This window comes from Acidovorax sp. FG60 (genome assembly GCF_057808995.1).
On sequence record NZ_JBMDJC010000006.1, the window covers coordinates 1 to 226019 of the forward strand.

209 protein-coding genes (1 of these 209 running past the window's edge) are annotated in these 226019 nt (G+C 65.0%); 91 read left to right on the plus strand and 118 right to left on the minus strand.

All coding sequences use genetic code 11. From position 1 onward, the window contains the following. The 8 genes from ACODS0_RS10475 to ACODS0_RS10510 all read left to right on the plus strand — a co-directional run. On the plus strand, positions 1–472 hold a 472-nt coding region (locus ACODS0_RS10475), incomplete at its 5' end, for a hypothetical protein (protein WP_488834764.1). A gap of 4 nt (positions 473–476) precedes the next feature. Further along, positions 477–1535, plus strand: coding sequence for an RNA 3'-terminal phosphate cyclase (gene rtcA, locus ACODS0_RS10480; RefSeq protein WP_488834765.1), 1059 nt, complete (start codon positions 477–479; stop codon positions 1533–1535). A gap of 232 nt (positions 1536–1767) precedes the next feature. Then, entirely contained in the window at positions 1768–2685 is a 918-nt protein-coding gene (gene cysK, locus ACODS0_RS10485) for a cysteine synthase A (protein WP_488834767.1), read from the plus strand. Between the two features lie 218 nt (positions 2686–2903). Then, positions 2904–3677 (plus strand): endonuclease/exonuclease/phosphatase family protein, encoded by a 774-nt coding sequence (locus ACODS0_RS10490; RefSeq protein ID WP_121422291.1) that lies wholly within the window; start codon positions 2904–2906, stop codon positions 3675–3677. Continuing rightward, a complete protein-coding gene (gene clsB / locus ACODS0_RS10495) occupies positions 3674–4912 on the plus strand; it encodes a cardiolipin synthase ClsB (RefSeq protein ID WP_121507564.1) in 1239 nt (412 codons plus the stop codon). The genes ACODS0_RS10490 and clsB overlap by 4 nt, the downstream gene beginning before the upstream one ends. A gap of 21 nt (positions 4913–4933) precedes the next feature. After that, a complete protein-coding gene (locus ACODS0_RS10500; RefSeq protein WP_488834771.1) occupies positions 4934–6013 on the plus strand; it encodes a lysylphosphatidylglycerol synthase transmembrane domain-containing protein in 1080 nt (359 codons plus the stop codon). A gap of 177 nt (positions 6014–6190) precedes the next feature. Continuing rightward, positions 6191–7909, plus strand: a complete 1719-nt coding sequence (locus tag ACODS0_RS10505) for an NAD(P)/FAD-dependent oxidoreductase (protein ID WP_488834772.1) — start codon at positions 6191–6193, stop codon at positions 7907–7909. After that, positions 7909–8448, plus strand: a complete 540-nt coding sequence (locus ACODS0_RS10510) for a VUT family protein (protein ID WP_488834774.1) — start codon at positions 7909–7911, stop codon at positions 8446–8448. Before ACODS0_RS10505 ends, ACODS0_RS10510 begins: the two co-directional genes overlap by 1 nt. A 30-nt stretch (positions 8449–8478) precedes the next feature. Here ACODS0_RS10510 and ACODS0_RS10515 read toward each other — a convergent pair whose 3' ends face one another. Continuing rightward, a complete protein-coding gene (locus ACODS0_RS10515; protein WP_488834776.1) occupies positions 8479–9822 on the minus strand; it encodes an amidohydrolase in 1344 nt (447 codons plus the stop codon). A 126-nt stretch (positions 9823–9948) separates the two neighbouring features. On the opposite strand from ACODS0_RS10515, the gene ACODS0_RS10520 reads away from it, so the two are divergent. Continuing rightward, a complete protein-coding gene (locus tag ACODS0_RS10520) occupies positions 9949–11028 on the plus strand; it encodes a GlxA family transcriptional regulator (protein WP_488834779.1) in 1080 nt (359 codons plus the stop codon). A 38-nt stretch (positions 11029–11066) separates the two neighbouring features. Here ACODS0_RS10520 and ACODS0_RS10525 read toward each other — a convergent pair whose 3' ends face one another. From ACODS0_RS10525 to ACODS0_RS10550, 6 genes are all read right to left on the minus strand, one after another. Then, on the minus strand, positions 11067–12635 hold the full coding sequence (locus ACODS0_RS10525; protein WP_121422284.1) for a methyl-accepting chemotaxis protein: 1569 nt from the start codon (positions 12633–12635) through the stop codon (positions 11067–11069). Positions 12636–12829: 194 nt separating this feature from the next. Next, a complete protein-coding gene (gene htpX, locus ACODS0_RS10530; protein ID WP_010462430.1) occupies positions 12830–13711 on the minus strand; it encodes a protease HtpX in 882 nt (293 codons plus the stop codon). Positions 13712–13906: 195 nt separating this feature from the next. Continuing rightward, positions 13907–14677 (minus strand): DUF3025 domain-containing protein, encoded by a 771-nt coding sequence (locus ACODS0_RS10535; RefSeq protein ID WP_488834783.1) that lies wholly within the window; start codon positions 14675–14677, stop codon positions 13907–13909. Beyond that, on the minus strand, positions 14662–15729 hold the full coding sequence (gene pyrC / locus ACODS0_RS10540; protein ID WP_488834785.1) for a dihydroorotase: 1068 nt from the start codon (positions 15727–15729) through the stop codon (positions 14662–14664). Before pyrC ends, ACODS0_RS10535 begins: the two co-directional genes overlap by 16 nt. 98 nt (positions 15730–15827) lie before the next feature. Then, positions 15828–16817 carry a Bug family tripartite tricarboxylate transporter substrate binding protein gene (locus ACODS0_RS10545; RefSeq protein ID WP_055400813.1) on the minus strand — a complete coding sequence of 330 codons (990 nt, stop codon included), beginning with the start codon at positions 16815–16817 and terminating at the stop codon, positions 15828–15830. 46 nt (positions 16818–16863) lie between these two features. Beyond that, complete coding sequence (locus tag ACODS0_RS10550; protein WP_488834789.1) at positions 16864–18045, minus strand: M20 family metallopeptidase; 1182 nt, start codon at positions 18043–18045, stop codon at positions 16864–16866. A 99-nt stretch (positions 18046–18144) separates the two neighbouring features. On the opposite strand from ACODS0_RS10550, the gene ACODS0_RS10555 reads away from it, so the two are divergent. Beyond that, positions 18145–19065, plus strand: a complete 921-nt coding sequence (locus ACODS0_RS10555; protein ID WP_488834791.1) for a MurR/RpiR family transcriptional regulator — start codon at positions 18145–18147, stop codon at positions 19063–19065. Between the two features lie 106 nt (positions 19066–19171). Here ACODS0_RS10555 and ACODS0_RS10560 read toward each other — a convergent pair whose 3' ends face one another. From ACODS0_RS10560 to ACODS0_RS10585, 6 genes are all read right to left on the minus strand, one after another. Beyond that, a complete protein-coding gene (locus tag ACODS0_RS10560) occupies positions 19172–19909 on the minus strand; it encodes an amino acid ABC transporter ATP-binding protein (RefSeq protein ID WP_055400819.1) in 738 nt (245 codons plus the stop codon). Positions 19910–19949: 40 nt separating this feature from the next. Then, positions 19950–20615, minus strand: coding sequence for an amino acid ABC transporter permease (locus ACODS0_RS10565; protein ID WP_055400821.1), 666 nt, complete (start codon positions 20613–20615; stop codon positions 19950–19952). Position 20616: 1 nt separating this feature from the next. Further along, a complete protein-coding gene (locus ACODS0_RS10570; RefSeq protein ID WP_055400823.1) occupies positions 20617–21375 on the minus strand; it encodes an amino acid ABC transporter permease in 759 nt (252 codons plus the stop codon). Positions 21376–21483: 108 nt separating this feature from the next. Continuing rightward, entirely contained in the window at positions 21484–22383 is a 900-nt protein-coding gene (locus ACODS0_RS10575; RefSeq protein ID WP_228897373.1) for an amino acid ABC transporter substrate-binding protein, read from the minus strand. 113 nt (positions 22384–22496) lie between these two features. Beyond that, positions 22497–23393 carry an amino acid ABC transporter substrate-binding protein gene (locus ACODS0_RS10580; RefSeq protein WP_121422279.1) on the minus strand — a complete coding sequence of 299 codons (897 nt, stop codon included), beginning with the start codon at positions 23391–23393 and terminating at the stop codon, positions 22497–22499. A gap of 192 nt (positions 23394–23585) precedes the next feature. Then, positions 23586–24518: a LysR family transcriptional regulator gene (locus ACODS0_RS10585; RefSeq protein WP_055400828.1), complete on the minus strand. Its 933-nt coding sequence runs from the start codon at positions 24516–24518 to the stop codon at positions 23586–23588. Between the two features lie 261 nt (positions 24519–24779). Between ACODS0_RS10585 and ACODS0_RS10590 the strand changes: the two genes are divergently transcribed. The 3 genes from ACODS0_RS10590 to ACODS0_RS10600 are packed head-to-tail and all read left to right on the plus strand — an operon-like array spanning position 24780 to position 27710. After that, complete coding sequence (locus ACODS0_RS10590; protein ID WP_488834794.1) at positions 24780–25337, plus strand: TRAP transporter small permease; 558 nt, start codon at positions 24780–24782, stop codon at positions 25335–25337. Further along, entirely contained in the window at positions 25334–26632 is a 1299-nt protein-coding gene (locus tag ACODS0_RS10595) for a TRAP transporter large permease (RefSeq protein ID WP_218298842.1), read from the plus strand. The genes ACODS0_RS10590 and ACODS0_RS10595 overlap by 4 nt, the downstream gene beginning before the upstream one ends. 40 nt (positions 26633–26672) lie before the next feature. Further along, positions 26673–27710: a DctP family TRAP transporter solute-binding subunit gene (locus ACODS0_RS10600; RefSeq protein ID WP_121422276.1), complete on the plus strand. Its 1038-nt coding sequence runs from the start codon at positions 26673–26675 to the stop codon at positions 27708–27710. A gap of 147 nt (positions 27711–27857) precedes the next feature. Here ACODS0_RS10600 and ACODS0_RS10605 read toward each other — a convergent pair whose 3' ends face one another. The 3 genes from ACODS0_RS10605 to ACODS0_RS10615 all read right to left on the minus strand — a co-directional run bounded on the left by ACODS0_RS10605 (position 27858) and on the right by ACODS0_RS10615 (position 31216). After that, positions 27858–28214: a nucleotide pyrophosphohydrolase gene (locus tag ACODS0_RS10605; protein WP_488834796.1), complete on the minus strand. Its 357-nt coding sequence runs from the start codon at positions 28212–28214 to the stop codon at positions 27858–27860. 71 nt (positions 28215–28285) lie between these two features. Then, entirely contained in the window at positions 28286–29218 is a 933-nt protein-coding gene (locus ACODS0_RS10610; protein WP_488834797.1) for a 2-hydroxyacid dehydrogenase, read from the minus strand. Positions 29219–29356: 138 nt separating this feature from the next. Further along, positions 29357–31216 carry an ABCB family ABC transporter ATP-binding protein/permease gene (locus ACODS0_RS10615; RefSeq protein ID WP_488834799.1) on the minus strand — a complete coding sequence of 620 codons (1860 nt, stop codon included), beginning with the start codon at positions 31214–31216 and terminating at the stop codon, positions 29357–29359. Between the two features lie 131 nt (positions 31217–31347). Here ACODS0_RS10615 and ACODS0_RS10620 point away from each other — a divergent pair, with 131 nt between their 5' ends. Beyond that, the gene (locus ACODS0_RS10620; protein ID WP_055393750.1) at positions 31348–31770 is read left to right on the plus strand and encodes an acyl-CoA thioesterase; all 423 of its coding nucleotides are present in this window, start codon (positions 31348–31350) and stop codon (positions 31768–31770) included. A 63-nt stretch (positions 31771–31833) separates the two neighbouring features. Here ACODS0_RS10620 and ACODS0_RS10625 read toward each other — a convergent pair whose 3' ends face one another. Then, positions 31834–32397, minus strand: coding sequence for a bactofilin family protein (locus ACODS0_RS10625; RefSeq protein ID WP_218298846.1), 564 nt, complete (start codon positions 32395–32397; stop codon positions 31834–31836). Between the two features lie 176 nt (positions 32398–32573). Next, positions 32574–33062: a thioesterase family protein gene (locus ACODS0_RS10630; RefSeq protein ID WP_488834802.1), complete on the minus strand. Its 489-nt coding sequence runs from the start codon at positions 33060–33062 to the stop codon at positions 32574–32576. Between the two features lie 634 nt (positions 33063–33696). Between ACODS0_RS10630 and ACODS0_RS10635 the strand changes: the two genes are divergently transcribed. The 7 genes from ACODS0_RS10635 (at position 33697) to ACODS0_RS10665 (ending at position 41933) form a co-directional block, all read left to right on the plus strand. Then, positions 33697–34572 (plus strand): branched-chain amino acid ABC transporter permease, encoded by an 876-nt coding sequence (locus ACODS0_RS10635; RefSeq protein WP_121422272.1) that lies wholly within the window; start codon positions 33697–33699, stop codon positions 34570–34572. A 3-nt stretch (positions 34573–34575) separates the two neighbouring features. Continuing rightward, a complete protein-coding gene (locus tag ACODS0_RS10640) occupies positions 34576–35652 on the plus strand; it encodes a branched-chain amino acid ABC transporter permease (RefSeq protein WP_055393742.1) in 1077 nt (358 codons plus the stop codon). A 186-nt stretch (positions 35653–35838) separates the two neighbouring features. Beyond that, entirely contained in the window at positions 35839–36678 is an 840-nt protein-coding gene (locus ACODS0_RS10645; protein WP_488834805.1) for an ABC transporter ATP-binding protein, read from the plus strand. Then, positions 36675–37493, plus strand: a complete 819-nt coding sequence (locus ACODS0_RS10650) for an ABC transporter ATP-binding protein (protein ID WP_288853093.1) — start codon at positions 36675–36677, stop codon at positions 37491–37493. The genes ACODS0_RS10645 and ACODS0_RS10650 overlap by 4 nt, the downstream gene beginning before the upstream one ends. Before the next feature lie 6 nt (positions 37494–37499). Continuing rightward, on the plus strand, positions 37500–39356 hold the full coding sequence (locus ACODS0_RS10655) for an AMP-dependent synthetase/ligase (RefSeq protein WP_488834807.1): 1857 nt from the start codon (positions 37500–37502) through the stop codon (positions 39354–39356). Between the two features lie 119 nt (positions 39357–39475). Further along, entirely contained in the window at positions 39476–40642 is a 1167-nt protein-coding gene (locus ACODS0_RS10660; protein ID WP_056059375.1) for an ABC transporter substrate-binding protein, read from the plus strand. 127 nt (positions 40643–40769) lie between these two features. Then, on the plus strand, positions 40770–41933 hold the full coding sequence (locus tag ACODS0_RS10665) for an acyl-CoA dehydrogenase family protein (RefSeq protein ID WP_488834810.1): 1164 nt from the start codon (positions 40770–40772) through the stop codon (positions 41931–41933). An 84-nt stretch (positions 41934–42017) separates the two neighbouring features. Here the strand turns inward: ACODS0_RS10665 and ACODS0_RS10670 are convergent, their stop codons facing one another. Then, positions 42018–42320, minus strand: coding sequence for a hypothetical protein (locus ACODS0_RS10670; RefSeq protein WP_225581100.1), 303 nt, complete (start codon positions 42318–42320; stop codon positions 42018–42020). A gap of 145 nt (positions 42321–42465) precedes the next feature. On the opposite strand from ACODS0_RS10670, the gene ACODS0_RS10675 reads away from it, so the two are divergent. From ACODS0_RS10675 to ACODS0_RS10685, 3 genes are all read left to right on the plus strand, one after another. Continuing rightward, complete coding sequence (locus ACODS0_RS10675) at positions 42466–43671, plus strand: acetyl-CoA C-acetyltransferase (protein WP_099731265.1); 1206 nt, start codon at positions 42466–42468, stop codon at positions 43669–43671. A gap of 23 nt (positions 43672–43694) precedes the next feature. After that, positions 43695–45866 (plus strand): 3-hydroxyacyl-CoA dehydrogenase NAD-binding domain-containing protein, encoded by a 2172-nt coding sequence (locus ACODS0_RS10680; RefSeq protein WP_488834812.1) that lies wholly within the window; start codon positions 43695–43697, stop codon positions 45864–45866. 65 nt (positions 45867–45931) lie between these two features. Beyond that, positions 45932–47014, plus strand: coding sequence for a hypothetical protein (locus ACODS0_RS10685; RefSeq protein WP_488834813.1), 1083 nt, complete (start codon positions 45932–45934; stop codon positions 47012–47014). Between the two features lie 116 nt (positions 47015–47130). Here the strand turns inward: ACODS0_RS10685 and ACODS0_RS10690 are convergent, their stop codons facing one another. From ACODS0_RS10690 to ACODS0_RS10955, 54 genes are all read right to left on the minus strand, one after another. Further along, complete coding sequence (locus tag ACODS0_RS10690; RefSeq protein ID WP_488834815.1) at positions 47131–48036, minus strand: beta-keto acid cleavage family enzyme; 906 nt, start codon at positions 48034–48036, stop codon at positions 47131–47133. Positions 48037–48050: 14 nt separating this feature from the next. Then, positions 48051–49223 carry an acyl-CoA dehydrogenase family protein gene (locus ACODS0_RS10695; RefSeq protein ID WP_488834817.1) on the minus strand — a complete coding sequence of 391 codons (1173 nt, stop codon included), beginning with the start codon at positions 49221–49223 and terminating at the stop codon, positions 48051–48053. Continuing rightward, a complete protein-coding gene (locus ACODS0_RS10700) occupies positions 49220–51232 on the minus strand; it encodes an acetyl/propionyl/methylcrotonyl-CoA carboxylase subunit alpha (protein WP_488834819.1) in 2013 nt (670 codons plus the stop codon). The genes ACODS0_RS10695 and ACODS0_RS10700 overlap by 4 nt, the downstream gene beginning before the upstream one ends. Next, positions 51229–52032: an enoyl-CoA hydratase/isomerase family protein gene (locus tag ACODS0_RS10705; RefSeq protein WP_488834821.1), complete on the minus strand. Its 804-nt coding sequence runs from the start codon at positions 52030–52032 to the stop codon at positions 51229–51231. Before ACODS0_RS10705 ends, ACODS0_RS10700 begins: the two co-directional genes overlap by 4 nt. A gap of 171 nt (positions 52033–52203) precedes the next feature. Then, positions 52204–53373, minus strand: a complete 1170-nt coding sequence (locus tag ACODS0_RS10710; protein ID WP_488834824.1) for an acyl-CoA dehydrogenase family protein — start codon at positions 53371–53373, stop codon at positions 52204–52206. Positions 53374–53426: 53 nt separating this feature from the next. Continuing rightward, positions 53427–54557, minus strand: a complete 1131-nt coding sequence (locus ACODS0_RS10715) for a DNA alkylation repair protein (RefSeq protein WP_488834825.1) — start codon at positions 54555–54557, stop codon at positions 53427–53429. A gap of 23 nt (positions 54558–54580) precedes the next feature. Then, the gene (locus tag ACODS0_RS10720; RefSeq protein WP_488834827.1) at positions 54581–56194 is read right to left on the minus strand and encodes an acyl-CoA carboxylase subunit beta; all 1614 of its coding nucleotides are present in this window, start codon (positions 56192–56194) and stop codon (positions 54581–54583) included. Beyond that, on the minus strand, positions 56191–57120 hold the full coding sequence (locus tag ACODS0_RS10725; protein ID WP_488834829.1) for an SDR family oxidoreductase: 930 nt from the start codon (positions 57118–57120) through the stop codon (positions 56191–56193). The genes ACODS0_RS10720 and ACODS0_RS10725 overlap by 4 nt, the downstream gene beginning before the upstream one ends. Before the next feature lie 28 nt (positions 57121–57148). Next, the gene (locus tag ACODS0_RS10730; RefSeq protein WP_488834831.1) at positions 57149–57898 is read right to left on the minus strand and encodes a TetR/AcrR family transcriptional regulator; all 750 of its coding nucleotides are present in this window, start codon (positions 57896–57898) and stop codon (positions 57149–57151) included. 1087 nt (positions 57899–58985) lie between these two features. Then, on the minus strand, positions 58986–59762 hold the full coding sequence (locus ACODS0_RS10735) for an enoyl-CoA hydratase (RefSeq protein WP_488834833.1): 777 nt from the start codon (positions 59760–59762) through the stop codon (positions 58986–58988). Between the two features lie 77 nt (positions 59763–59839). Beyond that, positions 59840–60712, minus strand: coding sequence for an acyl-CoA thioesterase (locus tag ACODS0_RS10740; RefSeq protein WP_488834835.1), 873 nt, complete (start codon positions 60710–60712; stop codon positions 59840–59842). Between the two features lie 27 nt (positions 60713–60739). Continuing rightward, positions 60740–61630, minus strand: a complete 891-nt coding sequence (locus ACODS0_RS10745; RefSeq protein WP_431151823.1) for an alpha/beta hydrolase family protein — start codon at positions 61628–61630, stop codon at positions 60740–60742. Positions 61631–61847: 217 nt separating this feature from the next. Beyond that, complete coding sequence (locus ACODS0_RS10750; protein WP_055400958.1) at positions 61848–63047, minus strand: acetyl-CoA C-acyltransferase; 1200 nt, start codon at positions 63045–63047, stop codon at positions 61848–61850. A gap of 12 nt (positions 63048–63059) precedes the next feature. Further along, entirely contained in the window at positions 63060–63569 is a 510-nt protein-coding gene (locus tag ACODS0_RS10755) for a DUF4442 domain-containing protein (RefSeq protein ID WP_488834838.1), read from the minus strand. Between the two features lie 32 nt (positions 63570–63601). Further along, positions 63602–66004, minus strand: a complete 2403-nt coding sequence (locus ACODS0_RS10760; protein ID WP_488834841.1) for a 3-hydroxyacyl-CoA dehydrogenase/enoyl-CoA hydratase family protein — start codon at positions 66002–66004, stop codon at positions 63602–63604. Positions 66005–66071: 67 nt separating this feature from the next. Beyond that, positions 66072–66509: a DUF2147 domain-containing protein gene (locus tag ACODS0_RS10765; RefSeq protein ID WP_488834843.1), complete on the minus strand. Its 438-nt coding sequence runs from the start codon at positions 66507–66509 to the stop codon at positions 66072–66074. A 44-nt stretch (positions 66510–66553) separates the two neighbouring features. Continuing rightward, entirely contained in the window at positions 66554–68350 is a 1797-nt protein-coding gene (locus tag ACODS0_RS10770; RefSeq protein WP_306553381.1) for an acyl-CoA dehydrogenase C-terminal domain-containing protein, read from the minus strand. 5 nt (positions 68351–68355) lie between these two features. Further along, positions 68356–69102, minus strand: coding sequence for a TetR/AcrR family transcriptional regulator (locus ACODS0_RS10775; RefSeq protein ID WP_488834845.1), 747 nt, complete (start codon positions 69100–69102; stop codon positions 68356–68358). A gap of 185 nt (positions 69103–69287) precedes the next feature. Beyond that, positions 69288–69950 carry a nucleoid occlusion factor SlmA gene (gene slmA, locus ACODS0_RS10780; protein ID WP_488834848.1) on the minus strand — a complete coding sequence of 221 codons (663 nt, stop codon included), beginning with the start codon at positions 69948–69950 and terminating at the stop codon, positions 69288–69290. Between the two features lie 177 nt (positions 69951–70127). After that, complete coding sequence (locus ACODS0_RS10785; RefSeq protein WP_121422250.1) at positions 70128–71579, minus strand: sensor histidine kinase; 1452 nt, start codon at positions 71577–71579, stop codon at positions 70128–70130. Between the two features lie 90 nt (positions 71580–71669). Further along, positions 71670–72362 (minus strand): response regulator transcription factor, encoded by a 693-nt coding sequence (locus ACODS0_RS10790; RefSeq protein WP_055396780.1) that lies wholly within the window; start codon positions 72360–72362, stop codon positions 71670–71672. A gap of 173 nt (positions 72363–72535) precedes the next feature. Further along, entirely contained in the window at positions 72536–73426 is an 891-nt protein-coding gene (gene argB / locus ACODS0_RS10795) for an acetylglutamate kinase (RefSeq protein WP_055396782.1), read from the minus strand. An 84-nt stretch (positions 73427–73510) separates the two neighbouring features. Further along, on the minus strand, positions 73511–74614 hold the full coding sequence (locus tag ACODS0_RS10800) for a glycosyltransferase family 4 protein (RefSeq protein ID WP_029413975.1): 1104 nt from the start codon (positions 74612–74614) through the stop codon (positions 73511–73513). A 220-nt stretch (positions 74615–74834) separates the two neighbouring features. Then, positions 74835–75458, minus strand: a complete 624-nt coding sequence (locus ACODS0_RS10805) for a lytic transglycosylase domain-containing protein (RefSeq protein WP_255577460.1) — start codon at positions 75456–75458, stop codon at positions 74835–74837. A gap of 74 nt (positions 75459–75532) precedes the next feature. Further along, complete coding sequence (locus tag ACODS0_RS10810; RefSeq protein WP_436130295.1) at positions 75533–76183, minus strand: acyltransferase; 651 nt, start codon at positions 76181–76183, stop codon at positions 75533–75535. A gap of 2 nt (positions 76184–76185) precedes the next feature. Continuing rightward, on the minus strand, positions 76186–77202 hold the full coding sequence (locus ACODS0_RS10815; RefSeq protein WP_488834855.1) for a class I SAM-dependent methyltransferase: 1017 nt from the start codon (positions 77200–77202) through the stop codon (positions 76186–76188). Further along, positions 77199–78098, minus strand: a complete 900-nt coding sequence (locus ACODS0_RS10820) for a lysophospholipid acyltransferase family protein (protein WP_436130297.1) — start codon at positions 78096–78098, stop codon at positions 77199–77201. Before ACODS0_RS10820 ends, ACODS0_RS10815 begins: the two co-directional genes overlap by 4 nt. Further along, positions 78095–79318, minus strand: a complete 1224-nt coding sequence (locus ACODS0_RS10825) for an ABC transporter ATP-binding protein (RefSeq protein ID WP_121422246.1) — start codon at positions 79316–79318, stop codon at positions 78095–78097. The genes ACODS0_RS10820 and ACODS0_RS10825 overlap by 4 nt, the downstream gene beginning before the upstream one ends. A 4-nt stretch (positions 79319–79322) precedes the next feature. Then, complete coding sequence (locus ACODS0_RS10830; RefSeq protein ID WP_055396791.1) at positions 79323–80147, minus strand: ABC transporter permease; 825 nt, start codon at positions 80145–80147, stop codon at positions 79323–79325. Continuing rightward, a complete protein-coding gene (locus tag ACODS0_RS10835; RefSeq protein WP_121422244.1) occupies positions 80144–81064 on the minus strand; it encodes an NAD-dependent epimerase/dehydratase family protein in 921 nt (306 codons plus the stop codon). Before ACODS0_RS10835 ends, ACODS0_RS10830 begins: the two co-directional genes overlap by 4 nt. Continuing rightward, positions 81064–82287, minus strand: a complete 1224-nt coding sequence (locus ACODS0_RS10840) for a glycosyltransferase family 4 protein (RefSeq protein WP_487256900.1) — start codon at positions 82285–82287, stop codon at positions 81064–81066. The genes ACODS0_RS10835 and ACODS0_RS10840 overlap by 1 nt, the downstream gene beginning before the upstream one ends. Positions 82288–82289: 2 nt before the next feature. Continuing rightward, the gene (locus tag ACODS0_RS10845; protein ID WP_487256899.1) at positions 82290–83267 is read right to left on the minus strand and encodes a glycosyltransferase family 2 protein; all 978 of its coding nucleotides are present in this window, start codon (positions 83265–83267) and stop codon (positions 82290–82292) included. A 161-nt stretch (positions 83268–83428) separates the two neighbouring features. Beyond that, a complete protein-coding gene (locus ACODS0_RS10850; RefSeq protein ID WP_487256898.1) occupies positions 83429–84322 on the minus strand; it encodes a peptidylprolyl isomerase in 894 nt (297 codons plus the stop codon). A gap of 25 nt (positions 84323–84347) precedes the next feature. Further along, entirely contained in the window at positions 84348–85460 is a 1113-nt protein-coding gene (locus ACODS0_RS10855) for an FG-GAP repeat domain-containing protein (RefSeq protein WP_488834861.1), read from the minus strand. Positions 85461–85590: 130 nt separating this feature from the next. After that, positions 85591–86538 carry a hypothetical protein gene (locus ACODS0_RS10860; RefSeq protein WP_121507608.1) on the minus strand — a complete coding sequence of 316 codons (948 nt, stop codon included), beginning with the start codon at positions 86536–86538 and terminating at the stop codon, positions 85591–85593. Positions 86539–86710: 172 nt separating this feature from the next. Continuing rightward, positions 86711–87163, minus strand: coding sequence for a hypothetical protein (locus ACODS0_RS10865; RefSeq protein ID WP_121507609.1), 453 nt, complete (start codon positions 87161–87163; stop codon positions 86711–86713). Positions 87164–87237: 74 nt separating this feature from the next. After that, positions 87238–89634 (minus strand): type II secretion system secretin GspD, encoded by a 2397-nt coding sequence (gspD, locus tag ACODS0_RS10870; RefSeq protein ID WP_487256894.1) that lies wholly within the window; start codon positions 89632–89634, stop codon positions 87238–87240. Between the two features lie 36 nt (positions 89635–89670). Beyond that, positions 89671–90174 carry a hypothetical protein gene (locus ACODS0_RS10875; RefSeq protein WP_228897412.1) on the minus strand — a complete coding sequence of 168 codons (504 nt, stop codon included), beginning with the start codon at positions 90172–90174 and terminating at the stop codon, positions 89671–89673. Further along, positions 90171–90725, minus strand: coding sequence for a type II secretion system protein GspM (gspM, locus tag ACODS0_RS10880; protein ID WP_199727039.1), 555 nt, complete (start codon positions 90723–90725; stop codon positions 90171–90173). The genes ACODS0_RS10875 and gspM overlap by 4 nt, the downstream gene beginning before the upstream one ends. Continuing rightward, positions 90722–91723: a PilN domain-containing protein gene (locus ACODS0_RS10885; protein WP_121422237.1), complete on the minus strand. Its 1002-nt coding sequence runs from the start codon at positions 91721–91723 to the stop codon at positions 90722–90724. The genes gspM and ACODS0_RS10885 overlap by 4 nt, the downstream gene beginning before the upstream one ends. Continuing rightward, positions 91720–92634, minus strand: a complete 915-nt coding sequence (locus ACODS0_RS10890; protein ID WP_121422236.1) for a type II secretion system minor pseudopilin — start codon at positions 92632–92634, stop codon at positions 91720–91722. Before ACODS0_RS10890 ends, ACODS0_RS10885 begins: the two co-directional genes overlap by 4 nt. Beyond that, positions 92634–93245 carry a prepilin-type N-terminal cleavage/methylation domain-containing protein gene (locus tag ACODS0_RS10895; protein ID WP_121422235.1) on the minus strand — a complete coding sequence of 204 codons (612 nt, stop codon included), beginning with the start codon at positions 93243–93245 and terminating at the stop codon, positions 92634–92636. Before ACODS0_RS10895 ends, ACODS0_RS10890 begins: the two co-directional genes overlap by 1 nt. After that, on the minus strand, positions 93242–93694 hold the full coding sequence (locus ACODS0_RS10900; protein WP_055396819.1) for a type IV pilus modification PilV family protein: 453 nt from the start codon (positions 93692–93694) through the stop codon (positions 93242–93244). The genes ACODS0_RS10895 and ACODS0_RS10900 overlap by 4 nt, the downstream gene beginning before the upstream one ends. Continuing rightward, positions 93691–94185, minus strand: coding sequence for a GspH/FimT family pseudopilin (locus ACODS0_RS10905; RefSeq protein WP_121422234.1), 495 nt, complete (start codon positions 94183–94185; stop codon positions 93691–93693). Before ACODS0_RS10905 ends, ACODS0_RS10900 begins: the two co-directional genes overlap by 4 nt. A 50-nt stretch (positions 94186–94235) precedes the next feature. After that, positions 94236–94679, minus strand: a complete 444-nt coding sequence (gene gspG / locus ACODS0_RS10910; RefSeq protein ID WP_055396821.1) for a type II secretion system major pseudopilin GspG — start codon at positions 94677–94679, stop codon at positions 94236–94238. A 26-nt stretch (positions 94680–94705) separates the two neighbouring features. Continuing rightward, the gene (locus ACODS0_RS10915; RefSeq protein ID WP_121422233.1) at positions 94706–95914 is read right to left on the minus strand and encodes a type II secretion system F family protein; all 1209 of its coding nucleotides are present in this window, start codon (positions 95912–95914) and stop codon (positions 94706–94708) included. Then, positions 95907–97625: a GspE/PulE family protein gene (locus ACODS0_RS10920; RefSeq protein WP_487256892.1), complete on the minus strand. Its 1719-nt coding sequence runs from the start codon at positions 97623–97625 to the stop codon at positions 95907–95909. The genes ACODS0_RS10915 and ACODS0_RS10920 overlap by 8 nt, the downstream gene beginning before the upstream one ends. A 72-nt stretch (positions 97626–97697) precedes the next feature. Then, entirely contained in the window at positions 97698–98636 is a 939-nt protein-coding gene (locus ACODS0_RS10925; RefSeq protein WP_488834869.1) for a glycosyltransferase family 2 protein, read from the minus strand. 68 nt (positions 98637–98704) lie between these two features. Then, the gene (locus tag ACODS0_RS10930; RefSeq protein WP_488834871.1) at positions 98705–99898 is read right to left on the minus strand and encodes a DUF1972 domain-containing protein; all 1194 of its coding nucleotides are present in this window, start codon (positions 99896–99898) and stop codon (positions 98705–98707) included. Continuing rightward, a complete protein-coding gene (gene rfbC / locus ACODS0_RS10935; RefSeq protein ID WP_121422230.1) occupies positions 99895–100440 on the minus strand; it encodes a dTDP-4-dehydrorhamnose 3,5-epimerase in 546 nt (181 codons plus the stop codon). Before rfbC ends, ACODS0_RS10930 begins: the two co-directional genes overlap by 4 nt. A 6-nt stretch (positions 100441–100446) precedes the next feature. Next, positions 100447–101331: a glucose-1-phosphate thymidylyltransferase RfbA gene (rfbA, locus tag ACODS0_RS10940; protein WP_055396830.1), complete on the minus strand. Its 885-nt coding sequence runs from the start codon at positions 101329–101331 to the stop codon at positions 100447–100449. A gap of 14 nt (positions 101332–101345) precedes the next feature. After that, the gene (gene rfbD, locus ACODS0_RS10945) at positions 101346–102236 is read right to left on the minus strand and encodes a dTDP-4-dehydrorhamnose reductase (protein WP_488834874.1); all 891 of its coding nucleotides are present in this window, start codon (positions 102234–102236) and stop codon (positions 101346–101348) included. Next, entirely contained in the window at positions 102233–103327 is a 1095-nt protein-coding gene (gene rfbB / locus ACODS0_RS10950) for a dTDP-glucose 4,6-dehydratase (protein ID WP_121422228.1), read from the minus strand. Before rfbB ends, rfbD begins: the two co-directional genes overlap by 4 nt. Before the next feature lie 111 nt (positions 103328–103438). Further along, positions 103439–105424: an SDR family oxidoreductase gene (locus ACODS0_RS10955; protein ID WP_488834877.1), complete on the minus strand. Its 1986-nt coding sequence runs from the start codon at positions 105422–105424 to the stop codon at positions 103439–103441. Between the two features lie 227 nt (positions 105425–105651). On the opposite strand from ACODS0_RS10955, the gene ACODS0_RS10960 reads away from it, so the two are divergent. The 3 genes from ACODS0_RS10960 (at position 105652) to ACODS0_RS10970 (ending at position 107982) form a co-directional block, all read left to right on the plus strand. After that, positions 105652–106257 carry a phasin family protein gene (locus ACODS0_RS10960; RefSeq protein ID WP_488834879.1) on the plus strand — a complete coding sequence of 202 codons (606 nt, stop codon included), beginning with the start codon at positions 105652–105654 and terminating at the stop codon, positions 106255–106257. 229 nt (positions 106258–106486) lie between these two features. Beyond that, positions 106487–107149, plus strand: coding sequence for a TetR/AcrR family transcriptional regulator (locus ACODS0_RS10965; RefSeq protein ID WP_121422226.1), 663 nt, complete (start codon positions 106487–106489; stop codon positions 107147–107149). Between the two features lie 56 nt (positions 107150–107205). Continuing rightward, a complete protein-coding gene (locus ACODS0_RS10970; protein ID WP_488834881.1) occupies positions 107206–107982 on the plus strand; it encodes a tetratricopeptide repeat protein in 777 nt (258 codons plus the stop codon). A 192-nt stretch (positions 107983–108174) separates the two neighbouring features. Here ACODS0_RS10970 and ACODS0_RS10975 read toward each other — a convergent pair whose 3' ends face one another. Then, positions 108175–108942, minus strand: coding sequence for a type III pantothenate kinase (locus ACODS0_RS10975; protein ID WP_488834883.1), 768 nt, complete (start codon positions 108940–108942; stop codon positions 108175–108177). 180 nt (positions 108943–109122) lie between these two features. On the opposite strand from ACODS0_RS10975, the gene lysM reads away from it, so the two are divergent. Next, complete coding sequence (gene lysM, locus ACODS0_RS10980; protein WP_055396847.1) at positions 109123–109608, plus strand: peptidoglycan-binding protein LysM; 486 nt, start codon at positions 109123–109125, stop codon at positions 109606–109608. A gap of 197 nt (positions 109609–109805) precedes the next feature. Here lysM and ACODS0_RS10985 read toward each other — a convergent pair whose 3' ends face one another. The 7 genes from ACODS0_RS10985 to ACODS0_RS11015 form a co-directional block, all read right to left on the minus strand. Next, positions 109806–110228, minus strand: coding sequence for a rhodanese-like domain-containing protein (locus ACODS0_RS10985; RefSeq protein WP_487256886.1), 423 nt, complete (start codon positions 110226–110228; stop codon positions 109806–109808). Positions 110229–110365: 137 nt separating this feature from the next. Then, positions 110366–111343 (minus strand): M48 family metallopeptidase, encoded by a 978-nt coding sequence (locus ACODS0_RS10990; RefSeq protein WP_488834887.1) that lies wholly within the window; start codon positions 111341–111343, stop codon positions 110366–110368. 11 nt (positions 111344–111354) lie between these two features. Then, positions 111355–112131 (minus strand): lysophospholipid acyltransferase family protein, encoded by a 777-nt coding sequence (locus ACODS0_RS10995; protein WP_121508834.1) that lies wholly within the window; start codon positions 112129–112131, stop codon positions 111355–111357. A 65-nt stretch (positions 112132–112196) separates the two neighbouring features. Next, complete coding sequence (gene gmhB / locus ACODS0_RS11000) at positions 112197–112808, minus strand: D-glycero-beta-D-manno-heptose 1,7-bisphosphate 7-phosphatase (RefSeq protein ID WP_055396855.1); 612 nt, start codon at positions 112806–112808, stop codon at positions 112197–112199. 52 nt (positions 112809–112860) lie between these two features. Further along, on the minus strand, positions 112861–115002 hold the full coding sequence (glyS, locus tag ACODS0_RS11005) for a glycine--tRNA ligase subunit beta (RefSeq protein ID WP_488834888.1): 2142 nt from the start codon (positions 115000–115002) through the stop codon (positions 112861–112863). A 21-nt stretch (positions 115003–115023) separates the two neighbouring features. Then, positions 115024–115929: a glycine--tRNA ligase subunit alpha gene (gene glyQ / locus ACODS0_RS11010; RefSeq protein ID WP_010462637.1), complete on the minus strand. Its 906-nt coding sequence runs from the start codon at positions 115927–115929 to the stop codon at positions 115024–115026. Positions 115930–116387: 458 nt separating this feature from the next. Continuing rightward, positions 116388–117464, minus strand: a complete 1077-nt coding sequence (locus ACODS0_RS11015) for an asparaginase (RefSeq protein ID WP_055396859.1) — start codon at positions 117462–117464, stop codon at positions 116388–116390. A 214-nt stretch (positions 117465–117678) separates the two neighbouring features. Between ACODS0_RS11015 and ACODS0_RS11020 the strand changes: the two genes are divergently transcribed. Continuing rightward, positions 117679–118596 (plus strand): LysR family transcriptional regulator, encoded by a 918-nt coding sequence (locus ACODS0_RS11020; RefSeq protein WP_055396861.1) that lies wholly within the window; start codon positions 117679–117681, stop codon positions 118594–118596. A 226-nt stretch (positions 118597–118822) separates the two neighbouring features. Here ACODS0_RS11020 and fabB read toward each other — a convergent pair whose 3' ends face one another. The 6 genes from fabB to ACODS0_RS11050 all read right to left on the minus strand — a co-directional run bounded on the left by fabB (position 118823) and on the right by ACODS0_RS11050 (position 124773). Further along, positions 118823–120046: a beta-ketoacyl-ACP synthase I gene (gene fabB / locus ACODS0_RS11025; RefSeq protein WP_121507622.1), complete on the minus strand. Its 1224-nt coding sequence runs from the start codon at positions 120044–120046 to the stop codon at positions 118823–118825. Next, complete coding sequence (gene fabA / locus ACODS0_RS11030) at positions 120043–120564, minus strand: 3-hydroxyacyl-[acyl-carrier-protein] dehydratase FabA (protein WP_008907199.1); 522 nt, start codon at positions 120562–120564, stop codon at positions 120043–120045. The genes fabB and fabA overlap by 4 nt, the downstream gene beginning before the upstream one ends. 159 nt (positions 120565–120723) lie before the next feature. Next, positions 120724–122331, minus strand: a complete 1608-nt coding sequence (lnt, locus tag ACODS0_RS11035) for an apolipoprotein N-acyltransferase (protein ID WP_488834893.1) — start codon at positions 122329–122331, stop codon at positions 120724–120726. Continuing rightward, on the minus strand, positions 122331–123215 hold the full coding sequence (locus tag ACODS0_RS11040; RefSeq protein WP_055396869.1) for a CorC family transporter: 885 nt from the start codon (positions 123213–123215) through the stop codon (positions 122331–122333). The genes lnt and ACODS0_RS11040 overlap by 1 nt, the downstream gene beginning before the upstream one ends. A gap of 114 nt (positions 123216–123329) precedes the next feature. Next, positions 123330–124067 carry a GNAT family N-acetyltransferase gene (locus ACODS0_RS11045; RefSeq protein ID WP_176888228.1) on the minus strand — a complete coding sequence of 246 codons (738 nt, stop codon included), beginning with the start codon at positions 124065–124067 and terminating at the stop codon, positions 123330–123332. Between the two features lie 223 nt (positions 124068–124290). Then, the gene (locus ACODS0_RS11050) at positions 124291–124773 is read right to left on the minus strand and encodes an Lrp/AsnC family transcriptional regulator (protein ID WP_055396873.1); all 483 of its coding nucleotides are present in this window, start codon (positions 124771–124773) and stop codon (positions 124291–124293) included. Between the two features lie 164 nt (positions 124774–124937). Between ACODS0_RS11050 and ACODS0_RS11055 the strand changes: the two genes are divergently transcribed. The 5 genes from ACODS0_RS11055 to phhA all read left to right on the plus strand — a co-directional run bounded on the left by ACODS0_RS11055 (position 124938) and on the right by phhA (position 130118). After that, on the plus strand, positions 124938–125879 hold the full coding sequence (locus ACODS0_RS11055; RefSeq protein WP_055396875.1) for an esterase/lipase family protein: 942 nt from the start codon (positions 124938–124940) through the stop codon (positions 125877–125879). A 3-nt stretch (positions 125880–125882) separates the two neighbouring features. Next, the gene (locus tag ACODS0_RS11060; protein WP_488834897.1) at positions 125883–126872 is read left to right on the plus strand and encodes a lipase secretion chaperone; all 990 of its coding nucleotides are present in this window, start codon (positions 125883–125885) and stop codon (positions 126870–126872) included. A gap of 186 nt (positions 126873–127058) precedes the next feature. Then, entirely contained in the window at positions 127059–128171 is a 1113-nt protein-coding gene (gene hppD / locus ACODS0_RS11065) for a 4-hydroxyphenylpyruvate dioxygenase (protein ID WP_056059508.1), read from the plus strand. A 73-nt stretch (positions 128172–128244) separates the two neighbouring features. Then, positions 128245–129213 (plus strand): Bug family tripartite tricarboxylate transporter substrate binding protein, encoded by a 969-nt coding sequence (locus ACODS0_RS11070; protein ID WP_218298896.1) that lies wholly within the window; start codon positions 128245–128247, stop codon positions 129211–129213. 65 nt (positions 129214–129278) lie between these two features. Beyond that, the gene (gene phhA / locus ACODS0_RS11075; protein WP_431151787.1) at positions 129279–130118 is read left to right on the plus strand and encodes a phenylalanine 4-monooxygenase; all 840 of its coding nucleotides are present in this window, start codon (positions 129279–129281) and stop codon (positions 130116–130118) included. A gap of 979 nt (positions 130119–131097) precedes the next feature. Here phhA and ACODS0_RS11080 read toward each other — a convergent pair. Beyond that, positions 131098–131991, minus strand: coding sequence for an esterase/lipase family protein (locus ACODS0_RS11080; protein ID WP_488834900.1), 894 nt, complete (start codon positions 131989–131991; stop codon positions 131098–131100). Between the two features lie 97 nt (positions 131992–132088). Between ACODS0_RS11080 and ACODS0_RS11085 the strand changes: the two genes are divergently transcribed. From ACODS0_RS11085 to ACODS0_RS11135, 11 genes are all read left to right on the plus strand, one after another. Next, on the plus strand, positions 132089–132832 hold the full coding sequence (locus ACODS0_RS11085) for an FFLEELY motif protein (RefSeq protein ID WP_488834902.1): 744 nt from the start codon (positions 132089–132091) through the stop codon (positions 132830–132832). A 74-nt stretch (positions 132833–132906) separates the two neighbouring features. Beyond that, the gene (locus ACODS0_RS11090; protein WP_488834904.1) at positions 132907–134589 is read left to right on the plus strand and encodes an AMP-binding protein; all 1683 of its coding nucleotides are present in this window, start codon (positions 132907–132909) and stop codon (positions 134587–134589) included. A 310-nt stretch (positions 134590–134899) separates the two neighbouring features. Continuing rightward, positions 134900–135853, plus strand: coding sequence for a sugar ABC transporter substrate-binding protein (locus ACODS0_RS11095; RefSeq protein ID WP_176888220.1), 954 nt, complete (start codon positions 134900–134902; stop codon positions 135851–135853). An 86-nt stretch (positions 135854–135939) separates the two neighbouring features. Beyond that, positions 135940–137604 carry a sugar ABC transporter ATP-binding protein gene (locus tag ACODS0_RS11100; RefSeq protein ID WP_488834906.1) on the plus strand — a complete coding sequence of 555 codons (1665 nt, stop codon included), beginning with the start codon at positions 135940–135942 and terminating at the stop codon, positions 137602–137604. Continuing rightward, positions 137601–138593, plus strand: coding sequence for an ABC transporter permease (locus tag ACODS0_RS11105; RefSeq protein ID WP_488834908.1), 993 nt, complete (start codon positions 137601–137603; stop codon positions 138591–138593). The genes ACODS0_RS11100 and ACODS0_RS11105 overlap by 4 nt, the downstream gene beginning before the upstream one ends. A 56-nt stretch (positions 138594–138649) precedes the next feature. Further along, positions 138650–139672 carry a LacI family DNA-binding transcriptional regulator gene (locus ACODS0_RS11110; protein WP_121507632.1) on the plus strand — a complete coding sequence of 341 codons (1023 nt, stop codon included), beginning with the start codon at positions 138650–138652 and terminating at the stop codon, positions 139670–139672. Next, on the plus strand, positions 139669–140613 hold the full coding sequence (rbsK, locus tag ACODS0_RS11115; protein WP_488834911.1) for a ribokinase: 945 nt from the start codon (positions 139669–139671) through the stop codon (positions 140611–140613). Before ACODS0_RS11110 ends, rbsK begins: the two co-directional genes overlap by 4 nt. Then, entirely contained in the window at positions 140610–140999 is a 390-nt protein-coding gene (gene rbsD, locus ACODS0_RS11120) for a D-ribose pyranase (RefSeq protein ID WP_488834913.1), read from the plus strand. Before rbsK ends, rbsD begins: the two co-directional genes overlap by 4 nt. 402 nt (positions 141000–141401) lie before the next feature. Further along, positions 141402–143579: an NHL repeat-containing protein gene (locus tag ACODS0_RS11125; RefSeq protein WP_488834915.1), complete on the plus strand. Its 2178-nt coding sequence runs from the start codon at positions 141402–141404 to the stop codon at positions 143577–143579. Positions 143580–143943: 364 nt separating this feature from the next. Beyond that, on the plus strand, positions 143944–146097 hold the full coding sequence (locus tag ACODS0_RS11130; protein ID WP_487256872.1) for an NHL repeat-containing protein: 2154 nt from the start codon (positions 143944–143946) through the stop codon (positions 146095–146097). A 162-nt stretch (positions 146098–146259) separates the two neighbouring features. Then, positions 146260–147192, plus strand: a complete 933-nt coding sequence (locus tag ACODS0_RS11135) for an MBL fold metallo-hydrolase (RefSeq protein ID WP_121507636.1) — start codon at positions 146260–146262, stop codon at positions 147190–147192. A 137-nt stretch (positions 147193–147329) separates the two neighbouring features. Here ACODS0_RS11135 and ACODS0_RS11140 read toward each other — a convergent pair whose 3' ends face one another. Together ACODS0_RS11140 and ACODS0_RS11145 are read right to left on the minus strand one after the other, a co-directional pair. Further along, positions 147330–147929 carry a DUF4124 domain-containing protein gene (locus ACODS0_RS11140; RefSeq protein ID WP_121422203.1) on the minus strand — a complete coding sequence of 200 codons (600 nt, stop codon included), beginning with the start codon at positions 147927–147929 and terminating at the stop codon, positions 147330–147332. Between the two features lie 91 nt (positions 147930–148020). Beyond that, positions 148021–150006, minus strand: coding sequence for a lytic transglycosylase domain-containing protein (locus ACODS0_RS11145; protein ID WP_121422202.1), 1986 nt, complete (start codon positions 150004–150006; stop codon positions 148021–148023). Positions 150007–150020: 14 nt separating this feature from the next. Between ACODS0_RS11145 and ACODS0_RS11150 the strand changes: the two genes are divergently transcribed. The 3 genes from ACODS0_RS11150 (at position 150021) to ACODS0_RS11160 (ending at position 151729) form a co-directional block, all read left to right on the plus strand. Beyond that, positions 150021–150593: a 5-formyltetrahydrofolate cyclo-ligase gene (locus tag ACODS0_RS11150; protein ID WP_121422201.1), complete on the plus strand. Its 573-nt coding sequence runs from the start codon at positions 150021–150023 to the stop codon at positions 150591–150593. Positions 150594–150719: 126 nt separating this feature from the next. Then, the gene (locus tag ACODS0_RS11155; RefSeq protein WP_488834919.1) at positions 150720–151412 is read left to right on the plus strand and encodes a glutathione S-transferase family protein; all 693 of its coding nucleotides are present in this window, start codon (positions 150720–150722) and stop codon (positions 151410–151412) included. Positions 151413–151420: 8 nt separating this feature from the next. After that, complete coding sequence (locus ACODS0_RS11160; protein ID WP_488834921.1) at positions 151421–151729, plus strand: NIPSNAP family protein; 309 nt, start codon at positions 151421–151423, stop codon at positions 151727–151729. A gap of 24 nt (positions 151730–151753) precedes the next feature. Here the strand turns inward: ACODS0_RS11160 and ACODS0_RS11165 are convergent, their stop codons facing one another. Further along, complete coding sequence (locus ACODS0_RS11165; protein WP_121507639.1) at positions 151754–152209, minus strand: hypothetical protein; 456 nt, start codon at positions 152207–152209, stop codon at positions 151754–151756. Positions 152210–152254: 45 nt separating this feature from the next. Between ACODS0_RS11165 and ACODS0_RS11170 the strand changes: the two genes are divergently transcribed. Both ACODS0_RS11170 and ACODS0_RS11175 read left to right on the plus strand, forming a co-directional pair. Then, positions 152255–153508, plus strand: a complete 1254-nt coding sequence (locus ACODS0_RS11170) for a multifunctional CCA addition/repair protein (protein WP_488834923.1) — start codon at positions 152255–152257, stop codon at positions 153506–153508. A gap of 128 nt (positions 153509–153636) precedes the next feature. Next, positions 153637–154095 carry a GNAT family N-acetyltransferase gene (locus ACODS0_RS11175; RefSeq protein WP_488834925.1) on the plus strand — a complete coding sequence of 153 codons (459 nt, stop codon included), beginning with the start codon at positions 153637–153639 and terminating at the stop codon, positions 154093–154095. Positions 154096–154130: 35 nt separating this feature from the next. Here the strand turns inward: ACODS0_RS11175 and ACODS0_RS11180 are convergent, their stop codons facing one another. Both ACODS0_RS11180 and ACODS0_RS11185 read right to left on the minus strand, forming a co-directional pair. After that, positions 154131–154772: an NrsF family protein gene (locus tag ACODS0_RS11180; protein ID WP_488834927.1), complete on the minus strand. Its 642-nt coding sequence runs from the start codon at positions 154770–154772 to the stop codon at positions 154131–154133. Next, positions 154769–155314, minus strand: a complete 546-nt coding sequence (locus ACODS0_RS11185) for a sigma-70 family RNA polymerase sigma factor (protein ID WP_426306309.1) — start codon at positions 155312–155314, stop codon at positions 154769–154771. The genes ACODS0_RS11180 and ACODS0_RS11185 overlap by 4 nt, the downstream gene beginning before the upstream one ends. A gap of 213 nt (positions 155315–155527) precedes the next feature. Between ACODS0_RS11185 and ACODS0_RS11190 the strand changes: the two genes are divergently transcribed. Genes ACODS0_RS11190 through ACODS0_RS11205 form a run of 4 tightly spaced genes read left to right on the plus strand, consistent with a single transcriptional unit; the run spans position 155528 to position 157922 of the window. Beyond that, positions 155528–155821, plus strand: coding sequence for a BufA1 family periplasmic bufferin-type metallophore (locus tag ACODS0_RS11190; protein ID WP_488834930.1), 294 nt, complete (start codon positions 155528–155530; stop codon positions 155819–155821). 3 nt (positions 155822–155824) lie between these two features. Continuing rightward, positions 155825–156676 (plus strand): MNIO family bufferin maturase, encoded by an 852-nt coding sequence (gene bufB, locus ACODS0_RS11195; protein ID WP_488834932.1) that lies wholly within the window; start codon positions 155825–155827, stop codon positions 156674–156676. Further along, positions 156667–157449, plus strand: a complete 783-nt coding sequence (locus tag ACODS0_RS11200) for an HvfC/BufC family peptide modification chaperone (protein ID WP_488834934.1) — start codon at positions 156667–156669, stop codon at positions 157447–157449. Before bufB ends, ACODS0_RS11200 begins: the two co-directional genes overlap by 10 nt. Further along, a complete protein-coding gene (locus tag ACODS0_RS11205; protein ID WP_055396428.1) occupies positions 157449–157922 on the plus strand; it encodes a DoxX family protein in 474 nt (157 codons plus the stop codon). The genes ACODS0_RS11200 and ACODS0_RS11205 overlap by 1 nt, the downstream gene beginning before the upstream one ends. 14 nt (positions 157923–157936) lie before the next feature. On the opposite strand, the gene trxC is transcribed toward ACODS0_RS11205, so the two are convergent. Further along, positions 157937–158374 (minus strand): thioredoxin TrxC, encoded by a 438-nt coding sequence (gene trxC / locus ACODS0_RS11210; RefSeq protein ID WP_055396427.1) that lies wholly within the window; start codon positions 158372–158374, stop codon positions 157937–157939. Between the two features lie 232 nt (positions 158375–158606). Here trxC and otsB point away from each other — a divergent pair, with 232 nt between their 5' ends. The 3 genes from otsB to otsA are packed head-to-tail and all read left to right on the plus strand — an operon-like array spanning position 158607 to position 162571. Next, positions 158607–159344 carry a trehalose-phosphatase gene (gene otsB / locus ACODS0_RS11215; RefSeq protein WP_487261851.1) on the plus strand — a complete coding sequence of 246 codons (738 nt, stop codon included), beginning with the start codon at positions 158607–158609 and terminating at the stop codon, positions 159342–159344. Next, complete coding sequence (locus ACODS0_RS11220) at positions 159341–161146, plus strand: glycoside hydrolase family 15 protein (RefSeq protein WP_121507648.1); 1806 nt, start codon at positions 159341–159343, stop codon at positions 161144–161146. Before otsB ends, ACODS0_RS11220 begins: the two co-directional genes overlap by 4 nt. A gap of 48 nt (positions 161147–161194) precedes the next feature. Beyond that, a complete protein-coding gene (gene otsA, locus ACODS0_RS11225; protein ID WP_121507649.1) occupies positions 161195–162571 on the plus strand; it encodes an alpha,alpha-trehalose-phosphate synthase (UDP-forming) in 1377 nt (458 codons plus the stop codon). Between the two features lie 18 nt (positions 162572–162589). Here otsA and ACODS0_RS11230 read toward each other — a convergent pair whose 3' ends face one another. Further along, a complete protein-coding gene (locus tag ACODS0_RS11230) occupies positions 162590–162784 on the minus strand; it encodes a DUF2905 domain-containing protein (RefSeq protein WP_055396419.1) in 195 nt (64 codons plus the stop codon). A 32-nt stretch (positions 162785–162816) separates the two neighbouring features. Beyond that, complete coding sequence (gene hisN, locus ACODS0_RS11235) at positions 162817–163623, minus strand: histidinol-phosphatase (protein WP_488834938.1); 807 nt, start codon at positions 163621–163623, stop codon at positions 162817–162819. A gap of 217 nt (positions 163624–163840) precedes the next feature. On the opposite strand from hisN, the gene ACODS0_RS11240 reads away from it, so the two are divergent. The 6 genes from ACODS0_RS11240 (at position 163841) to eutC (ending at position 170750) form a co-directional block, all read left to right on the plus strand. Next, on the plus strand, positions 163841–164866 hold the full coding sequence (locus ACODS0_RS11240) for an ABC transporter substrate-binding protein (RefSeq protein ID WP_488834940.1): 1026 nt from the start codon (positions 163841–163843) through the stop codon (positions 164864–164866). 52 nt (positions 164867–164918) lie between these two features. Next, positions 164919–165926: an ABC transporter ATP-binding protein gene (locus ACODS0_RS11245; RefSeq protein ID WP_108498518.1), complete on the plus strand. Its 1008-nt coding sequence runs from the start codon at positions 164919–164921 to the stop codon at positions 165924–165926. Further along, positions 165923–167590, plus strand: a complete 1668-nt coding sequence (locus ACODS0_RS11250; protein ID WP_121507652.1) for an ABC transporter permease subunit — start codon at positions 165923–165925, stop codon at positions 167588–167590. Before ACODS0_RS11245 ends, ACODS0_RS11250 begins: the two co-directional genes overlap by 4 nt. Positions 167591–167600: 10 nt before the next feature. Then, positions 167601–168377: a DeoR/GlpR family DNA-binding transcription regulator gene (locus tag ACODS0_RS11255; protein WP_121508836.1), complete on the plus strand. Its 777-nt coding sequence runs from the start codon at positions 167601–167603 to the stop codon at positions 168375–168377. Between the two features lie 26 nt (positions 168378–168403). Next, entirely contained in the window at positions 168404–169798 is a 1395-nt protein-coding gene (locus ACODS0_RS11260) for an ethanolamine ammonia-lyase subunit EutB (protein WP_121507653.1), read from the plus strand. Positions 169799–169940: 142 nt separating this feature from the next. Further along, positions 169941–170750, plus strand: coding sequence for an ethanolamine ammonia-lyase subunit EutC (gene eutC / locus ACODS0_RS11265; protein WP_488834943.1), 810 nt, complete (start codon positions 169941–169943; stop codon positions 170748–170750). Positions 170751–170849: 99 nt separating this feature from the next. On the opposite strand, the gene ACODS0_RS11270 is transcribed toward eutC, so the two are convergent. Continuing rightward, positions 170850–171968, minus strand: a complete 1119-nt coding sequence (locus ACODS0_RS11270) for a class I SAM-dependent methyltransferase (RefSeq protein ID WP_488835082.1) — start codon at positions 171966–171968, stop codon at positions 170850–170852. A 15-nt stretch (positions 171969–171983) separates the two neighbouring features. Between ACODS0_RS11270 and ACODS0_RS11275 the strand changes: the two genes are divergently transcribed. From ACODS0_RS11275 to ACODS0_RS11305, 7 genes are read left to right on the plus strand one after another with little or no spacing between them, the layout of a single operon-like run. Then, positions 171984–172769 carry an SDR family oxidoreductase gene (locus ACODS0_RS11275; protein WP_121507656.1) on the plus strand — a complete coding sequence of 262 codons (786 nt, stop codon included), beginning with the start codon at positions 171984–171986 and terminating at the stop codon, positions 172767–172769. Between the two features lie 26 nt (positions 172770–172795). Beyond that, complete coding sequence (locus ACODS0_RS11280; RefSeq protein ID WP_008907163.1) at positions 172796–173167, plus strand: dihydroneopterin aldolase; 372 nt, start codon at positions 172796–172798, stop codon at positions 173165–173167. Positions 173168–173171: 4 nt separating this feature from the next. Continuing rightward, positions 173172–174140, plus strand: a complete 969-nt coding sequence (ttcA, locus tag ACODS0_RS11285) for a tRNA 2-thiocytidine(32) synthetase TtcA (RefSeq protein WP_199727041.1) — start codon at positions 173172–173174, stop codon at positions 174138–174140. 55 nt (positions 174141–174195) lie between these two features. Next, on the plus strand, positions 174196–174813 hold the full coding sequence (locus ACODS0_RS11290; RefSeq protein WP_488834946.1) for a DUF4136 domain-containing protein: 618 nt from the start codon (positions 174196–174198) through the stop codon (positions 174811–174813). A gap of 51 nt (positions 174814–174864) precedes the next feature. Then, on the plus strand, positions 174865–175506 hold the full coding sequence (locus ACODS0_RS11295) for a histidine phosphatase family protein (RefSeq protein WP_121507658.1): 642 nt from the start codon (positions 174865–174867) through the stop codon (positions 175504–175506). Continuing rightward, positions 175490–176656: a DSD1 family PLP-dependent enzyme gene (locus tag ACODS0_RS11300; protein ID WP_431151752.1), complete on the plus strand. Its 1167-nt coding sequence runs from the start codon at positions 175490–175492 to the stop codon at positions 176654–176656. The genes ACODS0_RS11295 and ACODS0_RS11300 overlap by 17 nt, the downstream gene beginning before the upstream one ends. A 36-nt stretch (positions 176657–176692) precedes the next feature. Continuing rightward, the gene (locus ACODS0_RS11305; protein WP_488834949.1) at positions 176693–178537 is read left to right on the plus strand and encodes a lysoplasmalogenase family protein; all 1845 of its coding nucleotides are present in this window, start codon (positions 176693–176695) and stop codon (positions 178535–178537) included. Between the two features lie 106 nt (positions 178538–178643). Here the strand turns inward: ACODS0_RS11305 and ACODS0_RS11310 are convergent, their stop codons facing one another. From ACODS0_RS11310 to ruvA, 6 genes are all read right to left on the minus strand, one after another. Next, the gene (locus ACODS0_RS11310) at positions 178644–179375 is read right to left on the minus strand and encodes an ABC transporter ATP-binding protein (protein WP_488834951.1); all 732 of its coding nucleotides are present in this window, start codon (positions 179373–179375) and stop codon (positions 178644–178646) included. Further along, complete coding sequence (locus ACODS0_RS11315) at positions 179375–180613, minus strand: ABC transporter permease (RefSeq protein WP_488834953.1); 1239 nt, start codon at positions 180611–180613, stop codon at positions 179375–179377. Before ACODS0_RS11315 ends, ACODS0_RS11310 begins: the two co-directional genes overlap by 1 nt. Positions 180614–180619: 6 nt before the next feature. Beyond that, complete coding sequence (locus tag ACODS0_RS11320) at positions 180620–181915, minus strand: efflux RND transporter periplasmic adaptor subunit (RefSeq protein WP_488834955.1); 1296 nt, start codon at positions 181913–181915, stop codon at positions 180620–180622. A gap of 35 nt (positions 181916–181950) precedes the next feature. Then, the gene (ruvB, locus tag ACODS0_RS11325) at positions 181951–183009 is read right to left on the minus strand and encodes a Holliday junction branch migration DNA helicase RuvB (RefSeq protein ID WP_055396394.1); all 1059 of its coding nucleotides are present in this window, start codon (positions 183007–183009) and stop codon (positions 181951–181953) included. 9 nt (positions 183010–183018) lie between these two features. Beyond that, on the minus strand, positions 183019–184941 hold the full coding sequence (locus ACODS0_RS11330; protein WP_488834958.1) for a trypsin-like peptidase domain-containing protein: 1923 nt from the start codon (positions 184939–184941) through the stop codon (positions 183019–183021). Positions 184942–185012: 71 nt separating this feature from the next. Then, positions 185013–185588 carry a Holliday junction branch migration protein RuvA gene (gene ruvA / locus ACODS0_RS11335; protein ID WP_121507662.1) on the minus strand — a complete coding sequence of 192 codons (576 nt, stop codon included), beginning with the start codon at positions 185586–185588 and terminating at the stop codon, positions 185013–185015. A 47-nt stretch (positions 185589–185635) separates the two neighbouring features. Here ruvA and ACODS0_RS11340 point away from each other — a divergent pair, with 47 nt between their 5' ends. From ACODS0_RS11340 to ACODS0_RS11360, 5 genes are all read left to right on the plus strand, one after another. Next, positions 185636–186592, plus strand: coding sequence for a PhoH family protein (locus ACODS0_RS11340; protein WP_055396485.1), 957 nt, complete (start codon positions 185636–185638; stop codon positions 186590–186592). Between the two features lie 63 nt (positions 186593–186655). Then, positions 186656–187117, plus strand: coding sequence for an rRNA maturation RNase YbeY (ybeY, locus tag ACODS0_RS11345; RefSeq protein ID WP_218298932.1), 462 nt, complete (start codon positions 186656–186658; stop codon positions 187115–187117). A 187-nt stretch (positions 187118–187304) separates the two neighbouring features. After that, positions 187305–189107, plus strand: coding sequence for a WD40 repeat domain-containing protein (locus ACODS0_RS11350; RefSeq protein WP_488834962.1), 1803 nt, complete (start codon positions 187305–187307; stop codon positions 189105–189107). Positions 189108–189230: 123 nt separating this feature from the next. Beyond that, the gene (locus ACODS0_RS11355) at positions 189231–189971 is read left to right on the plus strand and encodes a sulfite exporter TauE/SafE family protein (RefSeq protein WP_488834964.1); all 741 of its coding nucleotides are present in this window, start codon (positions 189231–189233) and stop codon (positions 189969–189971) included. A gap of 145 nt (positions 189972–190116) precedes the next feature. Further along, positions 190117–191886: an FG-GAP repeat protein gene (locus ACODS0_RS11360; RefSeq protein WP_488834966.1), complete on the plus strand. Its 1770-nt coding sequence runs from the start codon at positions 190117–190119 to the stop codon at positions 191884–191886. An 11-nt stretch (positions 191887–191897) separates the two neighbouring features. Here the strand turns inward: ACODS0_RS11360 and ACODS0_RS11365 are convergent, their stop codons facing one another. The 3 genes from ACODS0_RS11365 to ACODS0_RS11375 all read right to left on the minus strand — a co-directional run bounded on the left by ACODS0_RS11365 (position 191898) and on the right by ACODS0_RS11375 (position 194746). Continuing rightward, a complete protein-coding gene (locus ACODS0_RS11365; protein ID WP_121507667.1) occupies positions 191898–193157 on the minus strand; it encodes an MFS transporter in 1260 nt (419 codons plus the stop codon). A 174-nt stretch (positions 193158–193331) separates the two neighbouring features. Continuing rightward, on the minus strand, positions 193332–193799 hold the full coding sequence (dtd, locus tag ACODS0_RS11370) for a D-aminoacyl-tRNA deacylase (RefSeq protein ID WP_488834968.1): 468 nt from the start codon (positions 193797–193799) through the stop codon (positions 193332–193334). Then, positions 193796–194746, minus strand: coding sequence for a cation diffusion facilitator family transporter (locus ACODS0_RS11375; protein ID WP_121422165.1), 951 nt, complete (start codon positions 194744–194746; stop codon positions 193796–193798). The genes dtd and ACODS0_RS11375 overlap by 4 nt, the downstream gene beginning before the upstream one ends. 146 nt (positions 194747–194892) lie before the next feature. On the opposite strand from ACODS0_RS11375, the gene ACODS0_RS11380 reads away from it, so the two are divergent. The 4 genes from ACODS0_RS11380 to ACODS0_RS11395 all read left to right on the plus strand — a co-directional run bounded on the left by ACODS0_RS11380 (position 194893) and on the right by ACODS0_RS11395 (position 198427). After that, positions 194893–196440, plus strand: coding sequence for a sensor histidine kinase (locus tag ACODS0_RS11380; protein ID WP_488834970.1), 1548 nt, complete (start codon positions 194893–194895; stop codon positions 196438–196440). After that, positions 196430–197062, plus strand: coding sequence for a response regulator transcription factor (locus ACODS0_RS11385; protein ID WP_488834972.1), 633 nt, complete (start codon positions 196430–196432; stop codon positions 197060–197062). The genes ACODS0_RS11380 and ACODS0_RS11385 overlap by 11 nt, the downstream gene beginning before the upstream one ends. Positions 197063–197201: 139 nt before the next feature. Then, complete coding sequence (locus tag ACODS0_RS11390) at positions 197202–197696, plus strand: GlcG/HbpS family heme-binding protein (protein ID WP_121423024.1); 495 nt, start codon at positions 197202–197204, stop codon at positions 197694–197696. 41 nt (positions 197697–197737) lie between these two features. After that, positions 197738–198427 carry an ankyrin repeat domain-containing protein gene (locus ACODS0_RS11395; RefSeq protein WP_488834974.1) on the plus strand — a complete coding sequence of 230 codons (690 nt, stop codon included), beginning with the start codon at positions 197738–197740 and terminating at the stop codon, positions 198425–198427. A 55-nt stretch (positions 198428–198482) separates the two neighbouring features. Here the strand turns inward: ACODS0_RS11395 and ACODS0_RS11400 are convergent, their stop codons facing one another. The 5 genes from ACODS0_RS11400 to ACODS0_RS11420 form a co-directional block, all read right to left on the minus strand. Continuing rightward, the gene (locus ACODS0_RS11400) at positions 198483–199301 is read right to left on the minus strand and encodes an amidohydrolase family protein (protein WP_488834976.1); all 819 of its coding nucleotides are present in this window, start codon (positions 199299–199301) and stop codon (positions 198483–198485) included. Positions 199302–199304: 3 nt separating this feature from the next. After that, positions 199305–200315: a tripartite tricarboxylate transporter substrate binding protein gene (locus ACODS0_RS11405; RefSeq protein ID WP_426306268.1), complete on the minus strand. Its 1011-nt coding sequence runs from the start codon at positions 200313–200315 to the stop codon at positions 199305–199307. Between the two features lie 124 nt (positions 200316–200439). Then, entirely contained in the window at positions 200440–201183 is a 744-nt protein-coding gene (locus ACODS0_RS11410; RefSeq protein ID WP_488834979.1) for a GntR family transcriptional regulator, read from the minus strand. Between the two features lie 389 nt (positions 201184–201572). Continuing rightward, entirely contained in the window at positions 201573–202976 is a 1404-nt protein-coding gene (gene dbpA, locus ACODS0_RS11415) for an ATP-dependent RNA helicase DbpA (protein ID WP_488834981.1), read from the minus strand. A 33-nt stretch (positions 202977–203009) separates the two neighbouring features. Then, complete coding sequence (locus ACODS0_RS11420; protein ID WP_488834983.1) at positions 203010–204290, minus strand: MgtC/SapB family protein; 1281 nt, start codon at positions 204288–204290, stop codon at positions 203010–203012. Positions 204291–204454: 164 nt separating this feature from the next. On the opposite strand from ACODS0_RS11420, the gene ACODS0_RS11425 reads away from it, so the two are divergent. The 3 genes from ACODS0_RS11425 (at position 204455) to ACODS0_RS11435 (ending at position 209238) form a co-directional block, all read left to right on the plus strand. Then, positions 204455–206527, plus strand: coding sequence for a putative bifunctional diguanylate cyclase/phosphodiesterase (locus tag ACODS0_RS11425; RefSeq protein ID WP_488834986.1), 2073 nt, complete (start codon positions 204455–204457; stop codon positions 206525–206527). Between the two features lie 68 nt (positions 206528–206595). Then, positions 206596–208077, plus strand: coding sequence for an AMP nucleosidase (locus ACODS0_RS11430; RefSeq protein WP_176888171.1), 1482 nt, complete (start codon positions 206596–206598; stop codon positions 208075–208077). Between the two features lie 24 nt (positions 208078–208101). Then, positions 208102–209238 carry a GGDEF domain-containing protein gene (locus ACODS0_RS11435; protein WP_488834989.1) on the plus strand — a complete coding sequence of 379 codons (1137 nt, stop codon included), beginning with the start codon at positions 208102–208104 and terminating at the stop codon, positions 209236–209238. 86 nt (positions 209239–209324) lie between these two features. Here the strand turns inward: ACODS0_RS11435 and ACODS0_RS11440 are convergent, their stop codons facing one another. Both ACODS0_RS11440 and ACODS0_RS11445 read right to left on the minus strand, forming a co-directional pair. Further along, on the minus strand, positions 209325–209951 hold the full coding sequence (locus tag ACODS0_RS11440) for an FMN-binding negative transcriptional regulator (protein ID WP_488834990.1): 627 nt from the start codon (positions 209949–209951) through the stop codon (positions 209325–209327). A 115-nt stretch (positions 209952–210066) separates the two neighbouring features. Next, positions 210067–210858 carry a helix-turn-helix domain-containing protein gene (locus tag ACODS0_RS11445; RefSeq protein WP_488834993.1) on the minus strand — a complete coding sequence of 264 codons (792 nt, stop codon included), beginning with the start codon at positions 210856–210858 and terminating at the stop codon, positions 210067–210069. Between the two features lie 140 nt (positions 210859–210998). Here ACODS0_RS11445 and ACODS0_RS11450 point away from each other — a divergent pair, with 140 nt between their 5' ends. Further along, a complete protein-coding gene (locus ACODS0_RS11450) occupies positions 210999–211934 on the plus strand; it encodes an ATP-binding cassette domain-containing protein (RefSeq protein ID WP_488834994.1) in 936 nt (311 codons plus the stop codon). Here ACODS0_RS11450 and ACODS0_RS11455 read toward each other — a convergent pair. Beyond that, the gene (locus ACODS0_RS11455; RefSeq protein ID WP_488834997.1) at positions 211909–214320 is read right to left on the minus strand and encodes a putative bifunctional diguanylate cyclase/phosphodiesterase; all 2412 of its coding nucleotides are present in this window, start codon (positions 214318–214320) and stop codon (positions 211909–211911) included. The genes ACODS0_RS11450 and ACODS0_RS11455 overlap by 26 nt on opposite strands. A gap of 64 nt (positions 214321–214384) precedes the next feature. Next, complete coding sequence (gene purT, locus ACODS0_RS11460; protein WP_488835001.1) at positions 214385–215587, minus strand: formate-dependent phosphoribosylglycinamide formyltransferase; 1203 nt, start codon at positions 215585–215587, stop codon at positions 214385–214387. A 98-nt stretch (positions 215588–215685) separates the two neighbouring features. Between purT and ACODS0_RS11465 the strand changes: the two genes are divergently transcribed. From ACODS0_RS11465 to ACODS0_RS11500, 8 genes are all read left to right on the plus strand, one after another. After that, positions 215686–217329: a sigma-54 interaction domain-containing protein gene (locus tag ACODS0_RS11465; protein WP_488835002.1), complete on the plus strand. Its 1644-nt coding sequence runs from the start codon at positions 215686–215688 to the stop codon at positions 217327–217329. A gap of 233 nt (positions 217330–217562) precedes the next feature. Next, positions 217563–218474 carry a sulfurtransferase gene (locus ACODS0_RS11470; protein WP_056745584.1) on the plus strand — a complete coding sequence of 304 codons (912 nt, stop codon included), beginning with the start codon at positions 217563–217565 and terminating at the stop codon, positions 218472–218474. A gap of 87 nt (positions 218475–218561) precedes the next feature. Beyond that, positions 218562–219131, plus strand: coding sequence for an OsmC family protein (locus tag ACODS0_RS11475; protein ID WP_488835004.1), 570 nt, complete (start codon positions 218562–218564; stop codon positions 219129–219131). Between the two features lie 43 nt (positions 219132–219174). After that, positions 219175–220332: an acyl-CoA dehydrogenase family protein gene (locus ACODS0_RS11480; RefSeq protein ID WP_488835006.1), complete on the plus strand. Its 1158-nt coding sequence runs from the start codon at positions 219175–219177 to the stop codon at positions 220330–220332. Then, positions 220329–221654 carry an FAD-dependent oxidoreductase gene (locus tag ACODS0_RS11485; protein ID WP_488835008.1) on the plus strand — a complete coding sequence of 442 codons (1326 nt, stop codon included), beginning with the start codon at positions 220329–220331 and terminating at the stop codon, positions 221652–221654. Before ACODS0_RS11480 ends, ACODS0_RS11485 begins: the two co-directional genes overlap by 4 nt. Positions 221655–221806: 152 nt before the next feature. Beyond that, positions 221807–222385 (plus strand): DUF3455 domain-containing protein, encoded by a 579-nt coding sequence (locus ACODS0_RS11490; protein WP_066789470.1) that lies wholly within the window; start codon positions 221807–221809, stop codon positions 222383–222385. 108 nt (positions 222386–222493) lie between these two features. Next, positions 222494–223060: a sigma-70 family RNA polymerase sigma factor gene (locus ACODS0_RS11495; protein WP_488835011.1), complete on the plus strand. Its 567-nt coding sequence runs from the start codon at positions 222494–222496 to the stop codon at positions 223058–223060. Beyond that, positions 223057–223827 carry an anti-sigma factor gene (locus ACODS0_RS11500; protein WP_488835013.1) on the plus strand — a complete coding sequence of 257 codons (771 nt, stop codon included), beginning with the start codon at positions 223057–223059 and terminating at the stop codon, positions 223825–223827. The genes ACODS0_RS11495 and ACODS0_RS11500 overlap by 4 nt, the downstream gene beginning before the upstream one ends. A 134-nt stretch (positions 223828–223961) precedes the next feature. Here the strand turns inward: ACODS0_RS11500 and cynS are convergent, their stop codons facing one another. From cynS to ntrB, 3 genes are all read right to left on the minus strand, one after another. After that, entirely contained in the window at positions 223962–224405 is a 444-nt protein-coding gene (cynS, locus tag ACODS0_RS11505; protein WP_008905293.1) for a cyanase, read from the minus strand. Positions 224406–224518: 113 nt separating this feature from the next. Beyond that, on the minus strand, positions 224519–225394 hold the full coding sequence (locus ACODS0_RS11510; RefSeq protein WP_060985504.1) for an ABC transporter ATP-binding protein: 876 nt from the start codon (positions 225392–225394) through the stop codon (positions 224519–224521). Next, a protein-coding gene (gene ntrB / locus ACODS0_RS11515) for a nitrate ABC transporter permease (protein ID WP_488835016.1) crosses the window boundary here: on the minus strand, positions 225384–226019 show its 3' portion. It continues 231 nt past the right edge of the window; 636 of the gene's 867 nt are visible here — the last part of the coding sequence; its start codon lies off the right edge, out of view; it ends in the stop codon at positions 225384–225386. Before ntrB ends, ACODS0_RS11510 begins: the two co-directional genes overlap by 11 nt.

Below are 226019 nucleotides of genomic sequence, written 5' to 3' on the forward strand. Positions count from 1 at the left end.
TCATAGCTCAATCCTCTCAGAGAAAAGAGCCTCCTCAAAACCCGGGGCGGTTCATGATGAGCAACGAGCTGACGAGACACTAAACCGTGAGTACCCGGAGGTGCGTTTGAACTACTTTATGGAGCTTTACGCAGACGTTAAGAGAACTGCAAAGGCAAACCACGATGAAAGCCTTACCGTAGTCTTGACCGAGGAAGTAGATCATTGGATAGGTGCGTTGAATCAGCTGCGAAATAGCTTTATCCACTTTCAAGCAAATCATCACTTGGTCTCCAAGGAGCACGTTATTTGCGTGGTCCAGAGTGCAGCAACTACAGTCAAAGCGCTGAGTGACAGTCAGTCTTTCCCATGGTGGTGGAGCGACGAGGCAGAGCACTCTCGGTCCTTGCTGAAAGAGCATCTCCAAAAGCTCGATAGCGCTCTTTCAAATCTTGCCGCGGCCGAAGCTCATACCAAGTCCTCTGGACACTAGGTACATGGACAAATTTATTTTGAGTCTAGACGGCTCCACCGGCGAGGGCGGCGGCCAGATCCTTCGCACCGGCCTGGCCCTTTCCACGGTCACTGGCCGACCGCTGCACATCACACGCATCCGTGCGGGGCGACCCAAGCCGGGGCTGATGCGCCAGCACCTGGCCTCCGTGCAGGCGGCCATGGCCGTGTGCGGTGGGCAGGCCGACGGGGCCGAGCTGGGGTCGCAAACGCTGTTGTTCACGCCCAGCGCCGTGCGCGCAGGCGACTACCGCTTTCAGATCGCGACGGCGGGCAGTTGCCTGCTGGTGCTGCAGACGGTGTTGCCCGCGTTGATGCTGGCCGATGGAGAAAGCCGCGTGCAACTCTCGGGCGGCACGCACAACCCGATGGCGCCGCCGTTTGATTTTCTGGAGCGGGCGTTTGCACCGCTGGTGCGACGGCTGGGCGTGGGCCTGGATCTGCAACTGCAGCGGCGCGGCTTCTACCCCGCCGGGGGTGGCGAGCTGCTGGCGCACATCACGCCCGCAGCGCTGCCGTTGACGCCCGTGGATGTGCTGGAGCGCGGCCCGCTGCAAGACGCCTGGGGCGAGGCACTGGTGCCGGGCCTGGCGCGCAACATTGCCACGCGGGAGCTGGACGCGCTGGGCCAGCGCATGGGCTGGACCTTTGAATCCGGCCGACTGCGCCAGCCCCCTACGCGTCAGAACGAAGGCCCGGGCAACGCGTTGATCGCCACGCTGGAGTACGAGCACATCACCGAGGTGTTCTGCCAGCTGGGCGAGCGCAGCCTGTCGGCCGAGCAGGTAGCCAAGCGGCTGGTGGATGAAGTGCGCGCCTACCAGCGCAGCGCGGGTACCTTGGGTCCGCACCTGGCCGATCAGTGGATGCTGCCGCTGGCCCTGGCGGTGTGGCGCAGCGGGCAGGCCGCGCGCTACACCTGCACGGAGGTGACGCAGCACACGGCCACCAACGCGCAGACGATTGCACTGGGTTTGCCGGTGCGGGTGCAGATCACGCCAGTGGACAAAGCCATGCTGGTGGAGATCAGCCCGCAGCTGTAAGCCGGGTTGCAGAGACTGGGGTGGATGCCTTGGCTATATCCATATCACCAAGGCTGTAGAACAACTGGTTCAGAATGCGCGTGGTGCCGCAATGCCAGCCCGGGAACTCGTTCGCTTGAGTTTGTGGAAGAGTTCGCCATCGCGCCCCGCTTCGACAGACTCAGCCCGAACGGATTTGTTCTGAAGGGCTGGATTGGATCAACCCCCTTCTTTGCCACTCACAGGAGACGCCATGAAAGTTGACAACATTCTGCAAACCATCGGCAACACGCCCCACGTGCGCATCAACCGCCTGTTTGGCCCGGCGGCCAACGTGTGGGTGAAGTCCGAGCGCAGCAACCCTGGCGGCTCCATCAAGGACCGCATCGCACTGTCGATGGTGGAAGACGCTGAAAAGTCCGGCGCACTCAAGCCCGGCGGCACCATCATCGAGCCCACCAGCGGCAACACCGGCATCGGCCTGGCTCTGGTGGCCGCCGTCAAGGGCTACAAGCTGATTCTGGTGATGCCCGACAGCATGAGCATCGAGCGCCGCCGCCTAATGCTCGCCTATGGCGCGCAGTTTGACCTGACCCCGCGGGAGAAGGGCATGAAGGGCGCGATTGCCCGCGCACAAGAACTGCAGGCGCAGACACCCGGCGCGTGGGTTCCCCAGCAGTTCGAGAACCCCGCCAACATCGATGTGCATGTGCGCACCACGGCGCAGGAGATCCTGGCGGACTTCCCCGATGGCATCGATGTGCTGATCACCGGCGTGGGCACAGGCGGCCACATCACCGGCGTGGCGCGGGTGCTCAAAGCCAAGTTCCCCAACCTGAAGGTGTTTGCGGTGGAGCCCACGGCGTCGCCGGTGATCTCGGGGGGCGCACCGTCGCCCCACCCCATCCAGGGCATTGGCGCGGGGTTCATTCCCAAGAACCTGGACACCAGCATGCTCGATGGTGTAATCCAGGTCGATGCCGAACCGGCCCGTGAATACGCACGCCGCTCTGCGCGCGAAGAGGGCATCCTGGTGGGTATTTCGTCGGGCGCCACGCTCGCCGCCATTGCGCAAAAGCTGCCCGAGCTGCCTGCGGGCGCCAAGGTGCTGGGCTTCAACTACGACACGGGCGAGCGTTACCTGTCGGTCGAAGGGTTCCTGCCGGCGTAAGCGCCGCTGCCGCCAGGGCAGCACTTTGCAGAACGAAATGGGGCTATCAGGCCCCATTTTTTTCGTCCCCAGCAGCACAAAACCACGGCCAGCCGTCCTACAGCGGCAAGGCAGTGCAGCCCAAACAATCAAGTCATCCCTCGGCCTGCCCCTGGTGGCCATTGCGCACACCGCGGCGGCTTCGCGGGGGCCCCACTCCAAAGATTGTTTGACTGCCCATGGCCACCACCGCCGCTACCGATCCCCAGCCCATCGCGTTCAAGGTGCTCACCGTGAACGTGCACAAGGGCTTTACCACCTTCAACCGGCGTTTCATGCTTCATGAGCTGCGGGATGCCGTGCGGGATGTGGCAGCCGATTTGGTGTTTCTGCAGGAGGTGCTGGGCACGCACCACCGCCATGCCAGCCGGTTCTCCAACTTTCCGCAAGTGCCGCACTACGAGTTTCTGGCGGACACCATCTGGTCGCAATACGCCTACGGGCGCAACGCGGTGTATGACAACGGCGACCACGGCAATGCGCTGTTGTCCAAGTTTCCGATCACGCACTACGAGAACCACGATATCTCCATCAGCGGGCCCGAGCGGCGCGGCATGCTGCATTGCGTGCTGCAGCCGCCGGGCCACCACCTGCCGGTGCATGCGGTCTGTGTGCACCTGGGCCTGCAGGAATCCCATCGACAGCGGCAGCTGCTGCGTGTGTGCGATCTGCTGCGCAGCTTCCCAGCCAACGAGCCCGTGGTGCTGGCGGGGGATTTCAACGACTGGCGCAACCGCGCGCACGACATCCTGCACCGCGAAGCGGGCCTGCAAGAGGTGTTTGTGCAGGCCTTTGGCCGTGCGGTGCGCACGTTTCCAGCCTCCATGCCGCTGCTGGCGCTGGACCGCATCTACGTGCGCAACGCCGCTGTACATGCGCCGCTGTCACTGCCCAAAAAACCCTGGGACAAGCTCTCGGACCATGCGCCTTTGGCGGCGGAGATCCTGCTATGAAGCGCCCTGCTTTCAGCCTGCCACGCTCATCCCGCTGGGTTCCGGGCAACCACTTCGAGTTGCTGGAAAACGGCGAGGAGTTCTTCCCGCGTGTGTTCAACGCCATTGCCCAGGCCCGGCGCGAGGTGATGCTGGAGACCTTCATCCTGTTCGAGGACAAGATCGGGCAGGAACTGCATGCAGCCCTGCTGGCCGCAGCGCAGCGCGGGGTAGAGGTGCACGTGCTGGTGGACGGGTTTGGCTCGCCCGATCTGTCGGACCAGTTTGTGGGCAGTCTGGTGGATGCGGGTGTGCGCTTTCGGATTTTTGACCCGGGCCGTCGCTTCCTCGGGCAGCGGCTGAACGTGCTGCGCCGCATGCACCGCAAGATCGTGGTGGTGGACGGCCAGCTGGGTTTCATCGGCGGCATCAACTATTCAGCCGACCACATGGCCGACTTCGGCCCCGAGGCCAAGCAGGACTACGCCGTGCAGGTGCGCGGCCCGGTTGTGGCGCAGATGCACCGCTTCACGCGCGAGGCGGTGCTGGACCGCAGCGCGCACCAACGCCCCCACGCCACAGACATTACCGGCCGCCCCCACGCAGGCACAGCCAACGCCATGTTTGTGACGCGCGACAACCAGCAGCACACCAACGACATCGAGCGCCAGTACCGCGTGGCCCTGCGCGCCGCGCGCAGCCGAGTGGTGATTGCCAATGCCTACTTCTTCCCGGGCTACCGCTTCATCCGCGAGATGCGGCGGGCCGCAAAGCGGGGCGTGGACGTGCGGCTGATCCTGCAAGGCCAGCCCGACATGCCAATCGTGAAGACGGCAGCCAGCCTGCTGTACGACCACCTGCAACGCGCGGGCGTGCGGGTGTACGAATACTGCGACCGCCCGCTGCACGGCAAGGTTGCGCTGGTGGATGAGGACTGGTCCACCGTGGGCTCCAGCAACCTCGACCCGTTGAGCCTGTCGCTGAACCTGGAGGCCAACGTGATCATCCAGGACCGCGACTTCAACGCCCACCTGCACCGCCGCCTGTCGCACCTGATGGACACCAGTTGCAAGCAGATCGAAGCTGCAGCGCCCAGCCATTGGAATGGACTGCGTCTGTTGCGCAGCTATGCGGTGTACCACCTGATGCGCTGGTTCCCGGCGTGGGCGGGCTGGCTGCCCCACCATGAGCCCACGATCACGCTGGCCAGCCCAGGTACGTCGTCGGCCGAGCCCGCCAGCAGCGCGGCCACCTGACGGCGCCCCGGAGCCCCCGCCATGGCCACCTCCACACTGCCCGCGGACACCCAGACGGGCACCGCCGACGCCATGGCATCACCTGCCCCCAGCAGCAGCACCAGTAGCAGCAGCCCACGCGGCTGGCGCCACTGGCCGGAGCAGGCCTGGTGGCCATGGGTCACCCGGGGGTTCGCTGCCGCTTTTTTTGCGGTGGTGGCCGGGCTGATCTTTCGGCAGGCGCGCACCGTGGACTGGCCCGCCGTGCTGCAGGCGCTGCGCGACCTGCCCACCACCGCACTGGCCGTGGGCGGTGCGCTGGCGCTGCTGAGCCACTTCACCTACGGCAGCTTTGACTGGGTGGGCCGCCATTGCAGCGGCCACCGGTTACCGCGCGCCACCACGCTGGCCATCGCCATGACGAGCTACCCGTTCACGCTCAACCTGGGCTCGCTGATTGGCGGCGTGGGCGTGCGCTACCGACTGTACGACCGGCGTGGCGTGGACCCCGGCACGATCGGTCAGGTGGTGGGCACCAGCATCGTAACGAACTGGGTGGGTTACCTGTTGCTGGCGGGCGTGCTGGCGTGGACGTGGCAGCCGCCTGCGGTGGCCGGGTGGGCTGTAGAGTCCTGGCAGTGGCGTCTTGGCGGCACCGTGCTGGGGTTCCTGCCTCTGGCTTATGTGGCGCTGTGTGGCCTGCGCAGTGGCCGCGCCCTCACGCTGAGAGGCCACGCGTTCCCGCTGCCCGGCTGGCCCGTGGCGCTGTGGCAAGTGGCCGTGTCGGCCGCCAACTGGATGTTGATGGGCGCCGCGCTGTGGACGGTGCTGCAACACCAGGTGAGCTACCCCGCCGCGCTGGCCACCGTGTTGCTGGGGGCGGTGGCCGGGCTGGTGCTGCGCGTGCCTGCGGGCCTGGGTGTGCTGGAGGCCGTCGGCGTGGCGCTGCTGGCCTCCCAGGCACTGGGGCAGGAAGAAGTGCTGGCGGCCCTGCTGGCCTACCGGGCGCTGTATTACTTTGGGCCACTGGTGCTGGCGGCCATAGCCTTTGGTGTGGCAGAGCTGCGCTGGCGCCAGCAGTCGGGCAGCGATGATGAAGTTCCAACAGCTCGAAAAATATGAGTCAAAAGTGCCTCTATCGCTTATCCATCAAGCGCTAGCAGCTATTGATTTGATAGCTTTTTAGGCACACGGCTCCACACCCCCTGCACGCCAGGGCTTCCGTGGGTGGCGAGCACCCCGTATCATCGCGGCCCCACGCCATTGCAACCCGCCCGATCGACACGGGCCCGCAAGAACATGATCCGACTCTCCGAAATCCGGCTGCCCTTCACCGTGGCCGAAGCCCCCGAGGCGCCCCTGCGCGCCGCAGCCACCCAAATCCTGGGCCTGGCGGACACCGACATCGCCCACCTGCACGTCTTCAAGCGCAGCTTTGATGCGCGCAAGGCCGACCTGCTGGCGGTCTACATCGTGGACATCACCCTCGCGCAGCCCGCGCGCGAAGCCGCCCTCCTGGCCCAGTTTGCGGGCAACCCGCACATCCAGCCCACGCCCGACATGGCCTGGCACCCTGTGGGCCAGGCCCCGGCAGACCTGCCCCTGCGCCCCGTGGTGGTGGGCTTTGGCCCCTGCGGCATCTTTGCGGCCCTGGTGCTGGCGCAGATGGGCTTCAAGCCCATCGTGCTGGAGCGCGGCAAGACCGTGCGCGAGCGCACCAAAGACACCTGGGGCCTGTGGCGCAAGCGCGAGCTGCATGCCGAAAGCAACGTGCAATTTGGCGAAGGCGGCGCCGGCACTTTCAGCGACGGCAAGCTCTACAGCCAGATCAAGGACCCGCGCCACCTGGGCCGCAAAGTGATGAACGAGTTCGTCAAAGCCGGTGCGCCCGAAGAGATTTTGTACGTCGCCCACCCGCACATCGGCACCTTCAAGCTGGTGAAGGTGGTGGAGAACCTGCGCGAGCAGATCATTGCGCTGGGCGGCGAGATCCGCTTTGAGCAGCGCGTGACGGACGTGATCATCGAAGGCACCGGTGAAGCCCGCCACCTGCGCGGCCTGAAGGTGCTGAACCAGGCCACGGGCGAGACCACCGAGCTGCGTGCCGACCACGTGGTGATGGCGCTGGGCCACAGCTCGCGCGACACGTTTGCCATGCTGTATGAGCGCGGCGTGGCCATGGAGGCCAAGCCCTTTTCCATCGGCTTTCGCATCGAGCACCCGCAGGGCGTGATCGACCGCGCCCGCTGGGGCCGCCACGCGGGCCACCCGCTGCTGGGCGCGGCCGACTATAAGCTGGTGCACCATGCCGCCAATGGCCGCGCGGTCTACAGCTTCTGCATGTGCCCCGGCGGCACGGTGGTGGCCGCCACCAGCGAGCCCAACCGCGTGGTCACCAACGGCATGAGCCAGTATTCGCGCAACGAGCGCAATGCCAACGCGGGCATGGTGGTGGGCATCGACCCGCGCGACTACCCGCAGGATGCGCAGGCGTTTGAAACCCACCTGGGCCAGACCTATGGCGTGGAGGCCCTGCCCGCCGGGCAGTTCCACCCCCTGTCGGGCAGCGTGCTGCAGCGCCAGTTCGAATCCAACGCCTTTGTGCTGGGCGGGCGCGACTACAGCGCACCGGGCCAGCTGGTGGGCGAGTTCATCGCAGGCAAACCGTCCACACAGCTGGGCAGCGTGGAGCCTTCGTACAAGCCCGGCGTGGCCTTGGGCGACCTGCACGCCGCCCTGCCCGGCTACGCCATCGCGGCGCTGCGCGAGGCGCTGCCCGTGTTCGGCCGCAAGATCAAGGGCTTTGACATGCACGACGCGGTGCTGACGGGCGTGGAGACGCGCACCTCATCGCCCCTGAAGATCGGGCGTGGCGAGAACCTGCAAAGCCTGAACACGCCGGGCCTGTACCCGGCGGGCGAAGGCGCCAGCTACGCGGGCGGCATTCTGTCGGCGGGCGTGGATGGCATCAAGGTGGGTGAGGCGGTGGCGCGCAGCCTGCTGGGCATTGCCGCGTGATGTGGTCCTCCAAACGGCCGTCATTCGCAGCGGCCACGCTGGTCATGGCCGCCGTGGTGCTGGCGTCCAACATCCTTGTGCAGTTCCCCATCAACAACTGGCTCACCTGGGGTGCCATCACTTACCCGGTGGCCTTTCTGGTGAGCGAGCTGGTCAACCGCGCCCACGGCCCGCAGCAGGCGCGGCGGGTGGCGTGGGTGGGGTTTGCGGTGGCGGTGGCCGCCTCGCTGGTGCTGGCGCCGGTGCGCATTGCCATCGCGTCGGGCTCGGCGTTTTTGCTCTCGCAGTGGCTGGACATCAGCGTGTTTGACCGTCTGCGCCATGGCACCTGGTGGCGCGCGCCCCTGGTAGCCACGCTGCTCGCAGCGGTGCTGGACACCGCCGTGTTCTGGAGCATTGCGTTTGGGGGCACCAGCGACCCGTGGATCACCTGGGCACTGGGTGACCTCGCGGTGAAGCTGGGGCTGGGCGTGGCGCTGCTGCTGCCGTTTCGCCTGCTCATCGGCAGCCGACTGGCTTCGCCCCGCCGCACGGCCTGAGCCGCGCGGCGCCCCTCTGCTTTTCGCTTCTTACTTGCGCTGCAGGAAGTCCACGGCCAGCGCGGCCAGGCTGCGTGCGCCGGTCGGCAGCTGGTCTTCGTCGATGTCGAACAGCGCGGAGTGGTTGGGTGGCGCCTTGGCAAATTCCTTGCCCTTGGGCGGTGCGCCCAGGAAGTAGAAGAAGCCGGGCACGACCTTCTGGAACTCCGAGAAGTCCTCCGAGCCCGCCACCTTGGGGATCACCATGGTCTTGCCGCCCATGGCCAGGTTCAGTGCGGGCAGCGACGCCTGCGTGAGTTGCGCAGGGTTGGTGGTCACGGGGTAGGCCACGGGGCCAAAACGCACGCTGGCCTTGGCGCCGCTGGCGGCAGCGATTGACTCGGCCGTGGTGGTGATGCGCTTGAGTGCTTCCTGGCGCATGTCTTCGTCAAACGTGCGCAGCGTGCCCATCATCTCCACCTTGTCGGGGATGATGTTGTAGCGGGTACCGCCCTGGATCTGGCCGATGGTGACCACGGCCGGTTCCTGGCTGATGTTGAGCTGGCGGCTCACCACGGTCTGCAGGCCCATCACCACCTGGCTGGCGGCCACGATGGGGTCGATGGTGGCCCAGGGCGACGAGCCATGGCCGCCCCGCCCTTCCACATGGATGGTGATGTTGTCCGACCCGGCCATCAGCGGGCCGCTGCGGTAGCCCACCACGCCGCCCGGCAGGTTGGAGGTGATGTGCAGGCCGTAGATGGCCTGCACGTCCTTGAGCGCACCTGCTTCGATCATGGCCTTGGCGCCGAAGCTGGGCACCTTGCCGTTGGCATCGGCCTCCACGGGCGCGCCCTCTTCTGCGGGCTGGAAGATGAACTTCACCGTGCCGGGCAGCTGGGCCTTCATGCCGGCCAGCACTTCGGCCGCGCCCATCAGCATGGCGGTGTGGGCGTCGTGGCCGCAGGCGTGCATCACGGGCACTTCCTTGCCGAGGTAGGTGGCCTTGGCTTTGCTCGCAAAGGGCAGGCCGGTGTTCTCCAGCACAGGCAGCGCGTCCATGTCAGCGCGCAGGGCCACCACCTTGCCGGGCAGGCCGCCCTTGAGCGTGCCCACAACGCCCGTGCCGCCCACGCCGGTCTGCACTTCCATGCCCAGCTTCTTGAGGTGCTCGGCCACGAGCTTGGCGGTGCGCACTTCCTGGCCTGAGAGTTCGGGGTGGGCATGGATGTCGCGGCGCCAGCTGACCATCTTGGGCGCCACGGCGCTCACCGCGGCGTCGATGGTCTGCAGGCCCGCGGCATCCAGCGCCTGGGCCTGGGCCGAAGAGACAAAAGTCAGCCCGCTGGCGACGAGGCTGGCGACAATCGCGATGGCAGAGAGGGGTTTGTGCATGGGCAGATCCGTAGGGAGTGAACAGCCACGAGGGCCTGGGTGGGGAAGCGAAAAGCACGTTCATGCTAAAAGCGCACGCTGCCTTCATGACAAGCGAAAATCGCCATACACAGAGCCAATATCGCCATGCCACCGTCACCTTCGTCCTTGCCTTCGGCGCCGCCCAAGCCCCCGGTGTTCCGCGTGGACATCCCGCTGCTGCCCGAATCGGCCGCAGGCAGTGCCCTGCAGCTCATCGACCTGCTGCGCGGCGCCAACCTGCTGGCCAGCCAGCGGCTGGGTGCACAAGCACCCCGCCTTGCCTGGCGCCTGCTGGACGCCGAGGGCCTGCCCCTGGCACCCTTGCCGAGCCCCCTGGCAGCCTACACATTGCCAGATGACAAGGATGCGGCACTGGCCCCCACCCGGGCGCTGTTCATCCCTTCGTTCCACGCGCCGGACATCCCGGCCATCCGTGCCGTGGCAGCCCGCCACCAGCCGCTGTCACGCCAGCTGGGCATTGCGCTGGACGCAGGGCAAAAGCTGCTCACCATGGGCAATGGCGCCTGGCTGGCGGCGCAAAGCGGGCGGCTGAATGGGCGCCAGGCCTGCCTGCCCTGGTTCTACATAGCGGGGTTTGAACGGGACTTCCCGGGCATCGGCCACAGCCTGGGCCAGGACCTGTCGGACGACGGCCCCTGGCTGAGCTGCGCACTGCCCAGCAACGTGAACCTGCTGGCCATTGCCCTGGTGCGCCAGGCGCTGGGGCCGGAGCTGGCCGCCGCCTGCGAGACCGTGATGACCCCCGACCACCAGCGCGCCCGCGCGGCGCTGCAGGCCAACGCACAACAGCACATCCCCGCCACGCGTGACAGCACCCTGGCCCGCGCCATCGCCTTCATGGAGGCGCACCTGGACCAGCCTTACTCGCTGGACCGGCTGGCCGAGGCCGCATCGGTGAGCACACGCACCCTGCTGCGGCATTTTCAGCAAGAGCTGTCGCAGTCGCCGCTGGACCACCTGCACGGCCTGCGCTGCGCGCGTGCCCGGGTGATGCTGGAGGTGACGCTGGAAAGCGTGCCCAGCATTGCCGTAGCCTGCGGCTACGCCGACCCGGCGGCGTTCCGGCGCATCTTTGTGCGCTACACCGGCATGGCCCCGGCCGAGTACCGCAAGCGCCATGCGCTGCGTGCGCCACGGCGGCGCTGGCGGGTGGAGGTGAAGTAGAGCGGTACGCTCCTGCTCTCCGCCCTGCCCTGCCCAGCTCAGCGCAGCGCGTTGCCAGCGGGCAGGCGGAAGGCCTCAACCAGCTCGGCCAACTGCTGCGCCTGCACGCGCAGGCCCTGGGCTGCGGCGGAGGATTCTTCCACCAGCGCGGCGTTCTGCTGCGTCATCTGGTCGAGCTGCGAGACGGCCTCGCCCACCTGGCTCAGGCCCGTGGTCTGCTCACGCGCCGCCGTGCTGATCTCGCCAATGATGGTGGCCACCTGCTGCACCGAGTTCACGATCTCGCCCATGGTGCCGCCCGCTGCATGGACCAGCTTGGTGCCCTCGTCCACCTGCCGCACGCTGTCGCTGATCAGGCCCCCGATCTCCTTGGCCGCCGTGGCCGAACGCTGGGCCAGGCTGCGCACCTCGCTGGCCACCACCGCAAAGCCCCGCCCCTGCTCACCGGCACGGGCCGCTTCCACGGCCGCGTTCAGCGCCAGGATATTGGTCTGGAACGCAATGCCATCGATCACGCTGGTGATGTCGGCAATGCGGCGCGACGACAGCGCGATGCCATCCATGGTGCCCACCACGCGGTCCACTGCCTCGCGCCCGCGCTGGGCAACGCTGCTGGCACCGGTGGCCAGGGTGCTGGCCTGCGCTGCGGCGTCGGCGCTGTGGCGCACGGTGGCCAGCAGTTCTTCCATGCTGGCGGCGATTTCTTCCAGATTGGAAGCTGTGTGCTCGGTGCGGGCCGACAGGTCGCTGTTGCCCGCCGCGATCTCGCTGCTGGCACCGGCCACCGAGGTGCTGGCCTGGCGCATGCCCACCACCAGTTCCGCCAGCCGCGCCTGCATACCCCCCAGGCGCGCCAGCAGGGCTTGCAGTTCGTCGCGGCTGCCCGCCTGCGGCGCGGGCACGGGAGAGGTGAGGTCGCCCTCGGCAATGCGGTCGGTCACCTCGGACGCATGGGCCAGCGGCTGCAGGATGGACCGCGACAGCAGCCAGGCGCAGGCAAGGCTCAGCAGAAGCCCCACCAGCGAGCCTGCGGCCAGCAGCGTGATGCCCTGGCTCTCGCTGCGGGCGGCAGCCTCGCGGGCCTCGGCCACACGCTGGCGCTGGTACTCGGCCAGCTTGTTCACCGAGGCGGCATAGGCATCGGCCGCAGGCCGCAGCTGGTTGGCAATGGCGTCGGGGGGCAGGGCCTCACCCGCCTTGCGGCGCTTGACCAGGTCGTCCCGCACCGTGCGAAAACCGTTGCCTGCCTTGTCGATGGCATCGAACAAGGCCTGGGATTCCGGGTCTGCCGCCAGCTCGTCCAGGCGCTTGCGCACTTCGGAAGAACGGGCCGACGTGGTTTTGCGGTCCGCGTCGATGCGCGCCGCGTAGGCGGGGTTGTCGATCTCCAGCAGTGTTTCGGCGCGTGCGGAGCTCAGCACCACGATGGCGTGCAGCTCACGCGCCAGCAGCGCGCGCTCGGACGATGCGCCGCCCAGGTCGTCGGCAATGTCCTGCAGCCCCGCCAGCCGCCAGATACCGACGGCGGCCGAGAGCGACATGACCAGACAGACAACGCCAAAGGCCAGGGCCAGGCGGACCGCAACACGTGCGTGGGAGATGGACATAAGGTGTTCTCGTGGGAATAAGGATCGGCAACCCGCTGCTGCCCGCACGGCATGCGGGATTGGGTTTCCACTGGTTATCGACAAAAGGTTACAAACCCTTGAGCCGCCCCACAAGGCCGACAACCCACCCAGAAACAAAAAGGCCGCCGCAGGGCAACCCCTGCAGCGGCCTTCAAGGGCCAGGTTGAACCGGATCAGCCCTGCTGCTGCGCGTTCTGCAGCGCAGCAATGCGCTCTTCGATGGGCGGGTGGGTGCTGAACAGCTTGCCAATGCCACCGGCAATGCCCATGGCGGCCATGCTCTTGGGCAGCTCGGCCGGGTGCATGCCACCCAAGCGGGCCAGGGCATTGATCATGGGCTGGCGGCGGCCCATCAGTTGCGCCGCGCCTGCATCGGCACGGAACTCGCGCTGGCGGCTGAACCAAGCCACGATCATCGCGGCCACAAAGCCCAGCAGGATGTCGAGCACGATGGTGGTCACGTAGTAGCCGATGCCGGGGCCCGAGCTGCTCTCGTCGTTCTTGCGCAGAAAGCTGTCGACCGCATAGCCGATCACCCGCGACAGGAACACCACAAAGGTGTTCATCACGCCCTGGATCAGCGTCATGGTGACCATGTCACCGTTGGCGATGTGGGCCACCTCGTGGCCGATCACGGCCTCGACCTCTTCGCGCGTCATGCCTTGCAGCAGGCCCGTGGACACCGCCACCAGAGCCGAGTTCTTGAACGCGCCCGTGGCAAACGCATTGGGGTCGCCTTCGAAGATGCCGACTTCAGGCATGCCGATCTTGGCTTCGGTGGCGAACTTGCGCACGGTCTCGACGATCCAGCGCTCGTCGGGCGAGCCGGAGCCGTCGATCACGCGCACGCCCGAGGTCCACTTGGCCATGGGCTTGCTGATGAGCAGCGAGATGATGGCGCCGCCAAAGCCCATGACGAGCGCAAAGCCCAGCAGCGCGCCCAGGTTGAGCCCGTTGGCCGTGAGGTAGCGGTTGACGCCCAGCAGGCTGGCCACCACCCCCAGCACGACAACGACGGCCAGGTTGGTCATCACAAACAAAAGGATCCGCTTCATGGAATGGTTTCTCCGTGGGGTAAACAACAACAAGTGTTTGCTGGCTCAGATGGGGGCCGGGTGCTGCGCTTCAAGCACCAAACACCCGCTGCTGGGGCCACTGCACGCCCCTGGCAGCCCCATGGCCGCGATTTCATCGCGCTATGGTAGGTGCAAACCCGCGCACAGGCCTTATCACACAAGCGTTGACGGGAATTAGCCCCCTGACACAGCCCGGGGCCGGCGGAACACCTGGGTGTCGGCATAAAAGTCCGGCGTAGCGTTGGCGGGCCACCAGCCGGGTACGCCCAGCACGGGCAGCGGGGTGAAGGGCTTGGCAGACCACGGCTGCGGCTGAATTTCCTGCGCCAGCCAAGCATCCAAAATTGCTATTGATTCAATAGCTACTGGCGCCTGATACACATGCGCCACCATGGGTTTTCGAGGGATAACCAGCTTTTCAAGCAGCGCGTGCCCGAACACCACCAGCCGGGCCTGCCCCCACAGCGGGCGCAGGTCGATGAACAGGCGCTGCCAGTCTCGCACCCTGAGCGCGGCCCACAGCACGGGCGGCGCTTGCAGTACGGCGCCGTTCTCGTCAAACACCGTGAGCGCATCGCGCAAGGGCCCGCGCACAGCCTGCACACCATCGGCGGCGATGGCCCGGGCCTGCAGCTCGTTCAGGCGCCGCTTGGTGTGCGGAAACTGTTGCCAGACCAGGCCGTTGAAGAAGTCGTGCAGGTTGTCGCGCGTGGGCACCCGGCGGGTGTCCCAGATGTACTGCTCGTAGGCCGTGCCTTCGGGCAGCTCGGACTGGGGCACAAAACCCACCGGCAACGCTGGCGGCGCTGCGGCCTGCAACGCCCGGTGCACTGCAGTATCGTGCTGCAGCTGCTGCGCCACGGGCTGGCCCTGATTGCGCCACGGCGCCAGCCAGGGGGCGCTCCAGTCGATGGCGTCGAAGGCTTCGCTTACACCAGCCGCCACGGCAGGGCTTCACCAGCGCGCAGGGGCTTGAGCTCAGCTTCGCCAAACGCAAAGCTATCGGGCGGTGTCCACGACTCGCGGCGCAGGGTGATGCTGCCGGTGTTGCGCGGCAGGCTGTAGAAGTCGGGGCCGTGGAAGCTGGCGAAACCTTCGAGCTTGTCGAGCGCACCGGCGTTGTCGAACGCCTCGGCATACATCTCAATGGCGGCGTGGGCGGTGTAGCAGCCTGCGCAGCCGCTGGCGTGTTCCTTGAGGTGCGCGGGGTGCGGTGCGCTGTCGGTGCCCAGGAAGAACTTGCTGCTGCCGCTGGTGGCGGCTTGCACCAGGGCCACGCGGTGGGTTTCGCGCTTGAGCACGGGCAGGCAGTAGTAGTGCGGGCGCACGCCGCCCAAAAAGATGGCGTTGCGGTTGTACAGCAGGTGGTGCGCGGTGATGGTGGCGGCCGTATAGCGGTCAGCCTGCATCACGTAGTCGGCCGCGTCCTTGGTGGTGATGTGCTCGAAGACGATTTTCAGCTCGGGGAAGTCGCGGCGCAGCGGGATGAGCTGCTGCTCGATGAACACGGCCTCGCGGTCGAACAGGTCGATGTCGCTGCTGGTCACCTCGCCGTGCACCAAGAGCAGCATGCCGGCCTTCTGCATGGCTTCGAGCGTTTTGTAGGTCTTGCGCAGGTCGGTCACGCCCGCGTCGCTGTTGGTGGTGGCACCGGCGGGGTAGAGCTTGCAGGCCACCACGCCTGCGGCCTTGGCACGCACGATTTCCTCGGGAGGGAGGTTGTCGGTCAGGTAGAGCGTCATCAGCGGCTCAAAGCTCATGCCTGCGGGCACGGCGGCCAGGATGCGCTGCTTGTAGGCCATGGCCTGCTCGGCCGTGGTGACCGGCGGGCGCAGGTTGGGCATGATGATCGCGCGACCGAACTGGGCGGCGGTGTGGGGCACGACGGTGTGCAGGGGCTCGCCGTCGCGCACGTGCAGGTGCCAGTCGTCGGGGCGGGTGATGGTGAGGGTGGTGGGCGCGGTGGGGGTGTGGAGTGCGGCTGTCATGGGCAGCATTGTCCCATCGGCTTATCAACTATTGTTTTGATAGCTGCTAGCGCTTATCCAATCAGCGCTAGCAGCCAAAAACACTTAAAGTTCAGAGCAACACCGCATTATTCGGCGGTGATGCCTGCCTTGCGCACCACGTCGCCAAACTTCACCAGGCGCTCTGCCATCATCTTTTCGAACGCGGCGGGTGGCATCTCTTCGGGCACGATCACGCCGCGCTCCTTGAGGTTCGTCACCATGGCGGGCGATGTGGCAACCTGGCGCACGGCTTTGTACAGCGTCTGCACCACCGCTTCAGGCGTGCCCGCGGGCGCGGCCAAGCCCGTCCATGAGGTGAGGTTCAGCTCGGGGTGACCGACCTCGGCCATGGTGGGCACATCGGGCAGCTGGGGCAGGCGCTGGTCGGCCGCTACGGCCAGGGCGCGCACCTTGCCCGCCTGGATGTGCGGCAGCATGATGACCAGGTTGTCGAGGATGAACTGCACCTCGTTGCCCAGCACGCCCGTGATCAGCGGCGTGCCACCCCGGTAAGGAATGTGCGTGGTGAACACGCCCGTGGAGACCTTGAGCATTTCCACGTTGAGTTGGCCCATGCTGCCCACTCCACCGCTGCCATAGTTGAGCTTGCCGGGGTTCTTCTTGGCGTAGTCGATGAACTCCTTGAAGGTCTTGAAAGGCAGGCTGCTGTGCACCACCAGGGCGTTGGGCTGGCGGCCCAGGATGGCGATGTTTTCAAAATCCTTGACCGGGTCGTAGCCAATCTTGGGCTGGGTGAGCGGGTTGGCCAGGTGGCTGCTTTGCGACGACACCACCAGGGTGTAGCCGTCGGCCTTGGAGCGCGCCACATACTGCGCGCCCACCGAGCCCCCCGCGCCGGCGCGGTTTTCCACCACGATGGGCACGCCCAGCACGCGCGACAGCGGCTCGGAATACTGGCGCGCCATGATGTCCACCGACCCACCGGGCGGGAACGGCACCACCAGCGTGATCGGGCGCGAAGGGAACTTATCTTGTGCCATGGCGGGCAGCGCGGCCAGGCCGGCAAGGCCCAGTCCGGTGGTCAGAAGGTGGCGGCGGGAAGGTGTGGTGTTCATGGCGGTCAAAGAACTCAAGAAACAGGTTGAAAAGATACGGAAAGAATCAAGGGTGTGACAGCACGGCCAGCGCCACGGCCTGCGCGCGCGGCACAAAGGTGGACAGCTCGCAGTACTCGCGTTCGGTGTGTGCATGTCCGCCCACCGGGCCCGTGGCACACAGCGTGGGCACGCCCACCGATGCGGTCAGGCCGCTGTCGGCCGCGCCGCCGGTGAATTCGCCTTGCACCTCAAAGCCCAGCGCGCTTGCGCCTTGCTGGTACAGCGCCAGCAAGTCGTCCGGTGTGGGCTTCATGGGCATCGTGCGGCGCGTGGTGGTGATGCGGCCCTGGGTGCGGGGCACGGATTCTTCTTCGACGATGGCGCGCACGCGCTCCAGCAGCTCGTCGGGGTTGGTGTCGGCAGTAAAGCGCAGGTCCACCTCGGCGCGTGCGTGTGGGGCGACCATGTTGGGCACGATGCCGCCCTGCACCACGCCCACGTTGCAGGTGACGCCCGTGGCTGGGTCGGTCAGCGCATGCAGCGCCAAGGTCTTGCGGGCCAGGGCTTCGATGGCGCTGGCGCCAGCGGCGTGGTTGATGCCTGCATGCGCGGCCACGCCCTGAACCTCGAACTCCACCACCATCGAGCCCTTGCGGCTGGTGACCACGTTGCCGCTGACGCGGCCCGGCTCGGCGTTGAACACGGCACGCGCCCCCCGCACGCGCGCCATGATGAGGTCACGCGTGGCGGGCGAACCGATCTCTTCATCGCACGAGAAGAACAGGTGCAGCGGTGCCTGCAGGCCGCCGCAGCGAGCAAAGGCCTCGGCCACAAACACGTTGAGCACCAGGCCGGACTTCATATCGGCCACGCCGGGGCCGTAGGCGCGCCCCGCTTCTTCGCGGTAGGGGCGCTTGGCCACGGTGCCATCTGGAAACACCGTGTCCATGTGCCCCATGAGGATGATGGGTGCTCCACCGGCTGCAGCGCCCTCTGCCGGGTTGACCTGCACATGCAGCAGCACGCCATAGCCGGGCACGGGCTCGAACTGCACGGGCACACCAGCCGCCTGCAGGCGCTCGGCCAGGGCATGGGCCACGGCCGTCACGCCCGCCTCATTGCGGCTGCCGCTCTCGATATTGACCACTTTTTGCAACAGGTCTTGCATGGCCTGCTGCTGCCTGGCCAGCCAGTCCAGGACCTGCGCACGCACCGGCAGCAGACCTTCGTTCAGGGTATTGAGCATCGTTGTCCTTGGGCAAGCCCCAGGTAGGGGCAAAATTTGGGTCGCAGTGTTGCACGCGACCCGGGCTTCTGCAACGTATTTTGCACGAATGAGAATTTTATGAAATCATCATTGCACGAATCCAGCGCCTTGCTGACCGAGCGGCTGGCCCGCCAGGACGCCGACCTGACAGCTAGCGAACGGGCGCTGGCCGAGGCCCTGGGGCGCGACTACCCCCACGCCCTGCTGGAATCGGCCACCGCCCTCGCTGCGCGCACTGGCACCAGTGCATCGACCGTGGTGCGGCTGTTTGCCAAGCTGGGCTACGGCAGCTATGCCGAGGCCCAGCGCGAGGCGCGGGCCGAGGTCACCGCCCTGCTGCAAACGGCCGGGCAGCGCGCGCCGGTCACCATCGGCACCCGGCGCAGCCTGCAGCAGTGTGTGGACGATGCGCTGCTGCACGACCAGCACAACCTCACCACCACGCGCGACGGGCTGGACATGGCGGCCTTCGAGGCCATGGTGGCGCGCATTGCACAGGGCAAAGGACGCATCTTTGTGCTGGCGCAGATCAACAGCGCACCGGTGGCCGCCTGGCTGGCGCTGCACCTGAACATGTGCCGCCCCGGCGTGCACGAACTGGGGGCTGGCGCGGTGGACGCCACCGACCAGCTGCTGTGGATCCAGCCCGAGGACGCCTTGCTGGTCTTCAGCATCCGCCGCTACGCCAGCGGGCCGGTGAAAGTGGCGCAGCGCTTTCGCGACGCGGGGGCCCAGGTGCTGGCCATCACCGACAGCGCCGCAGCGCCCTTGGCCGCGCTGTCCCACCACCGGCTGCAGGTGCGCACGTCCAACGCATCGCCGTTCGACTCGTACACCGCCGCGTTCTTCCTGTGCAACGCGCTGGTGTCGGCCGTGGCCCAGCTGCGGCACAAGGCGGTGTCCGAGGCACTGAAGCGGCGCGATGATCTGTGGACGGATTTCGAGTCACAGCTCATCGTGGAAGGCCACCCGCCAGCCGGTCGGCGGGGCAAGCGTTAGCCTGCGCGCAGCAGTCGTTCAGCCTTGGGGGGCCCCATGAAAAAAGCGCTCCGGAGAGCGCTTTATGAAGCCCCAAACCCCTGCGGCACGGGCGTGCAAGCACCGTTCAGTGCTGCAGGATCTTGTTGAGGAAGTCCTTGGTACGCGGCTGGCGTGCGTCGGGGTTGTTGAAGAAGTCGTCCTTGGAGCAGTCTTCCAGGATCTTGCCGCCCACGTCCATGAAGATCACGCGGTTGCTCACCTTGCGGGCAAAGCCCATTTCGTGGGTCACGCACATCATGGTCATGCCTTCGTTGGCCAGGCCCACCATCACGTCCAGCACTTCGCCGACCATTTCGGGGTCGAGCGCGGAGGTGGGCTCGTCGAACAGCATCACGATGGGGTCCATCGACAGCGCGCGCGCAATGGCCACACGCTGCTGCTGGCCGCCCGAGAGTTGGCCGGGGAACTTGTCCTTGTGCGCCATCAGGCCCACACGTTCGAGCATCTTCAGACCGCGCTTCTTGGCGTCGTCCGCGCTGCGGCCCAGCACCTTGATCTGCGCAATGGTCAGGTTGTCCGTCACCGACAGGTGCGGGAACAACTCGAAATGCTGGAACACCATGCCTACGCGGCTGCGCAGCTTGGGTAGGTCGGTCTTGGGGTCGTGCAGTGCAATTCCGTCCACCGTGATCTCGCCCTTCTGGAAGGGTTCGAGCGCGTTGATGGTCTTGATCAGCGTGGACTTGCCCGAGCCCGAGGGGCCGCACACCACCACCACTTCACCCTTTTGGATGGTGGCCGTGCATTCGTTGAGCACCTGCACCGGGCCATACCACTTGGATACGTTTTTGAGTTCGATCATTTCTTTTTCCTCAATCCAATCTCTTTTGCACCAGCATCGATCAGCGGATGATCGCGATCTTCTGGTGCAGGCGCTTGACCGCCCAGGACAGCGCGTAGCACATGATGAAGTACAGAACAGCAGCGGCCAGGTACGCCTCAATCGGCCGACCAAAGTTCTTGCCAGCCACTTCAAAGCCCTTGAGCATGTCGTAGGCACCGATGGCGTAGACCAGCGACGTGTCCTGGAACAGGATGATGGTCTGCGTGAGCAGCACCGGCAGCATGTTGCGGAACGCCTGGGGCAGCACCACCAGCTTCATGTTCTGGCCATACGTCATGCCCAGCGCCTGGCCGGCATACACCTGGCCGCGTGGGATGGACTGGATGCCAGCGCGCATGATTTCGCTGAAGTAGGCCGCTTCAAAGGCGATGAAGGTAATGATCGCCGACACTTCCGCGCCAATGGGGCGGCCGATGATGGCGGGCACCAGCAGGAAGAACCACAGGATCACCATCACCAGCGGAATGGATCGCATGCCGTTGACGTAGATGGTCGCAGGAACATCCAGCCACTTCTTGCCCGACAGGCGCATGAGCGCCAGCACCGTGCCGAAGATCACGCCACCGATGGTGGCGATGAGCGTGAGCAGCAGGCTGAAATACAGCCCTTTGAGCACGAAGTTGGAGATCAGCTCCCAGTTGTAGAAAGAGAAATCGATATTCATATCAATGCCCCCCTCCGGCCGCGCCGCTCACGACCATGCCAGGGATGCGTGCGCGTTTTTCGATGAAGGCCATGATGCGGTTGATGGCAAATGCCGAGATGATGTACAGCGTCGTCACCGCCAGGTAGACCTCGATGCCGCGCGAGGTTTCTTCCTGCGCCTGCATGGCAAACATCGTGAGTTCAGCCACCGACACGGCAAACGCCACGGACGAGTTCTTGAAGATGTTCATCGTTTCGCTGGTCAGCGGCGGGATGATGATGCGAAACGCCATGGGCAGAAGCACATAGCGGTAGGTCTGGAACGTGGTGAAGCCTACGGCCAGACCTGCGTACCGCTGGCCGCGTGGCAACGCCTGGATGCCGGAGCGCACCTGCTCGGCAATACGTGCCGACGTGAAGAAGCCCAGTGCCAGCACCACCAGCGCAAAGCCAGGAACGCCCCTGAGCACCGGAAACAGGCTGGGTAGCACGTGGTACCACAGGAAAATCTGCACCAGCAACGGAATGTTGCGAAACAGCTCGACCCAGGCATTGCCCAAGCGCACGATCATGGGTCGGTCCTGCAAGGTACGCAGCGTCCCGATCAAGGAACCCAACACAAGCGCCAGCACCAAGGCCAGCACCGAAACAGACACCGTCCAACCCCAGGCCGACAGCATCCAGTCCAGGTAGGTGATATCGCCGCCCTTGCCAAAGCAGCTTTGCACGACTTCCCTGTCCATGGTGTCCTGGCAGAACACCTGCCAATCCCAACTCATAGGAGCACCCCTTAAATTCTTGGTATTGCGTTGGGCGCAACCCTTTGCGAGCCCAACAAAAAAGCCCCTTCAAACCGGTTGGCCGAAGGGGCACAAGCGTTCAGAAAATTACTTCTTTGCGTAGTCTTCCATGGGCTTGTCATTGGGCGATGCCCATGCTGCCTTGGTAGCGTCGGACATCGGCAGACCAATCTTAGTGTTGGTCGGTGGCACGGGTTGCATGAACCACTTGTCGTACAGCTTGGCCAGCGAACCGTCTGCAATCTGGCGCTTGATGGAGTCGTCCACGGCCTTCTTGAAGGCTGGATCGTCCTTGCGCAGCATGCAGGCGATAGGCTCCACGCTCAGAACTTCACCGACGATCTTGTAGTCGGCAGGGTTCTTGGACTTGGAGATGTTGGCAGCCAGGATGGAGCCGTCCATCACAAACGCATCGGCGCGGCCGGTTTCCAGCATCAGGAAGCTGTCAGCGTGGTCTTTGCCAAAGACTTCCTTGAAGTCGATGCCGCCAGCACGCTCATGCTTGCGCAGGGTTTGCACCGAAGTGGTGCCCGTGGTGGTGGCGATGGTCTTGCCGTTCAGGTCCTTGATGGACGTGATGCCCGAGTTGGCCTTGACAACGGTGCGCACTTCTTCCACGTAGGTGGTAACGGCAAACGCAACATCCTTTTGGCGGGCGGCATTGTTGGTGGTGGAGCCGCACTCCAGGTCCACAGTACCGTTGGTCACCAGGGGAATGCGGTTTTGCGAGGTGACGGGCTGGTACTTGACTTCCAGCTTGGGCAGGCCCAGTTGCTTCTGGATATCGGCCAGGACGATTTCGCCCATTTCGGTATGGAAGCCCACAAACTTGCCGTTACCCAGGGTGTAGGAAAGACCGGAAGATTCGCGAACGCCCAGCGTCACGCTACCCGAGGCCTTGATCTTGGCCAGGGTATCGGTGGCTTGAGCGAAAGCGCTACCTGCAGCCAGGGCGGTCACGGCAACCGCGAGCAAATGCTTCTTCATTGGTATCTCCTTGTGTGTGAAGCTAAAAACGGGGGGATTCTAGAGATTCGCCCACGCCGGCAGTGCCGGCAGGTCGCATTCTCCAAAAACAGAAACCTCGACCGGGATATTAGTCAGAACGGAACCTGGTCGGTGGGGTATTTCCAGAAGTCGCGCAACAAGTAGCTGACCGGCAGGTTCAGCACAGTGTTGTTGGGAGGGATGGGTTTGTTAAACCACTTGTCATAAATGGGGTAGATGTCCCGGCTGGTGATCAGGCGGCGCATCTCTTCATCAATGAGCTTTTTGAACTCGGGGTCGTTCTTGGGCAGCATGATGGCCAGTGGCTCGGTGGTCATGAAGCGGCCCACCACCTTGAGCGCCTTGGGGTCAGGCCGCCCGGCGGCCAGGCCATACAACAGCACGTCGTCCATCACAAAAGCATCGGCCTCGCCCTTCTCGACCATCTCGACCGCCTTGGCGTGGTCCGGCGCCTCAACAATGGTGATCCCCATCAGGCGCTCGCGGTTGGCCTGATCGGCGGCCTTGAGCGGTGTCGTGCCCTTGGTGGACACCAGCTTCTTGCCATTGAGGTCTTCCACGCGGTCGATGGGACTGGAGGTCTTCACCAGCAACCGCGCACCGGTGATGAAATGGGGAATGGTGAACGCAACCTTCTGGCGCCGCTCGGCGTTGTTGGTGGTAGAGCCACACTCCATGTCGGCTTTGCCCTGCTCGATCATGGCGATACGGTTGGCCGGCGTGACCGCTACAAGCTCAACCTCCATGTCCTTCTTGCCGGTTTTCTTGCGCACCACCTCGGCCAGGCGCAGGCACAGGTCCATGGCATAACCCACCGGCTTGCCGGACTGGGTGTCGATGTACGAAAAAGGCACCGACGATTCACGGTACGCAATCACCAGCTTGCCGCCGGCACCGATGCGCTCCAGCACCGAGGCCTGCGCAGAGGCCGCGAAAGCGCAGCTTGCAGCGGCAAGGCCCCAGGCAATTCCCCAATGCTGAACTTTCATACGGCGTCTCGGTGAGTGGATGGATCGGATTCGCAATGTTCGTGCCACCGTGGGGACTAAGAATCTGCTCTTAGACGGCACACGCTGCGGCAGCCGACCCAGCGATGGCGCCGACTGTACGTGTCGTTACCGTGAAATTCCAATGCCGTTTGCGCGCGCAACTATGCAAAGTGTTTATATCCGTATTTACCCTTAGCATGACCCGGCCTGCGCTTGAAGGTACATCCACAGCGCCTGTGCCGTGCCTTTGGGAGCCTCTTTGCCCGCTGGTTTCTCACGGTAGGCGCGCACATCCATGGTCATCTGCAGGCCTTCGCTATCGACCGGTGCTGCACTGACCAGGCGGCGCGAACGCAATTCTTTCTTCACGGCGCTGTGCGGCAGAAAGGCCACGCCATGGCCTTCGAGCGCCATGGCCTTGAGGCCCTCGGCCATGTCGGTTTCGTACACGCGCTCCAGATGGATGGGCGTGCCGGATTCCTTCAGGATCAGTTCGGTCACGCGCCCCAGATAGGCGCCCGGGGCGTAGCCCAGGTAGGGCAGTGGTTGCCCGGCCCGGCCCGGCAGGCGGTGCACGGGTTGTCCGTCGGCGTCGGCCTTGCTGTAGGGGGAGATCACTTCCTGCCCCAGGCTCACCATCTCGTAACGGTCGGCATCCAGCTGGAAGGGCTGCGAAGGATGGTGGTAGGCAATCAGCAGATCGCACCCGCCCTCCACCAGGCGCATCACGGCGTCGTGCACGTTCAACGCAATCAGCCGGCTTTTGAACGGCCCAAACTTGTCGTGCAAGCTCGACACCCAGGCCGGGAAAAACGTGAACGCCAGCGTGTGCGGCACGGCAAACTCGATCATGTCCTTGCCCGCGCTGGTGTGCGCCCGCAGCATGGCACGCGTGTTCTGCAGCGCCTGCAGCACTTCCAGAGACTGGTCGTACAGGGTCTTGCCAGCCGGAGTGAGTCGGGTGGGGTAAGAGCTGCGGTCCACCAGATCGGTGCCAGCCCAGGCTTCCAGCGCCTGGATGCGCCGCGAGAACGCGGGCTGCGTCACATGCCGCAGCTGCGCTGACCGGCTGAAGCTGCGGGTTTCCGCAAGACTGACGAAATCTTCAAGCCACTTGGTTTCCATCGGCGCATTATCCGCGCGGGCGCTGCAACGTGCTGGCACCAGGCATCAGGGTTTCCACAGGCCCGCGCGCCTGCGGCCCTCGGCTCCATGCGCGTCTCCCGGCTGCGCTGGCCCCCGCACCAATGCTGTGCATGCATAGCGAGCGACGCATAATACCCAGCGCGTCTACCCCGCTTCTCCCTCGGTCAACGCCCCAGGTGCACAACGCCGCCGGGCAGCAAGATCGGCATTTGCCCCGTGTTCTTCTGACTCCCCGCGTTCATGTCCACCTCCACTCCCGATGGGCGGCCCTCTGCGCCCATAGTGCCTGCAGCGCCCGCTGCCGCTGACGAACCCCGCTCCCTGCGCCTGGAAGACTGGCTCATCGTCCTGACCATGGCCGCCCTGGCGCTCATCACCTTTGTGAACGTGGTGTTGCGCTATTTCACCGATGCGTCCTTCGCCTGGACCGAAGAAATATCGGTGTTCCTGATGATCGTGCTGGCCATGGTCGGCGGCTCTGCCGCCGTGGCGCGCCAGTTGCACATCCGCATCGAGTTCTTTGCCGATGGCGGCTCCGAGCACCGGCGTCAGGTGCTGGCGCAGTTTGGTGCTCTCATGGTGGCGCTGTTGTTTGGGCTCATCACGGTGCTGAGCATCCGCGTGGTGTGGGACGACTACCGGTTTGAAGAGACATCGCCCGGCATCGGTGTGCCGCAGTGGTGGTACACCGTCTGGCTGCCTGTGCTGTGCGCGCTGACCACAGCCCGGGCACTGCAACTGTTTGCCCGCCTGCGGCGTGCATCGGCCGCATCGACCGCACCGAAGGCCCGCCCGTGATCGCTACCCTGCTGTTTGTCGCCTTCCTGGGAATGATGTTTCTGGGCGTTCCGATTGGTGCGGCCCTGGGTCTGGCGGGCGCCACGGCCATTGCCGTCGCCAATGCCGAGACCCCCTGGTTCGGCCTGCTGGCCGTGCCGCAGAACTTCTACGCAGGCCTGGGCAAATACCCGCTGCTGGCCATCCCGATGTTTGTGCTGGTGGGCTCGATCTTCGACCGCTCAGGCGTGGCGCTGCGGCTGGTGAACTTTGCGGTGTCCATCGTGGGCCGAGGGCCCGGCATGCTGCCGCTGGTGGCGATTGCCGTGGCCATGTTCCTGGGCGGCATCTCCGGCTCGGGCCCTGCTACCGCAGCGGCGGTGGGTGGCGTCATGATCGCCGCCATGGCGCGCGCCGGGTATCCCGCTGCCTACTCGGCGAGTGTGGTGGCGGGCGCAGCAGCCACCGACATCCTCATCCCGCCATCGGTGGCGTTCATCGTGTATTCGGTGCTGGTGCCGGGCGCCTCGGTGCCCGCCTTGTTTGCCGCAGGCATGTTCCCAGGCATCCTGGCGGGCATTGCGCTGATCGTGCCCGCCGTGTGGCTGGCACGCCGCCACAAGATGGGTGGCGCTGAAGCCGACATGCCCCGCCCGCCGTTCTGGCGCAGCCTGCGCGAGGCGGCGTGGGGGCTGGCCGCGCCGGTGGTGATTCTGGGCGGCATGCGTGCCGGCTGGTTCACTCCCACCGAGGCTGCCGTGGTGGCCGTGTTCTACGGCCTGTTTGTGGGCATGTGCATTCACCGCACGATCCGTGTGCGCGACCTGTTCACCATCCTGCGCGAAGCCGGTGAACTGTCGGCCGTGATCCTCGTGGTGGTATCGCTGGCTGGCATCTTTGCGTTCTCGCTGTCCACCCTGGGAGTGATCGACCCCATCACCCGCACCATCGTGCAGTCGGGGCTGAGCGAGCAAGGTGTGCTCGGCGCGCTGATCGTCATGCTGCTGATCGCAGGCATGTTCCTCGACGGCATCTCCATCTTCCTGATCTTTGTGCCCCTGCTCATGCCCATCATGCAGCACTACCAGTGGGACGTGGTGTGGTTCGGCGTGGTGCTGACCCTCACGGTGGCCATCGGCCAGTTCACCCCACCCATGGCCGTGAACCTGATGGTGTCCAGCAAGATTGCCGGTGTACGCATGGAGCAGACCACCCGCTGGGTCGTCTGGCTGGTGCTGGCCATGACGCTGGCGATGCTGCTGGTCGTCGTGTTTCCGCAGATTGCGCTCTGGCTGCCCCAGCGGCTGGGCTACTGATTTTTCCTCACCCATTCACCATCCAACAAGGAGACAACCGATGAAACTGCGCACCTTCCTCACCTCTGCCGTGGCCGCCGCAGCCGCCCTGGCCTTCACCGCACCTGCCGCCATCGCACAAACTGCGTACAAGAGCGAATACCGCATGTCGCTGGTGCTGGGCCCCGCGTTCCCCTGGGGCAAGGGCGGCGAGCTGTGGGCCAACAAGGTCCGCGAGCGCACCAATGGCCGCATCAACATCAAGCTCTACCCCGGCGTGTCGCTGATCCAGGGCGACCAGACGCGTGAATTCAGCGCGCTGCGCCAGGGCGTGATCGACATGGCCGTGGGCTCCACCATCAACTGGTCGCCCCAGGTCAAGCAACTCAACCTGTTCTCGCTGCCCTTCCTTTTCCCCGACTACGCCGCCGTGGACGCTGTAACGCAGGGCGACGTGGGCAAGAGCATCTTCGCCACGCTGGACAAGGCCGGTGTGATGCCACTGGCCTGGGGCGAGAACGGCTACCGCGAAATTTCCAACTCCAAGAAGGCCATCAAGACCCCTGAAGACCTCAAAGGCCTGAAGATCCGCGTGGTGGGCTCCCCGCTGTTCCTCGACACCTTCACCGCCCTGGGTGCCAACCCCACGCAGATGAGCTGGGCCGACGCACAGCCCGCCTTTGCCAGCGGTGCGGTGGACGGACAGGAAAATCCGTTGTCCATCTTCACCGCCGCGAAGCTGCACAGCGTGGCGCAAAAGCACATCACGCTGTGGGGCTATGTGAACGATCCGCTGATCTTTGTGGTGAACAAGGAGATCTGGAACAGCTGGACCCCAGCCGACCGCGAGATCGTCAAGCAAGCCGCCATCGACGCGGGCAAGGAAGAAATCGCCCTGGCCCGCAAGGGCGTGGTCGAAGCCGACAAACCTCTGCTCAAAGACATCGCCGCACTGGGCGTGACGGTGACGCAGCTGAGCCCCGCCGAGCGCGCCGCCTTTGTGAAGGCCACACGCCCGGTATATGACAAGTGGAAGGGCCAGATTGGTGCCGACCTGGTCACCTCGGCCGAGAAGGCGATTGCGGCCCGCAAGCAATAAGCCAGACGCTGGTTCGCCAAAGCCCCCAACAAAAGCCCCGCTCGCGGGGCTTTTTGCTGTCGCTGGATCCTTGCAGGGCGGGAGCCGGTCGCTTCACTATTGATAGCTGTCGACGCTTACCAGTAAAGCGCCAGAGGCACTTTTTATCTAAATTTCACGACCACCCACGGCTGCACCACCAACGCACGGCGCCGGGTGTTTGACGGAGTTCTTGCGCAGCTTGTTCTCCACCGCCTGCGCCAGGTCCACACCCGCGTGGTCTGCCAGCTGCAGCAGGTACAGGAGCACATCGGCAACCTCATCGGCAATGGGCTCCGTGAGCGCCGGGTCATCACGTACCGCCAGCGACTGCTCGGGGGTCATCCACTGAAAAATCTCGGTCAATTCCGCCGCTTCCACCATCAGCGCCATCGCCAGGTTCTTGGGGGTGTGAAACGGCTGCCACTGCCGCTCGGCGGCAAAGGCGCGCAGCCGCGCCTGCAAGGCATCGACATCCAGGGGCATTGCCATAACTCCTTATTTGATAGCTGCTTGCGCTTATCCATAAAGCGCTAGAGCCATTTTTCATTCAAATTTCAGAGCGGAGACACCGGCGCCTCGCCTGCCAGATGGCGGCGAGCGTTTTCCAGGAAACGGTCCACCGAAGCCTGCACCGCCTCGGGCGACCAGCCCGCCACATGGGGTGTCAGCACCACGTTGTCCAGGTCCAGCAGTTCAGCCGGGGGCGCGGGCTCGCTCTCGTACACATCCAGGCCTGCTGCCGCAATGCGACCTTCGCGCAGCGCGGCGGCCAGGGCGGCAGTGTCGATCACGCTGCCGCGCGCGATGTTGACCACCACGCCGCGCGCGCCCAGGGCATTCAGCACGTCTGCGTTGACCAGGTGCTTGGTGCCCGCGCCACCGGGCGTGGCGACCACGAGGAAGTCCGACCATTCGGCCAGCGCCTTTACATCGCCAAAGTAGCGGTACGGCACATCGGTGCGCGCGCTGCGGTTGTGGTAGCCCACCTCGATCTCGAAGCCCAGCGCGCGCTGTGCGATCTTCTTGCCGATGGTGCCCAGGCCGACGATGCCCAGGCGCTTGTGCGACACGTTGGGCGGCAGCGGCAGGGCCGTGCGCCAGATGCCTGCGCGCGTGGCCTTGTCCAGCGGCAGGATGCGGCGCTGCGCGGCAATCAGCAGGCCCCAGGTGTGGTCGGCCACGCAGTCGTCATTGGTGCCCGCGCCCGTGGCCACCACAACGCCCCGCGCCTTGGCGTGGGCCACGGCGATGTTCTCGTAGCCTGCGCCCAGCGCGCAAATCAGCGTGAGCGCGGGCAATGCATCGATCTGCGCGGCTGAGAAGCCCGTGGCGCCGATGGTCAGGACCACGGTGATGCGCGCGCCATGCTCGGCAATGGCGGCTGCGGCCTGCGCAGCGTCGGGCGCGTAGACCAGCTCGAACGACTGCGCCATCTGGGCGCGATGTTCTTCGGACAGGAACATGAGGGCAAGCAGTACAGGCTTCATGGGATAGTGCAATCTCGAAGAAAGAAAACGGGACGCTACGCTTTGCATCGTGCGCTTCGCGCAGAGCGTACAAAACCGGCGCGGCCCAGGCGCGGGACGCCTAGCAAGGGCCGCCCCGCAGCGATGGCGTCGTCCCCCTCAGGGGGAAGGCGCCGCAGGCGACTCAGGGGGGGCCTCCTGCTGGAGAGACCACATGCTCGCATAGCGGCCCCCCTGGGCCAGCAGCTGCGCATGCGTGCCGCGCTCGATGATGCGGCCCGCGTCCATGACCAGGATCTCGTGCGCATCCACCACGGTGGAGAGGCGGTGCGCAATCACCAGCGTGGTCTTGTTCTGCGCCACGCCCTGCAGCTCGGCCTGGATGGCGCGTTCGTTGGCGGAGTCCAGCGCGCTGGTGGCCTCGTCAAAGATCAGGATCGGCGGGTTCTTGAGCAGGGTGCGCGCAATGGCCACGCGCTGCTTTTCACCGCCCGAGAGCTTGAGCCCGCGCTCGCCCACCATGGTGGCGTAGCCCTTGGGCGTGCTGACAATGAAGTCGTGGATGCGTGCGGCACGGGCGGCGGCTTCGATCTCATCCTGGCTGGCACCGGTGCGGCCATAGGCGATGTTGTAGGCCACCGTGTCGTTGAACAGCACCGTGTCCTGCGGAACGATGCCAATCGCCTGGCGCACGCTCGCCTGCGTCACGCTGCGGATCTCCTGCCCCGCAATGGTGATGCGCCCCTGCTGGATGTCGTAGAAGCGAAACAGCAGCCGGGCCAGTGTGGACTTGCCCGAACCCGAAGGCCCCACCACCGCCACCGTCTTGCCCGCTGGTATCTCGAAGCTGATGCCCTGCAGGATGGGCCGGCCGCTGCTGAAGTCGCTGCCTTGGCGCACGTCGTAGGAAAAGTGCACGTTCTCAAAACGCACGGTGGGCTGGCTCAGCCCCGCCAGCGGCTGGGCGCCGGGTGCGTCGGCCACTTCGCGCTCTTTGTCCATGAGCGTGAACATCTTGTCCAGGTCGGTGAGGCTCTGCTTGATCTCGCGGTAGATCACGCCCAGAAAGTTGAGCGGGATGTACAGCTGGATCATGAAGGCGTTGACCATGACGAGGTCGCCCAGCGTCATGCGGCCATCGACCACGCCCTGTGTGGCGCGCCACAGCATGGCCACCAGGCCCACGGCAATGATGAGCTGCTGGCCGGTGTTGAGCATCGATAACGTGGTCTGGCTTTTGAGGCGGGCCAGGCGCAACCGCTCCAGGCTTTCGTCGTAGCGGCGGGCCTCAAAGCCTTCGTTGTTGAAGTACTTGACCGTCTCGTAGTTCAGCAGCGAATCCACGGCCTTGGAGTGTGCTGCCGAGTCGAACTCGTTGGCCTCGCGGCGGAACTTGGTGCGCCACTCGGTCACCAGCACCGTGTAGGCGATGTACAGCACCAGCGCGGCCAGCGTGATCCAGGCAAACCAGGCATCGAACTTGACGGCCAGCACACTCAACACCAGGATCACCTCGATCAAGGTGGCAAACACGTTGAACAGCGAAAACGAGATCAGTGACTCGATGCCGCGCACACCGCGTTCGATGTCGCGCGTCATGCCGCCGGTCTGGCGCTCCAGGTGAAAGCGCAGGCTCAGCGCGTGCAGGTGCTCGAACGTCTGCAGCGCAATGGAGCGCGCTGCACCCTGCGTAGCCTTGGCAAACACCAGCTCGCGCAGCTCGGTGAACAACGAGGTGGACAGGCGCAGCGCCCCGTACGCCACCAGCAAGCCCACCGGCACCACCAGCAGCGCGGCGGGGTCACCAGGCTTGAACGCCATCGCGTCCACCAGTGTCTTGAGCAGCAGCGGCACGCTGACGTTGGCCAGCTTGGCGCCCACCATGAACACAATGGCCGCCACCACGCGCCACTTGTATTGCCACAGGTAAGGGAGGAGCCGCCTCAGCGTGACCCAGTCGGACTTGGGGGGCGCGGGCGTGCCAGGGGTGGGGGGGGCGGTTTCGCCAAGGTGGCGCATGGGGGACAATTCCGGTTGTTGTTGTTTTTACCGACCCGGCTGATGCCAAGGTGGTTTTTTTGCGGGCCAGCCGCCTTGCAAAACCCCAGGTTCCGACAAGGATTGGCTCAGCCCCAACCGAGATTGTGCCCATGTCTGCCGTTTTCAGCCCACCACCCGCCGCATTGCCCACCGACAAGGAACTGGTGCTCAAGGTCATCCCCATGCCCGCCGACACCAATGGCAATGGCGACATTTTTGGCGGCTGGGTGATGGCGCAGGTGGACTTGGCGGGCTCTGTGCTGCCCGCGCGCTACATCCAGGGCCGCATGGCCACGGTGGCCGTCAACGAATTCATCTTCAAGCAGCCGGTGCGCGTGGGCGACATCCTGTCGTTCTTCTCGTCCATCACGCGGGTGGGCAACACCTCGGTCACCGTGGAGGTGGAGGTGTATGCCGAACGGTTTACCGACCAGGGCCGGTATGTGAAGGTGACGGAGGCGCGCCTGACCTATGTGGCCATCGACGACCAGGGCAGGCCGCGCCCAGTGCCCAAGCACAACGCGCCGGGGTGAAAGCACGGAAGGTCGGTTCGCGCAGACCACGCCTGGCGGTCCGCGGACGCCTTCATGGCCCGGTCAGGCGGCCAGTGCAGTGGCCGGTTCGGTGCGCAGAGGAGCTGCCGTGCGCTGCAGAGTGCTGCTGGATGACGAGGGCGAGAACCCGGCCTCGATCTCACCCGCCAGCTGACCGCCCTCTTCCACCACCAGTTTGCCGTAGCGGATCTTGCCGTTGACCTTGCCGGTGCTGTAGATCACCAGCTTCTGGCGCACGGTGAGTGTGCCGTTGAACTCGCCATGGATCTCGGCAATGTCGATCTCGGCAGAGCCCTTGAAGGCGCCATGCTCAGCAATCTGGATCACACGCGAATCCATCGTGGCTTCCACCGTGCCTTCGACCACGAGGGTGTCGCAATCGGTAATTTCCACGCCCTTGAGCTTGATGTTCGGGCCCACCGTGAGCTTGCTGCCAGAGCTGTCGCTGGTGCTGGCGGCCTTGGGGACAGCAGGGCTGGCCACCGGCTGTGCAGCCGCAGAACTGCTCGCCGCTGAGCTCCCCAATACGGAGCCTGAAGTGGTGCTGTTGCGGGGTTGGAACGACTCGGGTTCACGCTTGCCAAAGAAGGGGTTTTGCACGGCCATCAGATCTCCTTGAAAAGAGAGTCATCGTAGGTATCGCGCCCCGTGAAAGATGCCCTGGTTACGCAAGAACGGTAACCAAACGGTTCTCTCGTAGCATGCGCTTGCAAGGCTTGCGGGATCACACATCCGGCGCATGGCAACGCCCCGTGGCGAGGCGGCTCAGGAGCGCGCCCCAATCAAGAGACGATGTAAGCCGCAGCTCCGGCCGACATGATCTGCCCATCCGGCCCCAGAAACTCCATGCGCGTGGTTGCGACACGCGAACCCAGGCGCAGCACCTGGGCGCGCAGCTCGAAGTGGCTGCCAATGCCGGGGCGCAGGTAGTCAATGCGCAGGTCGATGGTGCCCAGCTTGGCAAAGCGGTGCAGGCGCTGCTCGGGTGCTTCATCCAGGTGTTTGGCGCCAATCGCGGCCATCACGGCCAGCCCGCCCATAGCATCGAGCCCCGCGCTGATCACGCCGCCGTGGATGCGGTTGTAGGCATAGTGGCCCACCAGGTCCGGTTTCATGTCGATGCGGCCCACCACACCATCGGGTGCCAGTGACGTGATCTTCAGGCCCAGCACCTGGTTGAACACGATTTTTTCTTCAAAGATGGATTTGAGCCCGGCAATGAACTCGGGCTCAAAGGCTTGCGGGGTTGGGGTGGCGGTGGATTTGCTCATGGGTCTCCTGGGGGTCACTGCGGGATGGTGCGTGCAATCGAAACCATCCAGATGCTCCTGATTTTGTAGCTTCTCACGCTTAATAGATAAGCGCTAGGGGCTATTTTTACTTAAAACTGGCCGTGGCGTACTTGCCCTGTGGCAAACCGCGAGGCGCCGCGCAGTGCTTCGGCCAGCATTCGCGGCCGCCCGCCTATTCCTGCAGCACGGCTCGCCGTAACGGCAGCCCTTCGGCGGCGAAGCGTGCTGGTGCTGGCTGTGCTGGCATCCACCGGGTTGTGCACATCGGGCCTGCGCCATGTCACCAGCGTGACACCACCTTGCACTTCAACCTCTGCGGATATGTGGCTCTCCTGTGGCCCGGCGTCAGAACCTGTTCACCCACCCGACGTTACTCCTATTGCGCAGGGTGCAGCACTGCGTCAATATCCGCCGCTACCCGCTCGCCCACCCCATCAGGGTTAGCCCCGAGTGCGGTATGCACAGCGCGCGTGCACCATTATTTATACAAAGCAATCGCTTTGTATAAATATTCTGCAGGACCTGCGCAAGCGACGATGCGGCCATCCCATGCCCACGAGGCATACACCCCGCATTTACCCGCTTTGCGTATCACTTATTCTGGAGAGCCAGTGTGCAATTTGTGCAACTGTTGATCAGCGGTGTCTCGCAGGGGTGCATCTACGGGCTGATCGCGCTCGGGTTCGTGCTTATCTACAAAGCCACGGAGACCGTGAGCTTTGCCCAGGGCGAACTCATGATGCTCGGCGCTTTCTGTGGCCTGGCGCTCATGACCGTGCTGGGCTTTCCCTTCTGGGTGGCGGTGCTCGCCAGCATCCTGGCCATGGGGCTGTTTGGCACGGTGCTGGAGCGCGCAGTGATCCGCCCCATCCTGGGCCAGCCCGCGTTCTCCATCGTCATGCTCACCATCGGCATCGGCTACGTGCTGCGCGGCCTTGTCACGATGATCCCCAACATCGGCACCGACACCCACACGCTGCCCGTGCCCTACAAGGACCAGTCCCTGCGCTTGGGCGAGCTGGTGGTCAGCGCCGAGCAACTGGTGGTGATCGGCGCCACGGGCGTGCTGTGTGTGCTGCTGTTTGCCATGTTCCGCTACAGCAAGCTGGGCATTGCCATGCAGGCCGCGTCGCAGAACCAGCTCGCGGCCTACTACATGGGCATTCCCGTGCAGCGCCTCAACGGCCTGGCCTGGGGGCTTGCCGCGGCGGTGGCGGCGGTAGCCGGGCTGCTGTTGGCGCCCATCACCTTTGTGCACGCCAACATGGGGCTGATCGGGCTCAAGGCCTTCCCCGCCGCCGTGGTGGGCGGCTTCGGCAGCCTGCCCGGGGCCATCGTGGGCGGGCTGGTGATCGGCATTGTCGAATCGCTCTCGGGTTTCTATCTGCCCGATGGATTCAAGGACACAGCCGCGTACATCGTGGTGCTGATCATGCTGATGGTCAAACCCAACGGACTGTTCGGCGAGAAGCTGAGAAAGAAAGTCTGACCCATGCGCTTTCTCTTCAAGACCTCGTACGAGCAAGACATACGTCTGGCCAAACATGGCGGGCATGTGTTCTGGTACAGCCTGCTGTGCCTGGCCCTGGTCGCCGCACCCTGGGTGGCGCCTGAATACTGGTTGGCACAGCTGACCTTCGTGCTCATCTACGCCATCGTGGGCTTGGGGCTGATGCTGCTGGCGGGCTTCACCGGCTTGTTCTCGCTGGGGCATGCAGCGTTTCTGGGCGTGGGGGCATATACGCAGGCGGTGCTCACTGGCATGGGCTGGCCGTTTGCGCTGTCGCTGGCCTGCGCGGCGGGGCTGTCGGCGGCTGTGGGCGTGGTGGTGGGGCTGCCAGCACTCCGCGTCAAAGGCATCTACCTGGGCATGGCCACGCTGTCCTTCGGCTTCATCGTGGAAGAGGTGTTCGCGCGGTGGGAGTCGGTCACAGGCGGCAACTCCGGCAAGCACCTAGTGCCGCCACAAATCGCGGGCTACTCGTTCGAGACCACAGAGTCGTTCTACTTTCTGTGCCTTGTGATTGCGGTGGTCAGCACGCTGGCCATCCTGAACCTGCTGCGCTCACCCACAGGCCGCGCGTTTGTCGCCATCCGTGATTCAGAGATCTCCGCGCAGAGCATGGGCATCCACCTCGCCCGCTACAAGACGCTGTCGTTCTCCATATCGGCTGCACTTGCAGGCATCGGCGGTGCGTTGTACGCGCACAAGCTGCAGTTCATCTCGCCCGACCAGTTCAACATCCTGCAGTCCATCGACCTGCTGCTGATGATCGTGATCGGCGGGCTGGGATCGGTGCATGGAGCGTTCCTGGGGGCCATCTTCCTCATCACCATGCCGCAGATGATTTCGCTCAGCAAGGACTGGCTGCCCGCCGCCATCGGCCAGGCACCGGGCCTGCAGGCGGTGGTCTACGGCGCGGTGCTGATCGCCTTTGTGCTGTTCGAACCCATGGGCCTGTATGGCCGCTGGCTCAAGGTGCGCACCTGGCTGCAGATGTTCCCGTTCTACCGCAAGGGCTTGTTCAAGCGGCAGAAGTCGTTCCAAAAATCAGATCGCTTGAAATGAAGCACCCCCTGAGTCGCTTCGCGCCGTCCCCCTCTCTCGATTCGCTGCGCGATTCGGGAGGGGAACGCCCCCAGCGCGGCGGGGCGGCCCTTGCGCGGGGGCACTGGCCTCGGTCACGCCAGTCGCAAAGGCTGCGGACGGCATTCAGCACACTGGACCAGTGAAATGACCCCAATTGCTGTACCCATGACTGACGAAATCCTGCTCAGCGCCCAGAACCTCAGTGTGCGCTTTGGCGGCGTGCTCGCGGTCAACAACGTGAGCTTTGACGTGCGCCGTGGCGAGGTGTTCACCCTCATCGGCCCCAACGGCGCGGGCAAGACGACGGTGTTCAATCTCATCAGCCGCATCTACACGCCCACCACCGGCACCATCGCCTATGCGGGCCCGGGCGGGGCCCTGCTGCCGCTGACCGACCAGCCGCCGCACAAGGTAGCGGGCCTGGGCATTGCACGCACCTTCCAGAACATCGAACTCTTCGAGCACGCAAGCGTGCTGCACAACCTGCTGATCGGCCGCCACACCCGGCAGCACAGCAGCCTGTGGGCCGAGATGTTCTTCACGCGCAAGGTGCGTGAAGGCGAAGTTCAGGCCCGGGAGAAGGCCGAGCAGGTCATCGACTTTCTCGACCTGCAGCACTACCGCGACACCATGGTGGCCGGCCTGCCCTACGGCGTGCGCAAGGTGGTGGAGCTGGCACGTGCGCTGTGCACTGAGCCGCAGTTGCTGCTGCTCGACGAGCCCTCGTCGGGCCTGAACGTGGAGGAGACGGACGACATGGCCTTCTGGATCCAGGACATCCAGCACGAGCTGGGCATCACCGTGCTGATGGTGGAGCACGACATGTCGCTGGTCTCCAAGGTATCCGACCGCGTGCTGGCCATGAACCAGGGCGAGGTCGTGGCCATGGGCACGCCGCGCGAGGTGCAGTCGCACCCCGGGGTGATCGAAGCGTACCTGGGCACCATCGACGATGTGAGCAACCTGCGCCGCCCGGCGGGGTCCAACCTGGGGGTTCGGGCATGAGCGCCGTACTTGCCGCTACCAGCACACCAGTTGCTGCAGCAGCTGACCAACCCCTGCTGCGCCTGCAGAACGTGGAAAGTGCCTACGGCCCCATCAAGGCCATCCGGGGCGTCAGCCTGCAGGTGCGGCGCGGCGAGATCGCCGCCGTGCTGGGCAGCAACGGCGCGGGCAAGACCACCATCCTGAAGACCATCAGCGGCATCATCGACCCGCGCAAGGGCTCCATCGAATTCGCGGGCGCCGACATCACTGCCAACGACCCGGCAGCGATCGTGCGTCGGGGCCTGATGCACGTGCCCGAGGGGCGCGAGGTGTTTGCACTGCTCTCGGTGCGCGACAACCTGCTCATGGGCGCCTACACGCGCAGCGATGCCGACGCCGTGGCCCGCGACATCGAAACGGTGTATGGCTACTTCCCCATCCTGAAGGAGCGCGCCGCGCAGGACGCCGGCCTGCTCTCGGGCGGGCAACAGCAGATGCTGGCGATCTCGCGCGCGCTCATGGCCAACCCTGAGCTGATCCTGCTGGACGAGCCCAGCCTGGGCCTGTCCCCCAAGCTCACCAAGGAGATCTTCGAGATCGTGGTGCGCATCAACCGTGAGCGCGGCACCACCATCCTGCTGGTGGAGCAGAACGCCAACATGGCGCTCAACGCGTCGGACTACGGCTATGTGCTGGAGAACGGCCGCATCGTGATGGAAGACAGCTGCGAGCGCCTGCGCGAGAAGGATGACATCAAGGAGTTCTACCTTGGGATGAAAGATGTCGGCGTGCGCGGAGAGCGGCGCTGGAAGAAAAAGAAGACCTGGAGATAAGCGCAAATGTCTAACCTCTGGGACCTCGATCACATCCAGCCCGCAGGCACCGACGTGCTTGCGGGCGACACCATCGCCGCCATGTTCTGGAACGCCGTGGCCGAGCGCGGCCCGCGCGTGTGGATGCGCCAGAAGGAGCTGGGCATCTGGAAGAGCTGGACCTGGGACCAGACAGCCGAAGCCGTGCGGGAGATTGCGGGCGGCCTGATGTCGCTGGGGTTTGCGCCTGGCGAATGCGCATCCATCCTGTCCAACACCAACATCGAATGGGTGCTGGCCGATCTGGCCGTGCTGAGCTGCGGCGGCGTGGCCAACGGCATCTACCCCACTGACGCGGCGGCGCAGGTGCACTACCTGAGCGAAGACTCTCGCACCACCGTGCTGTTTGTGGAAGACGACGAGCAGCTCGATAAGGCCCTGGAAGTGCGCAGCAGCCTGCCCCTGCTGCGCAAGGTGGTGGTGTTCGACATGGAAGGCCTGCGCAGCCTGAACGACCCCGATGTGCTGAGCCTCGCGGGCCTCCGCGAACTGGGCAGGGCCTGGAATACACAACACCCCGACGCGCTGATGCAGCGCGTCAAGGCCTGCCGACCCGAAGACCTGGCCATCCTGGTGTACACCTCGGGCACCACCGGCAAGCCCAAGGGTGCCATGCACACGCACGCCGCACTCACCTACACCGTGCGCGGCTACAACACGCTGATCTCGCGCAGTGAGGCCGACGAGACCATGTGTTTTCTGCCGCTGTGCCACATCGCCGAGCGCATGGGGGGTGAATACTTCTCGCTCTATACCGGCGCGCGCCTGAACTTTGTCGAGAACCCCGACACCGTGCCCGAGAACGTGCGAGAGATCGCGCCCACGGTGTTCACCGCCGTACCCCGGGTGTGGGAGAAGTTCTATTCGGGCGTGATGATCGCACTAAAGGAATCCACACGCATGCAGCAGGCGGCCTATGCCTGGTCGATTGGCGTGGGCACCCGCATCGCAGATCGGGTGCTGGCCGGACAGCCGGTGGGCGGTTTGCTGAAGGCGCAGTTCATGCTGGCGCGTTTTCTGGCGCTCAACAATGTGCGCAAGCTCATCGGCATCCACCGTGCGCGCTTTCTGGTCACAGGCGCAGCGCCCATTTCGCCCGATCTGGTGAAGTGGTACCTGGCGCTGGGTGTGCCCATGCTGGAGGTGTGGGGCATGACCGAGACCTGCGGCGCCTCCACCGGTGTGCCGGCCAGCCGCATCAAACCGGGCTCCATCGGCCCGGCGGCCAGCTACAACGAGGTGCGCATCGACCCCGCCACGGGCGAAATCCTGGTGCGTGGCCCCAATGTGTTCAAGGGCTACCTCAACCAGCCCGAGAAAACCGCTGAAACCATCGACCCCGAAGGTTGGCTGCACACGGGGGATGTGGGCCTGATCGACGCCGATGGCTACCTTCGCATCACCGACCGCATGAAGGACATCATCATCACGGCGGGCGGCAAGAACATCACGCCGAGCGAGCTGGAGAACGAACTCAAGTTCAGCCCCTACATCACCGACGCGGTGGTGATTGGCGACAAGCTGCCCTACCTCACGGTGATCATCATGATCGACCAGGAGAACGTGGAGAAGTACGCACAGGACAACGACGTGCCGTTCTCCAACTACGCCAGCCTGACCCGCACGCGCGAGGTGCAGGAGCTGATCCAGGCCGAGATTGACCGCGTCAATGCCAAGTTCGCCCGCGTGGAGCAGATCAAGAAGTTCTTCCTGCTCGACACCCAGCTCACGGCCGAGGATGAAGAGCTGACACCCACCATGAAGCTCAAGCGCAAGCTGGTGCAGCAGAAGTACGCCCCCCAGATTGAGGCGATGTACCGGTAGGTGCGCACGTCACGCAACCACAGGCCACGCCCATCAGGATAGGGAAAGTGCTGGTGCCCCACCCCGGGCATCGTTCTATAACGAGCAACCGAGTTCGATCCAACCAAAGGAGACGTGCCATGAAGTTTCATCACATTGCCGCGCTGGCCATCGTGGCCATGGCCGGAGGTGCTGCACAGGCGCAGCCCAGCCAGGGCGTGAGCAAGGACACCATCACGCTGGGTTCCATCCAGGATCTGTCCGGCCCGCTGGCGGGCTTTGGCAAGCAGGTGCGGCTGGGCATGATGCTGCGCGTGGACGAGGCCAACGAGCAAGGCGGCGTGAACGGCCGCAAGCTCGACCTGAAGGTGGAAGACTCGGGCTACGACCCCAAGAAAGCCGTGCTGGCCGCGCAAAAGCTCGTGAACCAGGACAAGATCTTCATGATGGTGGCGCACATCGGCACGGCGCAAAACCTGGCCGCCATGCCCGTGCAGTTCAGCAAGAACGTGATCAACTTCTTCCCGGTGACGGCCGCGCGGGAAATGTACGAGCCCTTCCACAAGCTCAAGTATTCGTTTGCCGCCACTTACTACGACCAGATCCGCCTGGCAGCCCCCAAGCTCATCAAGGAAAAGGGCGCCAAGAAGATCTGCACCATCTACCAGGACGATGAATTTGGCCTGGAGGTGATGCGCGGGGGCGAGGCGGCACTCAAGTCCATGGGCATGGACTTCACCGAAAAGACCTCGTACAAGCGCGGCGCCACCGACTTCTCTTCACAGGTCGCCAAGATGAAGTCGTCCGAATGCGACTTCGTGATCCTGGGCACCATCATCCGCGAGACCATCGGCACGATTGGCGAGGCGCGCAAAACGGGCTTCAACCCCACCTTCCTCGGCTCCAGCGCCGCCTACACAGACCTCATCCACAAGCTGGGCGGCAAGCCCATGGATGGCCTGTACGCCACCATGACGGTGCAGCACCCTTATCTGGACGAGGCCAGCCAGCCCATCCGCTTCTGGGCCAACAAGTACAAGACCAAGTTCAACGAAGACCCCACCGTGTTCTCGGTCTACGGCTACAACGCCATCGACGCCTTCATCAAGGCGGCCCAGAAGGCGGGCCCCAACCTGAGCACCGACAGCTTCATCAAGGCCATGGACACCATGGTGATTCCGCCCGACATGTTCGGCAGCGCCGAGGGCACCTTTGGCCCACAAAAGCGCCTGGGCAGCGATCTTTCTCGCCTGTCGCAGATCACCGATGGCAAGTGGAAGGTGGTCTCCGACTACGTCAAGCCATGAGCGCCTGACCAGCCTCCTTCAAGCCGCCTTCGGGCGGCTTTTGCGTTTCAGGGGGTGCATCCGGGCTCAGTCGGTGGCAGAATTTAACCAAGCAGTAACTTTGCATAAATAACCTGGTTGTCCCACCATGATCGAACGCACCCTCTTCCAGCCCGACCACCAGGCCTTTGCCGACAGCTTTCGCCGCTTCATCGACAAGGAAGTGACGCCCCACCACGCCGCCTGGGAAGACCAGGGCTATGTGGCGCGCGAGGTGTGGAGCCAGGCGGGCGCCAACGGCTTTCTGTGCATGAGCCTGCCCGAGGAGTACGGCGGCGCCGGGGCCGACAAGCTGTATTCGGTGGCGCAGATGGAAGAGCTGGCGCGTGCAGGCACCACAGGCATCGGCTTTGGTCTGCACAGCGAGATCGTGGCGCCGTACATCCTGCACTACGGCACCGAGGAACAAAAGCGCAAGTACCTGCCGCAGATGGCCAGCGGCGCCATGGTGGGCGCCATCGCCATGAGCGAGCCGGCTGCGGGCAGCGACCTGCAAGGCATCAAGACCACAGCCATCAAAAGTGCGGACGGATCACACTATGTTCTGAATGGCAGCAAGACCTTCATCACCAACGGCTGGCATGCCGACCTGGTGATCGTGGTCGCCAAGACTGACCCGGCGGCCGGGGCCAAGGGCACCAGCCTGTTGCTGGTGGAGCGCGGCATGCCCGGTTTTGAAAAAGGCCAGCGCCTCAAGAAGATGGGCATGAAGGCGCAGGACACGTCCGAGCTGTTCTTCAACGACGTGCAGGTGCCGGTGGACAACTTGCTGGGCGGCCCCGCCATGGAAGGGCGTGGCTTCATCTGCCTGATGGAGCAGTTGCCCTGGGAGCGCCTGCAGATCGCCATCACCGCCGTGGCCGCCGCCCAGGCCGCCATTGACTGGACACTGGACTACGTCAAGCAGCGCAAGGTCTTTGGCCAGAGCGTGGCGTCATTTCAAAACACCCGCCACACCCTGGCCGAGCTGCAAACGCAGGTGCAGGTGGCCCGCGTGTTCGTGGATAAGTGCTCTGAGCTGATCGTGAAGGACCAGCTCGACACCGAAACCGCCAGCATGGCCAAGTACTGGACGACCGACCTGCAATGCAAGGTGATGGACGAATGCGTTCAGCTGTTTGGCGGCTATGGCTACATGTGGGAATACCCCATCACCCGCGCCTATGCCGACGCACGCGTCCAGCGCATTTATGGCGGCACCAACGAGATCATGAAAGAAGTGATTGCGCGGGCCATGGGCCTGGGCAAATAACGGAATGCACCGCACCGTGAATAACGCAGTGCACGATGCCCTGCACAACGCCCTTCACAACGTACCAGTGGGCGCCGAATGCCGCTACAGATACCAGGCGGCGCGGGCCTCTTCGGGGCTGAGCGGCGCACCGGGGCGGCGGTCGGTGACATTCAGCCAGGAGCGCACACCCTGGCTGCCACTCAGCGCGCGCATCAGCAGCAAGCCTGCGCCAATGCCGCGAATGGCCGCCGAGCTACGGCTGGGCGCCATGAAGGCCGCCACCGCCAGCGCACTGGATGCAGCCAGCACGACATGGTGCTCCAGCGCAAACCCTTCGCGCGTGTCGTCGTATTCGATGGCGCTGCGCGCGATGCGCTGCAATGCAGGGGATGTATTTCGTTCCATAACCAGAAATGTAGATAGCAACCGCCGAAAGATAGTGCAAAACCCACTGCACCCGCGTCAGAAAGCACCTTGTAGTGGCGTGAGCCAGCCCAGCTGCTTTACCGCCGCACTGCTTGAAGTTTAGAGAAACCACCGGAGACCATTCATGACCGAAGCCTATGTATTCGATGCGCTGCGCACCCCGCGCGGCAAGGGCAAGAAGGACGGCACCCTGCACGAGGTCAAGCCCATCGACCTGCTGGCAGGCCTGCTGACGGAGCTGCAAGCGCGCCACCGCTTCGACACGGCGGCAGTGGACGACGTGGTCATGGGCATCGTCTCGCCCGTGGGCGAGCAGGGCTCGGTGCTGCCCAAGGTCGCGGCGCTCAAGGCCGGGTGGGACTTTCGCTGCGCGGGTGTGCAGGTCAACCGCTTTTGCGCCTCGGGCCTGGAAGCCGTGAACTTGGCCGCGCAGAAGGTGCGCAGCGGCTGGGAGGACCTGGTGGTGGCGGGTGGCGTGGAGAGCATGAGCCGCGTGCCCATTGGCTCCGACGGTGGCGCCTGGGCGCAAGACCCCGCCACCAACTCCGCAACGCTGTTCGTGCCCCAAGGCATCGGCGCCGACCTGATCGCCACGTTGGACGGCTACACCCGTGCCGACGTGGACGCCTTCGCACTCGAATCGCAGCGCCGCGCCACCGCCGCGCGTGCCGCGGGCTACTTTAAGAACTCTGTCGTGCCCGTGCGCGACTTCATCGGCCAGACCATCCTGGCGGAAGACGAATTCATCAAGCCCAAGACGACCCTTGAAGGTCTGGGCGCGCTCAAGGCCTCGTTCGAGCAACTGGGCGGCATGGGCTTTGACGCCGTGGCGCTGCAGCGCTACCCGCAGGTGGAGCGCATCCACCACGTGCACCACGCGGGCAACTCGTCGGGCATCGTGGACGGCGCCGCCGCCGTGCTCATCGGCAACGAGGCCGCTGCCAAGGCCCACGGCCTCACGCCGCGCGCGCGCATCGTGGCCACCGCGCTCAGCGGCGCCGACCCAACCATCATGCTCACCGGCCCCGTGCCCGCTGCCAAGAAGGCGCTGGCCCGTGCGGGCATGACCATCGACCAGATCGATCTGTTCGAAGTGAACGAGGCCTTCGCCGCCGTGCCCATGCGCTTCATGCGCGAGCTGGGCGTGCCCCACGACAAGGTCAATGTGAACGGCGGCGCCATCGCCATGGGCCACCCGCTGGGCGCCACGGGCGCCATGATCCTCGGCACCCTGATTGACGAACTGCACCGCCGGGGCCAGCGCTATGGCCTGGCCACGCTGTGCGTGGGCGGCGGCATGGGCATTGCCACCATCGTCGAGCGAATCTGATTGACTGGGAAGGAGACAACAACATGCAAACCATCCGCTACGAACTCGTCCCCGCTCAGGGCACCGACGGCGAAGTGGCCGTCATCACCTTTGACGAAACCAACTCCCCCGTCAACACCATGTGCCGCCAGTGGCAGCAAGAGCTGGGCGAGGTGACGGCCCAGGTGCTGGGCGACCGCGAACGCCTGGGCGCCGCGCTCAAAGGCATCGTGCTGGCATCGGCCAAGACCAGCTTCTTTGCGGGTGCCGACCTCAAGGCCACCATGCGCCTCACACCCGCCGATGCACCCAACGCGTTTGGCGAAATCGAGCGCATGAAGAAGCACTTTCGCACGCTCGAAACGCTGGGCATCCCCGTGGTGGCCTGCCTCAACGGCGCGGCGCTGGGCGGCGGCTGGGAGGTGGCCCTGGTCGCCCACTACCGCATTGCAGTGGCCGACACCAAGATCCAGTTCGGCCTGCCCGAGGTCACGCTGGGCCTGATGCCGGGCGCCACCGGCGTGACCAAGATGACGCGCCTGCTGGGCCTGATGGGCGCGCAGCCCTACATCCTGGAAGGCAAGCTCTTCAACCCCGCCGAAGCGCTGGAGCTGCAACTGGTGCATGAGCTGGTGGCTACGCGCGAGCAACTGCTGCCCGCCGCGCTGGCCCACATCGCCACCCACCCACACGCGGTGCAGCCGTGGGACGACAAGAACTACAAGATGCCCGGCGGCACGCCCGCCAACCCCAAGATTGCGGGCGCCCTCACCGTCGCGCCCGCCATGCTCAAGAAGACCACGCGCGGCCGCTACCCCGCACCCGAGGCAGCGCTGGCCGCCATGGTCGAAGGCGCGATGGTGGACTACGACACCGCCCTGCGCATCGAAAGCCGCTACCTCGCCCGCCTGATGACCGGCCCCGTGGCGCACAACATGATCAACACGTTCTTCTTCGACACGAACGCGATCAAGAGCGGCAAGTCGCGCCCCGGCACGGCCCCACGCTACAAGCCGCAAAAGGTCGGCATCCTGGGCGCCGGCATGATGGGCGCGGGCATCGCCTGGGCCCAGGCCAGCCGGGGCATCGCTACGGTGCTGAAAGACGTGAGCACCGAGAAAGCCGAGGCCGGCAAGGCCTACAGCGCCAAACTCACCCAGGCCCGCGTGGACAAGGGCCGCATGACGGCCGATGCGCAGCAGGCCCTGCTGGCCCGCATCACGCCCACCGCCAGCGCGGCCGACCTGGCGGGCTGCGACCTCATCATCGAAGCCGTGTTTGAAAGCCGTGACCTCAAGGCCAAGGTCACACAAGAAGCCGAGCCGCAACTCGCGCCCGGCGGCTTCTTTGCCAGCAACACCTCCACCCTGCCCATCAGCGGCCTGGCCACGGCCAGCAGCCGGCCCGAGAAGTTTGTCGGCATCCACTTCTTCAGCCCCGTGGACAAGATGAAGCTGGTGGAGATCATCCGCGGCAAACAGACGGACGACGAAACCGTGGCCCGCGCGTTTGACTACGTGCAGGCCCTGGGCAAGGTGCCCATCGTGGTCAACGACGCACGCGGCTTCTATACCAGCCGCACCTTCGGCACCTTTGTGATGGAAGGCGCCGCCATGCTGGGCGAAGGCATCCCCGCCGCCGCCATTGAAAACGCCGCCATGCAGGCCGGCCTGCCCGTGGGCCCGCTGGCCGTGCTGGACGAAACCGCGCTAACCCTGAGCGTGCACGTGCTGGACCAGACCCGTGCCGACTACGCTGCCGAAGGCAAGACCCACACCGCCACACCCGGCGAGCTGTTGGTGGAGCGCATGGTCAAAGAGCTGAAGCGCCCCGGCCGCGCGGGTGGTGGCGGCTTTTACGACTACCCCGCAGGCGCCAAGAAGCAGCTGTGGCCTGAGCTACGCGGCCTGTTCGAAAAGTCCGATGTTGCGTGGAGCGTGCAGGAGATCCAGGACCGTTTGCTCTACCGCCAGGCCATAGAGACCGCGCGCTGCCTGGCCGAGGGCGTGTTGACCAGCGTGCATGACGCGAACATCGGGTCGATTTTTGGGATTGGGTTTCCGGCTTGGACGGGGGGGGCGATGCAGTTCATTTACGGAACGGGTGTTGAGGTATTCCTGAAGCGTGCGAATGAGCTAGCAGCGGCGTACGGGTCCGGCTTCGTGCTAGAGCCAAAAGTCCAGGAAGCAGTTGAGAGATTTCAGCCGACCTTCTGACCCCCTTGTGCGCTGAAAAGCGCAACTTCAGTGAACGACTATCTGAAGGTAACGGGCATGGCATCATGTTTCGCCATATGTCTCGTAAAACTATCCGCGTCCCTGGCATATTGACCCCGGGTACAGCATTTAACTTCTGCCGCTCACTGCAAAATCTGGACGCACACGACGAGTACGTCTTTGACTTCACTCAAACTCGTACCGTAGAACCTTTCGGGATGTTGCTCGTTTCCAGTGAGATCCGGAGATGTAAAGCGACACACCGCAGTGCGCAGTTTTCATGCGCGAACTTCAAACACATGACCTATGCAGGCCACATGGGGTTCTTTAAAGCGTTCGGGCTCGACTTTGGGAAGGGTCCGGGGGAGGCTCAAGGAAGTAGAAGCTACATTCCTCTAACTATTTTGGAATCGGACGCTCTCGTTGAAGCTGCTGCTAGCAAGGGGCACGAAGTCGGTAGCGAAATCGAAGAGCACAGTAAGAAGCTTTCCGCCACGCTAATTGGAGAGGACGCCGGAGATGTCTTCGAGACAATGGCCTACTCGATTAGAGAAATCATGAGGAATGTGGTTGAGCATGCCCAAACAAACCAATTCGGTATTTGCGCGCAGTACTGGAAAACAAAAGGACGTGCTGAAGTAGCCATCCTTGACCGGGGCGTCGGACTCCGAAAAACCCTTAGCCGGAATCCGCACATTGACGCATCCTCCGACAAAAGTGCAATCAACTACGCGCTTATGCCCGCGGTGTCCGGCAAAGCGTTTAAGGGAGCGAAGCAAGTAAATAAAGGCAGCCCTTGGGTGAACTCTGGATTTGGCCTGTACATGACGAATCGCATATGCAGAAACGGTGGCAACTTCCTGATCTCCAGTGGCGACACAGGCATGCTGCTAACTGGTGGCAAAGGAGGAAAGCGGTACTTTCCAGCATCACTTAACGGCACAGCAGTTCGCATGACGATCATGACGAATCAGTTACCAAACCTGCGTGAAGCACTGGCGAGATACCGGGACGACGGCTACGAAATCCAGAGGAAATACCGTGAAATCGTCAGCATCGATCCTTCCTCTGCTTCACTGATGCTCTCAGAAGATTTCGATCCAAGTGTCTGGGACAAGATGCTTCGGAAGATCAAATCTATCGTCTAACGATAGATTGCTGGACGCATACAAGAAAAGGCCTACCTCGCAAATTGACCAGTCAACGATCAATTTGCGAGGATGCTGATCCTCCACGGGACTTACGAATTCCGACGCTCAGGGCATCAGATGACTGGCGTACCAGCTGACTCCCTCAACCCCAACATCCCCCGCGCCTCCTGCGGTGAAGCCACCTCCCGCCCCGCATTGCGCGCGTACTCCGCCAGCCTCTCAATCAGCGGCCCGTTCGAATCCGCCTTCGTCCCATCCGGCAGATAGAACGTATCCTCCAGCCCCGTGCGCAAATGCCCGCCCAGTTCCGCCACGCGTTGGTGCACGGGCCAGATCTCGCTGCGGCCGATGACGGTGGCTTGCCAGGGGGCGTCCTGGATCTTGAGCTTGAGCAAGATGGGCAGCAGGTCCGGGTCCGCAGGCATGCCGGATTCGACGCCCATCACAAAGTTGTATTCGGGCAGGCGCTCGGTGTACATGCCGGTCTGCACATACATCTCCACACAGCGCACGATGCCCACGTCGAAGCATTCAAACTCTGGCAGCGTGCCGGTCTCCAGCATCACGTCGATGAAGTCCTTGACCTTGGCGGGCTGGTTGTCGAACAGCATGGGCGGCCAGGCCCAGGTGCCGTTGCTGCGCACCTTCAGGTAGTTGAGCGAGCCCGCGTTGCACGCTGCCATCTCGGGGCGGGTGGCGCGCAGGCAGTCGAGCGGGCCTTGGTAATTGGGGCCGACCACGCCGGTGGTCTGGTTGATGATCAAACCCGGGCAGGCATCGCGCATGGCTTGCACACAGTCGCGCGCCACCTGCGGGTCCCAGCTGGGCAGGTGGCCCTTGCCGGGCTCCTGGTTGCGAAAGTGCACGTGGACCACGGCGGCGCCAGCGTCGTAGGCGCGGCGGGCCTCTTTGGCCAGTTGCTCGGGCGTGACGGGCACGTGGTGCTGGCCGGGGTCCGTCAGCACGCCGGTGATGGCGCAGGTGATGATGGCTTTGTTGCCGTGGTCGGTGCTGTGCATGGTGGCTGTCTCCTTCAAATGCCGAGCTGCTTGGCAGCCAGGTCTTTCATGATTTCTTCCGCACCGCCGCCGATCATCATGACCTTGACCTCGCGGTAGATGCGCTCGCTGACGGTGCCGCGCATGAAGCCCATGCCGCCCAGGATCTGCACGGCCTGGTCAGCACAGAACTGCATGGTTTGGGTGGCGTGGTTCTTGAGCAGGCACACACTCGCTACCCATTCCGGTACGGTGCGGCCCGCGTCGGCCTGCGCGGCCACGGACTCGCACCACGCGGCGGTGGACTGGATGCGCATCTGCATGTCCACCAGCTTGTGGCGGATGACCTGGTGTTCCACCAGCGCGGCGCCAAAGGTCTTGCGCTGGCGGGCCCAGGCCAGGGCCTCGTCGTAGCAGGCTTCGGCAAAGCCCAGGGCCGATGCGGCCAGGCCAAAACGCTCGCCGTTGAAGTTGGCCATGATGATCCGAAAGCCCGCGCCCTCTTCGCCCAGCAGGTAGCGGGCGGGCACGCGCACGTTGTCAAACCGCAGATGGGCGGTGTCGGAGCAGAGCCAGCCCATCTTGTCGAGCTTGCTGCGCGACAGGCCTGCGCTGTGGCCGGGGATGAGCAGCATCGATATGCCGCCGCTGCCCTTGCTACCAGCGTCGCCAGTGCGCACAGCCACCGTGATCCAGTCCGCCCGCATGCCGGAGGTGATGAACACCTTTTCGCCGTTGACGATGTACTCATCACCCTCTCGCCGCGCTGTGGTCTTGAGCTGGGCCACATCGGACCCGCCACCGGGCTCGGTGATCGCCAGCGCAGCGATTTGCTCGCCCGCCAGCACGGGCGGAATGACCTCGGCACGCACCGCGTCGCTGCCATGCGCCAGCACGGGCGGCAAGCCAATGTTGTGCGACAGCAGGCTGGCCAGCACGCCGCCGCTGGCGCCGTGGCGGCTGAGCGCGCGCCACAGCGGCAAGCGCAAGGCGTAGCTGGCGGGTGTGCCGCCGTACTGCTCGGGGTAGCCCAGCCCTAGCAGGCCCAGGTCGGCCGCGCGGCGGTACAGGCTGCGGGGGAATTCACCGGCCGCGTCCCACGCGTCCACATGCGGCGCGATCTCGGTGCGGGCAAAGCGGGTGACGGTGTCGGTGAGGGCAGTGCGGTCTTCGTTGCTCACAGGGGTTGCGTCGGATGTGGCGGTCATGCGGGCGCTCCTTGCGTGGCGGGTGCAAAGCGGGCCAGCACCTGGCCGGGCGACACCTGCTGGCCGGGGGCCACCAGCAGCTCGGCCACGGTGGCGGCTGCGGGGCTGGACAGGCTGTGTTCTAGCTTCATGGATTCGATGACCACCACCGTGTCGCCCGCCGCCAGCGCCTGGCCTGCGGCCACGGGCAGCGCGACGACCTTGCCGTTGAAGGGCGCGCGCAACTCCGTCGCACCGCCCGCCGCACCCGCGCGCGCGGCGGGTTCCCACGATGCGTCCTCCACCCAGCCATCCACACCACCGGTTTGCCAGTGCCAGCGCAGTGAGCCCACCGGAACGGCGCGCACGGTGTGGTCGGCATGGCGCACATCACCCTCCGCGCCGGTCTGCGTGGTGGTGATGCGCACCATGCCCGCAGCCTGCGGCGCCAGCTGCAGATGGGTGGTGCCGCCCGCATGCTCCACCAACAGCCGCCCCGCGCCCAGCTCGCGCACCGCCAGCGGGACCACCTGGCCCTGGTGGCGCAGGCGCAGCGGCCGGGCCAGCGCGCAGGGCAGTTGCGCAGACGCGGCACCCGAAGAATTTGAAGCAAAAATGGCCGTTACCGCGCTCTGCACAAGCACTTCAAGCTCCTTATTTGATAGCAGTTCTTGTAGTTGCGTGGCGTGCTCCGCAAGAAACGGCACCAGGGCATGCCCCGCGCCAAACACCGGGTGCTGCAGGCACGCTGCCAGAAACGCGCGGTTGGTGGGCAAGCCCAGCACGCGGGTGCCCTGCAGCGCGCGGACCAGCGCGACAATGGCCTCGGCCCGCGTGGGAGCGTGCACGATGAGCTTGCCCAGCATGGCGTCGTAGTGAGGCGTGACCTCTGCCCCCTCCTCCAGCGCATGGTCAAAGCGCAGCGCGCCCGGCGCAGCCCGCTCAAAGGCGGCGGCCGGTGGTGCGCTGAACTGCAGTACACGACCGGTATGGGGGCGGAAGTGCGCGTCTTCGGCGCACAGGCGCACCTCGATGGCGTGGCCTTGCAGATGCACCTGATCTTGCGTGAGCGGCAGCGGCTCACCCCGCGCCACGCGGATCTGCCACTCCACCAGGTCTAGCCCCGTGAGCGCTTCGGTCACCGGGTGCTCCACTTGCAGGCGGGTGTTCATCTCCATCAAGAAGAATTCAGCCCCGTCCAGAAGGAATTCCACCGTGCCCGCACCCACATAGTCAGCGGCCTGTGCCAGCGCCACGGCGCAGGCGCCCATGCGCTCGCGCAGCGCTGCGTCCACGGCGGGGCTGGGGGACTCTTCGATGATCTTCTGGTGGCGGCGCTGCACCGAGCAATCGCGCTCGCCCAGGTGGATGCACGCGCCGTGGGCGTCGGCAAAGATCTGCACCTCCACATGGCGCGGCTGCAGCAGCGCGCGTTCGATCAGCAAGTCGCCACAGCCAAAACCCGCCAGCGCCTCCGACCGTGCGCTGGCCAGTGCGGCGGGCAACTGCGCCAGGTCGGTGACCAGGCGCATGCCGCGCCCTCCCCCACCCGCCACGGCCTTGACCATGAGGGGCGTGCCGATGCGGGCTGCCTCGGCGGCAAAGCGTTCGTCGCTCTGGTCGTCGCCCGCATAGCCGGGCAGGCAGGGCACGTCCTGCGACTGGGCCAACGCCTTGGCCCCGGCCTTGCTGCCCAGCGCACGGATGGCGCCGGGCGGCGGGCCGATCCAGGTCAGGCCCGCATCGACCACGGCCTGGGCAAAGTCAGCGTTCTCGCTGAGGAAGCCATAGCCGGGGTGCACGGCATCTGCGCCGGTGGCGCGGGCAGCGGCCAGCAGCTTGTCGGTGCGCAGGTAGGTGTCGGCGCTGGCCGCGCCGCCCAGCGCCACGGCCTGGTTGGCTTCACGCACGTGCAGGGCGTTGGCATCGGGGTCGGAGTAAACCGCGACGGTTTCGATGCCCATGCGGTGGGCGGTGTGAATCACCCGGCGAGTGATCTCGCCGCGATTGGCGATCAGTATCTTTTTCATGGCTTCGCACTCCAGGGCGGCGCCTTGCGCGCAGCAAACGCCGCCAGCCCTTGCGGAGCCTCGGGCCCACGCAGCGCCTGCGAAAAAGCAATTGCCGCTTCGTCCAGCAGCGCGGGCAACGGCGTTTCGGCTTGGGCCAGCAACAAACGTTTGGTGGCGGCCACGGCCTGCGGCGCTGCGGCGGCGTGGCGTGCGATGGTGGCTTGCACAGCAGCCTCCATGTCGCCACTCACCACCTCATCGACCAGCCCCGCGATTTGAGCTTTCGCGGCATCCCAGCGCTCGCCCGTCAGCAGACAACGACGCGCAGCAGACGGGCCAAGGCGCCGCACCACAAAGGGCGCGATCTGCGCAGGCACGATGCCCAGCGTGACCTCGGGCGTGGCGAACTGCGCGCTGGCGTGGGCCAGCACATGGTCGGCGCAGCACACCAGGCCGAAGCCACCGCCCATCGCCGCGCCCTCCACCGCCACGAAGAGCCACTGCGGCAGCGCGCACAGCGCCTGCAGCAGCGCGCCGAATCGGCGGTTCAGCGGAACCAGCGGGTCGACCTCTCCGTCCGCCAAAGGCTGGCCAATGGTCTTGGCAAAGCCGCCCAGGCTGCCACCCGCGCAGAAGTGCCCACCGGCACCCCGCAGCACCACGCCGCGCAGGTCGGCATCGGTCGCAGCCCGCTCGCACGCGGCTAGCAGGGCGTCCACCATGGCTTCGGACAGCGCATTGCGGCTGGCCGGGTCATTGAGCGTCCAGGTTTCCACGCTGCCGCTGGCCAGCGGCGCGCGGGTTATCTGTAAAGGCATGTCAGGTCTCCACCGTGCTGCGCGCTACGCACGACATACGAAACTGGCGCGGCCCAGTGCCAGGGCAGCCGAGCAAGGGCCGCCCCGTAGCGAGGGCTGCGTCCCCCTGCCCGCATTGCGCAGCAATGCGAGAGCGGGTGGAAGCGACGAAGTCGCTCAGGGGGGTGTTGCTCATCTCTTGGCGATGCCCATGAGCTTGGCGAGGATGCCCAGCATCACTTCGTCCGCACCGCCGCCAATCGACGCCAGCCGCCCGTCGCGGTACATGCGCGAGACCTTGTTCTCCAGCGTGAAACCCATGCCGCCCCAGAACTGCAGGCAGGTGTCGGGCACCTCGCGGTTCAGGCGGCCAGCCTTGAGCTTGGCCATGCTGGCGAGCTCCAGCACGTCCTGCCCGTTCACGTACAGGTCGCAGGCGCGGTAGGTGAGTGCACGCAGGGCCTCGACCTCGGTCTTGAGCTCGGCCAGCTTGAACTGCACCCACTGCTGGTCGGCCAGTGTGGCGCCAAACAGCTTGCGCTCCTGTGCGTAGTCGATGGTCCACTGGATGCAGTGGTTCAGCGATTCGAGGGTGCTGGCGGCGCACCACAGGCGCTCTTCCTGGAACTGCTGCATCTGGTAGATGAAGCCCTGCCCCTCGGCACCGATGCGGTAACGCTGCGGCACGCGCACCTCGTCAAAGTAGATCAAGCCGGTGTCGCTGCTGTGCATGCCGATCTTTCGGATCTTTTGCGCCACCTCGATGCCCTTGGTGAGCTTGCCGCCCGGGCCATCCCGCATGGGCACCATCACCAGGCTCTTGTTCTTGTGCACAGGCCCTTCGCCCGTGTTCACCAGCATGCACATCCAGTCGGCCTGCAGGCTGTTGGTGATCCACATCTTCTGGCCGGTGATCACGTAGTCGTCGCCGTCCTTGCGCGCCACGCTCTTGATGCCCGACACATCGCTGCCCGCCGCAGGCTCGCTCACGCCGATGCAGCCCACCATGTCGCCCGCAATGGACGGGGCCAGAAACTGGCGCTTGAGTTCTTCGCTGCCATAGCGCGCCAGCGCCGGGGTGCACATGTCGGTCTGCACACCAATGGCCATGGGCACGCCGCCGCAGTGGATGTGGCCCAGTGCCTCGGCCATGGCCAGGCTGTACGAGTAGTCCAGCCCCTGCCCGCCGTATTCCTCGGGCTTGCACAGGCCCAGCAGGCCCAGGTTGCCCATCTTCTTGAAGACCTCGTGTGCGGGGAAGATCTCGGCCGCTTCCCACTCGTCCACGTGGGGGTTGATCTCCTCGTCGATGAAGCGCTTGAGGGTCTTCTGGATCTCGCGGTGCTCGTGTGTGAACTGCATGGTGCTTGTCTCCTGCTGTTGCGTTTGTGTGTTCGTGTGCCTGCAAACCTCGATCACGAAAGCTGAAACTGCCCCAGCGGCTGTGGCCGCCCGTTGAGCACCAGCTCCACCTGGTGCGCGCCGGGGTAGTGGGTGCGTGTGGTCATCTGCTGCAGCGACAGCGTCTTGCCTACGGCCACGGTGGCGCCGGGGGCAATGTCCAGCGTCTGCAGCTTGAACACCTTGGGCGCCGCGCCGCCGTGGGCCTTGACGTAGTGCACCTTCAGGTCCGCCAGCACGCGCTGGGACTGCGGCGTGGGGTTGTGCAGTTCAACCTCGATGCGCACCTTGTCGCCGATGCGCGCACGGGCGGGCAGCACGCGCGCGGCCCGTACGTCCAGCGCCACGGCATGGCCCACGCCCAGGGCATCGAGCGCGCCAGCGTCGCCGCGTTTGATGAGAAAACGCAGGCCGTGGCGCACCAGGGCTTCACGCGGGGCGGGTGCGCCCTGCAGCCAGGTGCGCGCGGTGCCCACGGCCAGGTCGGGGTGGTCCTTGGCGATATCGCCCAGGTGGTTGGCCACGGAGCGACGCACGTACGACGATGGGTCGTCCTTGAGTGCATCGAGCAATGGCAGGGCCAGTTGCGGGTTGGTCTTGAACGCAGGCAGGCGCGGCGCCCAGGGCAGGCGGGGCCGCGTGCCTTCGCTCACCAGGCGGCGCACATGGGCGTTGTCGTCGTGCGCCCAGTCGCGCAGCCGCGCAAGCGTGGCGCCCTGGTGGCGCAGCACGTAGGGGCGGATGCAGAACTCGGCGGTAAAGCGCTGGGTGAGTGCATGCTGCGCAGCCATCGCTGCCTCGAAATGCTGCAGGCCGTGTGCGCCGATGTACATGCTGTGCGGCAGGTACAGGAAGGCGCTGTACGGGCGGTCACCCGCATCGGGCTCACCCGCCGCATCGAGGCCCATGGGTGGGTCCATCGAATCGACCAGCACACCCAGCGCGCGTGGCACGTCTTGCGGCAGGTGGGTCTGCAGGGCCTGCGCAATGCGCTGACCGCGCGCCATCAACTCCAGCGATTCGTAGCCGGGCTCGATCTGGCGCAAGAAGGCTTTTGAGTCGAAGGACCGCCACGCGCGCCGCACCATGGCCGCAATGCGCGGCGGCACGGTGTCGTTCAGCAGGTGTTTGAGAGGCTCGGCCATTGTGGAAGTTGCGCGCAAAGCGCTTACATCCGCGCCACGCCAAAGCTCAAGGGCCGCAGCGTGCGGGCCTGTGCCTCGGCGCAGGTGTCCAGGCAAAACGCCAGCACGGCGCGCGTGTCGCGCGGGTCGATCACACCGTCGTCCAGCAGCAGGCCGCTGGTGGTGAACGCATCGGCCTGGGCCTCGAACATGGCGACGATCTTGTCGAACTGGGCCTGCGATTCGGCCGGGTCGGGCGTGATGCCTTTGCGCGCCAGCGCCGCCTCGGTCACGATCTGCATGGTGCGCGCGGCCTGCTCGCCGCCCATCACCGCCGTCTTGGCACCCGGCCAGCTGAACAGGAAGCGCGGCGCATAACCCCGCCCGCACATGCCGTAGTTGCCCGCGCCAAAGCTGGCGCCGCACTGGATGGTGATCTGCGGCACGGTGGCGTTGGTCACGGCCTGGATCATCTTGCTGCCGTGTTTGATCATGCCGCCCTGCTCGCTCTCCTTTCCCACCATGTAGCCCGTGGTGTTCTGCAGGTAGATGATGGGGTGGCCCAGCTGGCACATCCACTGGATGAAGTGCGTGGCCTTGTTCGCGCCCGCCACGTCGATGGGGCCGTTGTTGCCAATGAAGCCCACGGCATGGCCGCCAATGCGGCCTTGCGCGCACAGGGTGGCCATGCCGTAGCGGGCCTTGAACTCCAGCAGCTCCGAGCCATCGACCAGCCGCGCCATCACCTCGCGCATGTCCACGGGCTGGCGCAGGTCGGCAGACATCAGGGACAGCAGGTCATCGGCGGGCAAGAGAGGTACAGGCGCGCTGTGTCGCTGGGGCATGTTCCACCCCAGCTGCGCCACCACATCGCGCGCCAGGCCAATCGCCTCACGGTCGTCCTGGGCCAGGTATTCGCCCAGGCCCGAGACGGACGTGTGCATCTCGGCGCCGCCCAGTTCTTCTTCCGTCGCAATCTCGCCCGTCGCAGCCATGAGCAGCGGCGGCCCGGCCAGAAAGGCGCGCGAACGGCCCTGCACCATGATCACCACATCCGACAAGCCGGGCATGTAAGCGCCGCCTGCGGTGCCCGAGCCGTGCTGCACGGTGATGACCGGAATGCCCGCCGCCGACAGCCGCGCGAGATTGCGGAACAGCGTGCCGCCGTGCACGAAGCCCTCCACCCGGTAGCGCATGAGGTTGGCACCCGCGCTCTCCACCAGGTGGATGAACGGCAAGCGGTTTTGCAGCGCGATCTCCTGCACGCGCAGGATTTTTTCAAGGCCCATGGGCTGGATGGCACCGGCTTCGATGCCCGAATCGCTGGCCACCACCATGCAGCGCACGCCGCTGACAAAGCCGATGCCCGCGACCATGCCGCCACCGGGCACAGACTTCTCGGGGTCTTTCACGTCCTGCAGGTAACCCGCCAGCGTGCACAGCGGCAGCCAGGGCGCACCCACATCCAGCAGCAGCGCCACACGCTGGCGCGGCAGCAGCTGACCGCGCTTTTCAAACTGGGGCAGCGAGCGGGCCGAGGCGGCGGCGGCACGCTCTTCCAGCGCGCGCAGAGCATCCAAGCGGGCCTGCAGCGCTGCGCGGCGCTGCGTAGCCTCGGCACTGCCTGGGTTGAATCGGGAAGTGAAGACGGCTGTCATGCGGACTCTGTCTTGGGGGTATGGGAAGGGGCAAACACCTGCGGCACCTGCGCGCGGTGAAAGCCGTCAAACGGCCGCACGGCCGGGTGTGCTGCAGCGGTGGCACCAGGCGCGCGCTGCGGCCAGCCCATGCGCACCTGGGGTCGTGCGCCGTCCACCCGCAGCGTGGTGCCGCTGATGAAGCTGGCTGCCGGGCTGAGCAAAAAGGTGATGGCCGCCGACACCTCGGCCTCGTTGCCAAAGCGCCCAAGCGGCACCGTGCGCGGCATGGCACGCAGCATGTCTGCAGCCTCGGGCGGGTAGTTGTCCATGCCGCTGGAGGCGATGTAACCCGGCGCCACGGCGTTCACGCGCACACCGCTGTGCGCCCATTCCAGCGCTGCCGTTTCCGTCAAGCTGACCATCCCCGCGCGCGCTGCACCGCTGTGCCCCATGCCCGGCATCGAGCCCCAAATGTCGGCCACGATGTTGACTACTGAGCCGCCGTGCTGCGCCATCCACTGCCGGTAGCACTCTCGCGCCATCAAAAAGCCGCCGGTGAGGTTGGTGTGCAGCACGGCCTCCCAGCCCTTGGCACTGATGGATTCAAGCGGCGACATGAACTGCCCGCCCGCGTTGTTGACCAGCGCATCGATACGGCCCTGCGCAGCAAGGATTGTCTGCACCAGCGCCACCACACCTTCTTCTGAGCGGATGTCGCACACCTGGCATGACACGCGGCCACCATCGGCGGTGATCTCTTCAGCCACGGCCAGCAGCTTTTCTGGCTTGCGCCCCACCAGCACCACATGCGCGCCCAGGTGCGCCAATTCATGCGCCGTGCACCGGCCTATGCCCGAGCCGCCGCCGGTGACCACCACCACTTGGCCCTGGAACAGGCCCGGAGCAAACACAGACTGGTAGGCGTTGCGCGCTGTGGGGGCCATGGTGACTCTGCCTTGATGGGGTTGTTTGTTATGAACGGATGAACAAGGCCAGCGCCTCGTCGGTGAGCGCGTCAAGCGACTTGCCCTTCTTGGGCGAGAACCACTGCACCGCCCAGTTGAGCGCCCCAAAGATGAACAGCCGCGCCACACCGGGCTCTGCCTGCAGCGCGCCCTGCTGTGCCAGCGCTTCCAGCACGGGCATCCAGGTGGCCTCGTAGCTGTCCTTGATGCGGGCAATGCCCTTGCGCTGCGCAGGCGTGAGCGAGCGCCACTCGTACAGCATCACCGGGATGAAGCTGCTGCGGGGCCCGAGCAGGATCTCGAAATGGTGGCGAATGAGCGTGTGCAATTGCTCGCGCGGTGTGGCCGTGGCGGGCAGTGCATCGAGTGCCTGCTGCTGGCTTTGCGCGGCCATGGTCATGCCCTCGCTCATCACGGCGTAGAGCAGCGCGCTTTTGCTTTCGAAGTGGTAGAAGGGCGAGCCGCTGTGCATGCCTGCGGCCGCCGCAATGTCGCGCGTGCTGGTGGCGGCAAAGCCCTGGGTGCGAAAGAGCTTGGCCGCGCCGTCCATGAGCTTGCGGCGGCGGTTGCCGTCGTCCAGTTCTTCTGCGGTCTTGCGGGGGCGGCCGCGGGGGCGGCGGGTGGGTTCTTCGATGGGGGATTGTGTTGTGGTTGCCGAGTTGGCGCTGAGGGGCGCTACGGCCTTGCTGCGGGGGCGGGCCGGGGGCTTCTTGGGAGGGGGGGCGATGGCGCTGGTGCGCGGCACAGGTGAGTCCATGCAGGCACGATAGCAAAACTGTTTATTTTTAGCAAGCAAGTGCTTTGTAAAAATAGATAGCTTGTCTGATCGTGATTGCTACGGGTGCTTTTTGAGGTTGAGCGCCAGTATTCACTGCCTGATTTGCTATTCATTTGGAAGCAGATCTCGTGCCTATGCGAAGGACGGAGGCCGGGAGTCGCCCGGCATGCGAGTAACTTTCTTTCGCGTCGCCGAAAGAAAGTCACCAAAGAAAGGGCGACCCTGCTGTCTGCGACCCCTTCGCTGCGCTGCGGGGCAACCTGGGGTGCTCGGTCACGGGGTGCACCGCAGAACTCGCTGCGCGCTCTTGGCGCTCCGCTCGGACAACTGCGATGAGTCAGTTCACGAAGCACGCGCGCTCCGACGCGCATGCCACCCCGCGCCCTGCGCGCCCCAGGCGCATACAGAAGGGAACCCACGGGGATCGGACATCCATTCGGGCCATCGCTGCGCTCGGCCCCACCTCGCGGGCGCAAGCGCCGCGCGCTGCGCAAGCACGGCCGAGCGAAGCAAAGGCCCGTGTGGCTGTTTGGATGTTCGGCTGTTGGATGTTCGGCTGCCCCCCCTGCTGGCTGCGCCTGCGGCGGGGCGGTTGTGGGGTGGCATGGGCGTCGAAGCGCCCATGCTTCGTGATCTGACTCGCCGTGGTTGTCCGAGCGGCGCGCGCAGCGCAAAGCGAGTTCCACGGCGCACCCCGCAACCGCCCCGCCGCAGGTTTGCCCCATAGCGAAGCGAAGGGGTCGCAGACTGGGGGTCGCCTTTTCTTTGGTGACTTTCTTTTGGCGAAGCAAAAGAAAGTTACTCGCATGCCGGGCGACTCCCGGCTCCCGCACTCAACACGGGCATGCAGTAGCCACCGCACAAAAGCTTCGACAGGCTCAACCAAAACGGACGGGGCGAGAACGAACTATAAAAACAATAGCTGCCAGCGCTTTGTGTAGAAGCGCCAGCAGCCAAAAAACCTTCAGAACCAACGACTCAAACCGCGCTGAAGTCTGGACGGCGCTTTTACCGAAAGCCCGTGGTCCTGCTTCGCAGTCCACGCCGCTTACGCGGCTACCTGCCTTCAGACTGCGCTGAAATCGGGACGGCGCTTTTCCATAAACGCCGAGAACGCTTCCCGCGCTGCAGGCTCACGCAACATGCGCCCAAAGCTCTCGCCCTCTTCCGCCATCACCTCCAACACCTTCGCCATCTGCCCGCCCTTCATCAACCGCTTGGTTTCGATGAGCGACGACAACGGCTTGGCTGCCAGCTTCTTCGCCTGCGCCTGTGCGACGCCATTGCACTCGGTCGGCGGCACCACGCGGTTGACCAGCCCCACTTCCAACGCGGCTTCGGCCATGAACGGCTCGCCCAACAGCAAGGCTTCCGCAGCGCGGTGGTACCCCAGCATCTGCGGCACCAGCAGGCTCGATGCGGCCTCGGGGCACAGGCCCAGATTGACGAAGGGCATGGAGAACGCCGCGTTGTCGCCCGCGTAAACGAGGTCGCAGTGGAACAGCATCGTCGTGCCGATGCCCACGGCCGGGCCACACACCGAGGCGATCACGGGCTTGGGGAAGGCAGCGATGCCGCGCAGAAAACGGAAAACCGGCGAGTCCTGCGTGGCAGGCGGCTGCTGCAGGAAGTCGCCAATGTCATTGCCCGCGCTGAAGATCGCCACGTCGCCCTGGAACACCACCACACGCACGCTGGCATCGGCCTTGGCGGCATCGAGCGCATCGGCCATGGCGGCGTACATGTCGCGCGTGATGGAGTTCTTCTTGTCCACGCGGTTGAAGGTGATGGTGGTCACGCCCGCTTCGGAGTGGACGAGGATGTCTTGGGTGGCTTCGGTCATGGTGGAGGTGATTCCGGGTCTGATGGATGGGGACGAGAGGAACGATGCACGGCGGCGCAGAGCCACCGGTCCGCGCACTATTCCTTGTAGTAAACGATCTGGTGGCTGGTGGCGAGCATGGTGCCTGCCTCGTTCCAGAGCTGCACGGTCTGGTCAAAGAATCCGTTGCGGAACTCCTGCCCGCGCGCCTGGCCAAGCAGGAAGCCCGTGCCCGTGGCCTGCAGCTGCTCTGCCGTGGCGTGGAAGTACACGGTGATCGACACCGTGCCCGCAGGCACTTGGCGCGCACGGCGCAGCCACACGCGGGGGAAGAACACATCGGCCAATGCGGACAGCGCCACAAAGTCGAGCGGCCGCGGTGGTGTGTCGCGCATCCACAGCTGCGTCAGGCTGTGGTCGCCACTGCCGTCCCAGGTGCGCGGGATGAAGCCAGCGATGGGACGCATCTCGTAGCGGTTGAGCCATTCCACCGCACCCAAGGGGGCAACGATGGCTTTTTGCTCTGCAGGTGGGGGCACCTGCGGCATGGGCACATCGCCCACGCTCCAGGTCTCGCGGCGCACGGCCGTGACGGCGGTGGCCGTGGTAGTGACCACCTGCGCGCCGTCGGCACCGGCCTGCAGGATCGACAGCGTCCAGTGCTGGGTGGAGCGATTGGTGCGAACAGGAGTTGCCTGCACCGTGAACGCACCAGCGGTCAAAGCGCCCGCGTAGTTGACTGTGAGCGACAGCGGGTCGCCCAGCCGATCGGGGTGCTGCAAGATGGCCTGCAGCAGCGTGGCAGCGGTGATGCCGCCAAACGGGCCCACCATGTTCCAGTAACCGGGATGGGTCTGCCCTTCGTACTGGCCCGCCGCAGCGGACGAGGCCGTCAGTTGCAGCGCCTCGTCCAGCGGGTGGGTAGCGGAGGACGAAGACGCAGACGAAGAAGTGGATGAAGAGGAAGTCATGCTGCAAGTGTGCCGCGAAACGACCGCTCAGGCCGTCGTACCGGAGACTTCGCCGTGGGGCATCACGCCGCCGCCCAGCGTGGCCAGCGCAGCCGCTGCGCGCGGCCACAGGCTTTGGCGGAATTGGTCGCGAAAGAAACCAAAGTGCCCAATGCGCCGCACCTGCAGGTCGGCCGGCGTGATGCTCTCCACCCGGCGTTCGGTGTTGGCGTACAGGTTCACCAGGTTGTGCGTGCCGCGCAAGGTCATCAGCTCGTCGTCCGCCATCGACAGCGCCAGCACCGGGAACCGCACCGCGCCATAACTCTGCGCCACCGCAGGCCCCTCTGCCCCCACGCTGTAAGCAGGGTCCAGACACCAGCGCCGCCACTGCAGGATCACCCCAGCAGGCAGGTCGCCCACCTTCTTGAGCGTGCGCCCCGGAAAGTACCCGCACAGCCGCGTGGCCAGCGGCACCAGCACCCACCAGAAATACGGAACGATGCGCTTGAGCTGCGGCGCGTTGTCACGCCAGTAGCCGCTGCCTGCAGCCACGCTGAGCAGGCCCGCCACCTGTTCGGGCTTTTTCAGCAAGCCCGGCAACTGCGCGCCCAGGCTATGGCCCAGCAAATACAGCGGCTGCGACGGCAGCGCAGCCTTGGCGGCTGTGATGACCGCCTCATAGTCCTGCGCCCAATCAAACAGATCCGCCTTCACATCGCGCATGGCGCCCTGCAGCGAATCGCCGTGGCCTCGGTAGTCGAAAGTGGTGACCCGAAACCCCTGCTGCGCCATCCACAGCGCAAAGGCCTCGTAATACGACTGCCGCACCCCCATCGCGCCGCCGATCACGACGCTGGCGCGTGGCGCGCCCTCGGGTTCGTAAACACGCAGCGCCAATGACACTGCCCCGTTCACCTGCAAGGTTTGCTTGTTCATGTCTGTCTCCTTGATTCAATGCCGATCTGCGCCAGCTTGAATGGAAAAGAAAAACAGGCAGTGCACTTCCCCCTGCCTTCACACCCCGCCCTCAAGGGCGTAGCGAGCGGCTTTCAGGCTAGGCGGACGGAGCGCAGCAACCGGAACGTACTTGCGGTACGTGAGGATTGCGAGCACCGCCCAACGACGCATGAAAGCCGCGCAGTAGCCAGCTAACTCACAAAGCTTCGATGATGCCGGCGGCGCCTTGGCCGGTACCTACACACATCGTGACCATGCCGTACTTCAGCTTGTGGCGGCGCAGCGCATGCACCACCGTAGCCGCCCGAATCGCGCCCGTGGCCCCCAGCGGATGCCCCAGCGCAATCGCGCCGCCCATGGGGTTCACGTTCGCAGGGTTCAGCCCCAGCGTATTGATGACGGCCAGCGACTGCGCAGCAAACGCTTCATTCAGCTCATACCAACCAATGTCATCGCTCTTGAGACCCGCATAACGCAGGGCCGCAGGAATCGCTTCGATAGGACCAATGCCCATGATCTCGGGTGGCACGCCACGCGCTGCGTAGCTCACAAAACGCGCCAGGGGCGTCAGGCCAAACTGCTTCACCGCCTTTTCGCTGGCCACGATCAGTGCACCCGCGCCATCGCTGGTCTGCGAGCTGTTGCCCGCCGTGACGCTGCCGCGTGCCGCAAACACGGGCTTGAGCTTGGCCAGGCCTTCGAGGGACGTGTCGGGGCGAGGGCCTTCGTCCAGGCTCACGGTGCGGCGCTTTTCCACCACTTCGCCGGTGGCGAGGTTGGGCGACCGCTCCACGATCTCGAAGGGCGTGATTTCGTCGGTGAACTCACCGGCCTTTTGCGCCTTGATGGCACGCAGGTGGGATTCAAGGGCGAACGCGTCCTGCATTTCGCGGCTCACCTTCCACTGCTGGGCGACCTTTTCGGCGGTCAGGCCCATGCCGTAGGCGATGCCTACGTTTTCGTCCTTGGCAAAAATCTCGGCGTTGAACGAGGGCTTGTTGCCGCCCATGGGCACCAGGCTCATGGACTCGGCGCCACCGGCGATCAGCACGTCGGCCTCGCCCACGCGGATGCGGTCGGCGGCCATCTGCAGCGCGGTGATGCCCGATGCGCAGAAGCGGTTCACGGTCACGCCGCCCACGGGGTGGTCGAACGCCAGGCCCACGGCAATGCGGGCCATGTTCATGCCCTGCTCGCCTTCGGGGAAGGAGCAGCCGATGATGGCGTCTTCAATCGCCTTGGGGTCCAGCGTGGGCACCTGCAGCATGGCGCTCTTGATGGCAGCGACCAGCAGGTCGTCGGGGCGGGTGTTCTTGAAATAACCGCGGCCCGAGCGCCCGATGGGCGTGCGCGTGGCGGCGACGATGTAGGCGTCCTGGACTTGTTTTTGAGCCATGGTGAAACTCCTTCAATTCTTGGGGGGGCGGCTGGAAGGAACCCAGGCCCACGTAAATACACATTCGACCGGCTCCACACCGGCTTCATCGGTCACGGTGACTTTCACATGCACCTCGCCCTTGTCGCTGGCCCGCATGGCGGCGCGCTGCTCGGCGGTGAGCGTGGCCACGGCTTTGAGGCCGCCCGTGGCGCGCTTCTTGAACGCCATGCTCAGCTCCTTGGCCAGCGGCAGGCAGTCGTCGCGCACGTTCATGCCCACAACCATGCCGGTGGCCGTTTCAGCCAGCAGGTTCATGGCCGAGGCGTGCACACCACCAATGTGGTTTTGCACACGGTGCTCGTTGGCAAGATGCACTTCGACCCGCTCAGGCGTGAGCGATACGAACTTCACCCCGGCCGTGCCGGTGAAGGGCACAGCCCGGCGCAGGATGATGTTCTGCACGAAGCCGCGCAGGAAGGCAGGGGCCTCGTCCAGGCGCATCAGCGAGCGCTGCAATTTGTTGGGGGCGTGTTCGCTCATGTCGGTCTACCGGCTATCCATCGACGTCCGGATCAGTTGCGAACCGGCTTGCCGGTGGACAACATGCCCAGGATGCGCTCGTGCGTCTTGGGCTGGGCGATCAGGTGGCAGAACACCTTGCGCTCCAGCGTGAGCAGGTATTCCTCGCTCACCATCGAGCCAGCATCCACATCGCCGCCACAGACCACCTCGGCGATCATGGCGCCGATCTTGAAGTCGTAGGCGCTGATGAAGCCTCCGTCGCGCATGTTCACCAGCTGGGCCTTGATGGTGGCCAGGCCGCTGCGGCCCGCCACGGGGAACAGGCGCTTGTGCGGTGCACGCCAGCCGCTCGCGGCCATGGACTTGGCTTCGTTGATGGCCACGAACAGCAGCTCGTCCTTGTGGGGCACGATGATGTCGCTGTCCAGCAAAAAGCCCAGCTTGCGCGATTCGATGGCGCTGGTGCCCACCTTGGCCATGGCGGCGGCGGTGAAGCCTTCGGTCAGGAAAGGCAGGATGTCCTTGGATGTGGAAGCTGCCATGTTCTCGGCCGCGCGGCGGGCGATGTAGGTCAGGCCGCCGGCGCCGGGCACCAGGCCCACGCCCACTTCGACCAGGCCGATGTAGCTTTCCATGTGGGCCACACGCTTGGCCGAATACACGGCCAGCTCGCAACCACCGCCCAGCGCCATGCCATGGATGGCTGCGACGACAGGCACCTGCGCGTAGCGAATGCGCATCATCAGGTTCTGCAGCTCCTGCTCGATGCTTTCCACCGCATCGGCGCCGCCGACCATGAACGCGGGCATCGTGGCTTCCAGGTCGGCCCCCACGCTGAAGGGCGCGTCGCCGGACCAGATGACCATGCCCTGGTATTCGGCCTCGGCCAGTTCCAGCGCTTCCATCAGCGCTTCCATCACTTCGGGGCTGATGGCGTGCATCTTGTTCTTGATGCTGGCGATGAGCACTTGGCCATCGAGCGTCCAGGTGCGCAGGGCTTTCGATTCGGCAATGGTGGTGCCAGCGGTGCGCCAGTCGGGCAGATTGGATTCGCCCAGCAGCGCCTCGGGGAAGATCTGGCGCTCGTACACGGGCAGCTGGCGGCGGGGCACAAACTTGTTCTGCGATGCGCTCCACGAACCTTGCGCGGTGTGCACGCCACCGGCGTCGGCCACGGGGCCCTTGAAGACCCACTCGGGCAGCGATGCCTTGCACAGCGCTTTGCCCGCGTCGATGTCCTCCTGGATCATCTTCGCCACTTCCAGCCAGCCGGCTTCCTGCCACAGCTCGAAGGGGCCCTGCTTCATGCCAAAGCCCCAGCGCATGGCCTGGTCCACGTCGCGGGCGTTGTCGGCGATGGTGCCCAGGTGCACGGCAGCGTAGTGGAAGCTGTTGCGCAGGATGGCCCAGAGGAACTGGCCGGGCGCACCTTCGGCGTTGCGCAGCAGGCGCAGGCGTTCGGCCGCAGGCTTCTTGAGCATGCGCGCATACACCTCGTCGGCCTTCTGGCCTGCGGGCACGTACTCTTCGCTTTCCAGCTCGAAGCGCATCACGTCGCGGCCAACCTTCTTGAAGAAACCGGCCTTGGTCTTCTGACCCAGATTGCCCAGCTCCAGCAGCTTCTTCAGCACGGCGGGCGTACCAAAGCTTTCGTAGAAGGGGTCGGTCTCGATACTCAGGTTGTCCTGCAGCGTCTTGATCACGTGGGCCATGGTGTCCAGGCCCACCACGTCGGCGGTGCGGAAGGTGCCGCTGGATGCGCGGCCCAGCTTCTTGCCCGTGAGGTCGTCCACCACGTCGTAGGTCAGGCCGAAGTTCTCGACCTCTTTCATCGTGGCCAGCATGCCCGCGATGCCCACGCGGTTGGCCACGAAGTTGGGCGTGTCGTGCGCACGCACCACGCCCTTGCCCAGGCCGCTGGTGACAAAGGCTTCGAGCTGGTCCAGCACTTCAGGCTGGGTGGTGGGGGTGTTGATCAGCTCCACCAGCGTCATGTAGCGCGGGGGGTTGAAGAAGTGGATGCCGCAGAAACGGGGCTTGATGCTCTCGGGCAGCACTTCACTCAATTTGGTGATCGACAGGCCCGAGGTGTTGGACGCCAGGATGGCGTGCTTGGCCACGTGGGGCGCGATCTTGGTGTACAGGTCGAGCTTCCAGTCCATGCGCTCGGCAATGGCCTCGATCACGAGGTCGCATTCCTTGAGCAGGTGCATGTGCTCTTCGTAGTTGGCCTGCTGGATCAGCGCCGCGTCGTCGGCCACGCCCAGGGGCGAAGGCTTTAGCTTTTTCAGGCCTTCAACGGCCTTGGTGACGATGCTGTTCTTGGGGCCTTCATTGGCGGGCAGGTCGAACAGCACCACGGGCACCTTCACGTTGACGAGGTGGGCGGCAATCTGCGCGCCCATCACGCCTGCGCCGAGTACGGCGACTTTTTTCACTTGGAATCGGGACATGGGTTGGGTTCCTGGTTGGGGCGTTGCGCAACACCGCATGGGGCGCGCAAGGCCACGGGAATGGGGTTTACTGGACGCGGATCCAGGTTTGCGTGCGGCCGAACGGGCCGATCGAGCCCCGCACTTCGAGCTTCTTGCCGCCCTCGACGGGGGTCATGCGCAGGGTGTAGTTGCGGCCGTTCTCGGGGTCGAGAATCTTGCCGCCTTCCCACACCTCTTTGCCGTCAGCCTTCTTGGCACCCCGGATGATCTCCAGGCCCAAGATGGGCTTGCCCTTGCGGTCATCCGAGCATTCGTCGCAGACCTCATCGGGCTTGGCGTCTTTGGACAGGCGCTTTTCCAGCGCCCCGTTCAAAACGCCGCCGCCGATGTCGCGGATGCGGATTTCGGCCTTGGCCTCGCCGGTCTTGTCGTCGATGTTGCGCCACAGGCCTTCGGGCGTCGCCTGCGCCCAGACGGGCGCTGAAAACGCTACGAAAATGATAGCTGCTACCGCTTTATACATAGGCGCTCCGTGCCAAAAAAGCTTGAAATCCGCAGGTCTACCGATCAGGCCAGGGCCAGATCCGTGTCCATCAGCACCTTGCTGCCAGCACGGGCCGTGCGCATCAGCGTGACGGTTTCGGGGAACAGCTTGGCAAAGTAGAAGCGCGCCGTCTGCAGCTTGGCGCCATAGAACGGGTCGGTGTTGCCAGCGGCGATCTCGCGCAGGGCGACCTGGGCCATGCGGGCGAACAGGTAGCCGAACACCAAGTGGCCGGCCACGCGCAGGTAGTCCACGGCGGCAGCGCCCACTTCGTCGGGGTTCTGCATGCCCTTGAAGCCGATCTCGGTGGTGAACTTGGTCATCTGGTCACCCAGCATGGCCACCGGGTTGATGAACTCGGCCATCTTCTCGTTCACGCCTTCTTCTTCCACCAGCTTGCCGATCAGCTTGCCCAGCTTCTTGAGCGTGGCGCCGTTGTTGCCCAGGATCTTGCGGCCCAACAGGTCCAGCGACTGGATGGTGTTGGTGCCTTCGTAGATCATGTTGATGCGGTTGTCGCGCACGTACTGCTCCATGCCCCATTCCTTGATGAAGCCGTGGCCGCCGAAGACCTGCATGCAGGCGTTGGTGGAGATGTGGCCGTTGTCGGTGATGAAGGCCTTCACGATGGGGGTGAGCAGCGCCACCATCTCTTCGGATTCGGCACGCACCTTTTCATCGGGGTGGCTGTGCACCTTGTCCAGCAGCAGCGTGCAGAAGATCTGCAGCGCGCGGCCGCCTTCGGCGTAGGCCTTGGCGGTGAGCAGCATCTTGCGCACGTCGGGGTGCACGATGATGGGATCGGCGTCCTTGTCCTTGGCCTTCACGCCCGAGAGGCTGCGCATCTGGATGCGGTCCTTGGCGTAAGCCAGCGCATTTTGGTAAGCCACTTCGGTCAGGCCCAGCGACTGGTTGCCCACACCCAGGCGGGCGGCGTTCATCATCACGAACATGGCGGCCAGGCCCTTGTTGGGCTGGCCCACCATGGTGCCGATGGCGCCGTCGATGGCGATCTGCGCGGTGGCATTGCCGTGGATGCCCATCTTGTGCTCCAAGCCCGTGCAGAAGATGGGGTTGCGCTCGCCCAGCGAGCCGTCGGCCTTCACATTGAACTTGGGCACGACGAACAGGCTGATGCCCTTGCTGCCCTTGGGCGCGTCGGGCAGGCGGGCCAGCACCAGGTGCACGATGTTGGCGGTCATGTCGTGCTCGCCGGCGCTGATGAAGATCTTGTTGCCGGTGATCTTGTAGGTGCCGTCGGCCTGCGGCTCGGCCTTGGTGCGCAGCAGGCCCAGGTCGGTGCCGCAGTGGGGTTCGGTCAGGCACATGGTGCCGGTCCACTCGCCGCTGGTCAGCTTGGGCAGGTACAGGGCCTTTTGCTCTTCGGTGCCGTGGGCGTGCAGGGCTTCGTAGGCGCCGTGCGACAGGCCGGGGTACATGGTCCAGGCCTGGTTGGCCGAGTTCATCATCTCGTACAGGCACTGGTTCAGCACGAAGGGCAGGCCCTGGCCGCCGTAGGCAGGGTCACACGACAGTGCCGCCCAGCCACCTTCGACGTACTTGGCGTAGGCATCCTTGAAGCCCGTGGGGGTCTTCACTTCGTGGGTGGCCTTGTTGAGCACGCAGCCTTCGGTGTCGCCGCTGATGTTCAACGGGAAGGTCACTTCGGCAGTGAACTTGCCGGCTTCTTCGAGCACCGCGTTGATGGTGTCCACATCCACCTCGGCGTGGGGCGGCATGGCCTTGAATTCATCGCTGACCTTGAGCACTTCGTGCATGACGAATTGCATGTCGCGCAGGGGCGGCGTGTACATAGGCATGGGGTTTACTCCTTGGAGGTGGTGGTTTGGTTGGAAACTTTGCGGCGCTTGGCAGCAGCAGCAACGGGTGCTGCTTCTGCGCTGGCGCCTGGTTGTGTGGCGCTGTAGCGCGCCAGGATGTTGTGAAAGCCCTGCACCGCCCGGGCCATGGAGCCCGGGGTCTGCAGGAAGCGTGCTTCGTAGTGCAGCGCGAGGATGAGGCCGTGGATCTCGAACAGCATCTGCTCGGCATTGGTGTCCGCGCGCAGCTCGCCCAGGCCCTTGCACTGCTCGATGGCGCGGCGCATGGCGGCGTGCCAGGTCAGCACCGAGCTGGCCAGCGCGTCACGCACGGGGCCGGTGCGGTCATCAAATTCGACCGCACCGCTGATGTAGATGCAGCCCGAATCGATTTCGATGGAGGTGCGCTTCATCCAGTTGTCGAACATGGCGCTGAGCCGGGCCAGGCCACGCGGCGCGGACATGGCGGGGTAGAACACTTCCTGCTCGAAACGCGTGTGGTATTCACGAACCACGGAGATCTGCAGCTCTTCGCGAGAGCCAAAATGGGCAAACACGCCCGACTTGCTCATGCCCGTGACGTCGGCCAACGCCCCGATGGACAGGCCTTCCAGGCCGATGTGCGTGGCCAGGCCCAGCGCTGCCTCGACGATGGCCGCCTTGGTTTGCTGGCCTTTTTGCAGGGCGCGGCCGGTACCGCTGCGAGCGCGCGGGATGCGGGTGACCTGGCTGGATGAAGAGGTGGCGGACATGCGGGCAAATAAAAACGAACGTTCGTTCTATTCTGCAGCAAATTCTCCGCCCGACCAAAACCCCCGGAAAAAATAGGGAGGCCCACCCAAACCATTCGTTGCGGCGGTGCCACCCACTGCCCCACCCCATCGCTTCCGCCCCCGCCACCGGGCCGCCCACGGCAGGCGGCACCCAGGCGGTGGTATCAGAGAATCAGCGCCAGGCTGGCTTCCAGGTGCTCCGATGGCGGGCGCTTGAAACCCGAGCGCGCGTAGCGTTGCAGGCGCCCCACGGCAAACGCCGTGAGCACGCTGGCCGCGACCTGGGCATCCACAGTGGGTGTGGCAGAGCCCGCCACCGCCGGGCGCAGGCACTGGCGCAGGGTGGATTCGATGCGGTCAAAAAACTGGTTCATGCGCTGCTGCAGGCGCTCGTGCTCAAACACCAGGGCATCGCCCACCATCACGCGCACCATGCCGGGGTTGCGCTCGCCAAACTGCAGCAGCAACGCCACGATCCGCGCAGCCTGGCGCGTGCCCACTTCGGCAGACTGGTCCGGATCGGGTACATCGCGGCCGGTAATCTGCTGGACCAGGGTGAACACGGTCTGCTCGATGAAGTCGATCAACCCTTCGAACATCTGCGCCTTGCTGGCGAAGTGGCGGTACAACGCGGCCTCGCTGACAGAAAGACGCGCCGCCAACGCGGCGGTGGTGATGCGCTCTGCCCCAGGCTGCTCGAGCATGGCCGCCAGCGCTTGCAGGATCTGTACGCGCCGCTCACCCGGCTTGGGCCGTTTGCGCGCAGCCGGAGTTTCGCCCCCGTCGTCGGTACTGGCTGGCTCGGGGAGGGGCGAAAGTTCAGACATGCAGGAACAAGGGCTGGGGTAAGGCCATGCGGCCAAGGGCACCCTGCGCCGGGTTCACATGCCAGGTGGGCATGCACCGGCCTGCGGCAGGGCGTAAATCATGTGTGGAAATGATTCTCGCACAGGCCCTGGGGCGGCCCCATGGGCACGGGCGAGAGCAGCTACCGCTACGCCGATTTACAGCGGAAACACCACAGTCACCAGCAGGCCGTGCCCCAGCGGGCCGGTGCCCAGCGTGAGGGCAGCGCGGTGCACGCGCGCAATTTCGTCGGCAATGGCAAGCCCAAGCCCCGTGCCCTCGCCCACCGTACCGGGCACCCGGTAAAAACGCTGCATGACGCGCCCTCGCTCGGCATCGGGCACGCCAGGCCCATCGTCTTCCACCTCGATGAACACACGCGGCGGCCCTGCGCGCCCTTGGCGCATGCCACAGCGTATGGTCACAATGCCGCCCGCCGGGGTGTACTTGATGGCGTTGTCCACCAGATTGGACAACAACTCGCGCAGCAGCCAGCCATGGCCGGTGACATGCACGGGCTGGACTTCCAGCCCCAGGTCCAGCCCCTTGCCGGTGGCTGGGTCGAGAAAGGTCTCCAGCAGGGTTTCGCACAGGTCCTTGAGGTCTACACGCTGGGGCGGCTGCGCGTCCAGGCTGCGCGCATCGGCGCGCGACAGTGCCAGCAGCTGGTGGGCAAGCTGCGAAGTGCGGCGCGTGGCATTGCGCAGCTTTTCGATCTGGTCAACTCCTAAAACAATAGCACCTTTCGCTTGCCCATCGTGCGCTAGCGGCAATTTTCCCTCAAGATTTGACAAGGACACCCGGGGTGGTGCCGCCGCCTTGGCCATCATGGCCCAGGCTTCGACCTGTGCCTGCAGGCCCGCCAGCGGGGTGCGCAGCTGGTGCGCCGCATCGGCCACAAAGCGGCGCTGCCCTTCCGCCTGCGCATTGACCAGTGCAAACAGGCGGTTGAGCGAGTGCACGAGCGGGCGCACCTCGGCGGGCGACGAGGCTTCGTCGATAGGGCTCAGGTCACGCGGCGAACGGTGCTCCACCGCTTCGGCCAAGTCCACGAGCGGTTTGAAGGCCCGGCCCACAGCCCAGTGGATGGCCAGCGCGGCGGCGGCCACCAGCACCAGGTTGGGCAGCAGCACCCGCAGCAGGAGCTGCTGCGCCCATTGCTGGCGCGGGTCAGACCCGTCGGCCAGCGCCACCACTAGTTCGCCAGCCCCGGTGCGACCACGCTGCACCGCCACCCTATAGGTCACCCCGCCAAACTCAACGCTGTGGAATTCGGGCGCATGGGTGGTGGGCACGGCACTGTGCACCCAGTCGTCGCCCAGCAGCAGGCGTCCAGAGATGTCGCGCACGCTGTAACCCGCAAACCCGGTGTTCTGGCGCAGAAAGTCTTCGACCGGAGGCGCCAGCAGCAGCAAGGGCGGCTCGTGGTCACGGATGGAGGGGGCCAGCACCGAATCTGCCAGAGCGGGCAACAGCCGCAGCAGGCGCTGGTCGTGCCGCCCGGCGGCCTCGTCGGCCGAGCGGTAGTCGAGCCACACGCCCACCAGAGCCAGCGCGCACAAAGGCAGCACCAGCAAGATCAGCAGCCGATTGCGCAGGTCGGAGGTCATGGCACGCAGGCCGGGCCGTGGGGAAGGGATGGCTCGGTCCGGCGGCGTCATCATGATCCTTACCGACGGCTTCAGCCAGGCCGGTTCCGCTCAGGCAGCCTGGAGTTCAAGCCGATAGCCGAACCCACGGATCGAACGCAGCGCCACGCCATGCGGCTCCAGTTTGCCACGCAGCCGGGAGACGTAGACCTCCACCGCGTTGGGCGTGATCTCCTTGTCCCAACCCGTCAGAGCCTGCAGAAGCTTGTCCTTGCTGGCAGGCTTGGGGGCATTGATGAGCAGGTACTCCAGCACAGTCCATTCGCGCGGACCGAGCTCAATGACCTGCTCCCCGTCCCCGGTACGGATGCTGGCGCGACGGCCAGCCGTGTCCAGCTCCAGCGGACCAAAACTCAACACCGCTGTGGTCGCGGCTTGCGAGCGGCGCAGCAGGGCGCGCAGGCGTGCCAGCAGTTCAGGCAACTCGAAGGGCTTGACCATGTAGTCGTCGGCCCCGAGGTCCAGCCCCTGCACGCGGTCGTGCAGTGCATCGCGCGCGGTGAGGATCAGCACCGGCAGGGCGGGGCTTGCCATATCAGGGCGGCGCAGGCGGCGGGTGAGTTCCAGCCCATCCATGGCCGGCAGGCCGATATCGATGATGGCCGCGTCGAACGACTCGGTGCGCAGCACCTCTTCGGCGCGCTCACCGCTTCCGACCCAATCCACGGCGTACCCCGCGTCGGTCAACCCCAGCTTGATGCCGCTGGCAACCATCACATCGTCTTCGACCAGCAAGAGTCGCATATCAACCCACTTGTTCGCTGTGCATAGCAGCATGCCCGATAGGCTGGCGCAGCCTCATCCGGCGGCCGCCGCGCAAGGACAGCCAATACCCTGTGCTGGCGCTGGCGACGTCACCCACCCCGCGAAGCGAGAGAAGGGAGAAGGCGAGAAGCGACTCAGAGGGATGGACCATTTCAATGGCTACGAATCATGGTCCCGTAGGCCTGGTCGGTCAGGATTTCGAGCAGCATGGCGTGCGGCACACGCCCATCAATGATGTGCACTGCGTTCACGCCGGCCTTGGCAGCATCCAGCGCTCCCGCAATCTTGGGCAGCATGCCGCCAGAGATGGTGCCGTCGGCAAACAGCGCGTCGATCTCGCGGGCCGTCAGGTCGGTGAGCAGATTGCCCGCCTTGTCCAGCACGCCGGGCGTGTTGGTCAGCAGCATGAGCTTTTCCGCTTGCAGCACCGTGGCCAGCTTGCTGGCCACCACGTCGGCGTTGATGTTGTAGCTCTCGTTGTTCTCACCAAAGCCGATGGGGCTGATGACGGGGATGAAGGCGTCGTCCTGCAGCGCCTTGACCACACTCGGATCGATGGAGACGATGTCTCCCACCTGCCCCACATCGTGCTCGATGGACGGGTTCTTGTTGTCCACCATCTTGAGCTTCTGCGCACGGATCATGCCGCCGTCGCGCCCCGTCAGGCCCACAGCCTTGCCGCCGGCCTGGTTGATCAGGCCCACGATGTCCTGCTGCACCTCGCCGGCCAGCACCCACTCGACCACTTCCATGGTCTCAGCATCGGTCACCCGCATGCCCTGGATGAACTCGCCCTTCTTGCCCAGGCGGTTCAGCGCCGTCTCAATCTGAGGTCCGCCGCCGTGCACGACCACGGGGTTCATGCCCACGAGCTTGAGCAGCACCACGTCCTCGGCAAAGTCGGCCTGCAGCGCGGGGTCGGTCATGGCGTTGCCGCCATATTTGATGACCATGGTCTTGCCATGGAACTTGCGGATGTAAGGCAGCGCCTGGGCCAGGATTTCAGCCTTGTCGCGCGGGGCAATCGAAAGAAGGTCGGTCATGGAGGCGGGCCATCCAGAGAAAACGGTGAGGCGCAAATTGTGCCGCATTCGCGCGGCGCGCTGGGTTTGCCAGCGCACCCGCCGTCAGTGGCGCAACCAGTTGGGTACCTTGAAACGCACAATGGCCAGGTAGGCCATCACATAGCTGATGACGAACAGGCCGCAAAACGCCATCAGCAGTGGGGTATTGCTCCAGAACAGTACCGCAGGCACCACCGTCAGCAAGGTGAAGCCCCACAGGTAGGGGGATGTGCGGTTATTGCGCATCAACACCCTGCGCGATTCATCGTCATGGAAGACACCCCGAACAATGCGACGGTAAATCAATTGGTGAAAGTGCAGCGCATCGGCAACGCCGGGGGAAACGCCCCTCACGGTCTTGCGGTAGATCGAGAAGATCGTTTCCCAGACGGGGTAGATCAGCAAAAGCATGGGGAACCAGGGCGACACATCGGCGTTGCGCTGCACCAGGGAAATGCTGGCCAGGGCAATCACGCCGCCCCACACGTAGGCACCGCCATCCCCCGCGAACAACATTCCGCGCGGGTAGTTCCAGACCAGAAACCCGCCCGTCGCCGCCGCTGTGGACACCAACAGCGCAGCCAGCGCACGGTCCCCCACCTGCAGGGCCACATGGGCCAGCGCAAGACAGACGATCAGAGCCACCATGCCCGCCAGGCCGTTGTAGCCATCAATAATGTTGAACGCATGGGGAAGTCCCGCAACCGCCAGAACAACCACCGCAACGCCCAGCCACGGAGCAGCGGCCAGCAAAGAATCCAGCCAAGGCCACCCCATGCGCGGCAAGGTCAGATCCAGCAGGATCACCGCCAGAGCGCCGGATGCGCCGGTCAGGCTCAAACGGTAACGCACAGACAGGCGCTGGGTCATGTCCTCCGCAATGCCGCCCAGCGCGGCGGGCAGCAAGGCCACCAGCCAGCCCCCCACCCAAGCTCCGAGCTTCAGCGAGCCAGGATCACCCCAATGGGTAGATTGAAGAACACCAAGGCCCCAACTGCACCCAATGCCCAGCAGCAATGCGGCTCCCCCCAAGCGGGGAACGTCCCCCAGATGAAAGCGTTGGGGCATGCCGTTGCCGTACACGGAAGCGTGGCTGTGCATCCACCGCACGATGAACCCTGCCGCCAACGCTGCAACGATGAATGCCACCACAGATAACCAGATCATGAGCGGCCGATGGTACCCGCACTCAGTCCCAGCACCTGTAAGAAAGCGCTATCCACGCAGCCCCACCCCAGCGAACTGGGGCTGTTGGCATGCTGCAAGGACGCCATGTGGGGAGAACCTGGGAAGACGCCACCACGAAGGCCCGAGCCGGAATCAGGCCGGCCCCTCGACAACTCCGAGGGGGCCATGGAGGGGTTCATGCGGTCAGAACCCGGGGCCACTACCGAAGCGAGCCACGGTAAAAACGCATCACCTTTTCCACGTACTGCTGCGTTTCGGGATACGGCGGGATGCGCCGACCATACTTGATCACGGCACCTTCCCCGGCGTTGTACGCCGCCAGCGCCAGTTCCTTGTCGCCATCGAACATGCGCAGCAGATCGGCCAGGTAGCGGGTGCCAATCTGCGCATTCACTTTGGGCTCCATCGCGGCATGCTCTCCGTCTGACGAAGGGCGCGCTGCAACCCCATAACGCTCAGCCGTTGCCGGCATGACCTGCATCAGCCCCAACGCACCTTTGCGCGAAACGGCTTTCACATTGAAGGCCGACTCTGCTGCCGCGACGGCAATCACAAATGCAGGGTCCAGCGACTGCGCCACCGCCGCCGCTTCCAGGTGCTGCTTGACGTCGTCATAGCCCGGAAACTGCAGTGCAGAGGGGCTGCGATCCTTGCCCTTCACCACCGAGGCGGGAGGCACACGGCTGAGCCAGATCACACCCCGCGTAGCCGCCGAAGGAGGCACATTGCCGATGTGGGTTACGCCCTCCCCATCCACAAACTCCCACACCTGGTTCGCCCAGGAGGACGGCAACCATCCCCCAACCAGAAAAACCAAGAGCATGACACCACGCATGACCGTCCCAAGCGATGGGAGGTCGTGCTCATCAGACTCCTTCCAAAACAGACTCATGGTTCTCATTTGACCTCGCGCCCTTCGCGAAAGAAACTTTTCAGCCCAGCACCGACCTGTTGCAACCAGGAGGCCGCTGCCTCGGGCTCAGGCTCCGGCCATGCATCCCCCCGCCTTGAACGGATCAGCCTGGCGGGCATACCTGCAGCTACCATGCCCGCCGGGACATCCTGTCGCACCAGCGCCCCGGCTGCCACGACCGCGCCACGGCCAATCGTCACGCCCTCTAGAACAATCGCGCCAGCACCGATCCAGGCACCGTCTTCCACAACGATTCTTGCCCGGGTGATTCGGTTGCGAGCAATCACCACATCCCCCCCATCGATGGCATGGCCGGCGGACAGCAGCTTGGCATGGGGACCAATCAGGACATCCTCACCAATCTCCAGGCCACCTTCACCCGACAGGTAGCCTCCCACATTGACGATAGTACGGGCTCCGATGCGGATACCCACGCAGGGATCTGCCACCACATCGCCCAGCACCAGCCGTGTCTGGGCATAGATACTGACCCCGTCGGCCAGGCACAAGACATCGGAGCGCTGGCCGAAACGCATGACCGAGACGGACGGGTCGATCCGACATTCGGCGCCCATGCGATCCACACCTGCGTGTGACGCCGTGAAAGCAGGAATTCCCAGCAGCATGTCCGTCATGTTCACCGGCTGTGATGCGAACCTATGAGCCTGCGCCAACGGCTGCGCCATGCGCGATCGTTCAGCTCCGCCGTCCTGGCCTGCAACGCTATTTGCGTGGTCGCAAGCTCAGACTCCACCAGTGTCTTTTCGGCCCGCAGCGAACCCACCTCTGTGCGCAACTCATTGATCTCTTGCTGGAGTTTCCCAATGAGGTCCTTGGCTTCCGCAAAGGCCTTCTGGTGCTCCAGCAACGAAGCTCGTTCGCGCTGGTGCAGCACCGTCAGTGCTTGCAACTCGTCGCGCAAGCTTTCCGCCATGCCCCGAGCCTCTTTCAGCTCCCACGTTGGAGCATCCACAGAAGGCGTGACCACCACCATCCACTGGTAGACGTCAAAGTCCTGCCACCCAGCCAACAACGCCTGGCGCTGGTCGCCCGACAGGGCGCTCCAGTAGCCGGCGAATTCGCTGCATTCAACGGGTACCCTGTTGGCTTCCCAGACCCGGGGAGCCCATCCGCAGTCCAGCAACATCTTCTCCATGCTGCGTTTGGTAAAGAAACGGACATGGGTCCTGTCCAGTTGGCCCTTGTCGGAATAGTCAAAGATGCCGCTTCGCATAGAAGCCAGCACCCCGGCATAGGCGATGTTCGGAACGGAAATCAGTAGACAGCCCATGGGAGCGACAAACTCACTCAACCGCTGCAACACATCTTCGGGCTTTCTGAGGTGTTCCAGCACATCACAAGCCATCACCGTATCAAACTGCCGACCCTTGAGCGCATCCAGCCAGTCGGTGCTGTCCAGATTTCCAGGGATGACCTCCACGTCCAGTGTCTTGAGCACTTCCAGCGCCTCGGGGTCGTTTTCCACCACCGTGACGCGATAGCCCCGAGCCAGGAGAACACGGGTCATGGCGCCAGGGCCCGGCCCAAGCTCCAAGACCGAGCCGCCATCTGGTGGTACGCGGCGCAGCAACCGAGCGGCCCACTCCTCACCATCCGGGTCGAATGCGTAGTCGTATCGCTCAATATTGGTCATGCATTTCCCTCCGCCTTTGGCGCCGGTTCGGGCTGCCACATCTGATCCCACAATCCCCACTGCCACCATGCCCAAGGCCGGGCCAGAACATCCTGCTCCAGCCGCTGGATGACTATATCGATCGCCTGCCTGGGATTTTCCGGCAATGGCTCGACGACAACCTCCAGATGGTCAGGGCGTCGGGAATAAGTCACAGCATGCAGCAACGGAACGCCCGTGGATTGCGCCAGACGCTCAATACCTGTGGGCAGACTCAGGTTGCCGCCCAGAAAAGGGTTACCACGCAAGCGGCCAAACTCAGGTCGCCATGCATCAGCCAGAATCACCCACGCTTGCCCCGCCCGCAGGCTTTCATGCACCGGGCGCAGCCCTTCACTCGTGGTGTGCCATTTTCCACCCGTCACCTCGGTATAGCCTTGAATTTTTCGCAGCAAGAAACGGCGCTGCGCAGCCTCAAGCTCCGGATTGTCCAAGACCGGCATGGTCAGAACATTGGTGGCGACACCCTCCCTCGCCAAAGCAACCGGGGCCGTCAGAAGCCGGTCATAGTGATTGAGAACCAGTATGAAGCCCTTGCCTTGGCGAGCAAGGCCTTTGGCAAACTCGGCACCTTGCAGATCAATGGTCGGCCCTCCGGAACGGCCCAGGCGGCTGAAGGCCATGGCATCCACCATCTCCTGCGCTAACATGTCCAAGTGGGCGCGAGCCCATTGCGCATGCTGCCCCCCCGTGGCTTGCGGGAAGACCCGGGCAAACAAGCTTTCGAGCCAGCGCAGCAGGTGCTCGCGCTCCGCCGCTGATTCCCGCCCTATCCGCCCGGCCAGCCGCCAGGGCAGGGTCGTAGGCAGCCGGGCAATGAAAGGGAAAAGCAGGTCCAGAGACCAGGCTCGCGTCATTCCACCAGCACCCATTCGTGTTCCAGCCAGGCAACACCAAACTCCCGGTGCTTCTGGTTCAGCACGGTAAAGGGCTGGATAAGTTCCGCCATGTCCAGCACCTGGATACCTGAATCATCCAGGACATAGACGCTCCAGAGGTATTCACCCGACAGGAGCGGCAAGCGTGGGAACCTGGCGCGAATGCGGTGGCTGCCAGTGCCCTGCAGCGGCTTACCCTCGGCACGAAACTGCGTGCTCGTGCCAAAAACGTTGTCCTTGTCCGGGCGAACAATTGCAAACAACACATGAAACGGCGCGTCCGCATAGGACTCGATCTCGATCTCTACCGACAGATCCTGAAACGAATCCACCTGCGCAGGGTTGATGCCGTCCCCCGTTTCGATCGTCAGGCCGGCGATTTTTACCAATGGCGCTCCCGACGAAGACGCCGCTGCGGGCTGCGCCGCTTCATCCTTTTTTGCAGCCTCATGGGCCTCGACGCGCAGGTGGGCATACCTGCGTCGCTCATGGGATTCGTAGGCGGTCACCACGTCCTCGGTAGCTCCGATCGCCTGCACTCGACCGCCGTGTATCCATGCCGCCCGCTGACAGAGGCTTCGTACCTGATACAGGTTGTGGGAACAGAAAAGCACCGTGGCGCCTCGCTCACGAAGCTCCAGAATGCGATTGAGGCTCTTCTTCTGGAAATGCAGGTCGCCCACGGAGAGCGCCTCATCCACGATCAAAACATCCGGATCGATGGCCGTCGCAGCGGCAAAAGCGAGCCGCATGAACATGCCCGATGAGTAGGTCTTCACCGGCCGCTCCAGCGTCTCCTTGGTCAACTCCGAGAACGCAGTGGCGCGGACAATGAAGTCCTCCATGGCGGTGCCCTCCAGCCCATGCAACGCGGCCATGAAGCGGATGTTGTCGTAGCCGGACTCCTCCGGGTGAAACCCCGCACCAAGCTCCAGCAACGCGGCAACGCGGCCTTCTTGAAACACCTGCCCACGGGTGGGACGGATGGTGCCTGCCGCGATTTTCAGCAAGGTGCTTTTGCCCGCACCGTTTTCACCGATGAGGCCAAACGTTTCGCCGGCCTGCACCTCAAAATCCACCCCGGTCAAAGCGACATGTATACGGTGGCGCTGCTTACGCGTCACCCACTCCCAAAGCCGGTCCTGCGGACGGCTGTAGACCATATAGGTCTTTTCAATGCCTTCAAAGCGGATCGTCATGGCTTTACAAGGCCTCGCCCAGTGCAGACTTCATTGAGCGGAAGAACCACCACCCCCCTCCACCCAGCAACAACACCCATACGGCCAAGGCCACGGGGGTTCCCGGCGGCACCGGCATATGCAATACAGTGCTCTGCACCATCAGGACCAGGCAAGCTACGGGGTTGAAAAGGAACCAGTTGTGGAATTTCTCCGGCACCTGGGACAGGGGGTATACGACAGGTGTCAGGTAGAACCAGAGCTGTAGTGCGAAGGCCACCATGGAGCCCACATCACGCCACAGAAAGTGGGCCATGCTCAGCAGCAACGTAAGACCAAAGGTCAGCGCAATCTGGGCCAGCACCAGAACCGGTAGCCAAGCCAGTGACGCGTAAGGCCCCACACCCTGCACCACCGACAAGACAATCAACAGCGCATAGCCAATACCCAGAACGAGCAGGCTACCTCCAACGGACACTGCGGGCAGTATCTCCGCAGGCATAGGCTGCTTGCGCAGAAAGTCCTCGTACGCCGCCAGGGACCCAACCCCACGGCCAATGGCATCGGTAAAGGGTAGCCAGACTGCAAGCCCCGCCAGAAGGTGCAGCAGATAGCCATTGTTCACGTCCAGCCCGGGCACCCGCACCGCCAGCACCAAGCCAAAAAGAACATAGAAGATAGCCAGCGTGGCGACGGGCTGAACAAAAGCCCAGGCAAAACCCAATACCGAACCGGCATAGCGCGTCTTGAACTCGCGCACCATCCAGTACCGCCAAAGCACCCACAGCTGGCGCGCATTGCGCGGCGCTGCCGATGAGACCCCAGTGGAATGGGAAACAGGGCGCGTCATGCTACCGTCCGCAACCATTCGACCGATTTGGCCACCCCGTCCTCGAAAGCCATCGTCGGCTTCCAGAACAGCTCGTTCTGGGCACGCTGAATGTCCAACACATTGACCGGTGGGTCAAAAGCACGCGCAGGGAATACACGCCGTTCTACGGCATGCCCCAACAACTGCTCCAGTGTGTGCACAATATCGTTGACGCTGTGCCCTGCACCACCGCCAATGTTGAATATCCGGGTCTCCCCCTCATGGCGCGCCGCTGCTGCGAACGCATATCCCACATCCGCAGCGTAAACAAAATCGCGCACCACGGACCCGTCCCCCCACACATCCAGCGGTTGCGCATTGAGCGCACGGTGTGCAAAAACGGCAATCACACCTTGGACCCCATGGGGTTGCTGCCACTCACCGTAGGGATTGCTCAAACGCAGAATCCGGCATGGCAGGCCATGCTGTGCCTCTTCGATGCGCAAGTGGTGCTCAATCGCCAGTTTGGTGGCGCCGTAGGCCCCCATGGGCATGGTGGGGTGGGCCTCACACAAAGGCACATACTGCGGCCGCCCGTACACCGCCCCACCGGATGACGCAAACAGCAACTTGGGGCGCGCGGCCTTTTTGCGCAATTCCTGAAGAAGGCGCAAGGTTCCCACCAGATTGGTCTGGACATCCTGGATGGGGTCCTCACTGGCCGTGGCCGGCACCGTGGAGGAAGCGAGGTGAACAATCACGTCTGCCCCCCCCACCACATCCCACCAGGAGGGCAGGTCAAAACAATCTGCCTGCACCTCTCCCGCCAGCCAGGGAGCACTACCCGCAGCCGACAATGACCGGTCTACCGACCACACCTCTGCGCCTTCCGACGCCATGGCACGCCCAATATGGCGCCCCAGAAACCCAGCACCTCCCAGAATCGCGCAACGCATCAGGAAGCCTCCACTTGCTGCTGGGTGCGCGCGTGCAGCAGGGCTGCTTCAAAGTCCTTCGCAACCATGTCCCAAGTCTGCGCCCGCGCAAACTTTTCGGCCCGCGCGCTCAAGGCATGGCGCCGTTCATCGTTTTGCAATAAGTCACAGACTGCATCCGCCAACCCCTCGGGCGAAGACTCCGCCAAAGCGGCCACGTCTTCATTGAGGAGCCATTCCACATTGGGCCCCCGATTCGAAACCACAGCACAACCCGAAGCCATCAACTCCAGGGGCAACAGCGATGCATTCGTGAGCGACAGAACCAGCGCCACATCGCACTGGCTGTAGAGATCCGGCAGATCATCGAGCGCCACGGTTCCACACCCCAGGTGTGGAAACGGAATGTGATAGCCAGCCGTGTCCCAGCCTGCCAGTACGAACTGGACGTCGGGCATTCGCTCCCACACTGCATTCAGCACCAGAAGTCCTAACTCAAACGCCCTGCGGGGCGTGGGGGGACGCGCGTAGAAGAAAACCCGGCGAATTTCCGGCTCCCTGCGCGGCAAGCGCCGGTAACGCTCTAGTTCCACTCCAAAACCTACCGGGTGGGTGGTCATGCCATATTCGTTCGCCAACTTGCTGGCCAGCCAGCCGCCCGCCGTGATCCCGAAAAATCCAAAGCTGTAAGTATTCTGTGCCAGGACCGACTCCGACCCGACGGGGTAAAAATGCGGCTCGTAGTCCTGTACAAAGTAGAGCTTGTGCTTCGCGCCCGTAAAGGCGCGTACGGTGTAGGCAGTGTCCCATCCCGTAGCAACGGAGAATTCGCACGGCGGCAGATCTTCAAGACCCAACAACACCTGCGCCTGAAGCGGAAAGAAGTGCTTCCGAATGGCCTCGCGGGCCTCCTGCGCATCGTGGTGCATGACGGGCTTGCCGATCACGATACTGGAGGTGTAGCCCATCTGCTCCAGATGCCAGATGGTGCGGAAGATGTTCAGATGGCCACCGGACCCGACATTGAAGTCAGGAATGAACCACAGCAAGGTGCCCGGCTTGGCCTCACCCGACTGGGCAGGCAAGACATAAGGCAGGGCAAAGTCGTAGTGGCGAAAGACATCCACATACCTCCCTGGGCCTTGGCGCAGGCGACGCACCACAGCACGCAGGGCGGCAAAAACGCCTTCCTTGCGCGCCATTTCTTTCACACGCCAAATCTTCTTGGACAGATTCAACGCCATGGTCAGACAGCTCCCGCACGCTGCAATTGCTCATCGCGCGACACCGAGCGCAGCAGCCAAGCGGGCAAACGGTCATGGTGCGTGCCCAGGTATTGTCCCGAAACCCTCGCCATTTCAATGAAGCCCATGTAAATCGCATTTTTACAAAGGCGCCAGCCCTGCAGCCCCCCGCTGCGCAACCAGCCAAGATCCCGCTTAGCCAAGTACAGACCAGACTTCAAAGCCTGCGCCAAGCTGTCCTGAATGCGATAGCCAAAGTAGAGATGGAATGAGCGTGCTTCGTCAAAATTGCGCTGCAACGTCTCCCACACACCGAAATCGTGCGAATGGTAGACCACCGCATCTGGCACAAAGGCCTTCGCGTGCCCCGCCTCAATGGCGCGCAGCGCCCATGTCTGGTCCTCTGCAAATGCCACTTCTGGCAAAGGCAATTGCTCCCACACCGAGCGGCGAATGCATGAATTGTTGCTGGAGAAAAAGTGCAGCCACTGGCGATAGCCAGGATCTCTGGCAAACCGGGCGGGGTCTTCAAGGCGAACCACAGATAGCTTGTCACCAAAGCCGGCAAAATGCTGACTCAGTTCGCAGTGCGTAATATGCCGCGCTTGGGGATGGGCTCGATGAGGACCAAAAGCCCCCGCGACGCCTGGCTCAGCATCGCAGCCCTGCACCATGTTGTACAGCCATTTGGGGCCCGCAGGTCGCGCGTCTTGCGTGATAAATACCAGAAACTGCCCCCTTGCCATGGAAGCCAGTAGATTGCGGGTACGGCCGTGGCCGAACTCTGCAGCAGGAATGGTCTCTACACGAACACCACGCTGCCGGGCACATTCCACAGAATTATCGGATGAACCGGAATCCACAACGATAACCTCGAATGGCCAAGGTACTTGCTGCGAGAGCACAGCATCCAGCACTTCACCCAGCAAGGGCCCTCCGTTCTTGACGGGGATCAACACGGAGGCGCGTATTTCAGTCATTGTCTAGGTGCAGCAAGGTCTCGCTCAGGATACGGCGTCATATGCCCTGCGCCTGACAGCGATTCAGGGCGACAGGCCTAGCGATCCGCAAAACCTGCCATTGTACTGTGCACCCTTTGTAATCAGCCCTGCCCGCCAACCCCCAAGGCTCCGGACGCCCGCTAATTTGCTGCAGACTGTTTCGAGAACAAGGCCCTGATCGCCGCACCATCCAAATCCACCCCGTACTTCTTGAAAAGATCCTCCCGGACTTTCTTGCTTCCCTCTTGGCGGCAGTAAGTGACTGCGCGGGTGGGCACGGAAACCGCCACATCGCCCCAGGCCAGCTGGCGGCCTTCACGTTTTTCGTCTACTTTGAAGAGATAGGCAAAATCACCCTCCCGAATCGGACCTACCATTTCACCTTGCTTGGTAGTGGCCAGCACACGCAGGACGCTAGCGTCTTCTTCAAAAAGGGTAACCCAACCCAGATCGCCCTGGGCATCAAGCTTGTACACGGATTCCGCCTGCTTGGCCAAATCGTCAAACGATTTCGCACCGGAGGCCACTGCCTGGGCTTGCTTCATCAACCATGCCGCTGCGGGCTCACCCTCAAGGGACTCAGAAGCCGGGAGAATCACGCGACTCAACCGCGCCATGGGAGGCACCCTGAAAGCCTGGGGATGATCCTGGAAGAACTGGCGAGCGGCAGTTTCGTCCGCCGGAGGCTTGCAGGCTGGCGCGAGCTTGGTATACACAGCCTGGGCATAAACATCATCAAAACGCTGCGCCTCCTTGCCCTCTTCTCGGGGCTGGCCCATTGCAGCACCTTCCAGCGCTAATGCCCGGACCAAGGCCATTTCCCGCAAGGTGGTTTGCACACCCCAGACGTTCCGGCTGGTGGAGCGCAAATCCACTCGACGATCCAAATACACGGACAAATCAGCCTTGGTAATGGTTTCACCATTGGCAAAGCGCACCAGCGCCTCCGCTGCCCCAGCCGTAGAGACTGCGACTGTCAGAGCAACAGCAACAAAAGCGCGGGGCCAATTCAAGTTCTGCGAAAAATGACTCATAGCAATATTTAAGAAGAACACACACTCAAAGGCGCTCAGCCGCACGGTCCCACAGCGGGCCGTAAATTACATCCACCACGGTATCCACCGAGTTGAGCACTACCAGATCACGTTCACCATCACCATCCAGGTCAATCAGCTGCAAGCCGGTAGAGAACCCACTGGTCTTCAACCACCGTGTTTCAAGCACCTTGGCGTCGGCATCAAGACGCTGCAGATAAAGCTTTGCATCTTCACCCCAAACCACAAGATCGTCGGACAACGGCGCTACCGAAACACTGCCGGTCAGAGGGGACTGGATCCATTGGAGTTCCCCGCTTTGCATGTTGATGCGGGCGTTGCGCGAACCCGTCTCTAACGACACATACAGCCAATGGCCTGACGGTGACGGCCGGGCCTGGCGTGCGATGGCAGCAAAGCTTGCGAGAACACGCGGTGTTGCCAGCAAATCCGCATCAGACACAACCACTACCTTGCGATCATCCAAACACGCCACCGCAATACCCCCCCCTTGTGTGCCAGGAAGTTTGCTCACGCGCACTGGATGCCACGGAGCCTCGCACCAGCGGGTTTTTTTTGACGTAGCGGCCTGGCGATTGTCCTCATGCCAGTCGATCCACGACACTTCCTTACCGCTGTAAGGCGTCGCCAGGAATTTGTACTGCCCTTGCGAGGCGTTGACCAGAATCACATCTCGCGGCGCAAAACCCACCACCGCCTGGTGGACACGCACCATGCGCTCACCCTCAATGCGGAAGATATCCAGACTACCTGTGGTCTCCACCGCCGCTGCAACCAAGCTGTCTGACAACCAGATCGCAGAATCTGGGTGATACGCCACCGTTTGGCGATCCAACAGACGCGAGACTCTGCCGTCAATTTTGTGCAACGCCACCTTCCCTTCCTCATGCTCAATCAGCACGAGGCGGCAACCCATGGCAGTGGAACAACGCGCCTCCCCCCCCCACACCATGGGGGCTTCGATCTTGATACGGTCACCCCCACCTTGGGGCACCTGTACGGCCGGGGATGCTGCAGCCCCAGCACCTGCGACTGGCTGCATCTGACAACCCGCAATCATCACCAGGCACGCCACCACACCGAACCAGCGAAAGTGAACAGAACGAGACAATTTCATGAAAACTCCACAAGCAAAAAAAATGGCGCCAGTTTGGCGCCATTTTTTTTGGCAACACCCCAAAGGGTATTGCCAAGTTTTATTTCTTTTGTTGCATGCAGCACCGAAGTGCCACATGCACTAAGAAATATTAGTTGTGCGAACCGAGAACCGATTGCACAGCACCGAAAGCAGGTGCGCTGATCAGGCTGTACGTGAACACGGAACCGCCCAGGGAGAACAGCGACTGACCAGAAGTACCTGGATAGTCAGCTGGCTCAGCAGCCACGGGAGCCCACTCGATGAAACCATCGGTGAAGTTGGCAGGACGACCAGGGATGGTTTCTGGGTTGAAGAACGACAGTTCGGCTTCAGCCAGAGCGAAGTTCACCGACTTACGGTTTTGAGCCGCGTCGTACATGTTGACCGTGTGGGTGCCGCGTTGGTCACCAGTCGACCACACCACAATGCGGGTTTCCAGACCAGCATTCAGAGCGGCGTCAACTGCATAGCGCATGCTGAAAGCAGGCGTAGCCGAAGGACCAGCCGTCACAGCACGTGCACCAGCAACAGACAGCAGGTTCAATGGACCCAGGGTCGTCAGGTCAGAGCCAGTAGCCAGGGTCAGAGGACCGTCGATGACTGGAACGAATGCCACGTCTTGTGCAGTGGTGTTCACTTGGAAAGCATTGGCACCAATAGCGCCCGTGCCCATGCCAGCAGCGGCGTTAGCCACATTGCAAGCGCCAGCAGCGGTGGTGGAAGCAGTGTTAGCACCCACAGCGAACACCAGGTAACCGCGGGTACCAGCCAAGCCGGTGCCGGATTGTTGCGACCAGATGAAGGGCTCGTAGTCCTTGTTGGTCAGAGGGAAGCAACCGTCGGTCACGTGGTTGGAGTTCGCATCAAAGAACGTCCAGAACACAGGCACAACGTTACCGGTTTGGTTGATGATACCCACAGCGGTGGTATCGGTGTCGCCGTTGTGGATCACGTTAGGAACCACGAAACCATTGCTGAACGTACCCACGGTGTACGCCTGCGCCACACCAGCACTCAGCGCAGCGGCTGCAACGGCTGCCATTGCAAATTTTTTCATCTTCTCAGTCCTTAGATAATTGAAGGAAGCTTTCCCACCCTGTGCGGGATCTGCAACCCATCCGTACTCCGTTTGGGTTGATGCAATCTTATACTGATACCTTTGATTTTTTCAACCTATTTCCACGAGAAACCCACTGCATGCTCGTTTGTTGCACTCAAACAACGAAGTATCACTGGGCTGTTGGAAACATGACACTACGGCGCTGCACATGGTGCCACACGCCATCGATGCGGCGCCATTCGTCTTCGGCGACAGCCTCTTGCTTTTTCACGCGCAGCAATGGCAACGAGTAGCGCATCCACACATTGACCAGTGCGCGGTCGCCTTCAATGCTGCGTACGCCACGGACCTCTACGGCGTCAAAGGCAATGCCACCACGCTTGAGGTAGGCCTCGAGCGTTGCATTCGGGTCTTTGGACAGCTCCTCATAGGCCCAAGCGCCTACACGGTCATTTTTCTGAATGAGCCCCCAATACGCTTTTGCGCGCGTTAGAAGTGCTGCTTGGTCATCTTCAGCCGACACCACTGCGCCACCTGTGGCGGCACAGCCCACCAGCACCGCCAAAACCGCAGGCGCTGCCAAGGTCGCGACGAGATGACGACGGGTAACAGGTTTTGTCATGTAAAGAATCTCCTGATTGACTATCTATATATGGGATACGCCACGCTGGCTAGGGCCATAGCAGCCAGGCGCAGTCAGCGCGAAGGTTGCAACTGGGCATCTGGGGGGCGGAAACTCATGGGTTGGGCCTGCAAAGACAAGGAGCGCATGCGTTCGCGCATCTCCGCACTGGCCGAACGCAATTGGTCATCGTCCTCCAAGGCTCGGGGCGTCATTAGGACTAGCAGCTCCGTGCGGTTGCGGTCATTTTTCGTATTTGAAAACAAGGCTCCCAACAATGGGACGTCTGCAAGCCCCGGCAAACCGGCACGGCTGTTGGTATCATTTTCACGGATCAACCCACCCAGAACGATGGACTCGCCGGAACGCACTGCGACACGCGTTTGTATTTGCCGGGTCTGAAAGGACCTCTGACTTGTCACAACGTCCCTCTCACCCACATCTGTGACTTGCTGAGAGATATCCATAGAGATCAACCCCCCGGCATTGACAGATGGCGTTACGGAGAGCAGCACCCCTGTGTCTTTATATGTAATGGACTGAGTAATGAAATTACTGCCCGTAGCGGCCGCCGTTGAAGTCAGAATGGGTTGTTGCTGTCCGACCTGAATGTTGGCGGTGTGATTGTTCAAAACCAAGATCGATGGACTGGACAACAACCGCACCTGCGATTTTGTGGAAACGGCGTTCAGCGTGGCGCGAACCACATCCGCCTTGCTGATGGTGTACGAAAAACCAGGCACTTTGGGGCCTATCCCGCTAGTGTCGAGGTCCAAAAGCGCCCCACCTTGACGCCCCCTGCTAAGACCGTTTTGCAAGTACCACTCAACGCCATATTCCAGGTTGCCCGTGAGGCTCACCTCCACGATGCTGGCCTCAATCAACACCTGCATTGGAGCCCTATCCAGCTCGCGCAATGCCTGCTCGATGCGGCGGTATTCGGTGCGCGGCGCGCGAATCAGGAGTGCATTGCGCTTCTCGTCCGCAACCACACGCACGTTGCCATCCAGTTGACTCGTTGACGTAAGGGATGTGTTGTTCGAAGAAGTTCTGTTTCCGCCAGCACCCAGCGCTGCGTTCATAGGACTACTGCCAGTGCCAGTGCCGGAACTGCTGCTATTGCCATAGAGGCCGCTGGAACTGCCCGTATTGCCAGTGCTGCCCGTACCCAGACCGGAGCCCCCCGCCCCCCGTGAGAACTGCGTGGGCGCCGAGCCCGCCGCGACACCACCCGAGCCGGTTTGCCCGGACTGCCCGCCAAAAAGGCCATTGAGCATTTCCGCCAGCTGCAATGCCGACCCGTTTTGCACCGGATACACAAACAGGCTGGCCTCCAGCGTATCGGTGGGACGGTCCAGGCGACGGATCCAGGTTTCCACTTGGGCCAATAAATGACTGCGCGGCGTGACCACCACCAGGGCATTCAGGCGCTCAACGGGAAAGACGCGAATCAAGCCACCCAAAGGGGTCGCCATCTGGGCGCCGGCACCGCTGGCACCACCAGTTGCGGCCGCACCACCTGCAGCAGCACCCGACGTGCTAGGCGCCCCCCCCGCAGGTGCGGCACCAGCCCCCCCATAGGGATCGGAGGATTTGTCGGAGCCTAGCATCGCCTGCAGGGCATCCCGTACCACGTTGACGTTGGCGTTTTCCAACACGAACACACCCAGCGACATGCCAGAGAGAAAGTCCACGTCGAACGCTTCCACCATTTCCAGCCAACCACCCAACTGGGCCTTGCTGCCCTGCAGCACCAGCAGGTTGCGCAGGGAGTCCACGTAGACGATGGCCTCACGGGGTGCGATAGGCGCCAGAATCTTGGCCATCTCGGCCGCTGCAATGTGGTTCAAGGGAACGATAACCGTCCCGGCACCCGACAGATCCTTGAATTTGGACGCCCCCACCACCGGGCGCGCGCCCACGGTAACGGTACGCTTGGTCACATGGTAGACCCCCGCGTTGTCACGGACGATGGCCAAGTCGTGGGGCAACAACACCGCATCCAGCACATCCAGAACCTGACTGCGCAGCAGCGGCTGGCGCGTATGCAGACTCACCACCGTTTCGCCACCAGCGTCGATGGTGTAGTTGAGCTTGAGCAGGTCTCCTAGCAACGCTGTAGCCAAGTTGCTGACAGTGACATTCTCGAAATTGAGTGCCACCTTGTCGCCCTTGGCAAGCACGGGATCGATCGCAGGCGCCTTGTCGCGCTTGAAAAACTGGTCGTTGCCAGGATAAAGCTTGGTGCTGGAAGAAGCATTCTTTTGCGCCTGCTCCTTGGGCGCTGACGCTGCCGGTGCAGGGCCTGGCGCCACTGGCGCAGCCGCAGCTGCAACAGGCTGCGATGGCCCCGGTGCTCCGCCAACTGCGACCTTGGAGTCCGCAACTCCGGACGCCGCAGGACCTCCCTGCGTGCTGGCACAGCCTGCCGCCAGCAATGCGAGCAAGAGGATGGATGGCCGAATATTCATAGAGATAGCTCCAATATTGGGGTACGCCGCTAGGGCTTATTGATTTGTTGCAGGCCTGCGCAGGCGGTCACCGATCGGTCCGGCTTTCACGGCCGCCGCACTTCCCGCTTCCAGCGGGCGCTCTACACGTTGGTCATCAGCTGACACAAAGAGAGCCTTGCGGCCATCAAAGGACTCAACTCGCCAGGGTTTGGTTTCCCCGGTGATCTTGAGGGTGCTGCCATCGGGGCGCTGCAAGATGGCCACACGCTCCTTGCCAGACTCAAATACTGCAGTGAGGCGCGCCTGCAGCAACTCCGTGACCAAACTGGTCTTTTTTTCTTCCACCGCCACCGGGCGCCGCGATGCCCACAACAAGGGGCGCTCCACTGCCTGCTTTGCCCGGACCTTGATCACAGGGGGCATGGGCTCAACCTTTGGAAGATCGGGCCGGCGCGCTTGCGGCGGGTTCCAGCGCTCTTTTTCGGTATGCCACCAGTAAGCGCTCGCAGCCACAGCTACGGCACCCAGGACGGGGCCGACGTACCAAGGTTTGATCATGGCTTGGCCTTTTCTGGTGCCAAGGGGGCCTCCAGCTGCAAAGACAGGCGTGCATTTTGCGGACCCGCGCCAGAACTTGCCCCCTCACGCGTGATGTTGGCGGTGCGCACCCAGAAAGGAGGGCGGTGCGTCTGAAGACTTTCCATAAAACTCACCAACTTGACCCATTCACCATTCACGGTTGCCGTCAAGCGTATGCGCGCCAGCTTGCCATCCACCCCAGGTTCCAGTGCGACTTGGGACGAAACCAGCGTGCCGCCAGAAGCCATGATCATCTGGCGAAGCTTCTGCTGGATATCGTTTTGAGAAGTTTCGCCAGCAGGGTGCACCAGCGGGGCCACTGTACTGCTTGCAGCGCTGAGCAGGGTTTCGATTTCAGCGCCGGCGTTCACCACCCCTTCCAGGCGTTCGCTGCGGGGCTCCAGTTGTTGCAGGGCGTTGTTGTAACGCGCCCAGAGAGTGCTGTAAATCAGAGCGGCACAAGCCAAGGCGCCAACAAACAGCACCAGCAGCAAAACCACCGAATGACGGCGCCATACATTCATTTTCATGGTTTTGCTCCCTCGCCCCGCCAGCGCATTTCAAACGTGAAGCGCTCTTTATTCAGCGTGCCGTCGCGCACACTTGCCCCGGTGGCGCGCACATCCACCAAGCCAGGCTGGCGCCCTAGATGCCCAATAAGTTCGGTAGCGTTAGCCGTCAAGCCCGTGATCCGGATTTCGCTACCGTTGACTTCGATGCGATCCAGCCAGGTGTCGGCAGGAATAGCGGCGGAAAGCGCATCCACGACACTGGCGAGAGGCAGGTCCGTACTGATGTTCTTGCGAAGCTCTTCCGCCAAGTCTGCCTGGCGGCGCAGTTCATCCATCTTCTGGCGCAAGGGAGCCGCCTTGGGCTCCAGCATGTTGACGTGCTCCACAGCGCGGACCACCGCCTGGCGCTTCAAGACCAGAGGCATGAGTGCCGGCAATGACAGTGCGGCGAGCAGGACAAGCACCAGCCCCACCCCCAACCAATCCATCCAACGCTGGCGGTTGTACTGCTTTTGCCACGCCGCTGTACGGACGGGAAGCGCGCGTCCCTGGCGCATCAGATACACAGGGGCATTTTCGGCAAACCCGTGCTGCGTCAATTGCTCGGCCAGGGTGTTGCGTCGGCACATGCCCCACTCCACCATCCAACCACCTTGGGCTTGAGGTTCTGCCCACCATGCCGCCACAATCTGTTCCGGCGGCATGGGAGAGACCCGCCACAGGGCTTCTTCGACGCCGCCTGCCAACGAGCGCCGCGGCATATCCGGCAACTGCACGGTGCCCCAAAGACAGCCGGACTCCGGTACCAGCAGGCTGGAAGCCTTTCGGTTGTTGGCGCGCTTGCGGGCACGGGTTCCAGTGATGGTCCAACGCCCTCCGTCGGACGCAATGGCTGCACTCGCGACTGCAGGCCAGGCGCCATGCTCCATGAGAACGCGCTTGAGATCACCGAAACCCCATGCCATTCGGTCCAGTGTTTTTTGCGCACGAAGAGATAGCTGCCCCCAACCTGTCATGGCTTGAATTCCTGTTCCGACTTGTTTAAGCGGCGTGTCGGCTCCAAAGAGAGCGTTGTCCAGGGCGTCAGACCACCGGGACGCTCGCTGAGATCGATCCATGCCTCACGCTGCCACCAGCGATCACCTTCAGCCCGCACAAAAGCATTGAGGCGCACTGTCAGACCGCCTCCAGCGCGGGCAGGCGAGAAAAATTCGGCTGCAGCTCCTGTCAAAAGCACGCCAGCCCGCGTTTCCGGTGGGGAGTTGTGAATGCGCGCCCCCAAACCTGGCTGTCCCGTGAGGACGTCGATCAGGGCGGGAGGGGCTGAATCGATTTCGATGCGTTGCTGCCCATTGATACCCAAGTGGGGCGCGATTATCTCATAGAGCTCAGACGTCATTCCCAGGACTGATCTCAGTTCCGAAAGGTCATCCAGCGCGCCATTTCGAGGCAGGGAGGGCCAGCCAGCAGCGCGGTATTGGGCAGCCTCAGCCCCGCCCACCCCACCTGGCGTGTCGTCAGGGTCGATGAAGTCCCGCACACGTGAGGTCAAGATGGCAGCCTCCCCCGAGGAGAGCCCTCCAGCTCTTTGAAAGAGCGCCTGCAGCAAAGCTTCGCTGGCGACATTAACGTCTACCAGCCCTCCAGAGGGCGTGATCTCCACCCAGATGTCATTCGACCCCATTGGCAAACGTTGAATGCGGTACCAACTGTCTGCGGTCTTTTCGGTCATCATTCGCTGCGCAGTCAGTTGGATCGCGGCGTCCAGCACGGACTCAGCGCGCAAGCGTTCCAAATCCAGCCCTGCGCGCTGCGTTTGCTGGCGAATCCCCCGTGAACTCGCCATCACCACCAATGACAAGGACGCAACCAGCCACAGCACCAGAATCAGCGCTGCGCCCCGGCTGCCGTGTTTCGACCGCTTCATCACCTTGCCCTCGCGAGAGGGAACACCAGAGGAGGCCAGTCTCCGCGCGCATCGGCAATTTCCACCCGGATACGTGCGGGGTACTGCGCTTTGGCAGAGTCCCATTGCTGAGTCCACAGACCCGTCAGCCCGTCCTGGTAATGCCACTGAAGCGTTCGCACATCCGACAGAAGTGTTTCGCGCAAAGCCTTGCCCCAGTCCAGCGCCATCAGTGCTCCGTCATAAGGAACGGCTTCTACCGACAGATCGACGCGCCCATCGGCATGGCGCAGGGGGCTCATGCGAAATACATAGAGCCCCCCAGCATCCCCCCGCTCCGGCAATGGCGCCACCCAGATCGCACCCGCAGCATTTCCGCTAAAAAAATTCACAAAGATGTTTTCGTCGCGCCGACTCAACAAGCGCAGGGTGTCAAACTTGCGCCCAAGCCATTGGCTGACCACCAACATGCGTTCAGAGCGCTCAATGACGCGCTGGTTGCGCTCTTCCGAACGCCCGATGACTCCCACGCCCGCAAACATCAGAGCGACCACTGCGGACGTCACGGCCAATGCGACCAGCAACTCCAACAAGGTAAAACCATGGGAAGTTTTTCGAAAAGAGTGGGTCATGGTGCAGACCTGTAGGGCTTCCATGTGGTCCATGTGACAGCCGTCACTCCATCTTTACTGACCTCTACGGTCACCCTTGCCGCACGCACAGGTGGCCCGGCCACCGGGCGACCGCTCTCGTCCATCATTTGGACCGGTTCGGGCGCCACCTGAATCCGCCAATTCCAATCGCCTGCCCGCCCGGAATCCTGTCGCATCAAATCCTCTGCAAAGGTTCCAGCAGCCACTGCCGACCTGGCCACGAGAGAGGCCTCCACCCGAGCCTCCACATCCACCACATTTTTGGAGCCTTGCCCCACGCTGCGGTAAAGACTTGCCAGCGCAATGGAAGCAATTGCCATGGCGACCAAGGCCTCCAGCAAACTGAACCCCCGTTGATTCCGTGGCGCTCGCCTGAATGACTTGAAAATAGGATCAATCAGGGGCAACAGACAGCACGTCACGGTCATGACTGGGCCGCGACCATGGATTGCTCCACCGTCCCAAGGAGCCAGTTCACGCGAAAGCTGACGCCCTGCCCACCTCTTAGCACTGCAAGCCGCCCGCCACGTGCGCCGCCGTCGGAATTGAACACAAAAATAGGTTCTCCCACGGCAGTTGCAGTTTTGCCAGTCCGCGAATTGCGTTCAATCGCTTCCCACTGGACCACCAGTGATGCAGGCACCTCCAGGGCCAGGCGCCCGTCAACCACCAGCCTGCGAATGTCTGACTGGTAGGTCACGGTCACCGAACGGCCTTCCTGGACGCTGAGCGCACGCGCTTTGTTCAATTGGCTGGAAACATCCCGTACCGTCTGGTTGTAGCGTGACCGCTCCATGTACGCCTGCCCGCCCGCCCCTACCACGGAGACAGTAATGGCAGCCAGCACCAGCACGACCAGCATCTCCAACAACGTGAAGCCACGGATGCGGAGGTCTGACGCCAACAAAGGGCGGCTCATGCGAAACAAGTCACCAGACGGCACTGGGGAGTGGAAAGCGCAACAGAGCGTCAGTTAAAAACGTCCGCGTTCTCACCGTCACCGCCCGGCTTGGCGTCGGACCCCAGAGAGAACACGTCGGGCCCGCCATTGCGTCCCGGGTTTTTGTACAAATAGGCGGCACCCCAAGGATCAGAAGGCAGGCCCTTCTTCAGGTAGGGACCATTCCATCCCTGGGCCGTTGCAGGCCGCTCTGCCAGGGCACGCAGCCCTTCCGCATCATTGGGATAACGGCCGACATCCAGCTTGAAAAGGTCCAGACTCTGCTCAATTTCCGAGATCTGAATGCGGGCCGTCTTGGACTTGGCACCGCCGAGTTGATCAAGCACCTTCGGGCCCACCAGCCCGGCAAGCAACGTCAGAATCACCAGAACCACCAGCAACTCAATCAGCGTGAACCCGGAGGAACGCTGCGCTCGCGCCATTGCTTTGTGTTCAAAATTCACTACATTCATTTCAAAATCTCTCAAATAATCCAGAATCAAATTGTGTCGTTGATCGACAAAACGCCACCCAGAATCGCAATAATAATGAAGGCAACCAAGGCCCCCAAAACAATAATAATCAAGGGCTCCATGGCTGCCAAAACACGCCCCATGGTACGCCGACCTTCATCCTCGTAACGATCTGCCAAACCCAGCAGAGTAATATCAAGCTGCCCTGTTTCCTCAGCAACCCGAATAAGCTGCGGGGTGCTGGATTTCCCGAAGTAAGGAGAGACAAACCCTGTGGAAAGTCGTTTGCCTGTTTTTACAATGCCCACCAGAGGTTCAATATCCTTGCGCAATGCGGTATTGGTCAGTGTGTCCACAGCAATGCGCAACGCATCCACCATGGGTACACCCCGCTGCAGCAAGATGCCGAAGGTGCGGAAATAAATAGCAAACTGCAGATTCCGCAACACCTTGCCGAACAGGGGGAGGTCCAACAGCACACTGTCAACGCGCAACCGCCCCGCAGGCGTCGCGCCCCAGCGGGAGCCCAGGAACAAGACCACCGTCAAGCCTAACAGGATTGCCATCCAGTGCGAGCGGATCAGATCACTGAGATCGACCACCAAGCGCGTGGAGTAAGGCAGTTTGTCGCCCATGGAATCAAAAATTTCCCGAAACTGGGGAACCACAAATGCCAGGAGCATCACGACGGACAGCACCGCAACAATCAGCAAGATGACGGGGTACGTCATGGAGGAAATGACGTAGTTGCGAAGCTTGTCTTCTGCCTCCAGTTGCACTGTGAGTTCTTTCAGAACCACATGCAGCGAACCAGAAGTTTCCCCCGCCCGAATCAGAACCAGATATTGGCGCCCAAGATCCCGCTCAAACGGCAGCAGCGACTGGTACAGAGACTTACCGCCACGCACCCCTTCCTCGACCTTGGCAATGAAGGCTTTCAGCCGCTCCGTGTTGGCCGTCTCCTTGAGCATGACCAGCGCCTTGTCCAGCGGCATGTTGGCCTGCTTGAGGTGGGCCATCTCGCGGCTGAACAAGAGGATCTCGCCACGTTTGAGCTTGCCCCCCCGGCTTTGCGGCTCATCTTGGGCAACTGCTGCCGACTCGTCTGCAATACGAACCGGCGTCACGCCCTGCCCAATGAGTCGCAGTCGCGCGGTCTCCACGTTCAGCGCGCGGATCGTCCCCTGGCAGGCCTTGCCATCGGACGTGATTCCATCGTATTGAAATTCAATCATTTTGACGCGCAACGCGCAGGACTTCTTCCGCAGTCGTCAGACCTTTGAAGACCTTGGTGGCGCCATCCTGCAACAAGTTCCCCCCGGCATAGGCGCCATCTCCGCCCCCCAACGAAGAACCTCTTTCGAGCACCACTTTTTTTACGTCTTCTGACATTACCAGCAATTCATGAACAGCCAACCGCCCTCGGTAGCCGGTCCCCCGGCATGCAGAACAACCGACGGACCGATAGATGACCTGGCCCTCCTCCATGGCCATGCCCAGGGAGGCTGCGGCCGCCTGCGCCTGGTCCGGCAGCAACGGCGCTTTGCATTCCTCACACAGCTTGCGCACCAGGCGCTGCGCCAGCACGCCAATGACGGACGCCGTGATCAGATAGGGCTCCACACCCATGTTGATGAGCCGCACGATGGCCCCGAGCGCGCTGTTGGTGTGCAGGGTGGACATGACCAAGTGGCCCGTCAATGCCGCCTGCACCGCAATTTCTGCGGTTTCGCCATCGCGCATTTCCCCGATCATGATCACATCAGGATCCTGACGGAGAAAGGATCGCAACACCTTCGCAAAGGTCAGCCCGATCTGGGGCTGGACCTGCACCTGGTTGAGCCATTGCAGCCGGTACTCCACCGGATCTTCCACCGTCAGAATCTTGAGGTTCTCGCCCTCCAGTTCCTGCATGGAGGCATACAGCGTGGTGGACTTCCCGGAGCCTGTGGGACCTGTCACCAGAAAGATCCCATGTGGCACGCTGAGCAGCTGACGCATGGTTTTCAAAGTGGGTGGCGTGAAGTGCAGGCTCTCCAACGAGAGCAGGTCGAAGTTCTTTTCCAGCAAGCGCATGACGACCGATTCGCCAAACATGGTGGGAATGGTGGACACGCGAGAGTCCATTTCCTTGCCATGCACGCGCAGCTTGGTGCGCCCGTCCTGCGGCATCCGGCGTTCCGCAATGTCCAGCTGCGAAAGGATCTTGATGCGGGACACCACAGCGGGGGCATCCTTGTTATCAATCTCGTCAATGGGGTACAGCTCGCCGTCCACCCGTATCCGGACCACCGATTTTTCTTCGTAGGTTTCGATGTGAATGTCGGAGGCCTGGGCCGCCACGGCCTGGGAGAGGATATGGCTCACGCGCTGGATGATGGGGGCCTCCGAGGCCATGTCCCTCAGGTGCTCGATGAATTCCGAAGCCTCAAACTGGTCCGCAACGGCTTCTCCTTCCGGCTCCGACTCCTGGACGTACCAGGCATTGAGCTGACTGGATATTTCAGACTCCAGGCCAAAAAAGACCCTGGGCACATCCCCAAAGACCAGGCGCAATGCATCGCGCAATGCCGCGCTCTTCGGATCCACCGATGCGAAATCCGGCGTTAACTCAGCGTCCTCTGCATTTCCCAAAGGAAGCAGGTTGTTGGCCAGCAAAAAGCTGGTGTTCAGCCGCGAAGTTTCCGGCTTTTCCTTCGGGAAAGCGTCCTGACGCACCAAAGGCAATCCGGCCTGCCGGGACAGTGCGGAGTAGACATCCACCTCAGACACCAGCCCCAGACTGATCAGCAGGCGCCCCAGGCGACCGCCCATGGAACGCTGGACCTCTAGCGCCCTCTCCAGGTCATTGCGCGACAACTTCTGGTCCGCAAGGAGCATCTCACCGAGCCTGGGCGCAGCGATATCGACGCTTTCCACTTCACCAATTTCAGCCGAGAGCTTCATTACCAACGCCTTTGAACATTCTTCCAACCACCCAATACCCGGGCCCGACTTGTCTCACTCGGGCGGAGTGAATCACTTGAACCACAGCAAACAGCGGCTTAATCGATCCAATTCAGGGCCCACATAATATTCGCGATACCCAAAAATTCTCGCCCTCAGAGGCCCATCCCTCCACGCAAGGTATTCTGACACGTAGCCTTCATCCAGCCCCAAGGCGCGCAATCGCAGCTGCAGCGCCTGCGCCTGCAGATAGGTAGCCCCACCCAGCACCCGGACACGCCGGACGATCCCCTGGCCATTCGTCAACAGCCGGAGCAAACGCGTCTTCAGGCTACGATCCTTGGCGCCTACCTGGTTGGCGCCATGCTGGCGATACAGGATCAGCGGGGTTGGCACAAAACGCCTATGGCCGCTTCCACTCACCAGGCCACACCACCAGTCGTGCATGATGGTGTCCTGCGGGAGGGGCAAGGCCATTCGCAACAGGGTGCGGTTCACCATCATCGTGCATCCCGTCACCTGGTTCACGCTGAGCAGCGAAAGTGGCGAGCACTGCAGAGGGTCCATACGTTGGTATGTGGCGAAGGACTCCGAAATCACGCCCAAGTGCTCATCCACCACCGTCAGGTCGGAGTGCACCAGACAAGGCATTTCCGCACCACCCTCTTGCTCCATTCGCACCATTTCTTGGAGACACAGCTCGATTTTCGGAGGGAGCCAGACATCGTCCTGGTCCGAGAAAGCAACCCAAGCAGCCACACCATCACGCAGGCTGGCCACCATGAGATTCTCAAAGTTTCGGACCAGCCCGTGCCCATGATGAGGGTTGGGCACAAGTACCAAACGCTCGCCAAAATGCACCCGGTAGCTTTCCAGGATGGCAAGCGTGTCATCCGAAGACCCGTCATCGCTGACGAGGAGGCGGAAATTCTGGTGGGTCTGGGCCAACAGCGAATCGAGCTGCGCACGGAGATACTTCGCCCCGTTGTACGTGGCCAGCAGCACATCCACCAGCGGTGACTGCGACGGGGCAGCCCCGCCCGCCCCTCCGCGTGAGGCCAATCCGTGAGTCGGCTCAGTCACACGGTCCCCGTGCTGGTTGTTGCAGCGCTGCGGGGCCGGCATTCTGAAAGCATCAGCGCCTCGTAGGCATCTGCGATGCCCTCCCAGGTGTAGTGCTCCGCCACGATATCGCGGGCGCGCTGGCTTCGCTGCGGCAGCATGGCGTCCGACTGGTCAACCAAGAGGTCCAGGCTGCGAGCGAGTTGCTCGGGGGTGGCAAAGTAGTCAGCCGCATCGCGTGCCACTTCGCGGTTGAACGGGTTGTCATGCGCAATGACCCAGTTTCCGCAGGCCAGTGCCTCGAGCAGCGAAGGGTTCGTCCCCCCCACCGAGTGCCCGTGCAGGTAACAGGCCGCATGTAGACGCAAGCTTACGAGCTGCCCGGTGTCGTAGATGCCCCCCACGAAACGCACGCGGTCGCTGGCATGTTGCCTCAGCAGTTGCTGGTAGGCCGTGGCACCGGACACATCCCCTACGATGACCAACGGCCAGTCACCGCCGTGCATCCTATAGCCTTGAACGATTTCAAGGATATGGTTTTCCGGCTCCGGGCGCGCCACGACCAGCATGTAGCGGCGGGGCTTCAGCCCCCAGGCAGAAAGCACGGAAGGGTCCACGTCCCGGTCCTGCACCAGTTCGGCGCCGTAGGCTATGAAGCTCGACGGAGCCCCCTTGGGATAAGTCTCGCGGAACCGCTGTGCAATGGCCTCGGCATCGGCGATGAGGCGCGTGGCCACCCGGCTGGCCACCCACTCCATACAGCGCAGGTAGATGCGTGCAACCCTCCCCCATTTGCTGCGGGCCCACTCCAGTCCGTCCACATTGATCCAGACCGGAACCCCAAAAACCCGGGGCCACCAGCAGGCCCACGCAGCGCCATACCCCAGCATGTAGACCAGGTCGTACCCCCGCCGGGCGTCCCACAGGCAGGCACAGTCGTAGGCCAGGACCGATGCAGCTCCCCACCGGGGCCGACGTTTGTGGCGTACGCGAACACCTTGGTAGAAGGTGTCTTCGACGGACGACTCGCTGGTCTCTGCATACACAGTGACCTCGTGGCCACGCTCCACCAGGCGTATCGAGAGTTGTTCGGCAAAGGTTTCGAACCCCCCATAGCTCGCGGGGATGCCCCTGGCTCCCAACAGGGCGATCCGCAGCTTGGCAGGGCGGTCCGGAGATCCACCCGTTGCACGCCCCTGCGCCGTCGTCAAAGGTCTGCCTCAGCGAACCAGCGCCCCGCCTGATCCTTCGCCGAAAGCTGAATGGCGGCCTCCACCGCTGGCCAGGCGATGGCAAGCTCTGGATCGTCCCAGCGAATGCAGCGCTCATGCTCCGGGCTGTAGTAGTCGGTGGTCTTGTAAAGGAAGTCAGCCGATTCGGACAACACCAGAAAACCGTGAGCAAGCCCCGGCGGCACCCAAAGCTGCCGGTGGTTGTCCTCGGTCAACAGGGCCCCCACCCACTGGCCAAAGGTGGGTGACCCCTTGCGAATATCCACTGCCACATCAAACACAGCGCCACGCACCACGCGCACGAGCTTGCCCTGCGCCCTGGGGGGCAACTGGTAGTGCAGGCCCCGCAACACACCCTGGCTGCTGCGGCTGTGGTTGTCCTGCACAAAATCGCACTGGACACCCGTGGCCTCCCGGAAGGCCTGCTGGTTGAAGCTTTCGTAGAAAAAACCACGGCTATCGCCGAACACCTTGGGCTCAAGGAGGACAACGTCTGGGATGGATTGCCGGATGGAGTGCATGGGGGATCAATAGACTTTGTCGTTCAGCAAACGCTGGAGGTACTGGCCGTAGCCGTTCTTGGCAAGAGGTTGTGCCAGGCGCTGCAACTGGGCACTGTCGATCCAGCCGGCGCGCCAGGCAATTTCCTCGGGGCAGGCAATCTTGAGGCCCTGGCGATGCTCCAGCGTCGCAATGAACTGACTGGCCTCCAGCAGGCTTTCATGGGTGCCAGTATCCAGCCAGGCATAGCCGCGGCCCATGATCTCGACATTGAGCTGCCCCTGCTCCAGGTACAGCCGGTTCAGGTCGGTGATTTCCAGTTCGCCGCGTGGCGATGGCTTCAAGCTCCTGGCCATCTGCGCAACCTGGTTGTCGTAGAAGTAGAGGCCTGTGACGGCATAGCTGCTCTTGGGCTGAGCAGGTTTTTCCTCCAACGACAACACCTTGCCCTGGGCATCGAACTCGGCCACACCGTAGCGCTCCGGGTCGTGCACATGGTAGGCAAACACGCTAGCACCCGCAGAGCGCTGTTGGGCGTTGCCCAGCAGTTCATGGAAATCGTGCCCGTAGAAGATGTTGTCTCCCAGCACCAGGGCGCTCGGAGCCCCATCCAGAAAAGACTCCCCGATCACAAACGCCTGCGCCAGGCCGTCCGGGCTGGGCTGCACCGCGTATTGCAGGTTCAAGCCCCATTGGCTTCCATCCCCCAGCAGTTGGGCAAAACGCGGCGTGTCCTGCGGGGTGCTGATAACCAGAATATCCCGGATGCCCGCCAGCATCAGCGTGCTGAGCGGGTAATAGATCATGGGCTTGTCGTAAACGGGCAGCAGTTGTTTGCTGATGGCCAGCGTGGCCGGGTGCAGCCGGGTGCCGGAGCCTCCTGCGAGGATGATGCCTTTGCGTTGCGTCATGGTCTGGGGTCCGTTCAGAGAATTTCCGTGAGCATGCGCGCCACGCCCTGTTGCCAATGGGGCATCTGCAAACCGAAGGTGGACTGCAGCTTGTGGGTGCTCAGGCGCGAGTTGTGGGGGCGCACGGCCGGTGTGGGAAATGCGCTTGTGGGCACAGGCACGACCTCTTTTGCTATTATTTTTGTAGCTATTTGCGCTTTCTGGGCTTGCGCCAGCACGTATTTTGCATACTGATTCCAGTTGGTCTCACCCGCAGCCACGCAGTGGTACAGGCCTGCATCCTGCGGGCGCTGCTGCAGGTGGCGCAGCGCATGGGCGGTCACATCGGCCAGCAGGTCGGCACCGGTGGGCGCACCCCATTGGTCATCAATCACCGTCAGCCGCTCACGCTCTTGCGCCAGCCGCAGCATGGTCTTGGCGAAGTTGCCGCCGCGTGCTGCGTAGACCCAGCTGGTGCGCAGGATCAGGTGTTTGGCGCCCGCCTCTGCAATGAGCTGCTCGCCTTCGAGTTTGGTGCGGCCGTAAACGCTCAGCGGGGCGGGTGTATCGGTCTCCACCCAGGGGCGGCTGCCGCTGCCATCGAAAACATAGTCCGTGCTGTAGTGCACGAGCCAAGCACCCAGCTTCGCGGCCTCCTGCGCAAGGGCTCCGGGCGTGGTGGCATTGAGGGTGCGGGCAAACTCGGCTTCGCTCTCAGCTTTGTCCACGGCCGTGTGGGCGGCGGCATTGACGATGACATCGGGGCGCAGGGCGCGCACCGTATCAGCCACGCCGGCGGGGTTGGAAAAGTCACCGCAGTGCTCGGTGCTATCGAAGTCCAACGCCGTGACGGAGCCCAGCACCGACAGGCTGCGCTGCAGCTCCCAGCCGACCTGGCCACCCTTGCCAAACAGCAGGATGTTCATGCAGTGGCGCCCGTCACAGCCGCAGCGGAGGCCTCCTGCGCATACTGGGTCTGCACCCAGTCGCGGTAGGCGCCGGTCTGCACGCTGGCCACCCAGTCCGCATGGTCCAGGTACCACTGCACGGTCTTGCGGATGCCGGTGTCGAAGGTCTCGGCGGGCTTCCAGCCCAGTTCGCGCTCGATCTTGCGGGCGTCGATGGCGTAGCGACGGTCGTGGCCTGGACGGTCTTTCACATAGGTGATCTGGGTGCGGTAGCTTTGGCCGTCAGCACGGGGGCGCAGCTCGTCGAGCAGGCTGCAGACCATGTTCACGATCTCGATGTTGGGCTTCTCGTTCCAGCCACCCACGTTGTAGGTCTCACCGGGCGCGCCAGCCTCCAGCACGCGGCGGATGGCGCTGCAGTGGTCCTTGACGTACAGCCAGTCGCGCACCTGCATGCCATCGCCATACACGGGCAGGTTCTTGCCAGCCAGAGCGTTGACGATCATCAGCGGGATTAGCTTTTCGGGGAAGTGGTAGGGCCCGTAGTTGTTGCTGCAGTTGGTGGTGAGCACCGGCAGGCCGTAGGTGTGGTGCCAAGCGCGCACCAGGTGGTCGCTGGCGGCCTTGCTGGCGCTGTAAGGGCTGTTGGGCTCAAAGCCACGCGTCTCGGCGAAGGCCGGGTCGGTGGGGGCCAGCGATCCGTAGACCTCGTCGGTGGACACATGCAGGAAGCGGAAGGCGGCACGTTCGCCCTCGGGCAGCGCGCTCCAGTAGGCACGCACGGCCTCCAGCAGGCGGAACGAGCCCACGATGTTGGTCTGGATGAAATCCTCGGGGCCATGGATGGAGCGATCCACATGCGATTCAGCCGCGAAGTTGACCACGGCGCGGGGCTTGTGCTCGGCCAGCAGGCGGGCCACCAGGGCGGTATCGCCGATGTCGCCCTGCACAAAGATGTGGCGCGCGTCACCCTGCACGCTGTCCAGGTTGTGCAGGTTGCCCGCGTAGGTGAGCTTGTCGAGGTTGACCACGGGCTCGCTGGAGGCAGCAAGCCAGTCAAGAACGAAGTTGGCGCCGATGAAACCCGCGCCGCCAGTAACCAGAATCATAGGGAGGGCCGTGTGAAATGCCTGCTCGGCAGAACCCACGATTATCCCACCCCGCCCGGCCCCCGGGTAACAGAGTTCAACGCGGGTATTTCTGCCCGGGCCGGCGGGTCATCAGAAGTGGATGCCTCGCATCATCTGCTGCAGCGCCACGGCCTCGGCCGACAGCTGCGGCTTGGCGTCCTTGCTGCCCTTGGCGGCGGTGGAGTCTGGGAACATGCGAAAGCTCGTGTTCATGGTGATCTGCGCCACGCGTGGCACCAGCGCGTGCAGCAGCTGGCCGGTGATGCCCAGCCGCGTGGCGATGCGCACCGGCTTGAAGATGCAGGCCTGGGCGATCATGTCCGCCGCCTCCTCGGGGCTCAGCGTGGGCACGTTGTTGTAGATCTTGGTGGGCGCAATCATGGGCGTGCGCACCAGGGGCATGTTGATGGTGGTGAAGGTGATGCCCTGGTCGGCAAACTCGCTGGAGGCACAGCGCGTCCACGCGTCCAGTGCCGCCTTGCTGGCCACATAGGCCGAAAAGCGGGGCGCATTGGTCAGCACGCCGATGGAGCTGATGTTGACCACATGGCCCTTGCGCTTAGCCACCATGCCGGGCAGAAAGCCCATGGTCACGCGCAGGCAGCCGAAATAGTTGAGCTGCATGGTGCGCTCGTAGTCGTGGAAGCGGTCGTAGCTCGACTCGATGGCGCGGCGGATGGAGCGGCCCGCGTTGTTGATGAGGAAGTCCACACCGCCGTGGTTGTCGATGAGCAACTGCACAAAACGGTCGCAGTCGGTCATGTCGGCAATGTCCGCCGAGTAAGCGATGAATTGGTAGCCCTTGGCCTTGGCCTCCGAGCACGCCTCGTCGAGCTTGTCCTGGTCACGCCCGCAGATGATGGTGGTCGCACCCGCCTCAGCAAACTTGTGCGCTGCCGCCAGCCCAATGCCGGACGATCCGCCGGTGATCAGCACCACCTTGCCAGCCACCGTGCCCTTGAGCGTGCGGTCAATGAACAGCTCGGGGTCCAGGTTGCGCTCCCAGTAGTCCCACAGCCGCCAGGCGTAGTCCTTCAGATTGGGGCAGGTGACGCCGGAGCCCTTGAGCGCGGCCAACGTTTCGCGGCAATCAAAGCGCGTGGGGTAGTTCACGAAGGTGAGCATGTCCTCGGGCAGGCCCAGGTCCTTCATCACCGCGTTGCGCACCCGGCGCACGGGCGCCAGTGCCATCAGGCTCTTCTTCACGCTCTTGGGAATGAAGCCCAGCAGCGCGGCGTTGACGAACAGGTTCATGCGCGGCGCATGGGCTGCGCGGCTGAAGATGTCGAGCACATCGCCCACGCGGTAGCCCACTGGGTCCACCAGGTGGTAGCACTTCTTGGTGATGTCCTTCTGGTGGCTGATGACGTTGAGGGCATTGACCACGAAGTCCACCGGCACGATGTTCACGCGCCCCCCTTCCAAGCCAACGGTGGGCATCCAGGGCGGCAGCAACTGGCGCAGGCGCTGGATGAGCTTGAAGAAGTAGTAGGGGCCGTCGATCTTGTCCATCTCGCCGGTCTGGCTGTCGCCCACCACCATGGCCGGGCGGTACACCGTCCAGGGCACCTTGCAGTCCTGGCGCACGATCTTTTCGCTCTCGTGTTTGGTCTGGAAGTACGGGTGGTCCAGGCCCTCGGCTTCCTCGAACATGTCTTCGCGGAACACGCCTTCGTACAGCCCGGCAGCCGCGATGGAGGAGACATGGTGGAAATGCCCGGCATCAATCGCCTTGGCCAGGTCCACCGTGTTGCGCGTTCCCTCGATGTTCACGGCCACCTGGGTTTCCTCGTCCGCACCCAGGTCGTAGACGGCAGCGAGGTGGTAGAAGTGGTCGATCTGGCCCTTGAGCTTCTTGACGTCTTCCGCCGCCACGCCCAGCTTCTTCGCGGTGAGATCGCCAAACACAGGGATCGCACGCGTGGGCCCGACACCCCAGAAGCTGCGCAGGTCGGCCACCTTGTCCGCACTTTCCTTGCGGATCAGGAAATGCACCACCGCCCCCTTGCGCTCCAGCAGCTTCTTGACCAGCCGCTTGCCAATGAACCCCGTTGCCCCCGTCACGAAATACTGCATGGATAACTCCTCTGAGATAGCTTCATTCTTGCCCAAGGCCTGCGCGCACCGATTCAGCAGAAACCCGCGCCGATGCTAGGCGGCCAGCGAACGCCCCCGCTAGATGGCACGCTCTACATTTTTAGGAGCGCGCGCCTACACCTGTCGCGCCGTGCGGCGTACAGTGCGGCCATGCGTCGAAGGCAACCCGCCCCGGCAAACCCAACCAACCGCACAACGGAGGCCCCATGGTCAAGAAACTGCAGAAACTCAGCGCTGACAAGAAAAAGAGCAACGCCCAACTGTCCAGCACCGTCAAGGACTCCGCCCAGCAGATCTGGCTGGCAGGCCTGGGTGCCTTCTCCAAGGCACAGGAAGAAGGCGGCAAGGTGTTTGAAGCCCTGGTCAAGGAAGGCTTGACCATCCAGCGCAAGACCCAGGCCGTGGCCGAAGAAAAGATCACCGAAGCCACCAGCCGCGTGACCACCATGGCCAGCGACATCGGCTCCAAGGCCCAGGGCCAGTGGGACAAGCTCGAAAACATCTTCGAAGACCGCGTGGCCAAGGCCCTCGCCAAGCTGGGCGTGCCCTCGGCCCGCGACCTGGAAGCCCTGAGCGCCCGTGTGGACGCCCTGGCCAAGGGCAGCAAGGCCGCACCCGCCAAAGCTGCTGCCAAGGCAGCCGCCAAACCCGCAGCCAAGGCTCCCGCCAAGAAGGCAGCGGCAAAGAAGGCGGCTCCTGCAAAGGCAGCCGCCAAGCCCGCTACCAAGGCCCCCGCCAAGAAGGCGGCTGCAAAGAAGACCGCGACACGTGCCGCTGCCGAAGCAGCCACCAGCACGCCATCGGCCAGCTGATCACGGCTTGCCACCGGCAAGCACCCAGCCCGCTCCAAGCGGTCCACGCGCCAAGGCGTTTGGACCGCTTTTCTTTTTTTGGTGAAACCCATGAAGTGCGCTACAAGCAGCCTAGGTACTGCATACGCACCCCACGTTCATGTCGCACTGCAGCATGACCGCGTGGGTTAGAGTAGCCATCAGAGACAACGCAACAACGACGCCAAACGACGCGAAGGGGCCCGCACACATGGTGAAGAAAGCGCCACGCCGCACCGCAGAACGCATTCTGGAAGTGACGCTGGACCTGTTCAACCGGTTCGGTGAGCCCAACGTCTCCACCACCCTGATCTCGGCCGAGCTGCGCATCAGCCCCGGCAACCTGTACTACCACTACCCGGCCAAGGACGAGCTGATCAACGCGCTGTTTGATCGCTACGAAACCTCGCTGACCGAACTGCTGGCCGCCGCCGATGGTGTGCGCAATGTGGAGGACGCCTGGTTCTTCATGCACTCGCTGTTCGAGCTGATCTGGCAGTACCGTTTCCTGTACCGCGATCTCAACGACCTGCTGTCCAAGAACCGGCGCCTGGAAACCCACTTCCAGGCCATCCTCAAGAACAAGACCCGCGCAGTGCGCGCCATGCTCGACGGTATGGGCCGCGCAGATGCACTGCACATCGACTCGCGCGAACTGGAGGCCACCGCCACCAGCATGGTCGTGGTGCTCACTTACTGGCTGAGCTTTGAATACGTGCGCGACCCGCGCCGCGCACTGGAGCCCGAAAGCGCCCAGGCCGCGCTGCTGCGCGGAGCCCACCATGTGCTGAACCTGCTCATGCCCTACCTCGAAAGCGGCCAGCGCGCCCACCTGCTGCAGCTGGTCGGCGCCTACGCACCAGCGCCAGGCTGATACACGGCCCACCCGCCACAGACACCCACCAACAAGAACTTCTGGAGACACACACCATGGCCAAATGGACCCCCTTCCCCCACGCCGGCGACTACCAATTTGACGCTGCGAGCGTCAAGAAGCATTGGGCACGACTGCATGGCGGTGATGCCGAACCCTGCCCCAAGGAGGCTGGCGTGCTGGAAGCCTGGGCGCTGTTCCACAACGGTGATTTTGAGAAAGCTGCGGCAGCGGGCCTGGCTGCCGGTGGCGCGGGTATCACTGCCGCCAACAAGGCCACCTCCATCTATGCCAACTACCTGGAGCCGAAGGAGAAGGCGCGCCTGGACCTGTTCATGCAGGTGGCCGAACGGGCGGAGGCCCAGGCCGCCAAGGAGCCCGACAACGCCAACGCCTGGTACTGGCATGCCTACGCACTGGGCCGCTACAGCCAGGGCATCAGCGTGGCCAAGGCGCTGGCGCAGGGCTTGGGTGGCAAGGTGAAGGACTCGCTGGAGAAGGCCATTGCCCTGTCGCCCAAACACGCCGATGCGCGCATTGCGCTGGGCGCCTTCCATGCCGAGGTGATCGACAAGGTGGGCTCGCTGATTGGCGGCATGACCTATGGCGCCAAGAAGGACACGGGCCTCAAGCTGTTTCAGGAAGCCCTCAAGCTCAACCCGGGATCGGCCATCGCGATGATCGAGTACGCCAATGCGCTCGTCATGCTGGAGGGCGACAAGAAAATGCAGGAAGCTACCGCGCTCTACGAAAAGGCCGCCGCCGCTGAACCCATGGATGCCATGGAGCGGCTGGATGTAGAGATGGCGCGGGCTGAACTGGAAGAAGAGTAAGAGGCATCCCCCTGAGCGGCTTTGCCGCTTCCCCCTTCTCTCGACTGGCTACGCCATTCGGGAAGGGGGACGACACCCTCGCTGCGGGACGGCCCTTGCTCGGTGTCTCTGGCTTGCGCAGCGCCAGTTTTGCACAGAGGTTTGCAGTAGATTGCCGTGTCGCGCTGCTATGGATGCGGAGCTCAAAAGCCCTCAGCCCCCAAACCGCTGCGCGGCAATCTCCAGCAGGCCGTCAAAAATCAGGTTGTCCACCAGCTCGAACGGCCGTGTCATGCTGGGCGCCATCTTCCAGCCTGCGCCGCCGGTCATGATGCAGGCGGGCTCCTGGCCACAGTGCTGCAGCAGGTGCTGGTACATGCGCTCCACGGCACCAGCGATGGCGTAGGTGCCGCCGCTGGTCAGTGCATCGCTGGTGTTGGTGGGGAACGGGCGCACTTCACCCGTGGGCACATGCAGGCCGGCGGTGCCTGATTCGAGCGCGCGCAGCATGATGCCGTGGCCGGGCAGGATCAGGCCGCCCATGAAGCGGCCCTCGGTGTCGATGCACTCCACCGTCACCGCCGTGCCCACCATCACCACCACCAGCGGCCGCGCCCGGCCACGTGCCAACACATGGTGGCGCGCGCCGATCATGGCCACCCAGCGGTCCGAGCCCAGGCGCGAGGGATGGTCGTAGCCGTTGGTGAGCCCCGCCTCCTGCGCCGACGACACCACCCACGAGGGGGTGACATCCCAGATTTCCATCTGCTCTTGCACGCGGCGTTTGACGGCATCGCCCGCCACCACGCAGCCCAGCATGCGCTCCGGGTGAGGCAGCGACTCCCAGCTACCTTCAGCCAGGCGGTCGATGTGATCGAGAAACTCGGCGCCATGCGCAATGAGCGCAGCCCCGGGGCGGGGAGCGTCGTACAACGCCCATTTGAGACGGGTGTTACCGACGTCGATGGCCAGAAAAGTCATGCGGCGGATTATCCCGAGTTTTGCGATGCACCTCTGCCCGAGGGCGACAGCCCCCGGCTGCACCACCCCTGCCCTCCCACAAATTGTGAAAAATCGTGTCGCGCCCGTGTCCGACACGACGCAGCCGCCCATTGCCGCTACAGTGGTCCTTCCTGTTTCTGCAACATTAGGAGGTACGACATGGGTCTTTTCAGTTTCATCAAGGAAGCCGGCGAAAAGCTGTTCGGCGGCAAAGAAGCACAGGCCGCCACGGCAGCAGCCCCCACGCAAGATGAACTCAACGCCAAGGCATCCAAGGCCATCGAGACCTACATCGCGTCCCAGAACCTGGGCGCCAGCAATGTGCAGGTCGCCTTTGAAGGACCCGAAGGCAAAGTCACCGTGAAGGGCACAGCCCCCACGCAGGCGGCCAAGGAAAAAGTCACCCTGTGCTGCGGCAACGTGGCCAGCGTGACCAGCGTCGAGAACCTGATGGATGTGACCAACCCCGAGCCCGAAGCCCAGTACCACGACGTGGTGCGCGGCGACACGCTCAGCGCCATCGCCAAGAAGTTCTATGGCGACGCCAACAAGTACCCCGTGATCTTTGAGGCCAACAAGCCCATGCTGAGCCACCCCGACAAGATCTATCCCGGCCAGAAACTCCGAATCCCGCAGGCTAAGTAACCCCCTGAGTCGCCTGCGGCGCCTTCCCCCAAGGGAAACACACCCGGCGGCCCGGCAAAGCCGGTTCCACGGGTGCACTGGCCTGAGTCGGAGGTGTACCGACGCCCGAGACAAACGGAACGCCGGGGCAAGTCAAGCTTTAGAGCCAGCTGCCAGCGCTTATCTATAAAGCGCTGGCAGCTATTTTTTTGGGAGCATCAACCCTGCTTCCACGGCAGACCGTGAAAACGCCAGCCGCCCTTTTTGCCACGCTGGCCCTGCGCATCGGCGTCGCCCTCAAAACCTTCCAGGATGTTGTAGGCCGTGATGCCCAGCTCAGTAGCGCGGCGCGCGGCGGCGATGGAGCGCACGCCGCTGCGGCAAAGCAGCACAGCCCGGGCGCCCTCAGGCACGGCCGTGCGCATCTGCGCATCAAAATCCGCGTTCATGGCCATGCCCGGCCACTGCTTCCACGCCACGGCGATGGCGCCGGGCACCTGCCCCACCCATTCCCGCTCGGCGTCGCTGCGCACATCCACCAGCACCGCCTGGCCGGCCTGTACCCACTGCCAGGCCTGCTGGGGCGTCACGTCACCGGCATAGCCGTCGGCGGGAGAAACGGAGGAGAGCGTATTTGTCATGGTTTGGATCCTTTCTGGGCACTAGGCAAAACGTTTGAACTGGGCGCGACCAGTGCGAGGGACGCAAGCCAAGGGCCGCCCCGCAGCGAGGGCGCCTTCCCCCTAGGGGGAAGGCGCCGCAGGCGACTCAGGGGGATTCACCACAAAGGCGCGGGCTCATCCCGCAAGCGGTTGCGCAGCTGCGCATAGTCGGGCACCACGGTGGCCACGGTGTCCCAGAAGCGCGGACTGTGGTCCATCACGCGCAGGTGGGCCAGTTCGTGCGCCACCACGTAGTCGATGATGGCTGGGCGATAGTGCAGCAGGCGCCAGTTCAGGCGGATGGAGCCGTCGGCCTTGGCACTGCCCCAGCGGGTGTTGGCGCTCGACAGGCGCAGGCTGGCCCAGCGCACGCCCAAGAGCGGAGCAAAGTGATCCAGCCGCTCGGTGAAGTGGCGGCGCGCGTCGCGCATGAGCCAGGCCTGCACAGCGTCGCGGATCTGCGCGGGGCTGGCGCTGTGAGGCAGGCCGATGTGCAGGCTGTGTGGCACCACATCCGTGCCCGCCACCAGCGCACCGCCTTTGCCCGCAAAACCGTGGCTCGGGTCCAGCACCACGGTCAAAGGCTCGCCCAGATAGGGCAACACGGCGCCATCGGCCCAGACAATACGACCGCCTTCCATGCGCTGGTGGCGCTCGCGCGCCTCAGACAGCTTGCGCAGGATCCATTCGGACTTCTCGCGCAGCGCAGAATCCACGCCCGACAGGGTGACCCAGCTGGGCGCACGTACCGACAATCCATCGGCCCCCACGGTAAAGCCGATGGTGCGGCGCCGCGCGCGCTGCAACGCATAGGCCACGACGGCATCGCCCAGCAGCACTTCGCGGCTGGCCTGCGGGTGGCGGAATTCGGCCGGAGACAGCAGAGATGGCAGCGGTACAGCAGGTGCAGCAGGTGCAGCAGGTGCAGCAGGCCGATTCACTACTGTTTTAGGAGCTACTGGCGCTTTCCCATCTAGCGCTGGGGGCAGTTTTGGCTTGGAATCTGCAGCCTTCACCCCCGGCGCCGCAGCCGGTCCTGCCGGTGCGACCGGCGGGTCGAAAAAGTCGAGCGCCAACTGCACAAGCCGCTGCATCACGCTCTGGCCTACTTCTCGCCCGCCTTGCCGTGCGGGGGGATGACCACGGCTGGGTACGCATCAGGGTCCAGGCGGCGCATCTCGGCCTCGATCCAGGCCTCCACTTCGCGCATCAGCTCGTCGGGCTTGCGGCCTACGCTGGAAATGGGCTTGCCGATGGACACATCCACCACGCCCGGGCGCTTGATGAAGGCCTTGCGCGGCCAGACCTTGGCGGACGTCACGGCAATTGGCACCACTGGCGCGCCGGTGTCGATGGCCAGGCGGGTGCCGCCGGTCTTGTAGTTGCCCTTTTGCCCACGCTCGATGCGCGTGCCTTCGGGGAACATGATGATCCAGATGCCCTGGGCCAACAGGTCCTTGCCCTGCTGCACCACCTTGTGGAAGGCTTGGGTGCGCTGGTCGCGGTCGATGTGGATCATGTCGAGGCGGCCGATGGCCCAGCCGAAGAACGGCACACGCAGCAGCTCCTTCTTGAACACATAGGCCAGGGGGCGCGGCATGATCGCGGGCATCAGAAAGGTCTCGTATGTGGACTGGTGCTTGACCAGCAGCACCGCCCCCGCGTTCTCGCCCTGCGGCAGGTTCTCCATGCCGATCACGTTGGCGCGGATGCCCAGGATCACGCGGGCACCGCTGATGCACAGTGACAGCCACGCGCGGGCGATGCGGTACAGCGGCTTGCCGCGCACGCCCAGCAGCGTGCCCAGCATGATGGTCAGCGCATAGGGCACCACAGTGATGCCCATCCAGAGAAGGTGAATGACGGAACGGATAAAGGCCATTTTGATGGTCATTTTGGCCGCCAGCGCTTATCTATCAAGCGCTAACAGCTATTAAAGTAATAGCATCAGAAAGCGGCACCACCAGGCGCTGGCAGGGGTGTCGCCGCCAGGGGTGCCGCAGCGGGCTGCACAGCAGGCAAAAGCTGGTCCACAAAATCACCCAGGCTGGCATGCACGCGCGTGCCCGGCGGAACCCCCGCTGGCAAGGGGCCACCCGGGTGCACCTGCGCCGACTGCCCCGTGCACACCAGGTGCAGCTGTGCGCCCAGTGCGGCGCCTGCCTGCAGGTGCGCAGTGCAGCTGCCCACCACCTGCACATCCTCACGCTCCACCCCATAGCGGTCACTGATCTGCTCCAGCAGCCCGGGGGCGGGCTTGCGGCACGCACACTCCTCATCGGCCGCGTGGGGGCAGTAGAAAACGGCATCAATGCGCCCACCCACCGCCGCCACCTGGCGGTGCATCTTGGCGTGGATGGCGTTCAGCGCCACCACATCAAACAAGCCCCGGCCCAGGCCCGGCTGGTTGGTGGCCACCACCACATGCCAGCCCGCATGGTTGAGGCGCGCAATGGCTTCGAGCGCGCCCGGCACAGCGGTCCACTCGTCGGCAGCGGTGACGTAGTCGTCCGCCAGCGGATTGAGGGTGCCGTCGCGGTCGAGGATGGCGAGTTTCATAGGAGGGGTTTACCTTGTGAGAACCGCCAGCCTAGCAGCTTGTGCAAACCGGTCAAACCGCCAGGCGGGACAGGTCGGCCACGCGGTTCATCGCGTTGTGCAGCATCTTGAGCAGACCCAGGCGATTCATGCGCACATCCAGTTGCTCGGCGTTGACCATCACATCGTCAAAGAACGCGTCCACCGGCGCACGCAGCACGGCCAGGGTCTGCAGCGATGCGGTGTAGTCGCCAGCATCGAACTGGGCGTTGGCTTCGGGCACGAAGCGCTGCAGGGCAGCGTACAGGTCCTGCTCGGCTTTTTCCTGCAGCAGCTCGGGGTTCACGTGCGCGTCCACCGGGCCTTCGACCTCGGCCTTCTTGAGGATGTTGCCCACGCGCTTGTTGGCGGCGGCAAGGGCGGGGCTTTCGGGCAAGGCGGCGAAGGCGCGCACTGCGGCGAGTTGTTTTTCGACCAAGGCCAGACGCTGCGGGCGCAGGGCTAGCACCGCGTCGACTTCCTGGGCGCTGTAGCCTTGCTCACGCAGGCTGCCGGCGAGGCGGTCGTAGATGAAGTCGGCCAGGGCCGCTGAAGCATCGGTGATCTTGTCGCCAAAGGCGGGCACTGCACCAGCCAGAAGCGCATTCATCTCCAGCGGCAGATCCTTCTCGACCAGCATGCGGATCACGCCAAGCGCGTGGCGGCGCAGCGCAAACGGATCGCGGTCGCCCGTGGGCAGGTTGCCGATGCCGAACATACCGACCAGGGTTTCGAGCTTGTCGGCCAGGGCCACCACGACGCCTGCGGTGTTGCGCGGCAGCGCGTCGCCCGCAAAACGCGGCTTGTAGTGGTCTTCGATCGCGTGCGCCACGGTCTCGCCCAGGCCGTCGTTCAGGGCGTAGTAGCCGCCCATGATGCCCTGCAGCTCAGGAAACTCGCCCACCATGTCGGTCACGAGGTCGGTCTTGGCCAGTTGCGCGGACAGGTCGGCATCCTGCACCAGTTGTGCGTCGCCCAGCTGGGATGCAATCGCCTTGGCAATGGCGCGCACGCGCTCCACGCGTTCACCCTGCGTGCCTAGCTTGTTGTGGTACACGACCTTACCCAGACCCTCGACGCGCGAGGCCAGGGTCTTCTTGCGGTCCTGATCAAAGAAAAACTTGGCATCGGCCAAACGGGGGCGCACCACGCGCTCGTTGCCGCCGGTCACAAAGCTCGTGTCTTCGGGGCTGATGTTGCTGACCACCAGGAACTTGTTGGTCAGCTTGCCTGCAGCGTCCAGCAGCGGGAAGTACTTCTGGTTGGCCTTCATCGTGAGGATGAGGCATTCCTGCGGCACGCCCAGGAACTGCTCTTCAAACTGGCAGATGACCACGTTGGGGCGCTCGACCAGCGCGGTCACTTCGTCGAGCAGCGCCTCGTCTTCAATGGGGCGGGCGCCATTGCCGACCTTGGCGGCAGCCGCGGCCAGCTGGCGCGCGATCTCGGCCTTGCGCTCGGCAAAGCTGGCGATCACGGCGCCGTCCTTCTTCAGCGTGGCGGAGTAGCTGTCGGCGTCGGCCAGCACCACGGGCGACACGGCGGCTTCAAAACGGTGGCCGGTGGTGCTGTTGCCAGCGGTCAGGCCCAGCGCCTTCACGGGCACCACGGTGCTGCCATGCAGCGCCACCAGGCCGTGCGCGGGGCGCACAAAGTTCACGCTGGTCCAGCCGGGCAGCTCGCAGTCGGTTTCGAGCTGATAGCTCATGACCTTGGGGATGGGGAGCTTGGCAATGGCTTCGTCCAGCGCCTTTTGCAAGCCCGCTTGCAACGTAGCACCGGGCACCACGCTATCGTAGAACAGGGCTTCGGCCTTGCCGTCCTGCGCACGCTTCAAGGCGGCCACAGCGGCTGCGGGGTTGGACACATCGGCGCCCAGCGCCTGCAGCTTTTTCAGCAGCGCAGGCGTGGCATTGCCGTCCGCTTGAAGGCCCACGGTCACGGGCATCAGCTTTTGCTGCACGGCCTTGTCAGCGGCCTTGTCGGCCACGGCGGTCACATGCGCAGCCAGGCGGCGAGGCGAGGCAAAGGGCGTGACCACCGAGGCAGCCGTCGCCAGGCCCTGGGCCTTGAGCTGGTCGCCCAGCACGGTAGCGAAGGCATCGCCCAGCTTCTGCAGCGCCTTGGGGGGCAATTCTTCGACAAACAGTTCAACGAGGAGGTTTTGGGTCGTCATGTTCTTGTTCTTTCCGCGCGCTCACGCAGCCTTCTTCGTCATCTGTTCCACCCACTCGCGGGGCGCCATCGGGAAGCCCAGGCGCTCACGGCTTTCGTAGTAGCTCTGCGCCACGGCGCGGGCCAGGTTGCGGATGCGGCCGATGTAGGCAGCGCGTTCCGTCACGCTGATGGCGCCACGGGCATCCAGCAGGTTGAAGCTGTGCGCGGCCTTGAGCACCTGCTCGTACGCAGGCAGCGCCAGCTGCTGCTCCATCAGGTACTTGGCCTGCTTTTCGTGCGCATTGAAGGCGGTGAACAGAAAGTCAGCATCGCTGTGCTCGAAGTTGTAGGTGGACTGCTCCACCTCGTTTTGCTTGTACACGTCGCCGTAGCTCAGGGTGTCGGTCCACTTGAGGTTGTAGACGTTGTCCACGCCCTGCAGGTACATGGCCAGGCGCTCCAGGCCATAGGTGATCTCACCCGTGGCAGGCTTGCAGTCGATGCCGCCCACCTGCTGGAAGTAGGTGAACTGCGTCACCTCCATGCCGTTGAGCCAGACCTCCCAGCCCAGGCCCCAGGCGCCGAGCGTGGGGTTCTCCCAGTCGTCTTCGACAAAGCGGATGTCGTTCTTTTTCAGGTCGAAGCCCAGGGCTTCGAGGCTGCCCAGGTACAGCTCCAGGATGTTGGCCGGTGCGGGCTTGAGCACCACCTGGTACTGGTAGTAGTGCTGCAGGCGGTTGGGGTTCTCGCCGTAGCGGCCGTCCTTGGGGCGGCGGCTGGGCTGCACGTAGGCGGCCTTCCAGGGCTCGGGGCCGATGGCGCGCAGGAAGGTGGCGGTGTGCGAGGTGCCGGCGCCCACTTCCATGTCATAGGGTTGCAAAAGGGCGCAACCCTGCGCGTCCCAGTAGGACTGCAGCTTCAAAATGATTTGCTGGAATGTCAACATGGCGTCTTTGGCTGAGGCACTGGCAAGCCAGGGCCGAGCAAGTAAGGGGAAAAAGAAGAAAAGGCGGTGCGGATGCCAGCCCCGGCGCCTGCCACCCCAAAGGTAGCAAGGACGGGCCTCGCGCGCGCAAACCAGTGATTTTACGGCGCGCAGCCGCACGTGCTGCGGCAGCGCCAGCAACATCGGCCCGCGCCCATGAAAAAAGGCCGGAGCCCTTTTGGAGCACCAGCCTTCCCAACCAGTCACGCAGGCTATAGCCCGTTGCGTACCAGTGACCACCTTTGCGGGTAGCCCGTCGGCGCACGTGTTGTGCGCCAAGTCAAATCAACTATCCATCGCACTGGCCGGAGCGCCACCACAGGGCGCTGCCTGGGCGAGTGCCCCCGCGCAAGGGCCGCCCCGCCGCGCTGGGGGCGTCCCCCTTCAGGGGGAAGGCGCGCAGCACCTCAGGGGGTGCTTCAATACTCCCAGAAAATGCGCTGCAGTTCCTTGCTGTCATTGGTCTTAGTGAGGGCCACCATGGCCAGGATGCGGGCCTTTTGGGGGCGCAGGTCGTGGGCCACCACCCAGTCGTACTTGTCGTCAGGCTGCTCGGCATTGCGCAGCACAAAACCGTCGGGCACGCGGGCCGAGCGAACAATCTGCACGCCCGCAGCACGCAGTGCCTTGAGCGAATCCACCGCCTGTGCGGCCACCGAGCCGTTGCCCGTACCGGCGTGGATCAGCGCCTTCACGCCAGCCTTGCCGTAGGCTTCAATGCCCGTGGTGTTCATGTTGCTGTAGCCATAGACGATGTCCACGGCGGGCAGGGCCTTGATGTCGTCGATGTTGAACTCCGACTGCATGGTGTGGCGCTTGACCGGCGCGCGGAACCAGTAGTTCTTGCCTTCCACCACCATGCCCAGTGGGCCCCACTGGCTCTTGAAGGCCTCGGTCTTGATGTTGATGGTCTTGCTCACGTCGCGACCGCTCTGGATCTCGTCGTTCATCGTGACCAGCACGCCCTTGCCGGCAGCGTCCTTGCTGGCGGCCACGGTCACGGCGTCGTACAGGTTCAGCGCGCCGTCGGCCGACAGGGCCGTGCCGGGGCGCATGGAGCCCACCACCACGATGGGCTTGTTGGTGCGCACGGTGAGGTTCAGGAAGTACGCGGTTTCTTCCAGCGTGTCGGTGCCGTGGGTGATGACGATGCCGTCCACATCCGCCTGCTTGGCCAGGGCCGACACGCGCTGGCCGAGGCGCAGCAGGTGCTCGTTGGTGAAGCTTTCAGACGCGATCTGGAACACCTGCTCACCGGACACCTTGGCCACGTTGGCCAGCTCGGGCAGGCCTGCCAGCAGTTTATCGACCGGCACCTTGGCAGCAGCGTAGGTGGCACTGTTGGCGGCCGAGGCGCCAGCACCTGCAATGGTGCCGCCGGTGGCCAGCACCACCACATTGGGCTTGGCAGCCTGGGCCATGGCCACAGCGGACGCGGCCGACAACAGCAAGCCTGCGAGCCAGCGGCTGGCAGTGGGGGAGGAAGAAATGCGCATGAGGGTGTCTCCTGATTTTTTTGGGGTTGGCGACGCGCGTTGCGCCGCTCTTTGCAAAACCCGCCCGTGAAGCGGTGCCGCATCCTATGAGAAAGCAGAACACAGTCATGCGGAATAATTGACCCACCCTTATGAATTTCACTCACACCCCCAACGCCTCCACGCGATCCCAGTATTCGGGTCGCACGGGCACATACACCGGAGCAGCGCTGGAATGAACTTGCGGCAACTGGAAGTATTTCAGGCCGTGCTGCAGACTGGCAACATGAGCGCAGCGGCGCGCCTGCTGTGCATCACGCCCTCGGCGGTCAGCAAGGCCATTGCGCACACCGAGCTGCAGCTGGGCTACCGGCTGTTCAACCGCACACCTTCGGGCTTGACCCCCACCCCCGAGGCCCAGGTGCTGGCGGCCGAATCCACTGGCATCTACCGGCAGCTGGACGCACTCAAGCGCACCGCGCGCAACCTGGCCACCAGTGATTCGGGCGATGTACGCCTGGGGGCGATCCCGTCGATCACCCACGAGTTTCTGCCGCGCCTGTTGCAACACCATGCCGAGCAGCATCCGCAGGTGGGCGTGGAGGTGCGCACCATCCACCAGGACCAGATGACGCAGGCGCTGCTCACGCGCAGCGTGGACTTTTGCCTGGGTTTCTACAAACACCCGCACCCGCAAATTGCGAGCGACCTGCTGGTCAGTGGTCGCCTGTACCTGGCGGTGGCGACCAGTGTGTGGGCACGTGCACCCCGTGCCGCCAGCCCCGGCGCGCGGCTGGCGCAGGTGCCGGTGATCCGCCTGGTGGGCGACGACCCCATGCGCCAGGCGATTGACGAACTCGCGCAACGGCTGGGCTCCCCCGCCGGGCCTGGCATCCAGGTGCAGACATCGCGCCTGGCGCTGGAACTGGTGCGCCGGGGCATGGGATGGACGGTGGTGGACTTTCTCACCGCCAAGGGGCTTGACCCCGCGCAGATAGTGGCGCAGGAACTGCACGAACTGCCCCCCATGTCGCTGTACAGCTACCACGCAAGGGCTTTGCCACCCGGTCTGCAGGCCACGCGCATGCTGGCCATGCTGCCCACCCTACTGCACGAGGCCCTGCAGCCCAACCCCAAGCCTGCCAAGCGCTAGGAGGCTGCGCGGCAGAAGGAGCATCGGCTGCAACGCGCGATAAACCGGTCTCGCGCGGTACTACCTCCTGCGCCCAGGGGCCCACCCTGGGCTTGTCGGTAGCTCCACGCGATCCTCGGTTTTCGCGCGTTTCGCTTCGATGCCTTCTGCCGCGCAGCCTCCTAGCCCATGAAAAACGGCCTGCATGTCCAAAGACAGGCAGGCCGTTGCGGTGGGCAGGCAGCGGTCAGTGGTTCCAGCGGCGCAGCACCAGGCTGGCGTTGGTGCCACCAAAGCCGAAGCTGTTGGACAACACCGTGGTCAGCTGCGCATCGCGCGTTTGCGTAACCAGGGGCATGTCACCCAGTGCCGGGTCGGGCGTCTCCACATTGGCAGAACCAGCGATGAAGCCCTTGTTGAGCATGATCACGCAGTAGATGGCCTCTTGCACACCCGTGGCACCCAGCGAGTGGCCCGTGAGCGACTTGGTGGACGAAAACGGCGGCACCTTGTCGCCAAACAGGGCGCGCATGGCGCGCACTTCCTGCATGTCGCCCACCGGCGTGGAGGTGCCGTGGGTGTTGATGTAGTCGATGGGGGCGTTGAGCCCTTCCATGGCCTGCTGCATGCAGGCAATGGCGCCATCGCCCGAGGGGGCTACCATGTCTTCGCCATCGCTGGTGGCGCCAAAGCCCACCACTTCGGCCAGGATGGTGGCGCCGCGCGCCTGGGCGTGTTCGAGGCTTTCCAGCACCACGGCACCGCCACCGCCCGCAATCACAAAACCGTCGCGGTTCGCGTCGTAGGCGCGCGAGGCCTTCTCGGGCGTGGCGTTGTACTTGCTGGACATGGCACCCATGCCATCAAACAGCAGCGACATGCCCCAGCTCAATTCCTCGCCACCACCCGCAAACATCACGTCCTGCATGCCCCAGGCAATCTGCTGCGCGGCCACACCGATGCAGTGGGCCGAGGTGGAGCAGGCCGAGGTGATGGAGTAGTTGATGCCCTTGACCTTGAAGTTGGTGGCCAGGCAGGCAGAGACGGTGGAGCTCATGCAGCGCGTGACCTGGTAGGGCCCGACGCGGCGGATGCCCTTTTCGCGCAGCGTGTCGGCCGCCTCGATCTGGTTGGCAGGCGATCCGCCGCCCGAGCCCATGATGAGGCCGGTGCGCGGGTGGCTCACCTGCTCAGGCGTGAGACCCGCCTGGGCAATGGCGTCTTCGAGCGCGATCTGCGCATACGCGGCCGCATCACCCATGAAGCGCAGCTGCTTGCGGTCGATACGCGCCTCGATGTCGATCTCGGGCGCACCACCCACCTGGCTGCGCAGGCCCAGTTCGGTGAATTTTTCGACGGCCTTGATGCCGCTTTTGCCTTCACGCAGGGAGGCTTCCACGGTGGCCAGGTCGTTGCCAATGCACGAGACGATGCCCGCGCCGGTGATGACTACGCGCTTCTTGGTGGTCATGCTGCGTCCTTGCCGTCTTCCTCGCGCTTGAACAAGCCCACGCGCAGGTCATTGGCTACATAGATTTCCTTGCCATCAGCCAGCAGGCGGGCATCGCCAATGGCCATGACCAGCTTGCGCTTGATGACGCGCTTGATGTCGATTTCGTAGGTGACGAGCTTCACGTCCGGGCCCACTTCGCCCGTGAACTTGACCTCGCCCGCACCCAGCGCACGGCCCCGGCCGGGCAGCTGCAGCCAGGTCAGGTAAAAACCGATGAGTTGCCACATGGCATCGAGCCCCAGGCAGCCGGGCATGACCGGGTCGCCCTGAAAGTGGCAGGCAAAGAACCACAGGTCGGGTTTGACATCGAGCTCGGCGCGGATCTTTCCCAGCCCGTGCGCGCCACCATCGCTGTCGATGTGCGTGATGCGGTCAAACATCAGCATGGGCGGCAGCGGCAGGCGCCCGCTGTCGGCGCCGAACAGCCGGCCCTCGCCCGAGGCGATCAGTTGTTCGTAGGAAAAGGAATCTGCCATTTTCAGTCGTGCTCCAGAACAGCGGTTGGCCCGCCTCAAATCATCGTTGTATGCAATACAGCCCCGTCTTGCGGGGCTCTATTATCAAGGCATAGGGAGCTGCCTCTAAACAATGGCCTGCCAAGCCACCCGCCCCGCCCTCTCGGCGCCTGACCTGGATCAATGGCGGCGCGCCCCCATGTCCTTGTTTCTGGCCCACACGCCAAGCGCCAGCACCAGCGCCCCGAACATCCAGAGCGGCCACAGGCCCCAGCGCGACACCCACCAGGCGTAGGGCGTGATGGCCCAGCCACTTTGCGCATCCAGCCCCCGGCCTTGCACCTCGCCCTTGAGCACGCCGCGTGTAGTGCGCGCCAGCTGGTGCGTCACCACACCCCGGTGGTCGATGATGGCGGTGGCGCCGGTGTTGGTGGCGCGCACCATGGGGCGCTCGAACTCCAGGGCACGCATGCGGCTGATCTGCAGGTGCTGGTCAATGGCCACGGTGTCGCCAAACCAGCCGATATTGCTGAAGTTGACGAACACCGTGGGCGCCTGTGCCGGGTCGATGAAACGAGCCCCCAGCTCTTCGCCAAAAAGGTCTTCGTAACAGATGTTGGGCGCAATGCGCTGGCCCGCCCAGGCAAAGGAGGGCTGCCCCACCACACCCCGGTTGAAGTCCCCCAACGGAATGTTCATCATGGCCGTGAACCATTTAAAGAAGGGCGGGATGAATTCGCCAAACGGCACCAGGTGGTGTTTGTCGTAGCGGTAGGGCGTGGCCCCGGTGGCGGGGCTCATGCCAAGCACCGAATTGGTGTAGCCCTGCGCCTCATCGCCCAGCGGAATGCCCAGCAGCGCGGCCTGCGGACCCTGCGCGTAGCGCTGCTGGATGCCTTCCAGATAGCCCGGTATGAGCTGCTGGGGCAGCAGCGGGATGGCGGTTTCCGGCGCCACCACCAAGTCGGCCTTGGCGTCGCGCAGCGCTTCGGCATACCACTTCAGTGCCAGCGGCACGCCGCTGCCCGACTGGAATTTCTCGTCCTGCGGGATATTGCCTTGGAGGAGTTCCAGGGTCATCGCGGGCACCTTGCTGCGGACAGTTGAGCTGCATGCACAAAGTAGCTGCGGACTTAACCCAGCGGAGACCACCAGCAATACCAATACCCAGGTGCGCCAGCGACTAAGATCCGCGCCACGCAACTGCACCCCATACATTGCGAGTACAGCAGCCATGGCCCCGATGCCATAAACGCCGACGTAGCGCGCCAGCGCCGCCAGCGGCCCATCCACATGGGCATAACCGCCAGCGCCCCAGGGGAACCCCGTCCACAGGGTTCCGCGCGCCAGCTCAGCCACCAGCCAGAATGCTCCAAACATGATAGCTGTTAGCGATTTACTGGTATGCGCCAGGCGGCAAAAAAGCCCCAACATCGCCGCGTAGTAGCTGGCGAGGAACGCCGCCAGCCCCAGCACCGCCGCCACGGCCAGCGGCGCTGCCAGCCCGCCGTAGGTGTGCATGGAGATGAAAAGCCACCAGAAGGTCCCGGTCAGCCAGGCCGTGGCAAACAGGCCACCGATGACCGCGCCCCGCTGCCAGGAGACAGACACGGTGGCATGTGGTCGCACCAGCCAGGCCAGCACCGCCATGGAGGCGATCTGCAGCCACCACTGTGGCTCACCGCTCCAGGGCCAGGCCAGTGAGGCCGCCTGCGCCACGCCGGCAGCCACGGCCAGCAGCGCCTGCAGGGCCAGCGGCAGCCCCGGCGTGGAGGTAGCTCGGGCCATCAGTCGCTGGCGCTGGCTTCTTCGACCCGCGACACCTTGAACCAGCGCACGGCGCCGCCCTTGGTGTGCAGCACGACGAAGTGCAGGCCGCTCAGCTGCAGGTGCTCGCCGCGCTTGGGCACATGGCCCATTTCATGGGCAATCAGGCCGCCGATGGTTTCGAAGGTTTCATGGGGGTCGCTGCCCTGAACCAGCACATCAAACGCCTCGCACACCCGCTCCACCGAGGTGTCGCCACTCACCCGGTAGGTGCGGTCGGCCAGGCCAAAGATGTCGCCGTCGTCTTCGGGGATGTCGAACTCGTCCTCGATCTCGCCCACGATCTGTTCGAGCACGTCTTCAATGGTGATGAGCCCGGCCATGCGGCCAAACTCGTCGATCACGATGGCCAAGTGGTTGCGGTTGCCGCGAAACTCGCGCAGCAGGTCATTCAGGCCCTTGCTTTCAGGCACAAAGGCGGCCGGGCGCAGCAGCGCTCGGATATTCAGCTCCGGCGCCCGCTGCAACTTGAGCAGGTCCTTGGCCATGAGGATGCCGATGATGTTCTCGCGCTCGCCCTGGTACACCGGAAACCGCGAGTGCGCGGTGTTGATGACAAGGTGCAGCATCTCGTCAAACGGTGCGTCGATGTTGACGAGGTCCATGCGGGGGGCGGCCACCATCACGTCGCCCGCCGTCATGTCGGCCATGCGGATGACGCGCTCCAGCATCACGCGCGAATCGGCCCCAATGACCTGGTTGTCTTCGGCTTCGGCCAAGGTCTCAATGAGTTCTTCCGTGGAGTCTGGCCCCGGATGGATGAACTCGGCCACTTTCTGCAGGAAGGTGCGCTTGTCTTCCCTCTCGGGTGGTCGCCCGGGGTGCGCGGGATGCGGGTCAGACACTGGAGTGCACGACGTGCGGTAGTGAATCAGGCCCCTAGGATAGCGGATAGTTGTGACGGCCCGCTACGCAAACCCCGCAGGCCGCGCAGCGCGACCTTGGGATGGATGGACGGACTATTCAGCAGATTGGTGGCGCGCGTGCTGCACGCCACTGCGCACTTCCTGCACGCTGGCCAAAAAGTCCCAGAACTGCTTGGCCTGCTTCTTGATCTGGTAATCCACCTCGGCGAACTGCTGCTCGACCATCTCGGTCATGCGCGTGTCCAGGCTGGCCGGTTCGATCTGGAGGTAGGCTTCGGACTCCGAACCATCGCGGCGCACGGTGGCACCGGCCTTGCGGGCAATTTTCAGCATGGCGGTGTTTTCGGAGAGCGCATGGATAAAAACCATGTTCACACCTTCATTGCGCGCATGCATCACGGCCCGCTCGAACAGGCGTGCGCCGAAGCCCCGGCCACGCGCCTGCTTGAGCACCGACACGCCAAATTCGGCGCAATGTTTGTACTCTGGATGCTCCGAGAAGGCCAGATGCGCCATGGCGATCAGTTCGAGGCGGCGGTTGTAGATGCCGAAGATCTCGTCGCGGTTGAAGTCGAGTTGCTCGGCATAGCGCCGGATCTGCTCGTCGTTGGCGGCGTAGCCAAAACGCAGGTAGCGGTCTGCGGGCTCCAGCTGGAGCAAATGTTGGGTGATCCGCTCCCGGTAGGAGGGACCCAGGGCACGAATGGGAACCATCACGGGGACCTCCTGCTTGATGCGAGTTTCATGGGCAGGCGATTCGCCCATCACCGGGCGCAGCATATCCCTGCCTGCATACCAGGATGCCTTGAGCCAGTCTTTGGTTGCGATCATGGCTGCAAATATAAGGGTTTTCCCTCATTATTTCCAGCAAAAATGCTGCATTGCAACAAACTAGTGAGGTAGCTCAAACCTGTTCCAACACAGCACTCCCTGTATCACTTGGCATGCTGGGCGCCTCCGCCAACGGCTTCCCGCAAGGGTATAGCGACAGCGGGCACGGGGCAACATGGGGTGTCACGCTCGCGGCACCCTAAGAACGTGTTCTAAAGCCTATCTACACAGGCACGGCCGTGGTCGCCTTCACACGGTCCAGCACAAAACTGGTCTTGCAGTCCTGCACGCTGGGGTGTTTGAGCAGCGTGTCCATGATGAACCGGCTGTAGTGCGCCATGTCGGCCACCACCACGCGCAGCAGGTAGTCCATCTCGCCCGTGAGCGACGCGCACTCCACCACTTCGGGCCAGGTCTGCACGCTGGCGCGGAACAGGTCCATGGGGTTGCGCTTGTGGCTTTCCGTGTGTTTTTCGAGCCGGACGTTGAGGTAGGCCGTCAGCCCCAGGCCCACGGCCTCGGGGGGCACCAATGCAACGTACCGGTCGATGACGCGGCTTTCCTCCAGGCGCTTGACGCGGCGCAACACCGCACTGGGCGACAGGCCCACCTGCTCACCGATGACGTCGTACGTCTCACGGCCATTTTCTTGCAGACGGCGCAGGATGGCCCTGTCCAGCTTGTCGAGTGCGTTTAAAGCTTGCATGGCGCAAGATTTTATGAAGTTTTGACTTTTCGCGCCTTCTGAATTGCAGGCTCGGGTATGTCCCGATAGTGACTCCACACGAAGAAAAGAAGAATAAACCTCGCAAAAACGAACGATCGTTCTTTTTTTGCAAATACAAAAAACATACCTATGGAGACAACTGCATGACCGGATTCCTCAGCCGCTTTTTGCGGCGATTTGTTCTGGCCGCGACCGCCGCATTGCTGCTCGTCGGCGCCAGCGCGCAAGCCCAGACGGGCACCACCCAGACCCGCTACCCCATCGTGCTTGTGCACGGGCTTTTCGGGTTTGATTCGGCCCTGGGTGTCGACTACTTCTACGGCATCCCTGACGCCCTGCGCCAGGGCGGCGCCAAGGTCTACGTGGCCCAGGTGTCGGCCGCCAACAGCACCGAGGTCCGGGGTGAACAGCTGCTCGCACAGGTGAACACCATCCTGGCCATCACCGGCGCGGCCAAGGTGAACCTGGTGGGGCATTCACACGGCGGGCCTACGGCGCGCTACGTGGCCGGGGTGGCGCCGGGCAAGGTTGCCTCGGTGACCTCGGTCGGTGGGGTCAACCGGGGATCGCGGGTGGCGGACATCATGCGTGGCGTGGCACCCGCGGGTTCGGTCTCCGAAACCATCGCCAACGGGGCGGCGTCGGCGCTGGTCGCGCTGATCAACCTGACTTCTGGCGGCTCGGGCCTGCCGCAGATGCCCACCGCCGCGCTGGACTCGCTCACCACCGCCGGTTCCGCCGCCTTCAACCGCCGCTTTCCGCAAGGCGTCCCCACCTCTGGCTGCGGCAGCGGCGCGGAACTCGTCAACGGCGTGCGCTACTACTCCTGGACGGGCACCAAGACCCTGACCAACGTGCTGGATGCAAGCGATGCCCTGCTGGGCGTGTTGGGCCTGGTCTTCGGCGAAGCCAACGACGGCCTGGTGTCGGCCTGCTCCTCGCGCCTGGGCAAACACCTGGGCGACTACCGGCAGAACCACCTCGACGAAGTGAACCAGCTGCTGGGCCTGCGCGACTGGTTCTCCACCGACCCGGTGACGCTGTACCGCCAGCACGCCAACCGCCTCAAGGCACAGGGCCTGTAAGCCGTGAACCGCGCCCGCGCCTTCGCCGCAGGAGTGGCCCTGGTCGCCGCCACGGCCACCGTGGTGTGGTGGCCGGGTTCGCAGCAAGGCCTGCCGGGCGCGGTGGACCCGCGTTCGGTGCCCGGCGCGGCGGCAGCGCCAACCGGCGGTGCAGGCCAGAGCCTGTCGGCGCGGCCCATGGAGAGCAGCTTCTTTGCCATCCGCCGCGCCACCGACCCCGACCGCGGTGAAGACCGCCTGCTGACGCACGGCCTGCGCGACACGCTGGAGGCACTGCTCACAGAAGCCCTGGAGGACGGCGCGACAGACCCCGCCGCACTCAAACAACGCCTGGCGGCGCTGGTGGGCAAACACTTCCCGGCAGCCCTGGCTACGCGTGCGTTGGCGCTGGCCGAGCGCTATGTGGACTACCGCGTGGCCCTGGGCCAACTGCGTCCTCCCCAGGACCCGAACGACCCCGGTGCCCTGCGCGAGGCGCTGGAAGCGCGCCACAAGGTGCGCCAGCAGTTTTTTGACGGCCCCGAGCACGACGCCCTGTTCGCCCGCGAGGCGGAACTGGACCGCTACACCCTGGCACGCCTGGAAATCGAGCGCAACCCCCAGCTCAGCGCTGAACAGCGCGCCCAGGCCTTGCGCCATGCAGAGAATGAATTGCCCGCAGCGCGCCGCGCCGAGCGCGCCGCCACCACCGAACACCTGAGTGCCGCCGCCCAGACCGCCGCGTTCAACGCGCAAAACACCGACGAGCGCACCCGCCACGCGGCCCGCAGTGCGCAATACGGCGAGGCCGCCGCCCACGCCATGGCCCAGCTCGACCGGGAAGAACAACACTGGCAGCAGCGGCTTGACCAGTACAACCAGGCGCGCGGCCAACAAGGCGAAGGCCCCGCATTGCAGCAACTGCGCCAGCAGCTTTTCTCCGCCGAGGAGCAACAACGCATCGACGCCGCCCTGGCGCTGCGGCGCCTGCCACCTGCTGCGTCAGGCTCCTGAGCTCCCCTGGCCCCACGCAAGAGACAGCCGCCACATACCGGGGTAGCGCCCTCGTCTTGCGCTGAAATTTGATCATTCACAATATTCCTGCAAATCGGAGGCCCAAGCCTCTTGATTTCGCCAGAAACATGAGGCAGGGCGCGCCTACAGTCCATGACATTCCTCAACGAATGCCGGAGACACCCCATGAACGCCGCCTTGCCCCAAGAAACCGCCGCCCAACTGGAAGCCTGGGACAACCCCATGGGCCTGATGGGGTTCGAGTTCGTCGAATTCACCTCGCCCCAGCCCGGCGTGCTGGAGGCCGTGTTCGAAAAGCTGGGTTTCACCCTGGTCGCCAAGCACCGCTCCAAGGATGTGGTGCTGTACCGCCAGAACGGCATCAACTTCATCCTGAACCGCGAGCCCCACAGTCAGGCCGCCTACTTCGGCGCCGAACACGGCCCGTCGGCCTGCGGCCTCGCCTTCCGCGTGAAGGACGCCCACAAGGCCTACAACCGCGCACTGGAACTGGGTGCCCAGCCCATCGAGATCCCCACCGGCCCCATGGAACTGCGCCTGCCCGCCATCAAGGGCATTGGCGGTGCGCCGCTGTATTTGATCGACCGGTTTGAAGACGGCAAGTCCATCTACGACATCGACTTCGAGTTCATCGAGGGTGTGGACCGCCGCCCCGTGGGCCATGGCCTGAACCTCATCGACCACCTTACGCACAACGTGTACCGCGGCCGCATGGGCTTCTGGGCCAATTTCTACGAGAAGCTGTTCAACTTCCGTGAGATCCGCTACTTCGACATCCAGGGCGAATACACGGGCCTGACCAGCAAGGCCATGACGGCGCCCGACGGCAAGATCCGCATCCCGCTGAACGAAGAATCGAAGCAGGGTGGTGGCCAGATCGAAGAATTCCTGATGCAGTTCAATGGCGAAGGCATCCAGCACATCGCTCTGATCTGCGACAACCTGCTGGACGTGGTGGACAAGCTGGGCATGGCCGGCGTGCAGCTGGCCACCGCGCCCAACGAGGTCTATTACGAAATGCTGGACACCCGCCTGCCCGGCCACGGCCAGCCTGTGCCCGAACTGCAGTCGCGCGGCATCTTGCTGGACGGCACCACGGCCGACGGCACGCCCCGCCTGCTGCTGCAGATTTTCTCCACCCCCATGCTGGGCCCGGTGTTCTTCGAATTCATCCAGCGCGAAGGCGACTACCGCGATGGTTTTGGCGAAGGCAACTTCAAGGCGCTGTTCGAGTCGCTGGAGCGCGACCAGATCCGCCGTGGCGTGCTGAACACCTAAGACATCAGACATCCAGGGTTAACCCTGAACAGGTGCCTATACTGCGCGCTCCCCGGAACTCATAAGGATCCCGATGTCGCTCCGTAGCACCCTGTTCAGTGTTGGCCTGACCTGTGTGGCCACCTTTGCCATGGCCCAAAGCCCCTCTGCCCCGCTCACCATCGTGGTTCCCTACCCCGCTGGTGGTCCGCTGGACACCTCGGCCCGCATCGTGGCCGAGGGTGCTGCAGCCCAGCTTGGCTCCATTACCGTGGAGAACAAACCGGGGGCGGGTGGTAGTACCGGTGCCGACCAGGTCGCCAAATCACCCAAGACCAGCAACCAGGTGCTGATGGGCGCCGTGGCCACCCACGCCGTCAATCCCTGGCTGTACAAGAACTTCCCTTACAACGCGCTCAAGGATTTCAAACCCATCGCGCTGGTAGCCCGCACGCCCAACGTGCTGGTGGTGAATGCGGAGCAGGCGGTCAAGCTGGGCATCAAGACCACGCCCGACTTGGTGCAGTACCTCAAGAAGAACCCGGACCAGGCCAAGTACGGATCGGGCGGCAACGGCAGTATCGGCCACATCTCGGCCGAGATGTTCAAGTCGCTCACCAACACCAAGATGGGCCACACGCCCTTCCAGGGCTCCAAGCCCGCGCTGGCCGCGCTGGAATCCGGCCAGGTGCTGATGGTGTTTGACAACCTGGCCTCGGCGTTGCCGCAGATCCAGTCGGGCAAGCTGCTGGCGCTGGGTGTAACCACGTTGAGCCGCAATGAGGCGCTGCCGAACGTGCCCAGCATCAACGACAGCGTGCAGGGCTTCAACGTGTCGACCTGGTTCGGCCTGTTCGCGCCCGCCTCGCTGCCCGATGCCGACGCGCGCCGCTACGCCAATGCGTTCTCGGCAGCGATGCATTCGCCCGCTGGCAAGGAGAAGTTCAAGAAGATGGGTATCACGCCCGAAGAGCTGACGCTCGACGGGTTCGCGCAGTTTGTGCGCTCGGAAAACAGCAAGTACGAATTTCTGATCCGGGCCGCAAAGATCAAGATCGATTAGCAGCCGCGTGGGCTGGTGCGCACCCCCGTCGCGGTGCGCCGACCATGGCGGCAAAGGAGAAAAAAATGGGACAAGCCCCTGTCGTCTATGGCCAATCCACCCGCCCACCGCGTGGCGACTACTCGCGTGCCAACGCGGACTACACCTGCCCGCAGGACTACGCGAGCTACACCGCCGCCGACCACGACACCTACCGCCGTCTCTACGAGCGCCAGCGCGCCCTGCTGCCGGGCCTGGCCAGCCAGGCGTTCATCGACGCCCTGCCCTCACTGGGCGCGAGCGACCGCATCCCGCGTTTTGAAGAGGTGAACGAGCGCCTCTACAAAGCGACCGGCTGGGAGCTGGTGGGAGTGCCGGGTCTGATCCCCGAGGTGCCCTTTTTCACCTTGCTGGCCAACCGCAAGTTCCCGGTGACGGACTGGATCCGCAAGCCCGAGGAGTTCGAATACATCGTCGAGCCCGACATTTTTCATGATCTGTTCGGGCATGTGCCGCTGCTGTTCAACCCGGTGTTTGCGGACTATGTGCAGCGCTACGGCCAGGGCGGTCTGAAGGCGCAGGGGCTGGGGTCGTGCGAGATGCTGAGCCGCTTGTACTGGTACACGATCGAGTTTGGGTTGATCCGCGAAGCGGGGCAGTTGCGGGCCTATGGCGCGGGCATCCTGAGTTCGTCGGGCGAACTGGCGTATTCGGTGCAGAGCCCGGAGCCACAGCGCATTCCGCTGCAACTGGAGCGCACCATGCGCACACGCTACAAGATTGATACGTACCAGCAGACGTATTTTGTGATCGACAGTTTTGAGCAGCTGTTTGAGATGACGGCGGCGGACTTTGCGCCGATCTACGAGCGGCTGCGGGGGTTACCAGAGTTTGCTGCGGATGAGCGGGAGGCTGTGGCGGCTTGATTCTTTAGATGAAATTGGCTTCTTCCGCCTTTCCATAGAGCGCTGATAGCTACCATTTTTATAGCAATCCTTCAACCATTCGGGTTGAAGCTCTCGAAGCCTCGGCGTGCTGGTTTGGAAGGCGTGCCTGGGTTCAGGGCGGAGGCCGGGGTGTGCGCCCGGCGGCGCAGTGGCTTTCTTTTGCTTCGCCAAAAGAAAGTCACCAAAGAAAAGGCGACCCTGCTGTCTGCGACCCCTTCGCTGCGCTGCGGGGCAACCTGGGGTGCTCGGTCACGGGGTGCACCGCAGAACTCGCTGCGCGCCTGCGGCGCTCCGCTCAAACAGCTGCGGTGAGTCAGTTCACGAAGCGCGTGTGTCCTTCGGCACACGCGCCACCCCGCGCCCTGCGCGCCCCAGGCGCATCCAGAAGGGAACCCGAGGGACATCCACACGGGCCATTGCTTCGCTGCGCTGCGCTCGGCACCGTCTCGCGGGCGCAAGCGCCACGCGCTGCGCAAACTGGGCAGAGCGCAGCGATGGCCCGAATGGATGTCCGGCTGTTTGGATGTTCGGCTCCCCACCCCTGCTGGCTGCGCCTGCGGCGGGGCGGTTGTGGGGTGAGCATGGGCGTCGAAGCGCCCATGCCTTGTGAACTGACTCGCCGTGGTTGTCCGAGCGGCGCGCCGCAGGCGCAAAGCGAGTTCCACGGCGCACCCCGCAACCGCCCCGCCGCAGGTTTGCCCCTTCGCAACGCGAAGGGGTCGCAGACTGGGGATCGCCTTTCTTTTGGGTACTTTTCTTTGGCGAAGCAAAGAACAAGTACCTCGCCCGCCGGGGCGAGTCCCGGCTCCAGCCCGGAACACTGGCATGCAGTAGCCACCGAAAGCCCAGGCTTCAGCAAGCGAAGACCAAACGCTCCCGGCAAGACTCAATAGCTACAAAAACAATAGCTGCTAGCGCTTTATAGAAAAGCGCTAGCAGCCAAAATTATCCAAAAAAGCTATCGCTCAATCTCCTCCAGACAGGCCCGCATCACCCCAGGGTCAAACGCCATCTCCACATGCGCAACCCCTTCCACCAACCGGTGTTCCGCCCCCACCAACGCCGCAGTAGTCGCCGGAAACACGATGTTGTCGCAGTTCGAATACCAGCAGGTAAACAACGCAGCCCGCCCCGCAGGCTCCGCCCGCTGCAAGGCCACCACCCAGTCCCCCGCCAAGCTCATCTGCCGCCCATTCACCGCCCGGCTGAAACGCCCCAACCACGTCCCCCCATGCGGCGTGCCCAGCGTCAACACACGGTGCACTCGGCCGTCGGCCTGGTGCGCCCGCAGCCAAGCCCGCACCGCCAAGCCACCCATGCTGTGGCACAACAACACCGGCGCCTGCCCCGTGGCGGCAGTCACCTTGCGAACGGCGTCTTCAATGATGTCCGCATACTCGTCAATCGACCCCATCACCGGCTCCAGATTGACCGCCACATAGGCATGTCCCCGTGCTTGCAATGGCGCAAACCACGGCAGCCACAGGCCCCGGTTGCACATGAAGCCATGCACCAGCACAACGCCGCGCTTTCCGGTGGGCTGCGCAGGCAGCCAATCGGGCAATGACTGGTGGCGAAACGGCTGGCGCCAGCAAAACACCATCAACGCCACCCACACCTCGGCCCACCAGGCACCCACGACCTGTGACAGGCGGGCGCGGGGCGCACCGTCGGTACGGTTGGTAATGTGCATCAGCACAAACTCCACCGCCATCACCACCAGGTAAATGCCTAGCGGCACCAGTGCCCCCAGCACGGCACGCAACGGTGAATAGGGCCACTGCCACACCAGCCAGGCGGCCATGGTCAGCAGGATGAACAGGAGCAGGATTCGTTGCCAGCGCGCGATCATGGTGGTGAGGCCAAATGTTGTAATTGACCAGCCGCATTGTGCGGCCTGGCCACCGCCCGACACCGTACCCCGCAGAACGCAGAAAGGAACCCGCCCCATGGATGCCGCCCAGACCATCCGCGACTGCATCGCCGACGTGACCGCCCTGCGCCTGCACCGCACGGGCGACCCGGCGCTGGGGGCGGCGGTGGGCAGCGTCAAAAGCCTGCAGGCGCGGCGCTTTCGGGGCACCTATGCGGACCTGATGGGCTCGCCCGCCTTCGGACCCGCAGCGCAGTTCTTTCTGGAAGAGCTGTACAGCGACACCGACTACACCGACCGCGATCTGCAGTTTGGCCGCATTGCGGGCACGCTGCAGACCATGTTCCCCCAGCCCGTGGTGACCACCGCCGTGGCCCTGGCCGTGCTGCACGCACAGACCGAGGAGCTGGACCAGGACATGGGCCGCGCGTGGTTGCTGCTTGAAGCCGATGCGGCCAACGCTGCCGCCCGCTACACCGCTGCCTGGCGCACTGTGGGCCAGCGCCATGCACGAGCGCAGCAGCTGCAGCGCGTGCTGGCCATGGGCACTGACCTGGCGCGCCTCACGCGCACACCTGGGCTGCGGATGATGCTGCGCATGATGCGCGGCCCGGCCAACGCGGCCGGCATGGGCGCGTTGCAGAGGTTTCTGGAGGCCGGGTTTGACACCTTCGGCCAGCTTGCGCGCCAGCGCGGCGGGGTGGAGCAGTTTCTGGCCACCATCGAGCAACGCGAGCGGGCGCTGATGGACCAATTGTTCGATGCCGATCCTGTCACCTGCGGGACCCAGCTCGCCAACACACTAGGACAAGCCCGATAGCCCGTTACGCGCCCGCCTTCCACAATCTGTGCCCACCTATCAATGGCATTTGGCGAGCACAAGGAAACAAGCGCATGGAAAAGATCTGGCTCAAGAGCTACCCCCCGGGCGTCCCACACGACGTGAAGCCCGAGCAATACCGCTCTGTGGCCCACCTGCTGGAAGAGTCGTTCCGCAAACACGCATCCAGCCCGTTCTCGGTCTGCATGGACCAGTGGATGACCTATGGCGAGCTGGAGCGCCGCTCGGCCGCGCTGGGGGCCTATCTGCAGAGCCTGGGGCTGGAGCCGGGTGCGCGCGTGGCCATCATGCTGCCCAACATCCCCCAGTTTGGCGTGACCATGGCGGCCGTGCTGCGCGCAGGCTACACCTGCGTGAACGTGAACCCGCTGTACACCGCGCGCGAGCTGGAGCACCAGCTCAAGGACTCGGGCGCCACGGCCATCGTGATCCTGGAGAACTTTGCCCACACGCTGGCTGAGGTCATTGACCACACGGCCGTCAAGCATGTGGTGATGGCCTCCATGGGCGACCTGCTGGGCTTCTGGTTTGGCAAATGGATCACCTTCGCCGTGCGCCACCTCGCCAAGATGGTGCCTGCGTATGACCTGCCGCTGTCCTACGGCCGCAAGGTCGTCACGTTCAAGAAGGCGCTGTCGCTGGGCGAGCACAAGTCGCTCGCGCCCAGCCAGGCCACGCTCGATTCCATCGCCTTCCTGCAGTACACGGGCGGCACCACAGGCCTGTCGAAGGGCGCGGTGCTCACCCACCGCAACATCGTGGCCGCCACGCTGCAGGCCGAGGCGTGGTTCACGCCCGCACTGTCCAAGGTGGGCGACCTCTCCAAGGCCAACTCCATTGCCGCGCTGCCGCTGTACCACATCTTCGCGCTCACGCTGTGCCTGCTGGCCATCCGCCAAGGCTCCAGCCTCACGCTGATCCCGAACCCGCGCGACATTCCGAAGTTCGTGGCCGAACTCAAGAAGCGCCCCTTCCACATGCTGCCTGCGGTGAACACGCTGTTCAACGCGCTGCTGCAAAACCCGCAGTTCAAGACCCTGGATTTTTCGCACCTGTGCGTGTCGCAGGCCGGAGGCATGGCAGCCAGCGAGGGCACAGCCAAGCAGTGGCAGAAAGTGACCGGCAGCACCATGATCGAAGGCTGGGGCATGAGCGAGACCTGCGCCATCGGCACCAACAACCCGGTGATCAGCACCACCTTCAGCGGCAACATCGGCCTGCCCTTGCCGGGCATCGACATCGCCATCAAGGACGACGAAGGCAACAGCCTGCCCCAGGGCGAGTCGGGCGAGATCTGCATCCGCGGCCCCAACGTGATGGTGGGCTACTACAACCAGCCCGAAGAAAACGCCAAGGCCTTCACGCCCGACGGCTTCATGCGCACGGGCGACATCGGCATCATGGACCCGCAGGGCTACACCCGCATCATCGACCGCAAGAAGGACATGATCCTGGTGAGCGGCTTCAACGTGTTCCCCAACGAGCTGGAGCAGGTCATCAGCCTGTGCCCCGGCGTGGTCGAATGCGCGGCCATTGGTGTGCCCGACGAGAAACAGGGCGAGGCCATCAAGGTGTTCATCATCAAGAACGACCCGGCCCTGACCGAGGACGAGGTGGCCAACTACTGCCACCAGAATCTCACCGGCTACAAGCGCCCCAAGTACATCGAGTTCCGCGACGAGTTGCCCAAGAGCAATGTGGGCAAGATCTTGCGCCGCGAGCTGCGCAAGGCTTGACGCCATTCATGGGGGGGGTGGTGCGCCCCGAGTGCAGCCCCCATGCATCCTCTCCCCAGGGCGCTTCGGCGCCCTTTTTCTTTGGTGCAAACCATGGACGCCATCCGCCGGAACCTGGTGCTCCCATGTCCCTATCTTCGGGTTTTTACTGATTAGCAAACGTTTGCGCAAACGTTTGCTTTCGCTATCATCCAGTTCGCGACAAGGCGCCGGGCACCCGCAGCCGTTTCTTTTTTTGCTGTATTAGCTGCGAATTTCCCTCCACGCTGTCGGTCGCCTTGGTCCACATTCCAACCTGGAGACAACACCCATGCAGTTCACCCGCCGTTCCGTTCAGACCGCCGCCGCCCTCGCCGTTGTGGGCAGCCTGCTGGCCAGCCCTGCGTTTGCGCAGGACAAGCCCAAGATCGCGCTCATCATGAAGTCGCTGGCCAACGAGTTCTTCCGCACCATGGAAGACGGCGCCAAGGCGCACCAGAAGGCCCATGCCAAGGAATACACGCTGGTGGCCAACGGCATCAAGAACGAGACCGACACGGCGGCCCAGATCAAGATGATCGAACAAGCCATGGCGCAGAAGGTCAGCGCCATCGTGCTGGCCCCCGCCGACTCCAAGGCGCTGGTGCCCGTGGTCAAGTCCGCCATCGACAAGGGCATCATCGTGGTCAACATCGACAACCAGCTCGATGCCGACGCGCTGAAGGAAAAGAACATCACTGTTCCCTTCGTGGGCCCCGACAACCGCGCAGGCGCCAAGCTGGTGGGCGACCACCTGGCCAAGACGCTGAAGGCGGGCGACAAGGTGGGCATCATCGAAGGCGTGTCCACCACCTTCAATGCGCAGCAGCGCACCCTGGGCTACCAGGACGCCATGAAGGCCGCCAACATCACCGTGGTGGGCGTGCAGTCCGGCAACTGGGAAATTGAAAAAGGCAATACCGTGGCCGCCGGCATGATGCGCGAGCACCCCGACCTGGTCGCCCTGCTGGCCGGTAACGACAGCATGGCCCTGGGCGCCGTGGCCGCCGTGAAGGCCGCAGGCAAGACCGGCAAGGTGCAGGTGGTGGGCTACGACAACATCGGCGCCATCAAGCCCATGCTGGCCGACGGCCGCGTGCTGGCCACCGCCGACCAGTACGCAGCCAAGCAGGCTGTGTTCGGCATTGAACTGGCGCAGAAGGCCCTGGCCGCCAAGACGCCGCAAAACCAGCTGCCCGCCACGGTGAAGACGGATGTGGTGCTGGTGACGAAAGACAGCAAGTAAATCCGAGAGCGGCGAACAAGGCCCTTCTGGCGTTGTTCCCCGCTCAATAGATAAACACCGCCCTGCAGCCGCCCACTTCAAGCCCCATGCCCAGTCGCTCGCCCGCTCCTCAGTCCCCGCCCCTGCTCGCCATCCAGGCCGTGGGCAAGGACTACACGGCCACCGTGCTCGATGGCGTGAACGTGGAGCTGCTTGCGGGCGAGGTGCTGGCGCTGACCGGCGAGAACGGTGCGGGCAAGAGCACGCTGTCCAAGATCCTCTGCGGGCTGGAGCAGCCCACGCGCGGCGGCATGCAGCTGGCGGGGCAGGCTTACGCCCCCACGTCGCGCCGCGATGCCGAGCGCCACGGCGTGCGCATGGTGATGCAGGAGCTGGGCCTGGTGCCCACGCTCACCGTGGCCGAGAACTTGTTGATGGGCCGCCTGCCGCACCGGCTGGGCTGGCTGCAGCGCGACGTGCTGCACGCCGCCGCCCGTGCGCAGCTGGCCAAGATCGGGCTCGACAGCATCGACCCCGCCACCCCGGTCTCGCAGCTGGGCATTGGCCAGCAGCAGATGGTGGAGATTGCGCGCAACCTGCAGGACGACACACGCATCCTGGTGCTCGACGAGCCCACGGCCATGCTCACGCCGCGCGAGACCAATTACCTGTTCGAGCAGATCGCCCACCTCACCGCACGCGGCGTGGCCATCATCTACGTGTCGCACCGGCTCGAAGAACTGCGCCGCATTGCCGACCGCGTGGCCGTGCTGCGCGATGGCCGCCTGGTGGACGTGCGCCCCATGGCGGGCATGAGCGAAGACGACCTGGTGCAGCGCATGGTGGGCCGCGTGGTGAGCGACCTGGACCACCGCCCGCGCCGCCCCATTGGCCCGGTGGTGATGAGCGCTGACAAGCTGGGCCGGGGCACCGCCGTGCAGGACGTGAGCCTGGAGCTTCGGGCCGGTGAAATTTTTGGCATTGCCGGGCTGGTCGGATCGGGCCGCACCGAGCTGGTCCGCCTGCTGTTCGGCGCGGACCGGGCAGACCGCGGCAGCGTGACGCTGCACCCAGAATTTGAACAAAAACAGCCTCTAGCGCTTGATGTGCAAGCGCAGCCAGCTATACAAAACATAGCAAACCAGAAACCTGCGGTTTCCCAGGCCGCACCCCGCACGATTCCCCGTGGTTTCGCGTCGCCGCTGCAGGCCATCGCCGCCGGTGTGGGCCTGGTCACCGAAGACCGCAAATCCCAGGGCCTGCTGCTGTCGCAGCCCATCCGCATCAACGCCACGCTGTCCGACCTGTCGGCCGTGTCGCGCGGGGGCTGGCTGCAGCGCGGGCTTGAAAGCCGCCTGGTGCAGGGCTTCATCCGCACCCTGCGCGTGCGTTGCCACGGCGCAGAGCAGCCGGTGGGCCAACTGTCCGGCGGCAACCAGCAAAAAGTGGTCTTCGCCCGATGGCTGCACCGCGAAGGCCGCGTGCTGCTGCTCGACGAACCCACGCGCGGCGTGGACGTGGGCGCGCGTGCCGAGCTGTATGGCGAGCTGGACCGCATGGCCGCCGAAGGCCGCGCGCTGCTCATGGTCTCGTCCGACCTGCGCGAGCTCATGGCCATGGCCGACCGCATCGGCGTGATGAGCGCGGGTCGCCTGGTGGCCGTGTTCGAACGCGGCGAGTGGTCCGAGCAATCGCTGCTGGCGGCCGCGTTCTCCGAGCCCGGCGGGCGCACCAGTACCACCCCTTCAACCCCTTCTCCTGTCACCGCATGAACGCCCCCACCGCATCTGCCGCGCCCGCTGCGGCGCCCTCCTCCGCCTCGGTCTGGCGCAGCCAGCTGGGCACCTACCTGGGCCTGCTGGCCGTGCTGGCGGGCATGGTGGCGCTGTTCTCGTCGCTGTCCGAATACTTCTGGAGCGCCGAGACCTTCATCACCATCGCCAACGAAATCCCGGCCCTGGCGGTGATGGCGGTGGGCATGACCTTTGTGCTCATCATCGCGGGCATCGACCTGTCGGTGGGCTCGGTGATGGCGCTGGCCGCCGCCACCTCGGCCGCCGCCATCCTGCAATGGGGCTGGACGGTACCCGCCGCCGCTGCGCTGGCCCTGGCCACGGGCCTGGTGTGCGGCACCATCACTGGGACCATTTCGGTGGCGTGGCGGTTGCCCTCGTTCATCGTGTCGCTGGGCATGCTCGAAGCCGTGCGCGGCAGCGCGTATGTGGTCACCGACTCGCGCACGCAGTACGTGGGCGATGCGATCTCGTGGCTGTCGGCACCCTTCTTTGGCGGCATCTCGTTCGCCTTCTTGCTGGCCGTGGTGCTGGTGGTGGTGGCACAGCTGGTGCTGTCGCGCACCGTGTTCGGCCGCTGCGTGGTGGGCATTGGCACCAATGAAGAAGCCATGCGCCTGGCCGGTGTGGACCCGCGCCCCATCCGTGTCATCGTGTTTGCCATGACGGGCCTGCTGGCGGGTCTGGCGGGCCTGATGCAGTCGGCCCGGCTGGAAGCCGCCGACCCCAACGCGGGCACCGGCATGGAGCTGCAGGTGATTGCGGCCGTGGTGATTGGCGGCACCAGCCTCATGGGCGGGCGCGGCTCGGTGATCAACACCGCGTTTGGCGTGCTCATCATCGCGGTGCTGGAGGCGGGCCTGGCCCAGGTGGGCGCCAGCGAGCCCAGCAAGCGCATCATCACAGGTTTTGTGATCGTGGCGGCTGTGATCGTGGACACGCTGCGCCAGCGCCGCGCCAAGGTCTGAGAGACTGACCCCGCATCCAGCCGCCCCACTACCCACGACCTCATTCTTCTTTTTGCATGGCTACTATCAAGGACGTTGCGCGCCACGCCGAGGTGTCGGTCACCACGGTATCGCACGTGGTCAACGGCACGCGCCGCGTGAGCCCCGAGGGGCGCGAGCGGGTCGAGGCCGCCATCCGCGCCCTGGGCTATGTGCCCAGCGCCATTGCGCGCAGCCTCAAGAGCAACAACACGCGCACGCTGGGCATGCTGATCCCCAACAGCTCCAACCCCTACTTTGCCGAGATCGTGCACAGCGTGGAAGACCGCTGCTTTGGCGCGGGCTACAACGTCATCCTGTGCAACACCAACGACGAGGCGCACCGCCAGGGCACCTACCTGCAGGTGCTGGCCGAGCGGCGCATCGACGGGCTCATCGTGGTCTCCACCGGGCATGACGCCACGCTGGCCACGCAGCTGGCGGGCCTGTCCATCCCCACCGTGCTGGTGGACCGCGAAATCGACATCGCCGGGCAGCAGCCCTGCGACCTGGTGGAAACCGCGCACATGCAGGGCGGCCTGCTGGCCACGCGCCACCTGTTGTCGCTGGGCCACCGCCGCATTGCCTGCATTGGCGGCCCCGAAGGCATTGCCCCCAGCGAGCAGCGCATTGCCGGCTGGCGCACGGCCCTGGCCGACGCGGGCTGCGGCACCGGCGAAGGCCTGCTGTGGCACGGCAACTTTACCAGCCAGGGCGGCTACGAAGCCATGCACGCCGTGCTGCGCGCTCCCGAGCCGCCCACTGCCGTCTTCGTGTGTAACGACCTCATGGCCATGGGCGCACTGTGTGCCGCGCACGAACGCGACCTGCGCGTGCCAGAGGCACTGTCCATCGTGGGCTTTGACGACATCGAACTCACCGCCTTCACCAGCCCACCGCTCACCACCGTGGCCCAGCCCAAGCAGCGCATCGGCGCGCTGGCGGTGGACATGCTGCTGGAACGCATCGACGGCAAGCGCCAGGACGCGCGCAAGGTGATGCTGCAGCCCGAGCTGCGCGTGCGCGCCTCCACGGCCCATGCGTCCGGAGGTGCGGCATGAGCACCACCCACACGCCCCGCATCGCCGTCGTCGGCAGCCTGAACATGGACCTGGTGCTGCAGGTGCAACATGCGCCGGGCCCTGGCGAAACCGTGCTGGCCGACGCCCTGCACCTGGTGCCCGGCGGCAAGGGCGGCAACCAGGCCGTGGCCTGTGCGCGCCAGGGTGCCCGGGTGGCCCTGTTTGGCCGCGTGGGCGACGACGGCTATGGCCACACGCTGCGCACCGGGCTCGACGCCGACGGCATCGACCACAGCGGCGTGCAGACCGACACCGACACCACCACCGGCGTCGCCGCCATCACCGTGGAGGCCACAGGGCAGAACCGCATCGTGGTCGTGCCCGGCGCCAATGGCCGCTTTGTGCTGGACGCCGCCGCGCTGGGCGCTGCGCTGCAAGGCGCAGGCGGTCTGGTGCTGCAGTTTGAAACGCCCCTGCCCCAGGTGCTGGCCGCCGCCGCGATGGCCCATGCCGCTGGCTGCCCCGTGGTGCTGAACCCCTCCCCCATCCAGCCCCTGCCCGAAGCGATGTGGCCGCTGGTGCACACACTGGTGGTGAACGAGGTGGAAGCCGCCGCGCTGGCAGGCCAGAACGTGGACACCCCCGCCGATGCCGCGCAGGCCGCGCAGGCCCTGCGCGCCAAGGGCCCCACCCAGGTGGTGGTGACCCTGGGCGCCGCCGGAGCCGTGGCCGCCGATGCGGCAGGCAACCGCTATCACCCTGGCCTGGTCGTGCAGGCGGTGGACACCACGGCCGCAGGCGACACCTTCCTGGGCGCGCTGGCCGTGACGCTGGCACGTGGCGAGCCGCTGGATGCCGCCGTGCGCGAAGGCATCCGCGCTTCGGCCCTGTGCGTCACCCAGCCGGGCGCCCAGCCTTCCATCCCCACCCGCGCCGCCGTGGCGCAAAGCCCCCAACCGCCCGCCTGGAGCCCCCTGTGAAACGCACCGCCCTGCTGCACGCCGAACTCTCCCACGCCATCGCCACCCTGGGCCACGGCGACATGCTGGTGATTGGCGACGTGGGACTGCCCATCCCCAATGGCCCGCGCCGCATTGACCTGGCGCTGACGCCGGGCATCCCGGCCGTGGCCGATGTGCTGCGGGTGGTGCTGGAGGAGATGCAGGTCGAAAAAGCGCTGATCGCCACCGAAGCCGTGGAGCGCAATAGAGGGCAGTTGCCCGCCTGGTGCCACTTGCCGGTGGATCCCCAGGCCGTATCGCACGATGAGTTCAAGCGCTTGACCCAGCAAGCCCGTGTGATGGTGCGCACGGGTGAGTGCACGCCCTATGCCAATGTGATTCTGGTGGCGGGCGTGACGTTCTGACCTCAGGACATTGAGCCACTTCAAGGGGGTCGGCAAGCCAGCACGGTAGACCCGAGCTGGAGCGGAGCTGGAGTTGCAGCAGCGGGAAAAGCGCGGCCCACGTCCCGCAACCATACGTTTCCCCGGTGACTGCAGAGGCACCTTTCCCACACCCGGCTCCTGCGACTTTGCACCAACGCTGGCCGTGGCCTGGGTAGTTCGTCGACGCGGCCCAGAACGCCGGGCCACGGGTCTGGCGTCTGGCGTCTGGCGTCTGGCGTCTGGCGTCTGGCGTCTGGCGCTGCATTTGCAACAGGTTGAAACAAACACGTACTTCCATGCTCCCTACGCATAATCAACCAGCAGCGAAAAGGCCCGTCCTTGGCGCAGGCCCGCTTCAAGTTCATCAGGGAGGAACCACTTATGAAACCCATGTCGCGACAACATCGGCCTGCCCTCCCCTGGCTGGCAGGTTTGCTCAGCCTTTCCATCTTTGCCACGTCCTGCGGGGGCGGTAGCGGCAGTGGTCCGGACGCAGGCAACCCAGATACCCCAGTCCCCGAGCCCACACCTGCACTCAGTCTGCTGGCCGGGGCCACCCACCGGTCCGGTTACCTGGATGGCGCCGCCGCCGATGCGCTTTTTTCCGGGATACCAGCACTCTCGCTTTCGCCCACAGGTGACTTGCTGATGGCAGACACAGGCAACCATGCCATCCGGAAATGGGCAACCTCCGGTCTCGTCAGCACCTTCGCAGGCGGCCAAAGTCCGGCCCCTGCACCCTCAGTCACTGTCCACTACGCCGATGGCGTGGGGCCAGCTGCACGTTTTTTCTATCCAACAGCGGTCGCAGCAGACGCGTCAGGCAACACCTACGTGGCGGACACAGCCAACCACCTGGTGCGCAAGATTGACAGCACCGGTGCCGTCACCACCATCGCAGGTAAACCCGGCGTGTGTGGCAATGCCGACGGCCCCTCCCAGGGCTCAACACTCTGCGCTCCTCGCGAAATAAGGCTGGACAGCGCCGGGAATCTCTATGTCGGCCAGGGTAGCTACGCCTACCCAAAGATTCGCCAGATCACCCCTGCGGGCGTCACCAGCACCCTGCCCATGGAGCTGCCGGAGCCGGAGCGCTCCAAGTTCGTCGTAGATGCCTCCGGCATCGTCTACTTCACACACGGGAGTTCTATCAAGAAATCTACCCCCACCGGAGAAGTAACCCATGTCGCTGGCAACCAAGACATTCAGGGTGCTGCCGATGGCGATGCCGTGACGGCCAAGTTCAGCATCCTCCACGATTTGGCACTGGATGCCACCAACGAGCTTTATGCGCTGGATGGACATGACCCGGTCACCATTCGCCATATCGCCAAGAGCGGGGCCGTGTCCACCCTGACCCTCACAGCCCCTGCGGCTTCGGGGGGTAGAAGCCTGGTCGTTGATCGCAGCGGCAACTTCATCGTCAGCCTCGCCAATGTCCAATCCACGTGGATTCAAAAATACCATCGCGATGGCACCCGATCCACCCTTGTCGGGAAGCCCACGGCGGCGAATCCCGAGGCCGTCGCTGCAGACGGTCCGGGCACAGATGCGCGGTTCAAGGCTCCTCAGGCGATGGCTCTGGCGAAGTCAGGAGCGCTGTATGTGGGCGACTACGACGCTGGCAGGGTGCGCATCGTCCGCCCCGACGGCACCACAAGCGCACTCCCGCTCCAATGGCCTGCAGGCTTTGCGAACCCCTCCTGGCGGGCCATGGCGGTAGATGGGCAGGACAACATCTATACGGCCTCCACGGCACCGTTTCCTGGCGATCCCAATCTGGTTTTCAGGATCAGCCCCACCGGCCAAGCCTCGGTCCTGGCAGATGTGTCCACATGGGTTCCCCCATTCGTCCATGGTGGCAACACCTACAGATATGCTGCCGCCATCAATGGGGTTGCCGCCGACGCTGCAGGCAATGTCTATGCGGCGGGCGTCAATGGCGTCATCCTCAAAATCACCGCCGCAGGCGAGGTCACTTTGCTGGCCGGCAGTCCCGGCGCATTGGGCCACGTGGACGGACAGGGCAGCGCCGCGCGCTTCTCCATCCTGGGGAATATGACCCTTGATCAGGCGGGCAATCTGTATGTGGTGGATGGGCTCAATGACGCGTTCACCGGGATTGGCCCCACCATCCGCAAGATCACACCCGCCGGCATGGTCAGCACCGTCGCCGGCAGGGCCGATCTGCCCGCTGGTCTGGTGGATGGGCCGGCCAGCAGCGCGCGCTTTGCGGCAGCCAGTTACAGCAGCTACTCAGCTGGCGGGGTTTACATCGGGCAAGACTTTGGCTCTCTCAATGGAGAAAACGGCGGCACAGCCAGCCTCGCAATGGATGCCAAGGGCAATCTGTACGTCACGGATCCTGTCAACAGCGTGGTTCGCAAGATCTCCACAGAAGGCCAAGTCAGCACGCTGGTCGGTCGTGCCGGGCAGCGAGGCTTTCTGGGAGGGGATCTTCCGGGCATCATTCACACGCCTATCGGCATTGCCGTGCGGGATTCAAAGCTGTACCTCGCGACACGCAATGCAGTAACGCAGGTGAACCTTCCTAAGTAGCGAAAACCCAGCCGTTTGGCAAAGACAGCAGGCGAGCGACGCTACTACGCGCGAACCGCGCGTACGCCACACTGCGCTGCCATGGCGACTGGAAACCGCTTATGTTGGAGAGGCATTTTGTAGAACCAGAACCTTGGAACCGAACCAAGCAAAGCGGTCCCTTCGGTGCGTAATTGCCCCCCCGGCGACGACCAGCTCCCAGAGCTGACTTGCAACTGTTTGAAACATAAGACTCTCGGGGCCGTGCGCAAATCAATTGGCAGCCGGAGAGCCCGGTGTTGAAGAAATCCACGTCTACTTTCATGCGGAGCATTCATTTGTGAAAACCGAGTCACGACAAACCCCATCCGTCCGTTCCTGGCTTATGGTCACACTGAGCCTCTCCCTTCTGGCCGTGTCCTGCGGCGGCGGTAACGGCGAAGACACTACCCCACCACCTCCCGCCCCCAAAGGCGTGCTCAGCATGGTCGCGGGCGCCACGCAGGGCACCGGCTACCAGGATGGCGCAGCCACCGACGCACTGTTTGCAGCCCCTCCGGCACTCGCGTTGACACCTGCCGGCGACCTGATGTTGGCGGATTCAACCAACCAGGCGGTACGCAAATTGACCGCCTCGGGCACGGTCAGCACTGTTGCGGGCGGGCAGCCCCCGCGCCCGTTCTCCTTTGCCAGCCCCCCAAACTACGCCGATGGGCCGGGGCCGGCAGCACGCTTTGACAACCCATCGGCGGTGGTTGTCGATGCGACGGGCAACACGTACGTGGCGGACAACTACACCGTGCGCAAGATCGACAGCCAGGGAGTGGTCACTACGTTGGCCGGAAAACCCGGCGAATGCGGCATTGACGACGGCCCGCTGCAGGCAGCAACGCTCTGTGGTGTGGACGCACTCCGGCTGGATGGTGCGGGGAACCTCTATGTGTTGAGCAGTGGTGGCGACCGCCCCTTCCGCAAGATCACCCCGGCGGGCGTGGTCAGCACCCTGCCGCTGGAGCGCAAATGGAACCTGCCCTCCACATTTGTCGTGGATGCATCGGGTGCGCTGTTCATTGTCGCTGGCAGCACCATCCAGAAATACACACCACAAGGTGGCTTGGTTCACGTCGCCGGCTCGGCAGACGCCCGGGGAAACACGGACGGCGATGCCGCCACTGCCCGGTTTGGCACCTTGCTCGACTTGGCACTGGATGCATCTGGAAAACTGTACGCCCTCGACCAATACCCCCCGGCGTATGAGACGACCCAAGACCACTCGATCGCCGTGCGCCGCATTGGCGAGGACGGCACCGTCTCGACGGTGCTGCGCATTCCCGATGCGCAGACGGCCAAAAGCCTTGTCATCGATGCGAACGGCAGTTTCATCGTCAGTCTGGGCAACTCGCTGTCGGCGTGGATCCAGAAATTCCGCCTGGATGGAACGACTTCCGTTCTGGCGGGCAAGGCCACGCCGTACGATCCCAAGCCGGTGCCCGTCGATGGCCCAGGGTCGCAGGCCCGTTTCATCGCTCCTCTCGCCATGGCCTTTGCCAAAGCCGGGGCGTTGTATGTGGGGGACGCGAGCAGCATCACCACCCTGCGCAAAGTGGGATCGGATGGCAGCACCAGCACCTTGCCACTCACCTGGGACACCGTTCCGACCGAAGTGCAGAGCAGGCCGTCATGGCGGGCGATGGCCGTCGATGGCAATGACAACCTCTACACCGCCTCCCACGCTTGGGTGCCGAACCAGCCCAGCTACGTCTACAAGATCACGCCCCAGGGCGCCATCAGGGTGCTGGCGGACCTTTCCCCCTGGTTCCCGCCTTTTGAATACGCAGGGCGTTCGTACAAGTACGGCGGCCCCGTGAACGGATTGGTCGCGGACGCAGGGGGCAACGTCTATGCAGCGGGTGTCAACGGCACCATCGTGAAGATCAACCCGCAAGGCACCGCCAGCTTGCTGGCCGGCAATGCCGGTGTGCTCGGCCATCAGGATGGGCAGGGCAGCGCTGCACGCTTCTCCGTTCTGGGCAACATGACCCTGGATGCCGATGGCAACCTGTACGTGGTCGACGGACTGCATGACGCCTTCACAGGCATCGGGCCCACCATTCGCAAGATCACGCCGGCAGGCGTCGTGAGCACCGTGGCCGGTCGCGCCGACCTTCCCGCAGGCTATGTCGATGGCCCGGCCGCCAGCGCGCAGTTGACCGTGGCGGGTTACTCCACGTTGCTGATCGCCGCGACCATCCCCTGGGGAACGGATTTTGATGATTTCCGCACCACGTGGGGCGGCACGGCCAGCCTGGCCGCCGATGCCAAGGGCAACCTGTACTTGACGGACCCTCGCTACAGCGTGATTCGCAAGATTGCGAAAGACGGACAAGTCAGCACCGTGGTTGGCCAAGCCGGACGGAAGGGCTTCCTGGCCGGAGAGGCCCCTGGCATCATTCACACGCCGGTGGGCATTGCCGTGCGGGATTCCAAGCTGTTCTTCAGCACCCGCAACGCGGTGGTGCAAGTGACCTTGCCACAGTAGCCACGCGCAGCCAGATGCCGCTGTCCCGCCGAGCGGCATCGATGGCGCGGGCATGCGGGTTTTGGAGGACTGCGGGCACGCCAGACCTGCAGTACGCTGGACAGCAGACTGCGGCGCAGCGTTTGTATTGATACCCGCCGCAAAGCCTTCACTCTCGCCTTCATGCCCACTACTGCGCCACACAACCTGCTCCCCCCTGAAATCACCGTCCTGGAGCGCGGCTGGCTCTCGGCCAACAACATCCTCTTCGTCGGCCACCACGACACGGCCATCGTGGACACCGGCTACTGCAGCCATGCCGAACAGACTGTGGACCTGGTGCGCGACGCGCTGCAGGGCCGCGCGCTGGACCGTGTGCTCAACACCCATCTGCACAGCGACCACTGCGGCGGCAATGCCGCGCTACAAAAGGCCTGGCCCGGCGTGCTCACGGCCATTCCACCCGGCCAGGCCGACCATGTGCGCCAGTGGGATGCCTATGCGCTCAGCTACACACCGACGGGCCAGGAATGCCCACCCTTTCGGGCCGACACGCTGCTCATGCCCGACTCGTGCGTACTGCTGGGCGACAAGCCCTGGCAGGTGCATGCCGCGCCGGGGCACGATCCGCATTCGGTGGTTTTGTTCGAGCCCCAGGGCCGTGTGCTGATCTCGGCCGATGCGCTGTGGGAAAACGGCTTTGGCGTGGTGTTTCCCGAGCTGGAAGGCGAAGACGCGTTCGCCCAAGTGGCCGCAACGCTGGATGTGATCGAGCAGCTATCACCCCAGGTCGTGATCCCCGGCCACGGGCCGGTGTTTGCCGATGCGCCCCGTGCCATCGATGGCGCACGCCGCCGCCTGGACGGTTTTGTGCGCAACCCGGGCAAACATGCGCTCTATGCGGCCAAGGTGCTGCTCAAGTACAAGCTTTTGGAATGGCAGCAGATCAGTCTCCAGGACCTGGCTGCCTGGGCGCAGGCCACGCCCTACTTCGGCATGCTCCGCGAGCGCCACTTTGCCGATCAGGCCGAGGTTGAATGGCTTGGCAGCCTGAGCGACGAACTGGTGCGGTCCGGTGCGGCCACCCGCCAAGGCGACATGCTGCACAACGCATAGATACAACGTCGGCCCGGACCTTGGCATCCCGGCTGACCGCAGCAATGCACCTCAGTCAGTGCCGCCATGGCACGCCCTTGACCGAGCCGCTGCAGGCATCCCTCTTGGGGGACGGCACACAGCGCCTCGGCACGGCTTCAATGCTTGTGCTGCTTGTCGCACCCCGTCACATGGTTGTTGCTGCTGGACATGCACTGGTAGAACGCCTTCTTGTTGCCCGATGCGCCCTGGCAGTCCGATACGCTGTATTTGCCCTTGGCTTCACGGATCTTGGGTGCCGCCTTGTCAAAGTCCGCCTGGGCCATGTAACCGTCGCGCACGTTCTTCTGGCCCACTTCCAGCATGAGGTCGGCTTGGTAGTGGATGTTGTCCACGGCGGTGGCGCAGTTGAGCGGCACTTGCTTGCCGTCCACCGTGCCCAGGGCCTTCTTCAGCCCCTCGCCAAATTCCTGAACGTCTTTCGGAATCTTCTTGGTGCCGTCGGGGTTGAACTGGGTGGCACCCGCCGACTTGCCAGCAGAAGAGGCGCTGCCCTTGCTGCCTGCACCACCGCTGCCACTGGTGCCGTTGTTGTTCTGCAGCTTCATCGGCTCGGCATCCTGCGAGGTAGGCGGCGGCTGCGATCCGTAATGGGTTTTACCGTCGGCATCGACCCACTTGTACACCGGCTGCGCCTGCGCTGCTGCGCCCAGAACCATCGCCAGGGAGGCCATGGCCACCCAACCCAGTTTTCTCATGGCTTCCCCCTCAAAATATTGGAAAAAATAGGCCCTAGCGCTTATCCGATAAGCGCTAGCAGCTCTTCTATTTATAGCAACCACCGGCCCATCAGGGCAAATCCTTGTTCACCTCTGGCAACGCCGCATCGCGCGGGCCGATCGTGCCCAGGCGGCTCTTGAGCGACTGGGGCTGGCCTGTAAGCATGGCTGCGTAGTTGGTGGTGTTGGACAGCACCTTCTTCACATAGTCACGCGTCTCGGCAAACGGCACGTTCTCGGCCCAGATGGCGGCGTCCAGCACCGGGCCGTTGCGCCAGCTGCGCGGGCGGCCGGGGCCTGCGTTGTAGGCGGCCGCGGCCATGGGCATGGAGCCCGCAAAGTCGTCCAGCGCGAGCTTGAGGTAGGCGGTGCCGATGGTGATGTTGGTGTCGCGGTCGTTGATCTGATCGGCCGTGAAACCGTTCAGACCGATCTTCTTGGCCGTCCAGCGCGCGGTGGCGGGCATCACCTGCATGAGGCCCGAGGCGCCCACGTGCGAGCGCGCATCCATGATGAAGCGGCTTTCCTGGCGGATCAGGCCGTACACGTAGGCCGGGTCCAGGCCGATGCCATTGGCACGCTCCACCACCGCGCTGCGGAAGGGGGTGGGGAAGCGCTGCGTAACGTCCACCACGCTCTTGGTGCGCTCGCTGGTGTTGATGCAGCGGTCCCACACCTCGCGCTGGCAGGCGAAGTCGGCGGCGGCCAGCAGTTCGCGGTCGGGCATGCCGCCGCTTTGGTGCAGGTTTGTGGTGTAGTTCCACTCGCGCACGCCTTCGCTGCGCAGGCCCAGCAGGATGGCGTACAGTGCGCGGTTGAGCCCCGGGTTGGCGCGAGCGGCGGCCTTTTCTTCGGCGGTGAGGGGCGCGGGCGCGGGCGGCGTGGTGATGCGCTGGCCCAGCTCTTCGAGCGCCAGCTGCTCATAGAAGCCGCGCGTTCCGGCAATGCCTTCGAGCAGTTGCCGTGCTTCGGCGCGTTCGGCATCGCTCACGCGGCCCGCCAGCAGCGAGCGCGCCTTCCAGTACACCCAGGTGCTGTCCTGGCGGCCTTCAGGGCCCATGGCGTCCACCGCCTTGCCCACGGCCTTCCACTGGCCAGCGCGCAGGGCGGCACGCACCTTCCAGCCCAGCAGGTCGTCGTTGAGGTCGCTGTCCTTGGTCACATTGGCAAAGTAGCCATGGGCGTTGCTGGCCAGCTTCTGCGCGGCGGTCTTGCCAATCACGCCCCAGGCCCAGTTGCGCTCTTCGGCAGAGAGGTGCACGCCCCATTTGTTCTCCAGCTGGTAGGCCGCGCTGTCCGGGTCGCTGGTGGCCAGCTTCAACAGGGCGAGCAGCACCAGTTCCTGCCGGGCCTTGCCAGCGGCAGTGGCGCGCGAGAGCAGGTACTTGCTGGGCGCATCGAGCACATCCTTGACCTGCGGCAGCGATTCCGGCGAGACGATTTCGACCGCCGTACGCACCACGCGGGGGCGGTTGGCCTCCACACCCAGGCGGGCCTTGCGCCACACATCCAGGGCCGAGAGCTTCTTGTAGCCATACAGCTCGCGCGCGGCGTGGGTGCAGCCATCGTCGGCGTCGCGGATCGCATACCAGTTGCTGCGCACGTCCTCGGCCACGGTGGCCGGTGCCGTACCCTTGATCTGGTCGATCAGCAGCGCGTAGCAGCGCACTTCGCGGTCGTCCGACATGCGGTAGCTCGGGTGCTGCTCGGCAAACTGGCTCCAGTCGCGGCGCTGACCCAGCAGCAGCAGCCAGTCGTTGCGCAGGCGGTCTTCCTGGTAGGTGCCGGCGTAGCGCTGCATGAAGGACTGGATCTCCTGTGGCGAGGCCTCGCCCAGGCGCACGCGCAGCTCCCAGTAGGCCGCCCAGGGTTCCAGCGCGTGGCCGCGCGCGGCGGGCAGCAGCTGCGCGAGCTTGTTGCGGTCGCCCTTGCGGAACGCCTGCTGCATCTCCAGCAGGGTATCGTCACCACGGTTTTGCGCCATGACAAGGGGCGCGGTAGCAGCCAGCAGGGTGGCGGCCACAAGGGGTGTCAGAATCGCTCTGAGAAATTGCATGGGGGAATTATCTGATGGACAAAGCAGCCCTTCGGCGCGCATTGATAGAAGAACGCCTCAACCTGCCCGACCGCCTACAGCGGGCCGACCTGTTACAGCAGGTGATGCGCATCTGGCTGGTGAACCGGCCGGATACGGTGATCGGCGCCTACTGGCCCATCAAGGGCGAGTTCGACCCCCTGCCCGCCCTGCACCGCTGGAAGGAAGACGGCGAGCTGCTGGACGAACCCCTGCGCCGCCGCATCGGCCTGCCGGTGGTCAACAAGCAGCACAAGACCCTCACCTTCCACGCCTGGTACCCCGGCTGCCCCATGGAAGAAGACGCCTACGGCATCCCCAAGCCCAAGGACACCGAGGTCATCGTGCCCACGCTGCTGTTTGTGCCCTGCGTGGGCTACGCACCGGGTGGCTACCGGCTGGGCTATGGCGGCGGGTTTTACGACCGCACGCTGGCCACGCTGCAGCCCAAGCCGTTCACCGTGGGTCTGGGCTTCACCCATGGCTATCTGGATGATTTCGAGCCTGAGGAGTTCGACCTGCCGCTCGATGCCATCCTGAACGACAACGGGGTAGTCTGGCCTGTCTGACCGGCCAGACCGGCTCCTCGGGGCCCGGTGATGCGCGCTGCGCATCATTCAGACCTTTTTTGGCATCGCTGGCGCATCGCGCAGCCGCTAGCATGACGGGCTGACCTTCATTTTTCAGGTGTCCCCATGTTCAAGCTCTACATCGGCAACAAGAACTACTCCTCATGGTCCATGCGCCCCTGGGTGCTGCTCAAGCAGGCGGGCATTGCGTTTGAAGAAGTGCGCGTGCGCTTCGACAGCTTTGACGCCGATTCGGAGTTCAAGCGTGTGATGAGCCCCGTGAGCCCCACGGGAAAGGTGCCTGCACTGGTCGATGGCGATCTGGTCGTGTGGGACACCCTGGCGATTGCCGAATACGTGGCCGAAACCCACCCCGACAAGAAGCTCTGGCCCGCGGACGCCAAGGCCCGTGCGCGCGCACGCAGCGTCTGCGCCGAGATGCACAGCGGCTTCACCGCCCTGCGCGGCAACTGCCCCATGAACATTGAGGCGAATCTGGCCGATGCCGGCGCGCTGATCTGGCGCGACAAAGCCGGCGTGCGCACCGACGTCCAGCGCCTGGTGGAGATGTGGAGTGCACTGCTGCAGGAGCACGGCGGCCCTATGCTGTTTGGCGAGTTCACCGTGGCCGACGCCTACTTTGCCCCCGTGTGCATGCGCCTGCACTCTTATGCCCTGCCCGTACCCACCCCCATCCCGGCCTATGTAGACCGCGTGCGCGCACTGCCCGGCGTGAAAGCCTGGATCGACGAAGCCCTGGCCGAGAAGGACTTTCTGGACTTCGAAGAGCCGTACCGCCTGCGCCACACCGAGGGCTGAGCATCGCCATGGCTGTCACCGTCTACCTGCGCTACGTGCTCAACACCAGCAAGCTCAAGGAGTTCGAGCACTACGGCAAGCTGTGGATTCCACTGGTCGAGAAGTTCGGTGGCCAGCACCACGGCTACTTCATGCCCAGCGAGGGCGCCAACAACATCGCGCTGGCGCTGTTCACGTTTGAGAGCCTCGCGGCCTACGAGGTGTACCGCCAGCAGTCGATGCAGGACGCGGAGTGCCAGGCAGCGTTCCGCTACGCCGAGGAGACGGGGTGCATCGTGAGTTATGAGCGGAGCTTTTTCAGGCCGGTGTTCCGCTGAACAGGCGTGGGCGCACCCGCCCAACTACCGGAACTGCTTGCGCAAAAACGGCTTGTGCCGCGCAATGTGCGCTAACTGGGCGGGGGCAATGGTGCCGCCCAGGTCTTCCTCCTCCGCGTTCAGCACTTGGTTGGCATAGGCGAGCGCACGTGCTACCACCTCTTCGTCGCTCACACCCTGCTGCGCAGCCAGATCCAGCGCCACGCGCTTCATGGCGCGCTGTGACAGCATCCACATGGCGCCGAAGGCGTCCCACGCGGCCATCGCTTCCTTGAACTTGTCGCGGTCAGCCAGGATTTCATTGAGCGGCTTGGCCAAGATCTCCTGCAAGTCGTCCACCTTGGCTTTCAAGGCTTCGAGCTGCGCCTCGCGCTGCAGGGCCTCGGCGGCGGCGTTGGCCGCTGCGTCGGGCGCCGTGGGCACGGGCACGCTGCCGTCGGGGTTGAGCTGGGCAATGGTGAGTTCGGACGATAGGGACATGGTGGGCTGGAATATACGGCCGAGTGCTCGTCCTAAACTACACCGATGCAAATCTACATGGTGGGCGGCGCGGTCCGCGACAAGCTGCTGGGCCGGCCGGTGAATGACCACGACTGGGTGGTGGTGGGTGCCACGCCCGAGCAGATGCTGGAGCTGGGCTACCTGCCAGTGGGCCGAGACTTCCCGGTGTTTTTGCACCCCGAGACACGCGAGGAATACGCGCTGGCCCGCACCGAGCGCAAGAGCGGGCGCGGCTACCGGGGCTTTGTGGTGGAAAGCTCGCCCGAAGTGACGCTGGAAGAAGACCTTTCCCGCCGCGATCTCACTATCAATGCAATAGCTACTAGCGCTTATGGGACAAGCGCTGGAGGCATTTTTGACCCATATTCTGGTGCCAAAGACATCGAGGCGCGGGTGCTGCGCCATGTGACCGACGCCTTCCGCGAAGACCCGGTGCGCATCCTGCGCGTGGCGCGGTTTGCAGCGCGGTTCACCGACTTCACGGTGGCGCCCGAGACGATGCAACTGATGCGCGAGATGGTGGCGCATGGCGAGGTGGACCACCTGGTGGCCGAGCGCGTGTGGCAGGAGCTGGCGCGGGGCCTGATGGAAGAAAAGCCTTCGCGAATGTTCGAGGTGCTGCGCGAGTGCGGCGCGCTGCAGGTGCTGTTGCCCGAAGTGGCGCGCCTGTGGGGCGTGCCCCAGCGGGCCGAGTACCACCCCGAGGTGGATACAGGCGTGCACCTGATGATGGTGCTGGACATGGCGGCCCGGCTGCAGGCGCCACTCCCCGTGCGGTTTGCCTGCCTGGTGCATGACCTGGGCAAGGCCACCACGGCCGCCGACGTACTGCCGCGCCACATCGGGCATGAGGAGCGCAGTGCGGAGCTGCTGAAAGACGTGGCCGAGCGCCTGCGCGTGCCCGTGGACTGCCGCGAGACGGCCGATGTGGTGGCCCGCGAGCACGGCCACATCCACCGCAGCACCGATCTGTCGGCCGCCGCGCTGGTGCGCCTTCTGGAGCGCTGCGACGCCATCCGCAAGCCCGAGCGGTTCGCCGACATCCTGTTGGCCTGCGAATGCGATGCGCGCGGACGGCTGGGGTTTGAAGAATCCGCCTACTCGCAGCGCCAGCGGCTGGCGGCTGTGCTGGCGGCCGTGCAGTCGGTGGTCACGCGCGACATTGCAGCGCAGGCGGCGGCCAAGGGCGTGGCTGGGCCGCAGGTGGGTGCGTTGATCCACCAGGCGCGGGTGGAAGCGGTGGCGCAGTGGCTGCAGCCCCGCAGCGACGTTGCCTGACCCTGCACACCACCGCCCAAGACGCGGACAGCCCCTCCTACAATCCGCGTCCGCCTGTATTCCATCCGGGGTACAGCCTTGCAAGAACCTGGTGCAGTTTCGCGCCCCACAGCCATCCCAACGTCTCCATGACCACTGTTCACATCCGCCTTGCCACCCCGGCCGACGCTGACACCGTCGCGCCGCTGTTTGATGCCTACCGGCAGTTCTACGCGCAGGCGCCAGACCTGGCCGGAGCGAAGGCCTTCATCGCGGAGCGGTTAGAGCGTGAAGAGTCGGTGATCCTGCTGGCGCTGGATGCGACGCAAACGGCGGTAGGCTTTTGCCAGCTCTACCCCACGTTCTGCTCGGTGGAGGCCGCCCCTATCTACACGCTGTACGACCTGTTCGTGGCCCCCGCCGCCCGCAAGACAGGCGCCGGGCGCAGCTTGCTGATGGCAGCAGAAGCCACGGCCCGCACCCATGGAAAGGAGCGCATGGACCTGACCACAGCACACACCAACACCACCGCGCAGTCCCTCTACGAATCGCTGGGCTGGACGCTGGACACGGTTTTCCGCGCCTACAACAAACGCGTCAGCGCCTGAACCACCAGGGCGCTTGGCACACTTGCCGCGCCTCCTCACCAGCGCAGCAGGCGCGGCCCCAGCACCGCCCCCAGCGCAGTCGGGATGGCCATGCCCGCCACATACCAGACAGCCAGGAAGGGCATGGCCATTTCGGGGCAATGCAGGGCGTACACCAAGGCGCCCAGCGCACCCGCCAGCAAACCAGCGCCCGCACCCGTCCACACCAGGCGCGTGGGGGCAGCGCCCTTGAGGGCCCAAAAGCCTGCAACAAATGCTGGCACCGACAGCGCCGCGATATTGAAAGGGCAGGTGCGCCAGGTGCTGCCCAGGATGAGCGGCATGCGCTCTGCGGCGGACACCTGCGACAACGCCCACAAGGCCATGGCCCACAGCACCAGCGGCGGCACGGCCAGCCACAGGGCTGCGTGGCCCAGCGCCATGCCCGGGCGGGCCATGCGGCGCAGCAGCGCCAGCCCGGCAGCAGCGAGCGCGGCGGCAAACACCAGCTTGCCCCAGAACATGGGCAGCGCCATGGTCGCCAGCAGATCAGGGCGCAGACCGAACAGGGCCAGCATCAGCACCCCGGCGCCGGCAATGCCCGCGAGTGCGGCCACCATAAAGCGCTGCTCTATCGCGTTGCGCTGCACCGGCCGGTCATCGGTGGCCAGCAAGTGGATCAATTCATCGGTTTTCATGCCATTCCCCTGATCTTGGCGGCCAGGGCCTTGAGCCCCCGGTGCACGCCGACTTTGACAGCCGACTCCGACAGCCCCGTGAGGCGCGCCGTCTCGACCACCGACAAACCTTCCAATTTCACATACTCAATCGGCAGCCGTTGCTTGTCTGGCAGCGTGCGCAGCAACTGCCCCAGGTCCCGCCGGGCTTCGGCGGCCTCGCTGTCGCTGCTGGCAAACAACTCGTCGGCATCGTCCAGCGGGTCGTTGCGCCCCTCTTTGACGGCATGCGAGCGCAACCAGTCGATAAGCTTGTAGCGCGCAATCGCATGCGCCCAGGCCGTCACCGGCATCTCGGGCCGGTAGGTGTGGCGCTGGTTGTGCACCGCCAGCAGCGTCTCCTGCACCAGGTCTTCCACCTCATCGGGCCGCTGCGCGAGGCGGCGGCGCAAAAAGGCGCGCAGGTGGGCGCTCAGCTCTTTCAAAAAGCGCTGGTAGGCGGCTGCGTCGGCATCCAGCCCCTGCATCAACAAGCCGCGCAGGCGTTCTTCCACACTCTCCATGGTGTCTCCCTGCAGGAAATTCGTATGCCGGAGCCATTGGGTTACAGGCATCGCAAAAAAATGTTTCGCCATGCCGCTCCGAAATTTTTCGTACAGCGCTGTAACCCGCAAGTTGCGCTGCGCGAATTACAACGCAGATCGGGCAGTTCAACGCGGCCTCTCGCTGCACCCCGATCGGATTCAACCCTGACCCAACCCTCGGAGAACCGTACCATGACCACTCGCACCCTCAGCCTCGGCGCCCTTGCCCTTGTAGCCCTGACCTCTGGCGCCGCCATGGCCCAAACCACCTCCGCCCCCATGGACGGCACCAAACCCGCCATGGAGAAGTGCTACGGCGTCTCGATGGCCGGCAAGAACGACTGCGCTGCCGGCCCCGGCACCACCTGTGCGGGCTCCGCCAAGGTGGACTACCAGGGCAACGCCTGGAAGTTTGTGCCCGCAGGCACCTGCGCCACCATCAAGACGCCCAAGGGCATGGGCTCGCTCACCCCCATCAAGGCCTGACCGATGGCCCTGTGCCCTCTCACCGCTGGCCTGGGCCTCAAGCCCCAGCACTATGACGAGGCGCTGCACTGCACCGCCACGGGTCTGTGGTGGGAGGTGCACCCCGAAAACTATCTGGCCGAGGGTGGCCCCCGCCTGGCCTGGCTGGAGGCCATCCGCGCGCGCCACCCCGTGGCGCTGCACGGCGTATCGCTGTCGCTTGCTGCCGACACTCCGCCCGACGCGGCACACCTGGCGCGACTGGCAGCCCTTGCAAGGCGGGTGGAGCCAGTCATCATCTCGGAGCACTTGGCATGGTCCAAGTGGCGCGGGCAGTACCTGCCCGACCTGCTGCCGTTTCCGCGCACGCAGGCCGCCTTGCACCGCATCGTAGACAACATCGCCCGAACGCAGGATGCGCTGCAGCGCCCCATCGCCATCGAGAACCCCACGCACTACCTGCACATCGACGGCCACGACTGGCTTGAGACCGAATTTCTGACCGAGCTGGTGCAGCGGACTGGCTGCGCCCTGCTGCTGGACGTGAACAACGTGTACGTCAGTGCCAACAACCTGGGCTTTGACGCGCAGACCTACCTCGACGCCTTTCCCCTGCACGCCGTGGCCGAAATCCACCTGGCGGGCCACCATGCCGACCCGGTGCATGGCGATGCCCTGCTGATCGACAGCCACGACGCGTCCATCGCCCCGGTGGTGTGGGCGCTGTACGAGCAGGTGATCGCGCGCACAGGCCCCATGCCCACCCTCATCGAACGCGACGACAATCTGCCCGCCTTCAGCGAACTGCTGGCCGAGCGCGACAAGGCCCACAACGCGCTCACAGCGGCGCAGCCCGAGGAGGCAGCATGCAGCTGAGCGCATTCCAGGACGGCTTCTCTGCCGCGTTGCTCGGCCATGCCGAGCACGCACCGTGGCTGTCTGCGCTGGAATCCCAGCCCGGCTTTGCCGTGTACCGCAACACCGTGCTCAAGGGCTGCATTGATGCCCTGCAGGCCAGCTACCCCACGGTGTGCCAGCTGGTGGGCGAAGAATGGTTTCGCGCCGCCGCTGCGGTGTATGCCCGCACGCAGCCGCCGGCTGACGGACTGCTGATGGACTACGGCGCGGAGTTCGCTGACTTTCTGGCCGGTTTTGCACCAGCGGCCGAGCTGCCTTACCTGCCGGCCGTGGCACGCCTGGACCGCTGCTGGACCGAATGCCATCTGGCGGCAGACGCCACCGCAGTGGACCGCAACTGGCTGGCACAGCAGGCGCCCGATACATTGCCCCTGGTGCAACTGCGCCCCCACCCCGCCGCACGCTGGGCCTGGTGCGACGAGCATCCCGCCTACGCGTTGTGGCAGAGCCACCGCGAAGGTCTGCTCCCCACAGAGCCGCTGGACTGGACCGGCGATGGGGCCTTGCTCACCCGGCCCCACGCACCCGTGACGTGGCGCCCACTGTCGCGCGCCGGAGTGGCCTTTTTGGACGCCTGTGCCCAAGGCCAGACGCTGGAGGCCGCCGCCACTTCAGCCCTTGCGGCCGAGCCCACCGCAGACTTTGCGGCCCTAATGGGCACCCTGCTGGACGCAGGCGCATTGATACCCACCGACTCACACCAATTCACCCCGAGGCCAAGGAGCCCCTGATGACCACCAGCACACATTTCCCCACTGCACCCGCCAAAGGCCAGCGCAAGCTATTGACGCGCCTGGCCGATGCAGCCACCTCGCTCACCCCGCACAGCCTGCTGGCGATGGTCAACCGCGTGGCCATTGCAGGCATCTTCTGGCTTTCAGCGCGCACCAAAGTCGAGGGGTGGTTCACCATCTCCGACAGCGCCTATGCGCTGTTCCGCGACGAGTACAAGCTGCCCCTGCTGCCACCCGAGCTGGCGGCGCAGATGGCCACCGTGGCAGAGCATCTGTTCCCTGTTCTTCTGGTGCTGGGCCTGCTCACGCGCCTGTCGGCCCTGGCCTTGCTGGGCATGACGCTGGTCATCCAGGTGTTCGTGTACCCCGATGCCTGGCCCACGCACCTGTCATGGGCGGGGCTGATGCTGTACCTGGTGGGGCGCGGCGCAGGCAACGTGTCACTGGACCGGGCACTCGGTATTCGTTGAGGCGCCTGTCTTTTTTAAACTGCCGCTGTTCGCACCCAGCGCACGATGTCTGCAGCCCCCAGCGCGCCCGAAACGCGCGCCACCTCGCGCCCCTGCTGGAACAAAATCATGGTCGGAATGCTGCGGATGGCATAACGCGCCGCGATGGCCTGGTGGTCTTCGGTGTTGAGCTTGGCCAGGCGCACACGCGGCTCCAGCTCGCGGGCGGCCTGCGCAAAGGCCGGGGCCATCTGGCGGCAAGGCCCGCACCAGGGCGCCCAGAAGTCCACCAGCACGGGGATGTGGCTGCGCACCACATGCTTGTCAAAACTGGTGGCATCCAGCTCCAGCGGCGCCCCCGCGAAAAGGCGCTGATGGCACTTTCCGCAATCGGGCGCGTTGCCCAGGTCGGCGCGCTGCACGCGGTTGGTGGTGTGGCAATGGGGGCAGACGATGTGCAGGGCTTCGGTCATGGTTCGGCAATCGGTGTGAGCAAAAAGCGGGCCTCTTAGAACCTGTTCAAGATCTTTTCGGGGATCGCAACAGGTTCTTACACATGGCGGCACAAGCCGGGCGTTTCAAGAGCGGGCTTGGCAGTCCTGAGGTCTTGATGTTGCACCCCGTCGCACACCTTGCGCGCGTTTACCAGCGCTGAAACACCCTTTCACCCGGGTCAGCTTCACCGCGTCTGATAAGGTTTCGCCCATGCAGCTGCTCCCCCTACTGACAACTGCCCATGCGCTTTTTCTGGACTTTGACGGCACGCTCACCGAGCTGGCGCCGCGCCCCGAGGCGGTGCGCATCGCTTCCGGGCTGGTCCCCACGCTGTCATCGCTGTACACCCATCTGGACGGCGCGCTGGCCATCGTGACCGGGCGGCCTGAGGCCGACATCGACGGATTTCTGGCCCCGCTGCACCTGCCGCTGGCCAGCGAGCATGGTGCCCAATACCGACTGACCGACACATCCCACCCTGCCGTTCTGCCGCCAGACCTGGAGAAGGTTCTACGGGCTGCGTACGACCTGGCGGCACACTATCCGGGGTTGCTGGTAGAGCCCAAGCGCGCGAGCGTGGCCCTGCACTACCGCCAGGCCCCCCACCTGGAAGGGTTGTGCCACGACACCCTCGTGCGCGCCATGCAGCAGGTGGAGGGTGTGGAACTGCTGCGCGGCAAATGTGTCTTTGAAGTGAAGCCCCGGGGCGTCCACAAAGGCCAGGCCATTCTCGATTTCATGACACAGGCCCCCTTTGCCGGGCGCACCCCAGTCTTTGTGGGAGACGACGTCACCGATGAGGCTGGCTTTGCCGCCGTTCAGGCACTGGGCGGCTGGGGCATCAAGGTGGGCGAAGGGCCGACCATGGCACAACACCGCTGCATGACATCCGCCGCATTGCGCGGCTGGCTGTCTTCTGCACGCACGACCTTGGAGCGCGAACGATGAACACGGCAGCCAACGATCCCCAAGCGGGCTCACTCAACCTCGGGATGATCGGCAACTGCGCCATCAGCGCACTGATCGACAACCACGCCCGCATGGTGTGGTGCTGCCTGCCCCGTTTTGATGGCGACCCGGTGTTCAACGCCCTGCTGCAGCCCGGCGACGAAGGCAGCCACTTCGCGATCGAACTGGAAGACCTGGCATCGGCCCACCAGTGGTACGAGCCGAACACCGCCATCCTGCGCACGCAGCTGTTTGACAAGGCGGGCCACGGCATCGAGATCACCGATTTTGCGCCGCGCTTTTACAGCCGCTCGCGCTACTTTCGCCCCATGACGCTGGTGCGCCGGGTGCGCCCCATCCAGGGTGCGCCGCGCATCCGTGTGGCGCTCAAGGTGCGCTACGACTGGGGCCAGACTACCCCCGAGATCACACGCGGCAGCAACCACATCCGCTACGTGGGCGAGAGCATGACGCTGCGCCTGTCTACCGATGCGCCGGTGTCGCATGTGCTGTCGGGCCAGGCATTTGTGCTCACACGCGAACACAACTTTCTGCTGGGGGCGGACGAGACGCTGGTGGAGGGCATCGCCGACACCGCGCGCCTGTTTGAGCAGGAGACCACCTCCTACTGGCGCAGCTGGACCCGCGCTCTGGCCGTGCCGCTGGAGTGGCAGGAGGCCGTGATCCGCGCGGCCATCACGCTCAAGCTTTCGCTGTACGAAGACACCGGCGCCATCGTGGCCGCCATGACCACCAGCATCCCCGAGTCCGCCCACAGCGGCCGCAATTGGGACTACCGCTACTGCTGGCTGCGCGATGCGTTCTTCGTGGTGCGCGCGCTCAACAGCATCTCCGAAGTCGGCACCATGGAGGACTACCTGCGCTGGCTCAGCAACGTGGTGGTGGAAGGCGGCGATGGCCACATCCAGCCGCTGTACGGTATTGGCCTGGAGCAAGAACTGCCCGAGAGCCTTGTGCCGCAGCTGGCGGGCTACCGGGGCATGGGCCCGGTGCGCGTGGGCAACCAGGCGGCCGAGCATTTTCAGCACGATGTGTACGGCAACATCGTGCTGGGCGCGGCCCAGGCCTTTCACGACCACCGCCTGCTGCACCGCGCGGGCCTGGCCGAATTCACGCGGCTGGAACAGGTGGGCGAGAACGCGGTGCGCGTGTATGGCCAGCCCGACGCCGGCATGTGGGAGCTGCGCACGCGCGCCAGGGTGCACACCTCGTCCGCGCTGATGAGCTGGGCAGCCTGCGACCGGCTGGCCAAGATCGCCGCCACCCTGCAGCTGGCCGACCGTACCAGCCACTGGCAGCAGCATGCCGACCGCATGCGCGCCGAGATCCTCGACAAATCCTGGTGCGAAGCGCGCCAGGCGTTCGCCGAGAGTTTTGGCGGCCATGAACTCGACGCGAGCGTGCTGCTGATGGCCGAGGTGGGCCTGATCGACCCCAAGGACCCACGCTTTGTGAGCACCGTGGAGGCCATGGAAAAGAGCCTGTGCGATGGCCCCTACATGCGCCGCTATGAGGCGGCCGACGACTTCGGCAAGCCCGAGACGGCCTTCAACATCTGCACCTTCTGGCGCATCGACGCGCTGGCGCGCATTGGCCGCAAGGCCGAGGCCCGCGCCATCTTCGAGACCATGCTGGCCGCCCGCAATCCGCTGGGCCTGCTTTCCGAAGACACGCACCCCGAGACCCAGGAAATGTGGGGCAACTTTCCGCAGACCTACTCCATGGTGGGCGTCATCAACGCCGCCGTGCGCCTGTCGGCCCCCTGGGACAGCGTGATTTGAGGCACTGTCCGACAGCGGCCCGGGGCGATCCACAACGATGATGAACCCATGAGCCGTCTTGTTGTCATCTCCAACCGCCTTGCAGACCCCCGAAAACCCGCCGCCGGCGGCCTGGCCGTCGCCCTGGGCGAAGCCCTGAACCAGACCGGGGGCCTCTGGTTCGGCTGGAGCGGCACTGTGGTCGAAGGCGGCACACCCGGCGAGGGCGAACTGCACACCCGGCAGGCAGGTGCCGTCACCCTGGCCACCGTGGACCTGTGCCGCGAAGACCACGACAGCTACTACCATGGCTACAGCAACAGCGTGCTGTGGCCGGTGTTCCATTACCGCCTGGACCTGGCCGACTTCAACGCCAGCTACATCGCGGGCTACCGCCGCGTGAACCAGATGTTTGCGCGCAAGCTGCTGCCACTGCTGCGCGACGACGACGTGATCTGGGTGCACGACTACCACCTGATCCCGCTGGCGGCCGAGCTGCGGGCCATGGGCTGCAAGCAGCGCATCGGGTTCTTTCTGCACATTCCTATGCCGCCGCCGCTCATCATGGCGGCCATCCCGCAGCACGAATGGCTGATGCGCTCGCTGTTTGCCTACGACCTGGTGGGTCTGCAGAGCGAGGCCGACGTGTCGCATTTCACGCGCTATGTGCGCAACGAAGGCAGCGCGGAAGAGGTGGACGAAAAGCGCGTGCGCGCCTTTGGAGCCACCGTGGTGGTGCAGTCCTTTCCCATCGGCATCGACGTGGACGAATTCACACGCCTCACGCACGCGCCCGACGCGGTGGAAACCTACGAGAACATGCGCGACGAGTATTCACGCAGGCGCCTGCTGCTGGGCATTGACCGGCTCGACTACTCCAAGGGCATTCCGCAACGTGTGCGGGCCTTTCGCGAACTGCTGGACCGCTACCCGGAAAACCGCGACAGCGCCACGCTCATCATGATCGCCTCGCCCACGCGCGACGACGTCAACGCCTATGCCGACCTGCGCCAGGAGCTGGAAGGTCTGTGTGGCGCTGTCAACGGCGACTATGGCGAACTGGACTGGATGCCCGTGCGCTACATCCACCGCATGGTGGCCCGCAAGCGGGTTCCGGGCCTGTGCCGCGCCGCCGCCGTGGGGCTGGTCACGCCACTGCGCGACGGCATGAACTTGGTGGCCAAGGAGTACGTGGTGGCGCAAGACCCGGACGACCCGGGCGTGCTGGTGTTGTCACGCTTTGCCGGTGCGGCCGAGCAGCTGAAAGAAGCGCTGCTGGTGAACCCCTACGACACCCAAGGCATGGCCGACAGCATCCAGCAGGCATTGCAGATGCCGCTGGTGGAGCGGCAGGCGCGCCATCAAAAGCTGATGGCCCGTATACGCCAGCACGACGTGCACTGGTGGCGCAAGGCGTTTCTGGACGCATTGCAGGCGGCGGGGTAGCCGCCCAGCTGCGGCCCGTTACAACAGCTTGGTGATCAGGCTGACCACGAAGCTCAGCAGCAGCGTGGACGCCAGCGGCACATCCCAGTCGCGCCCCAGCCAGCGGAACCGGAAGTCCCCCGGCAGGCGCCCAAAGCCCAGGCGGCGCAGCAGCGGTGTGAGCCAGCTGATGAACATCAGGGCCAGGAGAATGACGAGGAGCCAGCGGAACATGGTGCGCCGAGTGTAGGCGCCACCGCATTCGGCTACGCCGTGGCCCGGTCGACCCGGTCAGCCAGCAGGGCCAGCGCCTGGGTATGCAACTGCGGCGTGGCAGCCGCCACCACGCGCCCATCCGATGCCACCGTGAGCGCGCGGCCCTGCCAGTCGGTAATGCGCCCGCCCGCGCCCTCCACCAGGCAGACCAGCGAGAGGTAGTCGTACGGCTGCAGCCCCGCCTCCACCACCAGGTCCACATGCCCGCCCGCCAGTTGGGCATAGGCATAGCAGTCGCCACCAAACCGCCGCAGCGCGCACTGGCGGCTCAGCGCATCAAAACACTGCCAGTCGGCCGCACCAAAGGCATCCGGCGATGTGGTGTAGATGCGGGCCTGCGCCAGTTGTTCACACCCGCTGGCCCGCACAGGCTGGCCATTGCACTGCGTCAGCTGGCCTGCCAGCCCCGTCCAGCGCTCACCCAGCACCGGCAAATCCATGAGCCCCAGCACGGGCTGGCCCTGGTGCAGCAGGGCCACCAGCGTGCCCCACAGCGGCGATCCGGTGATGAAGCTCTTGGTGCCGTCGATGGGGTCGATCACCCACACGTACTCGGCGTCCAGCCGCTCGCGGCCATGCTCCTCGCCCAGGATGCCGTGCGTGGGCGCCTGCGCCTGCAGCACCGCGCGCATCGCGGCCTCGGCCTCGCGGTCGGCAATAGTGACCGGGCTCTCGTCCGATTTGGTCAGCACATCCAGCGGGGTGCGGAAGTACCGCAGCGAGTGGACACGGGCCGCATCGGCCAGGGCGTGCGCCAGGGCCAGGAAGGGGGAAACGGGGGTTGGCAAAGTGTTCATGGGAAGGGTCAAGGGAAGAGGTCCGGGCAGAGGTTGGGCAATGAAGAAGGGCCTACCGCTCGGCATGAGCGGGTTGGCATATTTAGTGCTTGTGCATTTTCGTGCAAAAACAATAATTTGCACAAGTGCAATAAAACGCACAACTTTGGTGAACAAACCCCCTGGCCTGCGGTGACCCCGCACTGTTTTTTGGCAACGCACCGTTCTGGAGAAATTCATGCGCACTCGCTCCTCCCTCTTTGCCGCCCTGCGCCTGCTGCCCGTGCTGGGCGCCTTGGCCTGCGGGCTGACCGCCGCCCAGGCGGGCACCGTCACGGCCTACACCGCGCTCGAAGAAGACGAGATCAAGGAATACCTGGCCGCCGCCAAAAAGGACCTTCCCGATGTGGACGTGAAGGTGCTGCGCCTGTCCACCGGCGACCTGGGTGCGCGCATCCTGGCCGAAGCTGCCAACCCGCAGCACGACGTGATCTGGGGCTGGGCGCTGACCAACACGCTGGACCCGCGCATCACCGCCCTGCTGGAGCCCTACACCCCCAAGGGCAGCGACAAGCTGGCCGCCAAGGACAAGGCCGCCGACGGCAAATGGTTCACCACCACCGGCTACATGGCCGCGTTCTGTGTGAACACCGAGGTGCTCAAGGCCAAGAAGCTGCCCATGCCCACGTCGTGGAAGGACCTCACCAACCCCGTCTACAAGGGCGAGGTCGTCATGCCCAACCCGGTGTCCTCGGGCACAGGCTACCTGCAGATTGCCGCGCTGATCCAGTCGCGCGGCAATGACGAGGGCTGGAAGCTCATCAAGGCCATGGACGGCAACGTGGCGCAGTACATCAAGTCGGGCTCGCGCCCCTGCAAGGCCGCGCGGGCGGGTGAGTTTGCAATTGGCACCTCGCTGGCGTTTGCGGCCATGCAGTCGGTGGACGAGGGCTACCCGGTCAAGATGGTGATCCCCACCGACGGCGCGGGCTATGAGCTGGAAGCCTCGGGCCTGATGGCCAGCTCCAAGAACAAGGCCGACGCCAAGCGTTTTCTGGACTGGACGCTGTCTCCCGGCGCAGCGCAGCTCTACACCAAGTACAAGGAAATCGTCACCGTGCCCGGCGTGCCTCAATCCAAGGCCGCTGCGGCGGCAGGCCTGCCCGCCGACCTCTCCAAGGTGCTCTACCCCATGGACTTTGCCAAGTCCGCCAAGGAACGCGACGCGATCCTGGGCACCTGGCAAAAGACCATCGGCCGCTGAGCCGCTGTACCGAACCGCTGCACTGAACCGCACTCCCCGAGGACCACACACCATGTCCCTGCAGATCACCGACCTGCACAAGAGCTTTGACGGCCAGGTCGCGCTCGAACGCATCCACCTCGCCGTGGGCGCCTCGGAGTTCGTGTGCCTGCTGGGCCCCAGCGGCTGCGGCAAGACCACGCTGCTGCGCATCATCGCGGGGCTGCTGCCTGCCGATGGCGGCCGCATCACGCTGGGCGGGCGCGACCTGGCCACGCTGCCGGCGCGCGACCGGGGCTTTGGCATCGTGTTCCAGTCGTACTCGCTGTTCCCGCACATGACGGTGGCGCAGAACGTGGGCTACGGCCTGGCCATCCGCCGCACACCGCCCGACGTGGTGCAGGCGCGCACGGCCGAGCTGCTGGACATGGTGAAGCTGGCCGACTATGGCGGGCGCTACCCGGCGCAACTGTCGGGCGGCCAGCAGCAGCGCGTGGCCATAGCGCGGGCCCTGGCGGTGAACCCTTCGCTGCTGCTGCTCGACGAACCCCTGTCGGCCCTGGACGCCCGCGTGCGCGCCGACCTGCGCCATGAGCTGCGCGAGGTGCAGCGCCGCCTGGGCATTCCCACCATCATGGTCACGCACGACCAGGAAGAAGCCCTGGCCATGGCCGACCGCATCGTCTGCATGCAGGGTGGGCGCATTGCACAGGCGGGCTCGCCGCGCGAGCTGTACCTGGCACCGCGCACCCGCTTCGTGGCCAACTTCATGGGACACAGCAACCTGCTGCCGCCCGCCCAGGCACGGCTGCTGCAGCCCGCGCTGGGCGGGGCCCCCGAAGGCATGGCGCCCGAATCGGCCCTGCTGTGCATCCGCCCCGAACGCCTGCAGCTGCAAGCCAGCGCGCAGGGTGCGGGCCGCGTCACCGGCACCACCTTCCTGGGCAGCATCCAGCGGGTGCAGCTGCGCTGGAACGACCTGGACCTGCTGGCCGAATCCAGCAGCGCCAGCACCTGGGAGGCGGGCCAGAACGTGGACATCTCGGTGAGCGCACAGGACTGCGCCTGGGTGCACGCATGAGCACCACTGCCGCCCCCCACCTGCCACCCATGCACGCCAGCGAACGCTGGCTGCTGCGCGCCTGCCTGCTGCTGCCGCTGGCCGCGCTGGTGCTGTTCTTTGGCGTGCCCATGCTGGCCATTGCCTGGCGCAGCCTGGTGCAGGACACGGGCGGCATCGGCTGGGGCAACTACGCCGCGCTGCTCGACACCCCGGGCGTGTGGCGGGCCCTGGCCAACAGTCTGCTGCTGGGCGCCGTAACCACGGCCGTCACGCTGGTGCTGGCCTTTGTGGTGGCGTTTGGGCTGGAGCGCACCGGCATGCCGGGCCGCCGCTTTGTGGCCGGGGCACTGGCCCTGCCCATGCTGGCGCCCTCGCTGGTGCTGGGGCTGGGCCTGATCTTCCTGCTGGGGCGCAACGGCATCGTGGGCAAGATGCTGGGTGTGCGGCCCGAGATTTATGGCTTTTGGGGTCTGCTGATTGCGGACGTGCTCTATGCGCTGCCGCAGGCCGTGCTCATCGTGCGAACCGCGTTGCGCCAGGGCGATGCCCGGCAGTACGACGCCGCCGAGGTGCTGGGCGCCACGCCGTGGCGGCAGTTTTGCGACATCACGCTGCCGCAGGCCCGCTACGGCCTGCTGAGCGCGGGGTTTGTGGTGTTCACCATCACCATCACCGACTTTGGCAACGCCGTGGTCATTGGCGGCAACTTTGCCGTGCTGGCCACCGAGATCTACAACCAGGTCAGCGGGCAGATGAAGTTCGGCATGGGCGCGGTGGTGGGCATGCTGCTGCTGGCGCCCGCCGCGGTGTCGGTGTTCATCGAACGCATGGCCGCACAGCGCGCCGGTGCGGGGGCCGAATCGGCCCTGCCGCCCACGCCCACCCGCCGCCCGGGGCGCGATACCGCATTCTTCATCGCCTGCATGGGCATTGCGTGCAGCATCGTGGCCCTGGTGCTCACGGTGGTGGTGGCCAGCTTCATCCGGCTGTGGCCCTACCGGCTGGACCTCACGCTCAAGCACTACGACATCACCATTGCGGGCGGCTATGCGCCGCTGTGGACCTCCGTCTGGGTGTCGGCCCTGGCCGCCAGCGTGGGCACGGCGATGCTGTTTGTGCTGTGTTTTGGCATCCGCCGCCTGCCGGGGCGGCTGGCGCAGGCAGCCACGGCACTGTCGGCCTTGCCGGTGGGCGTGCCTGGGCTGGTGCTGGGGCTGGCCTATGTGTTCACCTTCAACACCGCTACCTGGCCCTGGGGCATGCTGTATGGCACGGCCATCTTGCTGGCGCTGTGCAACTACTACCACTACCACACGCAGGGCTTCATGACCATGATGACCGGCATGCGCAACGTGCCCACCACGCTGGAAGACGCCACCACCGTGCTGGGCGGTAGCACCGCCCGCGTGCTGCGCGATGTGTACCTGCCCGCGCTGCTGCCTACGCTGCTGGCGGTGCTGGTGTTCTTGTTCATGCGCTCCATGGTCACGCTGTCGGCGGTTATCTTCCTCATCACGCCCTCGCTGCCCATGGGGGCGGTGACGGTGATGCGTCTGGATGAAGCGGGGCTGACCTCGCAGGCGGCAGCGTTCTCTACCTGCATCATGGCGGTGGTGGGGTCGCTGGCGTTGCTGCTGCACTTTGGCACGCAGCGCCGAAAACCTGGTTCCAAGCCCGCCTAACATCGCCACCATGCTGCAAGAAGAACGTTTCCTCCGCATCCGCACCCTGCTGTCCACGCTCTCGCGGGTGAGCACGGAGCGCATTGCGCAAGACCTGGATGTGTCCCGCGAAACCGTGCGCCGCGACATCCTCGCGCTGGAGTCGCAGGGCATTCTGCGGCGCGTGCACGGGGGCGTGGTGGCACAGGGGCCAGAGCCCGAACCCCCGCTGGCCGTGCGCCAGGCGGTGCGCGAGCGCGAAAAACGCGCCATCGCCCGCGCCGCCCTGCAGCTGCTGCAGCCGGGGCAAACGCTGTTCATTGATGCGGGCAGCACCACTACCCTGCTGGCCGAAGCGTTGTCCAGCCTGTCGGGCCTGACCATCATTACTAACGGGCTGAACGTGGCGCTCAAGCTGGCGGCAGCCGACGCCGGGCGCAGCGCGCGCAACGACGTGATCCTGCTCGGAGGCCGCACCGACCCTGCCGTGCAGGCCACGCACGGCGACACCACCGTGGCCGAAATCCACCGCTACCGCGCCGATGTGGCGCTGCTCTCGCCCGTGGGCATCAGCGTGCACAGCGGCGCCACCAGCTTTGAACACCATGAGGCCGCCGTGGCCCGCGCCATGGCTGCGCAGGCCAAGGAGCTGATCTTGCTGGCCGACCACAGCAAGGTGGGACAAGCCAGCCGCGTGACCTATGCCAGCCTGGCCGACGTGGGCACGCTGGTCACCGACGCAGGTGCCCGGTCCTTGCCCGCCTTCTCGGCACTGCAGGCAGCGGGCTGTCACATCGTAGTGGCCTGAGGCATTCACAGGGGGCAGAACGCACCATGGCCTACCAGCACACCATTGGCGGCGAGCGCTGGCAGTTCAGCGACTTGCGGGAGGTGATGGCCAAGGCCACGCCGCTGCGCTCGGGCGACGCCCTGGCAGGTGTGGCAGCCACATCGGCTGTGGAGCGCATGGCCGCGCGCCTGTGCCTGGCCGACATTCCCCTGTCGCGCTTTCTGAGCGAGGCGCTCATCCCCTACGAAAGCGACGAGGTCACGCGCCTCATCCTCGACACCCACAACGCCGCCGCGTTCGCGCCCCTCGCCCACCTCACCGTGGGGGACTTCCGCAACTGGCTGCTGGCCCACGGCACCGACAGCGCCATGCTCGCCGCCGTGGCACCCGGCATCACGCCCGAGATGGCGGCGGCCGTGAGCAAGCTCATGCGCAACCAGGACTTGATCGCCGTGGCGCGCAAATGCCGCGTGGTCACGCGGTTTCGCAACACCATCGGCCTGCCCGGCCACCTGGCCGTTCGGCTGCAGCCCAACCACCCCACGGACGACCTGCGCGGCATTGCGGCGTCGATGATCGACGGCCTGCTGTACGGCGCGGGCGACGCGGTGATTGGCGTGAACCCGGCCACCGACAGCATCGCCGCCCTGACCGGACTGGTGCACATGCTGGGAGACGTGATCGAGCGGCTGCAGATCCCCACGCAGTCGTGTGTGCTCACGCATGTGACCAACACGATTCAGATGGTGGAGCAAGGCGCACCGGTGGACCTGGTGTTCCAGTCCATCGCGGGCACGGAGGCGGCCAATGCAAGCTTTGGCATTTCGCTCGCGCTGCTGAAGGAGGCGCGCGATGCGGCGCTTTCACTGCAGCGTGGAACCCTGGGCGACAACGTGATGTATTTCGAGACCGGCCAGGGCAGTGCCCTGTCGGCCAACGCGCACCACGGCGTGGACCAGCAGACCTGCGAGGCGCGGGCGTATGGCGTCGCCCGCGCGTTTGCGCCACTGCTGACCAACACGGTGGTCGGCTTCATCGGTCCCGAGTACCTGTACGACGGCAAGCAGATCATCCGCGCGGGCCTGGAAGACCACTTCTGCGGCAAGCTGCTGGGCGTGCCGCTGGGCTGTGATGTCTGCTACACCAACCATGCCGAGGCCGACTCGGACGACATGGACACACTGATGACGCTGCTGGGCACGGCGGGCCTGACTTTCATCATGGGCGTGCCGGGGGCGGACGACATCATGCTCAACTACCAGAGTACTTCGTTCCACGACGCGCTGTATCTGCGCGAGGTGCTGGGCCTGCAGTGCGCACCCGAGTTTGGCGCCTGGCTGCAGCGCATGCACATCACCGATGCAGGCGGACGCCTGCTGCCTGCCCACGATCAACACCCGGCGCTGGCACAGATGCGGCAATTGAAATGCTCCCCCTGAGTCGCCTTCGGCGCCCTCCCCCAGGGGACGACGCCCTCACTGCGGGGCGGCCCTTGCTCGGCGTCCCTGGCGTTCGCCGTGCCAGTTTTGCGCATCGCGGACCCAATGCAGCGCAATGGATCACGCAACCGAGAGGCTCCCAATGAACGCGACACTTGGTATTCCTCCCGACCCCTGGGAGGACCTGCGCGCCCACACCCAGGCGCGCCTGGCCCTGGGGCGTGCGGGCGCAGCCCTGCCCACGGCCGAGCTGCTGCGTTTTGGCCTGGCCCATGCGCAGGCGCGCGATGCCGTACACATCCCGCTGGACGCCGAAGCGCTGGCCACCCAGCTGCAGGCCCAGGGCTGCGCAATGCTCCCCGTGCACAGCGCCGCCCCCGACCGCGCTACGTACCTGCTGCGCCCCGACCTGGGCCGGCGCCTGTGCGACGCCGATGCACAAGCGCTGCGCGCCCTGGGCGATCAGCACGGCGGCGGCCGTCCCGTGGACCTGCTGCTGGTGGTGGCCGACGGCCTCTCGTCCCTGGCTGTGGCCCGGCAGGCGCCGCCGCTCATCGACGCGATTCGCCAACAGGCGCCCGCCGGCTGGCAGCTGGGCCCCGTGGTGATTGCCCAGCAGGCCCGCGTGGCGCTGGGTGACGAGGTGGGCGCACTGCTGGGCGCGCGCCTGGTGGCGGTGCTGATCGGCGAGCGGCCGGGCCTCAGCTCGCCCGACAGCCTGGGCATCTACCTGACCTGGCACCCGCAGGTGGGCCGCAACGATGCGCAGCGCAACTGCATCTCCAACGTGCGGCCCGAGGGACTGCCCCCCGCCGCTGCCGCTGCGCGCCTGTGGTGGCTGTGCCAGGAGGCGCGGCAACTGGGGCTGACGGGGGTGGGGCTGAAGGACCGCAGCGATGGGATGACGCTGGTGGCGGGGAGCTCCCACCAGATCTCCGACCGTTCAGGCTGAACCGGTCGAAGCCAAGAAAACTTCAAGCCAAATTCGGCTCTAGCGCTTGCCCACCAAGCGCCTGCAGCTATCTTTCTCGAAGCACACAAATAACCTGGATCACAACCGGTGCGACCGGTCCCCGTGCGCAAACCCCACGGGTTCCCAGGGCTCGCCTGCCCCCACGGCCAGCACCTTGAACAGCTCGCCCATCTCGTGTTCCATGATCAATTTGGCCGCTGTCGCCCGTCCCGCTTGTGGTAGCAGCTCCATTTTGGGGAGCAAGCCACAGTTGATGAGGAAATGCGCCTGCGTGGTGTAACCCAGCACATTGAGGCCCGCCTCTTGCGCGGCCAGCGCCATGGCGGTGAAGTTGACGTGGGCGGTGATGTCCTTGAGCCCCACCGCCACCAGCGGGTCGCCATCGGCCAGGTGGCCCTGGTGGCACATCACGGTGCCCATGTGGCGCTGGGGGTGGTAGTACTCGTCTTCGCCAAATCCATAGTCCAGCAAGAAGGCTGCACCGCGCGTGAGCCGGTCGGCCAGCATGCGCATGAAGCCTTCGCCCTGGGCGTGGATCTCGGTCAGGTAATCCTGCGGGCCTTCGATGTCGATGGGCGGGCGCAGGTCGGTGGGGCGGTCGGCCCAGGCAAAGTGGCCGTCTTCGGCCACCACCACGCCGCGTTCGTGCCACACACCGCCCTGCTGGCCGCCGTGGCGGGCGAGCAGCTGCACGGGCATGGCATCGAGCACCTCGTTGCCCACCACCACGCCGCTGAATTTCTCAGGCAAGGCATCCACCCAGCGCAGCTTGTGGGCGTGCGCCACCAGCTTGGCCTGCTGGCGCGCGCGCAGGCTGCCCGACAGGTCGACGATGGTGTAGCGCTGCACCTGATCGCCCAACGCATCCAGCAGCTGCAGGGCCAGCGCGCCCGAGCCAGCGCCGAACTCCCAGACCTCGTCGGTGCCGGTTTGGGCCAGGGCTTCACCCACCTGCACGGCCAGCGTCTGGCCGAACAGTGGGGTCATCTCGGGCGCGGTCACAAAGTCGCTGCCGGACTCGGGCATGGCGCCGAACTTGGTGGAACCGTTGGCGTAGTAGCCCAGGCCGGGCGTGTACAAGGCCAAGGCCATGAAGCGGTCAAAACCCAGCCATCCGCCCTCGGCGGCAATGGCCTGGGTGATGTGCTGGTGCAGGGGGGTCGTTAAACTGTCGGGTCTTTGGGTCACGGCCCGCATTGTCTCCCAGCCCACATGCCTACTCCCTCCCACCCACGCACCGTTCTGGTCACAGGCGCCGCCAAGCGCCTGGGCCGCAGCATTGCGCTGGCTCTGGCGGCGGGTGGCTGGCAGGTGGCGGTGCACTACCGATCGTCCGAGCAGGATGCTATCGATACGGTAGCTGCTTGCGCACAACTGACAAGCGCCAGCGCCCATTTTGATGCTGATTTTGAGGATGAGGCTGCGGTGCGCGGCTTGTTGCCCCGCGTGGTGGCGCACTTTGGCCGTGTGGATGCGGTGGTCAACAGCGCCTCGTTGTTCGAGCATGACAACGCCGCCACCTTTGGTTTTGCCGCGCTCGAAAAACACCTGCGCAGCAACACCGCCGCCCCCGTGCTGCTGGCCCAGGCCCTGCACCAGCATGTGGCCGACCGCGTGGCCCAGGGCGAGGCCGACGCGCAGGGCGCCGTGGTCAACCTGCTGGACCAGAAGCTCTGGAACCAGAACCCCGATTTTGTGAGCTACACGCTCTCCAAGGCTGCACTCGAAGCTGCGGGCACCATGCTGGCCATCGCCCTGGCGCCGCGCGTGCGCGTGGTGGGCGTGGCGCCGGGCCTCACGCTGACCAGCCACATGCTCAGCGACGAAAAGTTTGCCCAGTTGCATGCCCTCTCCCCGCTGGGCCGCTCATCCACCGCCGAGGACGTGGCGAGTGCGGTGAAGTTTGCGCTGGAGAACCGGTCGATGACCGGCACCACGCTGCTGGTCGACGGTGGCCAGCATCTGATGAAGTTTGACCGCGATTTCTCTTTGATGTGAGCGCCCGCTCACTCCAGGACCTATTCATGACCACCGCTGCAGGCACCCAGATCCTCACGCTCACCGGTTTGCGCTTTGACGCCAACCTGGGCATCCTCGACCATGAAAAGACCGACCCGCAGCCCATCCAGGTCGATGCCGAACTGAGCCTGGGCGTGCAGCCGCTGGCCCCGCGCGACGACGACATCGGCCATGTGCTGGACTACCGCCGTGTGCGCCAGATCATCATCGACGAGTGCACCGCAGAGCATGTGAACCTGCTGGAGAGCCTGATCGGCAAGCTGGCCAACCGCCTCATGCAGCTGCCCGGCGTGCTGGGGGTGCGGGTGAAGATTGCCAAACTCGAAATTTTTGACGACTGCGAAGTGGCCATTCGCATCGAGACAGGACAGTGGTGACCCCATGAGCGCAGTATTGAATGAAGCCCCAGCCTCCGCCCAATCCACTGGCTGGACGGAGGAAAGCACCGAAGCCACCAGCGGCGCCGCCCGCATGAAGATCGAGCGCGAAACCCACAAGCTGGAAAAGCGCCTGTGCCGCGAGGTCGGCAAGGCCATCGTCGACTTCAACATGATCGAAGAAGGCGACAAGGTGATGGTGTGCATGTCCGGCGGCAAGGACAGCTATGCGCTGCTCGACATCCTGCTCAAGCTCAAGGCCCGCGCCCCCATCCACTTTGACCTGGTGGCGGTGAACCTGGACCAGAAGCAGCCGGGCTTCCCCGAGCATGTGCTGCCCGAATACCTGGCCAGCACCGGCGTGCCCTTCCATATCGAGAACGAAGACACCTACAGCATCGTCAAGAAGCTGATCCCCGAGGGCAAGACCACCTGCAGCCTGTGCAGCCGCCTGCGCCGGGGCATTCTGTACCGCGTGGCCGATGAGCTGGGCTGCACCAAGATCGCGCTGGGCCACCACCGCGACGACATCCTGCAGACGCTGCTGCTCAACATGTTCTTTGGCGGCAAGATGAAGAGCATGCCCCCCAAGCTGGTCAGCGACGACGGCAAGCATGTGGTGATCCGCCCGCTGGCCTACGTGGCCGAGAAGGACACCACCCGCTGGGCTGCGCACCGCAACTTCCCCATCATCCCGTGCAACCTGTGCGGCAGCCAGGAGAACCTGCAGCGCAAGCAGGTGGGCGAGATGCTGCGCGAATGGGAAAAGCGCTTCCCGGGCCGGGTGGAGAACATGTTCAATGCGCTGCAGAACGTGGTGCCATCGCACCTGCTGGACGGCAGCCTGTACGACTTCAAGAACGCGAAGGCCACGGGCATCGCCAGCGAAGACGGCGACAAGGCGTTTGACAAGGAAGAGTTTGTGGCGCCCTCGCCCACGCTGCCCGGCGTGCAGGTGGTGCAACTGTCGTGAACCCTGGCAAGCTGGGGCACTCTCATGGAGACTTCTTTTTCTGGAGCGTCTGACCATGACAACGCAACGCCGATGGATTCCCCTTCTTATACTGGGCTTGGCAACCGCCTTGCTCGCGGGCTGCAGCACCACCCGCGTGGTCGACGGGCAAGTACAGAGCTTCTCAACCCTGGCGGCCGCGCCTGCACCCGCCACCTACCGCATCGAACGCCTGCCTTCGCAGCAAACCCCATCGTTTGACGCTATCGCCGCACTGGCAGAACAGTCCCTGGCACGCGCCGGCCTGCAACGCGACGATGCCGCGCCCCGCCTGCGGGTCCAACTGGGCGTGCAGGCTGACACGGTGCCGCGCAACGATCCTTTCAGCCCCTACGGGCCCTACGGTGCGTATGGCCCCGGCCCTTGGGGCGTGGGTGGTTGGTATGGCCGAGGCTGGGGCGTGCATGGCATGTGGCGCTTTGGCGAGCCAACGCCCCTGCACCGCCGCGCTGTCAGCATCGTGATGCGCGACGCCAACACCCAGGCGGTGGTGTACGAAACCTCGGCCGTGCACGAAGATGTGTGGGTGAGTGACCCGGCAGTCTATGGTGTGCTGTTTGACGCCGCACTCGATGGCTTTCCAAAGCCACCCCCGGGCCCTCGACAGGTGCGCCTGCCCCTGGCGCAAAAATGAGACATTCCCCTGAGCGGCTGCGAGCTACATCCAACGCCATCGAAAACTGACATGCACGCCACCCGCATCATTGCCATCCGCCACGGCGAAACCGCCTGGAACGTGGACACCCGCATCCAGGGCCACCTGGATATTCCGCTCAACAACACCGGGCTGTGGCAGGCCGATCAGGTCGCCCAGGCACTGGTGGGTGAACCGATTGCCGCCATCTACACCAGCGACCTGCAGCGCGCGCACGCCACGGCCCAGGCCGTGGCCCGCACCACGGGCGCGCCTTTGGTGGCCGATCCCGGCCTGCGCGAACGTAGTTTTGGCCACTTTCAGGGCCGCACGTTTGCCGAGATCGAGGCCGAGCTGCCCGAAGACGCGCTGCGCTGGCGCAAGCGCGATCCGCACTACACCCCCGAAGGTGGCGAGTCGCTCGTCGCGCTGCGCGAGCGCATCGAACACACCGTGACCGTCCTGGCGCAGCAGCATGTGGGCGAGCAGGTGGTGATGGTGGCGCACGGTGGCGTGCTCGATGTGTTGTACCGCCTGGCCACGCGCCAGGACATCCAGGCGCCGCGCACCTGGCAACTGTCCAACGCCGCCATCAACCGCCTGCTGTGGACGCCCGACGGCCTCACCCTCGTCGGCTGGGCAGACACCCAACACCTTGACCAGATCGTCCTGCGCGATGAAAACCACGCCTGAATTGCAATCCACCATCGGCCAGCGGGTGGACGCTATCGACACCCCTGCCCTGGTGGTGGACCTGGACGCCATGGACCGCAACATCCAGCGCATGGCCGACTTTGCGCGTAAGCACCAGGTGCGCTGGCGCCCCCACGCCAAGCTGCACAAGAGTGCAGAAATCGCGCTGCTGCAGCAACGCGCGGGCGCCCAGGGTGTGTGCGTGCAGAAGGTGGCCGAGGCGGAGGCGCTGGCCGCCGGTGGGGTCGATGACATCACCATCACCAACCAGGTCATCGCCATGCCCAAGCTGCACCGCGTGGCGCGGCTGGCCGCCCAGCTGGCGGCGCGTGGCGGGCGCCTGGGCGTGGCCGTGGACCACATCGACGGCATTGAGCGCCTGGCCGAAGCCATGGCGCAATCTGGCAGCGATGCGGGCATCGACGTGCTGGTGGAGATCGACGTGGGCCAGGGCCGCTGCGGCGTGCCACCGGGCGAAGCCGCCGTGCCACTGGCGCTGGCCGTGTCGCGCAGCCCCCGCCTGCGTTTCGCGGGCCTGCAGGCCTACCATGGCCGCGCGCAGCACCTGGCCAGCAGCGTGGGTCGGCGCGAGACCATCGCCGCCGTGGTGCGCGCGGCGGATCACACGCGCCAGCTCATCGAAGCCGCCGGGCTGCCCGTGCCGCTGGTCACCGGATCAGGCACCGGCACCCTGGTGCACGAGGCTGCCAGCGGCGTGTTTGGCGAGCTGCAGGCGGGCTCTTTCTTGTTCATGGATGCCGACTACGCCCGCAACGAGCGTGAACCGGCACAACCCGCGTTTGAACACGCGCTGTACGTCAAGACCCAGGTGGTGTCGGTGCGCGACACCCACGCCGTGTGCGACGCAGGCCACAAGAGCCACGCCATAGACTCTGGTCTGCCCACCGTGGCCCTGCTGCCGGCCGACCGCACCCTGCGTTACGCCAACGGTGGTGATGAACACGGCCTGCTGTATGCCGACGCGCCCGACGCCCGCCTGCCCAGCCTGGGCCATATGCTCTGGCTCATCCCGGGCCATTGCGACCCGACGGTGAACCTGCACGACTTTTTGATCGGCGTGCGCGGCGGTTTGGCGACGGGTACTGTGGAGCGCATCATCAGGGTTGATGCCAGAGGCGCGCTGACCTGATTGCGGCAAGAATCGGCGGACATTTTGGTGTCCCCCATGAGCCCCAGCCAGATCATTGTCATTGCGACCCCCGTCTTCTTTTTGCTGATCGCCATCGAACTGGCGGTGGGCTACAGAAGGCAGCGCAACACCTACCGCCTGGCCGATGCCGTCAGCAGCATCAGTCTGGGCATGCTGAGCCAGACCAGCGCAGTGTTCACCCGGCTGCTGCGCATCGGCATCTACACGGCCCTGTTCGAGCACGTGGCGCTGTGGCGCAACGATGCATTCTGGACCAGCCTGCCCGGCTGGCTGCTGGCACTGGTGTTCTACGACCTGTGCTACTACTGGCTGCACCGCATGGGGCATGAATCGGCCGTGTTGTGGGCCGCGCACGCGGTGCACCACCAGAGCCAGGACTACAACCTCTCCACCGCGCTGCGCCAGACCAGCTCGGGCGCGCTGCTGGGCTGGATCTTTTATGTGCCCATGGCACTGGCGGGCGTGCCGCCGCTGGTGTTTGGCGTGGTGGCGCTCATCGATCTGCTTTACCAGTTCTGGGTGCACACCGAGCAGGTGGGCAAGCTCGGCTGGTTTGACCGCTGGTTCTGCAGCCCCAGCAACCACCGGGTGCACCACGCGGTGAACGACGCTTATCTGGACAAGAACTATGGCGGCATCCTGATCCTGTGGGACCGGGTCTTTGGCACCTTCAAGGACGAAGACGACCAGGAGAAGTGTGTGTACGGCACGCGCGGCCTGCTGAACAGCTGGGACCCGCTCTGGGCCAACGCGCAGGTGTACGTCGGGCTGGCACATGACAGCTGGCACGCGCGCAGCTGGCTCGACAAGCTCAAGGTCTGGGTCAAGCCGCCGGGCTGGCGGCCTGCCGATGTGGCAGAGCGCTTTCCCAAGCCCGCCTTCAGCATGACGCAGATGCAGCTGTACCACCCGCCGATGTCGCGCGCCGCGCAGTGGTTTGCGCTGGTACAGTTTGCAGTGCTGCTGGCGGGCGTGGCGGCTTTTCTCTGGCAGGCCGATGCGGCGCCGCTGGCGCGCAACGCCATCTGGTTTGCGGTGCTGCTGACGGTGCAATGGTCGCTGGGCGCAGTGATGCAGGGACGTATCACCGTGCTGATGGCGCTGATGCTGCAAAGCGGCGCGCTGGCCACCGCCACCAGCGCGCTGGGGTTCATGGAATGGCACTGGCTGTTCAAGCCGCTGACGATGGTTTTTGCTCTTGTTTTGGTAGCTGCTAGCGCTTATTCGCCAAGCGCTAGAGGCCAATTTAACCCAAAGACCCTGCGTCTCCTCGCGGCCGCGCTGGCCGGATCGCTGGCCGGGGATGTGTTCCTCATGTTCCAGGGCTTCTTCATCCCGGGCCTGGTGAGTTTTCTGGTGGCGCATCTGTTCTATGTGGCGCTGTTCAAAAGCGGGCAGGCGTGGTTTCCGCACCGGGGGGCGCTGGCCGCCACACTGGGCATTGGCGTGGCCATGTACGCCTTTCTGTGGGCGGGTGGCCTGCCGCCTGCACTGCGCGCGCCGGTGGCGACCTATGTGCTGGTGATCGCGCTGATGGCGGCCCAGGCCATCGGCCGGGCGACGGTGTTGCGCGATGCGCCGTCGCTGCTCGTAGCGGTCGGCGCCGGGTTTTTCATGCTCAGCGACTCGCTGCTGGCCACCAACCGGTTTGTGATGCCGCTGCCGATGGCGCAGGTCTGGGTGCTGGCCACGTACTATGCGGCGCAGGCGCTGATCGTCAGCGGATGGCTGGCCAGCAAGGCCTCGGTGCCTGCCGCCGCAGTGCAGCGAACGGGCGCGGCCGGAGAAGAGGGCCGCACGCACATGGCTCGGGACAGGGCTCCGAACGTCGCCCCAGGGACGGCACCACGCTCCTCCTGAGCACCTGTGTGTTCTGTGCGATGGTTTTTTAGCCAGAATGGCCGCCAGCGCTTCAGCATCAAGCGCAAATAGCTATTTATTTGATAGCAAATCACCTGCCTGCAGCTCACCCACTGGGCGCAGGCTCCACGCCCACAGTGATGGCCTCGTCGCGGGCAATCCGGCCGTCGATCAGCTCCACCAGCCGGTCGCAGCGCGCGGCCAGCCGGGGGTCGTGCGTGACCACGACAAAACTCGTGCCCCGCTCGGCATGGATACGGCGCAGCAGGGCGAACACTTCGGCAGAGGACGCGGTGTCCAGGTTGCCCGTGGGCTCATCGGCCAGCACCAGCGGCGGGTTCATGACCAGCGCGCGCGCAATGGCCACGCGCTGCTGCATGCCGCCTGAAAGCTCTGCGGGGCGCTTGTCCATGGCCTGGGCCAGGCCCACCGCGTCGAGCAGGCTGCGCGCGTGATCTCGATGGGCGGGGCTGACGCGGCCTTCGGCCATGAGGGCCGGCAGCGTCACGTTCTCCAGCGCGGAAAAAGCAGGCAGCAGGTGGTGGAATTGAAAGACAAAGCCCAGGGTGCTGCGCCGGCGCAGGGTCAGGGCCGCATCGTCCAGACCCTGCACCGCCTCGCCGTCCAGCAGATAGCTGCCCGTCGTCATGCGTTCGAGCAGGCCCAGGATGTTGAGCAGCGTGCTCTTGCCCGAGCCCGAAGGCCCCATCAGCGCGATGAACTCGCCCCAGCGCACCTGCAGGTCGATGCCGTGCAGCACCTCGGCCTCGCTGGGGCGGCCCAGGTTGTAGCTCTTGCGCACGGCGTCGAGCACGATCAGTTCGGGGGCGGCGCTCATCACATCCTGATGGCCTGCGCCGGATCCAGCGCGGCTGCGCGCCGCGCGGGCGCCACCGCCGCGAGCACGCCGCACACCGACGCCAGTAACGCAATTTGCAGCGCCATGGCAGGCGGCAGCGCGATCGAAAACAACGGCAAGCCATCCGAGCCCCGCACAAAATGCGTGAACACCCAGATCAGCCCCACCGCCAGCAGCAGGCCCAGCACCGAGCCCAGCGCACCCACCACGGCGCCCTGCACCAGAAACACGCGCAGCACCTGGCCCCGCGTGGCGCCCATGGCGCGCAGGATGCCGATCTCCCGGCCCTTTTGCACCACCGAGACTACCAGCACGCTGGCAATGCCCAGCACCACCACCGCCAGCACCACGCCCCGGATGATGGAGGTGCTGATGGACTGCGCATTGAGTGCTGACACCAGCTGGGCATTGCTCTCTTGCCAGCTCTCGATCTTGTAGGGGAACTGCGTTTGCAACGCACGCGCCAGGGTCTGTGCCACCCACACGTCTTTCAAGGTCAGGTCGAGCTGGCTGGCGCCCCCCGGCAGCGCCAGCAGGCTTTGCGCCGCGCGCAGCGGCACGATCACGGTGCGCCGGTTCAGGTCTTTCACCCCCAGGTCCACCAGCGCGGTGACGCGCACCGAATCACTCACCGTACCGCCCGCGCCGCTCGTCTGCACGGTGAGGCGGTCTCCCACGCGCACACCCAGGTCGGAGGCCAGCTCGCGCCCCACGATGGCCTCGCCCGGTGACAGCCGCGCCGTGCCACTGACCACCTTGGAGCGCAGCCCCACCACGCGGTCATAGCGGTCCAGGTCCACGCCCATCAGGGCAATGGCCTGCGATGCCTCGCCGCGCAGCGCCAGGCCTGAGCCGGACACCATGGGCGACACCCCGGCGACTTCGGGCAAGCGCTCCAGCAGCGGGACCAGCGCCTGCCAATTGGCCACGGACCGCAGGCGCTGGGCACGCGGTTGGGTTTCGGTCAGCGCAGCGGTGCCAGGCAAGGCAGGGGCTGCCGGTATGACCAGGTCGTCCGGCGCCCGCAGGGTGATGTGCGCCTGGGCGCCCAGTGTTTTGGCCAGGGTGTTCGACTGCAAGCCGCTGATCAGCGCCGAGATGTAGGCAATGACTGCCACACCTGCCGCCACGCCCACGATGATGAGCACGGTCTGCATGCGCCCCTCGCGCAGAAACCGCAGCGCCACGCGCAACTCGAAGCCGGGCCAGACCCACATGGCGACTCAGCGGCCCATGGCGTTGGTGAGGGCAGCACCGGCGTCAGCACCTTGCGCTTGACCTTGGGCTGCACCGGCTGCGGCGGAGCCCGCACTCCACTCCACCGTGCGGGCACGTACGCGGTCGCCCGCCTGCACGGCGCCGCCCCGCAGCACGGTGTCGCCTTCGGCCAGGCCGTCCAGCACCTCGACCGCGTCCAGTGTGCGCAGCCCCAGCCGCACGGGGCGGGCCTGGGCGCGCCCCCCCTGCAACACCAGCACCGTCGCCTGGTCGCCCTCCACCGGGCCGCGCAGGGCAGCCTGGGGCAGTACCAGGGTCCGCTCGCGCCGCGCAGTCTCTACCTCGACCGATAAGGTCATGTCCTCGCGCAGAAAGGCGGGGGCCTGCTGCTCCAGCGCAAACTTCACCTCGATGGCACCACGCTGGGCATCCACCGAGGGTGCGATGGTGAGCACACGTGCTGCAAAACGCTGGCCCGCAAAGGCATCGGCCACCACCGAGGCCTTTTGGCCCGGCAGCAACTGGTCCAGAAAACGTTCGTCCACCTGGGCCACCAGCTGGGTGGGCCCGGCCAGCGCCAGGCTGAGCAAGGCCTTGCCAGGCTGCACGATCTGCCCGGGCTCGACGTCGCGCACCAGCACGCGGGCATCGGCCGGGGCTACCAGCGTGGTCTGCGCCAGGCGGGCCTGGGCCGCCACGGTGGCCGCTTGGGCCAGCGCCAGCTGCGCCTGCGCCTGGACCACATCGGTGCCTGCATCGGCGTTGGCCTGGACCTGTGCCTGCGCGCTCAACTGCTGCGCCTGGGCCACATCGACGGCGCGCTGCGCCTCATCGAGCTGCGCGGCGCTGTAGAACCCCTGGGCCACCAGCTGCTGCACCCGCGCCAGACTGGCGCTGGCCGCTTGCAGGGTGGCATTGGCCTGCGCGCGCGCTGCCTGTGCAGCGCTGCGGCCGCTACTGCGCAGGCCTACCAAGCGGGACTGCGCCTGACGCTCTGCCGCCACGGCCTGCGCCAGCGCCGCCGCGAGCTCGTCGGACTCCAGCTGCACCAGCACCTCGCCCTGGCGCACCTGCGCGCCTTCTGTCACTTGCACTTGCGCCACGCGGCCTGTGACGGTGCTGCCCACATCCACCCGCGACAACGTGGCCACGCGCGCCGAAAACTGCAGCGTGCGCACCAGCGGCGCCGACTGCACCAACAGGGCATCGACCTGCGGACCACGCAGCGCCATCACACCGATGAAGGCAGCCACCACCAGCACGACAGCGCCCAACGCAACAGCAAACCAGCGCCTATTCACAGATCTGCCCTGGTTGCCATGCGCTGTGCCTTCCGTCATTCAGAAAACAGCCCTCCAGCCGCCTTGGGCGGCGCCACCCCCAGGTGTCGGAACGCCGCCAGCGTGGCAATGCGCCCACGCGGCGTACGCTGCAAAAAGCCTTGCTGGATGAGGTAGGGCTCGATCACGTCTTCTATGGTGCCCGCCTCTTCCCCGATGCTGGCGGCAATGTTGTCCAGCCCCACGGGGCCGCCATCAAAGCGGTGGATGACCGCCTCCAGCAGCTTGCGGTCCATCACGTCAAAACCCTGCGGGTCCACATCCAGCATGGCCAGCGCCTTGTCGGCAATGGGTTTGGTGATGCGCCCGTCGCCCTTGACCTCGGCGTAGTCGCGCACGCGGCGCAGCAGCCGGTTGGCGATGCGGGGCGTGCCGCGCGAGCGGCGGGCAATTTCAAAGCCGCCTTCTTCATCCATGGGCGCATTGAGCAGCCCCGCGCTGCGCTTGACGATGCGGGCCAGCTCTTCGGCTGTGTAGAACTCCAGCCGCGCCACGATGCCAAAGCGGTCGCGCAGCGGGTTGGTCAACATGCCCGCACGTGTGGTGGCGCCCACCAGCGTGAAGGGCTGCAGGTCGAGCTTGATGCTGCGCGCCGCAGGCCCCTCGCCGATCATGATGTCGATCTGGTAGTCCTCCAGCGCGGGGTAGAGAATTTCCTCCACCACAGGCGACAGGCGGTGGATCTCGTCAATGAAAAGAACGTCGTTCTTTTCGAGGTTGGTCAGCAGCGCTGCCAGGTCCTTGGGCTTTTCGAGCACAGGGCCACTGGTCTGGCGCAGGTTGACCCCCAGCTCAGCCGCAATGATGTGACTGAGCGTGGTCTTGCCCAGACCGGGCGGGCCAAACAGCAGCACATGGTCCAGCGCCTCGCCCCGCTTCCTCGCCGCGCCGATGAAGATCTCCAGCTGCTCGCGCGCCTTCGCCTGGCCCACGTACTCCTGCAGGAGCTTGGGGCGCAGCGCGCGCTCGATCGCCTCCTCCTGGGGCGATGCGGGCACGGCCGAAATGACGCGTTTTGCGGGGGCGGGGGCGAAGTCGTCGGTCTGGATCGTCATGCAGTCCTGTTATTTCTCGGGCCAGACGTAGAACCCGATGCCTTCTTCAACGTACTGCTGGCTCATGTTGGCGTTGAGGTAGCTGCGTTCTGCAGGGCTGGCAGTATAGAAATAGGTTCCCACGGTGCGGTTGCGGAAGCGGTAGACAGGCACGGCACCATTGCCCGGAGCAGCCTGTCCCCACCATGCAGTGGCTTCAAGCTGCACGGACGGGAATGCCTGGCGCAGACCGTCTCGCTCCGCAGGGTTTGCCGTGTAAATGTGCATATTGCGCGCCAAATCAACCAGGCGGTACACCGGGAACAGGTTGGACCCCTCAATGGGATACGCATAGAAGATCGTGCCTTCGTAGATGAAGTTCGATCCAAACTGTTTGATCAGAAGATCCCGCTCACCGACGTTGCTGGTGTAGAAATGCTCCAGGCCAGCAATGTTGTAGAAGCGATAGACAGGCACCCGCCCCGTGGGGCCAGTGGGTGGCGTGGCAGACGACAGCCAGTTCTTGAGCGCTGCGTTGAACGCCACGTCAAAACGACCATAGTAATCGGGGACCGTGGTGGCCGTGCAGCTGGAACCGCCGCCGTAGAGCGTACCGATCACATGGGTGCCACCCTTGAACAAGGCCGAGCCACTGCTGCCACCTTCGGTGGTGCCCTGGGTCCAGTTCACCTGGTAGTAGTTGCCCGTTGTACCGCTGCATTGGAACTGGGTTTCACTGGTGGGAGTGCAGGAAATCAGGCTGTTCAACGTACCCAGGCTGACCTTGAGCAGGTCGCCCCGGGGATGGTGCAGACCCACCACAGATGTACTCAAAGCCTGGGTGCCCGCATCCCAACCGGCAAAGACGGCCCCTGCAGGAGGTGTGTCGTTCAGCTGCAGCAGGGCCATGTCCATGGCACCCGAGGCGTAGAGCAGCGATGCGCCGTTGACGCGCTGGATGGTGGCACTGGACAGGGTGCGGCTGTTACACGTTGGCGAACGGAAGAACCAGTCGGTCTGCAGCGAGGCGGCTTCGGACTGCTTGGAGATGCAGTGGTTGGCCGTCAGGAAATACGGCGTGCCCGAAGACCGGCTGTCATTGAGCAATGTGCCCGTGCACAGATAGGTGTTGGCACCGGACGTGAACAACATGCGCGCCACGGCATTGCGCTCGGTCGCATAGGTATCGTAGCAAGTGGCATCCAGGTGGCACGAAGCCGATTCGTTGATCTTGGTGGAGAGTTCTGCCTCCGTAGGGATCGACAGGTTCTCGAAGATGTGCGACACGCGCGGCACCGAGATGTCCACCGTGCTGGCATCCGCACCGACGGGCAGCTCCAGCTCCAGCGTGGCCTCGTCCGATCCGGTATCGGGCGTCCACCAGGTCTGACCGTCCAGGGTGGTGTCGCCCGCCTGCGCATTGCGGTCAATGCGCTGCAGCACTTCCTGGCCGGAAATCTGGAACACCTTGGAGGCGTTGGCCTGGCTGTACACACGCAGCACTGTGCCTTGTGGCAGCGCCTTGACCACTACGCCCAGGCGCAATCCGTACGCACCTTCGGCCGAAAAACTGATAGCAGCCACCTTACCGCCAGTGGCGGTGGGCTTCCACTGCAACTGCTGCTGTGTCTGGGCTGCGGCGCGGGTGGCCACCACATCGCGCGCTGTACCCACCTGGCGTGGGCCGATACCGCCACCCAGCGAAGCCGTCTTGGAGGCATCCAAGGCTCCCAGGCTCACCCGGGAAGGCGTGGGCGCTGTGACAAGCGCGCTGCGGGATTTGATGTTCGAGACACCCTGGTCCACGCTGGCGGGCTGCACCCAGCCATCCACCATCAGCACAGAGGCCGCCTTTTGCGCGCTGGCCTCGGTACCGCTTCCGCCGCATCCGGCCAACAAGGCAAGCGCCGCACCCCAGGCAACGCCCATCCGCCACATCATTCCATTTTTCATTTCTTTCCCTCGCTCCGGTCAAAACCGCCATTGAACACGAAAACAACTGCCGCAACAAACCCGCAAGTGCACTACCTGGCCAACGCCTTCAGCGCCAGTTTGATGCCATCGCTCACACCCACCTCTGGTGGCAGGGCCTTGAGGGCCGCCGCAGCCTCTTTGTCGTTGTAGCCCAAAGCCAACAGTGCCTGCAGAATGTCGGCCTGTGCGTCACTGGCAGCGGGCCCGTGGGCAGCGCCCATGTCGGCCCCCAGCTTGCCCTTGAGCTCCAGCAGCAGCCGCTCGGCCGTCTTCTTGCCAATGCCCGGCACCTTGACCAGGCGGCCTGCCTCCTGCAGCGTGATGGCCTGGGCGAGATCCGCCACGCCCATGCCGCTCAGGATGGACAGCGCAGTGCGCGGCCCCACGCCCGATATCTTGATCAGCTCACGGAACGCCTGGCGCTCGGGCGCCGTGGCAAAGCCATACAGCAGCTGCGCGTCTTCGCGCACAATGAACTGGGTCAGCAGGCTCACCTTTTCGCCCACAGCGGGCAGGTTGTAGAACGTGCTCATGGGCACATTCACCTCATAGCCCACGCCATGGCAGTCCAACAGCACCTCGGGGGGATTCTTCTCCAGCAGGGTGCCGGTCAATTTGCCTATCATTGATGTCCTTTGCCGCGCACTGCGGCGATCCAACGGGAATTATCCGCGTGATCCTGCGCCACACCTTCACCCCCCACAACAACACCCGGCTCACGCACCTGTGTGGCCCGGCCGACGCGCACCTGCGCACCATCGAAGTGGCCCTCTCGGTGAGCATTGCGCACCGGCACGAGCAGTTCAAGGTGGACGGCCCCAAAGCGAAGGCCACGCAGGCGATGGAGCTTTTGCAGGCGCTGTACGAGATGGCCGAACGCCCGATCACCGAGGACCACCTGCAGCTCATGCTGGCCGGAGACAGCGCCCTGGTGGAGGCGCCCGAGGGCGCCATCGTGCTCAACACCCGCCGGGCCGACCTGCGCGGCCGCACGCCCACACAGAACCTGTACCTCGAAAACATCGCCAGCCACGACATCACCTTTGGCATCGGCCCTGCAGGCACCGGCAAAACCTATCTCGCCGTGGCCTGCGCCGTGGATGCGCTGGAGCGCAGCGCCGTGCAGCGCATCGTGCTGACCCGCCCAGCGGTCGAGGCGGGCGAGCGCCTGGGTTTTCTGCCCGGCGATCTGGCGCAAAAGGTGGACCCCTACCTGCGCCCGCTGTACGACGCGCTGTACGAACTGATGGGCTACGACAAGGTGATGAAAGCCTTCGAGCGCAACGCGCTGGAAATCGCCCCGCTCGCATTCATGCGCGGGCGCACGCTGAACAACGCCTTCGTGATCCTGGACGAAGCGCAGAACACCACGCCCGAGCAGATGAAGATGTTCCTCACCCGCATCGGCTTTGGCGCCAAGGCCGTGGTCACGGGCGACGTGAGCCAGATCGACCTGCCCAAGGGGGCCATGAGCGGCCTGATCGATGCCGAGCGGGTGCTCAAGCGGGTCAAGGGCATCTCCGTCACCCGCTTCACGACGGCCGACGTGGTGCGCCACCCGCTGGTCGCGCGCATCGTGGATGCGTACGACGCACCGCGCCGCGCCCCGGCTTCTCGCAGCCGGGACTAGCACTATCATTTTGATAGCTTTCAGCGCTTATCCATCAAGCTCTGACGGCCAAAAACAGCAAAAATGTCTTTAAACCAACTCTCCTTGTCGCTGCAGTTCGGCCCGTTCGACGGAGCTGCCGCCCACCGCGCCGTGCTGCCACGCCACAAGGTCACCCGCTGGATTCGCCACGCGCTGGCCACCGATGCCGAGATCACCGTACGCATCGTAGGGGCCGAAGAAGGCCAGCAGCTCAACCGCGAGTACCGCAAGAAGGACTACGCCACCAACGTGCTCACCTTTGACTACACCCAGGAGCCCTTGGTAACGGCCGACCTGGTGCTGTGCGCCCCCGTGATTGAGCGCGAGGCCAAAGAGCAGAACAAAAGCCTGGAAGAACACTACGCCCACATGCTGGTGCATGGCACGCTGCATGCCCAGGGGTGGGATCACGAGACCAGCGAGGCAGATGCCGAGGAGATGGAGGAGTATGAAACCGCCATCCTGCAGGAGTTGGGCTTTGCCGACCCGTACGCGACTTCCTGAACGCTATCCCTGCTGCCGAGGGCAGCGGCGCACTTTTTACCATTTGGTACAAAGTGCTCGCATCTGCCGGGGCTCGGCGTTGTCTTGATAAGCGACGATTGACTCCTCCAGTGCGCGTCTCGCAGACCTGTTGTCACTCCCGCCGCGCGCCCTGCCTGTCTTCCCCCTTTTTTCAGGAGTCTTCTCTGTGATCAATTTCCAGCGACACCCTGCGCCCGTGGCGAATTCGGGCCTGCCATGCTTGTATCGCGCCTTGCTGCTGGCGGCGCCACTCGTTCTGGCGGCCTGCGGGGGCGGCAGTGGCGAATCGGAGCCCGCTGGACTCCCGGCCCCTTCCGGCTTCAGCGTGGCGAGCTACGGCCCCAAGACCTACAACTTGGGCTGGACCGTCACCCCGGGTGCGATGCGCTACGAACTGTTCGAGGACCCTGATGGCGCAGCAGGCCCCCAACCTGAATCGCTATTCGGCGTCGGCGCCGCCAACAACGTCACCAGCTTCCCCATACAGCTTGGGGGGCTGCTGCACGAGCGTGTGAACGCGAGTTACCGGCTGCGCGCCTGCGACACGAGCGGCTGCGGCCCGTTCACGAGCGCGGTAACACCCGACCTCACCCAGGCCATAGGGCGCTTCGACCTGCCTGCCGGCGATCCGACGCAGCGATTTGGCGCCTACACGAACGCAATTGCCCTGTCGGCCGACGGTTTAACGCTGGCTGTCGGGTCGCCCCGCGAGGGCAGTTCAGACGGCCTGGCAGGGGCGGGCGCGGTGTACATCTTCAGCCGCAGCATGCCAGGCGTTGGCATGCCAGCCCCTGCCTGGGGTCTGCGGGCGCGGCTGGAAGGCAGCAGTCCGGCCGCAAAGATGGCCTTTGGCGCCAGCCTCGCACTATCGGCCAACGGTCGCACGCTGGCAGTGGGTGCACCAGAGGAAAGAAGCAATGCACGCGGCATCAACGGCGATGCGGCCAACCGCGACGCGTATGGCGCGGGGGCTGCTTATATCTTCATGGACAACGGCAGCACCTGGAGCCAGCAGGCCTACATCAAGTCCCGCAACACGCCTGCGAAAGTCGAGACCTGCAGCCGCCTGGACATCTCTGGCACGGCTGTATTTCCATGCACCCCCCAACACTTTGGCTTCAGCGTGGCTCTGTCAGCCGACGGGAACCTGCTGGCGGTAGGAGCGCCCGAAGAAGGTGCTAACTTCACCCCGGGGTCTGCCGCCGTGTTGAGTGGACTCTCCTTCACCGGTGAAACCATTTTTGGGGGCGGCGTCGGAGCCGTTCACACCTTTGCCCGCAACAACGGCGGCTGGGCCGAGCAGGCGCACCTGCCAGGCAGCAGCGCCGACCCGACAATGGCCCGCTTTGGGGCGGTTGTAGCCCTGTCCAGCGACGGCACCGTGCTTGCGGCAAACACCGACAAGGACATCTCGGTCCTGACCCATCTCGGAGGTGTCTGGAGTGCACATACGCAGGTGTGGCGCGTTCCTGCCGCAGGTGCGCTGACGGGTTCGCACAATCCCTTTGCAATGTCCAGGGACGGAAGCACACTGGCCGTCTTGGACCGCTCTGGAGGTACTGACGTTCAGCTGCGAACATTCACACGCACGGGGGACGCCTGGACGCAGCAGCCCGCATTGCCGGTCAAGGCTGCCGACGGGTTCTTTACAAACAGTGTCATGTTGTCGCTTTCTGCGGACGGCCGCATGCTTGCCGTGGGCAACCTCGACGATGCAAGCAACGCCTCTGGCATCAATGGCAACCCCAACAACCAGGCCTTATATTCAGCCGGAGCCGTCAATGTCTACCGCCGTGACGGCACCACCTGGGCGCACAGGGCCTACCTCAAGGCCCCCCAGCCGCGCGCACTTGCACGCTTCGGTGCCAGCGTCGCCCTATCCGGTGATGCCAGCACCCTGGCCGTGGGCACCAGCAGTGCCACGGATGGCGTAACACCCGCCGCAGCCGACGCCGCCTATCTGTACTGATTGCATCGGCAGCCGGGACCCCACTGGCGACAGCGCTGAACACCCGACGAGGCTCACGGCAGGCAAAAGTGTTGCACCCGCGCCGTCGCCAATGGTGGCGACGCCACCCCCTACCATCGGTGCATGCTCGACACGCCTTTGCTGCTCACCGCCGCCTTCGTTGCCGGCGCCCTCAACGCCGTCGCCGGAGGCGGCAGTTTTCTGACCCTGCCCGCCCTCGTCTTCACCGGCGTGCCGCCTGTGGTGGCCAATGCCACGGGCACGGTGGCCCTGCTGCCCGGCTACTTGGCCGGCGCATGGGGGTTCCGCGAAGACACGGCCCCGCCGCCGGGGCTGTCGATGCGCCTGTTGGTGGTGCTCTCGCTCATCGGGGGCGCAGCCGGGGCCGCGCTGCTGCTGGTCACGCCCGACGCCACCTTCCGCCGCGTGGTTCCCTGGCTGCTGCTGGCGGCCACGGCGCTGTTCGCATTCGGGCCGCAGCTGCGCCGGATGCTGGCGGGCGGCAAACCCTCCACCGCCAGGGCCACGGTGGGCGTGCTGGCGGTGGCTGCCTATGGCGGCTATTTCAACGGCGGGCTGGGCATCCTTCTGCTGGCGCTGTTCGGCCTGCTGGGGCAGACGAACCTGAACGCTATGAACGGCCTCAAGAACTGGGTGTCGGCCCTGCTTACCGCCATTGCCGTGCTCATCTATGCGGCAGGCGGCGTGGTGCTGTGGCCGCAGGCGCTGATGATGATGGTGGCCGCCACCGCAGGGGGCTACGGAGGGGCACGCTTGGCCCGCAAGCTGCCCCCGGCGGTGTTACGCTTGGGAGTCGTAGCCACCGGCCTGGCGATGTCGCTGGTTTTTTTTGCGCGGCAGTAAAAGTCGGACGTCCGCGCGGCAACGTGGTTGCTGCTGCCTCTACCGAGGCGCGAGCGGGGGCTCGTCAACACGGGCTTGCGCCGCACCGCCCCTTCAACGATGCATCCATCCGCCCAGGCAGTTATCCGCCCACTGAGGAGATCTCATGTCTAACGTCACACCTTTGCTCAGTTCCGTCACCGCCAACGCGGCCCTGCGCAGCCTCGGTGGCCTTGCCACGCCACGCTGGCGCGCGGCAGGCATCAGCACCAGCCTGATGTTGTCGCTGCTTCTTTCCGCCTGTGGCGGCGGCAGTGGAGACAACGCCAGCGAACCACCACCGCCTGCCCCTACACCTACCTCCGTGCCGGTTCCCGGGACGCCCAACGGAGCATTCGACACCATCGGCACAGCGGAATTCAGCCTGCGCTACGGGGTGGAGCGCTACGACTTCGTCTGGAGCCCCTCGGCCCCAGCCACGCACTACGAGCTCTGGGAGGACCCGGACGGCCTGGGTCCGCTGCCCGAGGCGCAGGCCGGCTCCGCGATCACCGGCACACGGCACACCTTTGAAATCAAGCAGCTGCACCAACGGGTAAACGCCACCTACCGGCTGCGCGAGTGCAATGGCACCAGCTGCTCCTTCCGGGCCACCACGCTCGCACCGGACGCGCTGCGCGCGCACTTCCTCTTTGACCGCCAAGGCAGCAGCGTGCTGGCGCCGTTCAACGCCACCGCTGGCACTCCGGTACTCGTCTCGGCGGACCTCAAGACGCTGGTGATCGGAGCGCCCGACCCGGTGAGCACCACCACCTTGCCCCGGCCAACGCCCGCCGTTGACGACAGCGCCGTTCACATCCTCGTGCGCAGCGCCGTGGGCGTGGCCTGGCAGCCGCAGGCCCGACTGCAGGCGAGCAATCGGCGTGCGCCAGCCTGCAACAACGCAGCCCAGGATTACTGCCACTCTTCGTCCTTCGGAGCGGGGCTGGCGCTGTCCGCCGATGGGAACACGCTGGCGGTCAGCGCTACCGGAGAGACCAGCAACGCCCGGGGCGTCAACGGCGATCAGGCCAACACCGACAGCCTGGCCGCGGGCGCGGTGTATGTCTTCGCCCGCACTGGCGGCAGCTGGAGCCAGCAGGCCTATGTCAAGGCCAGCAACACGCCGGCACGCAACAACACCTGGTGCAACCTTTCTTATTGGGCCACACAGCCCTGCGACGGGCAGAACTTCGGCGCCAGCGTGGCCCTATCCGCCGACGGCAGCCTGCTGGCTGTGGGTGCCACCGGTGACGACAGCAAGTCCACCGGCGTCAACGGCGATGCGAACGACACCTTGGCGGTCTTTGCGGGCGCCGTTCACACCTATGCCCGCACCGGCTCCACCTGGGCGCCGCAGGCTTACCTCAAGGCCAGCAACACGGATGCTGGCGACGGGTTCGGTACGTCGGTGTCCCTGTCGGCCGATGGCTCGACCCTGGCCGTCGGCGCCATCTTCGAGCGCAGCAGCGCCACCGGCGTCGGTGGCAATCAATCAGACAACGCGCAATCGCCCTTTGGAGCCGTCTATGTCTTCAGCCAGGACCGCGGCAGCTGGAGCCAGCAGGCCTATGTGAAGGCCCCCGTGAACACGGTCTTCGGCGGCACCGAGCCAATGAGCTACTTCGGCGGACGCACAGCCCTGTCCGCCCATGGCGAAACCCTGGCGGTGGGCTCTGTGCGGGGCATGGCTTTCGTTTATGCACGAACCCAGAACACATGGCAAGCCCAGGCCCACATGTTCCCGGCCGGGCCCAACGTCATTCGATTCGGAGAGGCGGTGGGTGTGTCGGCGGACGGAAACAGCGTGGTCACTGCGGCGCAGGATGTGGGGAGCGAAGCCTCCGCATTTACGCTTTACTTCTTCAGCCGCACCGCCGGCACCTGGAGCCAGTAGGCACCACGGAGTCAGGCGGCACCACGCCCCAGCAACGGCGACCGCGGCAAGAAGCGAAACGCGGTCGAGGCCGCTGCCAGCATGCACGCGATACTGACCATGACCGCCTGGTAGGGCTCGTGGCCATGGCGCTGCGCCCACGCGGCCAACAGCCCCGTGAGCGATTGCATCAGCGCCACGCCCAGGAACATGGACATGGTGTACAGCGACAGCGCGCGGCCCGTCATTTCAGCGGGGTAGGACGAACGCACGTCCGCGTACTGCAGCACGCCGTAGCCCGACAGCAGGCCCATGAGGAAGATCAGCGCCACGTTGGCAGTGGCGTGATGCCAGAAGGCCAGCAGGAGGAACAGGCTGCCCATGAGCAGGGAAAAGTGGGTGATCCAGCGCCGCCGCCGTGTGGGCCCGGGGTCCATGCGGCCAAACGCGGCGGGCACGAACAGCGCGAGCATCGACAGCACCAGGGCCACGTTGCCGCTGTCGATGAGCGAAAACCCATACCGCCCCATCAGCAGGGGCCCCAGCCACAAGCCGCGCAGAGTCAGGAAGGCGGCGTAGCAGGTCATGCCCAGGATCAGGATGCCCCAGGTGTGCGGCACCTTGAGCAAGCTGCCAAACCGCCCCGCCGCCTGCGCCCACGACTCGCGCGGACCCTGGGGTGCTTGCGCCAGTGCGGGCTCGTGCACACGCAGAAAGATCAGCAGCCACGACAGAAGCGAAAACACCGCCAGCACCGCGAACCCCGCGCGCCAGCCCCCGTGCTGCACCATCCAGGCCAGCGGTGTGCCGGTGAACAACAGCCCCAGCCCGCCCACCCCCATGCCCACGCCCGAGAAGAAGGCGAAGCGCTGCGCAGGAAAGTGGCGCGAAACGAAGACGGTACAAGCCAGGAAGGCGGGAGAGCAGCCCACACCGATCAGCAGCTGGCCCACCATCAGCCAGCCATAGCCGGGCGCGAGGGCTGATACCGCGGCCCCCAGCCCCGCCAACGGGAAAGCCACCAGCACCGTGCGGCGCAGGCCGTACAGGTCCATGCCGATGCCCATGAGGAGCTGGGTCACGCCAAACGACAGGCCAAACAGGCCGGCAAACGCGCCCAGCGAGTCCGGCGAAATGCCAAAGTCCGCCTGCAGCCCTGCGGCGATGATGCTCGTCACGGTGCGGTAAGCCTGACTCAGCGCAAAGGCCGACAACAGGCACAGGTACATCACCCAAAGGGCGCGGCGTGGCGAGGGCGGATCAGGCAGGACAGCGGGGGCGGCTTGGGTCACGGGTGAAGCAGGGCTGGCAGTGGGCGCGCGGCGGGTATACGGCGGAGTGCGCACCGCATCACAAGAACAGAAGAACGGAACGCACGTGCCCGAGCCTACAGAATTTGCCACCCGCGCGTCGTCGCCGTGCGGACAACCCCACGGCCAGCTGCGGGCCGAGGCCAGCCCACGCGTTCAGCCAGCCGCCGCTGTCGCCAGCGAAGGCGCCATCCGCAGCGGGATGGTCACCGGGCCGTCATTGATGAGGTGCACCTGCATATCGGCGGCAAACTGGCCCGTGGCCACCTTGGGGTGCACCTTGCGCGCCTGGGCAACCACATAGTCGTACAGCCGCCGCCCCTCATCGGGTGCAGCCGCCTGGGTGAAGCTGGGGCGGTTGCCGCCGGTGGTGTCTGCCGCCAGCGTGAACTGGCTGACCAGCAGCAGGCCGCCACCGGTGTCCTGCACGCTCTGGTTCATCTTGCCTGCGGCGTCCGAAAAAATGCGCAGCTTGAGGATCTTGGCCAGCAGTTTGTCGGCCTCCATCTCCGTGTCACCGCGTTCGGCACACACCAGCACCAGCAGGCCTGCGCCGATGGCGCCCACGGTCTGCCCGTCCACCTCCACGCGCGCTTCGCGCACCCGTTGCAATACGCTGATCACTTCACGGCATCCTTCAAATCGTCACGGGGATCATCGAAATGCGCCTCCACATCCGTAGGCAGCAACTCGATGGTGGCGCGCAGGCCGGGTACGGCGGTCATCAGCGCGCGCTCGACCTGGCCGCGCAGTTCGGCGGCGTGGCGCAGGGTCCAGTCGGCGGGCATGTGCAGGTGCATGTCCACAAACTGGCGCTGGCCCGCACGGCGGGTGGAGACATGGTCAAACCGCACGGCACCGGGCGCCTGCGATAGCACAAACTGCTGCAAGGTGGCGTCGATGGTGGCCTGCACCTCGGGCTCTACCGCTGAATCCATGAGGCCCTGGGAGGATCGCCACACCAGCTCCACGCCCTCTTTCAGGATATTCAGCGCCACGGCAATCGCCGCCAGCGCATCCAGCCACAGCCAGCCCGTGAGGGCCGCGCCCGCAATGCCCACCAGCACACCGGCCGAGGTCCACACATCGGTGACGAGATGGCGCGCATCGGCCTCCAGCGCGATGGAACGGTACTCGCGGGCCGAGCGGAACATGAGCCACGCGAGAAAGCCATTGAGCGCCGAGCTGAGCACCGACAGGCCCAAGCCCCAGCCCAGCTGTTCGATGGGCTGCGGGTCCATCAGCCGGTGCCCGGCCGCCCATAGGATGCCCGCCGACACCCCCACGATGAGGATGCCTTCGAACCCTGACGAAAAATACTCAGCCTTGTGGTGGCCGTAGGGGTGGTCGTCATCCGCAGGCCGCGCCGCCACGGTCACCATGGCCAGCGCAAACATGGCGCTGGCCAGGTTGACAAACGACTCCATCGCATCCGACAGCAGGCCCACCGAGCCAGTGACCACCCAGGCCAGCGTCTTGAGCGCGATGGTGATCCCCGCCACCGCAATAGACGCCCACAGCAGGTTGCGGGGTGTGAGCCATTGGTGAGGCTTTGGAGCAGGGTTGGACATGGGTGGAGGTATTGGAGGAGCAGCGCTGAAGAACCGAGCCGGAATTACACCAGAGCGGCCTTAAGACCCGCTTTACGCCGTTTGCTCAGGCAGCGCTACCTTGGGCGAAGCGCGTCCCGCGCAAGCCCCCATGCCAGAATCCGCGCATGACCCCGGCATGGCGCCGCCGCCTTCCCTCGTACCGCACCCTGCATCTCCCCAGCCTGCTGCTCTGGGCCGTGGTCGCATGCGCGGGCGCCAGCTGGCTGGCCGTCGCGCGTTTGCAGCAGCTGCACGCAGCGTTCGAGACCGACGCGCGCATCGTGCACCGGCTACTGAGCCAGCGTGTGGTGCAGCACGATGCCATCATGGCCACGCTGGCGTTGCTGCAGCCCACCGCTGCAGCGAGCAACAGCACCGATGCCGCATCCCCCCTGCCCCGCCTGCCTTCGGTCTACCCGCAAATTCTGGCGGTGCTGCAGCGCACAGCGCAGAGTGATTGGCCCCCCGCACTGCAGGCAGAACTGGCGGCCGCTGAAGCCTCCTCACGCCGCACCGGCCATGCGGCCATGGCAGGGCTGAACCTGCCCGCAGGCCGCTATCACCTCGTGCTGGCAGGCACGCCCGCCAGCTACGCACTGCACATCGACCTGCGCAGCACCATTCCCATGGACGAGTGGCCCATGGACAGGTCCACCAGCCCCGTGCGTGTGACGCTGGAGCGCGATGGCGAGGCTTTCGTCGTACAGCCGGGCCGATCCGACGTGGGCGCCTGGAGCCGCACCTACGAGTTTCACAAGCTGTTGGCGGCACAAAGCCAGCCGCTGGACGTGGTGGCGCGCCGCAGCGTGGGCCTGCACGAGCTGCCGTGGTGGGGCATGCTGGGCTGGTGCGTGCTGACCGCTGCGCTGTGGGCTGCAGGCCGCGCACTGTGGCGCCAGCGCGTGGCCCGCCAGCGGGCCGAAGAGCTGCTGCGCCTGGGCCAGGTGGCACGCCTGAACACACTGGGCGAGCTGGCCGCCGGCATGGCGCACGAGTTGAACCAGCCGCTGACGGCCCTGCTGTCCAGCACCCAGGCCGCCCAGCGCCTGCTGGCCGATGAACCGCCCGACCTCGACACCGCCCAGACGGCCATGGCCCGTGCGGTGGAGCAGGCACGCCGCGCCTCCACCGTGGTGGGTCGCCTGCGCCGCCTGGTGGAGCGCCCCGACCTGGCAGGCCAGGCCCAGCCGCTGGCGCTGCCCACGGCCGTGCACGACGCGCTGCACCTGCTGGAGCCCGAGCTGGCCCAGCGGGGTGTGGTGCCCAGCGTGACCGCCGCCCCCGACCTGCCCACGGTGCTGGCCGAGCCTGTGGCCCTGCAGCAGATCATCCACAACCTGCTGATGAATGCATTGCAGGCGCTGGAACAGGTGCCAGCCACCGAACGCCAGCTGCACATTGCCCTGGCGCGCACCGATACCGGGCACGTGGCCCTGTCGGTGCGCGACCACGGCCCGGGCATACCACCCGAGGCACGCCAGCGCCTGTTCGAACCGTTCTACACCATGCGCACGGGCGGGCTGGGACTGGGCCTGACACTGTGCGACAGCCTGGCGCAGGCCATGGGCGCGCAGCTGGCCCTGGCGCCTGAGGCCACTGCGCCAGCCCAAGACCTACGGGGCGCAGAGTTTGTGCTGACCCTGCCCACCGCACCGCCCGCCCATGACCGATAACGCGCAATCCCTCTCGCCCCTGATCCACCTGGTGGACGACGATGCCGCCGTGCGCGACAGCCTCTCCCTGCTCATCAGCACCGTGGGCCTGCGCGTGCAGACCTGGGCCGACCCGCAGTCCTTCATGGCCGGGTTTGACCGCGCCAGCATCGGCGCCATCGTGCTCGATGTGCGCATGCCCGGCATCAGCGGCCTCACGGTGCTGGAGCAGCTGCTGGCGCAAGGTGTGGACCAGCCCGTGATCCTGCTCACCGGCCACGGCACGGTGGAGATGTGCCGCCGCGCGTTCAAGACCGGTGCGGCCGAGTTTCTGGAAAAGCCGGTGGACGACGAAGTGCTGATCGAAGCCCTGCAGAACGCCGTGCGCCAGCATGTGCGGTCCCGCGAGCGCCACCAGGCCGACCAGCAGGCGCGCGAGCGCTTCGCGCAACTGTCGGCCCGCGAGCGCGAGGTGCTGGGCTTGATCGTGGAGGGCCTGACCAACAAGGAGATCGGGCGCGCGCTGGCACTGTCGCCCCGCACGGTGGAAACGCACCGCGCCAACCTGTTTGGCAAGCTGGGGGCGGAATCGCTGGCGCAGCTGATACGGCGGTATGCGGCGCTGGTGGATGCGGCATCCTGAGCAGCTTTGCAAAGGCCTTCCGTAGTTCTACGGAGGCCCGCGCGTAGCCGCCCGAATGGCTGAAAACCGCAGCGTTTTCTACGGTTCTCCCACGGCGCCACAACGGGTGGTGCCGACGTCAAAAACACCGGAGAACACCATGCAAAACCGCCTCGCCACCATCGCCGCCCTCACCCTGTCCCTGATCGCCACCGCCGCCAGCGCCGAAGGCGTACGCACCGAAAAGAACATCTCACTGGACCTGGCCACGCAGATCGCCGCGCAAACCGTCGCCACCTGCAGCGCCAACGGCTACAACGTGACCGCCACCGTGGTGGACCGCGCAGGCACCGTGCGCGCCGTGCACCGCGCCGACAACGCAGGCCCCCACACGCTGGAAGCCAGCCGCCTGAAGGCCTACACCTCGGCATCGGCCAAGAACACCACGCTGGCCATGATGGAAGGCGCGCAGAAAAACCCCGCTGCTGCCAACCTGGTGAACATCCCTGGCTACCTGCTGCTGGGCGGCGGCGTGCCGGTGAAGGTGGGTAACGAAGTCATCGGCGCCGTGGGCGTGGGCGGCGCGCCTGGCGGCCACCTGGACGAGCAATGCGCCGTGGCCGGCATCGCCAAGGTGCAGGATCTGCTGAAGTAACCCCCCACCCACACCTGCAACGCACGCCATCGGAGACACCCGTGAAGCACAGGAACCTTGTATTCACACTGGCCGCTGCACTGGCCTGTGCCACCACGGCCCAGGCCCAGGTGCCTCCCACGGCGGCCGAAACAGCGGCCTACCAGGGCCTGCATGCCGCTGCGGCGCGCGGCGACATGCCTGCGCTTACCAAGCTGATCGCGGCACGGGCCGATCTGAACGCCCGCGACGCTTACGGCCGCACACCGCTGCATGTGGCCACCTACGCGCGGCAGGCCGAAGCGATCCGCGCCCTTGCCAAAGCGGGCGCTGGCCTGGATCTGCTGGAGAACGACCGTTACGACGCCGTGACCATTGCCGCCGTGGCCGACGACGAGGCCACGCTGCGCGTGCTGCTGCAACTGGGCGCCAGCGCCAAACAGGTGACCAGCCGCTACGACGGCACGGCACTCATCGCCGCTGCGCACCTGGGGCACGACGGCGTGGTGCGGCAGCTGATCGCCGCTGGCGCGCCGCTCGACCATGTGAACAACCTGCACTGGACGGCGCTCATCGAGTCCATCGTGCTGGGCAACGGCGGCCCGCGCCACCAAGCCACCCTGCAAGCCCTGTTGCGGGCGGGTGCGAGCCAAACGCTGACCGACCGCCAGGGCAACACGCCGCTGCAACTTGCACGGCAGCGCGGCTTCAGCGAAATGGTGCGGATGCTGGAAGAGGCAGGCGCCAGGTAAAGAGACGGCGGGTGCGGCAAGCACCCATGCCAATGCCCTCTACACGCACTTCGCTTCAGCGGTACAGCTCAGCGCCCGCCATGCGCACCTTGTCGGCGCGCGCCGCGCCCAGAGCATTCACCACCGGCTCCCACACACCCGCGTAGGCGGGCATGGCGTGCGGAGCAAACGCCGTATGGGGCCAGTCCGAACCCCACACCAGCCGCTCACCCATCAGACCGGCCACGCGGCGGATCGCGCCGTGCAGTTCGGCGTAGGGGGCCCCGGCCTGAAGGCGGTACCAGCCCGACAGCTTGACCCATGCCCCCAGGTCGGCCAGCCTTGCCAGCGCCTGCCAGGCCGCATCGTCCTGCGCCAAGGCGGCGTGCATCCCCGCCAGATGGTCCAGCACACAGGGCAGCCCCGTTTGCGCATGCAGCTGGGCAATCTGCGCGAGTTGTGCGGGTGCTGCATACCACTGCACATGCCAGCCCAGCGCCTTCAGGCGGGGCGCCAGCGCCTGCATGGCCTGCGCCCCGTTGCCCACGGGAGACACCAGATTGAAACGCACGCCGCGCACGCCCAGTGCGTGCATGGTGTGCAGTTCGCTGTCGGCAATGTCGGTATCCACCACCACCACCGCGCGGTGCCGACCCGGTTCGCGGGCCAGGGCGTCGAGCACCAGCCGGTTGTCGGTGCCGTACACGCTGGGCTGCACCAACACGAGGTGGCCCACGCCCAGCTTCGCGGCTTCTGCCTCAATGCGTTCGAGAGGCTGGTGCGCAGGCTGGTAGTGCCCGGCCTGGACCGGGGCGGCGGCATCAAACACATGGATGTGCGTATCCCATCCCTCCAGGGCATCCCGCAACGGTGTGGATGTGGCCAGCGCACCCATGGGTCAGCCCACCACGATCTTGCGCTCACGGATGACCTTGCCCCACTGCGCTTGCTGGGCCTGGATGAACTTGCCCGCACTGGCCTGGGTGGCATCGGGAAAGGCATCGCCGCCCAGCGCGCGGATGCGGCCCAGCACCTCAGGGTCTGCCAGCGCCTTGCGGATGGCGTTGACCAGCTGCGTGCGCACCTCGGGCGCCATGCCCGCCGGAGCCAGCACGGGGTTCCACTCCAGCACTTCGTAGTCGGCCACGCCGGCCTGCGCCATGGTGGGCACATCGGGCAGCGAGCGAGCGCGCACGGCGCTGGTCACTGCCAGCGGCCGCAGCTTGCCCGCCTGGATGTGGCCCAGGGACGAGGCCACATTGGCAAAAAACAGCGGCACCTGGCCGCCCATCACGTCGTTCATGGCAGGGCCGCCCCCACGGTAGGGAATGTGGGACAGCCGCACGCCAGTGCGCTCTTCAAACAACGCACCCGCCAGATGCTGGGCCGAACCATTGCCGGACGACGCATAGGCCACGTCCTCGGGCTTGGCCTTGGCGCGTGCGATGACCTCCTTGACGGAATTGACACCGAAGCCCGGGTGGCACACCAGCACGTTCGGAAAGGTCGCCAACACGGCCAGTGGCACAAAGGCCGTGTTGCTGTCGTAGGGCAGCTTGGGGTAGAGCGATGGATTGACAGCGAACGACGATGCATCGAGCAGCAGTGTGGTGCCATCCGGCGTGGCGCGGGCCACCGCCGATGCGGCCAGTTGGCCGCTGGCGCCGGGCTTGTTGTCCACCACCACGCCTTGCCCCAGCGCCTCGGCCATGCGGGGCGCGATGATGCGGGCCATCAGGTCGGCACCGCCGCCTGCCGGGTAAGAGACAACCAGGGTCACGGTGCGTCCACCGCCCACGCCCGCTGCGCGGGTGTGCACCCAGGGGGCGGCCAAGGTGGCGCCCACGGCAGCCAGCGCCGCGCGGCGCGACAGACCAGGGGGGTTCAGAGGATCGGACAGATGGTGCATACAGGTCTCCTTGGTTGAGTTTTCAGGCGTTCAGGGGGACACGCAGGAAGCTGGCACCCCAAGTCCTGCAGGGGGGTGTGGAACTGGCTTGCCAGGCCACGGCCCCCTCCCCTGCGGTTGTCGTTCATGTAATGGTCACGGTGTAGTGAAAGGCATGGGCATCGCCGCGCGTGGTGCGCCATTCGACGCAGCGCCCGCCCAGGTCGTAGGCGGCCCGTTGCACCACCACGCCCGGATGGCCTGCGGCCAGCCCCAGGGGGATGGCCTGAGCGGCCGTCAGCACGGCAAAGCCAATGTCGTCCACGGCACGGTGCACATGCACGCCGCAGCGCCGCGCGAACATGGGGTACAGCAGGTCGTCCCATTCGGCGGTGCTGCCTTCGGCCAGGGGAGCAAACACATCCAGCGGCAACCACAGCTCTTCCAGCAGACAGGGCTGGTCGGCCAGCAGGCGCAAACGCTGCAGCCGCAGCACCATCTCGCCCGTGGCCAAGCCCAGCCTGCGGGCCACGACGGCCGGGGCCGCCACGCGCTGGCGTGACAGGATGCGCGAGCGTGGCATTTCGCCACTGCCGCTGTCAAACCTAAAAAAACGCAGCATCGACGCACCGGCAATCCCCTGGCGCACAAAGGTGCCCCGGCCGTGTATGCGTTCCACCAGGCCTTGCGCCACCAGGAGTTCCAGCGCACGGCGCATGGTGCCCAGCGCCACCTGGTGCTCGGTGGCCAGCAGGCTTTCTGCCGGCAGGGCCGAGCCGGGTGGCCACTCCCCTGCCACCACGCGGGCACGCAGGGCGGCGGCCAGGGCGGCGTAGCGGCTCAGTCCCGGGGCACTGTCAAAGGCAACAACTTTGTGGGATGTGGTCATACCAAGAACTATAGTCCTCTATAGGTCTTGGTGCAATGCGCAGATGCCACAGGCGGCGTGAAAAAAACAGCTGCGGAAATGATCCGCCGCCGGGCAGAACCTGACAACTATCAAATAGATAGCAACAAATGACACCCATCAAGCGCTGGCGGCATTTTTCACCCAAACTTTCACCTGCCACCAGCGCAGCCAGCCTCCGCGCAGCGGCGCTGGCCCCACGTGAGCGCCTCAGATCTGAGGGTTTTTTAGCCGAGCCCGAAAAGCGCGCGAAAACGCCTCGGATCTAGGCGCAAAGCACAGCCATAGCTCGGGCTATGGCGAGCATTTCCAACGACGAGCCGGGGCGGTTTCGCGTGCAAGGCGGGCATGGATAAAAGACTCTCAGCCTCTCAGTCCGTGACGAGCCGCGCCTTCACGGTCTTGCCCTTCACGCGGCCCTGGTTCAGGCGCTGCGCGGCCTGCGCGCCAATGGCGCGGTCCACCGCCACGTAGGTGGAGAAGTCGTTCACATTGATCTTGCCGATCTGCTCGCGGGTGTAGCCCATCTCGCCCGTGAGCGCGCCCAGTACGTCGCCCGCACGGATCTTTTCCTTGCGGCCACCGATGATCTGGATGGTGACCATGGGCGGCACCAGCGGGCCGCTGCCCGTGGGCGTGAGGTCCGCCACCGGGAACCAGCGCGACTCGCGGCCCTGCAGTTGCTCAATCTTGCCCACATAGCCCATCTCGTCCAGGCTGGCCAGGTTCAGCGCCAGGCCGTCGGCATCGCCCCGGCCGGTGCGGCCGATGCGATGGATGTGCACCTCGGGGTCGGGCGTCACATCCACGTTGATCACGGCGGCCAGGTTGGCAATGTCAAGGCCCCGCGCGGCCACGTCGGTGGCCACCAGCACCGAGCAACTGCGGTTGGCAAACTGCACCAGCACCTGATCACGCTCACGTTGCTCCAGCTCGCCAAACAGCGCCAGCGCGCTGAAGCCCTGGGCCTGCAGCACACCCACCAGGTCGCGGCACTGCTGCTTGGTGTTGCAGAACGCGATGGACGATTCTGGACGGAAGTGGTTGAGCAGCTGCGACACCGTGTGCAGGCGCTCGCTGTTTTTCACCTCGTACCAGCGCTGCTCGATCTTGCCTTCGGCATGCTGCGCCTGCACCGTGATCTGCTCGGGCGACTTCATGAACTGGGCGCTGAGCTTGGCGATGCCATCGGGGTACGTGGCCGAAAACAGCAGCGTCTGGCGCTCCTTGGGGCACTGCTTGGCCACCACGACGATGTCGTCGAAGAAGCCCATGTCGAGCATGCGGTCGGCCTCATCGAGCACCAGGGTGTTGAGCGCTTCCAGCGACAGGTGCTGGCGCTCCAGGTGGTCCATCACGCGGCCGGGCGTGCCCACCACGATGTGCGCGCCATGCTCCAGGCTCAGTGTCTGTGCGCGCAGCGGCACGCCGCCACACAGGGTCACGACCTTGATGTTTTCTTCGGCCCGCGCCAGGCGGCGGATCTCGGTGGTCACCTGGTCGGCCAGCTCGCGCGTGGGGCACAGCACCAGCGCCTGCACCGCAAAACGGCGGGGGTTGAGGTTGGCCAGCAGGGCCAGGGCAAACGCGGCGGTCTTGCCGCTGCCGGTGCTGGCCTGGGCGATCAGGTCCTTGCCCAGCAACGCGGGCGGCAGGCTGGCCGCCTGGATGGGGGTCATGGTGGTGTAGCCCAGCTGCTGCAGGTTGGCCAGCGTGGCGGGGCTCAGGGCCAGCGTGCTGAAATCAGTGCGGGCTTGGTTTTCTTTGGAGGTCATTGGCCGATTATCCGGCCCCGCCTTCACCAGCCGCTATGCCTGCAGGGCCAACACCCCCACAAAAGCCAGGGTGTGCGCCAGCACGCCCGGTGCCACAGCCAGCGCGTAGCGCCAGCCACCACTGGCCAGGGCAACCGCGCACTTGCTGCCTGCATGCACCAGCAGCGCGGCCATCAGGGCCTGTGCGATGGCGGGTGCGGCCGCGCTGTGCGGGCCGCCGCGCACCAGCACGGCCGCCGTGGCGGCATGCACGTCGGCCAGGGCCGCCAGCAGCGCGCCCGCCAGCATGCCCGCGTCGCCTTGCCACGCCGTGAGCCCCTGCACACCGGCCTGAATGCCCGTGAGCAGAGCCGCAATCAGCAAGGCATCGCGCAGCTTGAACATAGGGGTGTCAGGGGGTACAGCAACCGCCACGTCCACGCCGGCGTCCGTAGCCTTCGCAGACAGGCGCGCCGCACCGCGCCCGCCCCACCATCCCACGGCGGCCGCCACACACCCGCCCGCCAGCGCGGGCAGCCACAGCCGCGCCAGCCACTGCGGCTGCACGGTGGCGGCCACCACCACGATCTGGGCCATGGTGGCCACACACGACAGCACCGCTGCGCCTGCGTTGGTGCGCGCTGTGGCCCGGCCCGCTCGCACCTCCATACCCAGGCTGCCGATGGTGGCGGTGCTCGACACAAACCCGGAGGCCAGCGCCGACAGCGCCACGGCATGGCGCGCCTGCATCAGTCGCTTGGCCAGGTGCGCCAGCGACTGGATCACCAGCAACACGATGACCAGGCGCACCACCACCTGCGGGTTCAGCACGTCTTGCCACAGGGGGGTGTTGGGGGCCAGTGGATACACCAGCAAAGCCAAGGCGGCCAGAATGAGCCCGCTGCGCACCTCGCCGGGCTGCAGCCACTGGTTGGAAAACTGGTGCAACACGTCCCGCAACGCCAGCAGCCCCGTCACCACCACCGCCAGGGCGGCGGCCAGCAACTGGTCGCGCGCGCAGGTCACCCCGATCAGATAGGCCAGAAACAAGGCGATCTCGGTGGTGACGCCAGGGTCGCCGGAGCGGTCGCGCGCATAGGCCACCACCGTGAGGGCCGCTACCAACACGGCCCCCACCACCACCAGCACAGGAACCGCCGTGAGCGCAGCTGCCGCGCCCCCCAGGGAAGCCAGGGTGAACGACCGCACCCCGGCCAGCGCCCGGTCGGGCCCCGCCCCTTTGCGACGCTCGCGCTCAATACCCATCAGCAAACCGCACCCCGCTGCGCTCGCCAGCACGGCCACCGCTGAGGAAAAACCTCCGAACTCCTGCATGGAACTCCCGCACCTTTCCTGTCTTTTGTTCTTCTGGCAATGCCCCATGGTGACAGAAAGACCCACCGCAACCCACCCACCCGCGCAGCAAACTTGCATGGGGAGTTGCCCCAAGCCTTGCTGTCAGGTCTATCGGCTATAACAAAACCCATCAGCGCCTGCCCATGCAAGACCTTACCAACGCAGCCCCCACCCCTGGCCCCCGTGGCTCCAGCGATGCTTTGCTGCGGCTGATTGCAGATTCCGTGCCCGCGCTGATGGCCTACTACAACCTGCCCGGCCTGTGCTGCCAGTTCGCCAACCAAGGCTATGCCGCCTACAACGGCCACACGACCGAGTCCATCCTGGGCCTCACGGTGCAGGAGGCCATCGGCGACAAGGCCTGGCTGGCCATCCAGCCGCATGTGGAACGGTCCGCATGCGGCGAACATGTGAAGTACACACGTGAGCAGACCTTGCCCAATGGCGAGGCCCGCATGATCGAGGTCAACCTGATCCCGCACTTTGACGCCAGCGCGCAGCAGCTGGGCTCGTTCGTTCTGATCACCGACATCACTGAGCGCTGGCGCGCGGAGCGCCAAGTGCGCCAGAGCGAAGAGCGCATGCGCAAGTTCACCGAGGCCACGGACGAGGCCATCGTGTTCCACCGCGACGGCATCATCACCGACGGCAATGAGGCACTCACCCGCCTGACGGGTTATGCGCTGCAGGAGGTGGTGGGGTTTTCCATCTTCCACTTCATCAGTCCGGAATGGAGGGCCGTGGCGCTGGACTACACGCGCACCGGGCGCGAAGACCCCTACGAAGTGACCATCCGCCACAAGGACGGTCATGTCATTCCCGTGGAGGTGGTGGGAAAGACCATGCCACTGCACCATGCCGACTACCGCATCGTGGTGGTGCGTGACATCACGGCCCGCAAGCAGGCCCAGGAACGCGAGGCCTTCATTGCGCTGCACGACACGCTTACACAGTTGCCCAACCGCCACTTCCTGATGGAGCAGCTGTCGCAGGTGCTGTCGCTGGCCCGCAGGCGCCACGGCCGTGCGGCCGTGCTTTTTGTGAACCTGGACCATTTCAAGACGGTGAACGACTCGCTGGGCCACCATGCAGGCGACCAGCTGCTGTGCAACGTGGCCGAACGCCTGCGCCAGGGCGTGCGCGACGCTGACGTGGTGGCGCGGCTGGGCGGCGATGAGTTTGTGGTGGTGCTGACCGATGTGCAGGGCCCCGACGATGCCGCCCGGGTGGCCGACAAGCTGCTGGCGTCCATGCACGGCGTGTTCACCCTGGGCCAGGTGCCGCTGACGGTGTCCCCCTCCATCGGTATCAGCCTGTTCCCCGAACACGCCACCACCGGCGATGCACTGCTGCGCTGCGCCGATGCAGCCATGCACCACGCCAAGGAAAGTGGCCGCGGCAACCGCCAGTTCTACACCCCGAGCATGGAAGCCAGCGCCATCGACGTGCTGCAGCACGAGCGCCTTCTGCGCGAGGCCATTGTGGACAACGCCTTTGCGCTGCACTACCAGCCCCAAATCAGCCTGGAAGACGGCTCCCTGCAGGGGCTGGAGGCTCTGGTGCGCTGGCGCCACCCGCAGCGCGGCCTGGTGGGGCCGGACGAGTTCATCACCTTTTCGGAATCGCGCGGCCTCATCACCCCCATCGGCCGCTGGGTGATGCGCGAGGCCTGCCGCCAGCTCAAGGAATGGCAGGACGAAGGCCTGGCCCTGGTGCCCGTGGCGGTGAACCTGTCGGCCCTCGAATTTCGCCAGCGCGATGTCGCTGGCGAAATCGCCGCGGCGCTGCGCGATACCGGCCTGGCGCCGCAGTACCTGGGGATTGAGCTGACCGAATCCGTGCTCATGCACCAGACCGGCCAGGTGCTGGACACCCTCAATGCCCTCAAAGCGCTGGGCGTGGGCATCTCGATCGACGACTTTGGCACGGGGTATTCGTCGCTGGCCTACCTCAAGCGCTACCCCATCGACAGCCTCAAGATCGACCGGTCTTTTGTGGTGGACACGCCCGGCAACCCCGACGACGTGGCCATCGTCACGGCCGTCATTCAGATGGCCCGCAGCCTGCAGCTCAAAACCGTGGCCGAAGGGGTGGAAACCCCGGCGCAGGTGCAATTGCTCAAGGGCCTGGGGTGTGACCTGATCCAGGGGCATGTGGTGTCGGTGCCGCTGGATGCCGTGGCGCTCCAGCGCTGGATGCGCGATTTGCCGGTTTAAGAACCTGTTTCCGATCCCTTCCCGGTGCCGTCACACAGACACGTTCCCGGCTTGTGGACAATAGGGGCATGCCCCTCATCCCCGACTTCATCGCCCCCACCCGCCACACCGACCCGGCCGACGCACTGGCCCAGGTGCAGCGCATTTACCAGCAACAGATTGGCCACCTGCGCGACGCCATGCAGCGTTTTGTGGCGGGCGAAACGCCCGAAGGCGCCGTGCGCGCGTTCTACCCCTTTGTACGGGTGCACACCACCACCGTGGCGCGGGCCGACACCAAGCTGGCCTATGGTTTTGTGGAAGGCCCTGGGCGCTACGAAACCACCCTCACCCGGCCCGACCTGTTCGCTCACTACTACGCCGAGCAGTTTCGCCTGCTGCGCGCCAGCCACAACGTGGAGCTGGAAGTGGGCACCAGCGCCCACCCCATTCCGATCCATTTTTCGTTTGCCGAGCACGACCACATCGAGGGCACGCTGACGCCCGAGCGCCGCATGCTGATGCGCGACGTGTTCGACCTGCCCGACCTGGCTGCCATGGACGACGGCATCGCCAACGGCACCTGGCAGGCCCGCCCAGGCGAGGCGCAGCCGCTGTCGCTGTTCACCGCGCCGCGCGTGGACTACTCGCTGCACCGCCTGCGCCACTACACGGGAACGGCGCCCGAGTGGTTCCAGAACTTCGTGCTGTTCACGAATTACCAGTTCTACATCGACGAATTTGTGCGCCTGGGCCACGCCGAGATGGCCAAGCCCGACAGTGAATACATCGCCTTCATCGAGCCGGGCAACGTGGTCACCCGCCGCGTGGGATTGAGTGCCCAGCCCGGCGACGAACTGGGCGTAGCCCCGCCGCGCTTGCCGCAAATGCCCGGCTACCACCTCGTGCGCGCAGACAGCAGCGGCATCACCATGGTCAACATCGGCGTAGGCCCCGCCAACGCCAAGACCATCACCGACCACATCGCCGTGTTGCGCCCCCACGCCTGGATGATGCTGGGCCACTGCGCGGGCCTGCGCAACAGCCAACAGCTGGGCGACTACGTGCTGGCCCACGCCTATGTGCGTGAGGACCATGTGCTGGACGAAGACCTGCCGCTGTGGGTGCCCATCCCGGCGCTGGCCGAGATCCAGCTCGCATTGCAGCAGGCCGTGGCCGATGTCACACAGATCAGCGGCGCCGACCTGAAGCGCGTGATGCGCACCGGCACCGTGGCCAGCACCGACAACCGCAACTGGGAGCTGCTGCCCGACAACACGCCCCAGCGCCGTTTCAGCCAGAGCCGCGCCGTGGCGCTGGACATGGAAAGTGCCACCATCGCCGCCAATGGCTTTCGCTTTCGCGTGCCCTACGGCACCCTGCTGTGCGTGAGCGACAAGCCCCTGCACGGCGAAATCAAGCTGCCCGGCATGGCCAACCACTTCTACCGCGAGCGGGTGGACCAGCACCTGCGCATCGGCATGCGCGCCATCGAGATCCTGCGCAACGGCGGCGTGGACCGCCTGCACAGCCGCAAGCTGCGCAGCTTTGCCGAGGTCGCTTTTCAGTAAACACAGGCCCCGGGGCCGCTGCGTATGCCACTGGATTTCCTCACGCTGATGACGGTCATGGCGGCCAACCTGTTCATGATCTCGGCCGCGCTGCCGCTGATCATGGGCCGGGACGTGAGCCGCGCGGCCCGCCATGTGCAGGCCAGCATGCTGCTGCAGGCCGTGGCCTGGGCGGCCATCATTGCCTCATCCACCCTGTGGGACCAGGCCCTTTCCACCGTGTCGATTGCCTGCAACGCGGCCGCACAGTGGATGCTGTACCGGGCGCTCGAAGAATGGCTGGGCCCCCGTCCCTTGCGCCGCCTGCTGCTGGTGCTGGTGATAGCCGCCCCGCTGGGCTACACCCTGGGCTTTGGTCACTACGCCTGGCGCGTGGGCTGGGCCAACTTTGTATTGGCCACCATCCTGTGCATCGTTGCGCGCGCCACCCTGGCGCCTGTGGTCGAGGCCAACCTGCGCTGGCGCAGCCTGCTGTTGGGCTGCCTGCTGACGTCGGCCGCGTTCACGTTGGCGCGGGGCATGCTGGGCGCCTTCACCGACCAGTACCCCAGCTTTCGCACGCCCCATCCCGTCAACCTGGCAGCTGCTGTGGCCACCAATGTGAGCCTGGTGCTGGGCACGGTCGCCCTGCTGGTGGCCTGGCGGTCGGAGGCTGAACACAAGCTGCGCACGCTGGCGATGACCGACGGCCTCACCGGCGTGCTCAACCGGCGCGGCTTCACCACCCAAGGCAGCAGCCTGCTGGCCCACGCCGCACGCCACCAGTTGCCCATGACGGCAATGATGCTGGACCTGGACCACTTCAAGCAGGTCAACGACACCCACGGCCACGAGGCCGGAGACCGCGCCCTGCAACTGTTTGCCCGCCTGCTGGGTGACACCTGCCGCAGCGGCGACCTGGTTGGCCGCCTGGGTGGCGAGGAGTTTGGTGTGCTGCTGTTGCACAACAGCGAGCCCGCCGGACTGGCCTTGGACCGGCGACTGCGCCGGCGCCTGCACGCAGCCAGTGTGGCCGAGCTGGGCTTTGCGCTGGACTACAGCGCCGGGATGGCCGTCCTGCAGCCCTGTGAGGCCGCACTGGCGGAACTGATGGCCCGTGCCGACGGCGCGTTGTATGAGGCAAAAACCGCAGGTCGTGGCCGGTTGATGTCCGCCTCCTGATGCGTTCCATTTCGCGAAATGCTATTTTTGGGATAGCAACGAGTGCTTAAAAAAAAAGCGCTCACAGCTTTTTTTGAACATTTCCATCAGGAAGCCATGAGCCGTGCCACATCGCGCGCGGCGCCAGAGCGCTCCTTGGACAGGTGCTCGATCAGGCTACACCGGTCCGCTTCGGTGCGTTGCTGCGACAGGAAACGTTTGCCGGTCAGGTGATCGATATCTATTTCAAAACCCCGCAAACGCCGGGCGGCCTCTTCCACAAAACCGGAGTCGGCATGCTCCAGCAGCCACGGCGCATCGCGCCAGACCTCCTGCGATAGCGTGAGCGCCTTCAGGTGGGCCTGCAGCCAGTCGCGGCAATCGATGCAACGCAGACGCCCCCGGGCCTCGACCGCTGCGTAGTTCCAGCTGGGTGCCAAGCGTCCGCTGCGCTGGCCATTCACATACCAGCGCGGTGAAATGTAGGCGTTGGGGCTCTGAAAAACGACCAGCACCTCGATGCCATCCCTGCCCGGCTGCACCAGCGGATGCTCCCGGCCCACATGTCCCCGCAGGCGAGTGGCTCCACCCGCTTCGGTACAAAGTTCCAGGGGCAGCAGATTCGCCTCCAGCCCCTCGCGCGTCACAGCCACCAAAGTGGCCAATGGATAAGCGCGCATGAGGTGGTGCATGGCATGGGGGTCTTCCAACTGGAACAGGGATTGACTGTGCATGGCATTTGGGCAATCAGAAACCGACAGTCTGGCCCCACGCAAGGTTCGCGTCTTGAACGTTTCGGCCACGCTCCAATTGCAGCCCAAGGACCTTCCCACAGATCCGGATCCGTTTTTATACGAACAAGCGGACCAGCGGAGCTGGCGCTGGCGCTGCGGGCGTAAAGCCGCCAAACCGGCGGAACTCACGGGTCATGTGAGCCTGGTCGGCGTAACCGGCCGCCATGGCCACGTCACTGAGCGTGCCAACGCCGGTATCCAGCAGCTCCATAGCGCGCTGGAAGCGCAAGACCCCCGACAGGGTCCGCAGCGGGTACCCCGCAGCCTCCACCATGTCCCGGCGCAGCGTACGCGACGGACTTTCTGCGCCCGGCGCGTCGCCAACGTCCCCCGCCTGAATGCGCTGTTTCATCTGCGCGATGGCCTGGAGTGCGCGGCCGTGCGCAGCCGTTACCACCGCCCGAGCAGCCAGCGTACTAGCCACGGCACACAAGGCGGCCTGCACACGGGGCAAGGAGTCTGCGCGCACAACCGCATCGGCCAGCGGCCCCAGCAGCGCCAAGGCACATGGCCCCGTGAGGGCTTGGTTGCGCAGCGTACGCGGTACAACCCCCAGACACACGCCCCCCCAGCCAATGTGAAAGCGCACGCCTACCAGCACGGTGTTGGACCGCAAAACCACCTGCGTGGGTGTGTCGGCGGGGCCCGCCACTACCGGCCGGACCGACGCCACAGAGCCGTCTGGCTGCAGCACACAATGCGCGACCAGATCCATCCGGCCGTCTGGCAGCACCCGCTGCGGCTGCCCTGCAGCAACGCCACAGCGCCACACCGCTTCGATACGGGTGGCATCGAGTGTGCCCAAAGGCAGTTCTACGTAGCCGGTATCCAGCGCTGCAATTCCCATATCCCCTTTCGCTCTGTCACGCCATCTGGGCAACAAATGCCGGCCCCCGCAGTGACCACACGCCTTGGCGCGAAAGCCGATCGATGGACACCCGGCACGCGGCCCTCGTGGGCAGCGCCAGCATCGCACACAATCGCCCCATGACTGCACTTTTTGAAGCTCTGCATCTGCGCAAACGTTATGGCGAGACCACCGTGGTGGACGACGTGTCCTTCGCGATTGCTCCCGGCGAATGCCTGGGCGTCATCGGCCCCAACGGTGCTGGAAAGACCACTACCATTCGCATGTGCCTGGGCCTGGCGTCACCGGATGGCGGCGAAGTGCATTTCACCTCCAAGCCCGGCACCGCACCGCTGCACATGCCACGCGATGCGCTAGGCATCAAGGCGCAACTGGGCGTGGTCACGCAGTTTGACACCCTCGACCCAGACTTCACCTGCGCCGAGAACCTGCGCGTATTCGGCCGCTACTTTGGGCTGAAGGGCGCAGTGATGGACGAGCGTGTACCCCAGTTGCTGGAGTTCGCAGCCCTCACCCACAAGGCCGACGCCAAGCCGGGCGAGCTGTCGGGCGGCATGAAGCGGCGCCTGTCGCTGGCGCGCGCGCTGGTCAACAACCCGCGCCTGCTGCTGCTGGACGAGCCCACCACAGGCCTGGACCCGCAAGCCCGCCACCTGATGTGGGAGCGCCTGCAACTGCTGCTGCAGCAAGGCAAGTCGATCCTGCTGACCACCCACTTCATGGACGAGGCCGAGCGCCTGTGCTCGCGCCTGCTGGTGCTGGACCACGGCCGCAAGATTGCGGAAGGCCGCCCGCGCGAGCTGATCGCCCAGCACCTGGAGCCGGATGTGGTGGAGGTGTTCGGCGTGGGGGCCGTGCAGATGTCCGAAGACGCCGCGCTGCGTGCCCTGGCCGCGCGCGTGGAGATCAGCGGCGAGACGGTGTTTTTCTACACCCAGAACGCCCAGCCGCTGTTGCAGGCGCTGGGGCAGCATGGCCACCTGCGCACGCTGCACCGGCCTGCGAATCTGGAGGATTTGTTCCTCAAGCTCACGGGGCGGCAGATCCGGGAATAGGGCCGGCGGGAGGGCCTGCCACCCGGCCCTGCCACCAGTTTTCAAGGTCTTGTGGCGCGCAAGGCTGGGAAAAGAGGTAACCCTGTAGTTCGTCGCAGCCCAGCCGGGCCAGCCACTGGGCTTGGTGGTCGGTTTCCACGCCCTCGGCCACCGTGCGCAGGCCCAGCCTTTGCGCCAGGGCCACGATGGCGTCCACCAGCATTTCGCCCCGGTCGTTGCTCCCCAGGTCGTTGACGAAAGAGCGGTCGATCTTGAGCTTGCGCACCGGAAACCGCTTGAGCTGGCTCAGTGAAGAATAGCCGGTGCCGAAGTCGTCGATGGCCAGCTGCACACCCAGAGCGGTGAGGCGCTGCATGGTCTGCAGGGCCTCCTCCACGGGCTCCATGATCGAGCTTTCAGTGATTTCCAATTGCAGCAACCGGGGTGGGCACCCGGTGCTTTGCAAGGCGCGGGCCACCACCTGGTCCAGCTCGGGCTCCTGGAACTGACGGGCCGAGAGGTTCACCGCCACCGGGATCTCCCCCCACCCGGCATCCAGCCACCGCCGTGCCTGCGCGCAGGCCTCGTTCAGCACCCATTCGCCCAGTGGCACGATCAGCCCCGTTTCTTCCGCAATGCCGATGAACTGCAGCGGAGACACCAGCCCACGCTCCGGGTCCGCCCACCGCACCAGCGCCTCCACCGACGACACCCGACCCGTCCGCGCATCCATGATGGGCTGATAGTGCAGGCGCAGCCCGTCGTGCTCGATGGCATGGCGCAGGCCCGCCTCCACCCGCAGGCGCTCCGTCAACACCTCCGTCATGTGCGGGCTGAAGAAAGCCAGTCGATTCCCCCCCAGGTCCTTGGCGTCGTACATGGCCACGTCTGCATTGCGCAACAACAGGTCGCCAGAGTCCCCATCCTGCGGGAAGACCGCAATGCCCAGGCTGGTGCCCAGCAACCAGCTGGACGTGCCGGTCTCCACAGGCAGGGTCAGCGCCCGCACAATGCGCCGCGCCATGGGCTCCACCACCGCCGGGTCCGGCAGGTCGGGCAGCACCACCACAAACTCATCCCCACCCGGCCGGGCCACCACATCGCCAGGACGCACACAACCCTGCAACCGGACCGCCACCTCCTTGAGCAAGGCATCGCCCCGGGCATGTCCCAGGCTGTCATTCACCCCTTTGAACCGGTCCAGGTCCATGGCCAGAACGGCCACGCAGTGGCCCTGCTCCCGCGCCCGGTCCAACGCCGCGTCCAGCCGCTCCGTGAGGCTGTAGCGGTTGGCCAAGTCGGTCAGGGGGTCTCGCCGCGCCTGGCGCTCCAGCGTCTCCGTGTGTTGCGCGATGGACTGCTGCTGGCGCAGCAGGGACTCCGCCATCCGGTCCAGTGCCCGGGCCACCTGCCCCAGCTCTCCCGGTGGATAGGGTGTACCAATGGGTTCGGCGTAGTTGCCAGCATCCATGCGGCCAATGGCACGTATGGCGCGCATGGCATGGCGGCGCACCGCAAATTCCACCAACAGAAAAGCCGCAACGAACACGATGACCGCCAGCGCCAGCACCCCCAGCAGTGCGCGCCGGAACTGGCGCTCCACCGGGCCACGCAGGTCGTCCTCGGGCACGGCCAGGGCCAGACGCAGATCCGAGCCCTGTGCGCGCGGCAACTGGGCGCGCACCCAGACGCGACGCACGCGATCGGCCCCCTCCATCACGGCATGCCCTTCGACTGCTTGCAACATGAAAGTGCGTTCGGCGTCCCCCAGGGTCAGCGGCGCCACCTCCGGCCGCCGGAAGTCCATGACCACCGAACCGTCGGCATTCCATACCTGCAGATGCATGCGCTCATAGCGCTGTGCATGCACCGTGGCCTGCCCGTAGTCCTGCATGTCGAGCGAGGCCAGCAGGATGAAGCGCAACGCGCCTCCCGCATCGCGCACCGGGTAGGCCACCTGCAGCACCCCCTTGCCCGTCAGGCGGCCTATGACCGCTTCCAGCACCGGCCCGGAGGCCGTCAGCGCACGCTGAAAGTAACTGCGGTCCCGGAGGTCCAGGGTACGGCCACTGCGCAGCGAATCACAGAACAGGGAGCCATCGGGCTGGATGGTGAGGATGCCGGTGTACTGAGGATGTTCCTTGAGGACATCTGCCAGGAAATCAGAGCAGGCGGCCTTATCGCCCGCCGCCAGCAGGGGTACGCGCCCAAGGCCAAACAGGAGTTGCCCGGTACCAGCGATCTTGTCGTCCAGGTCGCTGGCAATGATGCCTGCCCGGGCCACCAGTCGGTCGCGCGCCTGTCCGGTGGTGGCCACCCGGAACTCCAAAAGCAGCCACACCAGGGCCGGCACAGGCAACAAAGAGGCTGCCAGCACCAGCCACAGGATCCGCGCACTCAGGCTCACAGGGGTTCTCCTTCACAGAAGCGCCGTCGTCGCACCGGCCCGCCGCAACTGCGGCCGCAGGCTATCAGGCCACGCGGGGCCTGACCTTGCTCGCCGCCAGCTTGGCGTTCGCGCGCGCCGTGTCCACATTCTGAGCCCGAGCCAGCGCCACGCCCATGCGGCGCTTCACAAAACTCTCGGGCTTGCCGAACAGGCGCAGATCGGTGCCCGGCACGCGCAGGGCTTCTTCCACACCATCGAACACGATGCCCTGGGCTTCCACGCCGCCGTAGATGACGGCGCTGGCGCCGGGGTTGCGCAGGCTGGTGTCCACGGGCAGGCCCAGGATGGCGCGGGCGTGCAGCTCGAACTCGCTCTGGTGCTGGGTGCACAGCGTGACCAGGCCCGTGTCGTGCGGGCGGGGGCTCACTTCGCTGAACCACACGTTCTCGCCCTTCACGAACAGCTCCACGCCAAACAATCCCTGGCCGCCCAGGTTGTCGGTGACGGCCTTGGCGATCTGGCGCGACTTTTCGAGTGCGGTCGGGTGCATGGGGTGGGGCTGCCAGCTTTCCACATAGTCGCCACTCACCTGCACATGGCCGATGGGGTCGCAGAAGCTGGTGGTGATTTGGCCATCTGTGCCCACCGACCGCACGGTGAGCTGGGTGATCTCGTAGTCAAAGTCGATGAAGCCCTCGACGATCACGCGGCCGTGGCTCACGCGGCCACCGGCCATGGCGTAGTCCCAGGCCTTTTGCACGTCGGCGGGGCCGTCGATCTTGCTCTGGCCCTTGCCGGAGCTGCTCATCACGGGCTTGACGATGCAGGGGTAGCCGATACCTGCGTCAATCGCAGCCTGCAGTTCTTCCAGCGAATTGCAGAACTTGTAGGGGCTGGTGGGCAGGCCCAGCGTTTCGGCGGCCAGCACGCGGATGCCTTCACGGTCCATGGTCAGGCGCGCTGCGCGGGCCGTGGGGATCACGCGCACGGTGCCCGCGGCTTCCAGCTCTTCGAGCATGGGGGTGGCGATGGCTTCGATCTCGGGCACCACCAGGTGGGGCCGTTCGGCTTCGATCAGCGCCTTGAGCTGGGCCGGGTCGCTCATGGTGATGGTGCGCGCGTGGTGGGCCACCTGCTGGCCGGGCGCGTTCTCATAGCGGTCCACGGCAATGGTTTCCACCCCCAGGCGTTGCAGCGCGATCAGCACCTCTTTGCCCAGCTCGCCCGAGCCCAGCAGCATGACTTTGGTGGCATGGGGGGACAGAGGGGTTCCGAGGGTGGTCATGGTGGGGGTTGCTTTCAAGAAAGGTGAAAAGTGGGTGAAGAGGCAGAACGCAGGGGACTGTAATTCAACCGGGCGCAGAACTTGCAATCGCGCTGGGCATGCCCCCACCCTCCCCGCCCTCCTCCTCCAGCGCGGCCCGCTCACACAGCCCCACTGACTGGCACGCCCAGGAGCTGCTGCTGATGCGCGAGGTGATGCGCCTCATCGGCCGCAGCCTGGCGCCGGGCCTGGTGCTGCGCGAGATGCTGCACCTGATGAGCGAACTGCTGGGCCTGAACCGGGGGCGCATCGTGCTGGTGGACAACACACCCCCCTCCCCAGCCGGAGCGCCGCGCACCGCCTCCATCCAGCACGCCTACGGCCTCACCCAGGCCGAGGTGCAGCGCGGGCGGTACGCCTGGGGCGAGGGCATTACAGGCCGCGTGCTGGCCACGGGGCAGCCGGCCATCGTGCAGGACATTGATGCCGAACCGCTGTTTCTGGTCCGCGCGGTGGAGCGCAGCCAGCTGCCGCCCGAGACGGTGGCCTTCATCGCCCTGCCCATCGAGGTCAACAACGCGCCCATCGGCGTGCTGGCCTGTCACCGCATCCGCAGCCGCCAGCGCCACCTGAACGACGACCTGGCGGTGCTGCGCGTGCTGGCCACGCTGGTCGGGCAGCTGCTGCAGCTGGAAGCCCTGGTCGCCGAGCAGACGCGGCAGCTGCAGGCGCGCAACGCCGTGCTGGCCAATGCGCTCAACACCAAAAGCGCGCGCTACGGGCTCATTGGCAGCTCGCCACCGCTGCTGCAGGCCTTGAGCGAGCTCGAGCGTGTGTCGCAAACCCAGGCCACCGTGCTGCTGCTGGGCCAGTCGGGCACGGGCAAGGAGCTGTTTGCGCGCGCCGTGCACCTGGCCAGCGGGCGGCGCGACCGGCCTTTCATCAAGGTCAACTGCTCAGCCATTCCGGACGCGCTGTTCGAATCTGAACTGTTTGGCTACGAAAAAGGGGCGTTCACGGGCGCCAGCACAGCCCGCGCGGGCTGGTTCGAGCAGGCCGACAGCGGCACCATCTTTCTGGATGAGATTGGCGAGCTGCCGCTGGCCATGCAGTCCAAACTGCTGCGCACGCTGCAGGAGGGCACGCTGGTGCGCCTGGGTGGGCAGCGCGAGGTCAAGGTCAACGTGCGCCTGGTGGCGGCCACCCACCGCGACCTGGCGGCCGATGTGGAGGCCGGGCGCTTTCGGCAGGACCTGTACTACCGCCTGCACGTGATTCCGATCCATCTGCCCTCGCTGGCCGAGCGGCGTGAAGACATCCGCGCGCTGGCGCTGCACTTTGTGAGCCGCGCCAACCAGGCGCACCAGCGCAACGTGAACCTCTCGCCCGACGCGCTGGCGCGGCTGGAAGAACACCCCTGGCCCGGCAACATCCGCGAGCTGGGCAATGTGATCGAACGCCTGGTGCTGCTGACCAATGACACGCTGGTAACGCGTGGCGAGCTGGACCGGTTTCTGCCCGCTGCGGCTGTGGTTTTGCCACCCGCACCGGCGCCCATTCAGCAGATTCAGGCCGAGATGCCGTCTACCCCTATCGCCGCAGCACCGCTGGTGCGCGACTACGCCTCGGCCCAGTCCCACAGCGTTCAGGTGCTGCAGGCTGCGCTGGTCGAACACCACGGCAACCAATCGCGCGCGGCGCAGAGCCTGGGGTTGACGCTCCGGCAGTTCGCTTACCGGCTGCGCAAAGCAGGCTTGAAGTGACGCCCAACACTGTGTCAACAATTTGTAGACACAGTGTTCAGCGTCCGCGTTGGACAGGCTGCGCTCTGGTGATAGTCGGCACAAAATACTATTAAATCAGTAGCTGCCAGCGCTTTACCAATAAGCGCTAGCAGCCTATTTCATTCAAATTTCTTTGCATTCACAAGCTCTGGCACACCTGTTGCGATAAGGAGGGCAGGCATCCCGCCCACCACCGCACCGAAAGGTTTTCCATGAGCACCGTGACCGCCACCGCCTCCGACGCCGTCCTCATCTCACCCACCCAGCTGTTGGCCCTGCAAGCCGCAGAACCTGTGGTGCTGATCGACACCCGCGACGCCGACACCTACGCCCTGGGGCACATCCCCGGCGCGGTGAACCTGCGCGAAACCTTCACGTACCTGGCCACCTCCACGCCCCAAGGCCTGCAGGAGCTGAAAGACACCTTTGCCGCGCACCTGGGCGCCATCGGCCTGTCGGGCGCCGAGACGGCCGTGTTCTATGAAGATGCGCTCAACAGCGGCTACGGCCAGTCCTGCCGGGGCTACTACCTGCTGACCTGGCTGGGCTACCCCAAGGTCAAGGTATTGAATGGCGGCTACTCGGCCTGGAAGGCGGCAGAGCTGCCCGTCTCCACCGAGGCGGTGGTGCCCACGCCCGCCATCTTCCCCACCCAGCTGGCCACCACCGATGTGATGCTGACCAAGGAGGATGTGATCGAGGCCCTGGGCACCGACACCGTGCTGCTGGACGTGCGCGATGTGGACGAGTGGATTGGCGACAGCTCCAGCCCCTATGGCAAGGACTTTGCGCCCCGCAAGGGCCGCCTGCCGGGCGCCAAGTGGCTGGAGTGGTACCGCTTCATGAAGCCCTCGCCCCAGGGTCCGGTGTTCAAGTCGCCCGATGAAGTGCGCGCCGAATGCGCCACGGCGGGCATCAGCCCGGCGGACACGGTGTACCTGTATTGCTTCAAGGGCGCACGCGCGTCCAACACCTTCCTGGCGCTCAAGCAGGCGGGCTTTGCCGATGTGCGCATGTACTTCGGCTCGTGGAACGAATGGTCGCGCGACGACAAGCTGCCGATCGAAAGCGGGCTGCCGCTGGTCAAGTTCCCCAAAAAGCCTGCGCTGGCGCTGGCGGCCTGAGCCCCGTGCGTTGTTGCAGCGGGCATGGCCCGCGGCGAACCCTGTCCTTCTTTTTTTGCATTCCCTTCTCTTTCTCCAAGGAACACCATGTCCACCGATCTGCTGGAACCCTCTGCCCCTGTCACCACCGTGCACACACACCTGCGCCCCATCGACCGCGACGGGCTGATGGCCTTTGCCGACAAGGGCCGCAACAACCCTGCCAGCCGCGGTACCAACAAGGTCCATACGCTGATGGAGGGGCAGTACCGCTCGCTGAGCTATGTGGGCAACCATGCGCCGGTGGTGGTGGACGAGCCCCTGCACCTGTTCGGGCAGGACACGGCGCCGGCTCCGGGCGAAATCGTGCTGTCGGGCCTGGGCGGCTGCCTGGCCGTGGGCATCACGGCCGTGGCCACCTGGAAGCAGGTCAAGCTCAGCAAGATCGAGGTCTTCATGGAAGGCGACATCGGTAACCCGGCCGCCTGGGGTGCGGGTGGTGCATTGCAGAAGACGCCGCCGGAGATGGGATTTCAGGCGATCCGCGTGAAGGTGCTGGTGGAGGGCGATGCACCGCGCGAGGTACTGGACGAGATCGTGCAGCACGCCAACTTCTACTCGCCCGTGGCCAACAGCATGCGCAACCCCATCCCCTTCGAGATCAGCCTCGCGGACTAAAGAGCCCCGCCACCGAGCCCGCCCTTCGCACCCAAGGAGCCCCATGAACCCCGCCGACCTCCCTCCCCAACTCCATCTGGACGGCGCCCTGCGGGGCGATGCGCTGCTGGCCGCCGTGCGCCAGATCGCCCAGGGCCCGCTGGCCGCGCAGGTGGAAGCGATTGACCGCACTGGCTACTACCCCTGCGCCGAGCTGCAGCAGCTGGCCGCCGTGGGCGCGATGAGCGCGCACCTGGACAGCACCGCAGGCCCGGCCGACTACGGCCTGGCCATCCGCGCCATGGCCGAAGCCTCGCGCGTGTGCGGCGCCACCGGCTTCATGATGTGGTGCCAGGCGGTGTGCGGGCTGTACCTGCAGCAGTCGGGCAACCCCGCGCTGATGGGCGATGTGCTGCAGCGCCACGCCAGCGGCACGGGTATGGGCGGCACGGCGCTGTCCAACCCCATGAAGAGCTACGCCCAGATCGAAAGCCTGCTGCTCAAGGCCACGCCAGTGGAGGGCGGCTACCTCATCAACGGCACCCTGCCCTGGGTGAGCAACCTGGGGCCTGACCACTACTGCGGCGCGATTGCAGCGGTGGTGGAGGCCGACGGTGCGGCCAGCCAGCGCGAGGTGATGTTTTTGCTGCGCTGCGACGCACCGGGCGTGGAGATGCGCGAATGCCCCAGCTTCTCGGCCATGGAGGGCACGGGCACCTATGCACTGCGGCTCAAGGACCATTTCATCGGCACGGCCGACACCATGGCCGACCCTACGCGTCCTTTCATCGCGCGCATCCGCGCGGCGTTTGTGATGCTGCAATGTGGCATGGCCGTGGGCATCACCCAGGGCGCCATCGACTCGATGTGGGCGGTAGAGGCGCAGCTGGGCCATGTCAATCAGTTCCTGGAAGACCGGCCCGACGCGCTGCAGGCCGAGCTGGATGCACTGACCGCACGCGTCATGCAACTGGCCCAGACGCCGTTCGACACCCGTACCGACTTCTTCATCGATGTGCTGGACGCCCGCGCCCACGGCGCGGAGCTGTGCCTGCGCGCCGCCCAGTCCGCCCTGATGCACCAGGGTGCACGCGGCTACCTCATGAGCTCGGACGTACAGCGGCGCGTGCGCGAGTCGCACTTTGTGGCCATCGTCACGCCCGCCATCAAGCACCTGCGCAAGGAGATCGCCCGGCTCAGCACCGAGGAGATGCCTGCATGACGCCCGCCCTCCCCACCGCCACCACGCCGTCGGTTGCCTCCGAGTTCGTGTTGAGCGCGGCATCGCAGGCGCTGTGCGATGCGTTTGCCGACGCGGCCGCCCAGGCGCCCTGGCAAAGCTACATCTGCAACGCCTGCGGCTACGTCTACCGCGAGGCCGACGGCGACCCGGATGGCGGCCTGCCGCCGGGCACGCGGCTGGCGGACATACCCGACGACTGGGCCTGCCCGCTGTGTGGAGTGACCAAGGCCGATTTTTCTCCGTACGAAGCCCCCACGCTGGAGGCGCTGCGGGCGCAGGCCAGCGCAGCGCCAGCCGCCTCCCTGCGCGTGCGTGGCGAGCCGGGCGTGGTCATCGTCGGCGCGGGCCGTGCAGGCTGGCAACTGGCCGAAACCCTGCGCCAACACAGCGCCACGCTGCCCATCACCCTGGTGACGGCCTGCGCGGGCGACCGGTACGACAAGCCTTTGCTGTCGGTGGCCATGGCGCGCCAGCTGGACCCGCTGGCCCTGGTGTCCGAAACCGGTCGCGATGCGGCGCACCGCCTGGGCGTCACCCTGCTGGCCCACACCCATGCCGTGCGCATCTGCGCCGACACCCGCCAATTGCGCACCACGCGGGGCGTGCTGCGCTACGGCCACCTGGTGCTGGCCCACGGTGCGCAGGCCGCGTTGCCTCCGGGCTTGCCCGCCAGCCTGTGCTGGCGCATCAACCACCTGGACGCCTACCAGCGCCTGCGCCAGCACCTGGGCGACCAGCCCAAGGACGTGCTCATCATCGGCGCGGGCCTGGTCGGCAGTGAGCTGGCCAACGACCTGGCACTGGGCGGCCACCACATCACGCTGCTGGACACGGCCACCGAACCACTGGCGCGCTGGCACGACCAGCAGGCGGGCCCGCAGCTGCTGGACGCCTGGAGGGACCTGTCCATCCGCTTTGAAGGCGGTCTGCAAGTGGAGCAGGTGGAGCGTGTGGGCTCGCGCTACCGGGTCACCACCACCAGCGGGCAACGTTTTGCGGCCGACGAAGTGGTGGTGGCTGCGGGCCTTGTGCCCCCCCAGCGCCTGGCGCAAAGTGCAGGGCTCGATTGGGCCCAGGGCATTGCGGTGGACGCAGGCACGCTGCAAACCAGCGTCCCCCGCATCCACGCACTGGGCGATTGCATCAGCATCAACGGGCAGTGCAGCCGCTATATCGAACCGATTGCCCGGCAGGCGCGCACGCTGGCGGCCGCCATCCTGGGCCAGCCGTCGGCCCCCTATGAGCACCGGGCAGCCGTGGTGCGCGTCAAGACCACCACCCGGCCGTTGACCCTGCATTGACACTGCCCCCGGCACAGGCCGCCGCGCTGCCCGGGCAGGCATCGGAAAAAAATTTTTGCATCTCCTGCATCCAAACGGCGTTTTCGTGGGTAGTACCTCCAGCAGCGCAACTTGCTGCTGTCCTATCAACCCATAGACCAGAGAGAAACGCCATGACCATCCACACGTCTCCCATCTCCCGCCTGCTGCCCCTGACGGGTGCCATTGCCGCCGCCGTGCTGCTGAGCGCCTGCGGTTCGATGATGTCGTCGCCTTCCAAATCCATGTACTCGCAGGACAGCCTGCCCGACAGCATCAAGGTTCCTGCGGGCAACAAGGTGGCGATGGAAACCGTGGGCGTGGGCGAGATTACCTACGAATGCCGCGACAAGGCCAACATGCCCGGCCAGACCGAATGGGTGTTCGTGGGCCCCAAGGCCGTGCTGAATGACCGCAGCGGCAAACAAGTGGGCACCTACTACGGTCCACCGGCGACCTGGGAGTCGAACGACGGCTCCAAGCTCACGGCCACCCAGCTGGCCGTGGCACCATCGGGCACGGGCAACCTGCCCTACCAGCTCGTCAAAGCCAACCCCGCCATGGGCTCCGGCGCCATGACCGGCGTGACCTTCATCCAGCGCGTGGCCTTGAAGGGCGGCGTGGCACCTGCTGCCGCCTGCACCACCGCCAACAAGGGCGAGCGCCAGATCGTGAAGTACCAGGCCGACTACATCTTCTGGAAGGCCGCGTAAACCACGCGCACACAATCCCCTGCGCAGCGGGGGCTACCACCGGGGCGGTGACGGGTTTGCGGCTACGATGCGCCCACCTTTCAGCCACTGCCCCGCTGCCTGCACACCGTGCCCGACACCCCTGGCGATTTTGACTACGAAGCCGCTCTGGCCGCCTGCGCAGCCGGCGACAGGCAGGCCATGCACCGCCTGTACGAGCAGGAGGGCGCACGGCTATTGGGTGTGGCGCTGCGCATCGTGCGCCAGCGCGCGCTGGCCGAGGACATCGTGCACGATGCCTGCGTCAATATCTGGACGCGCGCCGCCAGCTACGACGCGAGCCGGGGCAGCGCACGCGGCTGGATCTACAGCGTGGTACGCAATCTGGCCCTGAACGCCGTGCGCGACGGCAGCCGCCACGTGGATGTGGACGACACCACCCAACAAGCCCTGGAGGCCGACATGTCTGTGCAGGCCCACCACGAGGTCGAGGAAACCTTTGCGCTGAACGCCAGCCTGGGGCGCCTGCAGCATTGCCTGGAGGCCCTGGACCCGGCCCGGCGCAACTGCGTGCTGCACGCTTATGTGGACGGCTGCTCGCACGGCGAAATTGCCGAACGTCTGGGAGCCCCGCTGGGCACCGTGAAAGCATGGATACGGCGCAGCCTGGTATCGCTACGGGAGTGCATGGCATGACCGATGTGCGAACCCCACCGCCTACCCCCTCGCCGGAAGACCTGCATGTGCTGGCTGGCGAGTACGTGCTGGGCACCCTGCCCGCTGCCGACCGCAAGGCCGTCCAGCAACGCCTGCCCGGTGACCGAGCACTGCAGCAGGCGGTGGCCGAATGGGAAGCCCGCCTGCTGCCGCTGACCCAGCTGGCCGAGCCCATCGCGCCGCCCGCCGCCTTGTGGGCGCGCATCGATCAATCGCTGCAAGCAGCCAGCGCACAGCAGGCCGCGCCCCCCGTTACCACGCCACCCCGCGCCGACACCGAGCGCAAGCCGTCCGTCCGCTGGTGGGACCACCTGGGCCTGTGGCGGGCCCTCGCCGGCTCGGGCTTTGCCATGGCGGCGGTGCTCGCGGCAGTGCTCGTCACGCGCACCGCGCCCGTGGCCGCGCCGCCGCAGTTCATGGTGGTGCTGGTCGCGCCGCAAGACAAGGCGCCCGGCTGGGTGGTGCAGGCCAGCTCCCCCCGGCAGATCAGCCTGATTCCGCTGGGCGTGGCCGAAGTGCCCGCCGACAAGGCCCTGGAGTTCTGGACCAAGGCCGATGGCTGGAGCGGCCCCGTGTCGCTGGGCCTGGTGCAGCCCGGTCAGCCCCTGCAGATCCCGCTGGACAAGCTTCCGCCGCTGCAGCCCAACCAGTTGTTCGAGCTGACGCTGGAACCGCCGACAGGCTCGCCGATTGGCAAACCCACGGGTCCCATCCAGTTCATCGGCCGCGCCGTCAAAGTACTCTGACCGCGCCGAGAGGGGGAGCGGCCCATACCAGCGACCGCCGCGCAAGGGCCGCCCCGCCGCGCTGGCGGTGTCCCCCTTCCCGAATTGCGCAGCAATTCGAGAGAAAGGGGGAAGGCGCGAAGCGACTCAGGGGGTTAGTACTGTTTATACGGCAGGAACTTGCCCGACAGGACCACATTCACGCGGTCGCCGTTGGGATTGGCTTCGCGCTGAATGTCCATGCTGAAGTCGATGGCGCTCATGATGCCGTCGCCAAACTCTTCGTGGATCAGCTCCTTGATGGTGGTGCCGTACACGCTCACCACCTCGTACCAGCGGTAGATAAGCGGGTCTGTGGGTACGGGCGTGGGCAGAGAGCCCTTGTAGGGCACCACCTGCAGCCACTTCTGCTCCTCGGCCGTGAGGCCGAAGATCTTGCCGACGATCTTGGCCTGCTCGGGGGTGGCGGTCATCTGGCCCAGGCACAGGGCGGTGGTCCATTCCTTGGACTGGCCGACCTTCTTGGCAATGGCCTCCCATTGCAGGCCCTTGGCGACCTTGGTGCTGATGATCTTTTCGGTAACGTCGTTGCGGTTCATGGTGATGGCTCCTTCGGTTGGATGGGTTTTGGAACGGGGAACAAAAACTTCAGGGTGCAGCCCTCCCTGCCACCCACAAGGGGCAACACGACAGGGCTTGGTTGCTCAGGAATTCAGTGGGCTTTGGCGCGCGTCACCAGGAAGTCCACAATGTGGTTGCGCAGCGCGTAGTAGCCGTCCAGGTGGTGCAGGCTGGTGCGCGTGCGTTCGCGCGGTAGCGGGTTGACCACCACCTCGGCGATGCCACCGGGGCGATAGCCCTCGGGCGTCTCGTTGCCGTTGCTCATCAGCAGGATGCGGTCGGCCAGCAAAATGGCTTCGTCCACATCGTGCGTGATCATGAACACCGTCTGCTGCGTCTGGCGCACGATGGTCATCAGCTCGTCCTGGATGGTGCCGCGCGTGAGCGCATCCAGCGCGCCAAAGGGCTCATCCAACAGCAGCATCTTGGGCTGGATGGAAAACGCGCGCGCAATGCCCACGCGCTGCTTCATGCCGCCCGAGAGCTGCGAAGGCTTCTTGTCGATGGCAGGGCTCAGGCCTACCAGCGCCACGAACTTCTCCACATGCGCATCGACTTGGCTCTTCTTCCAGTCCGGCCAGCGCGACTTCACGGCGAACGCGATGTTCTGGCGCACCGTGAGCCAGGGCATGAGCGCATGGCTCTGAAACACCACGCCCCGGTCCAGGCTGGGCCCGGCCACTTCGCGTCCGTCCATGATGACGGTTCCCGAGGTGGCAGTGTCCAGCCCCGCCAGCACGTTCAGGATGGTGGTCTTGCCGCAGCCCGAGTGGCCGATGATGCAGACGAACTCGCCCTTGTCGAGCGTGAACGACACGTCGGCAAACACGGGTTTGGCGGGTACAAAGGCTTTGCTCAGCCGGTCGATCTGGAGGAAGCCTTGGGTCACGGCAGAGGCCTTTCGTTGCGGTGCGTCAGTGGCAAGAGGGGCTGGAACAGCCGGGCGCTGGGCAACATCACTCCACATAGGTCACCACCTTCTGCAGCTGGCCAAACGCCAGGTCGAGCAACATGCCCACCACGCCGATCACCAGGATGGCGAAGATCACGTTGGTGAGCGACAGGTTGTTCCACTCGTTCCACACGAAGTAGCCGATGCCGGTGCCGCCCACCAGCATCTCGGCGGCCACGATCACCAGCCACGCAATGCCCATGCTGATGCGCATGCCCGTGAGGATGGTGGGCGCTGCGGCAGGCAGGATCACCAGGAACGCCTTGCGCAGCGGGTTCACTTCCAGCGTGGCCGACACGTTGAGCCAGTCGCGCTTGACCGAGGCCACACCAAACGCCGTGTTCACCAGCATGGGCCACACCGAGCAGATGAAGATCACAAAGATGCCCGAGATGGATGAGTCCTTGATGGTGTAGAGCGCGAGCGGCATCCACGCCAGCGGGCTGATGGGCTTGAGCACCTGGATGAACGGGTCGAACGCGCGGCGCAGCAGCGGCGACATGCCGATGATGAAGCCGAGCGGGATCGCCACCAGGCAGGCCAGGCCAAAGCCCAGCGCCACGCGGCCCAGCGAGTGCGCCAGCTGGATGGCGATGCCCTTGTCGTTGGGACCGTTGTCGTAGAACGGGTTGGACAGGTG

What these genes read in the sequence shown, in the direction of transcription:
- rfbC (WP_121422230.1), bottom strand. Translation starts at nt 100,440, where the DNA reads ATGCACTCCATCCGGCAATCCATCCCAGACGTTGTCCTCCTTGAGCCC.
- gmhB (WP_055396855.1), bottom strand. Translation starts at nt 112,808, where the DNA reads ATGAAACTCGCCATCCTCGACCGCGACGGCACCCTCAATCCGCTGGCG.
- ACODS0_RS10800 (WP_029413975.1), bottom strand. Translation starts at nt 74,614, where the DNA reads ATGATCTGGTTATCTGTGGTGGCATTCATCGTTGCAGCGTTGGCGGCA.
- purT (WP_488835001.1), bottom strand. Translation starts at nt 215,587, where the DNA reads ATGACCACCCTCGGAACCCCTCTGTCCCCCCATGCCACCAAAGTCATG.
- ACODS0_RS11485 (WP_488835008.1), top strand. Translation starts at nt 220,329, where the DNA reads ATGACGCCCGCCCTCCCCACCGCCACCACGCCGTCGGTTGCCTCCGAG.
- ACODS0_RS10895 (WP_121422235.1), bottom strand. Translation starts at nt 93,245, where the DNA reads ATGACCCACTCTTTTCGAAAAACTTCCCATGGTTTTACCTTGTTGGAG.
- ACODS0_RS11230 (WP_055396419.1), bottom strand. Translation starts at nt 162,784, where the DNA reads ATGTTCCGCTGGCTCCTCGTCATTCTCCTGGCCCTGATGTTCATCAGC.
- ACODS0_RS11380 (WP_488834970.1), top strand. Translation starts at nt 194,893, where the DNA reads ATGACCCCGGCATGGCGCCGCCGCCTTCCCTCGTACCGCACCCTGCAT.
- ACODS0_RS11165 (WP_121507639.1), bottom strand. Translation starts at nt 152,209, where the DNA reads ATGTCCCTATCGTCCGAACTCACCATTGCCCAGCTCAACCCCGACGGC.
- ACODS0_RS10570 (WP_055400823.1), bottom strand. Translation starts at nt 21,375, where the DNA reads ATGAGTTGGGATTGGCAGGTGTTCTGCCAGGACACCATGGACAGGGAA.
- ACODS0_RS11310 (WP_488834951.1), bottom strand. Translation starts at nt 179,375, where the DNA reads ATGAGCGCCGCCCCCGAACTGATCGTGCTCGACGCCGTGCGCAAGAGC.
- ACODS0_RS11410 (WP_488834979.1), bottom strand. Translation starts at nt 201,183, where the DNA reads ATGACCACATCCCACAAAGTTGTTGCCTTTGACAGTGCCCCGGGACTG.
- ACODS0_RS11180 (WP_488834927.1), bottom strand. Translation starts at nt 154,772, where the DNA reads ATGAAAACCGATGAATTGATCCACTTGCTGGCCACCGATGACCGGCCG.
- ACODS0_RS10515 (WP_488834776.1), bottom strand. Translation starts at nt 9,822, where the DNA reads ATGCACAAACCCCTCTCTGCCATCGCGATTGTCGCCAGCCTCGTCGCC.
- glyQ (WP_010462637.1), bottom strand. Translation starts at nt 115,929, where the DNA reads ATGTTGACATTCCAGCAAATCATTTTGAAGCTGCAGTCCTACTGGGAC.
- ACODS0_RS10835 (WP_121422244.1), bottom strand. Translation starts at nt 81,064, where the DNA reads ATGCGTTGCGCGATTCTGGGAGGTGCTGGGTTTCTGGGGCGCCATATT.
- ACODS0_RS10620 (WP_055393750.1), top strand. Translation starts at nt 31,348, where the DNA reads ATGTCTGCCGTTTTCAGCCCACCACCCGCCGCATTGCCCACCGACAAG.
- ACODS0_RS10705 (WP_488834821.1), bottom strand. Translation starts at nt 52,032, where the DNA reads ATGCCTTTACAGATAACCCGCGCGCCGCTGGCCAGCGGCAGCGTGGAA.
- cynS (WP_008905293.1), bottom strand. Translation starts at nt 224,405, where the DNA reads ATGAACCGCAACGACGTTACCGAAAAGATCATCAGCACCAAGGTCGCC.
- ACODS0_RS10545 (WP_055400813.1), bottom strand. Translation starts at nt 16,817, where the DNA reads ATGAACACCACACCTTCCCGCCGCCACCTTCTGACCACCGGACTGGGC.
- ACODS0_RS10860 (WP_121507608.1), bottom strand. Translation starts at nt 86,538, where the DNA reads ATGAAAAAATTTGCAATGGCAGCCGTTGCAGCCGCTGCGCTGAGTGCT.
- ACODS0_RS10615 (WP_488834799.1), bottom strand. Translation starts at nt 31,216, where the DNA reads ATGCGCCACCTTGGCGAAACCGCCCCCCCCACCCCTGGCACGCCCGCG.
- ACODS0_RS11355 (WP_488834964.1), top strand. Translation starts at nt 189,231, where the DNA reads ATGCTCGACACGCCTTTGCTGCTCACCGCCGCCTTCGTTGCCGGCGCC.
- ACODS0_RS11020 (WP_055396861.1), top strand. Translation starts at nt 117,679, where the DNA reads ATGAACTTGCGGCAACTGGAAGTATTTCAGGCCGTGCTGCAGACTGGC.
- ACODS0_RS11280 (WP_008907163.1), top strand. Translation starts at nt 172,796, where the DNA reads ATGACCACCGCTGCAGGCACCCAGATCCTCACGCTCACCGGTTTGCGC.
- ttcA (WP_199727041.1), top strand. Translation starts at nt 173,172, where the DNA reads ATGAGCGCAGTATTGAATGAAGCCCCAGCCTCCGCCCAATCCACTGGC.
- ACODS0_RS11150 (WP_121422201.1), top strand. Translation starts at nt 150,021, where the DNA reads ATGGACAAAGCAGCCCTTCGGCGCGCATTGATAGAAGAACGCCTCAAC.
- ACODS0_RS11385 (WP_488834972.1), top strand. Translation starts at nt 196,430, where the DNA reads ATGACCGATAACGCGCAATCCCTCTCGCCCCTGATCCACCTGGTGGAC.
- ACODS0_RS11250 (WP_121507652.1), top strand. Translation starts at nt 165,923, where the DNA reads ATGAGCACCACTGCCGCCCCCCACCTGCCACCCATGCACGCCAGCGAA.
- ACODS0_RS10845 (WP_487256899.1), bottom strand. Translation starts at nt 83,267, where the DNA reads ATGACTGAAATACGCGCCTCCGTGTTGATCCCCGTCAAGAACGGAGGG.
- ACODS0_RS11500 (WP_488835013.1), top strand. Translation starts at nt 223,057, where the DNA reads ATGACCGATGTGCGAACCCCACCGCCTACCCCCTCGCCGGAAGACCTG.
- ACODS0_RS10625 (WP_218298846.1), bottom strand. Translation starts at nt 32,397, where the DNA reads ATGGCCGTGCAAAACCCCTTCTTTGGCAAGCGTGAACCCGAGTCGTTC.
- ACODS0_RS10760 (WP_488834841.1), bottom strand. Translation starts at nt 66,004, where the DNA reads ATGTCCCGATTCCAAGTGAAAAAAGTCGCCGTACTCGGCGCAGGCGTG.
- ACODS0_RS10885 (WP_121422237.1), bottom strand. Translation starts at nt 91,723, where the DNA reads ATGACAGGTTGGGGGCAGCTATCTCTTCGTGCGCAAAAAACACTGGAC.
- htpX (WP_010462430.1), bottom strand. Translation starts at nt 13,711, where the DNA reads ATGAAGCGGATCCTTTTGTTTGTGATGACCAACCTGGCCGTCGTTGTC.
- clsB (WP_121507564.1), top strand. Translation starts at nt 3,674, where the DNA reads ATGAAGCGCCCTGCTTTCAGCCTGCCACGCTCATCCCGCTGGGTTCCG.
- ACODS0_RS10775 (WP_488834845.1), bottom strand. Translation starts at nt 69,102, where the DNA reads ATGTCCGCCACCTCTTCATCCAGCCAGGTCACCCGCATCCCGCGCGCT.
- ACODS0_RS11070 (WP_218298896.1), top strand. Translation starts at nt 128,245, where the DNA reads ATGTCGCTCCGTAGCACCCTGTTCAGTGTTGGCCTGACCTGTGTGGCC.
- ACODS0_RS10825 (WP_121422246.1), bottom strand. Translation starts at nt 79,318, where the DNA reads ATGACGATCCGCTTTGAAGGCATTGAAAAGACCTATATGGTCTACAGC.
- ACODS0_RS10560 (WP_055400819.1), bottom strand. Translation starts at nt 19,909, where the DNA reads ATGATCGAACTCAAAAACGTATCCAAGTGGTATGGCCCGGTGCAGGTG.
- ACODS0_RS10605 (WP_488834796.1), bottom strand. Translation starts at nt 28,214, where the DNA reads ATGCCCCTGGATGTCGATGCCTTGCAGGCGCGGCTGCGCGCCTTTGCC.
- lysM (WP_055396847.1), top strand. Translation starts at nt 109,123, where the DNA reads ATGGGTCTTTTCAGTTTCATCAAGGAAGCCGGCGAAAAGCTGTTCGGC.
- ACODS0_RS11160 (WP_488834921.1), top strand. Translation starts at nt 151,421, where the DNA reads ATGGCTGTCACCGTCTACCTGCGCTACGTGCTCAACACCAGCAAGCTC.
- argB (WP_055396782.1), bottom strand. Translation starts at nt 73,426, where the DNA reads ATGACCGACCTTCTTTCGATTGCCCCGCGCGACAAGGCTGAAATCCTG.
- ACODS0_RS11425 (WP_488834986.1), top strand. Translation starts at nt 204,455, where the DNA reads ATGCAAGACCTTACCAACGCAGCCCCCACCCCTGGCCCCCGTGGCTCC.
- ACODS0_RS10640 (WP_055393742.1), top strand. Translation starts at nt 34,576, where the DNA reads ATGCGCTTTCTCTTCAAGACCTCGTACGAGCAAGACATACGTCTGGCC.
- ACODS0_RS11270 (WP_488835082.1), bottom strand. Translation starts at nt 171,968, where the DNA reads ATGCGGGCCGTGACCCAAAGACCCGACAGTTTAACGACCCCCCTGCAC.
- ACODS0_RS11330 (WP_488834958.1), bottom strand. Translation starts at nt 184,941, where the DNA reads ATGAAAAATGGAATGATGTGGCGGATGGGCGTTGCCTGGGGTGCGGCG.
- trxC (WP_055396427.1), bottom strand. Translation starts at nt 158,374, where the DNA reads ATGACCGAAGCCCTGCACATCGTCTGCCCCCATTGCCACACCACCAAC.
- glyS (WP_488834888.1), bottom strand. Translation starts at nt 115,002, where the DNA reads ATGACGACCCAAAACCTCCTCGTTGAACTGTTTGTCGAAGAATTGCCC.
- ACODS0_RS11465 (WP_488835002.1), top strand. Translation starts at nt 215,686, where the DNA reads ATGCCCCCACCCTCCCCGCCCTCCTCCTCCAGCGCGGCCCGCTCACAC.
- ACODS0_RS10555 (WP_488834791.1), top strand. Translation starts at nt 18,145, where the DNA reads ATGAAATCATCATTGCACGAATCCAGCGCCTTGCTGACCGAGCGGCTG.
- ACODS0_RS10750 (WP_055400958.1), bottom strand. Translation starts at nt 63,047, where the DNA reads ATGGCTCAAAAACAAGTCCAGGACGCCTACATCGTCGCCGCCACGCGC.
- ACODS0_RS10685 (WP_488834813.1), top strand. Translation starts at nt 45,932, where the DNA reads ATGTTTCGCCATATGTCTCGTAAAACTATCCGCGTCCCTGGCATATTG.
- ACODS0_RS10490 (WP_121422291.1), top strand. Translation starts at nt 2,904, where the DNA reads ATGGCCACCACCGCCGCTACCGATCCCCAGCCCATCGCGTTCAAGGTG.
- ACODS0_RS10850 (WP_487256898.1), bottom strand. Translation starts at nt 84,322, where the DNA reads ATGAGTCATTTTTCGCAGAACTTGAATTGGCCCCGCGCTTTTGTTGCT.
- ACODS0_RS11295 (WP_121507658.1), top strand. Translation starts at nt 174,865, where the DNA reads ATGCACGCCACCCGCATCATTGCCATCCGCCACGGCGAAACCGCCTGG.
- ACODS0_RS11130 (WP_487256872.1), top strand. Translation starts at nt 143,944, where the DNA reads ATGGTCACACTGAGCCTCTCCCTTCTGGCCGTGTCCTGCGGCGGCGGT.
- ACODS0_RS10520 (WP_488834779.1), top strand. Translation starts at nt 9,949, where the DNA reads ATGCCACCGTCACCTTCGTCCTTGCCTTCGGCGCCGCCCAAGCCCCCG.
- bufB (WP_488834932.1), top strand. Translation starts at nt 155,825, where the DNA reads ATGGCCCTGTGCCCTCTCACCGCTGGCCTGGGCCTCAAGCCCCAGCAC.
- ACODS0_RS11440 (WP_488834990.1), bottom strand. Translation starts at nt 209,951, where the DNA reads ATGCACAGTCAATCCCTGTTCCAGTTGGAAGACCCCCATGCCATGCAC.
- otsA (WP_121507649.1), top strand. Translation starts at nt 161,195, where the DNA reads ATGAGCCGTCTTGTTGTCATCTCCAACCGCCTTGCAGACCCCCGAAAA.
- ACODS0_RS10500 (WP_488834771.1), top strand. Translation starts at nt 4,934, where the DNA reads ATGGCCACCTCCACACTGCCCGCGGACACCCAGACGGGCACCGCCGAC.
- ACODS0_RS10815 (WP_488834855.1), bottom strand. Translation starts at nt 77,202, where the DNA reads ATGACCAATATTGAGCGATACGACTACGCATTCGACCCGGATGGTGAG.
- ACODS0_RS10690 (WP_488834815.1), bottom strand. Translation starts at nt 48,036, where the DNA reads ATGCACAGCACCGACCACGGCAACAAAGCCATCATCACCTGCGCCATC.
- gspG (WP_055396821.1), bottom strand. Translation starts at nt 94,679, where the DNA reads ATGAATGTAGTGAATTTTGAACACAAAGCAATGGCGCGAGCGCAGCGT.
- ACODS0_RS10770 (WP_306553381.1), bottom strand. Translation starts at nt 68,350, where the DNA reads ATGCCTATGTACACGCCGCCCCTGCGCGACATGCAATTCGTCATGCAC.
- ACODS0_RS10655 (WP_488834807.1), top strand. Translation starts at nt 37,500, where the DNA reads ATGTCTAACCTCTGGGACCTCGATCACATCCAGCCCGCAGGCACCGAC.
- ACODS0_RS10745 (WP_431151823.1), bottom strand. Translation starts at nt 61,630, where the DNA reads ATGAACAAGCAAACCTTGCAGGTGAACGGGGCAGTGTCATTGGCGCTG.
- ACODS0_RS11420 (WP_488834983.1), bottom strand. Translation starts at nt 204,290, where the DNA reads ATGCAGGAGTTCGGAGGTTTTTCCTCAGCGGTGGCCGTGCTGGCGAGC.
- ACODS0_RS10970 (WP_488834881.1), top strand. Translation starts at nt 107,206, where the DNA reads ATGGCCAAATGGACCCCCTTCCCCCACGCCGGCGACTACCAATTTGAC.
- eutC (WP_488834943.1), top strand. Translation starts at nt 169,941, where the DNA reads ATGAACGCGACACTTGGTATTCCTCCCGACCCCTGGGAGGACCTGCGC.
- ACODS0_RS10995 (WP_121508834.1), bottom strand. Translation starts at nt 112,131, where the DNA reads ATGGCCTTTATCCGTTCCGTCATTCACCTTCTCTGGATGGGCATCACT.
- ACODS0_RS11055 (WP_055396875.1), top strand. Translation starts at nt 124,938, where the DNA reads ATGACCGGATTCCTCAGCCGCTTTTTGCGGCGATTTGTTCTGGCCGCG.
- ACODS0_RS10960 (WP_488834879.1), top strand. Translation starts at nt 105,652, where the DNA reads ATGGTCAAGAAACTGCAGAAACTCAGCGCTGACAAGAAAAAGAGCAAC.
- ACODS0_RS11450 (WP_488834994.1), top strand. Translation starts at nt 210,999, where the DNA reads ATGACTGCACTTTTTGAAGCTCTGCATCTGCGCAAACGTTATGGCGAG.
- ACODS0_RS11140 (WP_121422203.1), bottom strand. Translation starts at nt 147,929, where the DNA reads ATGAGAAAACTGGGTTGGGTGGCCATGGCCTCCCTGGCGATGGTTCTG.
- ACODS0_RS10965 (WP_121422226.1), top strand. Translation starts at nt 106,487, where the DNA reads ATGGTGAAGAAAGCGCCACGCCGCACCGCAGAACGCATTCTGGAAGTG.
- ACODS0_RS11445 (WP_488834993.1), bottom strand. Translation starts at nt 210,858, where the DNA reads ATGGGAATTGCAGCGCTGGATACCGGCTACGTAGAACTGCCTTTGGGC.
- ACODS0_RS10550 (WP_488834789.1), bottom strand. Translation starts at nt 18,045, where the DNA reads ATGCTCAATACCCTGAACGAAGGTCTGCTGCCGGTGCGTGCGCAGGTC.
- ACODS0_RS10875 (WP_228897412.1), bottom strand. Translation starts at nt 90,174, where the DNA reads ATGATCAAACCTTGGTACGTCGGCCCCGTCCTGGGTGCCGTAGCTGTG.
- dbpA (WP_488834981.1), bottom strand. Translation starts at nt 202,976, where the DNA reads ATGACCTCCAAAGAAAACCAAGCCCGCACTGATTTCAGCACGCTGGCC.
- ACODS0_RS10665 (WP_488834810.1), top strand. Translation starts at nt 40,770, where the DNA reads ATGATCGAACGCACCCTCTTCCAGCCCGACCACCAGGCCTTTGCCGAC.
- ACODS0_RS10735 (WP_488834833.1), bottom strand. Translation starts at nt 59,762, where the DNA reads ATGACCGAAGCCACCCAAGACATCCTCGTCCACTCCGAAGCGGGCGTG.
- ACODS0_RS10830 (WP_055396791.1), bottom strand. Translation starts at nt 80,147, where the DNA reads ATGACGCGCCCTGTTTCCCATTCCACTGGGGTCTCATCGGCAGCGCCG.
- ACODS0_RS10610 (WP_488834797.1), bottom strand. Translation starts at nt 29,218, where the DNA reads ATGAAGCCTGTACTGCTTGCCCTCATGTTCCTGTCCGAAGAACATCGC.
- ACODS0_RS11135 (WP_121507636.1), top strand. Translation starts at nt 146,260, where the DNA reads ATGCCCACTACTGCGCCACACAACCTGCTCCCCCCTGAAATCACCGTC.
- ACODS0_RS11205 (WP_055396428.1), top strand. Translation starts at nt 157,449, where the DNA reads ATGACCACCAGCACACATTTCCCCACTGCACCCGCCAAAGGCCAGCGC.
- ACODS0_RS10700 (WP_488834819.1), bottom strand. Translation starts at nt 51,232, where the DNA reads ATGAAAAAGATACTGATCGCCAATCGCGGCGAGATCACTCGCCGGGTG.
- pyrC (WP_488834785.1), bottom strand. Translation starts at nt 15,729, where the DNA reads ATGCTGCCCATGACAGCCGCACTCCACACCCCCACCGCGCCCACCACC.
- ACODS0_RS11490 (WP_066789470.1), top strand. Translation starts at nt 221,807, where the DNA reads ATGACCATCCACACGTCTCCCATCTCCCGCCTGCTGCCCCTGACGGGT.
- ACODS0_RS11190 (WP_488834930.1), top strand. Translation starts at nt 155,528, where the DNA reads ATGACCACTCGCACCCTCAGCCTCGGCGCCCTTGCCCTTGTAGCCCTG.
- ACODS0_RS11170 (WP_488834923.1), top strand. Translation starts at nt 152,255, where the DNA reads ATGCAAATCTACATGGTGGGCGGCGCGGTCCGCGACAAGCTGCTGGGC.
- ACODS0_RS10510 (WP_488834774.1), top strand. Translation starts at nt 7,909, where the DNA reads ATGTGGTCCTCCAAACGGCCGTCATTCGCAGCGGCCACGCTGGTCATG.
- ACODS0_RS11305 (WP_488834949.1), top strand. Translation starts at nt 176,693, where the DNA reads ATGAGCCCCAGCCAGATCATTGTCATTGCGACCCCCGTCTTCTTTTTG.
- ACODS0_RS11105 (WP_488834908.1), top strand. Translation starts at nt 137,601, where the DNA reads ATGAACGCCCCCACCGCATCTGCCGCGCCCGCTGCGGCGCCCTCCTCC.
- ACODS0_RS10785 (WP_121422250.1), bottom strand. Translation starts at nt 71,579, where the DNA reads ATGACCTCCGACCTGCGCAATCGGCTGCTGATCTTGCTGGTGCTGCCT.
- ACODS0_RS10990 (WP_488834887.1), bottom strand. Translation starts at nt 111,343, where the DNA reads ATGCAGCGGCTTGTGCAGTTGGCGCTCGACTTTTTCGACCCGCCGGTC.
- ACODS0_RS11430 (WP_176888171.1), top strand. Translation starts at nt 206,596, where the DNA reads ATGCCCCTCATCCCCGACTTCATCGCCCCCACCCGCCACACCGACCCG.
- otsB (WP_487261851.1), top strand. Translation starts at nt 158,607, where the DNA reads ATGCAGCTGCTCCCCCTACTGACAACTGCCCATGCGCTTTTTCTGGAC.
- ACODS0_RS11255 (WP_121508836.1), top strand. Translation starts at nt 167,601, where the DNA reads ATGCTGCAAGAAGAACGTTTCCTCCGCATCCGCACCCTGCTGTCCACG.
- ACODS0_RS10670 (WP_225581100.1), bottom strand. Translation starts at nt 42,320, where the DNA reads ATGGAACGAAATACATCCCCTGCATTGCAGCGCATCGCGCGCAGCGCC.
- ACODS0_RS11435 (WP_488834989.1), top strand. Translation starts at nt 208,102, where the DNA reads ATGCCACTGGATTTCCTCACGCTGATGACGGTCATGGCGGCCAACCTG.
- ACODS0_RS11175 (WP_488834925.1), top strand. Translation starts at nt 153,637, where the DNA reads ATGACCACTGTTCACATCCGCCTTGCCACCCCGGCCGACGCTGACACC.
- ACODS0_RS10765 (WP_488834843.1), bottom strand. Translation starts at nt 66,509, where the DNA reads ATGTATAAAGCGGTAGCAGCTATCATTTTCGTAGCGTTTTCAGCGCCC.
- ACODS0_RS11125 (WP_488834915.1), top strand. Translation starts at nt 141,402, where the DNA reads ATGAAACCCATGTCGCGACAACATCGGCCTGCCCTCCCCTGGCTGGCA.
- ACODS0_RS10920 (WP_487256892.1), bottom strand. Translation starts at nt 97,625, where the DNA reads ATGAAGCTCTCGGCTGAAATTGGTGAAGTGGAAAGCGTCGATATCGCT.
- ACODS0_RS11185 (WP_426306309.1), bottom strand. Translation starts at nt 155,314, where the DNA reads ATGGAGAGTGTGGAAGAACGCCTGCGCGGCTTGTTGATGCAGGGGCTG.
- rtcA (WP_488834765.1), top strand. Translation starts at nt 477, where the DNA reads ATGGACAAATTTATTTTGAGTCTAGACGGCTCCACCGGCGAGGGCGGC.
- ACODS0_RS11300 (WP_431151752.1), top strand. Translation starts at nt 175,490, where the DNA reads ATGAAAACCACGCCTGAATTGCAATCCACCATCGGCCAGCGGGTGGAC.
- ACODS0_RS10575 (WP_228897373.1), bottom strand. Translation starts at nt 22,383, where the DNA reads ATGAAGAAGCATTTGCTCGCGGTTGCCGTGACCGCCCTGGCTGCAGGT.
- ACODS0_RS11510 (WP_060985504.1), bottom strand. Translation starts at nt 225,394, where the DNA reads ATGTGGAGTGATGTTGCCCAGCGCCCGGCTGTTCCAGCCCCTCTTGCC.
- ACODS0_RS11400 (WP_488834976.1), bottom strand. Translation starts at nt 199,301, where the DNA reads ATGGGTGCGCTGGCCACATCCACACCGTTGCGGGATGCCCTGGAGGGA.
- ACODS0_RS10975 (WP_488834883.1), bottom strand. Translation starts at nt 108,942, where the DNA reads ATGACTTTTCTGGCCATCGACGTCGGTAACACCCGTCTCAAATGGGCG.
- ACODS0_RS10680 (WP_488834812.1), top strand. Translation starts at nt 43,695, where the DNA reads ATGCAAACCATCCGCTACGAACTCGTCCCCGCTCAGGGCACCGACGGC.
- fabA (WP_008907199.1), bottom strand. Translation starts at nt 120,564, where the DNA reads ATGGCAGATTCCTTTTCCTACGAACAACTGATCGCCTCGGGCGAGGGC.
- ACODS0_RS10675 (WP_099731265.1), top strand. Translation starts at nt 42,466, where the DNA reads ATGACCGAAGCCTATGTATTCGATGCGCTGCGCACCCCGCGCGGCAAG.
- ACODS0_RS10585 (WP_055400828.1), bottom strand. Translation starts at nt 24,518, where the DNA reads ATGGAAACCAAGTGGCTTGAAGATTTCGTCAGTCTTGCGGAAACCCGC.
- ACODS0_RS10755 (WP_488834838.1), bottom strand. Translation starts at nt 63,569, where the DNA reads ATGAGCGAACACGCCCCCAACAAATTGCAGCGCTCGCTGATGCGCCTG.
- ACODS0_RS10600 (WP_121422276.1), top strand. Translation starts at nt 26,673, where the DNA reads ATGAAACTGCGCACCTTCCTCACCTCTGCCGTGGCCGCCGCAGCCGCC.
- ACODS0_RS11275 (WP_121507656.1), top strand. Translation starts at nt 171,984, where the DNA reads ATGCCTACTCCCTCCCACCCACGCACCGTTCTGGTCACAGGCGCCGCC.
- slmA (WP_488834848.1), bottom strand. Translation starts at nt 69,950, where the DNA reads ATGTCTGAACTTTCGCCCCTCCCCGAGCCAGCCAGTACCGACGACGGG.
- ACODS0_RS10695 (WP_488834817.1), bottom strand. Translation starts at nt 49,223, where the DNA reads ATGACCGCCACATCCGACGCAACCCCTGTGAGCAACGAAGACCGCACT.
- ACODS0_RS11390 (WP_121423024.1), top strand. Translation starts at nt 197,202, where the DNA reads ATGCAAAACCGCCTCGCCACCATCGCCGCCCTCACCCTGTCCCTGATC.
- ACODS0_RS11245 (WP_108498518.1), top strand. Translation starts at nt 164,919, where the DNA reads ATGTCCCTGCAGATCACCGACCTGCACAAGAGCTTTGACGGCCAGGTC.
- ACODS0_RS10805 (WP_255577460.1), bottom strand. Translation starts at nt 75,458, where the DNA reads ATGCTCTTGGTTTTTCTGGTTGGGGGATGGTTGCCGTCCTCCTGGGCG.
- hisN (WP_488834938.1), bottom strand. Translation starts at nt 163,623, where the DNA reads ATGAACACTTTGCCAACCCCCGTTTCCCCCTTCCTGGCCCTGGCGCAC.
- ACODS0_RS10900 (WP_055396819.1), bottom strand. Translation starts at nt 93,694, where the DNA reads ATGACCGTGACGTGCTGTCTGTTGCCCCTGATTGATCCTATTTTCAAG.
- ACODS0_RS10855 (WP_488834861.1), bottom strand. Translation starts at nt 85,460, where the DNA reads ATGAAATTGTCTCGTTCTGTTCACTTTCGCTGGTTCGGTGTGGTGGCG.
- ACODS0_RS10650 (WP_288853093.1), top strand. Translation starts at nt 36,675, where the DNA reads ATGAGCGCCGTACTTGCCGCTACCAGCACACCAGTTGCTGCAGCAGCT.
- phhA (WP_431151787.1), top strand. Translation starts at nt 129,279, where the DNA reads ATGGGACAAGCCCCTGTCGTCTATGGCCAATCCACCCGCCCACCGCGT.
- ACODS0_RS10810 (WP_436130295.1), bottom strand. Translation starts at nt 76,183, where the DNA reads ATGACGGACATGCTGCTGGGAATTCCTGCTTTCACGGCGTCACACGCA.
- ACODS0_RS11200 (WP_488834934.1), top strand. Translation starts at nt 156,667, where the DNA reads ATGCAGCTGAGCGCATTCCAGGACGGCTTCTCTGCCGCGTTGCTCGGC.
- ACODS0_RS10820 (WP_436130297.1), bottom strand. Translation starts at nt 78,098, where the DNA reads ATGACGCGAGCCTGGTCTCTGGACCTGCTTTTCCCTTTCATTGCCCGG.
- ACODS0_RS11405 (WP_426306268.1), bottom strand. Translation starts at nt 200,315, where the DNA reads ATGCACCATCTGTCCGATCCTCTGAACCCCCCTGGTCTGTCGCGCCGC.
- ACODS0_RS10505 (WP_488834772.1), top strand. Translation starts at nt 6,191, where the DNA reads ATGATCCGACTCTCCGAAATCCGGCTGCCCTTCACCGTGGCCGAAGCC.
- ACODS0_RS11050 (WP_055396873.1), bottom strand. Translation starts at nt 124,773, where the DNA reads ATGCAAGCTTTAAACGCACTCGACAAGCTGGACAGGGCCATCCTGCGC.
- ACODS0_RS10790 (WP_055396780.1), bottom strand. Translation starts at nt 72,362, where the DNA reads ATGCGACTCTTGCTGGTCGAAGACGATGTGATGGTTGCCAGCGGCATC.
- rbsK (WP_488834911.1), top strand. Translation starts at nt 139,669, where the DNA reads ATGAGCACCACCCACACGCCCCGCATCGCCGTCGTCGGCAGCCTGAAC.
- ACODS0_RS10630 (WP_488834802.1), bottom strand. Translation starts at nt 33,062, where the DNA reads ATGAGCAAATCCACCGCCACCCCAACCCCGCAAGCCTTTGAGCCCGAG.
- gspD (WP_487256894.1), bottom strand. Translation starts at nt 89,634, where the DNA reads ATGAATATTCGGCCATCCATCCTCTTGCTCGCATTGCTGGCGGCAGGC.
- cysK (WP_488834767.1), top strand. Translation starts at nt 1,768, where the DNA reads ATGAAAGTTGACAACATTCTGCAAACCATCGGCAACACGCCCCACGTG.
- ACODS0_RS11475 (WP_488835004.1), top strand. Translation starts at nt 218,562, where the DNA reads ATGTCCACCGATCTGCTGGAACCCTCTGCCCCTGTCACCACCGTGCAC.
- ACODS0_RS11290 (WP_488834946.1), top strand. Translation starts at nt 174,196, where the DNA reads ATGACAACGCAACGCCGATGGATTCCCCTTCTTATACTGGGCTTGGCA.
- ACODS0_RS10715 (WP_488834825.1), bottom strand. Translation starts at nt 54,557, where the DNA reads ATGGCCGAGCCTCTCAAACACCTGCTGAACGACACCGTGCCGCCGCGC.
- ACODS0_RS10710 (WP_488834824.1), bottom strand. Translation starts at nt 53,373, where the DNA reads ATGCAGTTCACACACGAGCACCGCGAGATCCAGAAGACCCTCAAGCGC.
- ACODS0_RS11145 (WP_121422202.1), bottom strand. Translation starts at nt 150,006, where the DNA reads ATGCAATTTCTCAGAGCGATTCTGACACCCCTTGTGGCCGCCACCCTG.
- ACODS0_RS10905 (WP_121422234.1), bottom strand. Translation starts at nt 94,185, where the DNA reads ATGAGCCGCCCTTTGTTGGCGTCAGACCTCCGCATCCGTGGCTTCACG.
- fabB (WP_121507622.1), bottom strand. Translation starts at nt 120,046, where the DNA reads ATGACCACCAAGAAGCGCGTAGTCATCACCGGCGCGGGCATCGTCTCG.
- ACODS0_RS11110 (WP_121507632.1), top strand. Translation starts at nt 138,650, where the DNA reads ATGGCTACTATCAAGGACGTTGCGCGCCACGCCGAGGTGTCGGTCACC.
- ACODS0_RS10840 (WP_487256900.1), bottom strand. Translation starts at nt 82,287, where the DNA reads ATGGCGTTGAATCTGTCCAAGAAGATTTGGCGTGTGAAAGAAATGGCG.
- ACODS0_RS10525 (WP_121422284.1), bottom strand. Translation starts at nt 12,635, where the DNA reads ATGTCCATCTCCCACGCACGTGTTGCGGTCCGCCTGGCCCTGGCCTTT.
- rfbB (WP_121422228.1), bottom strand. Translation starts at nt 103,327, where the DNA reads ATGATTCTGGTTACTGGCGGCGCGGGTTTCATCGGCGCCAACTTCGTT.
- ACODS0_RS10915 (WP_121422233.1), bottom strand. Translation starts at nt 95,914, where the DNA reads ATGATTGAATTTCAATACGATGGAATCACGTCCGATGGCAAGGCCTGC.
- ruvB (WP_055396394.1), bottom strand. Translation starts at nt 183,009, where the DNA reads ATGACGATCCAGACCGACGACTTCGCCCCCGCCCCCGCAAAACGCGTC.
- ACODS0_RS10645 (WP_488834805.1), top strand. Translation starts at nt 35,839, where the DNA reads ATGACTGACGAAATCCTGCTCAGCGCCCAGAACCTCAGTGTGCGCTTT.
- ACODS0_RS10865 (WP_121507609.1), bottom strand. Translation starts at nt 87,163, where the DNA reads ATGACAAAACCTGTTACCCGTCGTCATCTCGTCGCGACCTTGGCAGCG.
- ACODS0_RS10660 (WP_056059375.1), top strand. Translation starts at nt 39,476, where the DNA reads ATGAAGTTTCATCACATTGCCGCGCTGGCCATCGTGGCCATGGCCGGA.
- ACODS0_RS10725 (WP_488834829.1), bottom strand. Translation starts at nt 57,120, where the DNA reads ATGGCCCCCACAGCGCGCAACGCCTACCAGTCTGTGTTTGCTCCGGGC.
- ACODS0_RS11155 (WP_488834919.1), top strand. Translation starts at nt 150,720, where the DNA reads ATGTTCAAGCTCTACATCGGCAACAAGAACTACTCCTCATGGTCCATG.
- ACODS0_RS10955 (WP_488834877.1), bottom strand. Translation starts at nt 105,424, where the DNA reads ATGCAGTATTTCGTGACGGGGGCAACGGGGTTCATTGGCAAGCGGCTG.
- ACODS0_RS10730 (WP_488834831.1), bottom strand. Translation starts at nt 57,898, where the DNA reads ATGGACTCACCTGTGCCGCGCACCAGCGCCATCGCCCCCCCTCCCAAG.
- ACODS0_RS11045 (WP_176888228.1), bottom strand. Translation starts at nt 124,067, where the DNA reads ATGATCGCAACCAAAGACTGGCTCAAGGCATCCTGGTATGCAGGCAGG.
- ACODS0_RS10590 (WP_488834794.1), top strand. Translation starts at nt 24,780, where the DNA reads ATGTCCACCTCCACTCCCGATGGGCGGCCCTCTGCGCCCATAGTGCCT.
- ACODS0_RS11095 (WP_176888220.1), top strand. Translation starts at nt 134,900, where the DNA reads ATGCAGTTCACCCGCCGTTCCGTTCAGACCGCCGCCGCCCTCGCCGTT.
- rfbD (WP_488834874.1), bottom strand. Translation starts at nt 102,236, where the DNA reads ATGAACATCCTGCTGTTTGGCAAGGGTGGCCAGGTCGGCTGGGAGCTG.
- ACODS0_RS11470 (WP_056745584.1), top strand. Translation starts at nt 217,563, where the DNA reads ATGAGCACCGTGACCGCCACCGCCTCCGACGCCGTCCTCATCTCACCC.
- ACODS0_RS11260 (WP_121507653.1), top strand. Translation starts at nt 168,404, where the DNA reads ATGGCCTACCAGCACACCATTGGCGGCGAGCGCTGGCAGTTCAGCGAC.
- ACODS0_RS11315 (WP_488834953.1), bottom strand. Translation starts at nt 180,613, where the DNA reads ATGTGGGTCTGGCCCGGCTTCGAGTTGCGCGTGGCGCTGCGGTTTCTG.
- ruvA (WP_121507662.1), bottom strand. Translation starts at nt 185,588, where the DNA reads ATGATAGGCAAATTGACCGGCACCCTGCTGGAGAAGAATCCCCCCGAG.
- ACODS0_RS11240 (WP_488834940.1), top strand. Translation starts at nt 163,841, where the DNA reads ATGCGCACTCGCTCCTCCCTCTTTGCCGCCCTGCGCCTGCTGCCCGTG.
- hppD (WP_056059508.1), top strand. Translation starts at nt 127,059, where the DNA reads ATGAACGCCGCCTTGCCCCAAGAAACCGCCGCCCAACTGGAAGCCTGG.
- ACODS0_RS10565 (WP_055400821.1), bottom strand. Translation starts at nt 20,615, where the DNA reads ATGAATATCGATTTCTCTTTCTACAACTGGGAGCTGATCTCCAACTTC.
- ACODS0_RS11015 (WP_055396859.1), bottom strand. Translation starts at nt 117,464, where the DNA reads ATGCGCATTTCTTCCTCCCCCACTGCCAGCCGCTGGCTCGCAGGCTTG.
- gspM (WP_199727039.1), bottom strand. Translation starts at nt 90,725, where the DNA reads ATGAAAATGAATGTATGGCGCCGTCATTCGGTGGTTTTGCTGCTGGTG.
- ACODS0_RS10985 (WP_487256886.1), bottom strand. Translation starts at nt 110,228, where the DNA reads ATGACAAATACGCTCTCCTCCGTTTCTCCCGCCGACGGCTATGCCGGT.
- ACODS0_RS11100 (WP_488834906.1), top strand. Translation starts at nt 135,940, where the DNA reads ATGCCCAGTCGCTCGCCCGCTCCTCAGTCCCCGCCCCTGCTCGCCATC.
- lnt (WP_488834893.1), bottom strand. Translation starts at nt 122,331, where the DNA reads ATGGCCCGAGCTACCTCCACGCCGGGGCTGCCGCTGGCCCTGCAGGCG.
- ACODS0_RS10740 (WP_488834835.1), bottom strand. Translation starts at nt 60,712, where the DNA reads ATGACTTCCTCTTCATCCACTTCTTCGTCTGCGTCTTCGTCCTCCGCT.
- ybeY (WP_218298932.1), top strand. Translation starts at nt 186,656, where the DNA reads ATGTCTTTAAACCAACTCTCCTTGTCGCTGCAGTTCGGCCCGTTCGAC.
- ACODS0_RS11480 (WP_488835006.1), top strand. Translation starts at nt 219,175, where the DNA reads ATGAACCCCGCCGACCTCCCTCCCCAACTCCATCTGGACGGCGCCCTG.
- rfbA (WP_055396830.1), bottom strand. Translation starts at nt 101,331, where the DNA reads ATGACGCAACGCAAAGGCATCATCCTCGCAGGAGGCTCCGGCACCCGG.
- ACODS0_RS10890 (WP_121422236.1), bottom strand. Translation starts at nt 92,634, where the DNA reads ATGAAGCGGTCGAAACACGGCAGCCGGGGCGCAGCGCTGATTCTGGTG.
- ACODS0_RS10580 (WP_121422279.1), bottom strand. Translation starts at nt 23,393, where the DNA reads ATGAAAGTTCAGCATTGGGGAATTGCCTGGGGCCTTGCCGCTGCAAGC.
- ACODS0_RS11220 (WP_121507648.1), top strand. Translation starts at nt 159,341, where the DNA reads ATGAACACGGCAGCCAACGATCCCCAAGCGGGCTCACTCAACCTCGGG.
- ACODS0_RS10720 (WP_488834827.1), bottom strand. Translation starts at nt 56,194, where the DNA reads ATGACAGCCGTCTTCACTTCCCGATTCAACCCAGGCAGTGCCGAGGCT.
- ACODS0_RS11375 (WP_121422165.1), bottom strand. Translation starts at nt 194,746, where the DNA reads ATGTCCAACCCTGCTCCAAAGCCTCACCAATGGCTCACACCCCGCAAC.
- ACODS0_RS11080 (WP_488834900.1), bottom strand. Translation starts at nt 131,991, where the DNA reads ATGATCGCGCGCTGGCAACGAATCCTGCTCCTGTTCATCCTGCTGACC.
- ACODS0_RS11085 (WP_488834902.1), top strand. Translation starts at nt 132,089, where the DNA reads ATGGATGCCGCCCAGACCATCCGCGACTGCATCGCCGACGTGACCGCC.
- ACODS0_RS11360 (WP_488834966.1), top strand. Translation starts at nt 190,117, where the DNA reads ATGTCTAACGTCACACCTTTGCTCAGTTCCGTCACCGCCAACGCGGCC.
- ACODS0_RS11090 (WP_488834904.1), top strand. Translation starts at nt 132,907, where the DNA reads ATGGAAAAGATCTGGCTCAAGAGCTACCCCCCGGGCGTCCCACACGAC.